Origin of the sequence: Aureibaculum luteum, assembly GCF_003449015.1 — a bacterium.
Classification (GTDB): domain Bacteria; phylum Bacteroidota; class Bacteroidia; order Flavobacteriales; family Flavobacteriaceae; genus Aureibaculum; species Aureibaculum luteum.
Genome location: NZ_QRGD01000005.1, coordinates 173,014 through 370,835, shown reverse-complemented (window position 1 = coordinate 370,835; position 197,822 = coordinate 173,014). Strand labels below are relative to the sequence as shown.

The 197,822-nt window shown below is 31.9% G+C and carries 179 protein-coding genes, 1 tRNA gene and 1 riboswitch (1 of these 181 running past the window's edge); of the genes, 89 read left to right on the top strand and 91 right to left on the bottom strand.

Annotation, left to right across the window (positions count from 1 at the left end; genetic code table 11):
- Positions 1–94: 94 nt before the first annotated feature.
- The 9 genes from D3P13_RS13860 to D3P13_RS13820 form a co-directional block, all read right to left on the bottom strand.
- On the bottom strand, positions 95–814 hold the full coding sequence (locus D3P13_RS13860) for a hypothetical protein (RefSeq protein ID WP_117883430.1): 720 nt from the start codon (positions 812–814) through the stop codon (positions 95–97).
- Positions 815–1,018: 204 nt separating this feature from the next.
- A complete protein-coding gene (locus D3P13_RS13855) occupies positions 1,019–1,609 on the bottom strand; it encodes an LURP-one-related/scramblase family protein (protein ID WP_117883472.1) in 591 nt (196 codons plus the stop codon).
- 224 nt (positions 1,610–1,833) lie between these two features.
- Positions 1,834–2,301, bottom strand: coding sequence for a PEGA domain-containing protein (locus tag D3P13_RS13850; protein ID WP_117883428.1), 468 nt, complete (start codon positions 2,299–2,301; stop codon positions 1,834–1,836).
- Positions 2,302–2,319: 18 nt separating this feature from the next.
- Positions 2,320–2,712, bottom strand: coding sequence for a hypothetical protein (locus tag D3P13_RS13845; RefSeq protein ID WP_117883471.1), 393 nt, complete (start codon positions 2,710–2,712; stop codon positions 2,320–2,322).
- A gap of 281 nt (positions 2,713–2,993) precedes the next feature.
- Positions 2,994–3,434, bottom strand: coding sequence for a hypothetical protein (locus D3P13_RS13840; RefSeq protein WP_117883426.1), 441 nt, complete (start codon positions 3,432–3,434; stop codon positions 2,994–2,996).
- Between the two features lie 126 nt (positions 3,435–3,560).
- Positions 3,561–4,592 (bottom strand): serine hydrolase domain-containing protein, encoded by a 1,032-nt coding sequence (locus tag D3P13_RS13835; protein ID WP_117883424.1) that lies wholly within the window; start codon positions 4,590–4,592, stop codon positions 3,561–3,563.
- A gap of 196 nt (positions 4,593–4,788) precedes the next feature.
- Complete coding sequence (locus D3P13_RS13830; protein WP_117883422.1) at positions 4,789–5,451, bottom strand: pyridoxamine 5'-phosphate oxidase family protein; 663 nt, start codon at positions 5,449–5,451, stop codon at positions 4,789–4,791.
- A gap of 2 nt (positions 5,452–5,453) precedes the next feature.
- Positions 5,454–5,744: a DUF1272 domain-containing protein gene (locus D3P13_RS13825; RefSeq protein WP_117883420.1), complete on the bottom strand. Its 291-nt coding sequence runs from the start codon at positions 5,742–5,744 to the stop codon at positions 5,454–5,456.
- Between the two features lie 23 nt (positions 5,745–5,767).
- A complete protein-coding gene (locus D3P13_RS13820) occupies positions 5,768–6,271 on the bottom strand; it encodes a GNAT family N-acetyltransferase (RefSeq protein WP_117883418.1) in 504 nt (167 codons plus the stop codon).
- Positions 6,272–6,354: 83 nt separating this feature from the next.
- Between D3P13_RS13820 and pdxR the strand changes: the two genes are divergently transcribed.
- The 11 genes from pdxR to D3P13_RS13765 all read left to right on the top strand — a co-directional run bounded on the left by pdxR (position 6,355) and on the right by D3P13_RS13765 (position 18,907).
- Positions 6,355–7,848: a MocR-like pyridoxine biosynthesis transcription factor PdxR gene (gene pdxR / locus D3P13_RS13815; protein ID WP_117883416.1), complete on the top strand. Its 1,494-nt coding sequence runs from the start codon at positions 6,355–6,357 to the stop codon at positions 7,846–7,848.
- A gap of 29 nt (positions 7,849–7,877) precedes the next feature.
- Positions 7,878–9,173: a phenylacetate--CoA ligase family protein gene (locus D3P13_RS13810; RefSeq protein WP_117883414.1), complete on the top strand. Its 1,296-nt coding sequence runs from the start codon at positions 7,878–7,880 to the stop codon at positions 9,171–9,173.
- A gap of 151 nt (positions 9,174–9,324) precedes the next feature.
- Positions 9,325–10,455, top strand: coding sequence for a lysophospholipid acyltransferase family protein (locus D3P13_RS13805; RefSeq protein WP_117883412.1), 1,131 nt, complete (start codon positions 9,325–9,327; stop codon positions 10,453–10,455).
- On the top strand, positions 10,445–11,983 hold the full coding sequence (locus D3P13_RS13800) for a YifB family Mg chelatase-like AAA ATPase (protein WP_117883410.1): 1,539 nt from the start codon (positions 10,445–10,447) through the stop codon (positions 11,981–11,983). Before D3P13_RS13805 ends, D3P13_RS13800 begins: the two co-directional genes overlap by 11 nt.
- An 88-nt stretch (positions 11,984–12,071) precedes the next feature.
- The gene (locus D3P13_RS13795; RefSeq protein ID WP_157972922.1) at positions 12,072–12,908 is read left to right on the top strand and encodes a DUF6438 domain-containing protein; all 837 of its coding nucleotides are present in this window, start codon (positions 12,072–12,074) and stop codon (positions 12,906–12,908) included.
- A 93-nt stretch (positions 12,909–13,001) separates the two neighbouring features.
- Complete coding sequence (locus D3P13_RS13790; protein ID WP_117883406.1) at positions 13,002–14,117, top strand: DUF2891 domain-containing protein; 1,116 nt, start codon at positions 13,002–13,004, stop codon at positions 14,115–14,117.
- Positions 14,110–15,336, top strand: coding sequence for an Nramp family divalent metal transporter (locus D3P13_RS13785; protein WP_117883404.1), 1,227 nt, complete (start codon positions 14,110–14,112; stop codon positions 15,334–15,336). The genes D3P13_RS13790 and D3P13_RS13785 overlap by 8 nt, the downstream gene beginning before the upstream one ends.
- Positions 15,337–15,341: 5 nt before the next feature.
- Positions 15,342–16,082, top strand: a complete 741-nt coding sequence (gene pxpA / locus D3P13_RS13780; RefSeq protein ID WP_117883402.1) for a 5-oxoprolinase subunit PxpA — start codon at positions 15,342–15,344, stop codon at positions 16,080–16,082.
- Positions 16,083–16,811: a 5-oxoprolinase subunit PxpB gene (gene pxpB, locus D3P13_RS13775; RefSeq protein ID WP_117883399.1), complete on the top strand. Its 729-nt coding sequence runs from the start codon at positions 16,083–16,085 to the stop codon at positions 16,809–16,811.
- Positions 16,808–17,656, top strand: a complete 849-nt coding sequence (locus D3P13_RS13770; RefSeq protein WP_117883397.1) for a 5-oxoprolinase subunit C family protein — start codon at positions 16,808–16,810, stop codon at positions 17,654–17,656. The genes pxpB and D3P13_RS13770 overlap by 4 nt, the downstream gene beginning before the upstream one ends.
- Before the next feature lie 126 nt (positions 17,657–17,782).
- Positions 17,783–18,907, top strand: coding sequence for a family 10 glycosylhydrolase (locus D3P13_RS13765; RefSeq protein ID WP_117883394.1), 1,125 nt, complete (start codon positions 17,783–17,785; stop codon positions 18,905–18,907).
- 15 nt (positions 18,908–18,922) lie between these two features.
- Here D3P13_RS13765 and D3P13_RS13760 read toward each other — a convergent pair whose 3' ends face one another.
- From D3P13_RS13760 to prfB, 3 genes are read right to left on the bottom strand one after another with little or no spacing between them, the layout of a single operon-like run.
- Complete coding sequence (locus D3P13_RS13760; RefSeq protein WP_117883392.1) at positions 18,923–19,540, bottom strand: HAD family hydrolase; 618 nt, start codon at positions 19,538–19,540, stop codon at positions 18,923–18,925.
- A 2-nt stretch (positions 19,541–19,542) separates the two neighbouring features.
- A complete protein-coding gene (locus tag D3P13_RS13755; protein ID WP_117883390.1) occupies positions 19,543–21,222 on the bottom strand; it encodes a phosphoethanolamine transferase in 1,680 nt (559 codons plus the stop codon).
- Positions 21,212–22,309 (bottom strand): peptide chain release factor 2, encoded by a 1,098-nt coding sequence (prfB, locus tag D3P13_RS13750; protein WP_117883388.1) that lies wholly within the window; start codon positions 22,307–22,309, stop codon positions 21,212–21,214. Before prfB ends, D3P13_RS13755 begins: the two co-directional genes overlap by 11 nt.
- Positions 22,310–22,406: 97 nt before the next feature.
- Here prfB and D3P13_RS13745 point away from each other — a divergent pair, with 97 nt between their 5' ends.
- Entirely contained in the window at positions 22,407–24,806 is a 2,400-nt protein-coding gene (locus D3P13_RS13745; protein WP_117883387.1) for a zinc-dependent metalloprotease, read from the top strand.
- A gap of 92 nt (positions 24,807–24,898) precedes the next feature.
- Entirely contained in the window at positions 24,899–25,915 is a 1,017-nt protein-coding gene (locus D3P13_RS13740; protein WP_117883385.1) for a threonine aldolase family protein, read from the top strand.
- 50 nt (positions 25,916–25,965) lie between these two features.
- Here the strand turns inward: D3P13_RS13740 and D3P13_RS13735 are convergent, their stop codons facing one another.
- Complete coding sequence (locus D3P13_RS13735; RefSeq protein WP_117883383.1) at positions 25,966–26,457, bottom strand: hypothetical protein; 492 nt, start codon at positions 26,455–26,457, stop codon at positions 25,966–25,968.
- Positions 26,458–26,649: 192 nt separating this feature from the next.
- On the opposite strand from D3P13_RS13735, the gene D3P13_RS13730 reads away from it, so the two are divergent.
- The 5 genes from D3P13_RS13730 to D3P13_RS13710 all read left to right on the top strand — a co-directional run bounded on the left by D3P13_RS13730 (position 26,650) and on the right by D3P13_RS13710 (position 30,455).
- Positions 26,650–27,996, top strand: coding sequence for a M28 family peptidase (locus D3P13_RS13730; RefSeq protein WP_117883381.1), 1,347 nt, complete (start codon positions 26,650–26,652; stop codon positions 27,994–27,996).
- 66 nt (positions 27,997–28,062) lie between these two features.
- Positions 28,063–28,713 carry a peptide-methionine (S)-S-oxide reductase MsrA gene (msrA, locus tag D3P13_RS13725; RefSeq protein ID WP_117883379.1) on the top strand — a complete coding sequence of 217 codons (651 nt, stop codon included), beginning with the start codon at positions 28,063–28,065 and terminating at the stop codon, positions 28,711–28,713.
- A gap of 188 nt (positions 28,714–28,901) precedes the next feature.
- Positions 28,902–29,498, top strand: a complete 597-nt coding sequence (gene folE / locus D3P13_RS13720) for a GTP cyclohydrolase I FolE (protein ID WP_117883377.1) — start codon at positions 28,902–28,904, stop codon at positions 29,496–29,498.
- A 190-nt stretch (positions 29,499–29,688) separates the two neighbouring features.
- Positions 29,689–30,009 (top strand): hypothetical protein, encoded by a 321-nt coding sequence (locus tag D3P13_RS13715; protein ID WP_117883375.1) that lies wholly within the window; start codon positions 29,689–29,691, stop codon positions 30,007–30,009.
- Positions 30,010–30,119: 110 nt separating this feature from the next.
- The gene (locus tag D3P13_RS13710) at positions 30,120–30,455 is read left to right on the top strand and encodes a DUF2853 family protein (protein ID WP_117883372.1); all 336 of its coding nucleotides are present in this window, start codon (positions 30,120–30,122) and stop codon (positions 30,453–30,455) included.
- Positions 30,456–30,504: 49 nt separating this feature from the next.
- On the opposite strand, the gene D3P13_RS13705 is transcribed toward D3P13_RS13710, so the two are convergent.
- Both D3P13_RS13705 and D3P13_RS13700 read right to left on the bottom strand, forming a co-directional pair.
- Positions 30,505–30,813: a DUF6787 family protein gene (locus tag D3P13_RS13705; protein WP_117883470.1), complete on the bottom strand. Its 309-nt coding sequence runs from the start codon at positions 30,811–30,813 to the stop codon at positions 30,505–30,507.
- A gap of 100 nt (positions 30,814–30,913) precedes the next feature.
- Positions 30,914–31,555 (bottom strand): DUF937 domain-containing protein, encoded by a 642-nt coding sequence (locus D3P13_RS13700; protein WP_117883370.1) that lies wholly within the window; start codon positions 31,553–31,555, stop codon positions 30,914–30,916.
- Positions 31,556–31,854: 299 nt separating this feature from the next.
- Here D3P13_RS13700 and D3P13_RS13695 point away from each other — a divergent pair, with 299 nt between their 5' ends.
- Complete coding sequence (locus tag D3P13_RS13695; RefSeq protein WP_117883368.1) at positions 31,855–33,159, top strand: dicarboxylate/amino acid:cation symporter; 1,305 nt, start codon at positions 31,855–31,857, stop codon at positions 33,157–33,159.
- Between the two features lie 59 nt (positions 33,160–33,218).
- Positions 33,219–34,070, top strand: a complete 852-nt coding sequence (locus D3P13_RS13690; protein ID WP_117883366.1) for a sulfurtransferase — start codon at positions 33,219–33,221, stop codon at positions 34,068–34,070.
- Between the two features lie 37 nt (positions 34,071–34,107).
- On the opposite strand, the gene D3P13_RS13685 is transcribed toward D3P13_RS13690, so the two are convergent.
- Complete coding sequence (locus D3P13_RS13685; protein WP_117883364.1) at positions 34,108–34,518, bottom strand: thiol-disulfide oxidoreductase DCC family protein; 411 nt, start codon at positions 34,516–34,518, stop codon at positions 34,108–34,110.
- Between the two features lie 98 nt (positions 34,519–34,616).
- On the opposite strand from D3P13_RS13685, the gene D3P13_RS13680 reads away from it, so the two are divergent.
- The 4 genes from D3P13_RS13680 to D3P13_RS13665 all read left to right on the top strand — a co-directional run bounded on the left by D3P13_RS13680 (position 34,617) and on the right by D3P13_RS13665 (position 38,988).
- Positions 34,617–35,309 carry an ABC transporter ATP-binding protein gene (locus tag D3P13_RS13680; protein ID WP_117883362.1) on the top strand — a complete coding sequence of 231 codons (693 nt, stop codon included), beginning with the start codon at positions 34,617–34,619 and terminating at the stop codon, positions 35,307–35,309.
- A gap of 2 nt (positions 35,310–35,311) precedes the next feature.
- Positions 35,312–36,541 carry an ABC transporter permease gene (locus D3P13_RS13675; RefSeq protein WP_117883360.1) on the top strand — a complete coding sequence of 410 codons (1,230 nt, stop codon included), beginning with the start codon at positions 35,312–35,314 and terminating at the stop codon, positions 36,539–36,541.
- 2 nt (positions 36,542–36,543) lie between these two features.
- Positions 36,544–37,785, top strand: a complete 1,242-nt coding sequence (locus D3P13_RS13670) for an ABC transporter permease (RefSeq protein WP_117883468.1) — start codon at positions 36,544–36,546, stop codon at positions 37,783–37,785.
- Positions 37,786–37,875: 90 nt separating this feature from the next.
- Positions 37,876–38,988 carry an efflux RND transporter periplasmic adaptor subunit gene (locus tag D3P13_RS13665; protein ID WP_117883358.1) on the top strand — a complete coding sequence of 371 codons (1,113 nt, stop codon included), beginning with the start codon at positions 37,876–37,878 and terminating at the stop codon, positions 38,986–38,988.
- 327 nt (positions 38,989–39,315) lie between these two features.
- On the opposite strand, the gene D3P13_RS13660 is transcribed toward D3P13_RS13665, so the two are convergent.
- Both D3P13_RS13660 and D3P13_RS13655 read right to left on the bottom strand, forming a co-directional pair.
- Positions 39,316–40,203: a 3-hydroxyacyl-CoA dehydrogenase family protein gene (locus tag D3P13_RS13660; RefSeq protein WP_117883356.1), complete on the bottom strand. Its 888-nt coding sequence runs from the start codon at positions 40,201–40,203 to the stop codon at positions 39,316–39,318.
- Positions 40,204–40,302: 99 nt separating this feature from the next.
- On the bottom strand, positions 40,303–41,262 hold the full coding sequence (locus D3P13_RS13655) for a Gfo/Idh/MocA family oxidoreductase (protein ID WP_117883354.1): 960 nt from the start codon (positions 41,260–41,262) through the stop codon (positions 40,303–40,305).
- 53 nt (positions 41,263–41,315) lie between these two features.
- Between D3P13_RS13655 and D3P13_RS13650 the strand changes: the two genes are divergently transcribed.
- The gene (locus tag D3P13_RS13650; RefSeq protein WP_232829194.1) at positions 41,316–41,993 is read left to right on the top strand and encodes a protein-L-isoaspartate(D-aspartate) O-methyltransferase; all 678 of its coding nucleotides are present in this window, start codon (positions 41,316–41,318) and stop codon (positions 41,991–41,993) included.
- A gap of 44 nt (positions 41,994–42,037) precedes the next feature.
- Here D3P13_RS13650 and D3P13_RS13645 read toward each other — a convergent pair whose 3' ends face one another.
- Both D3P13_RS13645 and nadC read right to left on the bottom strand, forming a co-directional pair.
- Positions 42,038–43,675 (bottom strand): DUF4139 domain-containing protein, encoded by a 1,638-nt coding sequence (locus D3P13_RS13645; RefSeq protein WP_117883352.1) that lies wholly within the window; start codon positions 43,673–43,675, stop codon positions 42,038–42,040.
- Between the two features lie 134 nt (positions 43,676–43,809).
- Positions 43,810–44,667: a carboxylating nicotinate-nucleotide diphosphorylase gene (nadC, locus tag D3P13_RS13640; protein ID WP_117883350.1), complete on the bottom strand. Its 858-nt coding sequence runs from the start codon at positions 44,665–44,667 to the stop codon at positions 43,810–43,812.
- A gap of 152 nt (positions 44,668–44,819) precedes the next feature.
- Here nadC and rlmH point away from each other — a divergent pair, with 152 nt between their 5' ends.
- Positions 44,820–45,293 carry a 23S rRNA (pseudouridine(1915)-N(3))-methyltransferase RlmH gene (gene rlmH / locus D3P13_RS13635; protein ID WP_117883348.1) on the top strand — a complete coding sequence of 158 codons (474 nt, stop codon included), beginning with the start codon at positions 44,820–44,822 and terminating at the stop codon, positions 45,291–45,293.
- Between the two features lie 107 nt (positions 45,294–45,400).
- On the opposite strand, the gene mgrA is transcribed toward rlmH, so the two are convergent.
- On the bottom strand, positions 45,401–46,426 hold the full coding sequence (mgrA, locus tag D3P13_RS13630) for an L-glyceraldehyde 3-phosphate reductase (protein ID WP_117883346.1): 1,026 nt from the start codon (positions 46,424–46,426) through the stop codon (positions 45,401–45,403).
- On the bottom strand, positions 46,416–47,417 hold the full coding sequence (locus D3P13_RS13625) for an adenosine deaminase (protein WP_198680029.1): 1,002 nt from the start codon (positions 47,415–47,417) through the stop codon (positions 46,416–46,418). The genes mgrA and D3P13_RS13625 overlap by 11 nt, the downstream gene beginning before the upstream one ends.
- A 132-nt stretch (positions 47,418–47,549) precedes the next feature.
- On the opposite strand from D3P13_RS13625, the gene D3P13_RS13620 reads away from it, so the two are divergent.
- The 4 genes from D3P13_RS13620 (at position 47,550) to D3P13_RS13605 (ending at position 49,669) form a co-directional block, all read left to right on the top strand.
- Positions 47,550–48,005: a peroxiredoxin gene (locus D3P13_RS13620; protein WP_117883464.1), complete on the top strand. Its 456-nt coding sequence runs from the start codon at positions 47,550–47,552 to the stop codon at positions 48,003–48,005.
- A 2-nt stretch (positions 48,006–48,007) separates the two neighbouring features.
- Positions 48,008–48,988 (top strand): type I phosphomannose isomerase catalytic subunit, encoded by a 981-nt coding sequence (locus tag D3P13_RS13615; RefSeq protein WP_117883342.1) that lies wholly within the window; start codon positions 48,008–48,010, stop codon positions 48,986–48,988.
- A gap of 62 nt (positions 48,989–49,050) precedes the next feature.
- Positions 49,051–49,320: a hypothetical protein gene (locus D3P13_RS13610; protein ID WP_117883340.1), complete on the top strand. Its 270-nt coding sequence runs from the start codon at positions 49,051–49,053 to the stop codon at positions 49,318–49,320.
- Between the two features lie 145 nt (positions 49,321–49,465).
- A complete protein-coding gene (locus tag D3P13_RS13605; protein ID WP_117883462.1) occupies positions 49,466–49,669 on the top strand; it encodes a hypothetical protein in 204 nt (67 codons plus the stop codon).
- A 12-nt stretch (positions 49,670–49,681) separates the two neighbouring features.
- Here D3P13_RS13605 and D3P13_RS13600 read toward each other — a convergent pair whose 3' ends face one another.
- Positions 49,682–50,620, bottom strand: a complete 939-nt coding sequence (locus D3P13_RS13600) for a LysR family transcriptional regulator (protein WP_117883337.1) — start codon at positions 50,618–50,620, stop codon at positions 49,682–49,684.
- Between the two features lie 238 nt (positions 50,621–50,858).
- On the opposite strand from D3P13_RS13600, the gene D3P13_RS13595 reads away from it, so the two are divergent.
- Positions 50,859–51,329, top strand: coding sequence for a Dps family protein (locus D3P13_RS13595; RefSeq protein WP_117883335.1), 471 nt, complete (start codon positions 50,859–50,861; stop codon positions 51,327–51,329).
- Between the two features lie 75 nt (positions 51,330–51,404).
- Here D3P13_RS13595 and D3P13_RS13590 read toward each other — a convergent pair whose 3' ends face one another.
- Together D3P13_RS13590 and D3P13_RS13585 are read right to left on the bottom strand one after the other, a co-directional pair.
- A complete protein-coding gene (locus tag D3P13_RS13590; protein WP_117883333.1) occupies positions 51,405–52,214 on the bottom strand; it encodes a lysophospholipid acyltransferase family protein in 810 nt (269 codons plus the stop codon).
- A gap of 46 nt (positions 52,215–52,260) precedes the next feature.
- Positions 52,261–52,896 carry an NUDIX hydrolase gene (locus D3P13_RS13585; protein ID WP_117883331.1) on the bottom strand — a complete coding sequence of 212 codons (636 nt, stop codon included), beginning with the start codon at positions 52,894–52,896 and terminating at the stop codon, positions 52,261–52,263.
- Between the two features lie 97 nt (positions 52,897–52,993).
- Here D3P13_RS13585 and bshA point away from each other — a divergent pair, with 97 nt between their 5' ends.
- Both bshA and D3P13_RS13570 read left to right on the top strand, forming a co-directional pair.
- Positions 52,994–54,127, top strand: a complete 1,134-nt coding sequence (gene bshA, locus D3P13_RS13580; RefSeq protein ID WP_117883329.1) for an N-acetyl-alpha-D-glucosaminyl L-malate synthase BshA — start codon at positions 52,994–52,996, stop codon at positions 54,125–54,127.
- A 306-nt stretch (positions 54,128–54,433) separates the two neighbouring features.
- A complete protein-coding gene (locus D3P13_RS13570) occupies positions 54,434–55,072 on the top strand; it encodes an HAD family hydrolase (RefSeq protein WP_157972921.1) in 639 nt (212 codons plus the stop codon).
- A 48-nt stretch (positions 55,073–55,120) separates the two neighbouring features.
- On the opposite strand, the gene D3P13_RS13565 is transcribed toward D3P13_RS13570, so the two are convergent.
- A complete protein-coding gene (locus D3P13_RS13565; RefSeq protein WP_117883323.1) occupies positions 55,121–57,805 on the bottom strand; it encodes a putative LPS assembly protein LptD in 2,685 nt (894 codons plus the stop codon).
- 114 nt (positions 57,806–57,919) lie between these two features.
- On the opposite strand from D3P13_RS13565, the gene D3P13_RS13560 reads away from it, so the two are divergent.
- The 9 genes from D3P13_RS13560 (at position 57,920) to D3P13_RS13520 (ending at position 67,931) form a co-directional block, all read left to right on the top strand.
- Complete coding sequence (locus D3P13_RS13560; protein ID WP_117883322.1) at positions 57,920–59,035, top strand: N-acetylmuramoyl-L-alanine amidase family protein; 1,116 nt, start codon at positions 57,920–57,922, stop codon at positions 59,033–59,035.
- Between the two features lie 64 nt (positions 59,036–59,099).
- Positions 59,100–60,050: an MlaD family protein gene (locus D3P13_RS13555; RefSeq protein WP_117883320.1), complete on the top strand. Its 951-nt coding sequence runs from the start codon at positions 59,100–59,102 to the stop codon at positions 60,048–60,050.
- Positions 60,051–60,362: 312 nt separating this feature from the next.
- On the top strand, positions 60,363–61,673 hold the full coding sequence (locus D3P13_RS13550; protein WP_117883318.1) for a (Fe-S)-binding protein: 1,311 nt from the start codon (positions 60,363–60,365) through the stop codon (positions 61,671–61,673).
- Between the two features lie 180 nt (positions 61,674–61,853).
- Positions 61,854–62,633, top strand: coding sequence for a (Fe-S)-binding protein (locus D3P13_RS13545; protein WP_117883316.1), 780 nt, complete (start codon positions 61,854–61,856; stop codon positions 62,631–62,633).
- An 18-nt stretch (positions 62,634–62,651) separates the two neighbouring features.
- Positions 62,652–63,254, top strand: a complete 603-nt coding sequence (locus D3P13_RS13540; RefSeq protein ID WP_117883314.1) for an SPOR domain-containing protein — start codon at positions 62,652–62,654, stop codon at positions 63,252–63,254.
- A gap of 112 nt (positions 63,255–63,366) precedes the next feature.
- Positions 63,367–64,272, top strand: a complete 906-nt coding sequence (gene menA, locus D3P13_RS13535) for a 1,4-dihydroxy-2-naphthoate octaprenyltransferase (RefSeq protein WP_117883312.1) — start codon at positions 63,367–63,369, stop codon at positions 64,270–64,272.
- A 58-nt stretch (positions 64,273–64,330) separates the two neighbouring features.
- Positions 64,331–64,717, top strand: coding sequence for a hypothetical protein (locus D3P13_RS13530; RefSeq protein WP_117883310.1), 387 nt, complete (start codon positions 64,331–64,333; stop codon positions 64,715–64,717).
- A gap of 175 nt (positions 64,718–64,892) precedes the next feature.
- Complete coding sequence (locus tag D3P13_RS13525; RefSeq protein WP_117883308.1) at positions 64,893–67,166, top strand: TonB-dependent receptor domain-containing protein; 2,274 nt, start codon at positions 64,893–64,895, stop codon at positions 67,164–67,166.
- Between the two features lie 84 nt (positions 67,167–67,250).
- On the top strand, positions 67,251–67,931 hold the full coding sequence (locus D3P13_RS13520) for a metal-dependent hydrolase (RefSeq protein WP_117883306.1): 681 nt from the start codon (positions 67,251–67,253) through the stop codon (positions 67,929–67,931).
- A 97-nt stretch (positions 67,932–68,028) separates the two neighbouring features.
- Here D3P13_RS13520 and D3P13_RS13515 read toward each other — a convergent pair.
- Positions 68,029–68,100: transfer RNA gene (locus D3P13_RS13515), tRNA-Arg, on the bottom strand.
- Positions 68,101–68,147: 47 nt separating this feature from the next.
- On the opposite strand from D3P13_RS13515, the gene D3P13_RS13510 reads away from it, so the two are divergent.
- From D3P13_RS13510 to D3P13_RS13500, 3 genes are all read left to right on the top strand, one after another.
- A complete protein-coding gene (locus tag D3P13_RS13510; protein WP_117883304.1) occupies positions 68,148–69,182 on the top strand; it encodes an o-succinylbenzoate synthase in 1,035 nt (344 codons plus the stop codon).
- A gap of 29 nt (positions 69,183–69,211) precedes the next feature.
- Entirely contained in the window at positions 69,212–70,153 is a 942-nt protein-coding gene (locus D3P13_RS13505; protein ID WP_117883302.1) for a CPBP family intramembrane glutamic endopeptidase, read from the top strand.
- Positions 70,154–70,258: 105 nt separating this feature from the next.
- Positions 70,259–71,263, top strand: coding sequence for an AMP-binding protein (locus D3P13_RS13500; protein WP_317124797.1), 1,005 nt, complete (start codon positions 70,259–70,261; stop codon positions 71,261–71,263).
- 8 nt (positions 71,264–71,271) lie between these two features.
- Here D3P13_RS13500 and D3P13_RS13495 read toward each other — a convergent pair whose 3' ends face one another.
- The 10 genes from D3P13_RS13495 to D3P13_RS21950 form a co-directional block, all read right to left on the bottom strand.
- Positions 71,272–73,005 (bottom strand): hypothetical protein, encoded by a 1,734-nt coding sequence (locus D3P13_RS13495; protein WP_157972920.1) that lies wholly within the window; start codon positions 73,003–73,005, stop codon positions 71,272–71,274.
- The gene (locus D3P13_RS13490) at positions 72,998–74,197 is read right to left on the bottom strand and encodes a DUF4249 domain-containing protein (RefSeq protein WP_117883297.1); all 1,200 of its coding nucleotides are present in this window, start codon (positions 74,195–74,197) and stop codon (positions 72,998–73,000) included. The genes D3P13_RS13495 and D3P13_RS13490 overlap by 8 nt, the downstream gene beginning before the upstream one ends.
- Positions 74,198–74,213: 16 nt before the next feature.
- Positions 74,214–76,973, bottom strand: a complete 2,760-nt coding sequence (locus tag D3P13_RS13485; protein WP_117883295.1) for a TonB-dependent receptor — start codon at positions 76,971–76,973, stop codon at positions 74,214–74,216.
- A complete protein-coding gene (locus tag D3P13_RS13480; protein ID WP_117883293.1) occupies positions 76,974–77,711 on the bottom strand; it encodes a hypothetical protein in 738 nt (245 codons plus the stop codon). It lies immediately after the preceding gene.
- Positions 77,712–78,034: 323 nt separating this feature from the next.
- The gene (locus D3P13_RS13475; protein WP_117883291.1) at positions 78,035–78,463 is read right to left on the bottom strand and encodes a TFIIB-type zinc ribbon-containing protein; all 429 of its coding nucleotides are present in this window, start codon (positions 78,461–78,463) and stop codon (positions 78,035–78,037) included.
- Positions 78,464–78,536: 73 nt separating this feature from the next.
- Positions 78,537–81,875 (bottom strand): preprotein translocase subunit SecA, encoded by a 3,339-nt coding sequence (gene secA, locus D3P13_RS13470; protein WP_117883289.1) that lies wholly within the window; start codon positions 81,873–81,875, stop codon positions 78,537–78,539.
- 66 nt (positions 81,876–81,941) lie between these two features.
- Positions 81,942–82,103 carry a hypothetical protein gene (locus D3P13_RS21955; protein ID WP_157972919.1) on the bottom strand — a complete coding sequence of 54 codons (162 nt, stop codon included), beginning with the start codon at positions 82,101–82,103 and terminating at the stop codon, positions 81,942–81,944.
- A gap of 111 nt (positions 82,104–82,214) precedes the next feature.
- Positions 82,215–82,436 (bottom strand): DUF2795 domain-containing protein, encoded by a 222-nt coding sequence (locus tag D3P13_RS13465; protein ID WP_117883287.1) that lies wholly within the window; start codon positions 82,434–82,436, stop codon positions 82,215–82,217.
- Positions 82,437–82,633: 197 nt separating this feature from the next.
- Entirely contained in the window at positions 82,634–83,206 is a 573-nt protein-coding gene (locus D3P13_RS13460; protein ID WP_117883285.1) for a cob(I)yrinic acid a,c-diamide adenosyltransferase, read from the bottom strand.
- A gap of 195 nt (positions 83,207–83,401) precedes the next feature.
- On the bottom strand, positions 83,402–83,554 hold the full coding sequence (locus D3P13_RS21950) for a hypothetical protein (protein ID WP_157972918.1): 153 nt from the start codon (positions 83,552–83,554) through the stop codon (positions 83,402–83,404).
- 156 nt (positions 83,555–83,710) lie between these two features.
- Between D3P13_RS21950 and D3P13_RS13455 the strand changes: the two genes are divergently transcribed.
- The 4 genes from D3P13_RS13455 to folE (D3P13_RS13440) all read left to right on the top strand — a co-directional run bounded on the left by D3P13_RS13455 (position 83,711) and on the right by folE (D3P13_RS13440) (position 87,109).
- Complete coding sequence (locus D3P13_RS13455) at positions 83,711–84,283, top strand: DUF4126 domain-containing protein (RefSeq protein WP_117883283.1); 573 nt, start codon at positions 83,711–83,713, stop codon at positions 84,281–84,283.
- Positions 84,276–84,746 carry a hypothetical protein gene (locus D3P13_RS13450; protein WP_117883281.1) on the top strand — a complete coding sequence of 157 codons (471 nt, stop codon included), beginning with the start codon at positions 84,276–84,278 and terminating at the stop codon, positions 84,744–84,746. The genes D3P13_RS13455 and D3P13_RS13450 overlap by 8 nt, the downstream gene beginning before the upstream one ends.
- A gap of 194 nt (positions 84,747–84,940) precedes the next feature.
- Complete coding sequence (gene hisS, locus D3P13_RS13445; protein WP_117883279.1) at positions 84,941–86,314, top strand: histidine--tRNA ligase; 1,374 nt, start codon at positions 84,941–84,943, stop codon at positions 86,312–86,314.
- Between the two features lie 99 nt (positions 86,315–86,413).
- On the top strand, positions 86,414–87,109 hold the full coding sequence (gene folE, locus D3P13_RS13440) for a GTP cyclohydrolase I FolE (protein WP_117883277.1): 696 nt from the start codon (positions 86,414–86,416) through the stop codon (positions 87,107–87,109).
- A gap of 437 nt (positions 87,110–87,546) precedes the next feature.
- On the opposite strand, the gene D3P13_RS13430 is transcribed toward folE (D3P13_RS13440), so the two are convergent.
- On the bottom strand, positions 87,547–88,605 hold the full coding sequence (locus tag D3P13_RS13430) for an acyl-CoA reductase (RefSeq protein ID WP_117883273.1): 1,059 nt from the start codon (positions 88,603–88,605) through the stop codon (positions 87,547–87,549).
- A 222-nt stretch (positions 88,606–88,827) separates the two neighbouring features.
- On the opposite strand from D3P13_RS13430, the gene D3P13_RS13425 reads away from it, so the two are divergent.
- Complete coding sequence (locus tag D3P13_RS13425; RefSeq protein WP_117883272.1) at positions 88,828–89,178, top strand: 4Fe-4S dicluster domain-containing protein; 351 nt, start codon at positions 88,828–88,830, stop codon at positions 89,176–89,178.
- 78 nt (positions 89,179–89,256) lie between these two features.
- Here D3P13_RS13425 and D3P13_RS13420 read toward each other — a convergent pair whose 3' ends face one another.
- Positions 89,257–89,787, bottom strand: a complete 531-nt coding sequence (locus D3P13_RS13420) for a rhodanese-like domain-containing protein (RefSeq protein WP_117883270.1) — start codon at positions 89,785–89,787, stop codon at positions 89,257–89,259.
- 181 nt (positions 89,788–89,968) lie between these two features.
- Between D3P13_RS13420 and ychF the strand changes: the two genes are divergently transcribed.
- The 6 genes from ychF (at position 89,969) to D3P13_RS13390 (ending at position 97,627) form a co-directional block, all read left to right on the top strand.
- A complete protein-coding gene (gene ychF, locus D3P13_RS13415; RefSeq protein WP_117883268.1) occupies positions 89,969–91,063 on the top strand; it encodes a redox-regulated ATPase YchF in 1,095 nt (364 codons plus the stop codon).
- A gap of 131 nt (positions 91,064–91,194) precedes the next feature.
- The gene (gene tgt / locus D3P13_RS13410; RefSeq protein ID WP_117883266.1) at positions 91,195–92,325 is read left to right on the top strand and encodes a tRNA guanosine(34) transglycosylase Tgt; all 1,131 of its coding nucleotides are present in this window, start codon (positions 91,195–91,197) and stop codon (positions 92,323–92,325) included.
- Between the two features lie 155 nt (positions 92,326–92,480).
- Positions 92,481–93,566 (top strand): LptF/LptG family permease, encoded by a 1,086-nt coding sequence (locus D3P13_RS13405; RefSeq protein ID WP_117883264.1) that lies wholly within the window; start codon positions 92,481–92,483, stop codon positions 93,564–93,566.
- Positions 93,566–94,465, top strand: a complete 900-nt coding sequence (locus tag D3P13_RS13400) for a DMT family transporter (protein ID WP_117883262.1) — start codon at positions 93,566–93,568, stop codon at positions 94,463–94,465. Before D3P13_RS13405 ends, D3P13_RS13400 begins: the two co-directional genes overlap by 1 nt.
- A 104-nt stretch (positions 94,466–94,569) precedes the next feature.
- Entirely contained in the window at positions 94,570–95,961 is a 1,392-nt protein-coding gene (gene glmM, locus D3P13_RS13395) for a phosphoglucosamine mutase (RefSeq protein WP_117883260.1), read from the top strand.
- 187 nt (positions 95,962–96,148) lie between these two features.
- Positions 96,149–97,627 carry an aminotransferase class V-fold PLP-dependent enzyme gene (locus tag D3P13_RS13390; protein ID WP_117883258.1) on the top strand — a complete coding sequence of 493 codons (1,479 nt, stop codon included), beginning with the start codon at positions 96,149–96,151 and terminating at the stop codon, positions 97,625–97,627.
- 104 nt (positions 97,628–97,731) lie between these two features.
- On the opposite strand, the gene D3P13_RS13385 is transcribed toward D3P13_RS13390, so the two are convergent.
- The gene (locus D3P13_RS13385; RefSeq protein WP_117883256.1) at positions 97,732–98,625 is read right to left on the bottom strand and encodes a lysophospholipid acyltransferase family protein; all 894 of its coding nucleotides are present in this window, start codon (positions 98,623–98,625) and stop codon (positions 97,732–97,734) included.
- Positions 98,626–98,795: 170 nt separating this feature from the next.
- Between D3P13_RS13385 and D3P13_RS13380 the strand changes: the two genes are divergently transcribed.
- From D3P13_RS13380 to D3P13_RS13355, 6 genes are all read left to right on the top strand, one after another.
- Positions 98,796–99,443, top strand: a complete 648-nt coding sequence (locus D3P13_RS13380) for a rhomboid family intramembrane serine protease (protein WP_117883254.1) — start codon at positions 98,796–98,798, stop codon at positions 99,441–99,443.
- Positions 99,444–99,736: 293 nt separating this feature from the next.
- On the top strand, positions 99,737–101,134 hold the full coding sequence (locus D3P13_RS13375) for a type III PLP-dependent enzyme domain-containing protein (protein WP_117883252.1): 1,398 nt from the start codon (positions 99,737–99,739) through the stop codon (positions 101,132–101,134).
- Positions 101,127–102,065 (top strand): agmatinase, encoded by a 939-nt coding sequence (speB, locus tag D3P13_RS13370; RefSeq protein ID WP_117883250.1) that lies wholly within the window; start codon positions 101,127–101,129, stop codon positions 102,063–102,065. Before D3P13_RS13375 ends, speB begins: the two co-directional genes overlap by 8 nt.
- A complete protein-coding gene (locus tag D3P13_RS13365) occupies positions 102,058–103,029 on the top strand; it encodes a deoxyhypusine synthase family protein (RefSeq protein ID WP_117883248.1) in 972 nt (323 codons plus the stop codon). Before speB ends, D3P13_RS13365 begins: the two co-directional genes overlap by 8 nt.
- 40 nt (positions 103,030–103,069) lie before the next feature.
- Complete coding sequence (locus D3P13_RS13360; protein WP_117883246.1) at positions 103,070–103,450, top strand: hypothetical protein; 381 nt, start codon at positions 103,070–103,072, stop codon at positions 103,448–103,450.
- 74 nt (positions 103,451–103,524) lie between these two features.
- Positions 103,525–103,941, top strand: coding sequence for a VOC family protein (locus tag D3P13_RS13355; RefSeq protein ID WP_117883244.1), 417 nt, complete (start codon positions 103,525–103,527; stop codon positions 103,939–103,941).
- Positions 103,942–104,013: 72 nt separating this feature from the next.
- Here the strand turns inward: D3P13_RS13355 and D3P13_RS13350 are convergent, their stop codons facing one another.
- A complete protein-coding gene (locus tag D3P13_RS13350) occupies positions 104,014–105,225 on the bottom strand; it encodes a hypothetical protein (protein ID WP_157972917.1) in 1,212 nt (403 codons plus the stop codon).
- Between the two features lie 234 nt (positions 105,226–105,459).
- The gene (locus tag D3P13_RS13345) at positions 105,460–106,347 is read right to left on the bottom strand and encodes a dienelactone hydrolase family protein (protein ID WP_117883240.1); all 888 of its coding nucleotides are present in this window, start codon (positions 106,345–106,347) and stop codon (positions 105,460–105,462) included.
- Positions 106,348–106,658: 311 nt separating this feature from the next.
- Between D3P13_RS13345 and priA the strand changes: the two genes are divergently transcribed.
- Positions 106,659–109,106 carry a replication restart helicase PriA gene (gene priA / locus D3P13_RS13340; RefSeq protein WP_157972916.1) on the top strand — a complete coding sequence of 816 codons (2,448 nt, stop codon included), beginning with the start codon at positions 106,659–106,661 and terminating at the stop codon, positions 109,104–109,106.
- A gap of 14 nt (positions 109,107–109,120) precedes the next feature.
- On the opposite strand, the gene D3P13_RS13335 is transcribed toward priA, so the two are convergent.
- From D3P13_RS13335 to D3P13_RS13325, 3 genes are all read right to left on the bottom strand, one after another.
- Positions 109,121–109,807, bottom strand: a complete 687-nt coding sequence (locus D3P13_RS13335) for a hypothetical protein (RefSeq protein ID WP_117883236.1) — start codon at positions 109,805–109,807, stop codon at positions 109,121–109,123.
- Positions 109,808–110,104: 297 nt separating this feature from the next.
- Entirely contained in the window at positions 110,105–110,806 is a 702-nt protein-coding gene (locus D3P13_RS13330) for a hypothetical protein (protein ID WP_117883234.1), read from the bottom strand.
- A 299-nt stretch (positions 110,807–111,105) separates the two neighbouring features.
- On the bottom strand, positions 111,106–111,807 hold the full coding sequence (locus D3P13_RS13325; RefSeq protein WP_117883232.1) for a hypothetical protein: 702 nt from the start codon (positions 111,805–111,807) through the stop codon (positions 111,106–111,108).
- Between the two features lie 393 nt (positions 111,808–112,200).
- Between D3P13_RS13325 and D3P13_RS13320 the strand changes: the two genes are divergently transcribed.
- From D3P13_RS13320 to D3P13_RS13310, 3 genes are all read left to right on the top strand, one after another.
- Positions 112,201–113,178, top strand: coding sequence for a PorP/SprF family type IX secretion system membrane protein (locus D3P13_RS13320; protein WP_117883230.1), 978 nt, complete (start codon positions 112,201–112,203; stop codon positions 113,176–113,178).
- A gap of 46 nt (positions 113,179–113,224) precedes the next feature.
- On the top strand, positions 113,225–116,467 hold the full coding sequence (locus D3P13_RS13315; protein ID WP_232829192.1) for a T9SS type B sorting domain-containing protein: 3,243 nt from the start codon (positions 113,225–113,227) through the stop codon (positions 116,465–116,467).
- Between the two features lie 390 nt (positions 116,468–116,857).
- Positions 116,858–120,337 carry a hypothetical protein gene (locus D3P13_RS13310; RefSeq protein WP_117883228.1) on the top strand — a complete coding sequence of 1,160 codons (3,480 nt, stop codon included), beginning with the start codon at positions 116,858–116,860 and terminating at the stop codon, positions 120,335–120,337.
- Positions 120,338–120,427: 90 nt separating this feature from the next.
- Here D3P13_RS13310 and D3P13_RS13305 read toward each other — a convergent pair whose 3' ends face one another.
- Positions 120,428–121,210 carry a class I SAM-dependent methyltransferase gene (locus tag D3P13_RS13305; RefSeq protein WP_117883226.1) on the bottom strand — a complete coding sequence of 261 codons (783 nt, stop codon included), beginning with the start codon at positions 121,208–121,210 and terminating at the stop codon, positions 120,428–120,430.
- Between the two features lie 426 nt (positions 121,211–121,636).
- A riboswitch (cobalamin riboswitch) is annotated at positions 121,637–121,853 on the top strand.
- A 118-nt stretch (positions 121,854–121,971) separates the two neighbouring features.
- On the opposite strand from D3P13_RS13305, the gene D3P13_RS13300 reads away from it, so the two are divergent.
- The gene (locus tag D3P13_RS13300; protein ID WP_117883224.1) at positions 121,972–123,042 is read left to right on the top strand and encodes a DUF5074 domain-containing protein; all 1,071 of its coding nucleotides are present in this window, start codon (positions 121,972–121,974) and stop codon (positions 123,040–123,042) included.
- Between the two features lie 198 nt (positions 123,043–123,240).
- On the opposite strand, the gene D3P13_RS13295 is transcribed toward D3P13_RS13300, so the two are convergent.
- The 6 genes from D3P13_RS13295 to D3P13_RS13270 all read right to left on the bottom strand — a co-directional run bounded on the left by D3P13_RS13295 (position 123,241) and on the right by D3P13_RS13270 (position 131,508).
- Positions 123,241–124,767, bottom strand: coding sequence for an outer membrane protein assembly factor BamB family protein (locus D3P13_RS13295; protein WP_117883222.1), 1,527 nt, complete (start codon positions 124,765–124,767; stop codon positions 123,241–123,243).
- 237 nt (positions 124,768–125,004) lie between these two features.
- Complete coding sequence (locus D3P13_RS13290; protein WP_117883220.1) at positions 125,005–125,847, bottom strand: cupin domain-containing protein; 843 nt, start codon at positions 125,845–125,847, stop codon at positions 125,005–125,007.
- A 281-nt stretch (positions 125,848–126,128) separates the two neighbouring features.
- Positions 126,129–127,382 carry a serine hydrolase domain-containing protein gene (locus D3P13_RS13285; protein WP_117883218.1) on the bottom strand — a complete coding sequence of 418 codons (1,254 nt, stop codon included), beginning with the start codon at positions 127,380–127,382 and terminating at the stop codon, positions 126,129–126,131.
- 129 nt (positions 127,383–127,511) lie between these two features.
- Positions 127,512–128,186, bottom strand: coding sequence for a hypothetical protein (locus D3P13_RS13280; RefSeq protein ID WP_117883216.1), 675 nt, complete (start codon positions 128,184–128,186; stop codon positions 127,512–127,514).
- Between the two features lie 244 nt (positions 128,187–128,430).
- Positions 128,431–130,446, bottom strand: coding sequence for a TonB-dependent receptor family protein (locus D3P13_RS13275; protein ID WP_232829191.1), 2,016 nt, complete (start codon positions 130,444–130,446; stop codon positions 128,431–128,433).
- Positions 130,447–130,593: 147 nt separating this feature from the next.
- Positions 130,594–131,508, bottom strand: coding sequence for a sterol desaturase family protein (locus D3P13_RS13270; RefSeq protein WP_232829190.1), 915 nt, complete (start codon positions 131,506–131,508; stop codon positions 130,594–130,596).
- Positions 131,509–131,865: 357 nt separating this feature from the next.
- Here D3P13_RS13270 and rpsF point away from each other — a divergent pair, with 357 nt between their 5' ends.
- The 6 genes from rpsF to D3P13_RS13240 all read left to right on the top strand — a co-directional run bounded on the left by rpsF (position 131,866) and on the right by D3P13_RS13240 (position 137,270).
- The gene (gene rpsF / locus D3P13_RS13265; RefSeq protein WP_117883212.1) at positions 131,866–132,207 is read left to right on the top strand and encodes a 30S ribosomal protein S6; all 342 of its coding nucleotides are present in this window, start codon (positions 131,866–131,868) and stop codon (positions 132,205–132,207) included.
- Between the two features lie 3 nt (positions 132,208–132,210).
- Positions 132,211–132,510 carry a 30S ribosomal protein S18 gene (rpsR, locus tag D3P13_RS13260; RefSeq protein ID WP_117883210.1) on the top strand — a complete coding sequence of 100 codons (300 nt, stop codon included), beginning with the start codon at positions 132,211–132,213 and terminating at the stop codon, positions 132,508–132,510.
- Between the two features lie 19 nt (positions 132,511–132,529).
- A complete protein-coding gene (rplI, locus tag D3P13_RS13255; protein WP_117883208.1) occupies positions 132,530–132,982 on the top strand; it encodes a 50S ribosomal protein L9 in 453 nt (150 codons plus the stop codon).
- A 110-nt stretch (positions 132,983–133,092) separates the two neighbouring features.
- A complete protein-coding gene (locus tag D3P13_RS13250) occupies positions 133,093–136,242 on the top strand; it encodes a TonB-dependent receptor (protein ID WP_394336465.1) in 3,150 nt (1,049 codons plus the stop codon).
- Between the two features lie 75 nt (positions 136,243–136,317).
- Positions 136,318–136,788: a DUF6495 family protein gene (locus tag D3P13_RS13245; RefSeq protein ID WP_117883204.1), complete on the top strand. Its 471-nt coding sequence runs from the start codon at positions 136,318–136,320 to the stop codon at positions 136,786–136,788.
- Positions 136,789–136,805: 17 nt separating this feature from the next.
- The gene (locus D3P13_RS13240) at positions 136,806–137,270 is read left to right on the top strand and encodes a heme-binding domain-containing protein (RefSeq protein WP_117883202.1); all 465 of its coding nucleotides are present in this window, start codon (positions 136,806–136,808) and stop codon (positions 137,268–137,270) included.
- Positions 137,271–137,625: 355 nt separating this feature from the next.
- Here the strand turns inward: D3P13_RS13240 and D3P13_RS13235 are convergent, their stop codons facing one another.
- Positions 137,626–138,195, bottom strand: coding sequence for an adenylosuccinate lyase (locus D3P13_RS13235; protein WP_117883200.1), 570 nt, complete (start codon positions 138,193–138,195; stop codon positions 137,626–137,628).
- Positions 138,196–138,876, bottom strand: a complete 681-nt coding sequence (locus D3P13_RS13230; RefSeq protein WP_117883198.1) for an SIR2 family NAD-dependent protein deacylase — start codon at positions 138,874–138,876, stop codon at positions 138,196–138,198.
- A 136-nt stretch (positions 138,877–139,012) separates the two neighbouring features.
- Between D3P13_RS13230 and D3P13_RS13225 the strand changes: the two genes are divergently transcribed.
- Positions 139,013–139,696: a TrmH family RNA methyltransferase gene (locus tag D3P13_RS13225; protein ID WP_117883196.1), complete on the top strand. Its 684-nt coding sequence runs from the start codon at positions 139,013–139,015 to the stop codon at positions 139,694–139,696.
- A 74-nt stretch (positions 139,697–139,770) separates the two neighbouring features.
- Here the strand turns inward: D3P13_RS13225 and D3P13_RS13220 are convergent, their stop codons facing one another.
- Positions 139,771–140,457, bottom strand: coding sequence for a Crp/Fnr family transcriptional regulator (locus D3P13_RS13220; RefSeq protein WP_117883194.1), 687 nt, complete (start codon positions 140,455–140,457; stop codon positions 139,771–139,773).
- A 103-nt stretch (positions 140,458–140,560) separates the two neighbouring features.
- On the opposite strand from D3P13_RS13220, the gene D3P13_RS13215 reads away from it, so the two are divergent.
- The 10 genes from D3P13_RS13215 to D3P13_RS13175 all read left to right on the top strand — a co-directional run bounded on the left by D3P13_RS13215 (position 140,561) and on the right by D3P13_RS13175 (position 153,130).
- Positions 140,561–142,927 carry a heavy metal translocating P-type ATPase gene (locus D3P13_RS13215; RefSeq protein ID WP_117883192.1) on the top strand — a complete coding sequence of 789 codons (2,367 nt, stop codon included), beginning with the start codon at positions 140,561–140,563 and terminating at the stop codon, positions 142,925–142,927.
- Positions 142,928–142,974: 47 nt separating this feature from the next.
- Positions 142,975–143,238 (top strand): cbb3-type cytochrome oxidase assembly protein CcoS, encoded by a 264-nt coding sequence (gene ccoS / locus D3P13_RS13210; RefSeq protein ID WP_317124796.1) that lies wholly within the window; start codon positions 142,975–142,977, stop codon positions 143,236–143,238.
- 7 nt (positions 143,239–143,245) lie between these two features.
- A complete protein-coding gene (ccoN, locus tag D3P13_RS13205) occupies positions 143,246–145,396 on the top strand; it encodes a cytochrome-c oxidase, cbb3-type subunit I (RefSeq protein WP_117883190.1) in 2,151 nt (716 codons plus the stop codon).
- A 5-nt stretch (positions 145,397–145,401) separates the two neighbouring features.
- A complete protein-coding gene (locus D3P13_RS21945) occupies positions 145,402–145,599 on the top strand; it encodes a CcoQ/FixQ family Cbb3-type cytochrome c oxidase assembly chaperone (RefSeq protein ID WP_138950286.1) in 198 nt (65 codons plus the stop codon).
- Positions 145,586–146,230: a cbb3-type cytochrome c oxidase N-terminal domain-containing protein gene (locus D3P13_RS13200; protein WP_117883188.1), complete on the top strand. Its 645-nt coding sequence runs from the start codon at positions 145,586–145,588 to the stop codon at positions 146,228–146,230. The genes D3P13_RS21945 and D3P13_RS13200 overlap by 14 nt, the downstream gene beginning before the upstream one ends.
- Positions 146,231–146,364: 134 nt before the next feature.
- Positions 146,365–147,780: a cytochrome c oxidase accessory protein CcoG gene (gene ccoG, locus D3P13_RS13195; protein ID WP_117883454.1), complete on the top strand. Its 1,416-nt coding sequence runs from the start codon at positions 146,365–146,367 to the stop codon at positions 147,778–147,780.
- A gap of 20 nt (positions 147,781–147,800) precedes the next feature.
- On the top strand, positions 147,801–148,253 hold the full coding sequence (locus D3P13_RS13190) for a FixH family protein (protein WP_117883186.1): 453 nt from the start codon (positions 147,801–147,803) through the stop codon (positions 148,251–148,253).
- A 61-nt stretch (positions 148,254–148,314) separates the two neighbouring features.
- Entirely contained in the window at positions 148,315–149,019 is a 705-nt protein-coding gene (locus D3P13_RS13185; protein ID WP_117883184.1) for a sulfite exporter TauE/SafE family protein, read from the top strand.
- Positions 149,020–149,096: 77 nt separating this feature from the next.
- A complete protein-coding gene (locus D3P13_RS13180; protein ID WP_117883182.1) occupies positions 149,097–151,670 on the top strand; it encodes a glycoside hydrolase family 3 C-terminal domain-containing protein in 2,574 nt (857 codons plus the stop codon).
- Positions 151,671–151,759: 89 nt separating this feature from the next.
- Positions 151,760–153,130: an aldehyde dehydrogenase gene (locus D3P13_RS13175; RefSeq protein ID WP_117883180.1), complete on the top strand. Its 1,371-nt coding sequence runs from the start codon at positions 151,760–151,762 to the stop codon at positions 153,128–153,130.
- Here the strand turns inward: D3P13_RS13175 and D3P13_RS13170 are convergent.
- From D3P13_RS13170 to D3P13_RS13095, 16 genes are all read right to left on the bottom strand, one after another.
- Positions 153,114–154,079, bottom strand: a complete 966-nt coding sequence (locus D3P13_RS13170) for a tRNA dihydrouridine synthase (protein ID WP_117883177.1) — start codon at positions 154,077–154,079, stop codon at positions 153,114–153,116. The two genes, D3P13_RS13175 and D3P13_RS13170, sit on opposite strands and share 17 nt — an antisense overlap.
- A 233-nt stretch (positions 154,080–154,312) precedes the next feature.
- Positions 154,313–158,506 (bottom strand): phosphodiester glycosidase family protein, encoded by a 4,194-nt coding sequence (locus tag D3P13_RS13165; RefSeq protein ID WP_117883175.1) that lies wholly within the window; start codon positions 158,504–158,506, stop codon positions 154,313–154,315.
- Between the two features lie 9 nt (positions 158,507–158,515).
- Positions 158,516–159,760, bottom strand: coding sequence for a glycosyltransferase (locus D3P13_RS13160; RefSeq protein ID WP_117883173.1), 1,245 nt, complete (start codon positions 159,758–159,760; stop codon positions 158,516–158,518).
- A 397-nt stretch (positions 159,761–160,157) separates the two neighbouring features.
- Entirely contained in the window at positions 160,158–162,737 is a 2,580-nt protein-coding gene (locus D3P13_RS13155) for an NB-ARC domain-containing protein (RefSeq protein ID WP_117883171.1), read from the bottom strand.
- Positions 162,738–163,168: 431 nt separating this feature from the next.
- Positions 163,169–164,479, bottom strand: coding sequence for a tyrosine-type recombinase/integrase (locus D3P13_RS13150; RefSeq protein ID WP_117883170.1), 1,311 nt, complete (start codon positions 164,477–164,479; stop codon positions 163,169–163,171).
- A gap of 417 nt (positions 164,480–164,896) precedes the next feature.
- Positions 164,897–165,472: a helix-turn-helix domain-containing protein gene (locus D3P13_RS13145; RefSeq protein ID WP_117883168.1), complete on the bottom strand. Its 576-nt coding sequence runs from the start codon at positions 165,470–165,472 to the stop codon at positions 164,897–164,899.
- Positions 165,473–165,994: 522 nt separating this feature from the next.
- Positions 165,995–166,186, bottom strand: coding sequence for a hypothetical protein (locus D3P13_RS13140; protein WP_117883166.1), 192 nt, complete (start codon positions 166,184–166,186; stop codon positions 165,995–165,997).
- Between the two features lie 5 nt (positions 166,187–166,191).
- Entirely contained in the window at positions 166,192–166,485 is a 294-nt protein-coding gene (locus tag D3P13_RS13135) for a barstar family protein (protein WP_117883164.1), read from the bottom strand.
- Between the two features lie 250 nt (positions 166,486–166,735).
- Positions 166,736–167,302, bottom strand: coding sequence for a hypothetical protein (locus D3P13_RS13130; RefSeq protein WP_117883162.1), 567 nt, complete (start codon positions 167,300–167,302; stop codon positions 166,736–166,738).
- A 328-nt stretch (positions 167,303–167,630) separates the two neighbouring features.
- Complete coding sequence (locus D3P13_RS13125; RefSeq protein ID WP_117883160.1) at positions 167,631–168,458, bottom strand: XAC2610-related protein; 828 nt, start codon at positions 168,456–168,458, stop codon at positions 167,631–167,633.
- 173 nt (positions 168,459–168,631) lie between these two features.
- On the bottom strand, positions 168,632–169,693 hold the full coding sequence (locus D3P13_RS13120; RefSeq protein WP_117883158.1) for an ankyrin repeat domain-containing protein: 1,062 nt from the start codon (positions 169,691–169,693) through the stop codon (positions 168,632–168,634).
- A 181-nt stretch (positions 169,694–169,874) separates the two neighbouring features.
- Positions 169,875–170,822, bottom strand: a complete 948-nt coding sequence (locus tag D3P13_RS13115; protein WP_117883156.1) for a HipA domain-containing protein — start codon at positions 170,820–170,822, stop codon at positions 169,875–169,877.
- Positions 170,812–171,150, bottom strand: coding sequence for a HipA N-terminal domain-containing protein (locus D3P13_RS13110; protein ID WP_117883154.1), 339 nt, complete (start codon positions 171,148–171,150; stop codon positions 170,812–170,814). Before D3P13_RS13110 ends, D3P13_RS13115 begins: the two co-directional genes overlap by 11 nt.
- Positions 171,147–171,356, bottom strand: a complete 210-nt coding sequence (locus D3P13_RS13105; protein ID WP_117883152.1) for a type II toxin-antitoxin system Y4mF family antitoxin — start codon at positions 171,354–171,356, stop codon at positions 171,147–171,149. The genes D3P13_RS13110 and D3P13_RS13105 overlap by 4 nt, the downstream gene beginning before the upstream one ends.
- 183 nt (positions 171,357–171,539) lie before the next feature.
- A complete protein-coding gene (locus D3P13_RS13100; protein WP_117883150.1) occupies positions 171,540–172,202 on the bottom strand; it encodes a hypothetical protein in 663 nt (220 codons plus the stop codon).
- Positions 172,189–173,646 carry a pyridoxal phosphate-dependent decarboxylase family protein gene (locus D3P13_RS13095; RefSeq protein ID WP_117883148.1) on the bottom strand — a complete coding sequence of 486 codons (1,458 nt, stop codon included), beginning with the start codon at positions 173,644–173,646 and terminating at the stop codon, positions 172,189–172,191. Before D3P13_RS13095 ends, D3P13_RS13100 begins: the two co-directional genes overlap by 14 nt.
- A 225-nt stretch (positions 173,647–173,871) precedes the next feature.
- Between D3P13_RS13095 and nadA the strand changes: the two genes are divergently transcribed.
- Together nadA and nadB are read left to right on the top strand one after the other, a co-directional pair.
- Positions 173,872–174,867: a quinolinate synthase NadA gene (gene nadA / locus D3P13_RS13090; protein ID WP_117883146.1), complete on the top strand. Its 996-nt coding sequence runs from the start codon at positions 173,872–173,874 to the stop codon at positions 174,865–174,867.
- A 6-nt stretch (positions 174,868–174,873) separates the two neighbouring features.
- Entirely contained in the window at positions 174,874–176,463 is a 1,590-nt protein-coding gene (gene nadB / locus D3P13_RS13085) for an L-aspartate oxidase (protein WP_232829189.1), read from the top strand.
- Between the two features lie 52 nt (positions 176,464–176,515).
- On the opposite strand, the gene D3P13_RS13080 is transcribed toward nadB, so the two are convergent.
- The 14 genes from D3P13_RS13080 to D3P13_RS13015 form a co-directional block, all read right to left on the bottom strand.
- The gene (locus D3P13_RS13080) at positions 176,516–178,324 is read right to left on the bottom strand and encodes a hypothetical protein (RefSeq protein ID WP_117883144.1); all 1,809 of its coding nucleotides are present in this window, start codon (positions 178,322–178,324) and stop codon (positions 176,516–176,518) included.
- Positions 178,325–178,587: 263 nt separating this feature from the next.
- Positions 178,588–179,565, bottom strand: coding sequence for a DUF438 domain-containing protein (locus tag D3P13_RS13075; protein WP_394336463.1), 978 nt, complete (start codon positions 179,563–179,565; stop codon positions 178,588–178,590).
- Positions 179,566–180,042: 477 nt separating this feature from the next.
- A complete protein-coding gene (locus tag D3P13_RS13070) occupies positions 180,043–180,753 on the bottom strand; it encodes an SCO family protein (RefSeq protein WP_232829188.1) in 711 nt (236 codons plus the stop codon).
- A 102-nt stretch (positions 180,754–180,855) separates the two neighbouring features.
- A complete protein-coding gene (locus D3P13_RS13065; RefSeq protein ID WP_117883446.1) occupies positions 180,856–181,539 on the bottom strand; it encodes a formylglycine-generating enzyme family protein in 684 nt (227 codons plus the stop codon).
- A 101-nt stretch (positions 181,540–181,640) separates the two neighbouring features.
- A complete protein-coding gene (nirK, locus tag D3P13_RS13060; RefSeq protein WP_117883142.1) occupies positions 181,641–183,095 on the bottom strand; it encodes a copper-containing nitrite reductase in 1,455 nt (484 codons plus the stop codon).
- A 46-nt stretch (positions 183,096–183,141) separates the two neighbouring features.
- Complete coding sequence (locus tag D3P13_RS13055; protein ID WP_117883140.1) at positions 183,142–183,924, bottom strand: ABC transporter permease; 783 nt, start codon at positions 183,922–183,924, stop codon at positions 183,142–183,144.
- Positions 183,917–184,636: an ABC transporter ATP-binding protein gene (locus D3P13_RS13050; protein WP_117883132.1), complete on the bottom strand. Its 720-nt coding sequence runs from the start codon at positions 184,634–184,636 to the stop codon at positions 183,917–183,919. The genes D3P13_RS13055 and D3P13_RS13050 overlap by 8 nt, the downstream gene beginning before the upstream one ends.
- A complete protein-coding gene (locus D3P13_RS13045) occupies positions 184,633–185,868 on the bottom strand; it encodes a nitrous oxide reductase family maturation protein NosD (protein ID WP_117883130.1) in 1,236 nt (411 codons plus the stop codon). The genes D3P13_RS13050 and D3P13_RS13045 overlap by 4 nt, the downstream gene beginning before the upstream one ends.
- Before the next feature lie 4 nt (positions 185,869–185,872).
- Positions 185,873–186,160, bottom strand: a complete 288-nt coding sequence (locus D3P13_RS13040) for a cupin domain-containing protein (RefSeq protein WP_117883128.1) — start codon at positions 186,158–186,160, stop codon at positions 185,873–185,875.
- Between the two features lie 67 nt (positions 186,161–186,227).
- Positions 186,228–186,674 carry a nitrous oxide reductase accessory protein NosL gene (locus tag D3P13_RS13035; RefSeq protein WP_117883126.1) on the bottom strand — a complete coding sequence of 149 codons (447 nt, stop codon included), beginning with the start codon at positions 186,672–186,674 and terminating at the stop codon, positions 186,228–186,230.
- An 80-nt stretch (positions 186,675–186,754) separates the two neighbouring features.
- The gene (locus D3P13_RS13030) at positions 186,755–187,366 is read right to left on the bottom strand and encodes a hypothetical protein (RefSeq protein ID WP_117883124.1); all 612 of its coding nucleotides are present in this window, start codon (positions 187,364–187,366) and stop codon (positions 186,755–186,757) included.
- A 140-nt stretch (positions 187,367–187,506) separates the two neighbouring features.
- Positions 187,507–189,471: a Sec-dependent nitrous-oxide reductase gene (gene nosZ / locus D3P13_RS13025; RefSeq protein ID WP_117883122.1), complete on the bottom strand. Its 1,965-nt coding sequence runs from the start codon at positions 189,469–189,471 to the stop codon at positions 187,507–187,509.
- A 27-nt stretch (positions 189,472–189,498) separates the two neighbouring features.
- Positions 189,499–189,963 carry a c-type cytochrome gene (locus tag D3P13_RS13020; RefSeq protein WP_117883120.1) on the bottom strand — a complete coding sequence of 155 codons (465 nt, stop codon included), beginning with the start codon at positions 189,961–189,963 and terminating at the stop codon, positions 189,499–189,501.
- A 37-nt stretch (positions 189,964–190,000) separates the two neighbouring features.
- The gene (locus tag D3P13_RS13015) at positions 190,001–190,588 is read right to left on the bottom strand and encodes a fasciclin domain-containing protein (RefSeq protein WP_117883118.1); all 588 of its coding nucleotides are present in this window, start codon (positions 190,586–190,588) and stop codon (positions 190,001–190,003) included.
- Positions 190,589–190,709: 121 nt separating this feature from the next.
- Here D3P13_RS13015 and D3P13_RS13010 point away from each other — a divergent pair, with 121 nt between their 5' ends.
- The gene (locus tag D3P13_RS13010) at positions 190,710–191,138 is read left to right on the top strand and encodes an RrF2 family transcriptional regulator (protein ID WP_117883116.1); all 429 of its coding nucleotides are present in this window, start codon (positions 190,710–190,712) and stop codon (positions 191,136–191,138) included.
- A gap of 101 nt (positions 191,139–191,239) precedes the next feature.
- Here D3P13_RS13010 and hemN read toward each other — a convergent pair whose 3' ends face one another.
- A complete protein-coding gene (hemN, locus tag D3P13_RS13005; RefSeq protein WP_117883114.1) occupies positions 191,240–192,607 on the bottom strand; it encodes an oxygen-independent coproporphyrinogen III oxidase in 1,368 nt (455 codons plus the stop codon).
- A gap of 117 nt (positions 192,608–192,724) precedes the next feature.
- On the opposite strand from hemN, the gene D3P13_RS13000 reads away from it, so the two are divergent.
- Complete coding sequence (locus D3P13_RS13000; protein ID WP_157972915.1) at positions 192,725–193,549, top strand: universal stress protein; 825 nt, start codon at positions 192,725–192,727, stop codon at positions 193,547–193,549.
- A 145-nt stretch (positions 193,550–193,694) separates the two neighbouring features.
- On the opposite strand, the gene D3P13_RS12995 is transcribed toward D3P13_RS13000, so the two are convergent.
- Positions 193,695–194,132, bottom strand: coding sequence for a hypothetical protein (locus tag D3P13_RS12995; RefSeq protein WP_117883110.1), 438 nt, complete (start codon positions 194,130–194,132; stop codon positions 193,695–193,697).
- A 357-nt stretch (positions 194,133–194,489) separates the two neighbouring features.
- Between D3P13_RS12995 and D3P13_RS12990 the strand changes: the two genes are divergently transcribed.
- Complete coding sequence (locus D3P13_RS12990; protein ID WP_117883108.1) at positions 194,490–195,104, top strand: WG repeat-containing protein; 615 nt, start codon at positions 194,490–194,492, stop codon at positions 195,102–195,104.
- Positions 195,105–195,189: 85 nt separating this feature from the next.
- Here D3P13_RS12990 and D3P13_RS12985 read toward each other — a convergent pair whose 3' ends face one another.
- The 4 genes from D3P13_RS12985 to D3P13_RS22235 form a co-directional block, all read right to left on the bottom strand.
- A complete protein-coding gene (locus tag D3P13_RS12985; protein ID WP_117883106.1) occupies positions 195,190–195,579 on the bottom strand; it encodes a hypothetical protein in 390 nt (129 codons plus the stop codon).
- A 15-nt stretch (positions 195,580–195,594) separates the two neighbouring features.
- The gene (locus D3P13_RS12980; protein WP_117883104.1) at positions 195,595–196,437 is read right to left on the bottom strand and encodes a universal stress protein; all 843 of its coding nucleotides are present in this window, start codon (positions 196,435–196,437) and stop codon (positions 195,595–195,597) included.
- Between the two features lie 70 nt (positions 196,438–196,507).
- Positions 196,508–197,563, bottom strand: coding sequence for a response regulator (locus tag D3P13_RS12975; RefSeq protein WP_117883102.1), 1,056 nt, complete (start codon positions 197,561–197,563; stop codon positions 196,508–196,510).
- A protein-coding gene (locus tag D3P13_RS22235) for a PAS domain S-box protein (RefSeq protein WP_117883100.1) crosses the window boundary here: on the bottom strand, positions 197,560–197,822 show its 3' end. 1,618 nt of this gene lie beyond the right edge of the window; only the last 263 of its 1,881 coding nucleotides appear in the window; its start codon lies off the right edge, out of view — the gene reads right to left on this strand; it ends in the stop codon at positions 197,560–197,562. The genes D3P13_RS12975 and D3P13_RS22235 overlap by 4 nt, the downstream gene beginning before the upstream one ends.

Genomic DNA, 197,822 nt, shown 5'->3' with positions numbered 1-197,822 from the left:
CAGCCGTTCTTAAAATGGTTGAAATCAAGTCAATTATTGATTTAAAAGAGTGTTTTTACTGCTTGTGCAACGATTACTTTTGTTAGCTTTAGTTTTATTCTTCAATAACTTCTAAACTATATTCAACATATTCTTGCCACTTATCATATGGAATACTATTATGGGGTGAATTTATTAGTAGTCTATTCCAAGGTTTCCATTCATTAGTCAATTCTGTATTTGTAACTAATTGATGTTCTAGTAATCCTTTAATAAAATATGGAGGCAAAGGCATAGGTAAATCTCTTTCAATGCTATTTTTGTACAAAGTTATTTTATGAGAAATAATATTGTTGTTTATAATAAATAGAAAAAGACCTCTATCCCAAGATTCTTGATAATCTATTAAATCACCATTTTCATCATAGTTAGGTTTTAATAGCTCATTGTCTTTTTCATACTCAAAAATACGATTCATCAATGTGTCATTAGTCCATTGATAAAAGAACTCAGCAGCCATAAGTTTATCCGCTATTTCTTTCTTTTCGTCCCAAAAATAGTTTTCCTTATAATGGCCATCTGGAAAGATAATTAACTCTAACTTATTAAAACGTTTAGATTTATCATTTAAATTTTCTAAGTAAAGTTCTCTATTATAATTGGTAAAAAACTTATATTCTTTAGGCTTTACATCTAGCCTTATAAACTCTTCAGATAACAAATAATAAATATTTCTATTTAGTGACTGTTCACTAAATATAAGAACACATTTTGCTTTCTTCCAATCATAATCTGAAAGGTTATTCGAAAGAAAACTAATGAATTTATCTATCATTTTTTTTTAATTAAAGCTAACAATTGTATATAGCAATACGTTTATACCCGTTATGGTTTTAGTTTTCGCTTAAACAAAAACTAAATTCAAATTATATGAATTGAAAAATTGAGTATTTGTTAGCGAACACTTTCAAAGTTAAAAAAATAATAGCAATAATTGTTTATGGTCTTACTATTTTATAAACAGGTATTATAATTGTATTTATTTACTTTCTTTTAAAACCATATCAATGGTTATGGCACTTGATAGTATTGCCATTTTATTGGTTACATCGGTATAGCTTGAATTAAAATCAACATTATATTTGTCTGCTGAAGTGAAAATTTCTTTCATAGCACCATTCCATTTTTTACTTATGGTTCCAATAGGTTTGTCGTAACCGTCTTTTATTTGAAAGTTCCATGCTTTCCAATCGCCATTGATTACAGCCACAATTTGCCCAGATGTATTAACTATTTTAAAAGTGGGTTTAAATAATTTAAACTTCTGTTTTATAGAACCAATAGTTTTGCCTTTAGCATCATCAATAACTATGGTTGACATAAAGAAGGTCCATCCTCTAGATATTGTGGTTTGTAAATTACCAGAAGTATCTTTTATTTCTAGTTGAAAAGGCAACATGCTTTTATTTAAGAGTAAGCTCAGAGCTTTTTGTCCGAACGATAATTTTTGGTTTACAGAACCAATCTCTTTTCCTTTGTCATTAAATACCTTGTAACTATTTTCAAACTTAAAATAATTAACTTTTTCATCAATAAAATAACTGTTTGATTCAAAAAAATTGGAGTTCATCTTTTTTATAGCTTTAATTTCTTTTCGAACTATGTGGCTATTCGTTTCGCCCCGTTTTTTTTCTTGGTAGCTAGACTCCAATGTATATGCTGCTCGTTGCTGTTTTTACGAAAGGGTATGGGGTATTCAAGTAAAACAATTGGCACTTTGTAAAAAGAGCCAAGACTTTTATTAAGAATTATACTGCTTTGTTTTTAATCACAGATCTTTATTGAGTGCAGACTTTATTCAGATTTTTCTAGTTGTCCTACTTTATTCCAAGTGGGGTCAATTTCCATACTTATGTTTACATAAATATTTCCACTTTTTGTTTTTAGTGTTGTTCTACTTTTTAAATTTCCGTCGATTTCTTCTGGTTTTAATTTAAACATTGCACCAGTAATTGGATCAATAATTAATCCAATGGTTCCTCCAATTAGCACATTTCCGATATACCAAGCATTAAATTTTTTAACTAATTTAGTTTCATATGATTTATATCCGTCGAGTTTCACAATTAACTGATATTCTTGATTTCTTTTTAGTTTTTTTTCAATTGGTGTTTTTCCAATTTCAATTTCGTTAATATAAACTTTGGCAGAACTTGGTTCTGAAGTTATTCCTACAGTTTGTCTTGAGCCAGAAATAATTGTTGCACAGCTGGAAAGTAATACAATTAAAGAAAGTTGGATCGTCTTAATAATAATTTTCATTGGTAGGCTTTTTTAGATTTAGTCAAGTTTTAATTTGTATTGAGGTAATGATGAAACATCTCCGGTATATTTATATAGTTCAATTTTTAATCGATAGCAAGTGCTCCATAAATTAGGCTTTTTCTTATCTATCACTTTTACAATATTTGCTCCATTTATTCTTGCTTCATTTCTTGCTTGATTCATTAAACTATTAAAACTACAGTCCGTGGTAAATCCGGAATCTTGAAATCTCAGTTCACCGACTTTAACAATATTTTTTGGCAAAATGTGTTCGATGTCTAAAAGTGCTACTTTTTCATTAATTGACAATTTAGATTGTGGATTAGTAAAATTTGAGGAAATTTTTGGACTACAACTTGTAATTCCGATTACTGTTATTAAAATCAGAATTTTATTCATTTTTCTCATATGGATGTGTTTTTCTAGTTTACGCATAATTAATTGCATAAACGGAATCCGTTTATACGCTCTTTAGTTTTAAGTTCCGCCAAAACAACATCTAATTTTTAAAGAATATCTATAGAAAAGATAAGTGTTTGTTAGCGAACTATTCAAAGTTAATGAATTTCAACAAATGACTTTTAAAATAGTGTATTGTTTTATTCACAATTACGGTTTGTATTGTGTTTCTAAAAACTATGGAGATACTGAATTAATAAGTTCAATAAAAAATTGGGGTGCCGTATGTTTTACTGATGATACGCTTGGTTATGAGCCAATGTGTTTCCACAATTAACACAAGAGCCAGCTGCTCCTGAGCCTCCAGCACATCCTTTACTACAGGTGTAATGCCAAACTCCATTTGCATTAGTAGCACTTGTTGTAGTAGGTGGTACAACAAAGGGGGCATTTGCATTAGGGCCTGTTGGTGTTGGTGTACTGCCACCATGATAAACCGTATTATGTACTAAGGGGTTTCCACAAGTCTCACACTTACCAGCCGCTCCAGCACCACCAGCACAACCACTTAGACACGTAAAATGCCAAACGCCACTTGCATTTTGAGCAGGTTCTCCTGTAATAGATTTTGTCGTTTTAGCCTTAGGTGCTGCTTTTGGGTCAATTCTACAAGAATATAAGAAAGTGATTGATATAAATAAAAGGATTAAGAGAGTGCTAAAATATTTCATAAAATGGGGTTAATCGAGATTTGTTAAGTATATTTATGTGGTAAAAATACATTATTTTTTTTATCATTTACTGCTCCATAAATAGCTTTAACATTTTAAATAGTAGTGTAGCTGTAACATCCTATTTTAGAGTCGACTTTTCTTTACTATTTTTACAATTCTACTGTAAAAAATCTCTGATAAATTCCAGTTGTAGCCGTCAAAATTTGTAGTACTCATAAATTGAATAACTACGGTGTCAATATCTTTATGGTATTTTGCAATGCTTTGGTAGCCAGGTACCAATCCGGTATGGTCATACTCGTAAATAGAACTGTAGATTTCTTGTTCGCCTTTGTCAAACACAGTACCTTCATTTAATGCTCGTATAAATGTGCCCACATCTTCGGCGGTAGCTAACATACCCACATCATCTGTTTTAAAATCGTCGTCATACCCTACATAATAGCCACTCATAACATCATCTATAGCTACCTCACTCAAAGATCCAAACGTATTTTTCAGCCCAAGAGGTGTTAAAATAACTTCCTTTATATATTGATGGTCATCATAACCCACTGTTTTTTTAATAAGCCTACGGAGTAACAAATAATTGGTGTTTGAGTACCCATAATCAGTATCGGGTTTAAAGGTTGGTGGCATATCTAATGCATACGCAAGGGCTTCTCCATTATTTTTTGACGGATTATCCCAAAAATGGGGATGGTCTACGTAATTGGGAATGCCACTACGATGTTGCACCATCATTCTGAGTGTGATTTTATCTGCATATTCAATTTTTCCTACCAATTCAGGAAAGTAATGGGCAAGGGTTTCATCTAAAGACAAATGGTTGTTATGCACCAGCTTTGTAATGGCAACCGCCACATATAACTTACTTATACTCGCAATCTTAAATAATGATGTTGGATCGGCTGGTGTTTTTTCTGCTCTGTTTTTATATCCTGCTGCGTAAAATGCCGGCGGCTTGCCTGCTTCATCAATATACACAATCATTCCGTCAAACCCGTACGTTATCGCCTCATTTACTTGTTCTTGAACGGTATCTGGTAAAGGTATTATCCATGCTTTTACAAGAATCCACGGTACAAAATACAGAGAGCCTATACTTGCCATAATAAATAGGATTCTCAGGAAGCGTTTTATTTGAGGTTTCATAATAAAGTCATATTTTGCAATCACTCGTTTTTTTATGCAGCTATCGTAAAATTTAATTGCTAATTAAAAAAGTTGACCATTTAAATACCTTTTTCATTAAGTGACAATGTATTCAAAGTTAATGAATTAAATTTTAATTTATTTTTTACGCATATAGAAGTGTTTAACGCATTGTTGATTATTAATTCAAGTATTTTTATGCTTTGATTTGCTCATAATAATCCAATACATGTTTCGGAATTTCAAGTTGTTGAGGGATACCTTTATCAGAAATTGGATATTCGGCAACTTGCTTTATCGGAACTAAACCTGCCCAAACCTCTAATTCATAATCTTCAGGTTCGTCGCCCACACCAACATCTCTAATTTTTGCAGAAGCGGTTTCAATGGTCATTTCTACCACTAAGGTTCGGTCTATTTCTTCTGGATGCATAGGTCTAATACCATCCCATCTTCCTTTCATCATATGTTCCATAAAACAAAAAAGAGCAGCCTCTTTTTCTTTTGGATTTACTATTTTTTTTACGGTACCAAATACCGTTGCAGAACGATAGTTTACAGAATGGTGTAAGCCAGAACGTGCCAAAACCAATGCATCTAAATGCATAACGGTCATGCTCATTTGTTTTGCTTCTAATAAAGCAAGTAGCATTCTGTTGGCTTGCGAGCCATGCAAATACACTTTGTTATCTTTTCTTCCATAAGCCATGGGCAATGTAATGGCTCCGCCTTGGTAAACATAACTCACATAGCCTATAAAACCGGCATCTAAAATGGTGTTGATTTTTTCAACATCATATGTAGCTCTAATTTGTCCACGCTTTACTCTGTTTAATTTCGATTTTGAATACTCCTTCATAATTATCTTTTTTCTGGTGATAGGTTTTTAAATTTTTCTGTATTAATTTTCGCTTTTTCCAACTCTTTTGGTTTAAAAACACGTTCATTTGAAGCAGGGTGTTGCCTTATTTCTTGGTGTGGCCTAATAGGGCGTTCCACAAAATTACCTGAACAACTCGGACATACATTTTCGAAAATGTCAAGTGCACATGTTTTGCAATACGTGCATTCAAAAGAGCAAATCATGGCATCAATGGCTGTGTTTGGTAAATCTTTGTTACAATGTTCGCAATTGGGTCTTATTTCTAACAAACTATTTCTGTTTTAAATTGTTTTTATGCTATTTTGTTGAGTATACTCATATTATATGATGACCAAAATGCAGTGCCAAACTTCATATTGTCTTTGAGTAAACCTTCTATTTTAAATCCGCATTTTTCATAACATTTTAGGGCTTGGGTATTGAAATCATGCACACCTAAATCTATACGATGTAGCTTTAGTTCTGTAAAACCGATACAGACCAATTCTTTGATTATTAAACTTCCAATACCTTTGTTTCTAGCGTTTTTATCGCCAATTAAAACCCGGCAAATTCTTGCACTGCTACTTCTTAAATTGATTGCATTTAATTCGGCATGACCAATAACTGCATTGGTGTCCGTTTGAATTACTTTATAGACCAACCTATCGGTACTGTCAAGATACCTATCAAGTTGATTATTGGTTATAGGATAATCAAATATTTGTCCACTAAAAAGTACCATTTGCTCTTCTGAAGTAATCCAATTGATTAATCTGCTGTAATCTGCTGTATTAAATTTTTCGAGATGAATCATAGGACGGTTTTGTTTTACACTTCAAAAATAATATATTTGTGGACTGTCATAATCGTCCAGAATAGATATAATTAGTAGTCCAGATGTTTCCATATAAAACCAGTATTCAATTTGATAGAAATAGCAATCAGGCGTTGTATTTACAACTGTCTAATCAAATTATTCAGTTTATAAAAAATCAAACCTTGGCACCTACCACAAAGCTTCCTGGTAGTAGAACCTTGGCAGCACAACTAAATGTGCATCGGAAAACAATTGTTGCCTGTTATGAAGACTTGTTGCTTCAGGGTTGGGTAGAAAGTATTCCTAAAAAAGGAACTTTTGTACATCGTAATTTACCTGTACTAAATCAGCAAAAATTAGATGATGATGTCCTTTCCGATTTAAAAATGAATACAGGATTTTCTTTTTATAAGAATAATATCTCACCTAAAAATCTTCCTAAAAGGAAGGAAGATTTTATGTATTTGGATGATGGCGTTTCAGATGCGAGATTAACACCCATGGATGAAATTGCAAGAACCTACCGACGGATTTCTTCTAAAAAAAACGTTTTTGAACACTTGTCTTACGGTTCTACATATGGAAATGATACGTTGCGAGAAGTTTTGGTAGCTTACTTAAATGCCACCAGAGGTTTGCATATCTCTAAAGAAAATGTATTGATAACGCGTGGTAGCCAAATGGGAATTTGGTTATCGTCACAATTGTTACTTCAAAAAGATGATGTGGTGGTGGTTGGAAACACCAATTATTTGTCTGCAGATATTACTTTTTTAAATCAACAAGCTACCCTAGAACGTGTTTTGGTGGATGAAAATGGAATGCAAACTGATGCCATTGAAAAGCTCTGTAAACGAAAACAAATAAAGGCGGTGTATGTTACTTCTCACCATCATCACCCAACAACCGTAACACTTTCAGCCAAAAGAAGAATTCACCTTTTAAACCTTGCAAAGCACTATAATTTTGCCATTATTGAAGATGATTATGATTACGATTTTAATTACAATCACGCTCCAATATTACCATTAGCGAGTCACGATACCAACGGAAACGTAATATACATTGGTTCGGTTTGTAAAACGGTGGCTCCAGTTTTTAGAATTGGTTATTTAATTGCTTCAAAAGAGTTTGTTGATGAAGCTTCTAAATTAAGAGGTATTGTAGACAGGCAAGGAGATGCCTTACTGGAATTAACATTTGCTGATTTTATAAAGTCAGGCGATTTAGATAGGCATATTAGAAAAGTGATGAAAATATACCAGCAACGACGCAATTTGTTTTGTAAATTATTAAAAGATGAATTGGCCAGTTGTATTGAGTTTGATACGCCAATAGGAGGGATGGCAGTTTGGGCCAAGTTGAATTCAAATTATTCTTGGGCAACTGTTGCTATAGTTGCCAAAAAGTACAACTTAGAAATTGGCAATTGGCAACGATATGATAGTGCTAAATTAGGTCACAATTGTATCCGTATTGGTTTTGCATCGTATAATGAAGCAGAAATTCAAGAATTGATACGCCGATTTAAGAAAACAATGGAGGAAATTAACACCAAAGAACAGCTGTCCTAAACTTTTTTCATACTTTAGCCCTCTCACATATGTATTGCATGACGCCAACTATTGAAACTAAATCTACTGCTGAAATTCAACATTTTCAGGAAGATAAATTACAGATATTATTAACATATCTTCAAGCAAATTCTAAGTACTATAAAAATGTATTTGCCACTCAAAATATAGCTATTTCTAGTATTAAAACACTGTCAGATTTAGCTAAAATTCCAGTAACTACCAAAGATGATTTACAGCTCCATAACGATGATTTTTTATGTGTGCCTAAAAACGATATTGTAGATTATGTTACAACTTCGGGTACCATGGGTAATCCCGTTACATTCGCGTTGACTGATGCTGATTTAGATAGATTGGCCTATAATGAAGCCATTTCTTTTGCCTGTGCTGGTGTTACTAAAAATGACACTGTGCAGCTAATGACAACGATGGACAGGCGATTTGTGGCAGGTTTGGCTTATTTTTTAGGGGTTAGAAAACTAGGAGCAAGTATTATTAGGGTAGGAGCGGGTATACCTGAATTGCAATGGGATTCTATTTTAAAATTTAACCCTAAGTATTTAATTGCAGTACCTTCTTTTTTATTAAAACTGATTGCTTATGCCGAGGCCAACAATATAGATTACAATGCGTCTAGCGTAAAAGGAGTAATCTGTATTGGAGAGTCATTGCGTAACGAAGATTTTTCATTGAACCTGTTGGCAAATAAAATAACTTCAAAGTGGAAAATTGACTTATTTTCTACCTATGCGTCCACAGAAATGAGTACGGCTTTTACAGAATGTGAAGCTAAACAAGGCGGGCATCATCATCCTGAACTTATCATTACCGAAATATTAGATGACGATAACAATCCTGTAAAAGAAGGGGAATATGGCGAATTAACCATTACTACCTTGGGTGTTGAAGCGATGCCATTGTTGCGTTTTAAAACTGGAGATATTGTTAGAGAGCATCGAGAACCTTGTACTTGTGGTAGAAATTCATTGCGTTTGAGTCCTGTTATGGGAAGAAAAAAACAAATGGTAAAATACAAGGGCACCACGTTATATCCACCTGCTTTGTATGATTTATTAAATGATTTTGATGCCATTGAAAATTATATCATAGAAATTTCTCATAATGACATTGGTACGGATGAAATATTGATAAAAATTGGTACAGAATCACCTTCCCACGAATTATTAGACCGTATAAAAGACCATTGTCGTGCCAAGTTAAGAGTATTGCCAACGTTAGAAATACATGATATTGAGTCTATTAATGCCTTAAAATTTCCTAAAATGAGCAGAAAGCCCATTTTGTTTATTGATAAAAGATAATTTTGTATATTGATTGGAAATGCTATATTTTTAAAAAAATATTGTTGCGTTAAGTCCATGATGTAGGTAAATTAACCCTTATTTTTTAACGCTGTATCACTAGATACAACGAGACTAGGGCCAATAAAAACAGGTATAATCAAACAATTGTATGACAATAACCAAAGAAATTGCTACTATATTTGAAACCATTGCACCTTACAATCAACAACAGATTGATGCTGCCTTGCAATGGTTAACTACCAATACTAAATTTAAAAACGGTGTTCAATATATTTATCCTGATTGGTCAGATGAGGAAATTGTATATAAACTTAATAAATGTAACAATTGTGCCGATTTTCAAGTCAATTTTATTGAACCAATGATTCGTTCGTTGATTGAAAATTCTATTAATAATTTACACATTACAGGCTTAGAAGACGTAGCCAAAGCTGGGAATAACTTATACATTTCTAACCATCGTGATATTTTTTTAGATTCAGGTTTGTTGCAATATACCTTGTATCACAGAGGGTATCCGTTTACCGAAATCTCTTTAGGCGATAATCTTATTGTAAATTCTGTGATGGAGCGTGTGGCAAAACTGAACAACATGTATACGGTTTTTAGATCGGGTACGCGGGTTGAATTGTTGCAGAATGCCAAGAATTTATCTGCCTATTTACGATATTCAATTGCTCATAAAAAAGTTTCTTCATGGATAGCTCAGGGTAATGGACGCACAAAAGATGGTAACGATAAAACCTTTCCTGGGCTGGTGCGAATGCTGTTAATGAGTGGTGACAGTAATCTGAAACAATCTTTAAAAGACTTGCAGATTGTAATTTCTTCAGTATCTTACGAATATGAGCCTTGTGCGGTTGAAAAAGCAGTGGAGTTACAGACAAAAGATGAGTTAGGAGGGTATAAAAAGGCGAAATTTGAAAATGTCAATAGCATTATTAAAGGTGTTGAAGAGTATAAAGGCGATGTGAGTTTGCATTTTGAAAAGCTAAACGAAGAAAAAATTGACTTTTCGGGCGATTTAAAAACAACGGTTAGGGCCATAGCTGATGAAATGGATAGATTGGTGTATAAAAACTACAAGTTATTTAAAACCAATTATATGGCATATGATATATTGCATAAAACCAATCTCTTTGTCGATTTTTACACACGTGAAAACTTAAATGAATTTAAAAAATACATACAATCTCAAAGTAATGACCTTGATATTCAAGAGCGTTTACTAAAGATGTATGCAAATCCCGTTATAAACAAACAACGAAATGTTAACTAAAGTCTATGGCAGTGCTGTTTTTGGCGTAGAAGCTACTACAATTACCGTTGAGGTAAATATTGATAAGGGTATCGGTTATCATTTGGTCGGTTTGCCTGATAATGCGGTAAAAGAAAGCAATTTTAGAATTGCTGCCGCTCTGCAAAACAATGGCTATAGCATTCCGGGTAAAAAGATTACCATTAATATGGCTCCTGCCGATATGCGTAAAGAAGGCTCTGCTTATGATTTAACCTTGGCAGTAGGTATTTTAAAAGCTTCTTCACAAATTAAAGGTGATACCATTTCTGACTATTTGATTATGGGCGAGCTCTCCTTAGACGGAAGTTTACAGCCTATACGTGGCGTACTTCCAATCGCAATTAAAGCTAAAGAAGAAGGGTATAAAGGTTTTATTTTACCAAAACAGAATGCAAAAGAAGCTGCAATTGTTGAGGGGTTAGAGGTGTATGGTGTAGAGAATATAAAAGAGGTCATTGATTTTTTTGAAGGGAATTCTACCTTAGAAGCTACTATTGTTGATACTAAAAAAGAATTTGAAGATAATTTAGAGCATCCTGAATTTGACTTTTCAGATGTAAAAGGACAGGAATCTATTAAAAGATGTATGGAAATTGCCGCTTCTGGTGGTCATAATATTATACTAATTGGTCCTCCAGGTTCTGGAAAAACCATGTTAGCCAAGCGGTTACCGAGTATTTTACCACCAATGACCTTACATGAGGCCTTAGAAACAACTAAAATACATTCTGTTGTGGGTAGGGTACAAGCAAACTCAGGGTTAATGGGGCAACGTCCGTTTCGTTCGCCACATCATACAATAAGTGATGTAGCATTAGTCGGAGGTGGAGCATATCCGCAACCGGGAGAAATATCATTATCTCACAATGGTGTATTATTTTTAGATGAATTACCAGAATTTAAACGTACGGTTTTAGAGGTAATGCGACAGCCATTAGAGGATCGGGAAGTAACTATTTCACGTGCAAAATTTACAGTTACCTATCCCAGTAGTTTTATGTTGGTGGCGAGTATGAATCCAAGTCCAAGTGGTTATTTTAACGATACTCCAGGGCATGTAACTTCTTCACCTACAGAGATGCAAAGGTATTTAAGTAAAGTATCGGGTCCATTGTTAGATCGGATAGATATTCACATAGAAGTACAGCCTGTGCCTTTCGAAAAACTCTCTGAAGAGCGAAAAGGAGAGTCTAGTAAAGTGATAAGAGAGCGGGTAACCATGGCACGACAATTGCAGACTAAAAGATTTGAAGGCAACCAGAAAGTGCATTATAACGCACAGATGAATGTGAAGCAAATCCGAAAATATTGTAAGTTAGATGCGGCTTCAACGTCTTTATTAAAAACGGCGATGGAACGTTTAAATCTATCTGCTAGAGCCTACGACAGAATATTGAAAGTAGCAAGAACCGTTGCTGATTTAGATAATTCTGAAACCGTAAAGCCCGATCATATCTCAGAAGCCATTCAATATAGAAGTTTGGATAGAGAAGGGTGGTTAGGATAATTTTCACTAAATTTGAGCCCATAATTCGTTTGATTTTTAGTTAAAAAACAAAATTTCGATGCGTTTATATAAAACAACCCCTACAACAATGAAAAATTTATATTTATTACTGATGTTATCGGTGGTAATTTCAGTAAATGCCCAATCAAAGGCAAGTAATAAAATTTTAACAGAGACAGAGTGGATCAATAAGGATTTAGATTATATCCGCTTTGACAATGATGCTGTTATATATAATTTTGACAATACCAAACAGGAAGTTCAATTTGATTTAGAGAATAAGAATTTATCGTTCAAAATGAACTATAGATTGGCTGGAGATTTTAAAACGGAAGAATTTAAATTCAAAATTAAAGAAATCAATAAGAATAGATTGGTAATTGTTCCCGTGAACACTCAGAGTAATGATAGTTATAATAAGTTAGAAGCGAGTGCTTTGGCAAAAGAAAAGCAATACGTCTTTTATAATAGAGGAAAACTATTGTCTAAAGTTAATTTTAAAACTTTAACCTTTCATTCTTCTACCTGTTTTGGTACGTGTCCGTCAATGTCGGTGCAAATTAACATAGATGGTACCGTGTTTTATCGTGGTAAAAATTATGCAGAACCTCATGGTGATTTTATTGGAAAGTTGAGCAAGCAAGAAATTTATGAATTGAAGAAGATTCTAAATAGAAGTCAGTTATCAACCATAGATAAGGATTGGAAACAAAAATCTAAACGTAATGATACGCCTAGATATACGTATATTGTTGATTTGTTTGATGGAGAAAAGATAGAGATTAATACCAATGACCAGCATCCTGTTTTGGATAAGCTTTCGGACTTTTTATTAAATATAGATAAAAAAGTTGAGTTAGAATCAGCAAGCGAGAGTCATGATTTTGAAAAATCAAAATTGAGTTTATATAAGATTTCTCAATAGATTAGAAGTTCACTTTTTTAATAAGAATTTATAGATGTAGTGCGTTTTGGCGGATGGATAGATGTGCTTAAATTCTATATATAGTTATAAAATATGAGGTACTTTTATGCATTGTTGTGTTTGTTGATTATTGTAAGTTGTAAAAAACCGGACTCAGAAGCACATGTACAGCCTCCCGAAAAGCAAATAGCTAATGCTCCTATACCTCAACTGACCTTAAAAGAAGCCAATCATTTAGCATCGCTGCCAATAGGTTGTATTGAGGTTGAATATCCAAATAAATTAAATCAAACCATTGGTGATGCAGCTGATTTACAAACCCCTTCAGCCTTGCATCCTGCGTTTTATGGTTGTTTCGATTGGCATTCATCAGTGCATGGGCATTGGAGTTTGGTAAGTTTGTTAAAACAATTCCCAACACTAGATAACGGTGCTGAAATCAAGGAGAAATTGCTCAAAAACATCTCTAAACATAACATTTTAAAGGAAGTTGCTTATTTTGATAGGGAGCATAATACATCGTACGAACGTACATATGGATGGGCTTGGCTCTTGAAGTTAGCGGAGGAAATTCATACGTGGGATGATGAAACAGCCAGAACACTAGAGGTGAATTTACAGCCGTTAACAGACTTAATCGTTCAGAAATACATAGAATTTTTACCGAAATTAAAGTATCCTATTCGTGTCGGAGAGCATGCAAATACGGCATTCGGACTTTCATTTGCTTATGATTATGCTAAAACATTGAAAAATATTGAGTTGGCAGAGTTAATTGAAATACGTGCTAACGATTTTTATTTTAAAGATGCAGATTGTCCTATTTCTTGGGAGCCAGGTGGTTTTGATTTTTTGTCTCCATGTTTAGAAGAAGCGGCCTTAATGAAACGTGTTTTACCTCAAGTTGAATTTAAGAAATGGATGGCAACATTCCTTCCTCAATTATCTAATAAAAACTTTACACTAGCCGTTGGTGAAGTTTCTGATAGGAGCGATGGAAAGCTGGTGCATTTAGACGGGGTTAACTTTTCTAGAGCTTGGAGTTTGAATAAAATAGCTGAAAGTATACCTGAATATAAGCACCTTCAAAATATTGCTAATCAACATATTAATAATTCATTACCAAATATAGTTGGAGATAGTTATGAGGGTGGGCACTGGCTGGGTAGCTTTGCAATTTATGCCTTAAATTCTATTCCGGTTGATTAAAAATTGGTTCAAAAATATAGGTCCGGGTCCTTTAGTTGCTGCCGCTTTTATTGGCCCGGGTACTGTAACCTTGTGTACAATAGCGGGGGTTCATTTTGGATTTGCATTGCTTTGGGCAATGGTCATGTCTATCATTGCAACGGTTACGTTGCAAGAAATGTCTGCTAGATTGGGAATTATCACTCAAAAAGGGCTTTCTGAAGTCATTAGAACTGAAATTAAAAATCCAATCTTTCGAAAAATTATTATCATTCTCGTGTTGTCTGCTATCGTTATTGGTAATGCAGCTTATGAAGCTGGTAATATTAGCGGTAGTGTGTTGGGTTTGGAGACTGTTTTAAAAAATCATAGCCTAGAAATAGGGAGTTTACATATTAACGTTTTTAGTCTTGTTATTGGTCTTGTGGCCTTTTTGCTGCTGTATGTTGGTAACTATAAATTACTTGAAAAAGTATTGATTACCTTAGTAACTATAATGAGTGTTGCTTTTTTAATAACTGCTATCCTGACGAAGCCTGATGTAACCGAAATAATAAAAGGAATATTTATTCCGAAAACACCAAAGGGTAGTATATTAACCATTGTAGGTCTAATAGGGACCACCGTAGTGCCATATAACCTTTTTCTGCACGCTAGTTTGGTAAAAGAGAAATGGGGACGGCAAAGCGATTTAAAATACGCCAAAAAAGATACGATTATTGCAGTAGTCTTGGGTGGCTTGGTTTCTATGTGTATCATCATTTCCGCAGCTGCTATTCAGCACCAAGAAGTGAACAGTGCGGCCGACTTGGCGTTAGGTCTAGAGCCTTTGTTTGGTAGCTTTGCAAAATACTTTTTAGCCATTGGTCTGTTTGCGGCAGGTATCACAAGTACGATTACGGCAGCATTAGCTGCTGCTTACGTTGCAACAGGATGTTTAGGTTGGAAAACGGAACTGAAATCTGCTAAATTCCGAGCAGTATGGATGTTTATTTTGTTTTTAGGAGTGTTGTTGTCTTCGTTGGGGATAAAGCCAATCGAAATCATCAAATTTGCTCAAGCGGCAAACGGAATGTTATTGCCTGTAATTGCTGGATTTTTACTCTGGATAATGAATAGAAAATCAGTGTTGGGTGACTTTAAGAATACAAAACTTCAAAATAGCATTGGCTTAATAATTTTAGCAGTAACCATTTTTCTGGGATTAAAGAGTATCTTTAAGGTGTTTGAATTGATATAATCACGATGAATCTATTTACGTTAGACATAAATTGCGACGTGGGCGAAGGGGTAGATAATGAAGTGGAGCTTATGCCGATGATTAGTAGTTGTAGTATTGCTTGTGGCGGTCACGCCGGAGATAGTGCTACGATAAAAGAGGTGATACGTCTGGCGTTATTACATCGTGTGCATATTGGTGCACACCCTTCCTATCCTGATAAAGCGAATTTTGGACGAAAAGTGATGGAAATTCCTTTTGTGAAATTGCAACAAAGTCTTGAAGATCAGATAAATGCTATTCATGTTGAGTTGAGGAAGTCAGTAGCGACAATGAATCATGTCAAAGCTCATGGGGCATTGTATAACAAAGCTGCTATTGACGCTGAAACCGCTCAATGTCTTATCAATGCGGTTAAAAATACGACCAAAGATGTGTGGCTTTATGCTCCTTATGGCTCTGTTTTGGCAGAAATGGCACTAGAACAGGGGTTGAAAGTGCGTTATGAAGCGTTTATCGATAGAAATTACAATGCAGATTTAACCTTAGTTTCACGATCAGAGCCTAACGCCGTGATTCTTGATGCTAAGAAAGTACTCAAACATTTGTTAAGAATGGTTACCAAGCAAAAGGTGAAAACTATCGATGGGGGTATGGTGAAAATCAAAGCTAAAACCTATTGTATTCATGGTGATAATAGTAACGCACTTCGCATACTAAAATACCTCTCAAGAAAATTACCTAACTTCGGAATTAAAATTGGCTAAATGAGTGCATTCAGACTGACATATAAATGCTATGGAAAAAGTGCGATTCTAATCGAATGGCCGTCTAAAATTGATAAAAAAATATGCGAAGATGTTATTTTATTCAAAAATAAAATCTTAAATAATAGCTCTAAAGAAGTAGTTCAAGTAATCAACACATATTCCTCATTAACAATTATGTATGATAGTACTATAAATATTATCTATGACGATATTTTGGACTTAAAATCGCTCTATCAGCAAGAAATTGACAGTGAAATCACTAAAAAATATAGGTGGGAAATTCCTGTTTGTTATGATGCTCAATTTGGGATTGATTTAGAAGAGGTAGGGTCTGAAAATGAACTTACCAATCGTGAGATTATTGATCTGCATTTGTCTCCCATTTATACTGTTTATTTCATTGGTTTTTTGCCGGGATTTTTATACTTGGGTGGTCTCGATAAAAGACTGCATATTCCAAGGAAGTCAAACCCTAGATTACGTGTTGAAAAAGGAGCTGTAGCTATAGGCGGTGTTCAAACTGGAATTTACCCATCAATTAGTGCGGGAGGCTGGTATGTTATAGGTAATTCGCCTATTTCATTTTTTAATGTGAAAGCAAAAGAGCCCTGTTTTGCGAAAGCTAGTGATGAAATTCAATTTAAATCCATAGGATTATCGGAATATAATAAGATACAATCTGAAGTTGTAAAAGGAAAATATAAACTTAAAAAAACCGAAATATGATACGCGTAATTGCTCCGGGATTTTTTACTAGTATTCAAGATCTAGGTCGTTTTGGTTATGCAGATATTGGTGTTCCTAACGCTGGTGTAATGGATCGGTATTCGGCTCAGCTAGCGAATCAGATTATTGGTAATTTACCATCTGATGCACTTATAGAAATTGCTTTAGGTAAGACTATATTGTTATTTGAAAAACAAATAGTTATAAGTGTTTGTGGTGCTGATTTTTCTGCTAAATTAAATGAAAAGCCAATCGATTTAAACAGGTCGATATTGGTGTCAAAAAAAGATGTTTTAACTTTTGATAAACCTATTTATGGAGCCCGTGCTTACGTCGCTGTGAAAGGTGGGATTCAAACCGATATAGTGTTGGGTAGTCGAAGTTTTTATCGTGGCGTTACGCAACAAGGGTTGCTGAAAAAAGAGGATGTTTTACCTATAGAAAAGGGGGGCAATACGAAGGCACAAAAGAATGCGAGTGTAAAAATTGAGATGGAGCATTTTACAGATAGAAACTTGTTGGTATATCCCGGTCCTGAATATGAATTGTTGAGTTTTAAACAGAAAACGCAATTAAGAACTGTTTTGTTTTCTATTTCTAGTGATAATAACCGAATGGGCTATCGTTTAGAAGGGGTTATTGAAAATGAGTTACCCTCCATGTTAACATCTGCGGTGTTACCTGGAACGGTCCAGTTAACGCCTTCTGGTAGGTTTATTATCTTAATGCGAGATTGCCAAGTTACGGGTGGTTATCCTAGGGTATTGCAATTGAGTGAAATGGCCATTAACAAATTAGCACAAAAACCTACAGGAGATAAAATTCAATTTAAATTAGAGGTTTAGCGATTGTTTTCATATTTCTATTGACTTCATTATTTCTTCCATCTTTTTTAGATAAATTTGACGTTTTTAATGGGTGGTTCAATCAGCCTATGCAAAATTATTAATATAAATTAAAATATTTTTTACATGAAAATAGTAATAAAGTTAGCGGTATTATTGATGGTAAGCGTTTTATTTTTATCAATGATACCTAGTGATGTTGTTGTAGAAAAAAGTAAGGATGATTCTTCGAAAAAGAAATTTTCTTTTGCCGCATGGGGTGATATTGGAAAGGGGACCAAGGAAGAGCAAATGGCAAAGATGAAACAATTGGCAGATGCAGGGTTAACTGATCTTTTGCCTGGAGCAGGCAATGATAGGCTTAAAGAGCTGATTAAGATGGGAAAAAAATATGGGGTAAGAATACATGCTTGGCATTGGATGATGAATGTTGGTGGTAATGCTGAGTGTAAAAAGCACCCAGATTGGTATTCTGTAAATAGCTTAGGGCAAAATTGTTTAGACTACCACCCTTATGTTGGTTATTATAGTTTTTTAAGTCCATTTTCTCCGGGTGCACGTGATTTTATAAAAAAAGGTGTTCGAGAGAAAGCAAAAATAAAGGGCTTGGCCTCTGTGCATTTTGATTATATACGATATGTAGATGTTATACTTGGGGCAGATTTACAAAAGAAATATAAAGATAATGGAGAGCCTTTGGTGCAAGACAGAATACTTCCGCAATATGATTTTGGATATCATCCTCTGGCTAGAAGAGAATTTAAAGATAAATTTGGTACTGATCCCATTGATTTAGATGATAAAGAAGAAAACCCGGCTTGGCAACAATTCCGAATGAATGCTATTTCTACTTTAGTTGATGAATGTGTTGAAATTTGCCATGAGGAAGGTACTAAGGCGTCGGCAGCTGTTTTTCCTTTTCCTCAGCTGGCTCGTGAATATGTAAGACAAGATTGGGGGCATTGGAATTTAGATACTTTTTATCCTATGATTTATAAAAAAGATCATCAGGGTAATGTGAATTGGGTTGGTTTTGCAACTAAAGAAGGGGTGCGTGACTTAGATGCTGGTCAAGAACTAATAACAGGAATTCTGGTTGGTCATTATGGCAACAATTATGCTGATTTTGAAGAGGCAATTGTTCAGGCACATGACAACGGAGCTAAAGGAATTGCCTTTTTTATGGCGAATTCGCTTGATGACAAACATCTCGCTATCATCAAAAAGTATGATACAAAATATAATAAATAGAACGTCAAAAATCTTTTAAAATTGAACTCCTAAGCGGTTCAGTTCTTGAGTTAATTGTTGAGCATTGTGGAAATGAATGCCGATAATACCTAAGGATTGAGCCGCTTTTACATTATCTAAGTTATCATCAATAAAAACAGCCTTTTCAGGTGTTATGGTATATCTATCTAAGATTATTTCATAGATTTTGGCAAAAGGTTTTCTTGTTTTTTCAGTACCAGATACTACAATACCCTTAAAGTCTTGCAAGAAATCATATCGCTCTAGAGCTACAGGGAACGTTTCTGCACTCCAATTGGTTAAAGCATACAATTGTGTGCTATTTGCTTTTTTGAGCTTATTTAACACGTTTACGGAGTCTTTTATTGGGCCACCCAACATATCTGCCCATCTGTCATAATAAATTCGAATCCATGCTTCGTATTGCGGGTATTGTTTAATTAAGAGTTCTGTGCCATCCTTTAGCGAACGTCCTGCATCGTGTGCTACATTCCAGTCCATAGTGCAGATTTCGTTCAAAAACCAATCTACCTTTACTTCATCGCCATCAAATACTTCTCGATATACATATTTGGGATTCCAATCTATCAAAACGCCGCCTAGGTCGAAGATTATAGTATCTATTTTGTTCATCTTTAATCTAGTTTTATGACTTTACCATTTGTGTTGTAAAGATACCTGTTTTGATTCTTGTTAAAAGTACTGTCTGCAAAACTTTGCTGTTTTTTTTCTAATGGATAACTAATATTAGCCATGTCTAACAGGGTATTAAAAGTATTGATAGACGATATTTTAAGATGTTGATTTCTTTTTAAATCAGCTACTTTTTGAGTGTAGTTTTTGTTGTATTTATCTGAAGTCCATATTATTAATGGGATTTCAAACTCATATTTTGTGGGTTTTACATAACCGTGAAGTAATTTGTTTTTGTCATCATCATATAAATTTTCACCATGGTCGGAAATATAATATACAAACGAATTTGATCTCTTTTTTTTAAGTTGTTCAATAAAATTATGCAAAACAAAATCTGTATAAAGTATGGAATTATCGTAGCTGTTAATCAGAGCTTGTTTGTTCGAAAGACTTGTTGTGCTTTCAAGAGAAAGACCTCTAGTTAATGCTGGTTTAAATTGATTAAAAGTTTCTGGGTATCGGTAATTATACCTAAAATGACTTCCGATAGTGTGAATTACTATAAATTTTTTAGAATTGCTAGTGTCTTGTAAAATTGAATCTAAAACGGGAAATATTGTGTCATCATAAGTTGCGGCATCTAAAGAAATGGCAGTATTTTTATAAACATCGGCCAAACTTGAGTAAAATCCAAATACACTACCAACGCCTATGGATTGGTTTGTAATCCAATAGGTTTTAAAACCAGCTTCTTTAAAAGCATTAATTACAGCGGGTTCGTTAAATTTAGCCTCTAAATTATTTGGTGTAGCTCTAGTTAGAATAAAAGGAATACTTATTGAAGTTAAGTTTGCGGCTGAACTTACATTTGTAAAAGGAATTACATTTTTAATGGTATCTAAGTATGGGGTGGTTTTTCTTGAATAGTTGTATACGCTAAAATTATGTTTTCTAGCAGTTTCACCTATCACTAAAACATAAATTTCAGACTCTTTTAGTGTGTCATTTTTTACAGCACCAAACTTAAAATCTTTAATGTTTTGTTTGTACGCTTTCCTTTTCTTAATGCCGTTTGATACACTATTTAATTTCATCACAATATCTAATGGAAAAACTTTACCGAATTGAACATTCAATGAAAAGTTTGCTAGACCCATAGTTTCAGACCAATTGTCGTGTAATGTACGAGCTGCATTTATGTTTCTAATATATAAAATTCCAATTATTACAATTGAAAGTATTCCGATAGCGATCTTTTGCTTTTTGAAAAGTTTGAACTCTTTTTTAAGCTTAGTATTTAACCAGACTATTATAAAAAGAAAGATAATTGTATATAAAACAATTTGTAAATTTCCTTTAATGAGCTCGGATACTTCATGGTAATTGGTTAAAAATAATAAATTTATTGATTCTTCTGATGAAGGAGCTTTATAATAGTAAATCATTGAAAGCTCAAAAATGATTAAAGGAAAGAGAATTATTGTAAGCCATCCAAAATATTTTGGCTTTAAAAAGGCTAAAGGGAGGCTAATTAAAATACCGCATAAAATAAAGAACACAATTTTTTTTAGTCCCGAAGCGACAACGGAATCTTCTCCTATTAAGATCAATAGAAGGTTGGGTAACATTACAATTAACCATAGTAATGCCAAATAGAAATATTGTTTTTTACGATTCATTTTTCTGACCTGCCGCCATCAAAAAGGCTTTGATAAAACCATCTAAATCACCATCCATCACAGCATCTACATTTCCAGTTTCATGACCTGTACGTACGTCTTTTACCAATTTATAAGGGTGCATAACGTAATTTCGAATCTGAGAACCAAAATCAATTTTCATTTTATTCGATTCTATTTCATCACGTTTTTCACGTTGCTTTTGTAATTCAATTTCGTAGAGTTGCGATTTTAACATCACCATGGCTTTGTCACGATTCTCCAATTGTGAACGTGTTTCAGAATTGTGAATTACAATTCCTGTAGGGTGGTGGGTTAAAATAGCTTTGGTTTCTACTTTATTTACATTTTGACCACCAGCACCACTTGACCTGGCAAAATCCCATGATATATCAGCGGGATTAATTTCAATTTGAATACTATCATCCGCTAGAGGATATACGTAAACTGAAGCAAATGAGGTGTGACGTTTCGCATTACTATCAAAAGGGGAAATTCTAACGAGTCTATGTACCCCGTTTTCACCTTTTAAATAACCAAAAGCGAAGTCGCCATCAATTTCTATAGTTACGGTTTTTATTCCAGCTACATCACCACTTTGAAGGTTGAGTTCTTTTACTTTAAAACCTTGTTTTTCGCTCCACATTAAATACATTCGCATTAACATTTCGGCCCAGTCACAACTTTCCGTTCCGCCGGCACCCGCAGTCACTTGTAATACGGCACTTAAATTATCACCTTCGTCAGAAAGCATGTTTTTAAACTCTAAACCTTCCAATAGGCTGTTTGCCTTATGGTAGCTTTTCATGATTTCTTCTTCAGAAGATTCACCCTCTTTATAAAAATCAAATAGAATTTGCAGTTCTTCTCCATGCGTAATCAGTAGATTGTAATCTTCTACCCATTTTTTCTTTTCACGTAAAGATTTCATCAATACTTCAGCGGTTCTTGGGTTATTCCAAAAATCGGGATTAGAAGCTTTTTCCTCTTCATTACTAATTTCAATCAATTTCTGATCGATATTTAGGTAATCTTTGAGCTTGATTATTCGCTCGTCAATATCTTTTATGGTTTCTTGTGTAATCATAAGTAAAACAAAATTAAACTAAAAAATGAGATTAGATAATTTAAGTAGCTTGAATTTGTGTATTTAAATTAGTAGTTTTAACCAAAATATCTAACCCATGAAAAAATCAACTTTAGCCTTGCTCTTATTCTTATTTTTTCAATTTGGTCATGCTCAATTCTTTAAAGATAGCGAGAATGTAACTAAATATGAAGGCTATTTGAATTTCTATTATGATGAAGGTGAGGATAAGATCTACTTAGAAATAAAAGAATTAAACAAAGAATTTTTATATGTAAACGCGTTGTCTGAAGGTATAGGTTCTAACGATATTGGTCTAGATAGAGGGCAATTGGGAGATGGTGTTGTGGTGAAATTTAAAAAAGCGGGGAATAAAATTTTATTAATTCAGCCAAATTTATCATATAGGGCTATAACGGATAATGTAGAGGAAAGAAAGTCTATTGAAGAGGCTTTTGCAAAATCGGTGTTATTTGGATTTGTGATTAAAGAAGAGAAAAAGAAGAGCTATTTGGTAGATGCTACCAATTTTTTAATGCGAGATGCTCATGGTGTGGCCAATAGATTACAGCGGAATGCTCAAGGGAATTACAGTTTAGATAAAAGCCGCAGTGCTTTTAATTTAGAGCGTACCAAGGCTTTTCCGAAGAACGTGGAATTTGATGTAATGTTAACTTTTAAGGGGACTGCTAAGGGATTTAATATAAGAAGTGTTACGCCAGATGCTTCGTCAGTTACAGTGGGTCAACATCATTCATTTGTTGAGTTGCCAGATAATGATTATAAAACGAGAAAGTACGATCCACGTTCGGGTTCTTATCCGATGAGTTATATGGATTATGCAACACCTGTAAATGAGTCTATTGTAAAACGATTTATCTACCGTCACCGATTAGAAAAAAAAGACCCTAATATAGCTGTAAGTGAAGCTATAGAGCCTATTGTGTATTATTTGGATCGTGGAGCTCCTGAACCTGTTCGGTCGGCGTTGTTAGAAGGTGCTAGTTGGTGGAATGAGGCTTTTGAAGCAATTGGTTATAAAAATGCTTTTCAAGTTAAAATGCTTCCAGAAGGTGCAGATCCATTAGATTTGAGATATAACGTAATTCAGTGGGTGCATCGTTCTACCCGTGGTTGGAGTTATGGTGGTAGTATTTCTGACCCTAGAACGGGAGAAATTTTAAAAGGCCATGTAAGTCTAGGTTCTTTGCGTATTCGTCAAGATTTTTTAATTGCACAGGCCTTGCAAGCTCCATATGCTACTAATAACACCGATGATAATTTTGCATTGGAAATGGCATTGGCAAGAATTCGTCAATTGGCAGCTCATGAAGTGGGGCACACCATTGGTTTTGCTCATAATTTTGCGGCAAGTACAAAAAATAGAGGTTCAGTAATGGACTATCCACATCCACAACTTAAATTAAAAGAAGGAAAGATAGATTTTTCAGATGCTTATGCAGTTGGTATTGGCGACTGGGATAAAGTTACTGTAGCTTATTCGTATCAGGATTTTCCCAATGGGCAAAAAGAAGAGGATATGTTGCCGCAGATATTAAATAATGCATTTATGAATGGAATGCGATATATTTCAGATCAAGATGCGAGACCTGCAGGTAGTGCACATGCTTATGCTCATTTGTGGGATAATGGATCTGATCCAGCTAATGAATTGCTTGAGGTATTGAAAATAAGAAAGAAGGCAATTGCTAATTTTTCTAAGGATAATATAAAATCAAAAGAACCTTATTCTGTGTTAGAGGATGTTTTTGTACCCTTGTATTTTTTCCATCGTTATCAAACCGAGGCCACTGCTAAAATGATTGGTGGATTGGATTATAGTTATGCTGTAAAGGGAGGTAATTTGCAAATAGTAAAAAGAGTAAGTGGGGTTATTGGACGTAAAGCTTTAGATAATTTATTAAAAACAATAGCAGTAGAAAACCTTGCGATTCCCGAAAAGTTATTGAATTTGTTTCCACCAAGAGCTATGGGGTATGGTAGAAGTAGAGAATCTTTTAAAAGTAAAAATGGGGTTTCTTTTGACCCTTTTGGAGCCGTAGAAACCGCTTCAGAAATGACCTTGAGCTTTTTATTCCATCCGCAAAGAGCTTCACGTTTAGTGCAGCATAAAAGTTTGGATGCTTCACAATTGGGACTTATTGAAGTAATTGATGAAGTGATAAAAGAGACCTTTAAGAAACAACATGAAAATACATATCATCAGGAGTTGCAAAATATAGTGAATGCACAAGTATTGAATCAGCTATTTGCTTTAGCTGCACATGAAGATAATTACCCACAAGTAAATGCCATAGTTAACACAAAACTTAATGAGCTTGAAAGTTGGTTGAACTCGTCAAAAACAACCGAACTTCAAAAAATGATAAACACCCAGTTTGTAAATAATATCGAAAAATTTAAAAAGATCCCTGCTAATTTTAAAAAGATAAAAGCACCAAAAATTCCTGATGGTTCACCCATTGGGATGGAGTAGTGACTTTCATTATTAGAATATAAATCCCTCTTTTTTTATAAAAAGGATGCGACAAGAGGATAGGGTGTAATTAACTAAAACAATTAATAAAAATGCAAATAAATTTATTATCAGATACAGTTACTAAACCAACTGAAGGAATGTTAAAAGCCATGTTCAACGCTGAGGTTGGCGATGATGTTTTTAACGCTGATCCAACTGTAAATCAACTACAAGAAAAAATAGCAAGACTTTTTGGAATGGAAGCTGCTTTATTTTTTCCATCAGGAACAATGGCAAATCAAGTGGCTGTTAAAATACATACCCAACCTGGTGAACAACTTATTTGCGATAAATGGAGTCATGTTTATAATTATGAAGGCGGTGGGGTATCTTTTAACTCCGGAGTGTCCTGTAATTTGATTGATGGTGATAGAGGCATGTTTACAGCCGAGCAACTCATGGAAAAAGTGAGTAACAGAGAAGATATTCACCAAGCAATTTCAACGTTGGTAACCATAGAAAACACAGCGAATAAAGCAGGTGGTGCGTGTTGGAATCTAAAAGAGCTTAAAAAAATTAAACAGGTTTGTCAACAACAAGACTTGGCGATGCATTTGGACGGAGCAAGGTTATACAATGCGTTAATAGCTAAAAAAGAACGACCACAACAATACGGAATTATGTTTGATACCATTTCCATTTGCTTATCAAAAGGATTAGGCTGTCCAGTGGGTTCATTGCTTTTAGGTTCAAATGAACATATTAAAAAAGCGTTGCGTTATAGAAAAACAATGGGCGGTGGCATGCGTCAAATTGGTTATTTAGCAGCGGCTGGAATCTATGCCTTAGATAATCATGTAGACCGTTTAGTGGAAGATCATAACAATGCGAAAAAGGTTGGAGCTGCTCTTGAGGCTTCCAGCTATATCAAAAAAGTAGAACCTGTAGAAACTAACATTGTTATTTTTTATACTAATGATGATATTGATGATACTGATTTTGTAAATAATTTAGCATCAGAAAATATTTTAATTACAGGAATGGGACAAGGTAAATTGCGAATGGTATTTCATTTAGATATTACTAATGAAATGGTTGAACATGTAGTACAGGTATTGCAAAAATAAAAATGAAGCATTAAGCCAAGCATTAGGCATCGCGTCTGTTTGCAATATTTTTAAAAATAAAATCTAAAAATTGGTGAAACGGCTGAAGAATAAATAGTCTTATCGCTATCGTATAAAACGTCAAAACGAAGTCCTGCAGAAAAATTACCCATTCGGTAAGCAGCACCTAGATACAATGACGGATAGTCAAAATTTGTTTTATCAAAGGCAATTTTTTGGGTTACAAACAAATGCTCGTACTCCACTGAAAACTGTAAATTTGGTATCGGATTAATTAAGGTTATAAGCCCTGCACCATACACATTCGATTTTACGTCTCTGTATTTAGAGTATAAGTAACTCAAGCCTGGACCAGCGGCAACGTATTGATTGAAGTTGTAAATAGCACTTGGCGAAATAGAAAGGGTAGTGTAATTATTACTGAAATTTACTCCTAAACCACCACCAAATTGAACATTATCCCAAAAATTAGGTTTATCGTCATTTTGTGAAAATATACACGCAGATGTTAATAGAAAACAAACTATAAGTATCTTTTTCATAGTATTTTAAATTATTTTTACGAAAATAGCGAAATAATTGAACTAATGAATACGTAGTTACATTATTTCAAAAAATCATTCAAATGGATGATGATGATGATGATGATAAATTGAATAATTTAAATCTACCATTAATCTACCATTAATCTGCCATGCATCGCCTCTTTTTTTAAATTTAAATAATATAACAAAATGAAAATACTAGCCGAACTAATCTTAATCGTATTTACAACATTAGCATCTGCTCAAAGCGATGTTTCAAAAACACTAACAGAAATTGCTGCGGCTCCTTCAGCTGACCGCATTGAAAAAGATGTACGAACGCTTGTCAATTTTGGAACACGCCATACGTTGTCAGATACAGTTTCAAAAACAAGAGGTATTGGTGCTGCCCGACGGTGGATAAAGTCAGAATTTGATAATATATCTAAAGCATGTGATGATTGTTTAGAAGTTAGTTATCAGCGTAATTTAGTCCCAAAAGATAATAGACGAATTGTTAAAGATACATATGTTGTAAATGTATTGGCCACTCAACGAGGTACAAAATACCCTAACAGCTATATAATTATGTCTGGTGATATAGACTCCCGTGTTTCAGATGCTAATAATTTTACTTCAGATTCACCTGGAGCTAATGATAATGCCTCGGGTATGGCAGGAACTATTGAAGCAGCGAGGGTGTTGAGTACATATAGATTTCCAGTTTCTATTATTTATGTGGGACTCTCAGGGGAAGAACAAGGTTTATTTGGTGGACAACACATGGCAAAAGTGGCAAAAGAAGAGGGATGGAATATTGTTGGCGTTATAAACAATGATATGATTGGTAATATAAAAGGTATTGATGGTGTAATTGATAATAGTACATTTCGCGTTTTTTCTGAGGCAATTTCTATGGCTACAACAGATAAACAAAGAGCCGTTATGCGTTATTATGGTGGTGAGGTAGATGGACCATCGCGGCAATTGGCAAGGTATATTGATAAAATCACAGATGATTATATGACTAATTTGGATGCTATTATGATCTATAGATTGGATAGGTTTGGGAGAGGTGGACATCATAGACCTTTCAATGATGCAGGTTTTACAGGTGTTCGCATAATGGAAATACACGAAAATTATAATCAACAGCACCAAGATATTCGTACAGAAAATGGTATTGAATATGGAGATGTAATTGAATCTGTTAATTTTGATTATGCTTCAAAATTGACGGCTGTTAATGCGTTGACTTTAGCTTCATTGGCTTCGGCACCGTTAGCTCCGAAAAATGTGAAAATTGGTGGGGCAGTGCAACCCTCAACACGTTTACAATGGGATGAAGTTAAAGATGATCATTTAATGGGGTATAAAATTTATTGGCGAGACACTACTTCGCCCCAATGGCAACACAGTCGGTTTGTAGGTAAAGTAACAGCGTATACATTAAAGAATATAGTGATAGATAATTATTTATTTGGTGTTGCAAGTATTGGAAAAAACGGTGCAGAAAGTTTAGTGCAATTTCCAAATAAATTGATTGAGAGAGACTAATGTTAAAGTTTTCTTAAGTCTGTAATATTATTACTATTGCTTCGTCTTACATATAAAATAAAGTATATGATTCCTAAGAGTGTTTTTTTGATTTTGACAATAAGTCTTTTTTCTTGTAATATGAAAGCAGATGAGGATAGCGAAAATACAACAGTGGCTATAACTGAAGAGATTGGTGATGGTCATGAATTGGCAACTTTTGGTAATGGATGTTTTTGGTGTACAGAAGCCATTTTTCAGCAATTAGAAGGTGTAAGTAAGGTTGAGTCAGCATATGCTGGTGGTGAGGTGAAGAATCCGTCTTATAAAGAAGTAAGTTCAGGTTCTACAGGTCATGCCGAAGTGCTTCGTGTAGTTTTTGATCCTAAAGTTATTTCATATACGGAATTGTTAGAAGTGTTTTTTAGTACACACGATCCAACAACATTGAATAGGCAAGGAGCAGATGTTGGTACACAATATCGATCCGCTATTTTTTATCATAATGAAGAGCAGAAGAAAACTGCAGAAGCGATGATTGAGGCCTTGGAGGAAGAAAATATATTTGATGATCCTATTGTAACAGAAATAACTGCGTTGAATAATTATTATCCGGCAGAAGATTATCATCAAAATTATTACAACAATAATAAAACCCAAGGGTATTGTAGAGCGGTTATCAACCCTAAGTTAGAAAAATTTAAAAAGCAATATAAAGATAAGCTTAAAAAAGGTTAAAGAGTTGGTTGATTTTTGGTTTGAAAGATTTGTCGAAATTCGTTTTTGGCAAATCTTTCTTTTTTTACGGACTTTATGTTTGTCTTAATTGCTCATTTGATGATCACACTTTATGATAGAATTTTTTATCCTTTTAGTTTTGCAATCATTTAATTATGCATACCTTTAATTATTAAAAAATATAATTTATGCCGTATAAGAAATTTGAAGAATACAATATTAAAGTAACAGAGGATATCAAAGAGAAATATCATTCTATTATAGAAAGTATTGGTGAAGATATAGATAGAGAAGGTTTGTTGAAAACGCCAGAAAGAGCCTCAAAGGCAATGCAGTTTTTAACCTCAGGTTACGGTATGGATGCGGAAGAAGTTTTGAAATCAGCTTTGTTTAATGAAGATTATTCTGAAATGGTAATTGTCAAAGACATTGAATTGTATTCTTTATGTGAACATCATATTTTGCCATTTTTTGGTAAAGCTCATATTGCCTATATCCCTAATGGGAAAATTGTAGGGTTGAGTAAATTACCGCGTGTTGTAGATATTTTTTCGAGACGATTACAGGTGCAAGAACGATTGACCGATCAAATTGTGAATGCTATTAATAATGTGCTAAGGCCTCAGGGGGTTGCTGTCGTTATTGAAGCTTCACATATGTGTATGATGATGCGGGGTGTGCAAAAGCAAAATTCTGTAACAACAACTTCAGCTTTCAGAGGTACTTTTAAAAACAACGAAACGAGAAATGAGTTTTTGAAATTGATAAGTTCTAAATTATCGTAAATTCAAAAATAGAATTAACACCACAGTGTCCAAGAAATAAATAGAAAATAAATGAGACTCTATTTTAATGTAAATTAAATAAGAAAGCTTGGATTATATACAATCTAAATTCAACAAACGTACTACAATTAAAGGCTAACAAGTGTTTTTGGCATTTTTATTGCTATACTACTAGTAAATAAAGATAAACATGAATACCATAGAACCAGAAATTATAGAACCAATAACTCAAAGTAGTAATCCAACAAGCAAGTTTGGATTATTAGCATTAAGTATTTTATTTGACGCAGTAGGTATGCTCTCATTTGCTATTCCAGGAATAGGAGAATTTAGCGACGTTATATGGGCTCCAATATCAGCACTATTAGTTTTTAAGATGTATAAAGGAGCTGTAGGGAAAATTGGAGGGATGGTTTCTTTTATAGAAGAAATAGTACCAGGCTTAGATTTTATTCCAACATTTACATTAACCTGGGTTTACAAATATGTAATTAAAAAAGGTAATGTTTAAAGATTTATTATTTAATTAACATAATTTTTTTTAACTTAGTAAACGAATTGTAAAGTGCAATTTAGTTTTGTTTTAACAAAAAACAATTTAATAACCAAAAAACATGTATCATGAGTGAATTAGCAGAAAAATTAGCTAAATTAAAAGAGAAAGCAGAGTCTCAATTAAAAGAATCAGGCGTGTCAAAAATTGACACCGCATTAGTAGATGATTTAGTAAGTAGAATGAGATTAATAGTAAGTAATAAAGATGCTATTTTAGTATCGGGTACGGATCCAAAAGAATTGGAAACGGTAAGAAAGAATTTTGTTGTAAAAAAATTGGGTGTTGACGATAAGGGAAAGGGAGAAGCAGCAATTAAGAAAGTAGCAGAAAAAATGTCTGGTATCAAACAAAAAAATAGAGTTGCTTTTTACTATATGGTTCAAAAAGAATTGGGAAAATAGTTTTAAAACACACTAAATACCAAAGAGTTACTTTTTAGTAGCTCTTTTTTTATGGTTTAATAAATCGTTTGAATCCTAATCTACTTAACATTTTCTTTTCAAAATTCCAGAAAAATTCAAACTGCCCGAATAACCATCCATAAATTAATATCAGTACTTGGTAAAATGGAAATACAAGTAGTATACGTAATGGTCTATAAATCCATGGATTTGTAGTTGCTTGAGGTAGACCTACAAATTCCAAAATGGGTTTCGCAATTATTAGCGAGGTATAACCTGTTATTGAGAATACAACTAATATGGCAATTACTTGTAGGTTAGAAGTCAAATTCCAACGTTTTTTTAGTTTTTCAAACATGAGTGCAAAATTACAATTTAGATCTGCAATAAAAAAAGAAAAATATGCACAAAAAAAAGGTTGAGCAATGCCCAACCTTTAATTATAAAATTGTAAAAACTTATTTGAATAAACCGCCTAAAATACTGCCTATTCCACCACTTTTTTTACTTCCACTACCTAAAATCATTCCTGCAACATCATCAATTACACTTCCATCACCATCAGCATCTAACAAACGGGTAATCATGCTTTGTTCTTCAGGGCTATCATCACCACCTAACATTCCACCAAGTAAATCACCTAAACCGCTTGTACTTGTAACTCCTTGTTGACGAGATTGTTTACCTAATGCTCCCATAATAAATGGTGCAGCTACTTTTAATATTTGCATAGCCGAACCCATATCCAAACCACTTGATTTGCTTACTGCACCAGCTACATTTTGTTCTTTTCCTCCAAATACGTGACCTAAAATTCCTGCACCATCATTTAATACATCATCATCAATTCCACCACCACCTAGTATGCTGCCTAAATTATCTAATATACCACCACTGTGTTTATCATTGTTTAATGCACTTAACAGGCCTGATGCTCCTTCAGGAGTTTTTGCATTATTTTTCATTGCTCCTAAAATCAATGGTAATGCAGCACTCAATGCTGAAGTTGTTTTTGCTTTGTCTTGGCCTAATTGTTGACTAGCTCCATTGATTAAAGTTTTTCCTAAATCACTATTTAATAAATCTAATAAATTTGCCATTTTTTGTTTAATTGGTTATTAAAAATTGTGTTACAATATACAATTTATTATTTGATGATAATAAAAACGGCTAAATTGTGTTTTTCAGGTTCAATTAAAAGCCACATCAAGTATTTTATAAAATTAATATCTTTTTTTATATCTTTCAGAAAATTTTAAACCCAAGGCGAATGAAATTGCATTAATGAATTCTTGATATTTCTGTTTATTTAGAATAGTATTAAAATTTTTTAATGAGAGGGCAGCGTGTTTTGATAGGTTCTCAATTTTAATTTCATTTATAACAAAGACTCAATTGTATGAAAAAAATAGCATTGCACTGGCAAATATTAATAGGAATGATTTTAGGGGTTGCCTTTGGATGGGGAATGACGAATTTTGAAGGAGGTGGAGATCTGGTTGAAAATTGGGTAAAACCTTTTGGGAATATGTTTATTAATTCCTTAAAATTAATAGCGGTACCATTAATTTTAGGATCCTTAATTAAAGGTGTTTCAGATCTGAAAGATATTTCCAAACTTTCTAAAATGGGAGGTAGAACCATTGGAATCTATATAATAACAACAGTAATTGCAGTTACTATAGGGCTTGTGTTGGTGAATTTAATTAAACCAGGTAGCTCAATCACGGAAGAGACGAGGATGGAGATGGTGGATAGTTATGGTGGTGATGCTGCGAAAATTAAAGCAAATGCAGATCTACAAAAAGAAAGCGGTCCGTTACAAGCTCTTGAAGATTTAATTCCATCAAATATTTTTAAAGCAGCAACGGATAATGGCAGTATGCTACAAGTGATATTTTTCGCTATCTTTTTTGGAATTGGAATGATTTTAATACCAGAGAAAACAGCAACACCTGTAAAAAAATTCTTCGATGGTTTTAATGAGGTTATTCTCAAAATGATTGATTTGATTATGTTAGCAGCTCCTTATGGTGTGTTTGCATTGTTGGCGGCTTTGGTGGTGGAATCACCTAGCCTAGATTTATTCAAAGCCTTAGGCTGGTATGCTATAACTGTAATTGTAGGTTTGGCTTTAATGATAGTAGTATATAATATTATAATGTATATGTATACTAAAAGAAGTCCGAAATCTTTTATGGAAAATATGGCACCCGCTCAATTATTAGCATTTTCAACAAGTTCGAGTGCTGCAACCTTACCGGTTACTATGGAGCGTGTTACTGAACATATAGGAGTTGAAGAAGAGGTGGCTAGTTTTGTTTTACCCATAGGAGCCACTATTAATATGGATGGTACTAGTTTATATCAAGCAGTGGCTGCCGTTTTTATTGCTCAGGCTTTTGGTATGGATTTAAGTTTTGGTACACAGTTGGGTATTGTGGCTACCGCGACATTAGCTTCAATAGGAAGTGCTGCTGTTCCTGGTGCAGGAATGGTTATGCTTGTTATTGTATTGGCTCAAGCGGGAATACCTGAAGCTGGATTGGCATTAATTTTTGCTGTTGATAGACCTTTAGATATGTGTAGAACTATTGTAAATGTTACGGGCGATGCTACTGTCGCTATGGTTGTTGCTAAATCGGTCGACAAGTTAGGTGATCCTCATGTTAAAGAATGGAATGACGATTATAAAAAGAAATAAATGAAGTATTGGGTAACTAAGGGTAGTTTTTTACAGTTTATAATAGTAACATTAAAAGTATGAGTACGCCATTAAAAATAAATAAACCACTCGTTTCAGTTGAATGGCTTTATGAAAATAAGTCTGCACCAAATTTGATAATTTTAGATGCTACCCTTCCTAAAGTTGGACAACAGCAATCAGCATCAAGTAAAATTGAAGGTATTAGCAACGCTCTTTTTTTTGATATAAAAAACATATTTTCTGATAACTCAGCACTTTTCCCAAATACCGCGGTAACACCCGATGTTTTTGAACTAGAAGTTCGTAAATTAGGAATAAACCATGATGATGCTATTGTGATCTATGATAGACATGGTGTGTATTCAAGTCCACGAGCGTGGTGGTTGTTCAAAGCCATGGGGTTTAACAATGTTGCCGTATTAAATGGAGGGTTACCTGAATGGAAAAAAGCAAGTTACCCTAGTGAAGCACTTAAGGAATATGATGGAGCACTCGGCAATTTTAAATCCAGCTATAAATCAAGAGCTTTTTACGATTATAAAAAGGTGTTGGAAGTACTGTCGGATAGTGAAAAAATAATTTTAGATGCTCGTTCTTCGAACAGGTTTAAAGGTACAAGTCCTGAACCTAGGGAGGGATTGCGAAGTGGTCATATTCCGAATTCAAAAAACTTACCTTTTACGGAACTTATTAATGATGGTAAATTAATATCCCAAACGGAATTAATTCAAAAATTTGATAATTTAATTAATAGTGAGTCCGAATTAATCTTTTCGTGTGGCTCTGGAATTACAGCTTGTATTTTAGCACTCGGAGCAGAAGTTGCTGGTTATGAAAACTTAACCGTATACGATGGTTCATGGACGGAGTGGGGGAGTTTACATCAATTACCTATTGAATCTGATTGATTATAAGTATATCTTAGTTCGTGTAAAACTTATCCTATTACATTAAAAACCTTTCTTTTAGCTCTTTTGTTGGAATCATACAACTGTCTTTTTTTCCAAACCATTTATATCGGTTCTGAGCAATAAGTGTGTAAAAAAAATCTCTGATAAATTTGGGAACTATTATAAATACATAACTATATTTCCATAATCCACCTAACTTTCTGGAAACCTTAAGGATAGCTGATGATTTGTCGTGTATTTTACCATTGTCTATTAAAATAATCGAATCAAAATCAGAATTATTCTTTTTAAAGTGTAACAAAATATCTTGGGCGGCGTCTGATTGTAAAGAAGCAAATATAAAATGATTATTTTTGTCTCTAGTAATGATAAATTGAACCGAGCTATTACAGAGGTTACAAACGCCATCAAATAGAATAATTGATTTGTTATTTAAATTTATCATCAAGTAAAGTTACAAAATGATTATCGATTCGTCTTTAAAAGTAATAAGAGTATAAAATACCGTACACATTTCTTAATTTAGTATAAAAATTAACCATAATGATCGAAATAAAAAATCTTCATAAATCTTACCCAATGGGTAAAGAATCACTACATGTATTGAAAGGACTTAATTTAAAAATTGAAGAAGGAGAGTTTGTGTCTATTATGGGGTCTTCTGGCTCTGGTAAATCAACGTTGTTAAATATTGTAGGCCTATTAGATGTTCATGATGAAGGAGAGTATATTTTGGATGGAGAGCTAATTGAAAATTTGAATGAAAAGAAAGCCGCTGTTTTACGTAATAAATTTTTAGGATTTGTTTTTCAATCCTTTAATTTAATCAATTATAAAACGGCGTTAGAAAATGTATCAATGCCATTATATTATGCTGGTGTTGGTAGAAAAGAACGTCAAAAAATTGCCATGGAGTACTTAGAGAAGGTAGAGTTAGGTGCATGGGCAAATCATTTACCAAGTGAGTTGTCTGGGGGGCAAAAACAACGTGTAGCTATTGCCAGAGCTCTGGTTACAAAACCCAAAGTGGTTCTAGCTGATGAGCCAACAGGAGCATTAGATTCAACAACTACAGACTCAGTGATGGATTTATTAAAAGACATTAACAACGAAGGTATGACCGTTTTTGTAATTACACATGAGGAAGAAGTTGCTGAACAAACAAAACGTATCGTTAGGTTAAAAGATGGTGTAATTATAAGTGATGAAAAAGTTAATCAGAAAGTAAAAGCTTAGATATGTTTGACTTAGATCGTTGGCGAGAAATTTTTCAATCTATTAATAAGAATAAACTACGGACATTACTGTCGGGGTTTACCATTGCATTTGCTATCTTATTATTTACTATTCTTTTTGGTATAGGGAACGGATTGCAAAATACATTTAAACGTGAATTTGCCGGTGACTCTATGCTTTCAATTTATATTTGGGCTAATAAGACTACTAAACCCTATAAGGGACTTCAAAGTGGAAGACAAATTCAATTAGAAAATAGTGATATTGATTTTATCTTAGATAAGTTTGATAATAATGTCAATACAATTAGTCCAAGAATACAACAACAAGTTCAAGCAGTATATAAAGGAGAACAAAATAATTATACCTTAAGAGCGGTATATCCTAGTTATCAGCAATTAGAATCGGCCGAAGTTGAAAGTGGAAGGTTTTTAACGATGTTAGATTTACAACAGCGAAAAAAAGTAGTGGCTATTGGCAGATTGGTTGAAAAAGATCTATTTGGACAATTAAGTGGGTTGGGTAAAGATATTAATTTAGGAGGTATTTCATATAAAGTAATTGGTACTTTTTCTGATCCAGGAGGTTCCAATGATGAAAGATATATTTATGCTCCCTTTACAACCATACAAAGGTTATATGGTAATACAGATAAAATTGGTGATGTTGGCCTTACTTATAACCCCAATTTAAACGTTGATCAAGCAATTGCTTTCGGAAATAAATTAAAGAATGCTCTTAAAGATAAGCACGATGTATCACCTAGAGATCAGAGTGCCATTGGGTTGTACAATTATGCAGAAGGGAATAAACAAGTTTCTATGATGATGTTAGTATTGAATGTAATAATCCTTTTTATTGGTATAGGTACACTTATAGCAGGTATAATAGGTATTAGTAATATTATGGTGTATATAGTAAGAGAGCGTACCAAGGAATTGGGAATCAGAAAAGCACTAGGGGCAACTCCGGGGTCTATAATAAGCATGATATTGATGGAGTCTATATTAATTACTGCTATTGCAGGATATGTAGGATTGCTAATTGGTACTGGTGTTTTAAAACTAATTGGTGAAAGTTTAGAAAAATATTTTATAACCAATCCAAGTGTTAATACTGGGGTTGTAATTGGGGCGACTATCACTTTAATAATAGCAGGAACCATAGCAGGGTATTTACCTGCAAAAAGAGCTGCACGTATTAAACCTATAGACGCATTAAACGATAACTAATGATAAAGTTTTTATTTGATAGAGATACTTGGCAAGAAATATACGGTAGCATACGTAAGAATAAATTACGTACGGGTATTACTATTATTGGGGTAATGTGGGGTATATTTTTATTAGTAGTATTGTTAGGTGCCGCAAGAGGTATGGGCAATAAATTTGATACTATTTTTGGAGATTTTGCCACTAACAGTGTATTCATTTGGGGGCAACAAACCAGTATGCCTTTTAAGGGGTTTCAAGAAGGCAAACAGGTACAACTTAAGCGTTCTGATGTTGGGAAAATAGAATCAGAGATAAAAGGTATCGAATACATTTTACCAAGAAATATTTCTAATGGATTGGTAGTTAATGAAACAAAAACCTTGACAACAGGAGTTTTTGGTGATTATCCCTTGCTTGATGTTTTACAAAAAAAACACATGGTTTTTGGAAGATTTATTAATGATAATGATATTGAAAAGAATAAAAAGGTTTGCGTCATTGAAAATGACACGTACAAACAATTGTTTGATAAAGGGGTAAACCCAATAGGAACATATATTACTATTAATGAAATCAGTTATCAAGTGGTAGGCTTGTATAAAAATAAGATGCGGATGGGTGGCCCTCAAGGCGGAATTCATATACCATTTACAACATTTCAACAAATTTATAACCAGGCAGATAATATTGGCTGGTTAATGGTAACAGGTAGTGAGGGTTTTGAAATCAGACAAATGGAAGAGGACATTAAACTCATGCTAAGAAATATACACAGTATACATCCAGAAGATGAACGGGCATTTGGTAGTTTTAATATGGCAGATCAAATAGCGAAAGTTACTGGTTTTTTAATAGGAATGCAATTTTTAACATGGTTTGTAGGTATAGCTACTTTAATTGCAGGTGTATTTGCTATTGGTAATATACTCTTGATTACTGTTAAAGAACGAACCAATGAAATTGGAATAAGGAGAGCTTTAGGAGCGAAACCTAGTGAAATTAGGAGGCAAATTATATTAGAATCCATATTCTTAACAACCATAGCAGGTGTATTAGGAATTATTTTTGGAGGATTAATTCTAATGTTAATTAATGCTGCTTGGGGTCAAGGTGATGATGCAACGTTAGTCAATCCAACTGTAGATATACCAGTAATTATGATTGCCTTTATTACATTGGTAACCTTGGGTACATTGATAGGTTTGATACCTGCTCAAAGAGCGGTTAGTATTAGACCAATTGAAGCCTTGAGAGAGGAGTAAATTTAGTAGGAAGTAAGTCAGTAGCAGGTAAAAAAGAGTAAAAAATAACAATAAGAGAATAAAAATCAATCAACTGAAAATAAATTTAAAATGAAGAAAAAAATCATATTTGGTATAATCGCAGCAGCATTTGTGTTAGTTTTAATATGGTTCGGTAAAATGAATAGCAAACCGGCTGTAGATTATGAAACAGAAAAACCTTTTAAAGCAACTATTGAAAGAAAAGCAGTAGCGACTGGAAAAGTTGTGCCCGTTGAAGAAGTTGAAATAAAACCTCAAATTTCAGGTATTATTGATAAAATATTTGTTGAAGAAGGGGCTAAAATTAAAAAAGGTGATCTTATAGCTACAGTAAGAGTGGTGCCAAATGAGCAGTCGTTAAGTAATGCGAGAGGTCGTATAGGGAGCATCCAAATTCAATTGAATAATGCAAAAATTTCTTATGACAGAAATAAAGGTTTATTTGATAAAGGTGTAATTTCTCGTGCAGATTTTGAAAATATTGAATTGGCTTATAGTCAAGCGAAACAAGATTTACAAAATGCTCAAAATGATTATCAAATTATCAAAAAGGGTTCTGCTGGTTCAGGTGGAACGGCCAATACAAATATTAGAGCTACAACTTCTGGTATGATCTTAGAAATTCCTGTAAAAGAAGGGTATCAAGTTATTGAAACCAACAACTTTAATGCGGGTACTACGATCGCTTTTATCGCAGATATGAATAAGATGATCTTCGAAGGTCAAGTAGATGAAGCTCAGGTAGGTAAGCTTAAAGAAAATTCTGATATTGAAGTAGTTTTAGGAGCTATTGATAAAAAGAAGTTTCCTGCGAAGTTAACGTTTATTGCTCCTAAGGGAACAGAAGAAAATGGTGCTGTTCAGTTTAAAATTAAGGCAGATGTTTCTTTAGATGACGATTATTTTGTAAGAGCTGGGTATAGTGCAAATGCCGATATCGTTTTGGAAAAGAAAGATAGTGTATTATCTATAAAGGAAGCTTTATTACAATTTGACAGAAAAACTGAAAAACCATATGTTGAAGTGAAAACGGGTGATGATACATATGAGAGAAAGGATATTGAAATTGGTATTTCAGATGGTATAAATGTCGAAATAATCAGTGGAGTAACTAAAGATGATGCTATTAAAGTATGGAATAAAGTTTCAAAAAAATTAGATGATGATAATGAAAATAACTAATTGATCTGAGCTTAATTTTAAGGTTAAAACCTAAAAGAAAAGGTTAGTTCATTGCTAACTCAAATAGTATTAGTTAACGGGCCTCCATTTTTTATTAAATGGAGGTTTTTTATTTCATTTTTTTGAAAAAAAATAATGCCCTTCCCTAAAAAAGAAGGATATATAAATTTATTTGAAATTTTTAAATGGCGAGATAGTTCTTTTATGTAGTTAGACTTTCCGTCTTCTACTCAAACTTTAATTAACCTATAGTTCTCGTTGCATCATCCTTAAAATTACGTGGAGGAGTTGCAATAGTAAGCCCTTTTTTGTTTTTGAGGATATGAATTACAAAAACTGCTTTGCAATTTTTTCAGCCTTTCTACTTTCAGAATAATCATAAAAACCTTCACCAGATTTTACGCCTAATTTACCCGCAGTAACCATATTAACTAATAAAGGACATGGAGCATATTTTGGGTTTCCAAAGCCGTCTTGAAGTACTTTTAGAATCGATAAACAAACATCTAAACCAATAAAATCAGCTAATTGTAATGGACCCATTGGATGAGCCATTCCTAACTTCATTACAGTGTCAATTTCATAAACACCAGCCACACCTTCGTATAGAGAATAGATAGCTTCATTTAACATGGGCATTAAAATTCGATTGGCAATGAACCCTGGATAATCGTTAACTTCAACAGGCACTTTATTAAGCTTTTCAGAAAGAGCCATAATGGTTTTGGTTACTTCATCAGAAGTTGAGTACCCTCGAATAACTTCAATCAATTTCATGATTGGAACAGGATTCATAAAGTGCATACCAATTACTTTATCCGGTCTGTTAGTAACAGACGCAATTTTAGTAATGGAAATAGATGAGGTATTTGTTGCCAATATCGTTTCTACATTACAAATAGCATCTAATTCTTTAAAAATATTCAATTTTAAATCGACATTTTCAGTTGCGGCTTCAATAACTAAATCGCAATGTTCAACGCCTTCTTTTATTGAAGTAAACGTTTTAATATTCGCTAACGTTTGCAGTTTGTCTTCATTGCTTATTTTCTCCTTGGCCAACATTCTATCTAAATTTCTAGTAACTGTTGCTATTCCTTTATCTAGAGAATTTTGAGAGATATCAACTAAATGTACTTTATAACCAAATTGAGCAAAAGTATGTGCAATACCGTTACCCATAGTTCCGGCTCCAATAACAGCTATATTTTTCATAGAAAATTGTTTAATTTTTGATTTGTTTTATAATGTAACGCAATGTTATTGAAAATTACATATACTGAGACAGGATACTTAAGTTGTACGTATAATAAATTAAAAACTATCAATGATCATTTGTGCCACACGTAATGCTTTCGCACCTTGTCCTAAACTTACAACTGGTCTTGTATCGTTACAAATTGCTTTTGCGAAGGTTTCTAATTCATCTAAAATAGCGTTGTTTGGTTCAACATCGGGATTTTCAAAATAAATCTGTTTCTTAACACCTTCAGCATTTTGAAGAATCATAGCAAATTCATCTGGATTTTCAGGCACATCTTTCATTCGAACCACTTCGCTTTTCTTTTCTAAAAAATCGACAGAAATATAGGCGTCTTTTTGAAAAAATCGTGCTTTACGCATATTTTTTAAGGAAATTCTACTTGCCGTTAAATTGGCAACACAACCGTTTTCAAATTCAATTCGAGCATTCGCAATATCTGGTGTTTCACTAATAACTGAAACACCACTTGCATATACATTTTTAACTTCTGAGTCCACCACACTTAATATAATATCAATATCATGGATCATTAAATCTAAAACAACAGGAACATCCGTTCCGCGTGGATTAAATTCGGCTAACCGATGTGCTTCTATAAACATTGGATTGTTAATCGAATCTTTTACAGCAGTAAAAGCGGGATTAAAGCGTTCTACATGTCCAACTTGCCCTTTTACATGATATTTACTTGCCAAGGTTCTAATAGCTTCCGCTTCTGGCACAGAGTGCGTAATGGGTTTTTCAATAAAGATATGCTTGCCTTTGGTAATCGCTTCTTCCGCACAATTAAAATGAGAAAGTGTAGGGGTTACAATATCAACTACTTCAACAGCATCAATCAATTCGCTTACTGTAGGGAAAAATTTATATCCAAATTCTTTGGAAACATTCGTTGCATTTTCAATGTCAGCGTCGTAAAACCCGACCAAATCATATTCTTTTGATTCTTGTAATAATTTTAAATGAATTTTACCAAGATGCCCCGCACCTAACACACCAACTTTAAGCATAAATTAAGATTTTAAACAAAGGTAGTAAATAACACTTTTTTAATTGTTTTTTTATGAGAATATTTATTTACTTTGGTAAAATTATGAGGCAAGACAACCCCAAACACAAAGGACTTCGTAACCAGTTAGTTAAAACTGTTAAAAGTAAAGGCATAAAAGATAAAAATGTGCTTGATGCGATATCAAAAATTCCGAGACATCTATTTATGGATTCTGGGTTTATTGATTTTGCTTATCAGGATAAAGCATTTCCAATAGCAGCAGATCAAACCATTTCACAACCCTATACCGTCGCATTTCAAACGGAACTGTTGCAAATAGAGCCAAAAGACAAAGTGTTAGAGATAGGTACGGGTTCTGGTTATCAAACTGCCGTTTTAGTAGATTTGAAAGCCGAAGTATATAGTATCGAACGACAAAAAGAGCTGTTTGAAAAAACTAAAAAGTTCTTACCTAAAGTAGGTTATGTTGCTAAAAAGTTAAAATATGGCGATGGTTATAAAGGTTGGCCTGAATTTGCTCCTTTTGATAAAATTATTGTTACCGCTGGTGCTCCTTTTGTGCCAAAACCACTATTAAGTCAATTAAAAATAGGAGGTAGGTTAGTTATTCCTGTTGGTGATGATGTACAAGTTATGACTTTGTTTATTCGCAAAAGCGAAAAAGAATTTGAAAAACACGAGTTTGGAGATTTTAGGTTTGTACCCATGTTGAAGGAGAGTGCAAAATAAAGCCAGCCCTAACTCTTAAGAAAGGTAGGGATGGGCTTTTTATATTATTTAATACCAGTTACGGTTTCTTTCTTAGGATATTTTACGGAATAATTTAGCTTTACCGTTTTTGACGCTCCTGGATTTAAAGTTAGCTTCCATAACAGTTTTCCAATTTCATTATCAAATTCAGCATTGCTTTTTTCTAAAAGTTCAACTTCAATACTTTTATTTCTTGATACTGGTATTTGATCTAGAATTTCTAAATCTATCTTAATGTTCTTTTTGTTTTTGACAGTAATTTCATACCCGAAAGTTTCTTTTGTATTACTACCAACAAATTTAGAAGAAGTGTATTCTTGTAAAGACTCTCTGCTTACATTAATATTGTTATCTCTCCCTAATGAGAGAAATAATTCTTCTGAAGTAATATTGGTATTGATGTAAGATTTACCTACATAGGCACCTTCAAAAAATAGATTTGCCGTACCAGAAACAAGATTGTATTTACTCCAATTACTTATTTTGGCTAGTAAATAAACACCTTTATCTTTTTTAGGAACGGTATGATAAACATATTCTGTGTCTAGCTCATAGGATTCTAGAGGTAAAATTTGTTCTTTACCATCACTTTTAATAGTTTGTTTGTTTTGAATTTTAAACTCTGTACTTAATTGATTTTCATCAACTTGTGTGTTGTAGTTGTAGCCATCATCAAATTTTTCTTCTATTCTTTTTGAACTTGACTTTGACAACATGTTCATTTGCCCCTCTATTGGTGAAGCAACTATTTCTTCGACGGCAATTTCGTCTTGTTCATTATACCTCATTGGTGGTGCAGGTACATAAACACTGGCGTACAAGGGACTTAATATTGGTCTATCGTTGTTTTGCACTGGGTTTCCAGTAGATATGGTAAGATCAGCATCTTTCCAGTCAATGTTTGTGCTTTGAAATACATTGGCTTTGTATTTTAATTGGACATTGTTTTCAATTCCGTTTGAACGTAAATCGTATAAGGGAGTCCAACCTGCATTACTAACGATATAAGTAAATTTTATTTTTGTGTTGGTCGCTTTTTTAGAAGTAAGTTGTAAGACAATATTACCAGTAGGGCTGTTGTTACTTGCACTATTTAGTTCATTTAACTGGTTTTGTGTTTGTGTATATTCTTTATTTATAACTAACTCTTGTTTCTTTAACTTAATTAATTCTTTTTTTATTTCTAATTGTTTGTCTTTATATGAATTCACAAGGTTTATTACTTGCGTTGGTGTAAATGAAGTATTGGCTCCACCTAAATCTTTATTTGCACTCAATATTTCTTCCATTCCTTTATAAATGGCTCTTTGGTCGTTAATCCATAAAAGTTCATCTCTTTTAGTTTCTAGCGTTATTTTAAGTTGTTCAATTTCTGGATTATCTTTTTTCTCAATCAAATAATTTCGTTGGTATTTGGCAGAGAGTAGGGTTACATCATTTCCATTAGTTAATTGAACTTGTAAGCTATTCGGGTTTATATATGGTGAAATATTGGTTAAAACAATTTCTTGATTTCCTGAAATTAAATTGGCCGAGGTTTCTCTTTGAATTTCAGCATTTTTCTTATAAACTTTTACTGTATTAATTTTTGAACTAACTAGGTTTTGCGAAAAGATAGTTATACTAGCTAGCATAAATACTGTGATAAAAATGTGTCTCATAGTGCTTTTTTTATATAAATTTAAGTGCTAAAAATGTATTGATTAATTGACTTTTAGTGAATGTGCCTTTTGGTTGAGTAAACTACCTCAATGACTTTGTAAAGTGGATTTGATAAATTTGATTGCCATTTAATTTATACCGCCTTCAAGCTTAAATCCATATTATATACGGAGTGGGTAAGTGCACCAGAAGAAATATAATCTACGCCGCATTCTGCATAATTACGTAAGGTGTTTTCATTAATACCACCAGAAGATTCGGTTAAACATTTATCCCCAATTAAGGCAACCGCTTTTCGAGTATCGTCGTAATTAAAATTATCAATTAAAATACGATACACACCATCAGATTCTAATATCTCTTCAATTTCTTGAAGATTTCTAGCTTCTACAATAATTTTTAAGTCACGGTTGGTGTCTTTTAAATATTTTTTGGTTTTATTGATAGCTTTGGTAAGTCCACCAGCAAAATCAATATGGTTGTCTTTAAGCATAATCATATCATACAAGGCAAACCTATGATTTTCGCCCCCACCAATTTTTACCGCCCATTTTTCAAGAGCTCTAATACCTGGTGTCGTTTTTCTCGTATCTAAAATCTTAGTTTTTGTACCTTCCAATAAATCTGCAAATGATTTCGTTTTGGTAGCAATAGCACTCATTCGCTGCATGGCATTTAAAACCAAACGTTCTGCTTTTAAAATGGATTGCGAGCTGCCTTGCACATAAAAAACAATATCTCCATATTTTACCTGACTGCCATCTTCAATTAACGTTTCAACTTTTAAATTAGGATCTACATAATTAAATACCATTTTAGCAAATTCAACTCCTGCAATAACGCCTTCATCTTTTACTAGTAATTTTGCCTTTCCTTTAGCACTGAATGGAATACAAGCCAATGAACTATGGTCGCCATCACCTACATCTTCTCTAATGGCATTAGTTATAATAAGGTCTAATTCTGTACTAAATTGTTGTTCGGTTATCATATTCAAATTTTTGTGAGGTAAAAATAACGATTATATTTACCTAATTAAAGTTCAGAAAGGTATTTTGATGAAAAATTGAGGTACGATTCAATTTTTCTGCAATAAACTATTAATATGTTGGTTTTTTAAGTTCCTAAATTAATATTGATAAAATGAAAATAAAATTGCTTGCCATTGGTAAAACCGATGATAAAAATTTAATAGCCTTAATTACGATGTATCAAAAGCGGTTAAAGCATTATATTAATTTTGATTTAGAAATTATTCCTGATATTAAAAAGGTAAAAAATCTAACAGAAAATCAACAAAAAGAAAAGGAAGGAGAGCTAATTTTACAACAGTTATCTCCAACGGATGTATTGGTTTTATTTGATGAAAAAGGGCAGGAATTTAGATCGATACAGTTCTCTAAATTTTTGCAAAAGAAAATGAATTCTGGTATCAAACAATTGGTACTGGTTATTGGTGGACCCTACGGATTTTCAGATGCAGTTTATCAAAAAGCACAAGGAAAAATAGCATTGTCAAAAATGACCTTTTCGCATCAAATGATTCGATTATTTGTGGTAGAGCAATTGTATAGAGCGTTTACCATATTAAAAAATGAACCTTATCACCATGAGTGAATTCTTAGCTATCCATATTAATGTAAAACTTAATTCCCCTCCTTTTTTTAGAAGGGGTGTCCAAATCCTGTTTTATAATTGGTTAAATTATTAAAGGTGGGGTGGTGTTAAGTTGCCGAAAATCTCAAAACATCTTCAATCAATTCTAATTCTTTGTTTGAAAATGTCAAGTTTTCTAGTGCTTTTACATTTTCCTTTAATTGATCAGATGAACTAGCACCTACCAAAACAGAAGTTATACTTTGTTGAGCCAATAACCAACCGATTGCCATTTGAGAAAGTTTTTGCCCACGATTTTTGGCTATTTCATTCAATTCTTGAATTTTATTGATATTGTTTTGAACCTGCTCTTCATTTAAATAGGTAAAGTTCTTCCCAGCACGTGAATCTTTAGGAATACCTTTTAAATATTTATCCGTTAGCATTCCTTGGGCTAAGGGTGAAAAAGCAATGCAACCCACGCCATTATCTTCCAACGTTTTTAATAGACCATCTTCTACCCAACGGTCAAATAAAGAATACCGAGCTTGATGCAGTACAAAGGGGACTTTCAATTCTTTTAGAATTTTTGCAGCTTCAGCCGTTTCTTTTGGTTCATAATTTGAAATTCCTACATACAATGCTTTTCCTTGTCTAACAATATCCGATAGGGCAACCATTGATTCTTCAAGAGGAGTATCTGGATCTGGTCTGTGGTGGTAAAAAATATCGACATAATCTAAGCCTAATCTTTTTAAACTTTGATCAATACTAGCAATTAAGTATTTACGAGATCCTAAATTGCCATATGGGCCGGGCCACATATCGTAACCCGCTTTGGTACTGATAATTAGTTCGTCTCTATATTGTTTAAAATCTTTTTTAAAAAGGAGTCCAAATGTTTCTTCAGCAGAACCAAAAGGAGGTCCATAATTATTGGCTAAATCGTAATGGGTAATGCCCAGATCAAAAGCGGTGCGTAAAATATTTCTGGCGTTAAACATATTGTCAACTTCACCAAAATTATGCCACAAACCCAATGAAATAGCAGGTAAAAGTAAACCACTTTTACCACATCTATTATATTTCATGGTATCATATCTCTTAGAAGATGCCATATATTCTGTAATACCTGATTTATCGTTAATTTGCATAATATTTTTCTAATTCGTTAAGGTGTATTTGCTTCTCATTATCGCTTAATAATGAATATTGAAATGAATTTTTAGCCAATTCATATAAATCCTCTTTCGTTAAGTTTAGAGCTTTTTGAACATCAATAAAATTCTGATTGAGTTGTCCTCCGAAATAAGCAGGATCGTCAGAATTTAAGGTTACTTTTAATCCTAATTCCATCATTTTTTTTAGGGGATGGTTTTTTAAATCATCCACAACCTGTAACGCTGTATTTGAAAGTGGACAAACTGTTAAAGCCATATCTCGTTTTATAATTTCATCAATTAAAAGCTGATCTTGTAAACAATTGTTACCATGATCTATCCTTTTAATTTTTAACACATTGAGTGCTTCCCAAATATATTCGGGAGGACCTTCTTCTCCGGCATGAGCCAGCGGAATATATCCTTCTTTAATTGAAGCTTCAAATACACTTTTGAATTTTGAAGGCGGATTACCTTTTTCAGAAGAGTCTAAGCCCACAGCGGTAATTAAGCGTTTAAAAGGTAGCGATTGTTCCAGCGTTTTAAAAGCATCCTCTTCAGATAAATGTCTCAAGTAACTCATTATTAATAACGACGAAACGTTTAGTTTTTCTTTAGCGTCAATACAGGCCTTTGAAATTCCATTAATAACGGTTTTAAAAGCAATACCTCGTTCTGTATGGGTTTGCGGATCAAACATTATTTCGGTGTGCCTAATATTTTGGTCAGCACACTTTTGAAGATAACTATAGGTTAAATCGTAAAAATCTTGTTCAGTTATAAGAACAGACGCTCCTTGATAATAGATATCTAAAAAATCTTGTAAACAATCAAATTGATATGCCAATTTTAATTGTTCAACGGTGTCGTATTTTAGTTTAATGTTATTTCGCTCTGCTAACGTAAATAATAATTCAGGTTCTAGCGTTCCTTCAATATGCAAATGTAACTCTGCTTTGGGTAGTTTATTTATATAATTAATCATAATCAAAGTTAAAACAAATTTTAATATTTACCTTAAAATAACGATATTTGTAATATGTTAAAAAAGATTATTGTCGGCATCATTTTTATTGTATTGCTGTTGTTTGTAATCCAATACATTTATCCACAAAAAATGAAATTGAAAGTAGGAGACTCTGTTCCAATATTTACTTTAAAAGACCAAGATAATAATGACGTTAATGTTGCCAATTTTATTGGTGAAAAAGCAATGGTCATTTATTTTTATCCTAAAGACGATACGCCAGGTTGTACAAAAGAAGCCTGTAAATTTAGAGATGAGTTTGAAGCTTTTACAGATTTAAATGTAAAAGTAATTGGTATCAGTTCTGATGACGTTGAATCGCACAAAAAATTTGCTAAAAAATATCGATTGCCATTTACACTATTGGCCGATACTGAAAATAAAATTAGAAAGCTTTTTGGTGTACCAAAGAGTATGTTAGGTTTAATTCCTGGGAGAGTCACTTATATAATAAATAAAAAAGGAAAAATAATTCATATATTTAATAGTCAGTTTGGAGCTGAAAAACATATCACAGAAGCATTATTAAAACTTAAAGAAATATAAAAATGAGCATACAATATCCATTAAAATTTGAGCCTATTCTAAAAGAAAGAATTTGGGGAGGTAAAAAACTAAATAGCGTCCTAAATAAAGTTACTGATAAAGAAAATATTGGTGAAAGTTGGGAGTTGTCAGATGTAAAAGGTGATGTTTCTATAGTTGCTAATGGTAAATATAAAGGTAAATCATTAGAATTTCTTATCAATGAATATAAAGACACCTTACTGGGTAAAAAAGTTTATAAAAATTTCGGAAACAATTTTCCGTTATTGATAAAATTTATTGACGCTAAAGAAGCATTAAGTATACAATTACATCCAAATGATGCGTTGGCAAAAAAACGTCATAATTCTTTTGGAAAAACGGAGATGTGGTATGTAATGCAAGCGGATAAAGCGGCTAATTTAATTGTAGGTTTTCAAAAACATTCTAACAAAGAAGAGTATCTAAAACATTTAGAAAATAAGTCATTGCTAGAAATTCTTAATGTTGATGAAGTTGAAAAAGGTGACGTTTATTTTATTCCTACAGGTAGAATTCATGCTATTGGTGCTGGGGTTTTATTGGCTGAAATTCAACAAACAAGTGATGTTACTTATAGAATTTATGATTGGGATAGAAAGGACGATCAAGGAAATGGAAGAGAGTTACATACGGAATTGGCATTAGACGCAATAGATTATTCCGCCATTGACACGTATAAATCAGACTACACGTCAGAAGTTAATGCAAGTATAAATATAGTTGATTGTCAGTATTTTACAACGAATATTATTGAATTGGAAGGTAAAATTTCAATTGATAATTCAGCTAAAGACTCATTTGTAATTTATATGGCGGTAGATGGTAACGTAACAATTTGTTATAATGATGACAAAGAGATTCAATTAAATAAAGGAGAGACGGTATTAATGCCGGCTTGTCTTTCTCAATATGTTCTTAAATCAGAAGAGAAATCTGAAGTTTTAGAGGTTTATATAAAATAAAATTTTAACGCAAATTCTATTGGTTTTTATCTTAAATTTGCAGAAATTATAAAATAAAAGTTATGGCAAGTGTAAAAAACTTAAAGAAAGATATTAATTACGTTTTATCAGATATTATTGAAGAGTGTTATATGTGGCAAATGTTACAAGACGATCCAAAGAATGTAGATAAAGCTGAAAAAATTATAGATGAAGCTATTGCTACTTTTGATGAACTGATTGTAAAAGTAAACAACAAAGATGTAGATGATAAAAAAGCTCATTTTAAAGCGTTAAAATCAGAACTTCAAACAAAAGGAGAAACGCTTTTAGCAAAGATTGAAAAACTGTAATCTATAGTCACTAAATGTGTTATAAATTTTAAGAAAAATTTTAACACATTGTGATAAAATAATTGCCTAACTTTATCGTTGATGAATTAGTGAATGTCATTTATTTCTATGAATATTCATGATATCAATTAAACCCATTAACGATATGGCTAGAGCAATTTTTGAATACACTAAAACGGTCTTGAAAAAGGTGAGTTTTAATGTGGAATTATTTTGTAAAGAATTAGAGAAAGCTTTAAATAGGTTATTACCCTATGAGATTGATGAATTAAAAATTTGGCTACAAGAGTACACGGTAAATAAGCCTGAACTTTATGTTTGTATGAATATTGTCAATCCAAAAAGATAGCTCAGATTCTAGTTATCTTTTAAGTGGACTTATTATTTTAACATCATTAAAGGCAATTACGCCCCTAATTATACCATCAATTACTTCTTTTAAGGCATCAATTAATTGTATTTTTAATTGTGACTTATGATATATAATACTTATTTCTCTAGAAGGAGTAGGGTTTTTAAAAGATTTCACCAATTTTTTATCATTTTCATTTAAGTCCTGGGTTTGTAAATAGGGTAGTAGTGTCATACCTAACCCTTCTTTTGTCAATTTTATCAAAGTATCAAAACTCCCGCTTTCTAATCTAAAATGATGTAGATCTTCTTTTTTCAAACTATTGCATAAGTTAAGAATATTGTCTTTAAAACAATGTCCGTCTTCTAACAATAATATATCGTCAATATCTAAATCTTCAACGGATAATTCCGTTACATTAGCAAGGCGATGATTACTATCTAAAAAGCCTACAAATGGCTCGTAATATAGTGGTCGTTCTTTAATAGAAGCAATTTCTAACGGAGTGGCAGCAATACCCGCATCTAAATGACCGTCAGATAATTTTTTAACAATATCTTCTGTTGTTAATTCTTCAATAACCAAATTAATTTTAGGGTATTTTTTTAAAAATGTTTTTAAAAATAATGGAAGTAATGTTGGCATTACTGTAGGTATTATTCCTAATTTGAATTCACCTCCTATAAATCCTTTTTGTTGATCTACGATATCAGTAATTCTATTACTTTCATTAACAATAACCTTGGCCTGTTCAATTATTTTCTCACCAATTGGGGTAAGTTCAATTGGTTTTTTTTTACGATTGAAAATAATAACATCTAGCTCATCTTCTAACTTTTGTATTTGCATACTTAAGGTTGGCTGAGTTACAAAACATTTTTCGGAAGCCAATGTGAAATTTTTGTGTTCTGCAACAGCAAGGACGTAGGTGAGTTGAGTAATAGTCATTTAAAATGATGTATAAGTTTTGGCTATAAAAATATAAAAACTATCAATCATTATTATAATAATTATTAAATAAGTTAAGATAAATTTGTATTGCGTTAAAAGGGTAAAATATTTAAACTCATATTGCGAATGATAAGAATAAGTATATGTTCTTGAATATTTTAAAAGCGGTTATTTAGATGTATTACTCAATCGCATTTAAAGCAAAAATTAATTATAAAATAAAATTTAAAATAGTATGGAAACAACAACATTAGGATTAGATGAAATTAAAGTAAATGAATTAGCAACAGAATTAAATGGATTGTTGGCAAACTATCAAATATATTATCAAAACTTAAGAGGGTTGCATTGGAATATTAAAGGGAAAAATTTCTTCCAATTACATGAGAAATTTGAAGAATTATATAATGATTCTCAATTGAAAATTGATGAAATTGCTGAACGTATTCTAACTTTAGAAAGTACACCCTTACACACTTTTGATGATTATACAGAACTCTCAAAGGTACCTGTAGGAAAAAATATTTCAAAAGATGTAGAAGCAGTAACCTTAGTAGTAACTTCACTAAAGCAATTAATTCAGATTGAGCGTGTTATATTAGATAAATCTGGAGAAGCAGATGATGAAGGAACAAATGCCATGATGAGCGACTTTATTTCTGAACAAGAAAAAACAGTTTGGATGTTAAAAGCTTGGTTGGCTTAATTTATTAGGGATTACTCAATGTTTATTCGGTAATAAATGCTACCTCTACCTAAGCACTGAGTAATCCCAATAATTCTAAGAATTCCAGAATTTTCGCTTCTTATCGAGAAGAGCTTCTTGTTCTGCATATTCTTCAGGTGATAGTACTTTTAAAAATGAAGGGTGCTGTTCAATTGCATATTCTAATTTTTCTACAATATCTGCAATTGAATCATTTTCATAGTCAATATCCATAGGAGGTTTTATAACCATGGATTGTAAAATGTTTCGCTTTTTTAGTTGTAAACCTGTTTTGTCATAGGCTCTTCGAAAACCGTCAATCACTATAGGTATTACAATAGGCTTCGCTTCTTTTATAATAAATGCTGTACCTCTTCTAATCGGTTTAAATGGAGTAGTTGTGCCTTGTGGAAATGTAATAACCCAACCATCATTTAGAGCTTTTTCTATATTGCTTATGTCAGACATTTTTACCTGACGATTTACGTTTTTGCCTTTACTTCGCCAAGTACGTTCAATAGAAATAGATCCTGTGTATGCAAATATTTTCGGTAATATTCCCGATTTCATGGTTTCAAGAGCGGCAACATAGTAGATATTTAATTTAGGTTGCCAAATGTATCCTACATTTTTAATAGAATCATCTCTACCGCTTAAAGCGGCATTAAAAACATGGAGCATTGCTGCTACATCGGCAAAATAGGTTTGATGGTTTGAAACAAATAAAACATTTTTTCCGGGTAAATTTCTTAGTATATCAGTGCCTTCAATTTCTAATTTGTTAAAACCTTGATATCTCCCATGCGATATTAGTCCAAGTACTCGTATTAAGAACTTTTTTAAAAATAATGCATTACCAAAAGGGTCCTGTTTATAAAATTTCATTAAGGTTAAAATAGGTTGTTAAACATCAAATTTACAAAAGATATTACTAATTAATACATTTAAATAAGTCTTTTATCTCACTCAAAATCATTGCAGTAGCACCCCAAACCACATAACTATTTAATTTAAAGCAGGGTACATCTATATTTTCCATATAAGATGTGGTCATATTTTTTGTACTTAAAGATTTATCATCAATTAAATCGCTCACTAAAACTTCAATTAGCGTTTCTACTTCATAATTAATGGAAAAAGTAGGTGTTTTATTTAGGTAGCCTAAAAATGGGTATACCCAAAAGTTACTAGGGGGTATGTATGTTTTGGTCATTTCTCTTAAAATGATTACGTCATTTTTATCGATCCCAATTTCTTCTTCATTTTCACGAAGTGCGGTGTCAACTAAACGTTTATCACTTTTATCTTTTTTACCTCCAGGTAAACTTATTTGAGCGGCATGTACTCCTTTATAATTAGACCTTAAGGTCAGTATAACTCTAGTGTTGTTGTTTTCGTCAGGATAGAATAATACCATAACGGCAGATTCTCTAGGGTTTTTGTTTTTGATGTCGTTTAAAGAAAATACTTTTCTTAATTCAGGAGCCATTTTAAATTGTGATTCCTCGCCACCAAGTCTTCGCTTTTTAAGATTATTAATTTGTGTTAAAAACGAGTTGAAGTCCATTTAAATTTTTAGTTTTACGGAGAATTTATTCAAAATTACAATTTATTATCTTGAAAGGATTCTAAAAATAGTTCGACTTAAAAAAAAATAATTATTTATGAAAATAGGTATCGTGTGTTATCCTACTTATGGTGGTAGTGGAGTAGTTGCAACTGAATTGGGTATAGCGTTAGCAAAAAAAGGACATGAAGTACATTTTATTACGTATAATCAGCCTGTTAGGTTAAATGCACTATCTAATAATATTCACTTTCATGAAGTCTTTGTAGAAGAATATCCACTGTTTCATTACCAACCTTATGAATTGGCTCTCTCAAGTAAATTGGTAGCTATGGTAAAGTTACATGATATTGAGCTCTTACATGTACACTATGCAATACCTCACGCTTATGCAGCCTATATGGCAAAACAAATGTTGAAAGCGGACGGTATTCATATTCCATTTGTAACCACCCTCCATGGTACAGATATAACACTAGTTGGAAGTCATCCTAACTATAAAAATGCAGTAGAGTTCAGTATTAATAATTCTGATGCAGTAACTGTAGTTTCTGAAAGTTTAAAAAAGGATACCTTACGGTTATTTAATATAAAAAAAGATATAAAGGTAATCTATAATTTTATCGATTTTGAAAAATATGATTCTTTAGATAATGAACCTTGTTTAAGAGGAAATCTAGCTAATAAAGACGAACGAATTATTACGCATATTAGTAATTTTAGACCTGTAAAACGCATCCCTGATGTTATTGATGTGTTTTATAAAACGCAACAAAAAATTAAAGCTCAATTATTGATGGTTGGAGATGGACCTGAAAGAGATGCTGCTGAAAAAAAATCTATGGAATTAGGTATTGCAGATCATGTTAAGTTTTTAGGTAATAGTGTAGAGTTGGCAAAAATTTTATGCTTAACAGATTTATTCTTGTTACCGTCTCAAACAGAAAGTTTTGGTTTGGCGGCATTAGAAGCAATGGCGGCCAAAACACCAGTAATTTCCTCTAATTCGGGTGGATTACCAGAGGTTAATATTGAAGGGAAAACAGGATTTTTAAGTGATGTTGGTGATACCGATGCTATGTCAAAAAATGCTATTTATCTTTTGTCGGATGATGAACGATTAGAAACGTTTAAAAACAATGCGTACCAATTTGCAAAGCGATTTACTATTGACAAAATATTACCTGAATACGAAGAGGTTTATAGAATGGTAAAAGAAGGTTGCTGTTAATGTGAAAATGAGTTTCAATAGCTATTGAAATTGAATCTAGTAAAAAAAATAAAAAATAATGAATAAACAAACCACGGCAGTTCTTTTGAATCTAGTTATTTCTCTTTTGGTTTTTACTTTAATTTGGATTGTGTTGAAGTTTGTGGTTCATATTGAGTCTAATATTATATTAATTGTGATTACGGCCTTTTTGACGAGAATAATTTGCCCAACGATTTCATCTGTTGAAACTCAAAGTGGAGAACAGATTCAACTGAAGTCAATTTTTAGTAAAAAAGTATTTCTAATAAATAATAAATAAAAAGTTTGAACTATAAGTGTATAATTTTTGATTGTGATGGTGTATTAGTAGATAGTGAAGCTATTTCTACACAGGTTATGGTTGATTTACTAAAAACAGTTGATTATCATATTGATATAGAAAAGGCTATTGATTTATTTACAGGATTGGCATTGAAGGATAATTTTACCCTTGTAGAAAAGAAATTGGGTAGAAAATTACCTGAAGATTTTGAGGAAACTTATAGAGCCTTGTCTTTCGAGGCATTTCAACGCGATTTAAAACCCATAAAAGGGGTTCATACTTTATTAGATAAGCTTACTATTCCTTATTGTGTAGCTTCTAGTGGTCCGATAAACAAGATAAAATTGAATTTAAAGGTAACTAAATTATCACATTATTTTAATGATAATATTTTTAGTTGCTACCAAATTAACAGCTGGAAACCTGAACCTGATATCTTTTTACATGCAGCAAAGACTATGGGGTTTAAACCTGAAGAATGCGTTGTTATTGAAGATAGTTTACCAGGAGTAACTGCGGCAAAAGCAGGTGGTTTTGATGTGTATGCTCTTGAAAACGAAAGTAATAAAACAATGTTGGCTGGTGTTGAAGTTCCTATTTTTACTGATATGAGTGCCTTAGAGCGTGTTTTAGGGCTTTAAAATGTTACTAATAATTCTCTCTTAATTACCTACTGCTATTAAGGCCAATTAAAACAAACGTTGATCTGCCACTTTTCGCTTATCATATTTTATATCACTAAGTACAGAAGATTTGATACCAATAAAGAAATAATAGGTTGTACTATTACCAAAAGGCACCCAGTTAAAACTCATACGCCAACTGTCTAAGTCACGTTCAAAACTTAAGTTGGTATATGTAACTCCTCTATTTTTAAAATCGTACCCAGAAGAAAGTCCAACGCTCCATTTAGGTGACAATTCAATGTTACCTGAAAATTGAAGTGAGTTATTTGAAAGCTCATTTTGCCTAGTTGAATTTGAATACCCAACATTATACCTAAGGCTTAAAGTCCATGGCAGTGTGGCTCCATATAGATTTGCTACCTTGGTTTTACTTTCTTCTTGGTCGTCTTTTACGTTTCTAGTGGTTATATCACTTCCGAATAAGCTATCCTCATCTCCCTTATTTCCTTTAGGAGGTTTATTTTTATCCTCTTTGGCGTCTTTTTTATTAAATATATCACTAGAGATAGAATAACTAGCAGACATGTTTGCCTGAGTAAGTCTAAATAAACTACCGTCATTATTTATATTATACGTGTTAATTCTTCTACCACTAGCACTTAACGCATAAGGGTCTAATGTAGCACTTGCATTCAAACTTAACTTATTGTCTAATATAGTAGTACCAGCGGTCATCCTAACAGGGCTCCAATTTAAAGAGTCAGCCGCAATATTGTAACTTGTTGAAAAATTCAGATTGTTTAATAATTTAATCTTTTCAGGTTCTGTTGCCGTGGAATCTTTTGACATCATTTTAGCTTCGAAAGTGTTGTTAAGACTAAGGCCAATGCTACTCGATAATCCCCTCGAAGGTGAACCATAAATACCTCCATCAAAACGACTGTATTCTAAAAAATCATCATCATCTTCACTTTGTTGAACTTCATCGTAAAAATTACTAAAGTCGGGTCGGTAATTAAAAGAAACCGAAGGACGCATTACATGACGTATTGCCTGTAATCTTCCTTTTTTAAAATTAAACATCCCGTAAAGGGTTGTAGAAGCTGAAACTCCAGCAGAGTACTCTCTAAAAGCATCAAATTGATTTACAGTATCTTTTTCTATTTCATCTAACTCGGCATTATATCTTTGTTCTACCGTTTTTAAATACCAAACTTCATTGTAATTTGCAGATGGTGAAAGCGTTATGTACTTCAAAGCTTTCATATTAGTACTAGCGGAAACCGTATGTTTTGCTCCAGAACGAGCATCTTTAAACATGTCAGATTTTAAAAACTGATCATCATCCGTAGAGATTCTATTCTGAGCATCAAAACTATAACTTAAACCAAGACTTTGAATGGGGTTTTTCTTTGCACCTGACTTAGGGGCAAAGGGATAAATTCGGTCCATTCCAATTTGTAATGACGGTAAGGTCATATCAATTTTTTCAGTATTTGTATTTTGACTATGCGTCATGGCAATATTCATATTGAAAGGTGTACCTACAAATTTTTTGTAAAAATTTATTGAGGAGTTGAATGTATTTGTTACAGTCTGACCAATGTTGTACTCATTTAATGATTCTCTAAAATACTGACTGCTTCCTAAATTAACCGAAACTGAAAATCGAGAATTAGGAGAGGCTTGCTGTGACGGGCTATGTGACCAGCGTAAATAAAAATTATTTCTCTTATTAAAAGTACTAAACCCACGTTGTCCTGTTATTAAATTTTCAAAGCGTAAGTTAAAATTCCCTGAGAAACGATACCTGACGGCATAATTAGACTCAAATCGCATTCCCCAACTACCATTTGTGTATACATCACCTAAAACAGCAAGATCTATATAGTCGCTAATGGCAAAATAATAGCCACCATTTTGAAGAAAAAAACCTTGACTGCTATTTTCTCCATAAGTAGGAATCAAAAAACCAGAAACAGATCGTTCTTTGGTCAATGGTACATAAAAGAAAGGTAATATAGCTGGTGTGGGTACATCTGCTAATTTTAATTGAGAAAGACCACCTACAATTTTTTTACCTGGAACTAATTTAATATTTCTGGTAATAATTTCGTAATCAGGTTTGTCTTTAGTAGACGTTGTAAAATGAGCTCTATCTAAATAAAATACCGAGTCGTTTTCTCTTTTAGTAATTTCTCCTCTAACAATGACACCTTCTTGAACGGTTTTGGTATTGTAAATAATTGCTTTTTCATTTTTGAAATTATAAATCAATGAATCTTGTTCACTTTCTTGACCAGCCTGTTTAAATTGAGGTTTTTGGGTATAAGCACCACTACTATCAATTATTCCCTTGGCATAGGCTAAATTTTTATCATAATCGATCTTTATAATCCCAGCTTGTAAATCAATATCTTGATATAATATTTGGGCATTATTATATAAAATTGCGGTTTTATTTTCAAAGTCATTTTTAATATAATCGGAAGCTTTTTTTAGAATAGAATCATCTAAATACTCTTTGGGTTTAAAAGAATCTATTTTGGTGGTATCTATTGCTTTTAAAGAAGCTGCATCAGGAAGTTGAATAGTGTCGTTAATAGAAAACCCTTTTAGACCTATAATAGTATTTTTTAATGGTTCAAGAGAATCTCTCTTTTGAGTTGTGTTTTGAGCGTTTACAAATAGGCAACCTGTCCCTAAAAAAAGGAAAACAAAAACTATATACTTAAAATTTGATTGCAATGCTATAAATAGTATTTTTGTAAACGTTAAATTTGGCTTAGTTTTTGAAACTACAAACTTACATATATTTTTTAAGTGGAATAAGCTAAAAAATAGTTAATAATTAATAATTTTATGAATACTCCTTTGTTTAAAACAACAATTAAAAAGTTTTTTTTGTTGTCATTTGCTTTTCTTCTAGTATTACAAGCCAATACTGTTTTTGCTCAAAAAAAGTTTAAAGTAGTTATAGATGCTGGTCACGGAGGTACAGATCCTGGAAATTTAGGGAATGGATATTTTGAAAAAGATATTGTTTTAAAAATAGCTTTAGAAGTAGGTAAGCTGTTGAAATCTGATGAAAGTTTTGAGGTTATCTACACACGTGACGATGATACTTTTATCGAATTAGATCAAAGAGGTAAAATAGCACAGAAATCAAAAGCTGATTTATTTGTTTCAATCCACTGTGACTCATGGGTTAAATCCTCTGTGCATGGTGCTGGTACATTTGTACTGGGATTAAGGGGTAATAATGGTAATTTTAGAATTGCACAAAAAGAAAACTCGGTAATTTTATTGGAAGATAATTACGAAGAGAAATATGATGGTTTTGATCCTAATTCCCCTGAATCTGTAATTGGAATTACATTAATGCAAGAGGAGTATTTAGACCAAAGTTTAACTATTGCTAGTTTGATACAAAAAAACATGGTAAATGATCAAAAGCGTCATGATAGAATGGTTAAGCAAGACAATTTTTTAGTGCTACGTGAAACTTTTATGCCAAGTGTGTTAGTTGAAACTGGGTTTTTAACTAATAAGGCGGAAGGAGCCTATTTAGACTCTAAAAAAGGGCAACAAGAAATGGCCAAATCAATCTTTAAAGCCATTAAGTCATATAAAAAACAAATTGATGCCAATACTGTTGTAGAAGTAAAGGCTAAGGTGAAGCCGAAAGTAGATACAACTCCAAAAACAAGAATTGTAAAAGGGGTTGATTTTAAAGTTCAAATTTCTTCAAGTACAAAAAGAGTAGCTACAGCGTCTTATAATTTTAAAGGCTTAAAAGGTATAGAGAGAGTTAGGGTAGGGGCACATCATAAATATTATTATGGCTTAACCTCTGATTATAATAAAGCAGTGGACTTAAGAACAGAAGCGAAGGCTAAAGGATTTAAAGGAGCATTTATTGTGGCCTTTAAAAATGAGAAAAAGATTTCAGTAAAGGATGCCTTAGCATCGAAGTAAAAATTCACGCTTAACTTTCTACTCACGGAAATAATTAGTAATATTGCTTCTTATTAAATAATTTATGGTTAAAATTTCTAGAGAATTAAAAACAGGAATAATTGCAGTGCTAACCATTGCACTTTTTGTTTGGGGGTTTAACTTTATAAAAGGGAATAATCTTTTTGAGAGTGGTAGAAAGTTTTATGTAGAATACGAAAATGTTCAAGGACTTTCTGTTTCAGCTCCAGTCACTATTAATGGGTTAAAGGTTGGTGTAGTTGATCGGATTTATTTTCATCCTGAAAAAGTAGGTGTACTCGTTGTTAATTTTTCTTTAGAGAATGATTTTGCATTTACTAAAAATAGTATTGCCGAAATTTATAGTCCCGACTTTATAAGTGGTAAATCCATAAAAATACTTCCTGCATATGGTGGTAGTAATGCTGTTTCTGGTGACACATTAGCAGGTAATATAGAAGCTGGTATTTTAGGTGCATTGAATGATCAAATTGCACCATTACAATCTAAGGTTACTAGTTTTTTAACTAATGCTGATACACTTTTGATAGGTGTTAATGCTATTCTTAATCCTAAAAAACAGTTAGAAATAAAAGAAGCTATTACTTCTTTAAATTCAATATTATCTACATTTAAAACGGCCTCAAGATCATTAGATAATATGTTGGCGGAAAACGGTAAAGTAGATTCTATTTTAACAAACGCCACCATAGCATCTCATAATTTGGTTAGTTTAACTGACTCCTTAAATGAGTCGCAAATTAAACAGACCGTTCAGAAATTACAAGGTACTATTACTAAGTTTAATGGTATTCTAACAAATATTGAAGATGGTAATGGTTCTATAGGTAAATTACTTAAAGATGAAGGTCTATATAATAATCTAGAGGCGGCTTCAAAAGAAATGGAAGAATTACTTTTTGAACTAAAAGTTAACCCTAAAAGATTTGTTCATTTTTCATTATTTGGAAAAAAAGCAAAAGCTTATACACCCGAAGTTGAAGAAATTAAGTAGTAGAATTTTCACTTATTGTGTATAACTAAAACCTTCAATTTTACTGGTACTAAGGTCTACTTATTGCAAGCAATAAAAAGTTGTTAAGACATAGTTAATAACTAATTGGGAGTAAACTACATATCGTAAATATTATTCATTAGTTTTACTACATGTTGAATACATGAGCAGTCAACGCTTACGGTGTTGATATTCAATATTATAATCTTTAAATTTGATGTTATAAAATGTCAGTTTATTGAAATTTTGCACTTGTGTTTTTGACATTTTAAACCTAAAAATAGAAACATATAAAACAACATTACGATCTAAGTGCAGTACTTACCTAACATACTTTTTGCCATTTTATTAATAATTGGTATTGGTTTTTTTGCTAAAAACGTAAAAAAATTAGTGCGTAATATTAAATTAGGCAAAGCTGTTGATAGAACAGATAATGCTAGTTTACGCTTAAAGAATATGATGAATATTGCTTTAGGGCAATCTAAAATGGTAAGACGCCCTATTGCAGGAATTCTTCACATCATTGTTTATGTCGGTTTTATCATTATTAATATTGAAGTTTTAGAAATTATTATTGATGGACTTTTTGGTACTCACAGGGTTTTATCATTTTTAGGTGGCTTTTACGGATTGTTAATTGGAATTTTTGAAATTCTAGCTCTTTTGGTTTTAATTTCAGTAATTATTTTTTGGATTCGTAGAATGGTTATTCGTATTCCTAGATTTTGGAATAAGGAAATGAAAGGCTTTCCTAAAAATGATGCCTTATACATTTTGTATTTTGAAATGATTTTGATGACATTGTTTTTAACAATGAATGCTGCTGATACTGGTTTTCAACAAGCTAATTCTGGCAATGTTATCAGTCAGTTTATAGCACCCTTATTTAGTGGTTTTAACCCTGAAACATTACATGTTATTGAGAGAACAAGTTGGTGGCTGCATATCGCCGGAATTTTAGTTTTCTTGAATTATTTATACTATTCAAAGCATTTACATATTTTATTGGCTTTTCCTAATACCTATTATGCTAATTTGAATCCTTTAGGAGAATTTAATAACTTACAATCGGTAACTGATGAAGTTAAGATGATGTTAGACCCGAATGTAGATCCTTTTGCCGCACCAGATGAAAGTGAGGTTAATGATGATAGTATGCCAGAAAAATTTGGAGCTGAAGATGTTTTTGATTTAAATTGGGTCCAGTTACTAAATGCTTACACTTGTACAGAATGTGGTAGATGTACTTCTGTATGCCCTGCTAATATTACAGGTAAGGAATTATCGCCTAGAGCGATTATGATGAAGACTAGAGATAGGTTAGAAGAAGTGGGAAAAAACATTGACACTAATGGAAAATTTAAGTTAGATGATAAAAGTCTATTTACAACAATTTCTGATGAAGAAATTTGGGCGTGTACCTCGTGTAATGCATGTGTAGAAGAATGTCCTGTAAATATTGACCCTTTATCAATCATTATTGATATGCGAAGATTTAAGGTAATGGAAAAATCAGCTGCTCCTCAAGAATTGAATGTAATGATGACTAACATAGAGAATAATGCTGCCCCGTGGCAGTATAATCAATTAGATAGATTAAATTGGAAAGATGAAAATTAGCGAATAGCAAATTCATTTTACAAAAAAAACGGATCATTAAAGAATAAATTTTACTGATTTGTTATATAAAAAAGTAACCATTCAAGTCTTGGATGACGGGAAAAATTAAAAATAAACTCTTAATTATTAAGTAAATATTTTGCTTAAAACTTAAGATTTAGTAACTCTAAATAGTATATTATGAATGTACCTACCATGGCTGAACTGACAGCCCAAGGCATACAACCCGAAGTTTTATTTTGGGTGGGATGTGCAGGTAGTTTTGATGATAGAGCAAAAAAAATCACCAAAGCTTTTGTTAAAATTTTAAATAAGGCCGAGGTAAATTTTGCTGTATTGGGTACAGAAGAAGGTTGTACTGGAGATCCTGCAAAACGAGCAGGAAACGAATTTCTTTTCCAAATGCAAGCCATGACCAATATTGAGGTTATGAATGCCTATGAAATAAAAAAGGTTGTTACCGCTTGTCCCCATTGTTTTAATACCATAAAAAATGAGTATCCACAGTTAGGTGGTAAATATGAGGTGATGCATCATACTCAGTTTTTAAAATCTTTATTAGATGAAGGTAAAATTTCAATTGAAGGAGGTTCTTATAAAGGAAAGCGAATCACTTTTCATGACCCTTGTTATTTAGGTAGAGCCAATTGTGTTTATGAAGCACCAAGAGAACTAATTCGAAAGTTAGAAGTTGAATTGGTTGAGATGAAACGTTGTAAAAGTAATGGTTTATGTTGTGGAGCTGGTGGAGCCCAAATGTTTAAAGAACCTGAAAAAGGAACTAAAGATATTAATGTAGAACGTACGGAAGAAGCCTTAGAAATAAAACCTGATATTATTGCTACAGGTTGTCCGTTTTGTAATACAATGATGACAGACGGGATCAAGAGCAAAGAGAAAGAAAATGATATAGAAGTATTAGATATTGTAGAACTTATTGCAAATGCACAAGATCTATAATCTAAACCTAAACTAATTATGCCATATATTAAAGATAAAAACTTAGTGAATATTTATGAGGAGGTTGATAAAGCGAACCAAACCATAAATAAGTTAAATAACCTTCTCAAAGAAGAAGAGGAGAATAATTCAATACTAAGAAAACACAGAGTTATTTTAGGCTTATTTGGCTTATTAGCTTTAATACTTTTTTTATGGTCTTTTTTACCCAAAACGAATGAATTCGATAATAAATATTTAATAAAAAATAATCTATCGCTTATTGATAATGATACACTGCATACTTTAAAAGAAGCAAAAAAAGCTGTAATCCAGGTTAAAGAAAATGCCCAAGGTATAGTGGGTGAAACCATAGTTTATAGTATACAAATTGGTGCTTTTGCTAATTTTAAAGCAAAGCTATTTTCAGATGATTTAGCACATATGAAAGAATTTGTTGATGGAGATTTAAACAAGTACGCTATAGGGAATTTTGTGAGTTATTCTGAAGCAATAGTCTTGAAAGAGGATTTAAAAAGATTAGGTTTTACGGATTGTTTTATTATCGCACAATCTTATGGAGACCCGGTAAATATCCGAGAGGCCTTAGAGTTAAGTGAGGAAACACAATATTTAAAATAGTAATTAGTCCTTAACAAAATTGTTAATTTTTATATTCTTTAAGTTTGTAGTCATAAGCTTAAGTCTGAAATTCTTTTGAACCTTAAATTTCTATATTTTAATCATTAATCTTTTGAATCCAAAATCTACAGCTTTTTTAAAAGCCGCTCGTTTACGAACATTACCTTTATCACTTTCTGGAATAATTGTAGGAAGTTTTTTGGGGTATGCTCAGGGATATTTCGATTGGAAAATATGTCTCTTGGCATTAGTAACAACAATTGGTTTTCAAGTATTATCAAATTTCGCAAATGATTATGGTGATGGAGTAAAAGGGACTGATAATTCAGATAGAAAAGGCCCGCAAAGAGCATTACAAAGTGGTGTTATTACTCCGAAAGAAATGTTAAATGCCATTAAAATTACTGGAGTTATTACTTTTTTTATTGCTGTGGTTTTGTTGTATTTCGCTTTCGGTAAAGAACATTTCTACTATTTTCTGTTATTTCTTCTTTTGGGTTTGGCAAGTATCGCAGCAGCTATAAAATATACTATGGGTAAAAAGGCTTATGGATACAGTGGATTCGGAGATGTTTTTGTCTTTTTATTTTTTGGTTTATTAAGCGTCGTAGGGAGTTGTTTTTTATATACGAAACAGATTCAATGGTTCGTTTTTCTTCCAGCAATTTCTATTGGTTTATTAAGTGTTGGGGTGTTAAATTTGAATAACCTTCGTGATCGCATATCTGACACAAAGGCAAATAAAAAAACGTTAGTTGTTAAAATGGGAGAAAAATTAGCTAAGTATTACCATTATAGTTTGTTAATTGTAGCATTTCTAACGGCATTATTTTACGTAGTTATTCATTATAAATCACCTGTACAATTTATATTTTTAATTGCATTTATACCTATTTCCAATCATTTACTTACCGTATATCATAATAAAGATGCCACTAAACTAGACCCTGAGTTAAAGAAATTAGCCTTAAGTACTTTTTTATTCGCCATTCTTTTTGGATTGTCTCAAACTTTATGATAAAAGTCATTCTTTACGCATATCAAAAATATTATTTTTGTATCATTAAAGGAAGTAAGTGAAATTAATATATACATATCTTTTTATCTTTTTATACGTTGGAGCATTGATTAGACCCATTGTTCCGGTAATTGACTATAATTTGAATTATGATTATATAGCCAAGGTATTGTGTATTAATAAAGACGAACCAGAGCTTAAATGTAATGGTAAATGTCATCTTGCCAAAGAAATAAAGAAAACACTTCCTAGTGATAATCAGGACAAACCATCAGGATTACCAGTAATTGATTTTGATAAATTTCCTATAACTTCTCATGAAAATGATCATTCTAAGCTAAATGCATTTGTATTTTTAACACGAAATAATTTGTTTTCAAATAAAATTGGAAAAATTAAGAAATACATTGAAATTCAATTTCAACCTCCAGAGTTTTTAGTTTAAATAGTTACAATTATCCATTTCCGTTTACAAACAATTTTTTACAGTATTCTCAATCTTTTTTTTAAAGATATTGTCTGTATTAGAATGGTGTATTGCTGTATGATTTTTTTTTAATTATAAAATCTCATATGTAATAATCAGAGTAATTGATTAATAAAAGCTAAAACATAAATTAATGAAAATATATTTTATAATGATACTATTTTTAGTATCATCAACTAATGCATTATGGTGTCAACAATCCATAATAAAAGGAAAAGTAGTAGAAGCAATAACCAATAAACCCATTGAAAATGCCTCTATTCAAATTAAAAAACCAAATGAAATAGTAAATTCTGATATTGATGGAAATTTCACCATAAGTGCTAAAATTGGTGATGTACTCATAATTCGGCATTTGAGTTTTGAATCAAAAGAGATAATTATTGAAACTAGCAAGTTGTTTATATATCTAGATGTAAAACATATAAATTTAGAGAATATAATAGTAGAGGCCGATGTTCTAAAAGATTTATCGCAATCTAAAGTTGTTGTAGATCATGTTAAAAGTACTACACAACCCAGAAATGTTAGTGACTTATTTAGAGACATACCAGGCTTTGGTATTCAAAAAAGGGGAGCATATGCTTCAGAACCATTTTTTAGAGCATTTAAGTATGAACAATTGAATGTTCAGCTGGATGGTGGTATGAAAATTTTAAATGCTTGCCCAAATAGAATGGACCCAATTACTACGCATATTATTTCCGATGAAATTGAAAGAATAGAAGTCGTAAAAGGTCCTTATACAATGCGATTTGGTCCTAACTTTGGGGGTATTGTAAACTTAGTTTCTAGAAATCCAAATACCTTAGCAAATGGTATTCATGGTGATGTTGAAGCTGGTTATGAAACTAATGGAGATAACCTATCTACAAGAGGAAGTATCAGCTATAAAACAGATCAATTCGATATTTCCTTAAATGGTGAGTATCGTGATTATGGCGATTACGAAGACGGTGATGGTACAGTTGTTCCATCATCATTTAAATCAACAGATTATTCCGTGAAATTAGGTTATAATCCAACAGAAAAGCAACGTATTCAATTAAGTTGGAGGCAGTCATTTGGTAGAGATATAAAACATGCCGGATTACCTATGGATTCTCCTTATGATGATAGCTTTTTAGCAGGACTAGATTATAAAGTTACAGATATATCAGACCTAATTAGTTCATTTTCAGTTAAAGGGTTTTATTCTGATGTAGATCATTTAATGACCAATGAAAATAGGCCTAGTTTTAAAATGACAGAGGCAGCTTCAAACGTGTTTTCAACAACTTATGGGGGGAAAACAGAATTGGTATTAACACCAAATGATAATCTTTTTATTTATACAGGTGTAGATGCTAACCTTATAGGAAGAGAGGGAGACAGGGAAAGAACAGTTAAGATAATGAACGGAAATACTTTAGCAACTCCTAAAATTTTTACGGATAAAATATGGCAAGATTCTAAATTGAATGATTTTGGCGTTTTTGTTGAAGGTAAGTATAGACTAACGAATCTTTTTACCTTAACAGCAGGATTGCGTTCCGATTTTGTAAATGCATCTATAAATGATGCGGAATTAGACTTTTTACAATTATATGGAGGTGAAATTGGTGATTCTAACGAAACGAATATAAGTGGTACCGTTTCACTGAAATATAAATCAGAAGATGCTCAAGTGCAAATTGCTTTAGGACGAGGGGTAAGAACAGCTTCGATGATAGAACGCTATATTAACCATTTTAGCGTAGGAGTAGATCCCTATGAATATGTAGGAAATCCAAATTTAGATCCTGAAATTAATAATCAAATTGAAATTTCCTTTAACAAGAGATTTGATAAAATTGAAGTTGGAGCTAGTGTTTTCTATTCCCTAATTACAGATTATATTGTACCTGTAGTAGACGAAAATATTTCGCGTAAATTCATGCCTAGTGCTCAACCTACATTTGCAAAACGGTTTATAAATATAGATGAGGCTACCCAATCTGGATTTGAGTTTTATTTCAACTATGAGATTAATAAAGACTTTAAATTCACAACAGATATTTCTTATACATATGCACAAAATGAGGAATATGAAGAACCATTGCCTCAAATTACTCCACTAACTGCACATGCTGGTTTACAGTACGAAAAGGAAAAATTTTGGACTCGTTTAAATTCTAGATTTGTTGCAGCTCAAATTAGAACATCAGAAAGTTTTATGGAAACAGCTTCTAACGACTTTGCTACATTCGATTTTAGTATTGGTTTTGTACCGATTGAAAATTTAACCGTAGGAGCATCTGTTTTAAATATATTTGATACAACGTATTATGAACATCTGAATTTTTCATATCAAAATTCTGATTTGCTTTCAGGAAGAATATTTGAACCTGGTAGGAATTTTACTGTAAAAGTGAACTATAAATTTTAACTTTTTTTATAATGTCAAACTGTGATTAGAAGTAATTTTAATTACAGTTTTTTTGTAAATTGCATTATCTCATATATATACATAATGAAAATCACGTATCTCGGACATGCTACTTTAAGCATTGAAACACAAGGAAAAACAATTATTGTTGACCCATTTATTACAGGTAATGAATTGGCTAAAAACATCGATATTAATGCATTAAAAGCGGACTATATTTTACTAACCCATGCCCATGGCGATCATATTTTAGATGTAGAAGCCATCGCAAAAAATACTGGTGCGAATATTATTTCAAATTTTGAAATTGTAAATCACTTTGAAGCTAAAGGTATTAAAGGGCACCCTATGAATCATGGAGGTACTTGGCAATTCGATTTTGGAAAACTACATATGGTTAATGCCATTCATACAAGTTCTTTTCCCGATGGTAGTTATGGTGGTAATCCGGCGGGCTTTGTCCTAGAAACAGCAAATCATAAAGTTTATATAGCTGGAGATACTGCGTTAACATATGACATGAAATTGATCCCTATGGTCATCGGAAAACTAGATTTAGCTATTTTACCCGTTGGTGATAATTTTACAATGGGCACAGAAAGTGCCATTGTTGCTTCCGATTTTGTGGAATGTGATAAAATTTTAGGTTGTCACTTCGATACTTTTGGTTATATAAAAATTGACCATAAAATAGCTGTGAAAAAATTCGCTGATAAGGATAAAGAGTTGATTTTACTAGAAATAGGTGGTGTTATAGAATTGTAAATGCTTTATGCTAATTGTTTTGGGATTTAACTATTTTAAGAAATGCAATGCAGTCTCAAATCGGATGGTTTATATCTCAAGTCTTATGAAAAATTAGTACCCTCGCCAAGAATCGAACTTGGATCTAAAGTTTAGGAAACTTCTATTCTATCCATTGAACTACGAGGGCAATTGCCTTACAAAAATAGTATATATTTGTTGTTTTTAATACAGAAAATGAAGGCAAATTATAAAAAATACATTCTCAATTTTAAGCAGGCCAGCGGTACTTCTCGCGGGATATTGCATACCAAAGAAACTTATTTTTTATTCATAAATAAAGAGGGTCAGAATGGCATAGGGGAGTGTGGTCTTTTTAAGGGGTTAAGTGCAGATGACAGACCAGATTATGAAGAAAAACTGCAATGGCTTTGTAATAATATAAATTTAGAAAAGGACATACTAATAAAAGAATTATCTGAGTTTCCTTCCATTCAATTTGGATTAGAACAAGCATTAAGCTCGATTCAAAATAAGAATAAATTTATGTTGTTCCCCTCCGAATTTACAAAAGGTAACGCTTCAATAGCTATAAATGGCTTAATTTGGATGGGTACTGCTCATTTTATGAAGCAACAAATTTTAGAAAAATTAGCGGCAGGATTCACTACGCTAAAATTAAAAATTGGGGCTATTGATTTTGATGCCGAAATAGAACTTTTAAAATCTATTAGAAAAGAGTTTAAGGCATCTGATATCGAGTTAAGAGTAGATGCAAATGGAGCTTTTACACCTCAAAATGCATTAGAAAAGTTACATAGATTATCAGAATTTGATTTACATTCCATTGAACAGCCTATTAAAGCAGGGCAGTGGCAAGAAATGGCTTCTTTGTGTGATAAAACACTTCTACCCATTGCATTAGATGAAGAATTGATAGGAGTATTCAATTCAGTAGAAAAGCAAAATTTATTGGAAACTATTAAGCCTCAATATATTATTTTAAAACCCAGCTTAATTGGAGGTTTTCAAGGGAGTAAAGATTGGATTGAAATATCAAATCAATACAATGTGTTGTGGTGGATTACTTCGGCACTTGAAAGTAATATTGGACTAAATTCCATTGCTCAGTTTACATATAGCTTAAATACAACAATGCCGCAAGGGTTGGGTACAGGAGGATTATTTACCAACAATTTTGAATCACCTTTGCAAGTTAAAAATGGAAAGCTTCATTATAACCCTAATTTAAAATGGCAGTTTAGTTTTTAACTCTTATTTTTGAAAATCAAAATTGAAAGATGAATTTTATACAACAAGCATATAAAGGAAGAAATGATTGGTGGATGTATGTACTTACATTTGTTTCAATTTTTGTAGGTATTCAGTTTGCAAGTATTCCATTAATGGTTGCAGGATATTTTGCTGTAGATGGCGATATGGATTTGTTTAGAAAAGAAGCTGCGGATAATTTCATGAAAGCAGGTATTGACAACAATTTATTTTTAGGATTGATGATTTTTACCTTTATCGTGGCTCTCTTTATTTTATACTTTTTTGTAAGATTTGTGCATAAGCGTAGCTTCAAAAGCTTGATTACTTCTCGTTCTGAAATTGATTGGAAACGATTTTGGTTTGCATTTATACTTTGGGGAGGTATAGTTTTGGTAATGTCTTTAGTTGGTGTGTATTTATCTCCAGATGATTTTGTATGGAATTTTAAACCTATACCGTTTTTTACATTGGTATTGGTTTCCTTTTTATTATTACCATTTCAAACAAGTGCTGAAGAATTGGTATTTAGAGGCTATTTAATGCAAGGCTTAGGAGTGTTAGCTAAGAATAGGTGGTTTCCGTTAATAGTGACTTCTACTGCGTTCGGCCTTTTACACGGAATGAATCCGGAAGTTGAAAAATTAGGATTTGGGATTATGGTATTTTATATTGGAACAGGTTTCCTTTATGGAATTTCTACCTTAATGGATGAAGGAACTGAACTTGCATTAGGTTTACATGCTTCAAATAATATTATCGCGGCATTTTTAATAACAACCAATTGGTCCGTATTTCAGACAGATGCTCTATATATAGATACTTCGGAACCGTCTTTGGGTTTAAATACATATTTACCTGTATTTATTATATATCCCATTTTGTTATTCATTTTTTCAAAAAAATATGGCTGGACAAATTGGAAAGAAAAATTATTTGGTAAAGTTGAAGAACCAGTTTTAATCGATTAGTGATCTCCTTAAGGGGATTGAAGGGGCGTTTATCTAATGCACAACAATAACTACCATAAAAACTTTAAACTCAACGGAACATCTTTTGTTTCGAAGGAAGAATTGATGTCATTTTCAAAAAATATATCTTCAAGTATTACTACTTTTTTAGAAGATTGGTTTGATGAAAGTAAAACTGTAAACGTTCAAACTTCTGGTTCTACAGGAACTCCTAAAAGCATAAAGTTAAAGAAGGAATATATGGTCAATAGTGCCATAGCTACAGGTACTTTTTTTGATTTACGAGAAAATACAACGGCTTTATTATGTCTTTCTACAGATTATATTGCAGGAAAAATGATGTTGGTAAGAGCTTTGACGTTAGGATGGCATTTAGACGTGATAGAGGCAAGTTCTAGTCCGTTACAACAAATTGATAGAACTTATGATTTCTGTGCAATGGTGCCTTTACAAGTCCATCATTCGCTAGAGTATTTGGATAAAGTAAAAAAACTTATTATAGGCGGTGGTGCAGTAGATAATAATCTGTTTGAAAATTTACAATCGGTTTCAACAGAAATATTCGCTACCTATGGTATGACAGAGACCATTACACATATTGCTGTAAAAAGGCTAAATAATCCATCCCTACAAGGAGTAGCTTTGAAGTCCTCTAATTACGAAACTCTTGATAAGGTTACTATCTCAAAAAATTCAAGAGGATGTTTGGAAATTGAGGCACCTGAAATTTCTGATGAAATAATAACTACCAATGATTTGGTTGAAATTATTACTAAAAATGAATTTAAATGGTTAGGGCGTGCTGATAATGTTATTAATTCTGGAGGTATAAAGTTAATCCCTGAACAAATTGAGGAAAAATTAGCAAAAATAATTCATCAACGTTTTTTTGTAGCAGGTGTTCCAGATGATATACTAGGAGAGAAGCTGATATTGATTATTGAATGTGAGAAAAAAGAAAATAAAGTAATTGATCAAATTACCACTTTACGGTATTTAACAAAATTTGAAGTACCGAAAGAAGTATATTTTATTGATAATTTCATTTTTACTGAAACAAAAAAAATTAATAGAAAGGCTACTCTTAATTCAGTTGAAATCAAAAAATAAGCATTATCTCAATTCACTTTTATTATTTCTTGTAAGCTAATAGGAGAGCCATCTTCATTAAATCCTTCAAGTCTAATCTGATAATATCCCGTAATGTCAGATGCGTAGAAAGAAAGTTGATTATTTTTTTTAGGCAACGTTAGATAAGGTTCCCAAAATAAAATATTTCTATAATCTGGTATTCTATCGAAGTTTGATTTATTATCATAGACTTGTTTATAGTAGTGCTTTTTAACTAATGGTTTAAAAAGATTAATTTCTTTTACAGAATTACTTTGTGCCAAGGTTTTATAATTACCCTGTTTTGTTTCAATTGAAATAATACCTTGATATATTTTAGATCCATAAACATATTGCGATTGAATAACGTGTATTTTGTCTATATTATTCGGATTATACGCAAGTGCTTCCTCATGATTTTGTACTAAAATGCCATCTATAATAATCATAGGTAATAATTTGAAGTTTATCTGGTTTTCGGAAAAGATAACATGCATTGTACTTTTCTTATTATGTTGTCTAACAAAAACATTAGACATAATTTCTATTGCTGTTTCTTTTACTGAAGGAAATCGGGTGTAGTCATCTAACCGGTAGGTCTGTGTAATTTTTGATTTATAAAAAGGCTCTATATGAAAAATACTATCTTCATAATCTAATTTAATTGATGAATATGAATTTTCAATTTGATTTTGAACACTACGATTGATTATTATTTTTCTCATTGCTGGAGTAACTTTAAATTTTGAAAACTCTAGGTCTTTTAACACTAAAGGAGTGTGTTTGTCAACATATAAATTATATTCTTCGTTTTGCATATCCAATATTTGAAAGATGGCACTATTGTTTGGATAGTTATTATTTAAATAGGTGTAGAAAGAGCCATTATTATTTGTTGTTGCAATTTTAAGCTGAAAATTTTTTCCTGGTAATGAAATAGCTACGATACTATTAGAAACGGGCTCCTTATTAATATTTAGAACTTTACCACTAATAAGTTCACCTCTTAGTTCTGGTAAAAAGGTTATTTTATTCCGGTTTTTAGATTCAAATAATTTGGCATAATTTACGGAAGTAAACATGCGGGGTATAAAAATAGAATCAATTTTAGCAACAGAAATTGAATAGTTACCCAAATTATTTATTGGATCTGAATTGCTAATATTTAATTCGACCTTTTCTCTTAATCCATATTTCTTTTTTAAAACAGATAATGTTACATAATTATTAGTATTTCTAATTCCCGAAATGGTTTGCAATGGGTCAATTAGCGTATGGTTAGTGATTATATCTAGGGAATCATTTTTAACAAAAATATCAGGTCTATTTTTTTCAAATGGATTAATTATAAACATATCATTTTTAAAAATATTATTTGACCAATTACGCATCCAATGCGTATATGCTATTAATTTATAGTTACCAGATGCAATGTCAGCAGGTATAAAAAAATCTCCAGAACTAACGCCATTTTCTAATTTGATTTTGTGTTTGAAAATGGACTTTAAATCGTTGTCAATTAACTCTAAATATGCTATTTTACTCAGGGTACTTAATTTTTCGGTGTTGGTATTTATGCAATATAATTTATAATATATGTTTTCACCAGAGACTAAAAAACTGGTGTTAAAATGTACGAAAACATGTTCCAGAGGGATAATTGGCTGCTCAATTTCCTGAGCATTTATTTTGTTAAAACAAATACCCAAAGTAAATATAGTTATGTAAAAATATTTATTCATACCAAAAGTCTGGTTTAACATTTGTTCCTATTAACGTGCAATCTCCACAAGCAGACGGTACTAATTCGTAGGGAGCAGTAGCGTCTCCTGTTTCTAGATAAAAGTTTACTCCACCATTTTCTAATTCTGTCACCAAATCTGGTGGACTATTCTCTTCAGGTATAATTGATGGTTTGGTTGAGCCACACGTCGAAAAATAGGGTGGTAAATTTTCACCAACAAATAAATCTTTATAATTAAAATACATTCTTTTTTCAGATACTGAAGAGACATCAAAAATTCCAATAATTTTTCTATCACTATCATTTGATGAACGCATATTACCTTCAAAAAATCCTGGTTGATTTTGAGCAATACCATTCTGAGGTGTAGAGAACTTCTTTAGGGTTTTAAAATAGGTGTAGGTATCAATTGATTGTACATATTGCTTTACTAATATACTGTATCGGTGCGAAATAATTGGATTCTCATTATTTATAAACCTTATTTTGAATTTTCCTACTCTATCTTCGAGTAAATCAGTTGTTTCAGTTAAAGTTATTCCGGTTGAAAACTCGGTTTTATAACATATTCTTTTTTCTGTATTTTTTGGAAGAAAATCAAATTGATATGGTGGAGTACTAGACGTCATAATTAAGTCAAATTGTGACCATTTTGGGGCAATTATTTTATAGGTTTCTTCATATTCATATCTATAATAATTAGAACCGCCTGTAGGGTCGTAACTATCTATAAAGATAGAAACACCATTTTCGTTAAAATTATTTTTACCACGTTCTACATAAACACTATCTATTTGAGAAATAGCAGACAATGGTATTGCTTTAGATTCATACGTGTTGTTATCAGAAGTTGTAATGAACAATTGGTAGATTTTACCAGCTTCGGCAGCAAATGGTATATTAGAATTATATTCACCTGAAATAAAGGTTTCAACAAAATCAATTCGGCCTCCTTTATCATCGGTTATGTAAACAACAGCATTGGTTATTGCCTGGGGATTTACTTCTTCAAAAGTGAATGAACTTGATAGTTTAATTTGGTGTATCTTAAATTCATTGGTAATTAAAGCTTCAACCACAAGTGCATTTTCAAACCCTATAGTTTTTACATCAAATGTGTCTATACATGAATTAGTAATAAAACCTAAGGTTAATAGTAATATTAAGGTATGTTTTTTTAATTTTTTCATTTAATATAATCTCATTTTAAAATTTAAAATTATAAGTAATTGTAGGTACTGGTACAGAGAAAATAGAACTTTTATAACCTTTTATAGCTCCGTCTTCTGTCACAAAATATACTGAAAAAGGATTGTTTCTTCCTAAGACATTGTAAACAGAAATGTTCCAAAAACTATGAGCCAATTTTTTAATTTTATGATTGCCTTCAATATTAATACCTAAATCTAATCTGTAATAATCTGGTATTCTGAATTTGTTTCTTTCACTGTAAAAAACATAATCTTCGCCTTCAAATTGATATTGACCTATTGGATATGTAATGGGTCTACCAGTTTGATAAACAAAGTTTGCTGAAAAACTGTATCGTTTTGTCAATTTGTAGTTAGCCACAATACTTAAATCGTGTGGCTTATCAAAATTAGAATCAAAATAATTACCATTATTAACACGGTTCTCACTAAAGTTACTGTTTAGTTTAACCAAAGATTTAGAATAGGTATAACCTATCCATCCGTTTAGATTACCTTTTGTTTTTTTAAGTAAAAACTCAACGCCATAGGCTTTTCCATCTCCTTGTAAAATTTCTGTTTCTATAGAATTGTTTAATAACAATTCTGCCCCAACCTTATAATCTAAAGTATTTTTAATTTTTTTATAATAAGCTTCTAGGCTTAATTCATACATGTTTCCCTCAATGTTTTTATACAGACCAAGTGCATATTGATTAGCCCTTTGAGGTTTTATATTATAATCAGAAAGTTTCCATGTATCTGTTGGCGAGGCTGTTGTGTTATTAGATAAGGTGTGAATAAATTGATAGTTATTATTGTAACTAGCTTTTATTGAAAGACTTGGACTTAAAGAGTATCGAGCTGATAGCCGAATTTCAGGACCTCCATAGTTTTTTACAACTTCATTTTTTTTATAATTTAAAGTATCTATTCCAGTAGCTTCATTTCTGGGTAAATCATCAGCATACGCTATTTGACTTGCTTTGCCTAAAAAGGCATAATTAGAGTATCTTAAACCTGCATTAATTGTAAAATCATCATTTATATTATAGTCATCAGAAACAAACAATGCCGATTCTAATGCTCTTTCTTGGTCAATGGTTGTTGGTATTACAATTGAATTACCTCCATTTGGTGTTTTTTTACCTGGTTTGTTATTGTATAATTTTCCTGACAATCCATAATCAAAAGTATGCTTACTATTTGGTTTGTAAGACATTAATAGCTTAAGTTCCGTTTCTTGAACTTTATAAGCAAAATCAAAGTTGCTATTTCCATTGCTACTTTCATAATCAATATTAAAGTTATATTTACTATGTGCTAAAATGAGACTGGCTTTATTTTTTGTATCAAATTTATGGTTCCATCTCAATGAAAGTAACATATTACTATAGCCATAAACAGAATCTGATGCAATGCTAAAATCATCTGAACTGTAATATGCGGTAGCAGAAAGGTCATTGTTCTCATTAAAAGTATGTGTGTACTTAAGTATGGCATCATAAAAAGAGGCATTGCTATTTTCTAATTTTTTTTCATTAGTAGCTTTTAAAAGCCAATCTGAATATGTTGCTCTTGCTCCAACAATTAAAGATGATTTTTCTTTAACAATTGGAGTTTCAAAAGTTAAGTTACCCGTTACCGGACCAATAGAACCTTCTCCTTTAAATTTCTTAGTATTTCCTTTTTTAGTATTAATATCAAAAACAGAAGACAATCTACCTCCATATTTTGCAGGAATATTTCCTTTATAAATATCTAAACTTCCTGTAGTATATGGATTCAACGCCGAAAATATCCCAAAAAAATGAGTGGGGTTATAAATTACAGCATCGTCTAATAGCATTAAATTTTGGTCGGTTCTACCTCCTCTAACATTGTAACCAGCCGCTGCTTCACCGGCAGTAGAAATTCCCGGTAGGGTAGTAGCCACCTTTAAAACATCTCTTTCTCCTAAAACTAACGGGATTGTTTTTGTACTTTCAATTTGAATTTGAGTAATTCCAGTTATTGATTGTCTTATGTTTTTATCTTTATTTACATCTATAACAACTTCATCTAAAATTTCTGGATTATCGGCCATACTAAAATTATAAACACCATTATTATAGATAATAATTTTAGCCCTAATATCTAACATACCAATTGATTTTAACCTTACATAATTGATACCAATTGGCAGTTTTATAGAATAATTACCATCTAAATCTGTAATTGTATTTATATTATGATTAGGTACGCTAAAAACCAAATTAGGAATTGGCATTTTAGATTCTGAATGCACAACTTTACCAGTAAGAATAAACTCCTGCAAACCATCATTTTTATTCTGTTTACCTATTCTAATGGTTTTTAAGTTAGTAGTGTTGTTTGTTCTATTTTGAGAAATAAAAACTGGTTTTTTTCCTTTAGATTCTGAAAATTCATTTTTATCCTTTTTTAATGGATCACTTGGTAGTTTATCGTAAATAATATTGTTTTGAGTTAAAATGATTTTATTTTTTTTCGTTATAAAATAATTGATTAATGTTTGCTCAAAAATATCATCTAAAATTGAAGAGAGTGTTGTGTTGGAATATTTTCCTGAGATTCTATAATTGTCATTAAACCAACTGTCAATATAATAAAAACGATAATTGGTTTTTTCTTCAATTACTTTTAAAACATCAGTAATACTTTTGTTACCATAATCAATGGTAATTTTTTCAGAAGCATTTTGGGCTACTGCAATGTGAAAATTTAATATTAAAACGATTAAAGTTAATTTTTTCATTTACTCTTCTTCTATATAATTTTCAATTTGTTGGATTATTTTTTTAAAAAAAGTATTCTTACTTGATTTTTTCAAATGTTTATTTTTTTTGTAAAGGAGGTTAATTTCTTTTTTTAGACTTGGGAAGGTGTTTTTTAGATCTTTTTTATTATTAACTTCGTAATAAACCGTGTTATAAAGCAAAAAGTTCTTCTCTTTTTTTAAAAAATTATCGTAGATAAGATTTCCCTTGATATATTCTTCTTTTTGCTTATAGTGTTTCGTGTAAAAAACGAATTGGCTACCAATTTTTGTAACTTCATAGAAACCAGTTAGTTCAAAGTATTCATTTTTAACATTCAAAAAATAAAAATTCTTCTCATGAATAGTAAAGGCATTAACAAAACCTTTGTTAAGTTGAACGTGACTATAATTTCCAGATGAGTTTTTAAGTTTGGCTATGATCTCATCGTTATAAATATCATACTTTATTGATATATCATAAAAATTTTGATTTTTAAACGCTATTGTTCCAGTAATAAAGTCATCATTTATAAAAAAGTTATGATTTTTATTTTCAGTTCTATACGTTTTAGTATAAAGTTCTCCATTGAATAAATCTGTATTCTCTTGACCTATGCTTTTGTCAAACCAATTATAGTAGTTTTTTTCGTCAAGATTAGGCTGTGCTAAAGTAATTGTGCTATTACATAAAATAATAAAAAACAATAGGTAACGACCAATAAAGGTATAATTCATATTAAAAAATAATATCTATTTATTCTAATGAGCTAATATAGAATAATTTATCCAATAGATTGTCTATGCAGATTTTTTCAGTTTGTATTCTAGATGAATTACTTGAGGAGAAGTTCGTATTGATTATTGAAATTAAAATCCCAAATGCTGCTTTGATTGTCTAGTGCGATTCAAAAGAGCAGTCAATAGTAAATTTAAAGAGACTCAATAAATATGAAGTTCCAAAAGAAATATATATTATTAAAAAGTTCGTTGAAACGGAAACAAAAAAAAATCCAATGTACTTTGACATTGGATTTTTTTTTTAATAAGAAGAAATAGGTCTATTTAAAAAAATCTGAAAGACTGCTGAAAAAACCTCTTCGAATTTCAGGAGCTTCCATTCTTGATCTTTCATAAAATACTTCTAAATCTTTTAGTTCGCTTTTGTCAAGCCAAATGCCGTGACCATTAACACAAGAATCTATATAGATTTGAGAACAATAGCCATATTCTCTACGTTCCATTTCTCTATCACATTTTGGACAATTTAGTAAAGGCTGATCTTTAGATTTTGCCATCAATATAGATTTACCTACATAATCAGGTATGCGAGCTAATTCTTCCTTGTAATCATTTATTTTAACGTCCTGAATTTTTTCTAATTCATTAGCATCAAGCCAAATACCTCCACATTCGTTACACGCATCTACTTCTACAGTATTTTCATGCATTCTTTTTTCTAATTCTGAACCATCAATTGGACATTTCATATTGTACTATTTAATGTTTTTATTTTTTTCTCTATTCTCTATTCTCTATTCTCTATTCTCTATTCTCTATTCTCTATTCAACCAATACCCATTCTCCTTTTTCAATTAAAGGAATAGCTTGCTTAAATTTAACTTCTTTACTTTCACCATTCATTACATGTTTGATGGTAACACGCTCATTTCTTCCTATTTTACGTTCTTGACGTACAATAGTTTCGGTAACATGTTGTTCTTGTGTTTGATTGGTGCTTGTATCTTGAGTAGGACTGTTATAATCCGCTTTGCTAACTTGTACTTTTTCTCGTTTTTGCTCTTTAGCTTGAGAAATTTCTTGAGCATTTTGATTTGGTAATTCTCCTTTAAATAAGAATGACAACACTTCTTTATTTACCTTAGTCAACATTTTTTTAAACAATTCAAACGCCTCAAATTTATACACTAAAAGTGGATCTTTTTGTTCGTAAGTGGCATTCTGAACGGACTGTTTTAGCTCATCCATTTGACGTAAATGATCTTTCCAGGTTTCATCTATAATAGCTAATGAAATATTTTTTTCAAAATCGGAAACTAATCCTTTTCCTTGCGATTCATAAGCTTCTTTAAGATTAGTAACCACATTTAGAGTTTTAACACCATCCGTAAAAGGTACTGCTATACGTTCATATTGATTGCCTTGTTTTTCGTAAACATCTTTAATCACAGGGAATACAGCTTCAGCGTTACGCTCAACTTTATTTTGATAGTGTTTATAAATAATTCTAAACAGTTCGTCAATTAAATCTTGCTCTGGTTTCGTTTCAAATTCTTCTTTTGTAAACGGAGAAGAGCTTGAAGAAAAACGAATTAGTTCAAATTCAAAATTGGAATAATCATTAGAAGCTTTGTTATCTATTACAATAGTTTCACAGGTATCATAAACCATATTTACAATATCAACCTGTAAACGTTCTCCATACAATGCATGACGACGACGTTTATAAACCACTTCACGTTGAGAGTTCATAATATCATCATATTCTAACAATCTTTTTCTAATACCAAAGTTGTTTTCTTCTACTTTTTTCTGAGCTCGTTCAATAGATTTTGAAATCATAGAATGTTGAATCATTTCACCTTCTTTCAATCCCATTCTATCCATCATTTTGGCAACACGTTCCGAGCCAAATAATCGCATTAAATTATCCTCTAAAGAAACATAAAATTGAGAAGATCCTGGATCACCTTGACGACCAGCTCTACCACGTAATTGTCTATCTACACGACGAGAATCATGTCGTTCAGTACCAACAATGGCCAAACCACCTGATGCTTTAACTTCAGCAGACAATTTAATATCCGTACCACGACCAGCCATGTTTGTTGCAATTGTTACTACACCAGGATTACCTGCTTCGGCAACAATATCAGCTTCTTTCTTATGCAATTTTGCATTTAATACATTATGAGGTATTTTTCTGATGGTTAACATTCTACCTAATAATTCAGAAATTTCAACAGAGGTTGTACCTACTAATACAGGTCTTTTTTCTTCAACTAATCTTACAATTTCATCAATGACAGCATTGTATTTTTCGCGTTTAGTTTTGTAAATTAAATCCTCTTTATCCTTACGCACTAAAGGAACATTAGTTGGTATTTCAACCACATCTAATTTGTAAATTTCCCAAAACTCACCAGCTTCAGTTACGGCAGTACCTGTCATACCAGAAAGCTTGTTGTACATTCTAAAATAATTTTGCAGCGTAACAGTTGCATACGTTTGCGTTGCATCCTCAATTTTAACATTCTCTTTTGCTTCAAGTGCTTGGTGTAGTCCGTCAGAATAACGACGACCATCCATAACACGACCCGTTTGCTCATCAACAATTTTAATTTTGTTGTCCATGATTACATACTCTATATCTTTTTCAAATAGGGTATAGGCCTTTAAAAGTTGATTTAACGTATGGATACGCTCACTTTTTATACTAAAATCTCTAAACAATTCTTCTTTGCCTTTGGCAATATCTTCAGGAGTTTCATTTTCCTTCTCAATTCGGGCAATTTCCATACCAAGGTCAGGTAGTAAAAAGAAATTATCTTCTTTATCTTTTGTACCTGATAATTGCTCAATACCCTTATCTGTTAACTCTATAGAATTATTTTTTTCATCAATAACAAAATAAAGAGCCTCATCAATTTTTGGCATTTCTTTATTGTTATCCTGCATAAAATGATTTTCAGTCTTTTGCAGTAATTGTTTTATACCTTCTTGACTTAAATATTTTATTAATGCTTTATTTTTTGGTAAACCTCTGAATACTCTTAATAAATGAATAGCACCTTCTTTTTCATTACCTTCTGCAATCATTTTTTTAGCATCAGCTAAAACACCAGTTAGAAAAGTTCTCTGTTTACTTACAATATCATTAACCTTTGGTTTTAACTCATTAAATTCATGTCTATCACCTTGAGGTGTAGCACCTGAAATAATTAATGGAGTACGAGCATCATCAATTAAAACTGAATCTACCTCATCAATAATGGCAAAGTTATGTGGGCGTTGCACTAAATCTTTCGGTGCATGTGCCATATTATCACGCAAGTAATCAAAACCAAATTCGTTATTTGTACCATAAGTAATGTCAGCGTTATAGGCCTTTCTTCTGGCATCAGAATTAGGTTTGTGGTAATCGATACAATCAATACTTAAACCATGAAATTCAAATAAAGGTCCCATCCATGCAGCATCACGTTTGGCTAAATAATCATTTACCGTAACTACGTGTACACCGTTTCCAGTAAGAGCGTTAAGGTATATGGCTAATGTGGCAACTAATGTTTTACCTTCACCCGTCATCATTTCAGCAATTTTACCTTGATGTAATACCGAACCACCAATCAACTGTACATCATAATGAATCATGTCCCAAGTAATTGGTTTCCCAGCAGCATCCCAAGAGTTACTCCAAATAGCATAATCATCCTCCAAGACAACGTAATCGTTATCGGCAGATATTTCTCTATCAAATGGTGTTGCTTTTACTTTTAGCGTTGTGTTGTTTACCAAACGCTTTGAAGTTTCTTTAATTACAGCAAATGCTTCAGGCTGAACATCTAATAATACTCCTTCAGAAGCTTGATAAGCATCTTCATTTAGTAAATCAATTTCTTTATAGATTTCTTCTTTACGATCTATATTAGAGGTTTCAATCTCAATATTTAATTCAGCTATTTTATCATCAAAGGGTTTTCGAGCCTCCTTTATTTTTTGTTTAAATTCTAAAGTCTTACCCCTTAATTCATCAATAGAAAGTTTTTCCATTTGGCTTTCAAAAGCCCTAACGTTAGTTACTATAGGTTGTAATTCTTTTAAGTCTTTTTTCTTTTTATCGCCCACAAAGACTTTAAGGACTGAATTTAAAATACTCATATGTTTCTATTTTATATTGAACTAAATCAATATTTTGATGTGTTTTTTATTGTAATTCTTATACTATCAATTAATTTTTTTAGATTTAATCAGTCTAGAAAAACTTAGACCTAAACCTAATCCAATTAATAAACCTGAAATAAAATCGATGCCATCATTGTCAAAAAGGTAAATTGATAATAGACCTACGGTTATAATTATCAAACCAAAAATTTCGATTTTACTCATAGTCAATACTTTACACAAATATAAGAATCTGTGTTTTATAGATAGTTAATTTTTATATAAAAAGGTGAATAAAAACCAAAAAAAAAGTCTCATTACGAGACTTTAGATTTTTTAATATTCATCTTCATTCCATAGGAAATCTTCATCCGTTGGATAGTCCGACCATATTTCTTGAATAGACTCGTAAGAATCATCTTCGTCTTCAATTGCTTGCAAGTTTTCAACAACTTCAAGCGGTGCACCAGTTCTGATAGCGTAATCAACTAACTCGTCTTTGGTGGCTGGCCAAGGAGCATCACTTAAGTAAGATGCCAATTCTAAAGTCCAATACATAATTGTAATATAATTTTAATATTTTGCAAAAGTAATTTTTTTAAGCACAAAAGCAAGTTTTTTATGTATTATTTTTCAAATTATAAAAGAACGTTCTTTAATCTTAATAAATTATCATCAACTTAATTGGTTTTAATAACGAATACAGGTTGATGTTGCCATTTTTTTTTACTAGAAATCCAAATAGGCTTTCTAAACTAATTTTTACTAGGTAGCCAAGGTATCTCCTCAACATGATTATCGTAAGTCAATTTCCGTGCCAATACAAAAAGGTAGTCTGATAGTCTATTTAGATACATGATTATATGATCATTAATAGGGTCATTTTCATTGAGCTGAACAGATAAACGCTCAGCACGACGACAAATGCATCGAGCTATATGACAAAATGACACAGTTTGGTGACCGCCCGGTAATACAAAATGAGTCATTTGGGGTAATGATTGCTGCATTGTATCTATTTCATTTTCCAAATATTGGATGTCAGACGCTGTAATTTTTGGAATATTTAAACGTTCCTTACCATTTTTTAAAGTTTCCTTTTCAGGAGGCGTGGCTAACATAGCACCAAGTGTAAACAATTCATTTTGAACTTTTAGTAGTGTTTTAGCTGTAGGTTCCGTAATTTTTTGATCTTTTAACAAGCCAATGTGCGAATTTAATTCATCAACAGTACCATAAGCTTCAATACGTAAATGATATTTAGGTACACGGGTGCCTCCATAAAGTGAAGTTTGCCCTTTGTCTCCAGTTTTTGTATATATTTTCATTCATTCAATGTTTTATAATATTCTTATTATAAATAAGCTAAATGTTTCCAGGCATTGTTAAGCTCACTTAGAAACTTTATGATATCAAGAGTTTTGAAACGCCAATGTTTGTTCTAACTTATTTAAGTTACAAAGTTATTGACTTATTAGGTGATTAAAAAATTTAAACGAGATGGGTTTTCAAAGTAGGTCTAATTAATTTATAAGACCAGACCATTTTAAAGTGATCATTATAAGTATTAAAGATACACCTGCTATAAATAGGGCTTTTACAACCTTATCCCAGAATTGGGGACCATAAGGTTCTGAATCTTCGTTTTTATCGAAGTTATGACGAAAGTGAGGCATAGTCGTTTTGTTTGAACTCAAAATTAAGGCATGTTCGTTTAATAGAAAAGTGAAGTAATCAAATTGGGGGAAAACCCTAGAGCAAAAAGGGGAAAAATCCCCTATGTTATGATGGAAAAATAATTGTAACTATCTTTGTGTTATAATAAAATGTAAATGCCCGAAACAATTTTTAGTATTCTATTAGGTATTGGCCTGGCGGCTTCGGTGGGTTTTAGAATATTTGTACCACTTTTCGCATTGAGTTTAGCTTCGTATTATCAGATTATTCCCTTAAATGAAAATTGGGAATGGATAGGTAGTTCTGCGGCTATGATTACGTTGGGTATTGCAACTGTGGTTGAAATTGGTGCCTACCTTATTCCTTGGTTAGATAATTTATTAGATGTTGTTGCTGTGCCTTTGGCAGCCGTTGCAGGTACCGCAGTAATGTTATCAACAGCGGCCGATTTAGACCCAATAATAACATGGTCTTTGGCAATTATTGCAGGTGGAGGAACGGCTACTGCTATTAAAGCATCTACAAGTACGGCAAGATTAACAGCAACAGCTACCACTGGTGGTATTGCGAACCCCATAGTGTCAACAGTTGAATCAGGTACCTCAATAATTATGGCTGTTTTAGCTTTTGTGGCTCCAGTTTTAGCCATAGTTTTTGTAATTATTATATTGTGGTTATTATTTAAAGTATTCAAATGGTTTAAGCCAAAAAAACAGATAGATGGATAACAGTGCACAACAAAACGGTATTTTTAAAACATTACAAATTATTTATGGAGCTTTAATTGCAGGTATAGTAGTATTCTCAGTTGTTGCTTTTATCCTAATTGATACACCAGTATACGATATAGATATTACCAATATTTTTACAATAGTGGTACCGATTATGGCTGTTGGTAGTATCTTTTTTAGTGATTCTGTATACCAATCTATGGTTAAAAGAATTTCACCAAATAATACTTTAAATTCTAAATTAGCACAATACCAAATCGCAACTATTGTAAAAGGTGCTTGGTTAGAGGCCCCCGCACTTATTGCTATTGTTGCAGCTTTTCAATCGAATAATATCATCTTTTTATTCGTTTCTATACTTATGGCCGTCATTATGTATTTAAAATTTCCCAAAAAAGAAATCTTTAAACAGGAAGTCAAATTGAGTTTTGAAGAAAAAACGAAATTCGATAGATTTTAAGACTTTAAGAAAGTAGACCGTTGGCAGTAGCAGTAGGCAGTCTTTTATGTGCAATAAAGTATATTTTTACTTATTTTTATAAACCTTTGTGAAACTCATACTATCTCTGTGGAATAATTTCAAGTAAAACTATTCAACTTTCAATCTTAAATTCAGCATTAATTTCAGATATTTGCAGCTTATTAAAAAAATTAATGGCACAAAAACCAAGCATACCTAAAGGGACAAGAGATTTTTCACCAACGGAAGTTACACAACGAAACTATATTTTTAGTGTTATTAAACAAGCATTTGAGAATTACGGATTTCAACCTATTGAAACACCGAGTTTTGAAAACTCTTCAACACTCATGGGAAAGTATGGCGAAGAAGGAGATCGATTGATTTTTAAGATATTGAATTCAGGCGATTATTTATCTAAAGCAAATGAGACGGCTTTAACTGAGAAAAATAGTAATGCTTTAACAACTTCTATCTCCGAAAAAGCACTTCGGTACGATCTTACAGTGCCTTTTGCCAGATATGTTGTACAACACCAAAACGAAATTGAATTTCCTTTTAAACGTTATCAAATGCAGCCCGTTTGGCGTGCAGATAGACCTCAAAAAGGACGTTTTAGAGAGTTTTATCAATGTGATGCCGATGTAGTGGGAAGCACTTCATTATGGCAAGAAGTAGAATTTGTACAATTGTATGATGACATTTTTACCAAACTAGGATTAAAAAATACCATTATAAAAATAAACAACCGAAAAATACTTTCTGGTATTGCAGAGGTTATTGGTGCTTCTGATAAATTGATTGATTTTACAGTTGCTCTAGATAAGTTAGATAAAATTGGTAAAGACGGTGTCATTAAAGAAATGCTAGGTAAAGGCATAACAGAGGAAGCCATTAAAAAAGTAGATCCTTTATTGCAATTGCAAGGAGATAATGATTCTATGTTAAAAGAATTGAAAGTTATTTTAAAAGATTCCGACCAAGGTTTGCAAGGTGTTTCTGAACTAGAGTTTGTTATTAATAATGTAGCAAAACTAGGTTTAAATACCAGTAGTTTAAATCTTGATGTTACGTTGGCAAGAGGGTTGAATTATTATACAGGAGCCATTTTTGAAGTTGCTGCAGACCAAGTGAAGATGGGATCTATTGGCGGTGGTGGAAGATATGATGATTTAACTGGAATATTCGGATTAAAAAATATGAGTGGGATAGGAATCTCATTTGGATTAGATCGGATTTATCTAGTGTTGGAAGAATTAGGTTTATTTAAAAAAGTTGAATTGCCTAAACCAAGGATTTTATTCATCAATTTTGGAGAAAATGAGGCTTTTTATTGTTTAGAAACGATTAAAAAATTGCGTGAAAATGACGTAAAATCAGAGTTGTATCCAGACACTGCCAAACTGAAGAAACAGATGAATTATGCCAATAAGCGTGATATTAATTTTGTCGTTCTCGTTGGTGAATCTGAATTAAAAGAAAGTAAGTATACTTTAAAAAATATGAAAAGTGGAGATCAAAGTTCTTGTAATTTTGAAACCTTACTTAAAGCAGTAAAGAATTCGTAAATTTGCAGTGTCCCCTTGAGGGGAATTTAGGAGTGTTTTTACAATCCGAAAGGATAAATATATTTCATTCCAATATTGATAATTAAAAGATTAAAGAAAATGTTTGAAGGAAAAAACGGTAAAATTAATTCCGAAATTATGGAAGACGAAATAGGTGATAATCATATTGCAACTACAGCAACAACACCTCTACGCGATGATGCTTTTGAAGTATCTGATACTGATAAAATGCTAGCTATTGAAGAGAATATGGCTCAGATTTTACATACCTTAGGTATGGATCTAACTGACGATAGCATAAAAGGCACGCCACGACGAGTGGCTAAAATGTTTGTTCAAGAAATTTTTTCGGGCTTAAACCCTAAAAATATGCCAAAGGCGTCTACTTTTGATAACAATTACAAGTATGGCGAAATGTTGGTAGAAAAAAATATTACGGTATACTCTACCTGTGAACATCACTTATTACCAATAGTTGGTAGAGCCCATGTCGCTTATATTTCAAATGGAAATGTAATTGGCTTATCAAAAATGAACCGTATTGTAGATTATTTTGCAAAACGACCACAAGTACAAGAACGTTTAACAATGCAGATTGTTCAAGAACTGCAAAGAGCATTAAATACAGAAGATGTTGCTTGTGTTATTGACGCCAAACACTTATGTGTAAATTCACGTGGTATTCGCGATGTAGCAAGTAGTACTGTAACTTCTGAATTTGGAGGTAAATTTAAAGAGGCTGCCACCAAACGTGAGTTTCTAGACTATATTAAGTTAGAAACAAGCTTTGAGTAAGTTTATTAAAAAAGTGCCTTTATTGTTTTGGGGATTGATTCCTCTTATTTTAATTTATGGTTTCTTAAATAGAGAAGAAGCTTTAGACATTAACATCTATGATTCTTATTTTATTTTTCAGTTATATTTTGTTTTAATACCACTTTGCTTGTATTTGTACCTTGTTGGTTTAGGGTATTATTTATCGTATCACAGTAATACGTTTAAACCCTTGAACTTTCTTACGATAACGCATGTTTTTTTAACAGTAATAGGTCTATTAATTTTATTTTTCGTTCCTCAATCTCCTAGTTTTTATTCAAATGATTTAAATGCTAATGCAAGGTATATTATGTTATATCAAAACTTACGAAAGTTTGCTGTCTTAGGAGTTGTGTTTGCCCAGATTATGTTTTTAATTAATCTTACTATTAGTATTTTCAGAAAGCGTTAGAGTCCTAAGCTAAAGCACTCAAAAATTGCAACGTATCAATGCCATCTGCATAATCGGTTAAGCTAGGTTGTTGTGTTTCTCCAAACTTTACGGCGTTTTCTATGGTATTACTAACCACACATTGTATTTGATCTTTATCCGCCTCAAGTTTAAGTTGTAAAGAAGTTAAATCGTCATAATACTCATAGAATGCTGTAGCAATAGGCGAGGAGTAGCTATTATCTTCCTTTATCATAAAAAAGCCATTTTCTAAGATATCAAATTCACTCATTAGATATACAGCCTTATTATAATCATAATTGTTTTCGTATTTTTTATAATTGATAATGTCCTTATATTCAAAAATAGCGTTAAAAAAAGGATCAAAATTATAACCTTTTGGTACATATAATTTAGAAATACTTCTACATCCTAAGCCGAAATACCTAAAAATATCTTCTCCAATACCTTTTAATTCATCTAAACTGTCGTTTTCCGTAATTACAGCAACACTATTTCTATTGTTTCTTATAATATGAGGTTTATTACCAAAATAATATTCAAAATACCTAGCTGTATTATTACTTCCTGTCGCTATAGTCGCATCAAAATCGGTTAGTTTACCATCCGTAAAATCTATAGTTCCTTTAAATTCGGGTTCAACATATTCTAAATATTTGGCCAATAGAGGCAGTAAATGCTTATCATTCGATGATTGTTTAATACGAATAGCATGCCCTGAGATTAATACAGATAAAAAATCATGAAAACCAACTAGAGGAATGTTTCCTGCCATAATTACGGCTATCGTTTTAGGATTGCCGTTAGTCAAATTATACGAAGAAGTCCAATTTGTTAAGGTTTCTAAATTCAGTAATTTAGTCCAACTTTCTATTCCATAAAGTACATTTTCTTTTGTAAACCAACTATTAAATTCTTGAGCTCTGTTTATTTGAAGTTTAACGGCATCAAAAAAGAGATCATTAAGCATTACATTCTCCTTTTTCTCCATTTTATCTTGAGAAAATTGACTTAAAAATTTCCCTAATTCAACAAAAGCATTGATTCTTTTTTCTAATATCATTTTCAGTTTTTTATCGTTTGTGTATAAAAATAAGTATGATTTTTGTAACCTTAGCCTTGTTTTCTCTACCCAACACTGCGTAAAAAAATAGTAAAGCTATTATTCTGAAAATATTTTTGGCTTAATCCGCTAAAAAAATTAGCAACAACTAAGTTAAAATACCACACTTCTTTTTAAACAAGAATTTTGTAACTTTGTAGCAAATTTAAAGTAAAAAAACAAATGGCAATTATAATAACTGACGAATGTATAAATTGTGGGGCTTGTGAACCTGAGTGTCCAAATACTGCAATTTACGAAGGAGCCGAAGATTGGCGTTATAAAGATGGTACGTTGCTTGATGGTGATGTGGTTTTACCTAATGGAAAAAAGGTAAATGCAGGTGAAGATCAGGAGCCTGTAAGTGATGAAATATATTTTATAGTACCAGATAAATGCACCGAGTGTAAAGGGTTTCATGATGAACCTCAATGTGCGGCAGTTTGCCCCGTAGATTGCTGTATACCTGATGATGAACATGTAGAAAGCGAAGAAACATTGTTAGAGAAGCAACGTTTTATGCATCCGGAGTAACGATGTGTTCAGTTACCTATTGGTGTTTTTTTGAAGTGAATTCAAACGTTATGTCAATGAGGTAATCGTCTAATAGATTTATTTTAGAGCTGTTCCTTCAAATTCAATTCGGGAATCTTTAATAGCTACAAGTTCAGATAATTCATAAACATTTTTATAGCCATAGCCGTAAAGGTTAATGTAAGTGGGTATATTTAGAGCTAATGCTAAGTTCTTTTCTTTAACGGGTAATACCATTTTTGTAGCAAAATGAATGAGGTCATTGTCAATATTATTGTTGCAATATATTAATATTTTTGTATTGGTATCAGGTATTAAATTTCTCAGATTTTTATGGGTAAAGTCTGTAAAATCTAAGTGAATAGCCCCTTTAATATGTTTTTGTTCATAACGTCTATCTGAACGCGTATCTAATAGTACTACATTTTCATGTGTACTCATCGCTAAAAAATCATCAAGATTTATTAAACGTTCTGCTCGGTGATTTTCAACTTTATTTACTAAGGCTTTAAAATCGTCAAAACTAACTCTTGACGGTGGGGTAGAAATTTGTTGTTGTGCATTTGATAATTGGCCAACAGCTAAAAGGATAAAAAATATATTTCTCATTTTTTCATGTTTTAATGTGATCAAAAGTCTATTATATCATTATAGTATCCAATTGATAATGAGTAACACTACCTTTTCAATGCGTAAAAGATGTTTTTAAGTTTTATTTAGAATTTGCATTTTGTTTTTTATAAAAACTTAACCCTATATTTGCACCTCGAATTTTTAGAAATAATAAGTTATGAAGGCAGGTATCGTAGGGCTTCCAAATGTAGGTAAATCCACACTTTTCAATTGTTTATCGAATGCAAAGGCACAAAGTGCCAATTTTCCATTTTGTACTATAGAACCAAATATTGGTGTTGTAAACGTTCCAGATAAACGTTTAGAAAAATTAGAAGAACTCGTTAATCCAGAACGTGTTTTACCAGCAACCGTTGAGATAGTTGATATTGCAGGATTGGTTCGTGGAGCAAGTAAAGGGGAAGGGTTAGGGAATCAGTTCTTAGGTAATATTAGAGAAACAGATGCAATTATTCACGTATTACGTTGTTTTGATAATGACAATATCATCCATGTTGATACTACCGTTGATCCAATTCGTGATAAAGAAACGATAGATATTGAATTACAATTGAAAGATCTTGAAACGGTTGATAAAAAGCTTGAAAAAGTAAAACGTACGGCTAAAACAGGAAATAAAGAAGCTCAAAAAGAAGAAATTGCATTAAATAAAGTGAAGAAATCATTGGAAGCAGCTGTTTCTGTTCGAGCTGTTGAATTAACCTCAGAAGAGCGAGAAGAATTTATTAAACCTTTACAATTACTGACAGACAAGCCTATTCTTTATGTTTGTAATGTAGATGAAGCTTCTGCTAAAGATGGAAATGCATATGTAGAATCAGTAAAAAAAGCAATTGCCAATGAAGATGCTGAGGTAATTATTTTAGCTGTAGCAACAGAAGCAGATATTACGGAACTAGATTCTTATGAAGAACGAGAAATGTTCTTAGATGATTTAGGTCTCGATGAGGCAGGTGCATCTAAATTAATTAGAGCTGCCTATAAACTATTGAATTTACAAACGTATTTCACAGCAGGAGTTAAAGAAGTAAGAGCATGGACCATCTTAGTTGGAAGTACTGCACCACAAGCAGCAGGTGTAATTCATACTGATTTTGAAAAAGGTTTTATTCGTGCAGAGGTTATGAAATATGACGATTTTGTAGCATATGGTAGCGAAGCGAAAGTGAAAGAAGCAGGAAAGTTATCTATAGAAGGTAAAGAATATGTAGTTCAAGATGGTGATGTAATGCATTTTAGGTTTAACGTTTAAGTTAGATTTAAATAATCGGTTAAGGTTATTTTTAAAATAGCTTAATGCATAACATGTGTAATGTATACATGTGAAATGAATAGTAAAAAGTCAAAAGCCGTTAATCATTATACGCCAATCAAAAAATAAGCATGAAGTTTGATTTAAAAATAACTGATACTACTTCCAAAGCAAGAGCAGGTACCATTACAACTGATCATGGGGTAATAGAAACCCCTATTTTTATGCCTGTGGGTACTGTGGCATCTGTAAAAGGTGTTCATCAACAAGAGCTTAAAAAAGATATTAATGCTGATATAATTTTAGGAAACACATATCATTTGTATTTACGCCCAGGTACTAAAATCTTAGAAAAAGCAGGTGGTTTGCATAAATTCATGAATTGGGATAGACCCATTTTAACAGATAGTGGAGGGTATCAGGTGTATTCGCTTTCTGGTAATAATAAGATTAATGAAAAGGGTGTCAAGTTTAAATCGCATATAGACGGTTCAATGCATTTTTTCACCCCAGAATCATCAATGGATATTCAGCGAAGTATAGGTGCTGATATAATCATGGCATTTGACGAATGTACACCGTATCCTTGTGAATATAATTATGCTAAGAATTCAATGCATATGACGCATCGTTGGTTAAAACGATGTATCAATCATTTAGTGAAAACACCGGAAATTTACGACTTTAAGCAGGCATTTTTTCCAATTGTTCAAGGGAGTACATATAAAGATTTACGAAAACAATCTGCTGAGTTTATCGCTTCAATGGGAGCTGAAGGTAACGCCATTGGTGGACTCTCTGTAGGTGAGCCGGCTGAAGAATTGTATGAAATGACAGATATTGTTTGTAGTGTGTTGCCTGAAGATAAACCACGTTATTTAATGGGCGTTGGTACACCTATAAATATTTTAGAAAATATAGCTTTAGGTGTTGATATGTTTGATTGTGTAATGCCAACAAGAAATGCTAGAAATGGTATGTTATTTACGGCACACGGTAGTATTAATATAAAAAACAAAAAATGGGAAGATGATTTTTCTCCCATAGACGAAATGAATATTACATTTGTTGATACTGAATATTCTAAAGCTTATTTACGTCATTTGTTTGTTGCAAAAGAATATTTAGCGAAGCAAATTGCAACCATACACAATTTAGGATTTTATATGTGGTTGGTTCGTGAAGCTAGAAAACATATCTTAGCAGGAGATTTTACCACTTGGAAAAATAAGATGGTAAAACAAATGGATAAAAGATTATAATATAAAATAATAAAAAGAGCAGGTTTGTTTTCGCCTTTTAGAAGGTTATTTTGAATTTAATTCAGAATTGTAAATAGTCAACATCTCATTTTATTAGAATCTGAAGAAATTTAGATTGACAAAAATTTTAACTTTAAGATAGCTATTAGGTTGAGATGAGAATTCTGGATAAATACATACTAAAAAAGTACTTTACCACTTTTATTTTTACATTACTAATTTTGATACCTATAACTGTTGCTATAGATATTTCAGAAAAGTATAGTAAATTTTTAGATCATGCGGACTTAGGTGTAGGAGAAATTATTAGCAATTATTATATTCCTTTTATTATCAATTATGGAAATACATTTATGCCATTGGCACTTTTTATTTCCACCATATTATTTACTTCAAAATTAGCTTCTAATACAGAAATTGTAGCTATTCATAGTGCAGGTATTCCCTATAAAAGATTTTTAAAACCCTATTTATTAGGTGCCATTTTAATTGCACTTATATCTTTAACTGCCAACCATTTTTTATTGAATAAATCCAATAAAACTCTTGAAGATTTTGATGAAGCCTATATACGTAGGGAGAAAAAAACCAAAACATATGTAAACGAAGCGAATTTACAATTGTCAGAAAATGATATTGTTTACTTTAAGCGTTTTACTTTTTCTAGAAACCACGGAACTAATTTTTCTTATCAACACTTTGATGGTCTTAATTTAAAATATATACTAACCGGTAGAACTATTAAATGGAATACAAAGGATAGTACTTATACCATAACTAATTATACGAAACGTTGGATTGGTAAAAAAAATGATAGTATTGAATCTGGTAGAAAGCTCGATACCACTTTTAATTTTATGCCTAAAGACCTATTGTATGTCGACTATTTGGCTATTGAAATGGCATCTCCTGAATTATATGCACATATAAAAGAATCTGAAAACAGAGGTGTTAAAAATCTGAATAAATACAAAGTTGAATTGTATTCTAGAACCACATTACCAGTCTCTTCCATAATATTAACGGTTATTGCGGTTTCCTTGGCCTCTAGAAAAAGAAGAGGAGGTATTGGTATTAATTTAGCAGTTGGTGTTAGTTTAATGTTCCTATATGTGTTTTTTATGAAAGTAACCGAAGTGTTGGGAGCTTCAGCAACGTATAATCCATTATTCATGGTGTGGATACCTAATATTTTATTCGGAATTGTTGCAGTCTATCTCTATTTTAAGGCTAAGAAATAATGAATGCTATTACTAAAAATTATTTTCATCTTCACTTTATAATTTTTATTTGGGGATTTACAGCTATACTTGGTGCTTTAATAAGTATTGATGCCATTCCATTGGTTTGGTTTAGAGTAACCTTGGCTACATTATTTTTATATGTTTTTATTCGGTTAAAGAAAGTAAAGATTCAAGTTCCTTTTTCTGTGTTAATAAGATACATTTTTGGAGGAGTATTGATTGCAATACATTGGATAACTTTTTTTTATGCCATTAAAATAGCAACCATTTCCATAGCTTTAGCAGCCATGTCAACGGGAGCTTTGTTTGTTACTTTAATTCAATGGACAGTATTTAAGAAAAAACTAATACCCTATGAATTGCTGTTTTCACTATTAGCAATAGTTGGGCTTGTCGTAATTTTTAATGCAGAAGGTCAATATTTTATAGGTATTGTAATCGCATTATTATCCTCTTTTTTATCGGCTTGTTTTTCAATTTTAAATTCCAATTTAATTAAGAATAATTCGGCAACGATTATTTCTTTTTATGAGTTGTTTTTTGCTTCCATTTTTATTGGAATTGTTTTGTTAGTTAATGGAACTATTGATGGTCAATTCTTTGTGCTTTCTAGTAGAGATTGGCTTTATTTATTGCTTTTAGCTTCCGTTTGTACGGCCTATGCCTTTGCCGCATCAAACCAAGTATTAAAAAGTGTAAGTCCTTTTACAATGATGTTAAGTATAAATTTAGAACCTATTTACGGAATTATCCTTGCCATTATTATTTTTAGAGAGAAAGAAATAATGACTACAAATTTCTATTATGGAGCATTACTTATATTAGTAACGGTTATTCTAAATGGTGTTATTAAATTAAAAAAGAAGCATAAAACTACTGTAGTTTCTAAAACTTAAATTACTTTCTCAGTGTCACTTTCGTTATAAAATCAACATTTTATATCTTTTATTCACGAATGTTTCAATTTCCATTATCTTTGTAAAAATCAAAAAAATAGCTTGTGAGTTTAATAAAATCAATTTCAGGAATTAGAGGTACTATCGGAGGTACAGTAAATGATAATTTAACACCTGTTGACGCCGTAAAATTTGCGGCTTCATATGGCAGTTGGTTAATAAAGAGGAATAACAATTCGAAAAACTTGACAGTTGTAGTGGGTAGAGATGCTCGTATTTCAGGTAAAATGGTAAGTAGCTTGGTGGCTAACACTTTGGTGGGAATGGGAATTAATGTGATAGATTTAGGTTTATCAACAACACCGACTGTAGAGGTTGCTGTTCCGCTTGAAAAAGCAAATGGAGGAATTATCTTAACGGCTTCTCACAATCCAAAACAATGGAATGCTTTAAAATTATTGAATGAGAAAGGTGAATTTTTAAATGCTGCTGATGGTGCTGAAATTTTAAATATTGCAGATTCTGATGGGTATACGTTTGCTGAAGTAGATGATTTAGGTACGTATACGAAGTTGTCTGGTTATATGGATAAACATATTGAAGAGGTATTAAAACTCGATTTTGTTGATGTTGATGCTATTAAAAATGCAAAATTTAAAGTAGTTGTTGATGCTGTTAATTCTACGGGAGGAATTGTAATTCCTAATTTATTGGAAAGGCTAGGAGTAGAATGTGTAAAGTTATACTGTGAACCTAACGGACAGTTTCCTCATAATCCAGAGCCATTACCTGCACATTTAGTTGATATATCAGAATTAGTAGTTAAAGAAAATGCCGATTTAGGAATTGTTGTAGATCCTGATGTAGATAGATTAGCTTTGGTTTGTGAAGATGGATCTATGTTTGGTGAAGAATATACCTTAGTAGCTTGTGCAGATTATGTTTTAGGATTGGCAAAAGGAAATACAGTGTCAAACCTATCCTCATCAAGAGCCTTACGTGATGTCACTGAAAAACACGGTGGCACTTATAAAGCAAGTGCGGTTGGTGAAGTAAATGTAGTTGAATTAATGAAAGATACCAATGCTATTATTGGTGGTGAAGGTAATGGAGGTATAATTTATCCTGCATCTCATTATGGTAGAGATTCATTGGTTGGAGTAGCCTTATTCTTATCACATTTAGCGAAATCAAAAATGAGTTGTAAAGCATTAAGAGAAAGTTACCCGAGTTATTTTATGAGTAAAAATAAAATACAACTTACTCCTCAATTAGATGTTGATGCTATTCTAGCTCAAATGGCTGATAAATATAAAGACGAAGATGTAAATACGATAGATGGTGTGAAAATTGATTTTGCTAACGAATGGGTGCATCTGAGAAAGTCAAATACAGAGCCTATCATTAGAATTTATACAGAAAGTGGTTCTCAAAACAATGCAGATCAGCTTGCAAAGAGAGTTATGGATGAAATAGCAACGATTGCTGGAATATAAGTTTACAAAAGAGGATTGAAGCGTAAAAATGCGATTAACCATCTTTGTATTAAAATAATTTTCATGAGTATTGTCCCCTTGAGGATTATCGAGAAACAAAATATATTTTGTTTTGAAGATACCAGCCAAGCTAAATAAGGGTGTTTTTTAATTGATTATAATAAACACTAAAATTAAATGTAATCCAATGAGTAATAAATCTTCTTTAGAGTCTTATTTTCAACAGTTCAGAAAACATATTATTGGAGTAGACCAATACTTTGAATCACCGTATGGTAAAAAGAAAGTTATTTATACGGACTGGACGGCTAGTGGTAGATTATATAGACCTATTGAAGAAAAAATAATGAATGAATTTGGTCCTTTTGTGGCCAATACGCATACGGAAACTTCAATAACAGGTTCCGCAATGACACATGCTTATCATAAAGCAAGAGCTATTATTAAACAACATGTGAATGCGAAGAGTTCAGATTGTTTAATTACATCAGGAACAGGAATGACAGGTGTAATTAATAAATTTCAACGTATTTTAGGATTGCGTGTTCCAGAAAGTATGCGTGATTTTACAAACGTACCAGAAGATTTAAAACCTATTGTTTTTATAACACATATGGAACATCATTCTAACCATACTTCTTGGTTGGAAACCATTGCAGATGTTGAGGTAATTCCTTGTGAAGAAAAAGGGTTGGTTTGTTTTAAAAGTTTTGAAAAATTATTAGAAAAATACAAGGAGAGAAAAATAAAAATAGCTTCAATTACGGCATGTTCTAATGTTACTGGAATTAGAACAGATTATCATAGAATGGCAAAAATTATTCATGCTTATGGTGGTTATTGTTTTGTCGATTTTGCTTGTTCAGCTCCTTATGTGTCAATAAACATGCATCCGGAAGATGAAGCGGAAAAGTTAGATGCTGTACTTTTTTCACCACATAAATTTTTAGGTGGTCCGGGTACTTCTGGTGTGTTAATTTTTTGCGATGAATTGTATCACAATACGGTGCCTGATAACCCTGGCGGAGGTACAGTTACCTATACCAACCCGTGGGGAGATCATAGGTATATTGAAGATATAGAATTAAGGGAAGATGGAGGAACTCCTGGTTTTTTGCAAACCATAAGAATAGCATTATCTATTCAGTTAAAGGAAAAAATGAGTTCTGAAAAAATATTAGCTCGTGAGCATGAGATTAATGAAATAGTTTTTGAAAAACTAAAAGAGATAGATAACTTACATGTATTGGCCGCAGAACATGAGGATAGATTGGGTATTTTTTCCTTTTTTATAGACGATTTACATTATAATCTTGGTGTTAAGTTATTAAACGATAAATTCGGAATTCAAACCAGAGGTGGTTGTTCTTGTGCTGGAACTTATGGTCATATTTTATTACATATAGATTTGCCAACTTCTGAACAGTACAAAGCAAAAATTGAAGAAGGCTGTTTAATTGAACGTCCAGGATGGATTAGAATGTCAATACATCCAACCATTACCAATGATGAGGTTAATTACGTTTGTGAAAGTATTAAGGAATTATGTCTTAATTTTAATGAATGGAAAAACGATTATAATTACAATGCCGTTTCCAATGAATTTGAATTTATAGGTAGTGACCAATATGAAAAGCAATTGGTAGAGAAATGGTTTGAGGTTTAATAGATGTAATTGTCCCCTTGAGGGGACTTTAGGGGTGTTTTTTAATTTTTTTAGATGCTTATTTGTATTTATTTAAAACCGCAGACTCTAGACTTCTTTTAGTCCTAATTTTCTTTTAGCAAATTTTTTCCCTGATGTTTAAACCTTTTATGCGTCCAAAAATAAAATTCTGGGTATTCTTTAACTTGTTCTTCAACTTTTCTTAAGTAAATATCTGTGATGTCGTAATCTTTAAATGTTTGTGGTTTATCAGTAATCAATTCAAAATTAACCTCATAGTACCCACGTTTTACACGTTTGGTTTTAAAAAACACCACAGGAAGATCATATTTTTTTGCCAAGTGCTCAGCACCTGTGTGTATTGGTAAATTGTCTACACCTAAAAAGTGCGACCAATAATGTGCTTTAGAAACTTGCGGCGATTGATCACCTAAAAAACCATAAAGAGATAATCTATTCTCTTCGGTGTTTTTATTCATCACAGAAAAGATGTTTTTGGTGTTGACCAAGTTCGTGTTAAATCGACCTCTCGTTTCTATTATTTTTTTATCGAAGTATTTATTATTTATCTTTTTATAAACGGCATAGCCATTAAAACTAACTTGCGTATTTAATAAAAAGATCCATTCCCAATTGGCATAATGTCCACCCATTAAAAGACTACTTTTATTTCGTTTTTCAAGGTCTTTCAGCACATCAATATTGCCAATTTTATATCTTTTTGCCAATTGTTTTTTCGAAATTGTAAACAGTTTTATTATTTCAACAAAAACATCTACAAAATGTCTGTAAGATTTTTTAGCAATACGCATAATTTCTTCATCAGACTTTTTAGGAAAAACTAATTTTAAATTATCGAAAACAACTTTTTTTCGATATCCAATGATATAGTAAAGTAAATAATAGAATCCATCAGAGATAAAATGTAAAACTCTGAAGGGTAATATAGACAATAGCCATATAAAAGGATAGACAAGAATATAACTTAATAATTGCATAATCAATATAAATAATTCTTCGATGATTGCACCGATGTTTCCTATTTACCTCTCCTGTGGAGAGGTCGCAATTATTTAAGTAATTGCGGGTGAGCAAAAATAAAATTATCAAATTTATTTTGCGACAAATATCGTTATATAATTTATCTTTGAACAAATTATAAATACAAATGAATTACGCTGTAGTCGCATTAATAGTCATAAATGTATTAATTTCTTTAAAAGGATTTTCTGATAGATCGTTTTTTGAACGTTATAAATTTCAAATTGGTCCCATTTTAAACGGCGAGCAGGTTCGTCTGTTTACTTCGGGGTTCTTGCATGTAGACCAAGCTCATTTGTTTTTTAACATGTTTGCTCTTTATATTTTTGCTGATCCTGTAATTGATCAATTGGGCGTTTTTAAATTTGTAATTATTTATTTAGGAAGTTTGTTAGCGGGTAGCACTTTAGCATTGAGTTTTCATAAAAAAGATCCTTATTATAGTGCCGTTGGTGCTTCTGGTGCGGTCATGGGGATTATCTACGCGGGTATTATGCTAAATCCTGATATGAGGTTGACTTTTATTTTCTTCCCGTTTTTTGATATTCCTGGGTATGTATTTGGTGTAGGGTATTTACTGTATTCTATGTATGGTATGAAAAAACAATTGGGTAATACAGGTCATAGTGCTCATTTAGGTGGAGCCGTAGGAGGGTTTGTATTAACATTGGCTTTATATCCAGAGGTTTTTATGCAAAATAAGACCATTACAATTGTCCTTGCAATCCCCATAATACTGATGTTTGTGTTCAAAAATAAGTTAGAGAATAATTAATATTAAAATAAAATAATTTTTTGTCAATTATTTCATTTTTTTTCTACATTTGCTGTACTATAAAAACTAAGTGATCAGTTTTCCATTTTTCGATTACAATCTAAGTTTGAAGAAGTTAGATTGTAATGTGCAACGTTTGTACGACGAAAAAATTATGGTTTCTTCTTCCTATCTCGGATTTAATAATCTGAAGTTTATTCGCTTAGCGAAAGGCTATATGTATATTCTTGTCTAATTTTTATATTATTTTTTTTAACTTGAAGAATAAATAATATAAAAATTTAAAACTAAGAATGAATACAAAATATATTGATTTAATAAATCAGACATTTGATTTCCCTCAACAAGAATTTAAAGTAGATAAAGACCAATTACTTTTTCATGATATCGATTTAATGAAATTGGTAGAAGAGTACGGATCTCCTTTAAAATTCAGCTATTTACCAAAAATTTCAGAGAACATTAATACCGCAAAAAGTTGGTTTGCAAAAGCCTTTGAAAAACATAATTATAAAGGTAAATACCATTATTGTTATTGTACAAAAAGTTCACACTTTAATTTTGTTCTGAACGAAGCTTTAAAAAACGACATTCATATAGAGACGTCCTCTGCCTTTGATATTAATATTGTTGAAAAACTAATAGAAAATGGTAAAATCAAAGACACGGATTACATCCTTTGTAACGGATTTAAACGTGAACAATACGTATTAAATATTGCACGATTAATTAATAGTGGACATGAAAACTGTATTCCTATTATTGATAATTATGAGGAAATAAGTTTACTAAGTGAAGAAATAGACGGTAAATTTAAAGTGGGTATTAGAATTGCTTCTGAAGAAGAGCCTAAATTTGAATTTTATACAAGTAGATTGGGTATTGGGTATAAAAATATTGTACCTTTTTACAAAAATCAAATACAAGACAATCCGAAGGTATCGTTAAAAATGCTTCATTTTTTTATCAATACTGGTATTAGAGATAATGCCTATTATTGGAATGAGTTGTTAAAATGTTTGAAAGTTTATGTTAGCTTAAAAAAGATTTGTCCAACGTTAGACAGTTTAAATATAGGTGGAGGCTTTCCAATTAAAAACTCGCTAGCATTTGATTTTGATTATGAATATATGATTGATGAAATTGTAAATCAAATTAATTTAACCTGTCAGGAAGCTGAAGTTGATGTACCTAATATCTTTACAGAATTTGGTAGTTTTACAGTAGGAGAGAGTGGAGGTGCTATTTACAAAGTATTGTATCAGAAAAAACAAAATGATAGGGAGAATTGGAATATGATTGATTCGTCATTTATTACAACGTTACCAGATTCTTGGGCCATAAATAAACGTTTTGTAATGTTACCTATTAACAGATGGAATTCTAATTATGAAAGGGTTTTATTGGGAGGATTAACTTGTGATAGTGATGATTATTACAATTCAGAACAACATATTAACGCCATTTACATGCCTGTGTATAGAGATGATAAACCGTTATATATTGGTTTTTTTAATACAGGAGCATACCAACAATCAATAGGAGGTTTTGGAGGATTACAACACTGTTTAATTCCGCAACCTAAACATATATTAATTGATAAAGACAGCGATGGAAACATCACAACTAAATTATTTTCACAACAACAAACACACACAGATTTTTTAAAAATTTTAGGCTATTATGAGTAACAAAACGTATGCTGGAATTCCACAGGAATATTCAAAACTTGAAAAAGCACAAGTGGTATTAATTCCTGTTCCTTATGATGGAACAAGCACATGGCAAAAAGGTGCAAACAAAGGTCCTGACGCTTTCTTAGAAGCATCAGAAAACATGGAACTGTACGATATTGAAACAGATTCAGAAGTGTACAAACAAGGTGTTTTCTTGGCTGAGGCGGTCACAGAAGATAGTTCGCCAGAAGCAATGGTGGATGAGGTACACCAAACTGTTAAAAAGTATATCAATAAGAATAAATTCGTAACCATTTTTGGTGGTGAGCATTCTATTTCTATTGGTACAATTAGAGCTTTTAACGAATGTTTTAATAGCTTAACTGTATTGCATATTGACGCTCATGCCGATTTAAGACCTGAGTATGAAGGTACTAAATTTAATCATGCTTGTGCTGTTTATGAAGCTAGTCAAAATACCAACTTAATTCAAGTAGGAATCCGTAGTATGGATGTTCTTGAGAAAACGGTTATGGATACCGAGAAAACATTTTTTGCCCATGAAATGGTAACTAATGAATATTGGGCACAAAATGTAATAGATTTAATGACTGAGAATGTTTTTATTACATTTGATTTAGATGCTTTTGATCCGTCAATTATGCCAAGTACTGGTACACCAGAGCCAGGAGGATTGTTATGGTACGAAACATTAGATTTTTTAAAGCAAGTTTTTAAAGAAAAAAACGTCGTTGGTTTTGATATCGTTGAGCTTTGTCCTAACGAAGATGATAAATCTTCAGATTTTTTAGCTGCTAAATTGTATTATAAAATGTTAAGTTATAAATTCGCTGACCTTGATGTTGACGATTTTGATGAATTGAATGATGATGCTATAGCATTAAAAAATAATATTGCTAACTTTATAGATGAAGACGATGATTAAAGGACCTATATCAAATTTTGTAGAAAAATATTATCTACACTTTAACGCAGCCGCTTTGGTGGATGCTGCAAAAGGTTACGAAGACCAATTAAATAAAGGTGCTAAAATGCTAGTATCTTTGGCAGGTGCAATGAGTACGGCTGAATTAGGTAAAATATTTGCTGAAGTTATCCGTCAAGAAAAAGTGCAAATAATTTCTTGTACCGGTGCAAACTTGGAAGAAGATATTATGAACTTGGTAGCACATTCGCATTATAAACGTGTCCCTAATTATAGAGATTTAACGCCTCAAGATGAATGGGATTTACTTGAAAAAGGCTTGAATAGGGTTACTGATACTTGTATACCAGAAGAAGAAGCTTTTAGAAGGTTACAAAAGCATATTTTTAAAATTTGGAAAGATGCAGAAGATGCTGGTGAGCGATACTTACCGCATGAATACATGTATAAACTTTTATTGTCTGGTGTTTTAGAAGACTATTACGAAATTGACTTGAAAGATTCATGGATGTATGCGGCAGCTGAAAAAAATCTACCGATTATTTGTCCAGGTTGGGAAGATAGTACCATGGGCAATATTTTTGCATCTTATGTGTTAAAAGGTGAATTAAAAGCAAGTACCATGAAAAGTGGTATTGAATATATGACATTTTTGGCTGACTGGTATACTGATAATTCTGAAAATGGTATTGGTTTCTTTCAAATAGGTGGTGGAATTGCCGGTGATTTTCCGATTTGTGTAGTACCCATGTTATATCAAGATATGGAGCGTCCAGAAACGCCTTTTTGGAGTTATTTTTGTCAAATATCTGATTCAACAACAAGTTATGGTTCGTATTCAGGAGCAGTTCCTAACGAAAAAATTACTTGGGGTAAATTAGACATAGATACACCAAAGTTTATTATTGAAAGCGATGCTACAATTGTTGCACCATTAGTATTTGCATATTTGCTAAATATGTAATAATATTATAACCTCAAAACTATAAAAAATAAAAAAACTCATGAAAAGAGTAATTGTCGATTTTAAAAAACTAACGGAAGACATTTTAAATATGTTGGTGGAGAAATTCCCTGATGGCTATGGTGATTCTGATATTGTTGTTTTTAAAAATGCAGCGGGTGAAACTATTGAAGCTGTAGAAGTAAAAACAGAGGATACTATTTATCTCGTTAAAGTTAGTGTCAGATTAGAAGAATCTATGGAAAATCATGTTGATACCAGTGATGATGACGATGACGACGATGATGATGATGCTATAATTGATGATGATATGATTGGAGATGAAGATTTAGAATTTGATGGAGATGATGATGATGATGATGATGACGATGACGATGATGAGCCTTCAGCTAAGGATTCTGATGATGAAGACGATGATTAATTTCTAATGAGCATTCGTTAGTCCCGTTTTTTCGTGGAACAACGAGTTACCATTTAACTTTAAATCCGAATCATATGAATGCACCATTTCATTTATCATTGCCTTGTTTAGATATAGAAGCAACGAGAAATTTCTATATAGATAAATTAGGTGCTGACTTAGGTAGAGTTGCTCAAAATTGGTTAGATATCAATTTATACGGCAATCAAATTACGTTTACCAAATCGGGTAAATTTGATTTTAGCTTTCAAAATTATAGTTTTGAAGGTAAAATTTTACCATCATTTCATTTTGGGATTATTGTCACTCATGAAGTTTGGGAAAAATTATATAAAAGAATTACGTCGCAACACATAGAACTTTTTGAAGAGATAACATTCTTAAAAGGTAAAAATGGAGAGCACACGTCATTTTTTGTAAAGGACCCAAATGATTATATGGTCGAGTTTAAAACATTTGCTGTTACAAAAGATGTTTTTAAAACCAATTAAAAAATAAACGATAAAAAAGGCTTACCAATTGGTAAGCCTTTTTTCTGCATCAACTTTCCCTTTTCTTACTTTTTACATCCTTCTTTTTGAAGAAGATCTCTTAACTGGAGACGTAGATGCTGTTCTTGTTTTTCTCTGTACGGTAGATTTAGTCCTTGTTGGAGTAGATCTTTTCGATGCCGTTCTAGAAGAACTAGATGTATTTCTTGTTTGAGTTCTTGTAGTACGTTGTACAGGTTTTCTTTCTGTTCTTTGTACTGAACTTCTGTTTTTTGTTGAAGAATTTCTTTGAGAAATACTTCTTTCATTTGCTTTACGAGACTGTGTTCTCACTGTACGTTGTACAGGTTTTCTCTCACTTCTATTCTGAACTGTACTTCTTGTTTGAGTGTTAATAGTTCTACTATTACGAGGTGTAACACTTCTGTTTTGTGCAACTGTTCTTTTAGGTGTTTTATTTGTTGTTCTATTAGAACTGGTGCTATTTCTATTGTTTCTAGTCGCCGTATTACGTTGAGCTGTTTGTCTTCTTGTTACGGTGTTATTTCTTTTACTAGTAGATCGACTGTTAACTCCTTTTGATCTTGCAACACTAGAATTACGTGTTCTTACTCTAGAGTTTATTTTTTTATATCCTCTGTTACTATTATAATTTCTATTATACTTTCTTTTGTGATTGTTTTTACCATAATAATAGCTGTAACGTGTTGGTCTATATCTATTTCTATAAGGCTTATAGCTTAGTATCGATCTATTAAAAAATGGTAGTACAAAAAAGTTATGAAATGGGTGAAACACATGATGTCTATTAAATACATTTACATAGCCTCTTTGGTACGAATACCCTCCGTAAGAATTGTAATAGATATTTAAGCTACCTATTCGGTTTACTCTACTAGAACGGTAATTAATAGTTACATCACCTGCTTCGATTATACGCCCATAAGAGTCATAGTAAATTGGCGTGTTTTCTATTTGAATTATAGCACCATAATCATCATATTGTACATAAGGCTCGTAATTGTAACCTGAATTGTAACTGATACTTACATTGTCTAAATCAACTCCAACATGCATACCACGTCTTGGGTTAATATAAAAATCAAACTCTCCATTTTGGAATATTGAAAATGTAATTCCTTCTTCAATGAATGTGAAGGATTTATTATTTTCATAAATTCTCCTGTTTTGAGTATCTAAATAAGTGTTTGCATCAGCAGCATAAATTTGCGGACTAAGGCTCAGTGCGAAGACTGTTACGAGTAATAATGTAATTTTTTTCATAATTAAAGTGTTAAAGGTTATTAAATAGGTTTTGGTTAACACTACCGTGAAGATAATTACAAGCATCGTGCCAAAGTCCAGAACCCTTGTCTTATAAGGGCTCTGTGCAGTATATACTTAAGAAGTATTTATTTTTAGAATTAAATTATCAAATTGTTTTCATTTTTAAATGTTAAAATTAAAATGAAATTGATAAAATAGAGAAGATAAATTTTAGTTTAAAAATGGTGAAACTTAAATTAACTTTTCCTTAAAAAAAGCAATCGTACGTTTCCATGCAAGTTTCGCTGCAGTTTCATCATACCTAGGAGTGGTGTCATTGTGGAATCCATGATTTACACCTTTATACATATGAGCCGTATATGTTTTTTTATGCTCTTTTAGTGCAGCTTCATAAGCTGGCCAACCTGCATTTACCCTTTTGTCTAATTCAGCAAATTGGAGGAGTAATGGAGCCTTAATTTTTGGTACATCTTTAGTTTCTGGTTGCCCTCCATAAAAAGGAACTGAAGCTTTTAAATCGGGAATATGTACAGCCATCATGTTAGAAATGGAGCCACCAAAACAAAAACCAACAACACCAACATTACCCGTACATTCTTTGTGGGCTTTTAATAAATCATAAGCAGAGATAAAATCCTCTAGCATTTCATTTCGGTCTCTCTTTCGTTGTAGTTCTCTACCTTCATCATCAGTACCAGGATATCCTCCTAAAGGGAATAATGCATCTGGTGCAAAAGCTATAAAGCCTTCAAGAGCAGCTCTACGAGCTACATCTTCAATATGTGGATTAAGACCTCTGTTTTCGTGTACTACTATTATTCCAGGTAATTTCGTAGTGCTTTTAATAGGTCTTGTTAATAAACCACGCATTTTTCCACCGCCTTTGGGTGATTCATATTCAACATATTCTGACTTTAGACGAGGGTCATTAAAATTTACTTTCTGAGCTTCTACATATTTCGGCATTAAAAAGGCTAATAATGAAGGAAGGGTTAATCCACCTACGGCATATACCGAAAGCTTATTCATAAAATTTCGTCGGTCAATCTTATTATGTACATAACTATCGTACAAATCAAAAACTTCTTGATTGATATCTTCTTTTTTTATATTCTTCATTTTATTAATTTAATGATTACCTGATGTTTATAAAGATACAGTATTTTAAATAATACCAGTATTTGTATTTTTTCTAATTTTTAATCCATTGCTTTCAATAGTTCGATTGATTTTCTGGCGATGCGTCCGGAAGAAAATTGTATTGAGAACAATTTTCTAAGAATTAAAATTTTAACTTTGCTTTTTGTGGTTGGTAAGTTTTGATAGTAAACGGTTAACTTCTCAACTCCGCTCAAGGTGACATTCACAAATATGAATACCCGAAATTAATTTACAAAAAGTAATAACAAACAGTAAAACCACAAACATTTTTGAACAACTTCGTAAACGTCATATTACCAATACCCTTACAGCAACTCTTTACGTATAGTATAACGGAAGCTGAAAAGGATTTTTTAGAACCAGGTATGCGTGTGGCTGTACCTTTTGGAAAATCGAAAATATATACGGCTATAGTGGCAGAAGTGCATCAAAAGGAACCTACGGCATATCAAGCCAAGGATATTTTTCAAATTTTAGATGAGTATCCGATTATTACAAAAAAGCAATTGAAACATTGGCAATGGATAGCCAATTATTATATGTGTTCTTTAGGTGAAGTATTGCGTTCTGCATTACCGTCAACATTTTTATTGGAAAGTGAAACACAGGTTATAAAAAATAAAGAATTCATGTTGGAATCTTCCTTAACGGATGATGAATTTTTAATCATAGAAGCGTTAGAGCATCAAGAGGTATTACCTATTCAGAAAATTAGTGCCATTCTAGATAAAAAACGTGTTTTACCCATTTTAAATGATTTACTCAAAAAGAAAGCAATTGTTTTACAGGAAGAAATTATAGAGCAATACACACCTAAATTAATAAAGTATATCCGCTTAAATGAACGGTATAATGATCAGAAAGAGTTAGGGGATTTATTAGAAGAATTGAGTAGAGCCAATCAGCAACGCAATGCGGTAATGACTTATTTTTCATTACATGGAGCTACCAAAAAACCAATAAAGCAGAAGCAACTTAAAGAGGTGAGTAAGGTATCACCTGCGGTAATAAAAGCATTGGCAGAAAAAGAAGTGTTTGAAATTTATACCATCCAAACAGATCGTGTTAACTTTAAAGAGGCTACCGATAGTTTCAAGGAACTATCTGAATTTCAGGAAGAATGCTATAATGAACTCAATAAAAGTTTTGAAAAAAACGAAGTTGTTTTATTGCATGGCATCACGTCAAGTGGTAAAACGGAAATCTATGTAAAACTAATTGACCAAGTATTAAAGCAAGGTAAACAAGTATTATATTTAGTACCAGAAATTGCATTAACCACTCAGTTAATTGATCGCTTACAAAAATATTTCGGAAATAAAATTGCTGTATTTCACTCTAAATATTCCTTAAACGAAAGGGTAGAAGTGTGGAATAATATTTTAAACAAATCAGATAAAGCACAGTTAATTTTAGGTGCAAGATCTTCTATATTTTTACCATTCTCAGAATTGGGGTTGATCATTGTAGATGAAGAACATGAAACTTCGTACAAACAATTTGATCCAGCACCACGTTATCATGCAAGAGACGCAGCCATTGTACTGGCCAATTTGCATAAGGCGAAAGTGCTTTTAGGAAGTGCCACTCCGTCTTTAGAGAGTTATTACAATGCGGAACAAAAAAAATACGGGTTGGTAGAGCTCAACCGACGTTTTGGTAATGTTATGTTACCAGAAGTTGAACTGGTAGATATTAAAGAAGGCTACCGTAAAAAACGTATGACCAAGCATTTTTCTGAACGACTAATGGTGCTAATTAATGAAGCGTTAGATGAAAAAGAACAGGTTATATTATTTCAAAATAGACGTGGATTTTCACCAATAGTAGAGTGTAAGTCTTGCGGTGTTTCTCCACAATGCCCTAATTGCGATGTCAGTTTAACCTACCATAAATTACGTGGCGAATTAAAATGTCATTATTGTGGATATCACAAGCCACTACCTAAAATATGTTCAGCTTGTGGAAATCCGAGCTTAGACACTAAAGGTTTTGGTACAGAGCAAATTGAATTGGAATTACAAGAATTATTTCCTAATCATAAAATTGGGAGAATGGATTTGGATACCACACGTGGAAAATACGGTTATCATAAAATTATTGAGGCATTTCAATCTCGTGAAATTGATATTTTAGTTGGGACACAAATGCTTTCTAAAGGCTTAGATTTTGATAATGTTTCGCTAGTTGGTGTATTAAATGCTGATAATATGCTCAACTTTCCAGATTTCAGGGCACATGAAAAGAGTTTTCAGTTGTTGGTGCAAGTTTCTGGTAGGGCAGGGCGAGCCAAAAAAAGAGGTAAAGTTGCTATCCAAACCTTTAACCCGTATCATCAAATACTGCAACAAGTTACAACCAATGATTATGCTACGATGTACAAAGAACAACTGTACGAACGTCATCAATACAAGTACCCACCCATATTACGGATGGTTAAAATTACATTAAAGCACAGAGATTATATCAAAGTAAATTCAGGAGCTGATTGGTTGTATAAGTCTTTATATAACACGTTTGGGACTAATATTTTAGGACCCACGAGTCCTGCTATATCAAGAATTAGAAATCAACATATTAAAACTATTCTAATTAAGTTACCACAAGATAAATCGATAAACTTATCAAAAGCGGTACTACAAAAAATTAAAAATAGCTTTCAGTCTATACCAAGTTATAGACCGATACGGTTTAATGTAGATGTGGATAATTATTAATAGATTAAGTGAAACTACTGTTTAATTGAATTATCTATTTTCTTATTGTATTCAGTAAAGTAATCTAATAAAAACTGTTTCCTATTTTTATTGGATTGTTTCATTTTTTTGAATACTTCTTTACCCAATATTTCTGGGTAAAGTTTAAATTGTCTTTTAGAATCTATCTGATGTAAACCATTTGAATCTTTAAAATAATAGTTAATTTTTGGTAAGGATGTTGATTTATAGGGATTTCTACCTGTGCTATTTTCTATACTTATATCTGTTTCTTGCATTGGTTGTCTTGTATATCGAAGATAGTAAAAATCTACTTTTCCTTTTTTTAAATCTTGCTTGGTATTTTCAATTAAAGTAAACATAAAAGGAGACTTAAATAACACTCCTTTAATTTTTTTTTCTAAGGGAACTGATTTTAGTTTTATTGAATTACCATATTCATCTTTGTAATATATATATTTATTATTAATCGGGATCATCATGCGACCTGTCTGTTGTCCTTTTCTATCATAAATATCAAAGCCTCTATGTATGGAATTCAGCGATGATTTTTTTGGACCAATAACATACATTGTATCGTTCTTTTCAGTTATTACCGTATATATTTTAGTATTAGATACGTTCGAGGAATTCGATAAATCTTGAGCTAAACTAAATGTGGTGATTCCGATAAAAAAGTATAAAAATAAATTGGTTTTCATAATTTTAATGTTTTTCGAGCAGGTTAGATATAAACAAATAAAAATGTAAGATTTTTTATTTTAATTAATTTCATTTTATGACAAAAAAAATTATACCAAGCTCCTTGTTGTTTCAAGAATTAGAAATCAACATATTAAAACTATTTTAATTAAGTTACCCCAAGATAAATCGATAACTTATCAAAAGCAGTAATCCAAAAAATTAAAAATAGCTTTCAGCCGATAATTGATTATAGACCAATACGATTTAATATAGATAATGATTAGATTACTTTTAAATTCAACTATTTAATAACATTAAATCATATCATTAGCTACTAAAGATGTATCTATTTTACGATTATATTCTGTAAAGTAATCTAATAAAAACTGTTTCCTGCTTTTATTGGATTGTTTCATTTTTTCAAATACTTCTTTACCTAATATTTCTGGGTAAAGTTTAAATTGTCTTTTAGTATCTATCTGATGTAAACCATTAGAATCTTTAAAATAATATCTAATTTTTATTGCGTATTTTGGCTTGTAATAGTTTCTACCCTCACTACTTGCTTGGTTTATGTCTGATTGTGATTCTATTAAAGGTTCTTTTGTATATTGGAGAACGTAAAAATCTATTTTTCCTTTATTTAAATCTTGTTCTGAATTTTCTATTAATGAAAACATAAAAGGACTTTTACGAAATACACCTTTTACTTTTTTTGGTAAAGTGACTGATTTTAGAGTTGTCGTTTTACCATCCTTATCGTTGTATCGTATTTTTATAAAATTAATAGGAGTAATTTGACCGCCTGTTGGCTGCCCTTTCTTGTCATACTCCTCAAATCCTCGATTTAGAAAATTAATATTTACAGTAGGACCATATACTGAAATTGTATCATTTTCTTTAGTTATAACCATATATTTTTGTGGTTCATGTGCATCTGAAGAGTTCAGTGCTATTTGAGAGTAACTTGCTATAGTAAGCCCCATAAATAATACTAAAAATAACTTAATTTTCATAATTTAAAGTTTTTTGAATATGTTAGATATGAACGAATAAAAATGTAAGGTTTTTTTATTGAATTAATTTCATTTTATGACTACAACAATTATACCATATCCTATGTTATTTCAAGGATTCGTAATTAACATATCGTAAGTATTTTTTAATTTAAATTACCCCAAGATAAATCGATAAACGTATCTAAAACCGTATACAAAATATTAAAATTAGTTTTCAGCCGATAATTGATTATAGACCAATACGATTTAATATAGATAATGATTAGATTACTTTAAAATTCAGCTATTAAATAACATTAAATCATCTCATTAGCTACTAAAGATGTATCTATTTTACGATTATATTCTGTAAAGTAATCTAATAAAAACTGTTTCCTGCTTTTATTGGATTGTTTCATTTTTTCAAATACTTCTTTACCTAATATTTCTGGGTAAAGTTTAAATTGTCTTTTATAATCTATCTGATGTAAGCCATTTGAATCTTTGAAATAGTATTTAATTTTTATTGCGTATTTTGGCTTGTAATAGTTTCTACCCTCACTACTTGCTTGGTTTATGTCTGATTGTGATTCTATTAATGGTTCTTTCGTATATTGGAGAACGTAAAAATCTATTTTTCCTTTTTTTAAATCTTGTTCTGAATTTTCTATTAATGAAAACATAAAAGGATTTTCAAAAAACACACCACTTATTTTTTTTGGTAAAGTGACTGATTTTAGAGTTATTGTTTTTCCATCGTTATCGTTATATAGTATTTTGCTATCATTAATAGGGTTTATTTGACCACCTGTTGGCTGCCCTTTTTTGTCATATTCCTCAAATCCTCGATTTATAAAATCAATATTTACTTTAGGGCCATAAACAGAAATAGTGTCATTTTCTTTAGTTATAACCGTATATTTTTGTGGTTCATGTGCATCTGAAGGATTCAATGCTATTTGAGAGTAACTTGCTATAGTAAGCCCCATAAATAATGCTAAAAATAACTTGATTTTCATAATTTAATGTTTTTTGATTATGTTAGATATGCACGTATAAAAATGTAAGATTTTTTTATTGAATTAATTTCACTTTATAACTACAAAAATTATACCAAGCTCTTTGTAGTTTCAAGAATTCGTGATTAACGTGTTAAAAACATTTAAATTAAGTTACCTCGAGATAAATCGATAAACGGATTAAAAGCAATAAAACAAAAAATAGCTTTCAGTCTATACCTAATTATAGACCGATACGGTTTAATGTAGACGTAGATAATTATTAAGTATGGATTTGGGATTAAGAATAATCCTTTAAAATATGCATATTGCATTACTAATTTCTTAAAAGAAATAATATTTATTCAAATAATTAGTTATAATTTTATCTTTGTCATTGATAAAACCCAAACGTTGCTAAACAAGAAAATTTTAATATTATTTTTTGCATTTATTACCTATGGTTCTTTCTCTCAAAGTACGTTTCCTATTTATACAGATTATTTGTCTGATAATGTTTTTTTACTTCATCCATCAGCTGCTGGTATTGGTAATTGTGCAAAGTTAAGATTAACGCATCGCCAACAGTGGAATGGAATTTCTGAAGGACCATCATTACAAACATTAAGTTTTCATTCAAGAATAAGTGAGAAAGCAGCTTTAGGAGGTGTATTATTTAATGATAAAAATGGTTTTCATGCTCAAAAAGGTATTGCAGGTAGTTACGCTTATCACCTTAATTTTGGTAGAGATGACGCCTTAAATCAACTATCTTTTGGTATGTCATTTACTTATGTTATTAATACAATTGACCAATCCAGTTTTACATCAGTTATTCCAGACCCTTCAAATAGTCAAATAATAGAGTCAACCAATTATTTTAATACTGATTTTAGTACTGCATATCATTTTATGGATACATATGCTTATTTTACTGTTAAAAATTTGCTTTTAAGTACTAAGGGATTAGAAAATAGCAGCTATGATTCGTTAAACTTAAGAAGTTATTTATTAACGTTGGGTTACTATTTTGGAAAGGAAAAAAGTGTACAGTTCGAACCATCGGTAATGTTACAAATGGTTGAGAGAACTAGCGAGTTTTCTGTAGATGTGAATCTAAAAGCATATAAAAATATTGATAATAATAAGCAGATTTGGGCGGCATTATCGTATAGACAAAATTTAGAGAAAAATGCCGTTGAAAATTTGAAACAAATAACACCAATAGTTGGGTTTAATTACAAACGTTATATGGCATCATATACGTATACCAATCAACTCAATCAAGTAGTATTGGATAATAGTGGTTTTCACCAAATTACATTAGGTATGAATATGTTTTGTAAAAAACAACGAGCAACAGGGTGTCCTAATGTTAATTCTATATTTTAGAATGATTTATATAAGCATGGGTAATAAATTAAATTCAAAAATGAATATGCTACTTAAAATAATGCTATTAACGATTGTGTTTTTTAGCTTTAATTTTGTTTCATATGCCCAAATAACTTTAACACATAATATTGGAACTACACCTATTGAAACGGGGATGCCTTCTTGTGATTATGATGAATATTGGGCGAGAACATTTACACTTTCTGATTTTGGTATAACTACAACTGATCAATTCATTATTAAATCTGGGCAAATAGCTATTAGTAATTCCTATGAAGGTGCTAAGTTAGTGTTTAATATTTATAGCATCGATTCAAATTTCCCTAATACTACTCTTAATACACTTAGTTACGGAAATTTGGTTTTAGCTCCCGCTATAGGAGATTCTCCTGAAATTGTTCAAATCGATTTTAGTACGCCCATTGTTGTTCCGGCTGGAGTTGAAAGAATTTTAGTTGAAGTTACTCAATATGACGATATTTATAATTCTGATTACAAGAAAGTCCTTATTGCTGGTACTGCACAAGACAATGACATTTCTTGGTTTCAAGGTTGTCGAGAACTTTATACATATACTCCTACAGAAAGCCTTAATTTACCTGTTCCGAATGCAAATTTTTTCATAAATGTGACAGGGGAATTACTGGACACACAAAGTTCGGGTTCAACCACTAGGTTGTCTCATAATGTTTGTTATGATATTATAGAAACGAATATATATTCATGTAAATCAAGTTATATATACTGGGCGAGGACTTTTGATTTAGAAGACTTTGGTGTATCAACGAACGAGGAGTTTACCATTAATTCAGGGCAAGTTGGTATTAATAAAACAGGTTATTTACCAGAGATAAGTTTTAATATTTATAAAATAGACAGTAACTTTCCGGCCTCTTTTTCTGAAGCAGATTTGATAGGTAGTAGTCAATACCAACGTCTTAACCCTAATATAAATCGTAATTCTCAAATTATTCAGGTGGATTTTGATGCTCCAGTAGTAATTCCTGCAGGTGTTGAAAGAATTTTAGTTGAAGTACATAAGGGGATAATTTATGGAGATGGGGTGGCTTTTATCGCAGGCTCTGCTAAAGACAATAGTGAATCTTGGCAAAGAGGTTGCGTGAATGGAAGCCCTCCTGATGAGTATGTTTCTACTGCTGATTTTGGATACCCAGATGCGAACTTCTATATTAATGTTACTGGTAAAAGCAACAACGTAGCCATTCCTTATAATATGAATATCACCAACATTTGTTCTGAGTTTTTAAAAGAATTTAGTTTGACAAATGTTGTAGATATAGCAACCGTTGTGTGGAATTTTGGAGATACAGCATCTGGAGCATCGAATGTTTCAAACGATCTTTCTCCTACGCACGATTTTTCTGTTGACGGTGAATATACTGTAACTGCGACTGTTACAGATAATAGTAGTAATGTTTATGTAATTGAGGAAAAAATAGATGTAGTTGAGCCACCAAATGCCTATGCAATAAGTAATATCTATGCTTGTGAAGACGTATTTGGTACCGGAATTTCAACTACATTTAGTACTGCCAATATAGAATCTCAAGTATTGGGCGGGCAAACAGATAAAGTAATAACCTATTTTGATGGAAGCGGAAAAGAGTTAACAAACCCTTTACCTACCCATTTAACTAATTTGATAAAAGATAGGGAAACAATAACAGTTCGTGTTGCACATGACGCTATTTTATGTTGCTATTCAGAAACTTCATTCGATTTAATTGTGCAACCATTACCAGAGGCCAATACAATAGATAATACCTATTTATGTAATAGCGGAAACAATGGTTTTGCAAGTTTCGATTTAACTGCTTTAAACGATGAGATTTTGGGTAGTCAAACCAATGTTTCAGTAATTTATTATAATCAGAGCGGAAGTTTAATTCCAAATTCTGAATTGTCAAATTACTCAAATGCCATAATAAACAAAGAAATTATTACTGCAAGAGTTACAAATACAATAACAAATTGTTATAATGAAACTAAATTCGATATCGGCGTAAATAGTCCGCCGGTTGCAAATACTCTAAGTGATTTAGTTGGATGCGATGATAACAAAGACGGTGTTTCAGAGTATTTTGACACCTCTGATATTGAAGCAACTGTTTTAGGAAATCAAACTGGAATGGAAGTATCTTATTTTGATAGCGGAGGTAATCTGTTACCAAGCCCATTACCTAATCCTTATACCAATAGTTCGCCTAATCAAGAGATTATAATTGTAAGAGTTACAAATTCGGAATCAAAATGTTATACGGAGACCAATTTAAGTTTAAAAACTTCAGAGCAACCTCAAATTAATCAACTAGCTAATTTATTTGCTTGTGATGAAGGCAATGGTTTTGCCCATTTTGACACATCTACTTTGGAGTTTAATATAATAGGTAATCAACAAGGGTTAAAAATTTCTTATTCTAATGAATCGGGTAATGCCTTACCCAGTCCTTTACCGAGAAACTATAAAAATACAGTTGTAAAAAACCAACTTATTAATGTTAAAGTAGAAAACGAATTAAATAATCGATGCTATTCAGAAACTAGTTTTAGATTGATTGTAAATGAATTACCTGAAATTGATTTGGAAAAAGATTATTTTTTATGTGACTTAGAACCATCACTACCCATATCAATAGACTCAAACTTTGATGTTTATAAATGGACATATGAAGACGGAACAGTGATATCAACTTCAGAAGATGTTGATCTCATAAAAGAAGGTAGTTATACCATTTCAGTAAGTCGATTAGAGAATGGAATATTATGTCAAAATTCATTTTCTTTTAATTTTGTGCGCTCTACGTTGCCCAAAATTGAAACTATTAATTATGGCGGTTTTGGCGATAATTATATTGAAGTGATGGTTTCTGGTGATGGAGATTTTGAATATTCTTTAGATAATATAACCTACCAAACAGATAATAGATTTAGTGATTTGTTGGGTGGTAATTATACTGTTTATGTGCAAGATGTTAAAGGTTGTGGTTTTTTGACGGAAAAAATTACTATCATAGATGCTCCAAAGTTTTTCAGTCCAAACAACGATGGTATAAATGATACTTGGCAACTAGATGGAGATATAAATCAAAATTATACGTTACATATTTTTAATAGATTCGGTAAACTACTAAAGCAACTTAATAATACAAATTATTATTGGGATGGTTTTTATAACGGTAAATTACAACCGCCTGACGATTATTGGTTTAAACTTGTTTTTAGTGATGGAACTGTAAAATCTGGAAATTTTGCTTTATTGAAATAGTAGAGGTCTTATTCTACTATAGACCGATACGGTTTAATTAAGATTGGATAATTATTAATTCATAGTGTAAATATATTGTTTTTTACTTTTTATTGATATTCTAGGTTTTTTGATATTTCTAATCCACTCTGTTCACATTATATGACAAGAAATAAAGTAGCGTTGACTATTTTATACGTAACTATTCTTTAATAATTATTCAATTTTTATAAACTTGTTTGAAAATAAACATATTATATAATATGTTTTCTTTTCAGAAGTTGTTCTAAGGTTTTTTCTCGAATTTTGTAAGACATAAAATTGGTTAACCAATTTTTAGTGACTATATTTATAGCCATAGAAGTTCTTAGTTTATTATTCTAAAAATGCACAACTTAAATCTTAAAAAAAATGAGTAGGGAAAGCCAATCGAATCAAGATCAAATTAAACAGAGTAGGAAAGATACGATACAATATATAAATCTACAATTATCAGCTCTTGGTCAACCTATTTATCATGATGATGAGAATTCTGTAGATAAGTTATGCAATCCGAAATTTCAAAAATTAACGAATGGTTTGATCCAAAATTTTCGTGAAAAATCTAGATTACTTTCAGATCATTTGGCTCCTGCAGATGCTAGAATTCAAAACTTTTTAAATGATTATTTGGCGGAAGAATTAGAAGGGGCCTCTATACATTTACCTAACGATACGTTGATTTTAAATCAGAAAGGGCATGCTAGAGAAGTGAGTTTACCACCAAATGGAGACTCATTTAAAAGTGAAGATATCACTTCGTATAGAATTAAACAAGGTATTTTAAACAATCCAATAAATGATAAACGAACAACTAAAGGTACTTTTCATATTGTAGAAGGGCCATTACCAGTTCCATTAGATAAGCAAGAAGTACCAAAAATTGTATTTAAGCATTTTTTGAATGCAGCATTTAATCCTTCAGACAAATTAAAAGTATTACCATTTACTGCTAATCAAGACGAAAAGGCCAAATTAATGGTTTCGTTTTTAATGAGACCTGTGGTTTGTCCAGAAGTTAAAGGTGTTATATCAAAAAAGAGTTTAGAGGTTCGCTTTTTTGCTCCAGGAAGCTTGGTTAGTAATTTAGATTTTGTGGAAACTATTTTCGGTAATGCAGGAGATCCAAATTTAGCACATAATGATGCTGCATTAGATACAGAGCATTGGACAGGACATACAGGTTGTGTTATTCTAGCACCGCAATTAAAACTCCTTAAGAAAAAAGGTGTTGGATTGCCTCATTTTGATAATGCTACTGAACGTCAAAGAAATGACGGAATGTGCTGGGAAAATGAAAATGAATTGTACAATGATGGAGGGGCTTTTAAAATAACTTGTAGAGATGATAGGGGAGTTGTAGTCACCCTTATTGCAGACAATTATTTTGGATATTCTAAAAAAGAAATTAAAACTCAAATCAGCTATTCTGCAAACCTATTTGGTTTAGTTGAAGAAGAGCATTCAGGTGGTGCCATTGCATTCCCTAGAGGTGTTATGGGTGATATTGTTGATGGTAATAAGTTTAATTCCAAATTTGGTAACAGCTTCAGTTTTGAAGATGTTAAAGCTTTATTGGGAGACAGAATTGATATTCAACCTTCAAATTATGCAATCGATAAGAAATATCCAAACCTGGTTTATATCCCTGAAGATGCCTATATCAATACAAATACCAATAGCATTACTTGGACCTATAATAATACTAAACAAAAACTGATTTTATCACCGGTAAAAACATATATACATCCAACAGGTAATAAATTTAGATTAGAAAAACATCAAGCGATTTCTTTGTGGCGAATCGTTAACACCTCACCTGAAGGTGTATTTTGTCACAAGCCTTGTACCGTTTCTGGTGGTGGAAAATCAGAGATTTCAAAATCTATGCTAAACGCCATTACTTATAATTCGTTTAACATTATTGATATTGACGAGGACTTTAAAAAGGCTGATGAAATTATTGAATTTAATTATTCAAAGCGTTGGAAAAATTACGATCCTACCTTACCACCTTCACGGTCCTTTTTAGATAAAGGAAGAACCTTAGGATCTGCTGTAAAGTTATTGTCACCCTCAAAAAACAATAGTGATGCATATAATGAATTTGTTACTACTATTCCCGTTCATATCAGGTCTTTGGTCTTATTTGTAAAAAGGCTATATCGACAAGATCACGAGCGGTTGAATTGGAAAGATTGTATGTCGGTTCAAATTATAAACGGGCAAAAAGGAACTGGGTTATGGTATTTCAATAATAAGGTAGTTGGTAGTTACGTCCGAATTGGATTTAACCAAGAAGGGATTTGGATGTTAAATAAATTAAGATCTGATTTTTCCGCGTCAACAAAAATTCAAATGGAAGATGATATTTCAGCTTCCATCACGTTACCACGTAATCAGTTTAAAGATTTAAATCCGCTTTATCCAAATAAAAGTTTAAAAGTAGTTGCCAATTGTGAATCCCACTTATTTCAAAGACCTGATGAAGCAATTATACGGGGATATGACGAAGGTGCTGAACGTGATTTGGTTGCAGATGGTGTGTTTTTAACTAATTACGAATTATTAACGAAAAAAGATGCGGTAGAAATTTATGAAGATACCATCAATTTTGATAAATATACACAGCCGGTAAAAGATCTAATTATAAGTGTTGTAACGAGTGCAAATGAGGAGGAATATTTTGCTCTACCATCACATACTAGAATAGTTGATGGTGAGCCCACTAAAAATCCACGTTATTTAGAGCCTAATATATTTTTCAATGAAACGGAAGCAAGTTATTTAGGTGAAATAGGTGTTCGTTTATGCCGAAAAATAAAATCAGAAGATCCTGTAATTAATGTCGTAAATGCGGTATTACCAGGAAGAAGAAATAACCCTGTAGATAAAAAAGCGGGTATACGGCCATTGGCAGTTTATAACCCAATTCATTACCAGGAAACGCCTGAGTTATTCATGGATTTTATTTGTAGTTTAACAGGTAAGTCTCCTTCTACTACAGGTGCAGGTTCCGAAGGAGCCTTAACCAAAGGGCCCTTTAATATGTTAACGCCAACAACGGACTTAAACAATGCCTTATTATCTCATATTTTAACGGAGTCTAATGCATTTAGTACGGCTGCAGGTTATGTAGGTGGTGATAATAAAGTAGACCATGATATTAGCTTGTTAATCCCAGAAATTTGGGCACGATTGGTCCCTGAAGATAGGGATCCAAAAGCGTTGATAGCAAATGGATCATTAGAAAAGTTAGAAGATTTTGAGCATAATGGTAAAAAAGTATTGGCAAGTAGGTTAGGATACCGTATTACGAGTATGTTTTCTTTACGATGTTTAAATCGATTGTTTGATGAACCCAATGCTGTATTTAATGAAAAGATGTTAAAACCTGAATTACAAGGGTTGGAAGATTATGTAGATGGTATTGCAAATATTGTTGAGGCCCAACAAAAAGTAGCCATTCGCTATTTTGAAGATGGAAGTATAGCATCTGCCATACCGCCATTAAAAATAGTATTACATATGATGGCATATGGGCATTATGAAGGTAAGGAGATGAGTGATCCTGAGTTGAGAGGTTATTTTGAAAGAGATTATATCATCAATAGTGATTGGTATAAAGAAAGGTTAAAAATCAAACAACAAAAGGATATCCAATTTTATACAAAACAAAAAGACTATTTAGAAAGTTTTATTGCAAAAAGTAACAATGCATTACTGGTTGCTGAATTGGATTTAAATACGCAATTTCATAAAGTCGAAAACTCACTTAAAGAGGTGAGCTCAGCTGACTACCTAAAAAGCTTAGTGGGTACTATTGGAGCAGATCCATTATTCAGAAAATAGACTTTTATTGATAAATGAATAGTTTAAAATTAAAATAGTTTGCGGTCTATTGGTTACAATAAACGGCAAACTATTTTTTTTATTTTTTAGTTACAAAGTTGCCATTACATATTTAAAGCTATTCTGAGGAATAATAATACGTCCATCGTCTTGACTGAAACAATTTACAGCTTCTTTGACGGCTTCTTTTAACTTGCTTTCACTTACCGTTTGCAACATTCCTTGAAATGGCCCTGCCGATATGTTTCCATACCAGAACGATTCAAAATTTTCATATGCAAAGGGACAGTTTACTTCTCCAGATTCAATATTCGTTAGGCCTGCTACCTTAAAAAGAGACTCTAGCTTTCCAGGCATAGAAAGCTCAAACGGTCCACCTCCTTTTGGCGGTCCAGGCATAGTGTCTTTCACAGCTTTAAAGACAACTCGATAATCTACTTTTTCAGGTTCACCAAAAAGTCCAGCAATAATCCATCCATTGGGTTTACATACTCTTTTAAGTTCTTTTAACGCTGCTATCCGATCTTCAGAATACTGTAATGAATTGGCAGCAAAAACAACGTCGAACATATTATCTTCATACGGTAGGTTTTCGATATCTGCAAGCTTGAAATCTGCTTCAGGTACATGTTGCATTGCGAAAGAAAGTAATCCTTCAGCGACGTCTATTCCATGAACATCCGCTCCTCGTTCATTAGCCAACACACATGACCAACCAGAACCACAACCTACATCTAATAGGCTAGTGCCTGTGCCCACTTTTGTAGCATTGAGCATGGCTTCCCAAAAGGGTTTGTGTAGCGGCTCTTGAATTTCTGCCCAACCGTTTGGTGATTTACCCCAAAGTTCGCCTTGTATTTCAGATTTTTTCATAAAGATTTGGCTTAAAGATAGAAGTTCTCAATACTTATATTAAATGATCTAATTGCGATAGTCTTAGTCTACCAATATGGTATATTGGTGCATTGTAAGTTAGTTCAAAAACTTGAGAAGTGCAAATTTAGTATCAGATAGTCAGTAGATTAGGGTTTTTGTTAGCCTTAATGAGTAAAAAAAAGAAGCAGTTATTATGAGGTGTTCTCGTTGGCTAGAAAATATAGAAGTTTAATGTTTTGCAAAAAAATAATGTAATAAGTAATGATTTTCTTTTATAGCTGAAACTTAAATTTTCTCTTTTTATTCCTATAATTAAGTTACTAACTTACACATTCACAGTTCCCTAAAAACGGCATCAAATAATGTCCTTTTTTTAATGAAATTTCTTCAAAATATAGTAGTCTAAAAACACAAAACGAAGTACCTTTGTTGCTCAGTTTTGGTTTTTATTTTTAGTAATAATAAAAACGAAATTAATAGGGAATCAGGTGATTTATTTTAAGAAAAATCCTGAGCTGTACCCGCAACTGTAAGCTTCGTCTTAATATAGAGATGCTTGTTATATTCTTACACCACTGTTTACACGGGAAGGTTTTAACAAGACGCGAGCCAGGAGACCTGCCAAAACTACATTCAGTATTTTCTACTTTCGGATAAAGAGTAAAAATACAATTTGAAGCACCTTTTATTAATCATACTATTACTAGTTATAATTGACTATAAGGCTGCCTGACTTAGTAACTTTTTAAATATATATAATGAAAAAACTATCAATTTTCACAGCAATTCTATTTGCTTTAACTATGTTTTCGTGTACCGAAGATTCTGATGCCCCATTGGTTATACCAACTTATGATAATACGTACATATTAACATTTGAAACGGGTAAAACTTCTCTTGAACATTTGGATACTGCATATGTTTATACCCCAGATGTGTATACATCATTAAATGGAGATGCTTTGTCTATGCATAATTTTAATGATAAGCTCTATCTGGTTAATCAAAGCGGACCCAATTTTATAACCCAACTCAATGAAGAAACATTACAGGAAGAACGAGTTGTAGCGACTTCTGAAATGGATAACCCAAGTAATCTTTTAATGTATTCAGAAGATAAAGGAGTGGTTGTAGGATCTTCAGGTAGTGGAAGGCGTAAAAAATACCTTTTAGCTCATGTAGATATGAATACGGGTATAAGTGAAGCCATTGACGATATTTCTGAAGACATGTTGCCAAGTAATTCCGCTTTATTATTAGATAATAACAATGTTTTAATTGCTGATGGTAATGAGCTAAAAGCAATGGATATTCTTTCTAAAGAAATCTCGGTGCTTCAAGAATTTAGTGAAACTATTTCAGGTATTGTAAGAGATGCAGATGATGTTATTTGGATTGCCACTGAAAAACGAACAGAAAAAGCTTCGTTTGTTAAATTAAATGCTGATTATTCAATAGCAGAAACAGTAACGGTTGAAGATGAAAGCGTTAACTTATATAAAAATAGCATCTTAATAATGAGTGAAAATAGTTATAACGCCTATTGGTCAGAATCAAATTCAGGTAAAATCTATAGATTTAATACGAGTACAAAAACACTTGAAGAATTTTGCACGCCTTTGTTTGACGGTGTCATGTTAACAACTTTGGTTAAAGAGCATCCACTTACCAAAAAAGTTTATGTATTGGGTCTTGAAGACTATTTTGATACTGAAAAAAGTGTGCTATCTATTTATAATGAAGACAACTCTTTATTTAAAACAATAAAAGAAGTAGGTAATTCACCTATTGACATTTTTTTCTCAGACAAAGCGTATATCACTCAATAATTTAAATAAAAACAATAGTTTTACAGGTATAAGAAAACCTCTTTCAATTTGTTGAAAGAGGTTTTTAGTTATTGTTTTATTATGAATTACGGATTCATTCATTGAAGAACCTAATTCTGTTTATTCTTTCTTACCAGTACATTGCAGATTTTAGACCAAAATGTTTTAATGTGGATGTGTGTAGTTATTAGGGGTAATTTATTTTGTAAACACACCGTTATAATCACTGCCCATATATGATCCCCATCGGATCTTTCCTGTAATAGGAAATTTAGTGTCAATCCTGTTTATTCTCAGACCATCGAATGTATACGTTTTTTTTACATTTGTACCATGTAGGTAAACGATATCTAGATAGCCGTTTCCGTCTAAATCACCTATCCAAGGTGTTGATGATAGATTGTTGCCTTCGTATTGCAGATCTAATTCGGCCGCAACTTTTTCAGTGAATTCGATAGCTATAATGTTATTGTGAAAAAATTTCATTTGAAATTCATTTTTCACTTGATAATTCATTGGTAATAAAGCTTCATCTTTACCGTCATTATTTAGATCTACTGCTACTGGAGAACTCATTTGATAAAACCCTAAAGTATCTTCAAACTCTATAGTACCGTTTTTACCGTTTACCATGATCTGCTTTGACCATCCTAGGTCTGGCCATACGCCTTGAGCGTAAGAAACAAAAACGTCAGGAATGTTATCATCATTAAATAAACCTATTGCGACAGAGCCATAAGCTTCCGTATCTGGTACGGTAACCGTCCAAATAGATTTATGGGTAATGCCATCGAATGCCATCAACCGACCATCTACTGAATTCGCAATAATGTCATGATGGCCATCTTCATTAATATCGGCCCAAGCACCAGGACCTACAAAACCTTTCTTTTCACTTGTCGCTAGTTTAATCGATTTAGACAGGTCACCAGATTTGATTTCCGATATTGAAGTCACATAAAGGTTTCCACCAATAGTCTCACCTCCTGTACCAAAAATTACATTTTTAAAAGTTTCAGATTTATGTGGAAGCACGGAAACCGACATATATATTTCACCACCATCAGGCATAGGGGCCTTACTGATCACGTTTCCCGTTTTGCTATTGATAATAACCAAATGCCCAGTAGGTCTGTTTGGGTCATTAGGTTCAGCAAGTACGTCTCCTCCGTTGGAAATCAAAATATCTTTCTGTCCGTCATTATTTTGATCTCTAATAAATTGCGGATTATAAAAATTGAACCATTCTTTTTCTTCACCTTTAGGTTTTATAAATCGCCACAATACTTTTCCTGTTTGCCCATTAATGGCAATAAGTTCCGCTGAACGCCCATTTATCAATACATCTAAAATTCCATCTCCAGTAATATCTTGAAGAGCGGCTGACCCGAAAATTTGATCTTTTGCATGAACCTTCCAGAGTAGTTCACCCGTTTTGCCATTTAAGGCAACGACAGCAGAATCACAAGCTTGAAATTCTTTCCGGCCAGCACCAAGAATAATATCACCGACCTTATCATTATTTAGATCAGCAATTCTGGGTGATGAAAATGAACCAATACCTGGTAAAATTTTAGCCCAGGTATTTTGAGCCATTAAGGAATGTGAGCTAAGGAAAAGGAATAATAATAATGTGTTAAACATAAATATTTTAACCTCTGTATTATTTCCAGAGGTATTCGTTATTTTAAGAATTGTTAAGGAAGTGAATTCTGATTTTTTCATTAGAATCAAATTGAAACCTTACTATAATTATAGGAAAAATTACACTGTATCTTTCTTGTAAACCTTGGGTTTTAGAATTTTATTCTTACTGTTATTGCCTTAAATTGATTTCATAATAAAGATGTTACCTAGGGATATAAAAAAATAAATTCTTTTCAGTCTATACCAAGTCACGACCCTATTCAATTTAAAAATAGATATACAGCGTTAATATTTAAAGAGATAATTTCATATTGATTAATAGTCCTTTTTTTCTTTCTTACCAGTGTTATGTGTTTTTAACCATTCTTCCCCTTTTTTATCTCTAAAAAAGTCCATCCATACATAGTACATTTCATCTCCGTCAGTTACATCTACAGAATGACTAGAACCTAAAGGTATGTGCAACACTGAATATTCAGGAAAATCAACCTGAGCTTCATCTGCATGCACAACAACGTTGTTATCAGTTAAACCTAAAAATAATTGTTCTAACATTCCGTGTTCATGAGCACCAACATGGTCAGGACCTGGAGCTTGAACAGTACCCATTGCAATACGAGGTATATACTTATTAGGTAATATGGTACGACTTATAGTATTTGGGCTTTTTATAGGTTCCGTATAGGGTTCCGTATCTTCAAATTTAGTGTAATACACATTCTGTGTATTTTCTTCTGGAAATTCTTTTAAATCTAGCTTGTCTTGTTCCGTTAACTCACTAGAAATTTTCAGAAAATGAAGTGTATCATTTTTAGCTACATTAATTGAAATTTTTTGAATAGAATTCGGTAGGAATATTGTTTCAGGTACAATGTCATAACTTTCTTTATTTGCAACTACAGTACCATTTCCTTTTACAAAAAGGTAAATATATTTAAATCCCTCTTTGAGTTGATCTTCGTTAACAAATTTTCCTGTTAAGGCTATATGTTCCGCTTTTATACCTGGAATTTCATTTTTAAGTATTGTTTTAGAATACTCTTGCTGATTTGGCTGTAATTTCATATTGAGATGTTCAATAGGAATTTCTTGTGCACTTGCTACTGTAAAGGATAAAAGTATCGTTGCAAAAATAAAGAAAGTTAATTTTAATTTCATAATTAGTGTTTAAAGAGGTCTAATGTTTTGTGTTAATTTAGCGTAAAAATTTCAAAGCACTAATTTAGTAAATTCCAACTAGTTAAACAGCGTTTTAATCTTTATAATCTTTCTATAACCCATTTCAAAATTGCTCATTTCAGAAATAGATGCTAAAAAGTTGTCTTTTTTTTTTGGTGATAGAAAAATGAAAGATTATTAATTGATTTTAGTTAATCCTATATTGCAAATAGAAGGATATTAAACCATATAAATATATGGTGCTTTCCTAGTTTTTAGTTTTAGTCTTTTCCTTTGTTACAATAATCAAGAACCGAAGTAATTATTTTTTCTCTTATGGGATTTAAATTATAATAAGATTTTGATGCTAATAGTCCCATATTTTGACGGTTAATCAATAAGATAACAGAGATGTCATATTCAGGGATTACCGCTATACTTGTTCCAGTAAATCCGGTGTGACCGAAACTACCTTTTGGAGCATTTTTTATATAGGCACTACTATTATTCATTACCCAGCCCAATCCATTTTTAAATTCATCTTGTGTAAGAAATAAATTTATTGTTTTTTCAGAAATAAATTGTCTATCATTTAAATTCCCTTTATTTTTTAAAACATCAATTACTTTTTGTAAATCGTCAACTGTAGAGAATATTCCTGCGTGACCAGAAACCCCTTCATTGGCATACCATGCATTTCCATCATTAACTTCACCTTTTAGCGTGTATTGTCGCCACCCATTCCATTGGTTTGGATGAAGACTATCTATTTTAAAACCAAGAGAAGCATCGGTAACCATTCTATTTTCAAATGGATTACCATGCGAAGTAGCTGCAATCTTATTGTGTGTTTCTTTTTCAAGCGGATTGAATAGTGTATGTTCCATTTGTAATGGCTTAAAAATATGTTGTTCCATAAATTGATCTAGCGGAAGGTTTGATACTTTTTCAATAATCTCACCTAAGAGTATAAAGCCCAAATCGCTATAATGTCTGCCACTACCAATGGCATATTTTAAGGGTAGTTTATCAATAATTTTATACGTGTCTTTTCTTTTGTTCGAATAATAATAGAACGGAAACCATTCAATTAAACCAGCAGTATGGGTTAGTAAATGTCTGATGGTAATTTTATTTTTATCAGGTGTGTTAAATGCTTTAATATAATCGCAAACAGGATCGTCAACATTTAAAAGCCCCTGATCAACCAATAGCATTATGGATGTTGTTGTTCCAATAATTTTGGTTAGTGAAGCAATATCGTAGAGATGATTTACGGTCGTTTTTTCTGGGTTTTTCAAACGTTTATTGTTAAAATCATTTAAAGAAGCATACCCAAAAGCATTTTTGTAAAGTACTTGATCACTTTGTTTTACTAAAATTACCGCACCAGGAATGTTAGATTTCTTTATTTCGTTTTCTAAAATAGTATTGATTTTGGTAATGAGTGTTTTTTGTTTTGCAGAGTTCTGCCCAGTAACAATGTGATGGGTGAAAAAAAGTAGAGAAAATAGGAGGAAGAGCTTTTTTTGCATGGATGTAATTTTAAAGAAAGGAGCGAAGTTAAAATATTTTTCTTTAAGGTTGGTTTTTAATACATTTCCTTAATTCAGTCATTTCAAAATCTAATTGCTATGATACTAAAAACATTTTAAGGAAGTTTGTCAGAAAGTTGAACAATCTATTTTATAAGATAAGCTTATGGTATCCTGAAGGCCTGTTGTAAATTCTTTTAATAAATAGTGATAATCCTCATTCGAATAGCCTGTTGAATAATGAAAATTTAATTGTACGTTTGAATTAGGTTTGCTTCTAATATAGGCTATTGTATCTATTTCTGAATCAAAAATATCTACTGTTGGGAAATACGAATTGTTATTTTCAAGAATATGACTACTGATACGCATTGCTGGATAATTATTATTATGAATGTTTAAATTCAATTTCAATACTGTTGGATACCAAGCATTAATATTACGTATATTTATATTTCCTTCAATAATATCGGTGTTGCCTATGCTTTCTGTATAATATGGATTTCCATAATATTGTTTTTCAAAAGCATACCTTTCTCCTTTAATGAAATTAAATGTAATTGAATAATTTCCAAATGAATCTGTTCTTACGGAATCAATAACTTCTGAACCTGGAGCATATTGAACAACACTCCAATCATCCCAAACCCTTAATAAAACAATTTTAAAATTTTTAATTGGAAAATTTCGTTCAATATCTGATACGTTTCCTTTAACTGTTGTTTCAGTTTTTTCTGATGAAGCGTTAAAATCATTGCTACAAGAAAAAACAATAAATAAAAGTAGTATAAGTACGTTTTTCACTTTGCTTGATTTTAAAAATTTGCACCTTTATTAACTAAGGTCGTAAAAATTATTAAAAAAATCAAATTTTCTGCCCAGTTCTTAGAATTCTCTCTTTGCCATTCCCTTTTACAAGTTATCAAAAATTATGCCAGTGCTAACAAGCTTCCAACTGGGTAATTTGATCAAATCAAAGTTATAGTTTTGATTTTAATAAGAAAAGAAGTCTGCATACATTTTATATAAAAAAGCTCATTCACTCTTATCACAGACAGTAACGCAACCGCAAACTTCCATAGTAATTTCTTGGCATACCGGGATAATAATAACGTGGTGCTTGTCCTCCAAAACTGCTTGCATTTATTAATACGGATTGTGCATAATGTGTATTGGTCATATTTTGTATGCCAACCTTGGCTTCCATAGCAAAAGCGTCTGAAATTTGTTTTTTGTACCCTATGTTTAAATTCAATAAATTATAAGAGGCACTAGAAATTGTATTGCCATCCGTTAATGGTATGTTACTAACATGTGCGTAAGTGGCATTTACAGATAGTCCCTTTTGCCATTGTAATTGCATACCGGAATTGATTCTGTGTTTGGGCACTCCAGTTAAAGGATTGCCTCCATAATCAATACCATCATCAATAAATTCCATAAATTTATGATTACTGTGAGAATAACTTATAAAAGGGGTTAACAGGAAATTTGATGTAAATCTGTAAAGATAATTTAAATCCACTTCTAAGCCTTGATGTTTCGTGTTTCCCGCATTTTTGCCGATATATTGATCTTCGCCAATACGTTGAGCAACCAACATGTTTTTAATATTCATTTGGTACACCGCAACATTTAACCTCAATTTATTGTTCAAGAATTTCAGCTTACTGCCTAGCTCATAATTCATTCCTGTTTCTTGAGCAATGTCTGGGTTAATTACTCCTTCTGGAGCCAAGGTTTCTTCAAGGCTGGGGTTGGAATAGCCCCTACTTATATTTGCATATGCCAATTGGTGGATACCAAATTGATAATTCAGCTGAAAATTGGGTAACACAATAGCGTCAAAACTTCTTTTGCCACTGGTGTTTTCAGTACCTGTTTTTAACAAATCGCGATAATTATATTTTGTTTTATTGATGGCAATGCCTAATTGAGCGGTAAAATGATTGTTAAACGGGTACGTAAATGTTGCAAATCCATTAAACTGACTTCTATTTTCTTTATTACGACTTAGTACAGTACCTTCTAAGCTACCTTTATCATTATTATCTTCATATAAATTTTCAAATGTTGACCAATTGTAATCATCTTTATAAACTTCTACACCAAATGTGTAATTGGTTATCCTTTTATTAAAATAAAAATTCCCTTTAAATTGTGTTCTTAATCCGTAACCATTGGTGGTTTCATCTAAAATATTAAACGGTCTAGGCTCATAATGATCTAGATGAGTATAAAAAACACTTGTGGTATTGTTCAGTTGCTGTGTGATTTTATTAGAAAGTGAAATTCCCCCTAAGGTATATTTATTGGCCTCATATCCTTTGGCCGATTTCCATGTAAAAGCAGCTTGCGTTGGGTCTTCGTTAAATGCACCTAGATTAATTGAACTGGCTATATGTGCCGTATAGTCTATATAATTCAGTAATAAACTAAGTTTACTATTGTCACCTAATTTATAAGATGAGTTTAGTAGTACACCGTCCCTTTTGTATTGGCTGTTTTCTCTAAATCCATCAGTTTCTAAATGTCCATAACGTAGTTCTAATGAAAGTTTATCAGCTATATGTGCTAAGCTCAAATTGTTTTTAAGCAACCTATAAGAACCGAATGTAAAATTATTTTGGAAAGCGGTAGTCTTATCTACAGTTTCTTGAGGCTTCAACAGGATTACTCCACCTAAATTAGAACCGAAAGCAGTTCCTTTTGGGCCTTTTATTACTTCTATTGAATTCAAATTTTCAAGATCATATGCCTCAATGGTAGAAAAGCCAGAACCATTAGTTACTGGAATACCATTATAATACAATCTAATTTTGTCGGTACCATATGGAGTTCTAGAACCCACACCGCGAATGGTAATTCTGTTAGTGTTAAGAGCACCAGAAAGTATATAAACCCCTGAAATCTGATTTAAATGGGAAGTCATTTCAAGAGGACTAAAGTATTTAAAAATTTGGGTACCAATAAAGGCAGAGGGTATGATGCCATTGGCTTGTGTTGCTTTTGCGGATTGATTCAATACAACTTCGTCCAAATTAGTGATACTGTCCGTTGCCATTTTCTTTTGTGAAAAAACCAAGGTACTAAGTAAGAGTGTAACAATTAAGCAGTATTTCATATATGAAAATAGAAATCAAAAGTACTGATAAAAAAGAAAAAATAATTGATATATAGGTTGGTTTAAAATTAATTATTTAGTTGCCAACTATTTACTTTTAATACTTTTCTCCCATTCTTTCCGTAAATCTTCAGAAATCATGCCCTTTCCATCATGCCGCCATCCCGGGGGCTTAATTAAATAATTGAATCGGTTTTTTATGGTGGTTTTTGAGTGAACTACATCTTTGAATAAATTAATCCATTCATGGAAGGCCACATACAGCGGATTAAAAGTACTAATATTTTTTACCAATCCGTAAATAGGTTTTTCAGCTTCGGGTTCGTGCGTTTTAAAAAGCCGATCCCAAATAATAAAGATCCCCGCATGATTTCGGTCTAAATATTGGGGATTTGTGGCATGGTGTACTCTGTGGTGAGAAGGTGTATTGAAAATAGCTTCAAACCAGTTGGGCATTTTTTTGATACGTTCCGTATGAATCCAATACTGATAAATAAGACTGATAGACATTTGAGCCAAAATCATTACCGGATGAAAACCTAACAAGGGCAACCATAACCAAAAGATAAAGGTCATAAAACCACCTGTCCAAGATTGCCTTAAGGCAGTACTTAAGTTATAGCGTTGTGATGAATGATGTATAATATGACTTGCCCAAAAAAATCGATTGGTATGGCTTGTTCTATGCATCCAATAATAAGAGAAATCTTCAGTAAATAATAGCAATACCCAAGCCCACCATGTAAAAGGTATGGTAAATAATCGAAAATTATTATAAATAAATATAAACGCAGCAAAAACCAATACTTTGCTAAACAGCCCTAGAAAAACATTGCCCAATCCCATAGTAATGGAAGTAATAGCATCTTTAGTTTCATAACTATTTGTTTTTTCACGAGCATCTACAATAACTTCTATAAACAATGTAATTGCAAAAAAGGGAATGGCATAGTGGATTAAGTTTGGAATTTCAGGTATTTCCATGGGTTGTGCAAAGATCATGTTCAAAAGTAAGAAAAAATTATACTACTTTATAATGACTTTATCTTTGTGCGTTAGCAACTTCTAAAGAAGATGAGGTGATCTAGTACTTATATTGTGTTCAAAATAGGAGAGGGGGAATAAAATGTTTGTTAAATTATTATAATCGGCATCGTCATTTATAATGGTATTTGATTTTTATAGAAACATTTGTTTTTAACATGTGTATGGCTTTTATCAGTTATCTTAGATCATGCGACTTTGAGACCAAAAACACCAATTAAAAAGAATAGTTTAATTTTCTATCGCATATATATGATAAAGTGAGATAATATCGTATATTTGCACGCTTAAAAATAAACAAAAAAACAATTAATTATGAATCATTACGAAACTGTTTTCATTTTGAATCCCGTTTTATCTGATGTTCAGGTAAAGGAAACAGTAAAGAAGTTTAACGACTACTTGGTTTCTAAAGGTGCCGAAATGATCCACAAAGAAGATTGGGGCTTAAAAAAATTAGCTTATCCAATCCAAAAGAAAAAAACTGGCTTTTATCATTTATTTGAGTTTAAAGTTGCCGGTGAAGTTATTAATCCTTTTGAATTAGAGTTTAGAAGAGATGATAGCATTATGCGTTATTTAACTGTAAAGTTAGATAAACATGCTGCTGAATGGGCTGTAAAAAGAAAAGAACGTAATAAAGCTGCTAAAAACTAAGTTATGTCATCAACAATAGAACAACAAGCAAAAGGCGGAAATAAAGCCGAGATCAGATATCTAACTCCGTTAGACATTGATACAAAACAGAAGGTAAAATACTGTAGATTTAAGAAAAACGGTATTAAATATATAGATTATAAAGATGCAGATTTTTTATTGTATTTAGTAAATGAGCAAGGTAAAATTTTACCTCGTCGTTTAACAGGTACTTCGTTAAAATTTCAACGAAAAGTGTCGCAAGCAATAAAAAGAGCACGTCATTTGGCACTATTGCCTTATGTAGCTGATATGTTAAAATAATCTAAATTTAAGAACTAGTATGGAACTTATATTAAAACAAGACGTAGCTAATTTAGGATTTACAGACGATGTGGTTTCTGTGAAGAATGGTTATGGTCGCAATTTTTTAATCCCACAAGGATATGCTATGTTAGCTACACCTTCTGCAAAGAAAGTATTGGCTGAAACATTAAAGCAAAGAGCTTATAAAGAAGCTAGTGTTATTAAAGAAGCGGAAGCTTCAGCTAAAAAATTACAAGAATTAGAAATTAAGATACCTGCAAAAGTAGGTACTGGCGATAAGCTTTTCGGTTCTGTAAGTAGTGCTGATCTTGCTGATGCAATTAATAAAGCTGGTGTAGAGATTGACAGAAAATTTATCACTGTTTTAGGTGGTTTAGTAAAAAGATTAGGTACTTATAATGCAAAAATTCGTTTACATAGAGCGGTAATCATTGATTTTCCGTTTGATGTAATTGCTGAAGGCAAATAACACCTTATTAACATATGTTGATATTAAAAGTCTGTTCATTCGAACAGGCTTTTTTTATTTTCATAAATTTGTTCTATATTTTAACTTAACTCAAATAAATTTAAATTATGATGAAAAATTATTTTTTAACAATGCTATTAATTAGTGTTGTTTCTTTATCATTTGGCCAAGTTACAACCTCCGATATTCGAGGGGTAGTGATTGATGACCAAAGTGAGCCTTTGCCAGGAGCCAGCATCATTGCGGTTCATACTCCAACGGGTACAAAAAAAGGAGGTATTTCAAACCTCGATGGAAGGTACAACCTTTTAAATTTAAGAGTTGGAGGACCATATACCATAACAATAAGCTATGTTGGTTTTAAAACTCAAGAAATTACAGACGTATATTTAACTTTAGGAAAAACATTTTCTCTAGACGTAAAAATGACGCCTGATGCTCAACAATTAGACGAAGTAGTACTTAAAGGATCAAGTAGAGGTAATGTATTTGGATCAAGTAGAACGGGGGCTGAAACGAGTGTCGGTAAAAGAGAATTAACCACTTTACCAACAATTTCTAGATCAGCCGCAGATTTTACCAGATTAGAACCTTCTTCATCAGGTAATTCATTTGGAGGTAGAAATGATCAATTCAATAACTTTTCATTAGATGGTGCTATTTTTAATAACCCATTTGGTTTAGATGCTCCAACTCCTGGAGGTCAAACGGATGCACAACCAATCTCTTTAGATGCTATTGATCAGATTTCGGTGTCGTTAGCACCTTATGATGTTACGTTATCAGGTTTTACAGGAGCTTCTGTAAATGCAGTAACTAAAAGTGGAACAAATGAGTTTCATGGTACTGTGTATTCATTTTATAGAGATGAAAATTTAACAGGATCAAAAATTAATGGTGAAGATGTTGCAAATTCAGATTTAAAACAAGTACAATATGGTTTAAGTATAGGTGGACCAATTGTAAAGAATAAGTTATTTTTCTTTGCCAATTTTGAAAAAGATGACCGAACTGATTTAGGTTCTAATGGTTGGGTGCCAAACACCAACTCTGGAGCTGTAAATGAGTCTAGAGTATTAGAATCTGACTTAATAGCTGTTCAAAATGCTTTAGGTAATTTAGGTTATGACACCGGCAGGTATCAAGGGTTTACTTATGGATCAGAATCAACTAAAGGAATTTTTAAATTAGATTGGAACATTAATGACAATAATAGATTTGCAGTAATCTATAATTTCTTAAATGCATCTAAAGAAAAACCAGCTCATCCTACAGCAATTGGTTCAAGAGGTCCAAGTTTTAATACGTTACAGTTTGAAAATTCAGGGTACGAAATCAATAATAAGATACAATCAATACAATTAGAATTGAATTCAACCTTGGCTGATAATGTAACCAATAAGGTTCAAGTTGGTTATACACATTTTGACGATTTTAGAAATCCGATGTCTGCACCAGCACCAATTATTACCATTCAAGACGGATCTAGTTCTAATTATATAATTGCGGGTCATGAACCATTTTCTATCAATAATAAATTAGATCAAAAAGTATTTCAGTTGACGAACAACCTAAATATAGTTCAAGGGAATCATACTTTTACGGTGGGGTTCTCTTATGAGAAATTTGCCTTTCAAAACTCATTTAATTTAGTAAATTATGAGTCATTTAACTTTGGTATTTTTCCATATTATGGAATATTTAATTCATACCCAGACATGCAAACATTTTTAGACAGTGCACAGCCGGGTGGAGTAGTAGAGCAATATTTAGGTGCTACGCAAAATGCTTTTGACAGTTTTAATGCCAATGGAGATGGTAATGATGGTGGTTGGAAATTGGCGGAATTAAATGTGGGCCAATTGTCATTTTATGTTCAAGATGATTGGAATATAAATGATGCTTTTAAATTGACATATGGTGTACGTTTTGACAAACCTCTATATTTTGATACTTCAAGCTTAATTCAAAAATATATTGATACTGATAATGGTGCAAGTAGAGATAATTCAGTTACCTATTATAATCCTAATACAAATAAAGACGTTAATTTGAGTTCAACCCAATTGCCAAATAGTGATTGGTTAATTTCTCCAAGAGTCGGTTTTAATTGGGATGTGAAGAACGAAGGAATAACACAAGTAAGAGGTGGTACAGGTTTGTTTACAGGCCGTTTTCCTTTTGTATGGTTAGGTAACCAGGTAAGTGGTGCAGATGATGGTTTCTTTCAGCTAATTGATCCAGACTATCAATGGCCTCAAGTTTGGCGTACGAATATTGGTGCGGATCATAGATTTGAAAATGGATTGGTATTAACGGGTGATTTATCTTATACTAAAGATTTAAATGCAGCCCATGTTCAAAATTGGGGAATAAGAAACCCTTCAGGAACTTTGAATGCTCCAGGAGATAATAGACCGGTATATACGGCAAGTGATAAAGGTAATAATGCATATGTTTTTACAAACTCTGATAAAGGTAGAATTATAAATGCTACCCTTAAGGCACAAAAAACATTTAACAATGGATTATACACAAGTTTTGCGTACAATTATTTGAATGCTAAAGATGTAAATTCAATTGAAGCGGAAATTACTGGTGATGCTTTCGACTTTAATCCTAATTTAGGGAATGCTAATGATGATGTTTTATCGTATTCTAAATATGGTGATACGCACAGGTTTATTGGTGTAGCTTCTAAAAGGTTTACTTTCTTTGGAGAAAAAGCTCCAACAACTTTTTCTACGTTCTTTGAATATGCACAAGGAGGAAGGTTCAACTATACGTATGCAGGTAATATTAATGGAGATCCTTCAGGTCAAAACAATGATTTATTATATATTCCTACAAGTTCAGAAGTTCAACAAATGAATTTTTCAGGTCCTGGTCAAGCAGCAGCATTAGAAGCCTATATTGAACAAGATGATTACTTGAATGATAATCGTGGAGATTATATGGATAGATACGGAGCTCTAGCACCTTGGAGAGGGAAGTGGGATGTGAAGTTCATTCAAGAGTTAAAAGTGTCTAAAGACAATGCAATACAATTTTCTGTAGATGTATTAAACATAGGTAACTTAATTAATTCTGATTGGGGTGTAATTCAACAACCTAATGATTTAACACCATTATCAGTAGCGTTTGATACTAATAATGACCCTGTGTTTACATTTGATGATACATTAACCGAAACATTTGGTTATGATGCTAGTTTATTATCGAGATGGCAAGTGCAATTAGGATTAAGATATATTTTCTAATAATAATTAAAAAAGAATGTAAAAACCACTCCAAATTTTGAGTGGTTTTTTATTTTTGTAAAACGAAATTAAATTATGAAATACAGACAGTTAACAAAAGAACAATTTGAAGCATTGCACGAAGAGTTTGCTCAGTTTTTGGCAAGTCAGCAAGTTGATATTAATGAGTGGAATACTATTAAAAAAGACAAACCAGAAGTAGCGGAACAGGAATTAAATCTGTTTAGTGATGTGGTTTGGGATGATGTGTTGAATAGAACAAAGTTTTTAGAACACTTTTCAGAAAAAAGTATTAATCTATTTAAAGTTGAAGAAAAAGATATTTCTAGAATTGTAGTTCAAATTAATAAAACAGATTTTAGTTTTTTCAATGACAAAGATTACCAATGGTTTATTGACAATACTAAAGACGGATCTATTACATTTTATAAAGGTGTAAAAAAGTATGAAAGTGATAGAAATAGTGAAATTTTTGATTTAATTCAAAAGGGAAGTGTAATTGCTGACGGAAAATTGTACGAAGGATTGTTTAAATTAATATCTTAGATGAAAATTCATATATCATGGTTAAAAAAATAGTTATTGGATTGTTATTAGTTATTGTAGCCATTCAATTTTACCGTCCCGAAAAGAACATTTCTATTGAAACGCCTGACACGGACTTTCTGGTTGTCAATGGCACCGAAGCCAATTTAGCAGCTACTATTAAGGCATCTTGTTATGACTGTCATTCAAATAACACGGCTTATCCTTGGTACGCTGAAGTAGCTCCAGTATCGTGGTGGGTTGCCAATCATGTAAATGATGGTAAAAAGCATTTTGATTTTTCAATTTGGGACACGTATACTGAAAAAAAGAAAGATCATAAGTTGGAAGAAACAATTGAGATGATTGAGGAAAAAGAAATGCCTTTAGAGAGTTATCTACCTATGCATCCAGAAGCAAAACTTAGTGATGAACAACAATTGGAACTTATTGCCTATTTTAAAGAAATAAAGTCGCAAATTAATTATACTAAAGTTGAATAATTCAACCTTTGCCTTTGATGTCAAAAATGTAATTGGTTTTTGCAAGAGATAGTGTATCTAGATTCAAAAGTTCTCGATACACTTTTTTCTTTCGTTGCACTTCAGAAAAAAGCACTCGCACGGATGTAGCAATGTTGTTTTTAACTAGAGAATTTAAAATTCGTTTTTATAATTTTTTCTAGGTGTGTGATAGTGTATCTAGATTCAAAAGTTCTCGATACACTTTTATCTTTCGTTGCACTTCAGAAAAAAGCACTCGAACGGACGTTGTATTCGTGAATTAAATTGAAAACCTGATGCTTCGGGAGTATCGAGAATAAGAAATTTGCCGGAACATAAAACCAACGAACAGTATTCAAATCTTGAACTTCGTTTTGGTCTCAATAGCTTTAATAATTTTCCGACCTCGGTTTACGTAACCCGTGGTACCTGTGGGAATGTCTTTTTCTATATTTAAAACCAATTCAGGATGAATCCAATCGTATTTTAAACCAAGTAAGTACAGCGTTTGCATCGTATAGGCTTTTACTGCTGTTTTCTGATCGGAAATCATCCAATCAAATCCCGCCTCTATAATTTTTTCAAAATGCCTTTCTTTTAGTGGTAATGGATGGTTTTTAAAATAACGAAGCGTAAGTAATTCACAAATTTTAGCACAAGCTCTAATGACTGGTCCTTGTTTTACTTTTGGTAATAAATCACAGTAGGTATCTAAATACGGAACGATAAGCCCTAACTTATCTTTGCAAGCCAATTCTAAAATACGAGCTGAAAAATTAGAATTTACATCATCAATAGCTTCCATATTGGTTAATAAAATTTCTACCCATTGTGGGTTTTTTAAAGTAGCCTCAACAAGCTCGCTTCGAAATTTTAAACGCTCGGAATCATCAGCTAATAGTGATATAAAAGTAGCTTCTTTCATTTATAAATAATTTGCAATCAGCTGTGAGACACCTACGGTGGCTTTTTCTGCAATAATCTCTAAATTATTAAAATCAGATTTATGAATTGAAGGATTTGGATCAATAAAATAGATTGGAATACCGAGTTTTACGTAATTAATTAAACTTGCCGCTGGATATACTTGCATGGACGTACCAATAATTACTAAAACATCAGCCGTTGTCGTAATTTCCGCTGCTTTTTCAAGTAAGGGTACTGCTTCTCCAAACCAAACAATATGAGGTCTTAGTTGCTTACCGTTTGGGGATAAATCACCTAAATGAATATCTTTGTTACAATTGTAAAATTCATTGTCATTATCTATACTTCTTGCTTTTAATAATTCTCCATGCAAATGGATGATATTTGTACTGCCTGAACGTTCGTGTAAATCATCTACATTTTGAGTGATTATGGTAACGTCATATTCTTTTTCAAGATCAGCTAACGCTATATGAGCGGCATTTGGTTTTACACTTTGTAATTGACGACGACGTTCATTGTAAAAATTGAGTACCAATTCGGGGTTTTCTCTAAAACCTTCTGGAGAGGCCACTTGCATTACATCATGTCCTTCCCATAATCCATCAGCATCTCTGAATGTATTGATGCCACTCTCGGCACTCATTCCGGCTCCTGTTAATACAACTAGTTTTTTCATGCTTAAAATAATTGTTACTATAATCTTGAGGTTAGCACTTTATTTTATACGCCTCAGGTTTTTATTTATAAACTTTTACCTAACTAATGTTAAATATAGCTTTAAATTTAAGGCTTATTTATAAGGAACAAAAATAATGTTTGATAAAGAATTGTTACACTATTTACAAGGGTTAATTACGGAGCATAGAAAGGAACTTTTTGAGAAAGTATTAGAAGAAAGAACGCGGCATTTTACCGTGGTTTTAGAAGATATTTATCAAAAACATAATACAAGTGCAGTAGTGCGTACCTGTGATGTATTTGGTATTCAAGATTTACATATTATCGAAAATAAGTACAACAGCTATGTGTCCAATCAAGTTGCCAAAGGAGCTCAGAAATGGATCGATTTTCATGAATATAATCAACAGGCAAATAACACAGAAAATTGTTTAAACACACTCCGGAAAAATGGGTATCAAATAATAGCAACAACGCCACATAATGATTCTTGTTTATTACAAGATTTTGATATTTCTAAAAAATCTGCTTTTGTTTTTGGGGTAGAAAAAGAAGGTGTTTCAGACTATATGTTAAATGAAGCAGATGGCTATTTAAAAATTCCAATGAATGGATTTACAGAGAGTTTAAATATATCTGTTGCGGCTGCTATTATATTACAATCCGTAACACAACGATTAAGAGCGTCTCAACTAAATTGGCAATTGTCAGCTATTGAAAAAGATGAAAAACGATTGGATTGGACCAAAAAAACGATAAATCATGTAGAGGAGGTTATTGAACGATGGAAATTGGGGGAAAGTAACGGTAGGCAATAAAAGTTCGCCACATAATTAATATGAAAACTACTTTATTAAAAAAGTCTACGAATAATATTGAAGATTACTATTATCTAGAAGCCTTGTGATAATTTTAATAGCCCAACTTCATCTATAACTTTTAATCTTTTACCTGTTAATTCAATAAATCCTTTCTTTTTAAATTCAGATAATAATCGTATTGCTGATTCGGTTGCAGTGCCTACAACACTAGCTATTTCTTCTCTAGTCAATACAATGTCTAAATAGCCATCCTCATCTTCACCAAAAGTTTCTTTTAAGAAAATCATGGTATCTGCTAATCTTTCTTTAACACTTTTTTGAGCCATATTAGATAATGAAGCGTTTGCATCACGTAGGTCTCCACAAACAGTTTTCATCATATCAAGCGAAAATTTAGGATTTTCTTTAATAGCATCTAAAATTTCTTTTTTTGGAATATAACAAGCTTCCATGTCCTTTAAAGCAGTAACCGTAAGTGTTACAGGCTCTTCACTTAAAATAGAACGATACCCCAACATGTCACCACCCTTCATAAATCTAACTATTTGCTCTTTTCCATTGGCATTTAGTTTAGATAATTTACAAATGCCATGTTTAACGCAATAAACGCCATTTATAGCATTGCCCTCTTTAAAAATAATGTCACCCTTTTTAAAGGTTAATACATCTTTTTCTTTAGACATCGTTTTTAACTCGTCTGCAGTCAAAGACCTTAGCGTGTTAAATTCGCGAATAATACATTGTTGACATTTACTCATAAGAAAGGAATGAATTATTAGACAAATATATCGAAATTATATGACATTTATCATAGACTTGATTAAGTTTGCATATGATCTTTGTGAGTTGATTAGTAAAGGAATGATAAAAGAAAAATGTTTTCATTGTGGAAATGATTGTGGCTCTAAACCAGTTGTTTACGATTCAAAATGCTTTTGCTGCAACGGATGTAAAACAGTTTATCAGATTTTTAATGAAAATGATTTAACGTGTTATTACGATTTAGAAAACAATCCTGGTAAAATACCGGAGGAAATAAATGGTAAATACAATTATTTAGATGATGATAAAATTGTAGAAAAACTTTACGATTTTAAAGATGAAGCATCAAGTGTCATCACTTTTTATATTCCACATATTCATTGTAGCTCCTGTATATGGATTTTAGAGAACTTAAATAAGCTAAATCCATCAATAAATTCTTCACAGGTTAATTTTCCAAAAAAGGAAGTTAGAGTAACTTTTAACAGTACTACTATTTCCTTAAAAAAAGTAGTAGAGTTATTAAGCTCAATTGGGTACGAACCACTTATTAGTCTTGAAGACGCTACGGTAAGCAAACGTAAAATAGATAGAACATTAATATATAAATTAGGTGTTGCAGGTTTTGCTTTTGGTAATATCATGTTATTGTCTTTTCCAGAATATTTTCAATCAGATGAATATTGGTTAGACCGTTATAAACCCCTGTTTAGATTGTTGATTTTTGTTATGGTGATACCCGTAGTGTTTTATTCCGCTAGCGAGTATTTTATTTCCGCCTACAAAGGGATAAAACATAAAATTTTAAATATTGATGTGCCTATTGTATTAGGTATTGTGGTGTTGTTTTTAAGAAGTGGATATGAAATATTCTTCAATATTGGTCAAGGCTATTTTGACAGCTTAGCGGGGTTTGTTTTCTTTTTATTATTGGGTAAAATATTTCAGCAACAAACCTATAGTTTTCTTTCTTTTGAACGTGATTATAAATCCTATTTTCCAGTGGCAGTCACAAAAATAGATAATGATAAGAAAGAAATTAACGTAGCTATTTATGATGTTAAAAAAGGGGATAGGTTATTAATAAGAGATAAAGAACTAATACCTGCTGATGGTATTTTAATTGCAGGCAATGCAGAGATAGATTATAGTTTTGTAACAGGAGAGTCTTTACCCGTAAACAAAAAATCAGGCGATAAGCTCTTTGCTGGAGGTAAACAACTTTCTGGTGCCATAGAAATGGAAATTTTACAAACCGTATCTCAAAGTTATCTAACCCAGTTATGGAGTAATGATGTGTTTAATACCACTAAAGCAAGCGGTATAAAAACCTTAACAGATTCTATAAGTAAACGGTTTACTATAATTGTGTTGGTTATTGCTTTCCTAGCCGGATTGTATTGGTATTTTGTTGACGTAAAGATGGTAGCAAATGTGGTTACAGCGGTTCTTATTGTGGCTTGTCCATGTGCGTTGGCTTTATCTGCACCCTTTGCATTGGGTAATATGTTACGCATATTTGGTAGGCAAAAATTGTACTTAAAAAATGTAGATGTCATTGAAAATTTATCTAAAATAGATACTGTTATATTTGATAAAACGGGAACAATCACCAATAGTAAAGCGAAAATTTCCTATCAAGGTGAACCACTTTCAACGAATGAAAATGTTGCTATTAAAAGTGTCTTAAGGTCATCTAACCATCCACTAAGTAGAATGTTATATGAAGATATACAAGAAGAGGGGATAGAGGAGGTTTCTGATTTTAAACAGGTAATAGGAAAGGGAATAGAAGGAAAAGTAAATGATTTGACTATTAAAATAGGTTCAGCTCAGTTTGTAGATATAGCACCAGAAAACAGCTTGCAAACACGATCTTATATTAGTATTGATGGAAAAGTGAAAGGGAATTTTATTTTTGAAAACTCTTATAGAAATGGATTGGATGCACTTTTTAATCAGTTAAAAGATGATTTTGAACTTGGAATTTTATCGGGTGATAATGATGGTGAAAGAGAACAGTTACAAATGATGCTTCCTGATAATGCAACCTTAATTTTCAATAAGAAACCTGCCGATAAATTAAAATATATTAAAGATTTACAAGATAAAGGTAAAAATGTATTAATGATTGGTGATGGCTTAAATGATGCAGGTGCATTGGTTCAAAGTAACGTTGGTTTAGTGGTATCTGAAAATATTAATGTGTTTTCACCAGCTTCTGATGGCATTGTAGATGCTACTCATTTTGAATTTTTACCTAAATTTCTAAAATTGTCAAAACAAACCCTTAGTATCATAAAAATGAGCTTTATCGTTTCAATCCTTTATAATTTTATTGGGATGCTTTTTGCGGTTACAGGTAACTTATCGCCAATTGTTGCGGCCATTTTAATGCCATTAAGTTCTATTACTATTGTAATATTTGTTACCTTAGGCACGAATTTAATTGCACATAAAAAATAAAATTATAAATTTACAAATAATGCAAAACATGATAAAAGTCATGTTTTATGAGTAGTGTATTATCTTATTTTTGTGAAAAATTTAACAATAAGTCTTTAATGGATATCATCTTTGTAATGATTGCGGTAAGTATTCTAATCGCTGTAATCTTCTTTATACTTTTTATTAAATCGGTTAAGTCTGGTCAGTATGATGATATGTATACACCTTCAGTTAGAATGCTTTTTGAAGATGAGTTTGTTACTGACACCTCAAAAAACAAAAAAACCAAATCAAAATCAATACCAAAATCAATTAATCAAAATCAATAATTAAAGAATGGAAAAAGAACAATTTTATTACGATAACAAAATTGTAAGGATGTTCCTTATTGCTACTGTAGTATGGGGGATTGTAGGTATGACAGTTGGCCTAATGGTTGCTCTCTTATTTAACTTTCCTAATTACATGGAAGGCATTTCTTGGTTAAGTTTTGGTCGTCTAAGACCGTTACATACCAATGCTGTTATCTTCGCTTTTGTGGGTAATAGCTTTTTTATGGGGATGTATTATTCTTTGCAAAGGTTACTTAAAGCTAGAATGTTTAATGACACTTTAAGTAAAATTCACTTTTGGGGTTGGCAATTAATTATTGTTGCTGCTGCTATTACATTACCATTAGGTTTAACATCTTCTAAAGAATATGCTGAATTAGAATGGCCAATTGACATAGCAATAGCTGTAATTTGGGTAATAATGGGTATCAATATGATTGGTACTATTTTAAAAAGACGTCAACGTCATATTTATGTAGCTATCTGGTTTTATTTAGCCACATTCGTAACTATTGCTGTACTTCATATCTTTAATAATTTAGAATTGCCAGTAAGTGCATTTAAGAGTTATTCTGTGTATGCAGGTGTGCAAGATGCATTAGTACAATGGTGGTATGGTCATAATGCGGTGGCATTTTTCTTAACCACACCTATTTTAGGTTTGATGTATTATTTTGTACCGAAAGCGGCAAATAGACCTGTATATTCTTATAGACTTTCTATAGTGCATTTTTGGTCACTTATCTTTATTTATATTTGGGCAGGACCACACCATTTATTATATACAGCATTACCAGAATGGGCACAAAATTTAGGTACTGTATTTTCTATTATGTTAATCTTCCCTTCATGGGGTGGTATGATAAACGGTTTGTTAACCTTGCGTGGTGCTTGGGATAAAGTAAGAGAAAATCCTGTTTTAAAATTCTTTGTTGTTGCCATTACAGGTTATGGTATGGCAACTTTTGAAGGACCTATGTTGTCTTTTAAAACGCTTAATGCAATTGGGCATTATACAGATTGGATTGTTGCTCACGTTCATATTGGTACATTAGCATGGAACGGTTTTATGGCTGCAGGTATTATTTACTGGTTGGCCACTAAATTATGGAAAACAGAGTTGTACTCTAAAAAACTGGCCAATGCCCATTTCTGGATTGGTACATTGGGGATCTTATTTTATGCTATTCCTTTATATGTTGCCGGATTTACACAAGCCTCTATGTGGAAACAATTTAATCCTGATGGTACGTTAGTTTATGGTAACTTTTTAGAAACGGTAACACAAATTTTACCAATGTATGCTATGCGTGCTTTTGGTGGTACATTGTATTTAACTGGATTTATTTTATTAGCATATAACGTTTATAAAACGGCTAAAGCAGGTTCTAAAGTTGAAGATGAATTGGTAGAAGCTGCACCATTGAAAAAAATAACAGCGAGAAGAACTGCAGGAGAAGGATGGCACTCATGGTTAGAAAGAAGAACCATATTATTTACAGTGTTAACTACGTTAGCTATTGCTATTGGAGGAGCCGTTGAAATAATTCCATTGTTAACTATAGACGAGAATATTCCGAAAATTACAAGTGTAAAACCATATACACCATTAGAATTAGAAGGAAGAGATATTTATATTAGAGAAGGTTGTAATAACTGTCACTCTCAAATGATTAGACCATTTCGTTCTGAAGTGGAACGCTATGGTGAATATTCAAAAGCAGGAGAATTTGTTTATGACTTCCCATTCCTTTGGGGCTCTAAAAGAACAGGTCCTGATGTGCATAGAATTGGAGGTAAGTATAATAACAACTGGCATTTCAACCATATGTTAGATCCTAGATCAACTTCACCAGGTTCAATTATGCCACGTTATTCTTGGATGTATACCGATGATTTGAATACTTCAAATACACAAGGTAAAATGGAAGCTATGGTTAAATTAGGGGTTCCTTATTCACAATCTGAAGTTGATAAAGGTTTATTCTTATTAAGAAATCAAGCGGAAGAAATTGAAAAGAGTCTAAGACAAGACCCTGAATATGTTAAAAATTATGGTGAAAGTAACATGCAGGACAAAGAAATTATAGCCGTTATTGCCTATTTACAACGTTTAGGTACAGATATTAAAAAGGGTGAAACCGCTGAAAATTAATAGATATGTTAAGATATATAAAACACAATTTTGATTCAATGGTAGATATAGAAATCTACCCAATGATATCATTAATCTTATTTTTCGCGGTATTTGTAACCATGCTAGTTCATGTTATGAGAATACCAAAAGAGAGTATTGAAAGTATTAGTAATTTACCTTTAGAAGAGGACGAAAACAATAACAACCATGAGCAACAATAAGGAAAAATCATTTTGGAGTAATCTTTCGCAAAAGCTAACACGAGCTGAAGCCATAGAGAGTGAAGAAGATATCATGACCGATCATGATTATGATGGCATTAGAGAGCTTGATAATGTGTTGCCGCCATGGTGGTTAGCAGGTTTTTATATCACTATTGCCGTTGGTATATTTTATTATATCATGGTGTTTTTTACTGATAAATATGACCAAAAGGTTGAGTTTGCTAATGCAGTAGCAGAAGGAGACGCGGCTGTTGAACAGTATAAAAAAGACCACCCTGAATTATATGACGCAGCTAATTTAGTAGCGTTGACTGATGCTGCTAGTATACAAAAGGGTAAGGAATTGTTTGCCAGCAAAACCTGTACTGCATGTCACCTAGCGGATGCTGGTGGTAGTATTGGACCAAACCTGACTGACGAATATTGGATTTTAGGTGGTGGATTCAAAAACATTATGCATACACTTGCTAAAGGAGGGAGACCAGGTAAAGGAATGATCGCTTGGGAATCAACTATTAGTTTAGAAGAAAGACAACAATTAGCCAGTTTTATTTTGACATTAAAAGGAACAACACCTGAGAAACCAAAAGCACCAGAGGGTGAGATTTGGAAAGAGGGTGATAAATAATATTACTAACTCAAATTAGTTGAAAATACTTTTCTTTACCTGCCCTGGTTGTGTAATAAATGTTTCATTCATGTTCATTTATTGGTAGTAACTTTGATAGTGTAATTAAAAGTATTTTTTTATTTAAAAATCAAATGGCAGTAGAGCAACAAGAAAATTTTAGAGACTCCATAGGTACCATAACAGAAGATGGTAAACGAAATCATATATATCCCAAAAAACCATCCGGAAAATTCACCAATTATAGAACTTATCTGAGTTGGTTTTTATTAGCATTACTTGTTATTTCACCGTTTATTAAAATAAATGGCAACCAGTTTTTGCTATTTAATATTATGGAAGGTAAATACAATATTTTTGGCCAGCCCTTCTGGCCTCAAGATTTTTATTTACTGGTTTTGTCTATGTTGGTAGGCATTGTTTTTATCATTTTATTTACGGTTATTTTTGGTAGAATTTTTTGTGGGTGGATTTGCCCACAAACTATTTTTATGGAAATGGTTTTTCGTAAAATTGAATATTGGATAGAAGGTGATAGAGGGAAACAAATTAGATTAAATAAACAACCTTGGAACGCTGAAAAAATTAGAAAAAAGGTAACGAAATGGATTTTGTTCTTCATCATATCCTTTTTAATAGCCAATGTGTTTTTAGCCTATTTTATTGGTAGCGATGTTTTGTTACAATACATCACAGGTAATCCATTAGACCACATTGGTACATTAATTAAATTATTAGTCTTTACGTTAGTTTTCTTTTTTGTATTTGCTTGGTTTAGAGAACAAGTATGTATTATTGTTTGTCCTTATGGTAGATTGCAAGGAGTTTTACTGGATAGAAAATCTATTGTTGTGGCTTATGATCATAAAAGAGGTGAGGGTGAAGAGGGTCGAAAAAAGTTTAGAAAAAATGAAGATAGAGATGAACTTGGTAATGGCGATTGTATAGATTGTAATCAATGCGTAGTTGTTTGTCCAACGGGTATTGATATCAGAAATGGAACACAATTAGAATGTGTTAACTGTACCGCTTGTATTGACGCCTGTGACGAGATTATGGATAAAACTGGATTTGAACCGGGGTTAATTCGTTATGCTTCTGAAGATAATATTACGAATGGTGAAAAATTTAAGTTTAACATTAGAATTAAAGCCTATACAGCGGTTTTAACTATTTTAGTAGCCGTGTTAGTTACCTTACTATTTTTACGGTCAGATATTGAAGCAATTATTTTAAGGTTACCTGGTCAAACCTTTACTACTACCGAAACCACAGTCAGTAATGTTTATAATTTTAAATTGATAAACAAAACAGTAAAGGATTTAGATGATGTTGAAATTAAATTGATTTCTCATGCAGGTGAGGTTAGAATTGTAGGTGGTAATAGTAAAGTAGCCAAAGGCGATCTAACAGATGGTACCTTATTTATTGAAATAGATAAAAAAGACCTTGAATCGTCTAAAGAAAGATTGAAAATAGGTATTTATGCTGATGGTAAATTAATTGAAACGACTTCCACTAATTTCACGGGACCAATGAAGATTAATTAGTTGAATTAAATTGTATAATTATGAAGATAAAAATTAACTGGGGATGGGCAATGGTCATTGCAATGGCTGTATTTATGACTTTTATTTTGCAATATGTATATAGAACCTTGACAGATGATACGTTAGAACATCATTTAGTGTCAGAAGATTATTATAAGGATGAATTGTACTATCAACATGAGATTGATAAAATGAACAATGCGAGTAAACTTAAAGAGAATTTAGTCGTAGAGCGAGGTGATGAAGGTATGCAAGTTACTTTTCCAAGTGATATGGAACAAAGTAAAATTACGGGTATAGTTTACTTTCAAAGACCTTCAGATAATAGAATAGATTTTAAAAAAGAAATTGTTCTAGATAAAAACACCATGCTAGTCGTTGATGATAAACTTATAAACGGTAGGTGGAATGTTAAAGTGGATTGGAAATATGATGATCAGGAATACATGTTTAAAAAGAACCTATTTTATTAATAGTCTGTCTGATAATCAAAATTTACAAAAAACCAATTATAAATAGCTAAAACCAACGTCTATTTTTTACACGGCATTCATACTAGGCTTACTAGGAAGTTTTCACTGCATTGGCATGTGTGGACCCATTGCTTTTGCATTGCCTGTTGATCGGAAAAGCAAACCGAAAATGGTGTTTCAAACCATGCTGTATCATTTTGGTCGCTTATTAACTTATTCTTTAATAGGGGTAATTTTCGGTTTGGTAGGTAAAGGTTTGTATTTGGCTGGTTTTCAGCAGCGTTTGTCTATTCTTATAGGTGTATTAATGATTCTTATGGTATTGGTTCCAATCCATATCTTTAATAAGTATAATTTTTCAAAACCAATTTATAAAGGGATCTCCTATGTGAGATCTAAGCTAGGATACTATCTAAAAAAACGAACAAACAGTACGTTCTTATATATTGGCTTTTTTAACGGTTTTTTACCTTGTGGCTTGGTTTATATGGCATTGGTAGGTTCAATAGCTACTTCAGGTGCCTTAGAAGGAGCATTATATATGTTTCTGTTCGGATTGGGTACCGTGCCCATGATGAGTGCAGCAGTATTGGCCGGAAATTTTTTAAAGGGCACCATAAGAGCAAAAATTCAAAAAGCAATTCCTGTTTTTGTTGTAATAATAGGCTTGTTATTCATACTTAGAGGGTTGGGATTAGGCATTCCATATGTTTCTCCCTCTGATAACAAGTTACAAATATCAAATAATGCTGAAGCTTGCGAGTAAAAATCGCTACAAAATCGTAACCATTGTTGCAAAATGTTCCTCATAGTTTACGTTATCATTTCTTTAAATCATTTAAAATGAAAAACATAGTACTTTTTTTATTAGCTTTTATTCCAATAGTGGTTACAGGTCAACAAGTTGATTACCCTTTTCAAGATTCTACTTTAGATGCTCAAGTTAGAGCAGACGACTTATTACAGCGATTGACGTTATCAGAAAAAATTGCACAAATGCAAGATGTAGCTCCGGCAATTGAGAAATTGGGAATTCCAAATTACAACTGGTGGAACGAATGTTTACATGGTGTAGCTAGGGCAGGTAACGCTACTTCTTTTCCGCAAGCTATAGGTATGGCCTCCACTTTTAATGCACCGTTAATTAACGAAGTGGCCAGTGTTATCAGTACGGAAGCGAGAGCTAAATACAATCATAGTATTAAATTGGGACAACACAATCGGTATCAAGGATTGACCATGTGGACTCCAAATATCAATATTTTTAGAGATCCAAGATGGGGGCGTGGTCAAGAAACGTATGGAGAAGATCCTTATTTGACTTCACGGATGGGCGTTGCTTTTGTAACAGGATTACAAGGTGACCATCCTGATTATTTTAAAGTTATTGCTACACCTAAACATTTTGCAGTACATAGCGGTCCTGAACATAACAGACATAGTTTTAACGCGTATACAGACAAAAAGGATTTATGGGAGACTTATTTACCTGCTTTTGAAGCCACCGTTGTTGAAGGTAAGGCCTTTTCAGTGATGTCAGCGTATAATCGATATTTGGGTTCTTCAGCTACAGCAAGTACATTATTGCTCAATGATATATTAAGAGATAAATGGGGCTTTAAAGGTTATGTGGTATCTGATTGTGGTGCTGTTTATGATATTTATAAATTCCATGATATTGTTGCAACTGCTGAAGAAGCTTCTGCATTAGCAGTAAAAGCGGGTTGCGATTTAAATTGTGGTAATACGTATGCTTATTTAGAAAAAGCCGTAGAAAAAGGCTTGATCACAGAAAAAGAAATTGATATCGCCTTAAGAAGATTAATCATTGCTAAAATTAAATTAGGAATGTTAAATCCTGCTGGGCAAACACCATTTTCAGATATTTCTGATGATGCATTAGAGTCAGAAGCACATCAGCAACTGGCGTTGAAAACAGCACGCGAATCAATGGTACTGCTGAAGAATGAAAATAATACATTACCGCTCTCAAAAAAGAGTAAAATCATCACTGTTATCGGACCCAATGCTAATGATCGTCATTTTGTGTTAGGGAATTATTTTGGTACCCCAACGTATTCAAAAACTATTTTGGAAGCGGTGAAGGATAAAGTATCTAAAAAAACAAAAGTGCATTATTTTAAAGGGGTAAATCTAGCAGATGATAAGACTGTTTTTGATGTTATTGCTAAAGATAGTTATTACGGAAAAATAAAGGTAGAATATTACAACAACTCAAAATTAGAAGACAGCCCTGCTGTTGTACAAACGGAAGATATTATTGATTTTGACTGGGGTGGAGCAGCACCTGTTGATGTATTAGAACCTGGAAATTTTTCAATTCGTTATTCGGGCACTATTAAACCTGATTTTACAGGAGAGGTTTCTCTAAATATATTGAAAAGTGGTGGTACTTACAAGTTAATGATTGACGGAAAGGAGTTACTTTCAAGTACTGATGAGAATGAAACAGAAGTAACACCGCAATCATTTTTTGTTAAAAAGAATACGAAATACAATCTTGTTTTAGAGTATAAATGTACAAACCCATGGTTGGCATCGCTACAATTATTATGGGATGTTGAGCACAGACAAGGTAAAGAAAAGATGATGCAAAAAGTGAATGAAAGTGATGCCGTTATTTTTGTGGGCGGTATTTCAGCACGAGTGGAAGGAGAAGAAATGCCCGTAGATATTGAAGGGTTTTATAAAGGAGATAGAACAAATCTTAAATTGCCAAAAGTACAGCATGACTTATTAAAAGAGTTGAATGCAACAGGAAAACCAGTTATTTTTGTATTGACTGCAGGTAGTGCCATGGCAATTAATTGGGAACAGGAAAATTTGCCTGCTATTTTAAATGTATGGTATCCCGGACAAGGTGGAGGTGAAGCTACGGCTGATATTCTTTTTGGAGATTTTAATCCCTCAGGTAAATTACCGGTAACATTTTACAAATCAGTGGATGATTTACCACCATTTGAAGACTATCACATGAAAGGACGTACTTACCGTTATTTTAACGGAGAGGCTTTATATCCTTTTGGTTACGGATTAAGCTATACAAATTTCACCTATTCAACACCGAAGTTGGAAAAAATGACCATGACTAAAGATGGCGTTAACAAAGTCAGTGTAACGGTTACAAATTCAGGTAATTTAGACGGTGAAACGGTAGTTCAATTGTATATAAACGACAAAGAAGCTAGTGTAGCTACGCCCTTAAAATCTTTAAAAGGTTTTCAAAAAATATTTTTGAAAAAAGGAGCCTCACAAACTGTTGAATTTGAAATTAATTCTAAAGATTTATCAATTTTTAATAATGATGGTGAGGCTTTTATAGAGGCTGGTGTTTTTGAAGTGTTTGTTGGTGATAGCTCAGCCACTACAAATAAGGTGGAATTAGAGGTTAATTAATGTCTAGATTTCATATTTGAATACATTGCATAGGTTTCCACCTTTTTAATGTCTTATTTTTCATAAATTTGAAGATAAGCTAGTCTATAATGATCAAAGAAATTATACAACAACAAAGAGATTTTTTTAAAACGCAACAAACAAAGGATGTTTCATTTAGAAAGAAAGCTCTAAAGCGGTTACGGCAAGAGATTGTTACACGTGAAGAGGACATTTGTGATGCGTTATTTGCTGATTTTAAGAAACCAAGATTCGAAACCTTGGCGGCAGAAACGCAATTTGTGTTGGCTGAATTAAAACATGTACTTCAAAATATTGATGAATGGGCTCGTCCAGAAAGAGTCGATTCTAGCTGGATGAATTGGCCATCTTCCGATTTTATTTACAAAGAACCTTATGGATCAGTACTCATTATTGCTCCATGGAACTATCCTTTTCAATTGGCCATTGCACCTTTAATTGGTGCTATAGCCGCGGGTAATACTGCAGTGGTAAAACCCTCAGAGGTTACACCGCACACCGCCGCTATTGTTTCAGAAATTATCAAAGCTGTTTTTGATCCTTGTCATGTTACTGTTGTGGAAGGTGGCGTAGAAGTATCTCAACAATTGTTATCCGAAAAATGGGAGTCTATCTTTTTTACAGGAAGTAGTACTGTAGGTCAAATTGTTTATGAAAGTGCCGCAAAACATCTAACTCCCGTTACCTTAGAATTGGGAGGTAAAAATCCTTGTATTGTAGATGAAACGGCATCTATAGCATTGGCGGCAAAACGCATTGTGTGGGGTAAATTTTTAAATGCAGGTCAAACGTGTATTGCCACAGATTATATTTTAGTACATGAAAATGTAAAAGATAAATTGATTACGGCATTGCAACAAAGTATCACCAAATGTTATGGAGAAAATGTAGAAGCATCTCCCGATTTTGCACGTATAGTCAACCAAAAGCATTTTACACGCCTTAAAGAAATGCTTGATGGTGAAGAGATACTTTTTGGAGGAAAGCATAATGTTGCTGATAATTTTTTGGCACCAACCTTAGTAAATGAGCCGAAATTAGACAGTAAAATAATGGCTGGTGAAATTTTTGGACCTATACTACCCGTCATTTCTTATAAAACCTTTGAAGATATAGAACAGTATATTGGGAATTATGAAAAACCATTGGCTACTTATGTTTTTTCAACGAACAAAAAATTTCAAAAAAGAATAATTACTACGTTTAGTTTTGGTGGTGGAGCCATTAATGATACCGTAATTCAAATTACAAACAAACGATTGCCATTTGGTGGTGTGGGGCAAAGTGGAATTGGAGCCTACCACGGAAAAGAATCATTTGATGTTTTTTCACATCAAAAAGCAATTATTAAAAAAGCGAATTGGTTTGATGCTCCATTACGTTATCCGCCCTATAATTTATCCATGAAAATTGTAAAGAAAATTAAACATCTTTTTTAATTTTCATTTCAGCATTTAAAATTTGATTAACGGCTGTCCTATATTTAACAGGGTTGGTCGCCTTTTTTATGGCTTTGTAGGTTTTCTTTGGGTTTGATGTAGCTTGTGAAAAGAACTCCCAAAAACCAAGCATTTTCATTTTTATAGGTGTTGGTCCTGACAAGTATTCATCATATTGCTGGTAAATAGTATCATGAAATTCTGAAAAAATGGACCATCGATCTGCTGGATATTCCGTGGTGTCATTTTTTATCATACTCGGTAAAAAAGGATCAGTAATTAAGCCACGACCCATCATAAAATGATCTATAGATGGAAAGCGTTGTTGAATGGCTTTAAATGAAGCAACACTCGTTATATCTCCGTTATAGTATAGTTTATGTTTGGTGCTACTGATGCATTTTTCAAAAGCATCTAAATCTACAGGGCCTTTGTAAAGTTGCTTACCAATTCTTGCATGTATGGCAATATTTTTTAGTGGATATTTATCTAAAATAGGAAAGGCATCGAGAATTTCTTCAGCGTTTTCGTAACCCATTCTCATCTTCATAGAAACGACAATATCTGACTCATTATGTGCTTTGTGTAAAACTTCATTAATTCTGTCAGGATTACAAATTAAGCCAGAACCCATTCCAGATTTAGTAACCATAGGATACGGGCAACCTAAATTCCAATTTAGTTCTTTGTAACCTAAACTTTGCACGTATTTAATCACATATAAAAACTCATCAGGGTCGTTCGTCATTACTTGCGGAATCACTTCTAACGTGGTGTTGTTTTCTGGAGCTAAATCGTTTTGATACGATTGCTTAATTTTTAACTTTCCATTCAGCCTAATATAAGGTGCATAAAAAGTATCAATACCACCAAAGTAATGGTTAAAAGCATTACGAAACCTGAAGTCTGTAAAACCTTGTAAAGGTGATGAAAGTAGAGTAGAAGCCATCTGTGTATTTAGTTGGGCAAATATAAGCTAATTGGATGATGGTTTCCTAAGGTTTAATTTTGCTTTTGTAATCAATCCGTAAGCGTAATTTTAAGCTTTAATGCACTACAAACAACAGCATTGCTGTTTGAAGTATAGTTAGCCTAAAGACTATCTAGAAAAATTAAAACCCGCTTTTTGATGAAGCGAGTCTTAATTAATATGATTTCAGATTTTATTTCTATATGCAACATTTAGTCCTCAATCCATCCCATAATGGCATTGGCAACAAACCGAGGTTCTGGTGGTAATGAGATAATGTCTTCCTCGTAATTCTTATTGTAAGGTGAAATATTCATAATTTCTCCATCAACAACCAAAGTACTGCTTCCTCCTGGATCAAAGCCCATGGCTTTTTCCATCCCATACTTTAACAGAATGTCTACCATATCAAAATGCGTAGCTCCGACAGACTCTCTTATACGTCCATTTACCATAAGTACCATCAGTTTACCTTCTTTGGTAATACCCACGGCTATTTTAGGCCCACGCATATCTGTAAAGTCTAATCGTGCCGCTTGTGTTTTAATAGAGTTTGATGTTTTCCAACCTTCATCTTCCATATTTAAAATTTGCTTGCCGCCATCAATTAGCATCGGTCCGGCTTCTATGGCATAAGATATCTTATCCCAATTATAAGGATTGGTTTCAGGTTCTAATAACTGAATATCTAAGGGCTTTCCTTCTTTAAAAATGTCTTTTGAAAACAATTGTGAAGGAATGGAGAGTGTAATACCTACTGGAATTATCGGTACTACTTCTTTAGGTTTCGTTTCAATAATTTGCTTAACGGTATGTCCAGCAATTCTTACAATAACGTTGCCGTTACCTTCTATGGTCTCATCTGTATACGATAAATCATAAAAGCAAGGTGCTGTGTCATTGTGTTTGTTATACTGGCTAGCGGCAAACGATAAGACTTCTTGTTTTCCTTTTACTATAAAACCAGCCTTACTATTTACTTTTCGAATATCTACATCGCCATTTTTATAGATGATAAATGCAGGTTTATTAAAAAGCGGTGGACAAAACACCTTATTGTTCATGATTAAAAGGCCTAACGGTGAGCCAATATACGTTTCTGGCAAGCCTAATTTACCCACCAATTCAGGATTTAAGATATAGCCACCATTCCAAGCTAATTCAATCTTATTTGGGTTTTTACTTTTCTTTTGATATTCCTTAACGAGAGAAGGTACATTTTTAGGCTCTTTGTTGGCAATATGTGCTGCGAATTTCCACTGGTGTTTTTTGGTATCAATTTCAGCCAATACACCACTCCAAGGTAAACCATCTTCATACACACCTCCAGCAAATGAAGATGTTACTTTTTCGACAGTTTTAGTCTCTTTTAAATTGGTCTCTATGTGTTCTAATAACTTCTTGATTGGCGTACCGTTTTCAATAGCATCTTTAGAGATTCTAGCAAACAACTCTTTTTCACCAAGCTTATTTTTAAGTGTTTGAAACAAATCACTTTTTAAAACGATATCAAAATCTTTCGCCGTTTGAATAGGGGTAGGAAAGGCTAATGTTGTGCGTACCGCTGAAGGCACAAACTGTATGAAACCACTATCTTTAGGAATGCCCATAATTTTAGCTGTCATTTGATGCATTACTTTACCAATATGAAAATGATCAATTTCAATAATGTCAGTCATCATTGCGGCATACTCGCCATTGGTAATAATAAAACCGTTAGCTTCTTTAATGTTACGCAATATTTTAATTGCTTTTGCACCCATTTGTGGAAAATGAACACCTTCAGACCATTGTTTTGTTTCTATGATTTGTACAACGCCTGACTTAAATAATAAACCAAGTTCGGGCTCTTTCTCGCTTTCTAAATACTCTTTAATATTGGCATTAGAAAACCATTTTGTAATTCTTGGTTCATGAATAAAAATATAAACTTTTTCTAAGTGCTGTCCTTTTTCTTTAAGGACTTCAGCGGTAAGTTCTTCTTCTATTTTAAGCTTGAGTTGTGCACGAATAGGTTGCAGTACAAAATATTCTAATTCATGTTTAATAAAACGTCCTGGGAAATATCCTTTTGGGACATTATTTTTTAATTTTTGGGTTAGTATTTTTCGATCGTCAATACCTAAATATTTACTGTTGGTCAATTGAAATAAAGCCAATTCCCAATCGGCAAAAAATTGAGGAGCTAATGTTAAATCGGGTAAGTTTTCTGGTTTAAAAATATCACTATAAATCATGTTTACCAAACCCGTAACTTCTTGATAGGTAAAATCTTGATAGGCATACTTTTTTTTGTTTCTATGTCTGTATGCTAAGGCATGATCGTGTCTAATGGCAAATTCTCCATCAACATATTTAAAAATATCATCAATGGCATTATAATACTTATGAATCAGTTTTAAGTCGGTGTTTACAAGGTCAGGAATATCATTTTCCATCATTCGAGCATAACTCATCACCATTCCTTTTATAAGTTGTTCTTCCACTCTAAAAAAACTTGGATCAATTAATGATTTTAAATACGTCATAAAAGACAACCTACCATAACCAGGTAAATAATGCCTCGCTTCTTTATTTAGTAGAGCATGTAAGTCGTCATTTTCAAAATTGACCATCTCTTTGTAATCTTTCAATAAATCAACTACTTGACCATTAACATTATTTGATATTGCACCTAACTGTAAATGCATTCTACCAAGAATATATTGCATGTTTTTTTGTAAGGCTTCTAAACTGTAACGCTTATTTATAACACTTCTATTATGTGTTACATCAACCATTCTATTTTGAGGATAAAAAACGTGATCACAAATACTTTCTGCTAGTTTTTTAGGAACCTTAGATCCTTTAAATTCAAGTACATTTAAACGTAGCGATTTATCTAAATGACGACCAATAACTTCGTCATACACTTCTCTTGGTTCGTATTGTCTACAAAATATAGGTGTACCACATGCGGCCGCTTCAATAATAGGTAAGCCTCTACCTTCAGTTTGACTGGGTAATAAAATTAAAGAGGCTACATCGTAAAGTTGCTCAATGTCTAATGGTTTTTTATATTTTTTCTTAAAATCATTTTTATCAAATTCACTAAATAAAAATCCGAGAAGTACTCTCGATTTAAATTCTTTAGGAAGTTCTTTTAGAAAGTTTTTAAAATCGGTTTTTAAGTCTTGATAATAATGCTGTTGCCCATGAGGAATGGGACCAGATACTATTAAGGATAATTTCAATTGCGGATTTGTAATAAATTTATCAGCAAAGGAATCATAGGAAAATAAGCGTTTAATGAGCTTGAAATTAAGCTCGATAGATTTTCTACTTATAATCCGTGTAGGTTGTAAAAAAATGATATTGTTATTTACGAAATCGAATTTCCGAATCGTTTTGTGACCTAATAATATAGGTTTTAAAGAACGTTGGCTATCGGTATGATTTGCGGCAGTATGTACGGTAATGGTCTCTTTTTTATTGGCAAAAATAGAGGAGACTTGCATAAACGCTTTGATAATATCACGCTTACTCATTTGGTGCATTTTGGTATCTACCGCAGTTCCTAATAAGGCAACATTTGCGGGATTATGACCATTGATATCAATAAGATGGTTTTGCTGTATTTTATTGATATTTACGTTCATCCAAGAGCGACTTTCCCATGGATATATCATTTCAATAATGGAGAAAAATTCACCCACATGTGCATTGTGGAAAAAGAAATCTCTAGGGCCTTTTTTTAAGCCTTTCTTTTTAATATCAATAGCTCTATTGCCACCTTCCCAATAAAAATCGTGATTGTTATTAATAACAGGTATGCCTAAATATTCTGAAATTAACACGGTAGCCAATGCCAATGAAACATTACCAGGGTTAGAACATACATTGATTAAATACAATATCGAAATATCATTCTCTTCAATATAGCTACCCAGTTTTTCTACTAACACTAGCACTTCATTCCAAAACTTACCAATAAGGTTATTATATTCTTCACTACCACGTTCCATTTTTATTCTAAAGAAATCGTCATATAATGGCCAAGCATCAAAAGCTTCCATTTCTGGAATCACTTTTCTTGAGGCATCTTTCGGTATTAATTCATCTGCCTCTTGCTTTATATCTCCAGCAATAAAATGAATAGGAATGTTAGGATATATTTTTTTAAAGGTTTTGGCATACTTTTCTGTTTCTACAGTTATGCCGTCTATGGTGAAGTAAAAGGTTAAAAAAGCAATGCCTCCTTTTTCAATATTAGCATCATATGCAGGAAGGTCACCTTTAAAGGCTGATGTTGAATTTTGTTCTTTAAATTTATCAATAAATAAACCAAGATCAAACCAAGTATTTATTTTTTCGTTTTTAAGTTTTTTTAATATTGTAGTGATTTTCTTTGTGTTAGTTTTAATCATTTATAGTTTTTAAAATGTAAATAGGTTGTTTAATTTTTCTTCTAAGACATCAAAAGAAAAGTATTTTTTACCGAGGTTAAAATTGTATTCTCCGATTTCTAAACAACGTTTGGGGTTATAAATGATGTCAGACATTTGTTGCACATTTTTGTTGGTGAGTATACCGTCTTCTGTCATCACAGTTTCAAAACCTTTGTTCCCAATATCTTGCATGTACACAGGTTTGTAGTTGTTTACAAATATGGGTTTTTTAGCAAGTACGCATTCTACAAAGGCGTTTCCGAAGCCTTCATACGTACTAAAATAAGTACAGGCTCTACCGTGGGCATATACATCAGATAAATCTTTATGGTCTAACACTTTGTGTGCAGCAAATATGACTTGACTAGCTAAATTTAATTCATGAATCTGATCTATCAATTCATTGTAATATTCTTTGTTTTCATCATCGTTATTGTTACCCGTAATTACAAGTTTAAGCTTTTTGTCGTCTAGCTTATCAATTAATGAAATGGCGGTTTCAATACCTTTACGCCTTACAATACGAGTTACTTGTAATAAGGCAATTTCATCTTGTGTAATGCCCAAATCTTTAAGGAAGAACTGATTTTCTTCAGTAGGGAGACCATACACACGATTAAAGTCCATTACGTTAGGCACCAATGTGGCGTCAATATTAAATCTGTTTTTAAAGGTTTCAACACCAAAAGTATTTATGACTGCATGTTTAACATTAGGCAGTAGTAACGGAAAGTTATCATCTACATATTGATTAATTTCAGGATGAGCGGAAACATAACGCTCCCCGCGTTCCCAATGAAAATCATGGTCGTGAGTTACAATAGGTAAGCCGGTTTTTAGAATCAGTTTTTTAATGGCAACACCCATAGATAAATGACAGGGTAGTGCGGAAGCATTTTCTGAAAGTATGGCTTCTATCTTTTTGTCTTTAACCCATTTAAGCATGGCTTTAAAAATCATATTAGAAGCGTCTTCAACATGTTCTATGAGTGGAGCAGGGTCTTTATCGGGTTCATAAAAAGCTTTTCGTTGGCCCCATTCTGCTTCAACTGAAAAAAAGGATAATGCAGGGAAAAGATAATCATGTTCATAGTCCATATTCCAGGACTCAAATTCACCTGACATAATAAATACTTCATGTCCTAATTTTTTTAATACATCTATCCACTTTTCTGTTTCAAGAGCTACACCATCTACACCACCAATTCTACCAATAATAATACCTATTCGCATGTAAAATATATATAAGTTCGTAAACCTAAAGATACATTTTATTATAAAAGATGAGGTGTTTAGACGGGTTATGTTTGGTGAATTACCAGTTCAAAAATTTTTGTAATATTAAATTATGGCTTCAAGAATTTAGGTTGGTTATTTTGAGATATTGATAACTCTAAAAATTACTAGATTATAGTATTTGGTCTTTTTGTATTCTTTCTACCCTATTATTTTTAGTAAAATGTAAAGAAATAGGAGGCTAAAAAAGACTCTATTTTATCTAAATAAGGGGTAGCAATATGAAAAATCAAAGCTCATAACACCAAATAATAGTATTTTGAGCCTAGAATAATAGTGCACAAATTTGATGAGGAATTGTTTGTTTTTTAGCTCAGTTCTTTGTTGGCAAACGTTATTCTAATATTTCAATTAGTCGTTGACAATAATTGTTAGTTATATCAAGTTTTAAGCCTTTTTCCGCCATCTTTTTTGCTTCAGGTCTATTATTATTATTAAGTAATAACCAACCTAACCTTGAATAATCTGTAGCGTTACCATCACTTATTTTTGAGGTAAATATTTTAATTATTAAATCTAGCATTTCTGTTTTATATTCATCTCTCTTGGCGGCCATATTATGATAGAAATGATTGTTAATTCTGTTTGCAGCTTCGCTGATTTCTTCTAGGCTTACATTAGGTAACTGTATCAGTTCTGTCAAAGCGTGGCTCTCACCATCCCAATCTTTACTATATCTGCAAACTGCTGCAAGTTTATGCCATAAACGAGATTTTTCATTAGCTGGAATATTAGACTTTATATACTCTCGTAAATAATATTTTATTTTTTCATAGTCATCGTATTCTTCAAAAACTTCAATAATATACTTGTATGTTTTTGGATATTTTGACGCAATGTATTCTAATAGTGGTAATTCGTTTTCAAACTCTGCTATAGATTTTATTCTTTTAGCGATTGATTTAAATTTTCTTTCTATTTGGATAGATAGACCAGAACTTAAATTATTAAATGTTGTAGTACCAAATTCCATTAGAAGGTCTCGATCCGACATAATTTTAATTTTATCTGGATTGATTTCTAATTCTCCTTTACCAAAAATAGTTGCTGCTAATGGAACATTTATTATTTCGTCATCTTCTTTTGTAATTATTTCAATAAATGAACTTTGTCTCAATTCTTCGATAGCAGATTGAACATTCATTTTTTCGTTTTCTGGTCTCCATAAAACAGCTTCTAAGGCGATTGTGGGAACCATCGAATTCCAGCTACAAAGTGTTAGAAAAACTCTTTTAGCTGCAGGCGAAAGAGTGTTAAATGTTCTCTTAAATAAAGCATCTAATATTTTTTCTTGTTCAGCAACTACACGTTTGATTTTGTTTACTTTTTTATTTCTAGCAACGTCACCTAATAAAATTTTTATAATATACGGATGTCCATCAGATTCTAAAATTAATTCTTGAATATAATTATCTGTTAGATAACTTGTTATATTTAATTCTTTTGCAAATTCATTAATTAATTCTTTACATTCTTCATCTGACATTCCTTGTACTTCAATGGGATAATCAGCCTTGAAATTCCTGCTTATCCTCGATGTAATTAAAACTTTGTTTGGGTTTCTTATGTAAGTATTTATCCATTCGAAAACCTCAACTGGATTTGTTATGGTTTCGAAATTATCAAATATATATAACGACTTACCAAAAGTGTTTTTAGTTAAATCATTTGCAAATAATTGTTCATATTCAGGTTTTTTAGCATCTGGATAGAGCAATGAACAATAGTCTTTTGCCATATCTTCAATTTTTAAAACCTTAGTTTGAACTTGTTTTGGGCCATCTATTAACAAGTCAATATCTCGTGAGCTGAACCAGATAATTAATTCAAATCTTTCACTATTGGCAATATTAGTTATCAAATTTATAGCAAGTGATGTTTTACCAACTCCTCCTTTTCCTAAAAGCGTAACTATTGGGAATCTATCTTCTTGCAGTAAAGTTGACTTAAGTTCCTCCTCTAGGTCTTTTCTTTTTACGTATAATTCAGGCGAACTAGGTAAATTTGTTAAACAATTGCCTATAACATTTAAATCTTTAACTCCTTCAGTGTGGCTTTTTGGAAGCTGAGTTATAGGAATTAAATAGGCTTGAGCTGATTTGTAAATTCGTTCATCACTAATATAAGATAGTGTTTCAAATCTGTCGCCTTTCAAATTACCATTCGTTATCCAAAAATCGGTTAATTCTGCATTTGAATAAAACAAATCTATTTTTCTCGGCTCGTCTAAATAAACATAAATTCCATTCGGCAAATTAAAAGAGTTTTCTTTTTTTAGTGTATCGAATTTTTTTTCATTGTCTTGTGTTAGATGAGAAATTCTATATTTTCCTGATAGATTTTGATGTAAATATGCCCAAGTCCTTTTAAATGCACTAAAATTATCAGTAATTAGTTCAATTGATTTTTCTAATTTGGGACAAGCTTGATTACAACAATCAATATTTGGAGCTCCGTGTCCTTTGGTTTTATTTCTCAACTGTGTTAATAAAATAAACCAGTTTCTCAATGGGCTTTTAGTAGATAATTTATTATGCTCAATTTTAAATATTGAAAGACATTCATCCATTAGTACTTGGCAATCATATTGCCAATCACCTTTACTGCATCTTTGCGTTAATTCCTTAAGTTCATAGTCTCTAATGTTTGATGTCATTAATTGTGAAGCTGGTCCAATTACTATATCATCAATGGCCTTTGAAAAATCACCTAAAGCATTCGCTCTACATAAATTATATTGATAACGATATTTTGTTCTTTCTGAATCTTCGTTTATCGTAGACACAAGAAAAAGTGTAATGTTCTTTGTAAGAAATTCTGCATAATTTAATAACTCATAAAAATAGCTTAAGTCAGATTCCTGCTTTGATAGTTCAACTTTTTCTTTAAGTTTTTTTAAAGGGTAGTATTCCATTCAGTTTTTTTTAATGTTTGCCAACAATTGTATAAACGCAATGTGTTTAATTCTCTTGTAAGGTTGGCTAAACGTCTCGATGCTTCGGGAGCGTTTATTTCCGTTATGCTTATTATAGTTTTTTCTTGAATTAAGAAGCTAAAGAGAACAGCACTTCAATTGGGTTGGAGTAGGGTTTTATTTAGCGACAGCCTTTCAAATGTAGCAATAAAATTGTAATAAAGCAAATAGAAGAATTGGTTAATAACTATGGTGTAAGTGTAGTGTGAAAAAGAGTGTGTTTTGGTTGTTTTTTACCGTGGTACTTCTTAAGTGCAAAACAAGGTGGTAATCTAGTTGAAAAAAATTATAGTGTCTCTTTAAATAGCTACAATCAAGCCGATTATTTGGTTAATATGTCATTTTTGATACTTGTGCAACGATTACTGGTGTTAGGCAATGTTTTTTTTATACACCAAGTTCAAAATGTCTTCGACAAATGCCTTTACTTTCTGAATTTCCGGTTTATAATTTGAAGGATGTCCGCATTTATTTCTTAAACCTAGACAACTATTAATTAGTTCGTTCTTTTCAAATTTGTCGTAAAGACCTACTTTTTGACTTAAATGAAGAGTAGTTTCATCTTTTATAAATTCAAAACTCTCTACATTTTTTATTTTTTTAGCTTTAGGTTCAATGATTTGAAGTTCCTTGTTTATTTCAACTAATTTTGTGGAATCTATTATCTTCTGCCTAATGTTTTTTATTGAAGCAGACCAAATAAAAATGACTCCTGCTCTTAATGCTCCACATCTGAAACAATCTAATCCTTCCATTAAGTAATCAATTTCGTTTTTGTCTTCTAATTCAAACACAAGATGTTCAAGGTCTTTAAAATCTTCAACTTGTATTTCTTCGTTTAAACGTTTGTCAAGAGGCGAAAAATATATTTCATCAGTTCCGTGAATTAATTTGGAATACTTTAAATGAGTATCATACGATTCTAAAGAAAGACTCCCTAAAATTTTTATTAAAGGAACTCCGAGCTCATTTAAATGCTTGATATAAGAATGTCTAATTGATTTAGACTTGAGTAATGGACTCATATTAAGTTCCTTTACAGAAGTATCAATCATTTTCCTCACACTTGTAGGTGAGTATTGTTTGTTTTTATCATCTGGACTATAAAAGAGCCAATTAGTTGGTTCATAAGCAAAATAATAATCTCTTAAAGTCGGAAGAACTCTTTTAGATAGAAATGCTTTTCTTTTAATTTGTCCTTTATTATCGTGAACCTGAATGTTTGGTCTTTTTTCCTTTGACCTGATATTTTCTACTTTTAAATTCAATAATTCTCCAATCTCTAATCCACTTGAATACATTAATAGAATTATGGACTTATGTTTTAAGTTTTGCTTGGTCTCAATAAGTTCCAAGATTTCGCTTTGAGTGAAAAATTCTGCCTTTTTTGGTTTTTCGGGTGGTAATTTGAACTTATATAATCCGTGTTTTTTATTATTTAATTCGTCAAAAAAGAAGTTACAAGCGTAAATAAGTGTTTTGACTGTAGACCTTGATTTTTTTTGGGTGATTAGGGATTGGGCATATTTGCTAACCTGTTTGTTTGTTATATCCAAAGGATTAATTGACGAATAATAGTCGAACAATTGGAATAACTGACTTGAGTAATTTTTTACAGTTGATTCTTGATAATTCCGACCATTCAAGTCGGATAATATTTTTTCTCTCAAGTCTTCGTTCATTCTTTTTTCAAATATTGCCTAACAATTGTATAAACACTCCCGAAGTATCGGGACGTTTTACTCGTTATAGTTTTGTCCTTGTAATAATGAAGCTAAAGAGAACAGCACTTCAATTGGGGTGGAGTAAGGTTTTATTTAGCGACAGCCTTTCAAATGTAGCAATAAAAAGACAATAAAGCAAATAGAATAGTTGTGTAGTAACTATGGTTAAGGTGTAGTGTGAAAAAATGGTGTGGTAGGTTGTTTTTAGCACGGTGCTTCTTAGGTGCAAAGCAAGCCGGTACAACCTCCTTAAAAAAGTTGAAATTAGTAGTGCGAAAAATTATAGCGTCTCATAAAACAGCTACAATCAAGCCGATTATTTGGTCAATATGTCATTTTTGATGCTTGTGCAACGATTACTGGTGTTAGCACCAGTTATTTTATAAATTTAATTATGTTCGGATAAAAATTTCCGATTTTTCCATTTCTAATTTTATTTGCAAAAGTTATAGATAAAATAATATTTACAATAGATAAAATTATCCAAATGCAAAATGAAAATATTAAATTTCCAGGCCCAATTTCGAAATGTATAATTCTCATAAATAAACCAATTATTAATGATGTAAAAGCTAGAAAAGTCCAAATAATCTGAAAATTCAGAAGGTTTGCTCCAATGGCTTCCAAATCAATTATTTTATTCTTTTTTGTTATCCATAAAATAAAGGGAATAACAATATTACCAGTTGGTATAATAAGACCGAATAACACGGATAAATGAAAGTAAATTAAATAACTTTTGTCAGTTTGCTTTCCATAGTCCAGAATGTCTTCTGCCCTTATGTCTAAAACGTGGCAAATTAAATTCAGAGTTTTTCCTCTCGGTTCACTTTCGTTATTTTCAATCCGTTGAATTGTTCTCAAATTGATTTTTGCAGATTCAGCTAATTCTTCTTGAGATAGCCCTTTTTTCTTTCTAACGTTTCTTATTTTTTGTCCAATTTTATTCATAAATAATTAAGTTTATGTTTGACAAAACTATTTATGAAACTATCATTTTGATAACGGTATAAATGCGACATTTTTACGACATTCTTGCCTCTCATTGATTTGTTGAGTTCTAATTGGTGCTAACAATTGTATAAACGCTCCCGAAGTATCGGGACGTTTTACTTGTTATCGTTTTTTTTTATAATAACGAAGCTAAAGTGAACAGCACTTCAATTGGGTTGGAGTAGGGTTTTATTTAGCGACAGCCTTTCAAATGTAGCAATAAAAAGACAATAAAACAAATAGAAGCGTTGGGGAGTAACTATGGTGTAAATGTAGTGTGAAAAAGAGTGTGTTTTGGTTGTTTTTAGCACGGTACTTCTTAAGTGCAAAACAAGGTGGTACAATCTCCTTAAAAAAGTTGAAATTAGTAGTGCGAAAAATTATAACGTCCATTAAAACAGCTACAATCAAGCCGATTATTTGTTCAATATGTCATTTTTGATACTTGTCCAACGATTACCTGTGTTGTAAGTAGTTTTTTTAAAAGTGTAGTATGTCTCCAAATTTAGCGTTTTTTATTCTTTCAATAATTTCTTCTCCGTGTTCCCAATCATCACATTGAACTATTATTTTATTTGGTGCATTTTTTATATCATTTATTACGGCTAAATTTCCAGCCATCATTCTTTGAATTTTCATTGTTCCAATAATCTTTGGTCTTTTAAATGCCATTTTCTTTAATATTCTGTTGAAATTATTAAGTTTGGTTTTTCTCCAACATCCAATTTTCTGTGATTTACAAAAGCAGAACACTCTAAAATCGCTTCAAATATTTCAGGCGAGTTCTCTTTTAAAACTTTTCCGTTTTTAATATTAATCAGCGTTGGTTTTTCACTCAATTCATCCACACAATCAATCCAAGCATCCATATTTTCGCCATAATAATCTGGAAAATTCAATTCCTTTTTAAATTCACGATGAAAGGATTTCCAGTCTTTTATTTTTCTTCCGTTAATATTGTAGATTGTCATTGGTCAAATTACTTACAACGTTTGGCTATATGTCGTTAATTTTCTTTGATTAAGCAATAAAGTTAATAGATTAAACACAGACCTTTTCGCTTTTAAAATATTTTTTTACGTAGCCCTTGCGTTTCCCAGAACAATACCTACTAAGAGCATGAGTTGTTTGAAGAAAAAATATTTTAATAGCCATTGCCCAAAACCCAGTAAATATGCCCAAATTAATGGCATATAGGTGGTGTTGGCAAATCGTTATTTTTTATAAATCGTGAACTTTCTTAAATTTCATTTTATCTTCCCAACAATCTTTAAATTTAGATTCGCAATTTAATATAAATCCAAATTCAGTCAATTCTCCAGAAAACTTTAATAGACTTTTTGAAATTCCGACTTTGATTTCTTTTTTAGGTTTTTCGTCTACTTTATAAACTTTATTTCGAGTCGCTTCAAATAATTCTCTTTGTCCAATTTCAAACTCGATTATATTTTCAGTCAGTTTAAAATTTAAGAGTGGATTTCCGTAATGAAAAACTCCGTGTCCTTTTCCATCTTCAGTTCCGAAATAAAACCCAACTAATTTGGTGTCAATAGTGTCAATAAAAATGGAATGATTTTCTTCTTTATTTTCCGATTGATATTCGTAAACTCCAATTATTTCGTAATAGTCTGTTTTTTGATTTTCTAAATGTTCTTTTTCAATTTCTTTCCATACTTGTTGAGAATTCCAAGCTGCGAATGGTACAGCAATAAATCTAGGAAAAGCATATGATACAAAGAAATATATAATTAAAATTATTCCAATTATTTTAAATATGGTGCGTTTCATCTAATGTATGGTAACAATTGTATAAACGCTCCCGAAGTATCGGGACGTTTTACTCGTTATCATTTTTTTATTGTAATTACGAAGCTAAAGAGAACAGCACTTCAATAGGGTTGGAGTAGGGTTTTATTTAGCGACAGCCTTTCAAATGTAGCAATAAAATGGTAATAAAGCAAATAGAAGATTTAGGTCATACTTATGGTGAAAATGTGTTGTGAAAAAAGGGTGTTTTTTGATGTTTTTTACTGCAGTACTTTGTTAACTGCAGTATTTTTTAAAAATAATATTGTTAAGGTTATTAATCACTAATAGGAGAGAGTCCGTAGTAATATTATTTATATATACTTTCCTCATTATGTTCAATAAACTTGAAGTCTATATTGAATTTGGTCAGTTTTTCCGTTTTTTTTATAAATTTTAATTTTGAATTTTTCATTTTCCAATATTCAGTATAAGATTTTGTTTCTCCATCAGGACAAAGTGCACAAAGATATTCTACAGTAATAATCTTTTCAATTAAAGTCTTTGATTCCCCTTTTAGCTTATAAATTTCTTTTGTTTGGTTTAAAACACCATCTCTATCTTCGATATATTTTATTAAAATATTTTTTGTGTAATCATATTCCTCTCTAATTCTCTTATTCATCCATCCAATTTCCCATCCATCATAAATACTAAACATTCTAATTTTTCGTATTGAGTTTTTGAATATTTTAAATTTCTTTACAACTTGTTTGTTACCATATTTCTCATAATGAATTGAAGTTATCTCTCTTTTTTTACTATCATATTTTGGTCTTGAGATTTCCTTGTATTCTTTTCTGTCTTCAAATTTTTTAGTCTTTGGGTTATATATAAAAAAATAAGAATATGCATTGTATGGGTTTCTAGATGCACCAGCTGAAATACGTATATCTGTTATCCCGTCAAAATTTAGATCTTCAAAATAAGCTTTTGGATATGCTTCCAAATTTTTAATTACCTGAATTTTATTTCCGTTTTTATAAATTATAAAGTCAAAGAAATAAGTAGGGTTTATTCCTTCGCCATCTTTATGATAGATGTAATTTAATTTTAGTTTATCATTTTCAATTAAATTATTTTCTTTCTGTGAAAAACAACTAACATAAAAAAGGATAAAGTATAATTTCAAATTCATTTTATATATTCTTTTTTTAATTTATACTATTTATTGCACACAACATTTGTATAAACGTCCCGATACTTCGGGAGCGTTTATATTCGTTATACTTACTATAGTTTTTTTCTTGAATTATGAAGCTCAAGAGATTGGGTTATTTTAAATTATACATATTTATAGGCTGTCTTTTATTAGAATATTTTTTCTAAATGGAAATCAGGGTTTTTAAAAAACTCTTTAAAATTACATAAATCAGTCAATTCTTCATGTTCCAGATCATAGAAAGCAATTTTTTTTGTTTTAGGATTCCATACAAGCATGAGATGATCATAATCTCCTGATGTTTTAGAGATTCTTAACAGTTTTTTTCTTCCAAATTTAAAAGGAACGGTATCAGTAAGTGAAAAGAAATCAAAGAACTCAAAATCGCTATCCGGTAATTCTAAATGTAAATTATCGCCACTCAGATAATCAATTAAATCTTTGGGTAATTTGTAAGGCTTTAACTCCTCTAACTTATTCTGTAAGTTGTGATATTCAGCTGGCTCTAATGATTTGAAATATGTTGCCATTTCAGCGTCTCCTTTTTCTATGGCAATACTATAAGGTCGCATGCCGTCTTTTTCAGCGATGGTTACATCAGCACCTTGATTAATCAAGTATTTACACATTTTTAAATCTACATACCTGGCTGCTACGCACAAAGGGGTTGGTTTAAAGGAATAAACCATATCAGGTTCATTATAATTAATATCAACTCCATTTGTTATAAAAAAATCAATGGCCTTGTAGTTTTGGTCGCTCACAACTTTGCGAAAAGCCTTTCCTCCATATGCACTAACGGAATAGCCTAATTCATGTATTAGTGGAAGGTGCTTAAATTGCTTCCCATAAAGGGCTTGTTCAAATGCATCTGATTTAACATTATTAACAAGGTTAACTTTTGCTCCATGTGCAACGACATATTTAATAATATCTTCATTACAATATCGCACTGCTCTCAAAAAACTTGGATTCTCTTTTCTATTGAGGTCAATACCTTTTTTTACAAGCCATTTGACTGATTCAAAGGCGTTCATAATTAAGGCTAAATCAAGTGGTGTTTCTTCTATATATTCATCTATTACAATTAACTTTTCAATATCCCAGCCTTGGTTTGAGTGCTCGTTTAAGGCCTCTAAATTGCTGTTAATTATATTTTCAACAATTTGTGGAACACTTTCAAATGTTCCTATATCCTTTATCTTTATCATCAATTATTGATTTGTTATGATTGTCTGTAACGTCTATGAATTTGGTTTGTTGTGGAATTATCGGATCTTGCATGGACTATTCCAAGAGAATTAAGCCATGGTTCAAAAATAGCAATTTTTGGTAAAAGCCCAAAGCTTAGCTACTGACACAATGGATGATAGTGGTAGTAGTGGTTTCGTCTTATTCTTTATGTCCTAATTGTTTGTATCTACTTTTTAGCAACTCTTTATAGGCAGTTTTCATTTCATTTGATAGAAACGATCGATCAATCCAATTGAATGCTTTTGATTTATTCTTTATCATTCGATTAAAAGCTCCTTTAATTTGTTTAGGAGTTAATCCTAATCCTTCTGCGAACTGTTCAAAGTGTTCACGTTTTAACTTCTTTTTCTTCCCAACTATTGTCAGTGCAAGTTCTTCTGTATCTTCTGGAAACACAATTGCAACATTCAAAAGATCATAGGCAGGAGACAAAATCCAACCAGAAGGGCTTTCGATCATCGAGAAGTTCTTTAAGTGCATATCGCTATTTCCCGTTAAAAAGGAGAAAAGAGCTAAGTCAAAGAAAAAGGTTTTATCAAGCAATGTGTTACTAGAATAGTGGTCTAATGCTTTTCCAATTTTCTCCATTGAACCTTTATACTTATCAAATGCTTCAGTGATCTGAAACATATCGAGCATGTGGATTTTTTCTCCAGTTTCTGTTCGGTCAACTCGTTTAGTTATATAGGAAAGTTCTCCAGATAAAATTCGAATCAATGATGATGGTACTACTCGAATTCCTAAAGCTTCACCTATTCGCATTGTTACATGTTCGTTTTCAGGCATTTCTGGAAATCTGTCAGTAGGTGGTTTAAATATAAATTGTCCACCTAATGCACCAACTACAGTCAGTCGTGTATCCGAATTCTCCTTGGTTTCTTTGACCATAGACATAGATAGTTTCGGCTGAACTCCTGGGATAGCAATACTTCGCTCTACGACATTTTTCGCAAGTTCGTCCATTTGGTCAAGCGAATATTCAATTTTAGGAGATGTTGGTGTTCCAAAGAATTCAATTGAACACTTTTCGTGAAAGTCCAGTTCATTTTCAACAGGTTCATAACAATATAAGCATTTATGCTTCATTTTCTTCTTCTGTTATAGGTTCCACACTTACTGCACCGATACAATTCTGACAGCAGGTCAGAAGTAATCCCATACGATCATTTTTATTGATTTTCCAGTTTTTGGAAGCTATATCTAACAACCACCCTTCAGGTATCAATCCTTCAAAAAAAGGAAAGAGTCGCTTCTCTTTATATGGCTTCTCTCTAACTGGCATAGTGAACGTAATGAAGTCATTTGGATGATCTTTGGCGTATTGATTGTTATATTGAAATTCATATTCGCCCTCATTCGTCTCCGTAATAATGCCAGCCAAATGGTTTTTATAAAATACCTTTCCCTTTCTCATTCAGCCCGTTTTTTACTATTAACAGGAGCTAATTCATGTCCAAACATATTAAGAACTAGATTTACCTTATCCATATTTAGATTCGTTTTACCCTGTTCGATTTTACGCACTACAGTTAGTGCTACTCCTGCTCGTTCAGCGAATTCTTTCTGAGTCAGATTAACTTCTTTTCTCCGTTCTTTGACAAACTCTGCTAATTGCTTCATTATATGCTTTTAAATATAATATTAAACAAATATATTAAATTATATGCAATTAGATATAATTTGATGCTAAAACATTAATTTATATGTTTTAGCATATAAATATAATATTCTAATTATGATTTTTTAAATGACATACAACAATTATACAAGCATACTTGAACTATCCGTAAATATAATTAGTATTTAATTTACAAATTCAATGGTGTCAAGCTTAATGTTGTTGCTATTTTGCAAGCGAGCTTTTAAAAGTAAATAGTCATTATATTTTATATCTTTATCAAAAGTTAAGTGGACATTTATTTCCTTTTCTGGTGATCGTTTTACAAAATAGTTGTTCAAATTGTTTATTGAAATTACGCTGTCATTTATAGCCAAACCATTTTGATTATAATTTATTACAACATGTTTATTTAAAGTATCTTTTACAAATTTATTGGTATCCATCGTTTTACTAGTATCATAATAAATAACATCAAACTTAACCATAGATAAGAGGTTCGCATCAGAATCTACATAAGAGAAGTAATTAAAATCGTCTTCATCTTTTTCATGTAAAGCAGGCTTTTCTCTTTTTTCTGTAAGCTTCTGTAAATAAGGCACCACCAAAGACATGGGTAAGCTTTTGTCAATATTATAGATCCAACTTGTCGTAGCAATACTATTTTTTCTATTTAATGTAGCAATGGTATCACCATCTTTTTCTTCCGCAAAAATCCAAATTTGAGAATTGTCATAAATAGTATCTTGAATACCCGCAACATTTAGTACAGGAATTTTTATAGACTTTTTTGTACAGCCAACTATTGCAATTAATGTTAAAAAGAATAAATATTTATATAGATTCATGTGTCATATTTTTTATAAATGTTGTCGCAAATTTTTCGCAAGAATTAAGCGTGTCTTTTATATCGTCAAGTGTAGTTCTCGGGTTAATAAGACACATTCTCAATACAACTTGGTCTTGTAAAATAGTAGTCACCAAAACAGCACTGTGAGAATTTAATATTTCTTTGGAGATATACTGATTTAACGCATCTAATTCTTTTTCAGTTAAGTTTTGTTCAATCGGATTACACCTAAAGTTAATAATGGCTAATGTTGCAGGTGAAACTACTTCCCATTTTGAACTTTTTCGTAAGAAATCTTCTACATTTTCGGTAAGTGAAATACCTGACTGTATGGCTTCTTTAAATTGGTCTAACCCAAACGTTTTTATAGACATATAAAGTTTTAACGCTCTAAAACCACGTGTTAATTGAATACCATGATCATAAAAATTTATTTCAGATTCATTTCCTTCAATATCTCGTAAGTAAACGGGTTTCTCGCTAAACGTTTTACTTAACCATTTGTGATTTTTCACCAAAAGACATCCAATTTCATAAGGTTGAAAAAACCATTTATGAGGATCTACCGTAAGAGAATCTGCTCTTTCAATGCCTTTTAAATAGGTTTTTCCTTTGTCAGCTAAAATTGCCGCTCCACCATAAGCACCATCAACATGCATCCATAAATTTTCTTTGGCACAGATATCGGCTATTTCTTCTAAGGGATCAACAGTACCTGTATTTGTTGTGCCCGCTGAAGCTATGATACAAAAGGGCTTATTACCTTCAATTTTATCTTTAGCAATGGCGTTTTTAAGTTTATTTAAAGACATTTTGAATTCCATGTCTGTAGGAATTATCCGTACTTGTTGTTCCTTAAAACCTAATACCCTAATTGCTTTAATGTTCGAAGAATGAGCCTGATCAGATAGATATATGGTGGCTTTTGAATAATCGTTTTTACATTTTATACGCCTTGCAGTAGTTAAGGCTGTTAAATTTGCCATTGAGCCACCACTGGTTAAAATACCGCCGCCTTCTACAACAGGAAAATGAAACATTTCTAAAAACCAGTTGATCACTACAATTTCTAATTCTGCTGCTGCTGGAGAATTTGACCACCCACCAGAAAAAATGTTAAACCCGGAAGCAATAGCGTCTGCCATGGCACTAATAAAATTACTTGGACTAGGAACAAACGAGTAAAACTTAGGATGTGTTAAAAAGTCTACATTGGTTAAAACATTATCGACAACATCTTGTAGCACTTTTTCTGGTGAGCTGGGTTTATTGGGGATAGGTTGTTGAAGGAGTTCATCCATCTGTTTTCTATCAGCAAGACTAACTATTTTTGCTGAGCTTAAGTCTCCAAAATGCGAAACAATTAAATCTACAACTTTATAACCATATTGTTGCATTTCCTCTTTGGTTAATGTAAGAGGGGCATGTGTTTTTTCGAGCATATAATCTACATCAAATATTATATAAAATAATCAAATTTGTGAGGTGTAAATTTACAAAAAAGGGAAGAACATAGTGGTGAAATAGACATTAATATCCCTAACTAATTTATGAAATGAGATTGCTATAAATTATGTAAGTTTTTTTTCTAAAGTAAATAAATTGTCAACCTTATAAACAAAAACTATCTTTGTGGAGCATCAAAAAAAATACGATAAAATTGAACTATGGAGATTTTAGAACACGCAAAGAGAAACTTAGAGAATAAGGGGTTTTTAGAAATAAATACACCAAATATTGATTATGTAGCTGAAATAAAAAGATTAAAAAAAGAAAAGAATGCCGTAATCCTAGCTCATTATTATCAAATTGATGAAATTCAGGCCATAGCAGATTTTGTTGGTGATAGCTTGTATTTAGCTCAAAAGGCCGCTGAAACTGATGCAGATATGATTGTTTTTGCTGGGGTACATTTTATGGCGGAAACCGCTAAAATTTTAAATCCAACCAAAAAAGTGGTATTACCCGATTTAAAAGCGGGTTGCTCATTGGCAGATAGTTGTCCGCCAAAAGAATTTGCAGCATTCAAAAAAGAGCATCCAAATCATATTGTGGTTACTTATATAAACTGTTCGGCAGAAATTAAGGCCTTAAGTGATATTGTTTGTACCTCTTCTAATGCGAAAAAGATAGTTGATTCTATTCCTTTGGACCAACCCATTATTTTTGCACCCGATAGAAATTTAGGTGCTTATTTAAATAAGGAAACTGGTAGAGAAATGTTACTTTGGGATGGTGCTTGTATGGTTCATGAAGCATTTTCTGTTGAAAAGTTAATTACACTCTATCAAAAGCATCCAACGGCTGAAATTATTGCTCATCCAGAATCTCAAGCTCATATTTTAAAAACAGCCTCTTATATTGGTTCTACATCAGGTTTGTTAAATCATGTAAAGAATAGCGATAAAAAAACATTTATTGTAGCCACAGAGGCGGGTATTTTATATCAAATGATGTTAGATAATCCTGATAAAGAGATTATACCAGCTCCGGCTAAAGAAGATAATACCTGTGCCTGTAGTGAATGTATGTATATGAAAATGAATAACATGAAGAAATTATATTTATGTATGCAGTATGAATTACCAGCTATTGAAGTTGACAAAGACCTAAGTAAAAAAGCCATAGTTTCAATTAATAGAATGTTAGAATTATCTAAGTAATTTCAAATGAAAAGTAATACAGAATTGTATAAAACGGATTTTTTGGTATTGGGTTCTGGTATTTCAGGATTAAGTTTTGCTTTAAAAATAGCTGAAAAATATAAAGATGCCACCGTTACTATTATTACAAAAAATGAGATAGATGAATCTAACACCAAATATGCTCAAGGCGGAATTGCTTCTGTTTATAATCAATCAGTAGATACTTTTGAGCAACATATTGAAGATACGTTGGTTGCAGGAGATGGCTTGTGTGACGAAAAGGTGGTGCGTATGGTTATAAAAGATGCTCCGACCAGAATTCAAGAATTGATTGATTGGGGTACGAGATTTGATACTAATAAGAAAGGAACTTTTGACTTAGGTAAAGAAGGTGGTCATTCACAAAATAGAGTTTTACATTATAAAGATATTACTGGTGGCGAAATAGAACGGGCTTTGATTAAACAAGTTAAAGAAGCTGATAATATCAATTACTTGACCTATCACTATGCCATTGATTTAATTACAGAGCATCAAGTTCAAAAGAAAAAAACGAAAAGAAATTCTAAATTATCATGTTTTGGAGCTTATGTTTTGGATGCTAAAGCCAATGTTGTAAAAACATTTGTGTCTAAATTCACCTTGTTAGCAACAGGAGGAAGTGGGCAGGTTTATACCACGACTACAAATCCGGAAGTAGCAACAGGAGACGGATTAGGATTAGCCTATAGGGCAAAAGCTGAAATATCTGAAGTTGAGTTCATTCAGTTTCATCCAACCGCCTTGTATAACCCAGGTGAATATCCGGCATTTTTAATTTCTGAAGCCGTTAGAGGTTTTGGTGCTAAATTAAGAGATTTTAAGAAGCAAAAATTTATGCATCGTTATGACGATCGTGAAGAATTAGCTTCTAGAGATATTGTGGCTAGAGCTATTGATAATGAATTGAAAAGGAGTGGTGCGGCCCATGTATATTTAGATTGCACGCATTTAGATTTTGAAAAATTTCAAGCCCATTTTCCAAATATTACAGAGAAATGTGCCTCTTTAGGTATTGATATTCGCAACGATTTTATACCCGTAGTACCTGCTTCACATTATATATGTGGAGGCGTAAATGTAAATAAGAAAGCAAAAACATCAATCAAAAATTTATATGCTTGTGGAGAGGTTTCGAGAACAGGTTTACATGGTGCAAACAGATTAGCATCAAACTCATTATTAGAAGCTCTTGTGTATTCACACCGAGCTTTTTTAAATGTATCTAAAAAGTATGTAAAGGTGAACATGCCAGATAATATTCCCGTTTGGAATGATAGTGGTGTTGTTAAGAATATGGAAAACATATTAATTACGCACGATAGGGCAGAAGTTAAAACAATAATGAGTAATTATGTAGGTATCGTACGATCTGATGAAAGATTGTTAAGAGCAGAACGAAGGCTAAAAGGCTTGTATGAAGACAATAAAAGATTGTATGATCATTCCGAATTATCTATAGACCTTTGCGAATTAAGAAACCTAATAACAACGGCCTATTTAATAACCCAATTTTCAAAGAATAGAAAATCCAATTGTGGAGGTTTTTATAATTTGGATTTGATTGATAACTAAAAAAATCCCCTACTGTACAGTATACAAAAGGGGATTGATATTTTTATTATAATTATGCTTTTTCCAGCATACTTTCTTTTATTTGGTCTATATCAGTTACAATTTGTTTCAAGTTACGTTTACTCGTTTCAAGTTCATTGAAAATAGAAACCTTTGCATCTCTAAAATTTGCGGTAACTGAATTAAATAAATTGTGATAATAGGTAATTCCTTCATTTAGGTTATTACTAAATTTCTTAAAATACTTTTCTTGTTTGGCATCCATAGAAGTTGCCGTTTCTTCTAATTTGTTTTTAAGATATTCAATATATATATTCAGTTCTTTAATAAACATATTAGGTCTATCAGATCTAGAAATCATGTTTGCTCTTCCATAAATATGGTCAGTTATGTTTTTTAGACTCATTTTATCAGAGAAATACGCCAAATTAGGACCAGGACAAATAGAAACACCAGTGCCTTCTTTTTTAGTTTCTACACCATGGCTCAATAAAGAAGAGGTTCCTAACCCAACACAAACACAAGATTTTTCTATAATTTTAGTATATTCTTTTTCATGTTCAATTTCTGATAAATTCTGCTCTTCTAAGCTCTTCAGTTTTAAATGCTGATATTGTCTGGAAGCTGTACACAGGCCTTTTTCATCAAACTCATAGTTTAAGGCTACGTATTTTTTTGGGCATGCACTTCCAGGTCTATTTTTTGCGATATTTTTAAACTTTTGTTCATCTTTTGTATTTCCTCTCAGGTTATTAAAAGGAACTCCTAAAGGAGAGATATTACTTAAGTATAAATCTTTTTCTTTTGCGTCTTCTAATTTTTCTAAGGTATCAATATCAACGGTTGTAGCTTCTGGAACTAGTAAAAATGGCGTACCCCATCCTACAGAATCAACTTTGTAATGATCTAATAAAAAGTCATGCTCTTCAGAGGTGCCAACACCACCTTGTGCTGTTATTTTTAAAGCTAAAGGTTCTTTTGGGACGGTTTTGTTTTTATCCGCTAACGTTTTTATTAAGAGTTCATGAACTGTTTGCGTAATTTCTTGTTTATGGTCTCTAAATTCTGCCAATATTGGGCCTAATAAATTACCATCAGTTGCAAATGCATGTCCACCACAATTTAAGCCGGACTCAACGCGATATTCTGAAACCCAAATTCCTTTTTTTGCTAAAAATTTACCCTGAATTAATGCAGAACGATAATCGCTAACTTTTAAAACAACCTTTTTGTCAACTTCACCTTTTTCATTTGGATAAAATGCGTCAAAGTTTTCAAGATAAGCATAAAGTCTAGGGTTCATACCAGCAGAAAGAATTACAGAGGCATTTAAATCGCTTTCGGCAAAACCTCTTAAGGCAGCATGAGCATCATTAAATTCAATAGGTAATTTTTCGTCACCAATATAATTGTCTTTGTCAACCTTGGTCATGATATTAACATCTATACTACCTTTGGTAATCGTAGTGTCAATCCATGTTCTTATATCATCCAAGTTAAAATGATTCGCTGTAATTTTTTTAAACTCTTTTTTTATGGATGAGCTATCTGGTAACCGATTAAAATAATCTTTTACATCAGCGGCTGAATTCTTTAATTCTTCAAATTTTTTATCGACCAAATTATTCATCATATTTAAATAAGACGTAATTCGTTTGGCTCTGAAATCATTAATTTTATCAGTAATTGCAGTATATGGAATTTCGAGTTTTTCACTATACATTTTCCTGAGTTTTTCAAGTAAAATGTCATCCACTAAAGAAATAACGGAATCGATGCCTAAATGAGCAACTTTATAAGGAGTGTCTATAGTGTAACCGATACCCATAACAGGTATATGAAAAGAATGTGCTTTTGTCATGTTTTATGATTAAAATTTGTATAAACCTAGCAAAGTCAAAAGTAGAATTAACAAATAAGTAAAAACATGATAATCATCATGTTTTTACTTATTTAAGAAACATTTGGCAATTAAAATATTAGTATTTAGTAGCACTAAAAATCTGATTATTAGCATCTTTTTATTCGATAATATTAAAATCACCAATAATAATTTGATAGTTCAAACAAGCCATTACACTAAGCTAATTATCATTTAAATTGATCACTGCTCATTGTGGAATCTTAATCCCAATCTAATAAACGCTTCTGTCCTTCTAACTTTTGTATATCAGTAACATCTTGAGACATTTCAATAACTCCTTTATAGTTTTTATCATTATCCCTAATTGCAAAATATCTTATGTGGATTAGCCTATCTTTGAAGTTTGTCCAAAATTCTGCTTCATTTTTGGTGCCATTTCTAAATTCATCCACAATTCTCAATACCATATCAACACTTTTAGGTGGATGACAAAATCGGACTTCACGTCCAATTATACCTTTACTGCGTGGGAAAACTCTTTTATCACCCCTATTATAAAATATGACCTTGTCATTTTCATCGACATAGGTAATGTCAACAGGTAAAAACCGCAAAAGTAGGTTTACTTGCTCAGGGGTCATATAGCCCTCGTCATAATGTGAAGTGTTTTCCAATGAAAAAGACAATTCACGTTGTGTGAAATCATCGCTTGGATGCACGTATTTTTCTTCTACAATTGGAGGATAGGGCAAAGGTTTTTGAGTCAACATCCAACCAATTTCTTCATCACCTTCAAAAAACTCTTTCCAATCTTCATCGGTAAGGAGTTCCATTGCATTTGGAAATAATTTAGCGTCCTCAATGGCTAATAAACGTTTTATACCATCTATTAAATAAGGAATATTGATCGTTATCTTTTCTATATTTTTATTTGCATTATAGTCATTAAGCAATCTTATTTGAGAGCGTAAAGTATCATGAAAAGACCACATTCCCTGACTTGGTCCTTTCCAGTCATATTTTTCAAGATATGGGAATAATTGATTTTCTTTTCTTGAAAATCGTTTTTCGATGGTGGTTAATTGATTAAAGATGTTAAAATATTTTTGAAAATCTTCTGACGGATCTGCTTCAACTAATTCAGATAAAATCTTCTCAATTAAATTACTTTCTTCATAATAAACTTTCACAGGATGCCCTATAGGCAAGTTTTCTACAATTGGTAAAAATGAATTCATATTTTCTTTAATTAATATTGGTGTTTTATTTTATAACTTAACTAAGGATTTTTCTATGCAACAGCTTTGCAAAATCTAATAATAATTTTGATTGTACTTCCATGTCAAGAGACTAAGAATTTATATTTCTACTATTTTGGACTTGTAAAGCCTGATTTTCATCAATACTGTTATGTTTTGCATCGTATTCTTCATAATCATTGGACTCCTTAGTTACTTCAACCTTGTACTTTACTTAAATAACTAATTATTAATTATTTTTTGATAATTATAATATAGTTGACATATTAAGTTAGAGTATAAAAAGATATTATTATCTTTTTATGAATTTTGGTAAAAGTAAACTGTGAGAATTTAATAAAATATGACTTTAATCATATTTTATATACGAGTATAAAGATTTTTTTAAAAGGTATAGGGAAGGGTTATTTGTGATGTAACCAAAATAAAAGACAGTTTAATAATATTCGTAATTGTCTATTTTGAAGTTTGAATAATTTCAGAAACAATTGCTTTATTATCAACACCTAAGCCTTCTTGTTGTTTTACCAATTCTCCATTTTTATCAAATACACTAATGATATTAGAATGTGAAAAATCGAGTGGAGAAATTTGCTTGTATTTTACCGATAATACATTTGAAAATTCCCTAACGTCAGCCAAAGAACCCTGTAAAAAGATATGACTGTTATCGTCCATCCTGTTCTCTTTTGCAAAGGCTTTCAATTTTTGAGGAGTATCTGTTTCTGGATCAATACTTACAAACACAAAAGCTATATTATCTAGTCGATCAACTGGAATTTGCTTTTCAATATTACGCATATCTGCAACCAATCTAGGACAAGCTGCTTGGCATGACGTATAAATCATTACCATAACTAAAGTTTTACCTTGCAGTTCTTTTAATTTGATTGATTTGTTATTCTGTGTTTTCCAATCCGAAGTTAAGTTAAAAATGGAAGTTTCAGAAATTTCATTTGAAGTTTCGAGTATTGGTTTATCATCAGTAACTAGTACTAAATCCATCTTACAAACAGGACAGCTGCCTGGTTCTTCGTATGTTTGGTCACCTTCGCAATGCATAGGACATTCGTAAGAGGCTAGGGTAGTGGCTTGTTCTTTTTTATTATGACAAGCAGATAATAATAAAAAGGATATAATGATAATAAAAAATTTACTTTTAATCATGTATTCGTTAATTTGAATTCTATTGATGTAATTAAAAATGATAATTTCACTTTTTGTGTTTGAATATGAGTATCCGTTTTTTATCCTTCAGTAGACTGTTAACTACTTTACGCATCTAAACCCCAAATTTTTCGAAGTATTATTCGCTTTTAAACTATTCCGCATAGCATATCGCATAAAAGCAGCATAATTCATTAAATCACTTGCACCAATAGAAGCACTACCACAGAATAAATTGGAATCTTGACCACCGTCGCCACGTGACTCTCCACCAAGCATTATTGAATTAAAATCAGCTGTCCATTCCCAAACCAAGCCATGCAAATCATAAATTCCCCAATAATTTTTATAAGTACTTCCAATTTCGTTCACATTGGTTTTAGGTTTTTCGTACCAACTTAAAATATAATCATTATAGCTTTTAACTTTCCGAGCATCAATTTGTGATTCATTGGCCATGGCGACATATTCCCATTCATCTATAGTAGGTAAACGTTTATTTTGACATTCACAATACGCTTTTGCAGCATACCAGGAAATATTGGTCACGGGTGAGTTGGGCTTAAAAGAAACATTATAAATGGTATCAGAAACCCATTCGTTAAGATAATTCTTATCAGCAAACAATTTGATAACTACTGATTTTTGCCATTTTGGATATTTTTTTACAAATTCTAAATAATCAGCATTGGTTACGGGATAAACATCCATCTCAAAAGTATTAATTTTCACGGCTTCGACGGCTCCATAAAGAGGGATAAATGAACCCTTTTTTATTGTTTCCATTTGGCTTTGAGCATTGCTTAAATAGAACATTAACAATGAAAATATGAAGAAAATTTTACCCACTTTATTTATGCTATTATTTTTTAAAAAAAACTATCAAACTACATTGAAGCTTTAACTTTAGCTACCATTTCTGAAGTAATTTCTGTTTTGTTGTTGCCCCAAGAATTATATACATAATTAAGTACGTCCATAACTTCATTATCGGTTAAGGTTTGTTTAGGCATTATATTGTTATATTTCTCTCCATTTACTTTTATTTCACCACTCTTACCATGAAGTACTATATCAATAGCTCTACTAACATTAGCATTTAAATAATCTGATTTAGCTAAGGGTGGAAAAACACCTTTAATCCCTTGACCTTCCCCTTGGTGACAAGCTAAACATGTACTGTTGTATATTATTTTACCATGTTCTATTTTTTCCGCCAATGTCTTTTTAACAACTGTTTCGATGATCTCACTTTTAGAAATCGGAATTTCTTGTATAGTTCCTCCTTCTGGATGGTAAATACCTTCTTGCCGTACCCCTGAATAAATTCGTTTATCTTCTTCGCCACCCACTTTTAAAATTCCCAATGCTCCTTTATTAAAAGCCCTGAATATGGCATGGTCAACAATAACAAGATTTCCAGGAACATCAACTTTAAATTCTACAATGGCAGCACCACCAGAAGGAATTGAAGTCGTTTGTACGTTGTGATTCATAGTACTGCCACCTTCTATATTTACATTATCAAAAATTTCACCTATTACATGGAATGATGATGTTAAATTTGGTCCTCCATTACCGACAAATAGCCGAACAGTTTCTCCTGACTTTGCGGTAATAGCTTTATCACCTAATAAGGCATCAGTTGATCCATTAAAAACTACATAATTCGGATCTTCTTTTATCGCTCTTTTCATGTCAAAGGGTTGTAAACCACGATCACCAATTTCACCAGGAGTATAAAATTCACCTTGCATAATATAATATTCCTTATCTACTTTTGGTAAACCACCTTCCGGTTCAATTAATATTAAACCATACATTCCGTTTGCAATATGCATTCCAACAGGAGCTGTGGCACAATGGTAAACAAACAAGCCAGGATTTAGAGCTTTAAAAGAAAATAATTTTTCATAACCGGGTGCCACAAAAGAAGATTCAGCACCACCTCCAGGACCATTAACGGCATGAAGATCAATGTTGTGAGGTAGTTTATTATCGGGATGGTTTGAAAGTGTAAAGTGTATTTCATCTCCAATCCTTGCTCTTATAAAACTACCAGGTACCGTGCCACCAAATGTCCAATACATATAGCTAACCCCAGAAGATAAAACACCTTCTTTCTCAATTATTTCTAAATTTACTATTAATTTCTTAGCTGTTCTGTTACCCACTGGAGCAGGGACAAACGGTGGCGAAGTCAATTCGGCATCCATTGTACCTGAGATTACAATATCTCGTGTATTGTTTTGAGCAAAGTTTTCTTTTTCTGATTTACCATTTTTACAATTTATAAAGAAGAATGAAATAATAAGTAGCACTAATTTTAAAAAATTGGACATGGTTTAGTTGATTTTGAGTAATATGGTTTTTAATTTTGGGTGTTGTTTAAAAATCTTTCCTTTTTGATTTAAACAATATTCTTAAGATAGGAAAAACAACCCAAAGCGAAAGTACACTAAAAGAAATTACCATACCGAAGTTTGTACCGAAGAATTTTTGAAAAACAGCACCTGTATAGCCGAGTAGGGCGGAGATGTCTAATTTTAAAAGTATTAAAATTCTCGATAAATCTATAGGGTTAAACATGGTTGCTATTAAAGAGAATTTATCTAATGGATATTCTTGAAGCATCACTAGAGAAATCAAAAATAACCCATCATAAATTACAGCTAAAAACAGCCACATTAAAATGGCATAACCAAAACCTTTTATTTTATTTTCGTTAGAAAGAGCAATGTTAAATGCCAAGGCCACAAAAATAAAAGTCAAAAATGCCCCAACGATTATTAGCGATAAAAAATTAAAAATTTCTGATGATTGTAGCAGTCCATATGCTAAAAATGGTATACCCAAACCAATCACTAAACTTAAAGAGAGTGAAATAGCCACTCCTAAATATTGACCAATAAAAATGGTTGATCTTTTTAAGGGTTGGGCTAATAATAACTCTGTAAACTCGCGGGAGTTATAATAATACATAACACCAAAAATGGTTCCTATTAACGGTGTTAGTACCACAATAATATTCATTAAAGTAATAACCGCTTTTGACACGTCATTATTTAAAAATAGTAATACAGAACCTAAGCCTAAATAGAATAAAAAATATACGTAACTCCAACTGCTACGCATTAAATCGTAAAAACTATATTTTAATATTTTAAACATTTTCTTTTGTTAAAATTGCTGCAATAGCATGTTCTAAATCGGTTTGTTTGGTCTGCTCTTTTATGGCAGCTAATGTTCCTTTAAAATAGATTTTACCATCTAATAGAAACACAATTTCATCAGCCATTTCTTCCACAAAACTCATAATGTGCGAAGTAATTAATATCATTTTACCCTTTTCTTTTTCAGCTACTATTATTTTTTTAAGATTGAGTAAAGAAATTGGATCTAAACCAGTTGTGGGCTCATCCAAGATAATAAGTTCACTATCAAACATAAAAGTCAATAGGATGTTTACTTTTTGCTTCGTACCCCCTGATAAATTGCCTAATTTTTTGTCTAGAAAAGGTTCTAAACGAAACAAATCAATAAATTCTTGATCAGCTGCAGGTTTAGGTCTTAGGTTTTTAACCATTTTAATCAATTCGTTTACGCTTAAATTACTTGGAAAATTGGCAATTTGTGGTAAATAATTGATGTTATTTCTATATTGATGTTTTTTTAAGACACTTTTTCCTTGAATTTCTATTTCCCCATTATTGGGAATAACCATACCTAAAATACTTTTAATTAATGTCGTTTTACCGGAGCCGTTAGGACCTAAAACTGCAAAAATGCCACCTTCAGAAGTATTGGGGTTAATGGTTAGATCTAGCCCTTTTAAGACTTCAACCTTTCCGAATTTTTTATATAAATTTTTTATTTCTATCATTTAATGGGGGTCATTAATGGTGAACTGTCTACCAATTCATCAGGTGTGAACACTGGAGATACTTTTTCTGAAAAATTGATAATATCTACAAATAAACTTCGCAATAAAATAATGGTTTCTGGAGTCTTGTTTACAATGTAAGAGAATAACTTTACAGGACGATAAGGAATGTCACCTATGCCATTTTTATCTAAATCATAACCCGTATAAGAACTCCAATAATTACTGTCAAATTTATTATCATTCATATTGCTATTGTATGAAATGTCAAAAGAATTGTTTAAAAAATTATTCTCCTTAAATATATTGGCATAACAAGCTCCAGCAATTTTTACAGACCAACCGTTGCTTATAAAGTTATTTTTAATATAATTTATTCTGGTTGACCCTTCTACGTTAATACCAATGGTATTTTCTTCAAAAGTATTGTTTTCAATTTCGGCATCATATATTTCTTTTAAAAGTAATCCGTAAGACGCGGTTCCCCAGTTTTTGGTAAATGTGTTGCCAGTCATTTTAATAAATTTGGAAAACATAACAGCAACGCCGGCACCATTATTTGTAAACGTATTGTTATGGTATTCGTTATTGTTTGAAAACATAAAATGTAAACCATAACGCATATTATCATAGCTTTGGTTGTTTGTAACCTTAGTTTCTTTGGTAAATTCTAAATAAATACCATCTCTTAAATTATGAGCTTTATTTCCATCAATAAGCATATTTGAACAATTCCATAAATGAATACCATTACCAGACGCCGATTGATCTATCGCTTGACTTGAAACATGATTTTTAACGATTTTTCCATGATGAGATTTTTCAATTAGAAAACCAAAAAAGACACTCTCTAAGGTATTGTTTTCAAAAGTAAAATGGTTGCTCTGAGAAATATAAACAGCTGCATAATCTTTGGTATAGCTTTTCCCTGGGTTTTTAATTACCAGTCCAGTTACAGAAACACTGTCAGATTTTACAATAAGTACATATCCTTTTTTTTCTCCATCAATTATTGGATTACCCTCACCAATTATTTGTAAAGGCTTGTCAATTAAAATATTACTTTCTAAGTAAGTACCCTTTTTTATTGTTATTTTATCATGTGGTTTTGATTTAGCAATAGCATCGGTGAGTGAGTTAACATCGCAAGTAGCACATACCTCTATAGATTGAGCATAACTATTGGAAATTATTAAAAGTAATAATAAAAGGGGAAGTGTTTTCTTTAGCATTTTACTATCTAATTATCAAAAATCTAGAATTTTTATGAGCAGTAACGTAATGCTCAATGTTTTTTTCAAAACTATAACACTGATGTTTAGCTAAAGTAACAATTTTATTTTCAATATGGAAATCGATTTTTCCCTCTAAAACAACAAGAAGTGTAGTTTTGGGTGATGTATGTGTTGGGAAAGTTTTGCCTTTTTCTAAGCTTATTAACAACGTTTCAGTACTATCTGTTGTAAAGATTTTAGTAACGTTTAAACCTTTAATAGGGATGTCTGTAATACTATTTTTATTCATTTTTTGGATTTAAAAAAGCTGCCCTAAATTTAATTATAAGACAGCTTTAGCTAATTTGAGTGAGTATTTATTTACCTTGAGAACCAGACTGATAAAGTGCCTTTAGCTCTTGCCAGTTATAGCTTTTGTCTACATCAGTTTTGACAAGCTTTTCTACATCTTCTTTATTTTTAAAAGCAGATAAGTTAGCTCCCATAGGGCTTTTTATTGCAGGAGAAATTAAAAATGTTGCGGAATTGGCATCTATTAATGTTGTAGGATTTAGATAGTCTGTAACCAAAAATAATTCCAATTTGCTTTTATCTTTATCTTCCATGTCATTTAGCATGCATTCAATAGCATCATATTTAAAAGACTTCCCTTTTTTAGTAACAATTTGAGCAGCATGTGTTTTATCTACAATTGTCATTTTGCAAAAATTGCAGGCATCTTTACCATATTCAATTTTTGAGGGTTCAATAGAACATGAAACCAATATCAGAGATAATGAAAGTAAAAAATATAATTTTTTCATTTTTGTCTAGATTAAACTATTCCAATTAAACCTGTTCTCGATACACCATGCAAAGGCTTGGCACGCGAACAGCCATTGTTTTATGCCCTTTTATTCTCTTTTTTTCCTACAAAAAATGCAACGATGGTAAGCATCATTCCTACAAACATCATATAAGCACCTGTGTGTGGTAATGAAGTAACATCAAAATTTAACATTTTTTGATACCCTAATAATGGTGGTTTGTATGTCATAGGTGTTCCATCAGCATTTATAACTTTTATAATAGCATGTGGGTCTAAATCGCCACCATATTCAGTTAACCATTGGTTAAAATCATACATACCTAATACCCCTAAAATGGACATAAGTATAAACCAACCGATAAACCATTTATAGGAAACTTTACCCATAAAACCTAAAATTCCTATGAGAACCCCTAAGGCCACCATACCTCCAATAACCTTAGGAAAGGCGGAGAATTCCCACATTTCTTCTGGTTTAGGTATCACTTTCATACCAATATAATGGTTTAAGCCGTCTATGTTTTGTAAATCAAATTCGGAAACTCCCTTTATACCATCAATATAAATATCCATACCTAAAGGTTCTGGATATTGAGGTGCTCCTAACATAATATTCCATAAAGGAAATTTGAATAGGCCCATTAGTAATAAAGAGCCGATAATCATTATAATACCTGCTTTTTTCATCTTTTTGTAATTTTTTACCTCTCCTTTGGAGAGGTCAGAATTCCTTTTTAGGAATTCTGGGTGAGGATAAAAACAAAAAGGCTGTACGAAATTAAAGGATTGAAATTTTCAATACAGCCTTTTCAAACTAAAATAAATGTTTATTCACCGTCTAAAGACCATGATAACTCTATGTCTGAATTTGCTGGTGATACTCTAACATATCCCTGCATTTCTTGATGCAATGCACTACAGAAATCTGTACAATAGAAAGGCCAAACACCTACTTGTTTAGGTTCCCATGTAAGGGTTTTTGTTTGTCCTGGCATAATTAGCAATTCAGAATTGTTTGCACCAATCATAGCAAATCCATGAGGTACATCAAAATCTTGTTCGTGGTTTGTGATATGGAAATACACTTTATCTCCAACCTTAACACCTTCAATATTATCTGGTGTAAAATGAGACCTAATCATTGCCATAGAGATATGTACTTCTTTACCATTTCTAGTCACTTTGGCTTGATCTGGAGAAGTTATCGCATATGGATGTTTGTTCTCATCTAATCTGTATATTTTTTGTGAATTACCTTTTATTAGATCAGCTGGAATACCTGCAGCATAATGAGGTTCACCATGTGTTGGGAAATCATAAATCAATTCCATTTTTTCACCTGAAATATCATATAGTTGTGCTGAATGCTCTAATTCAGGTCCAGTTGGTAAATAACGGTCCTTAGTAATTTTATTCATGGCAACCACATATTTTCCGAAAGGTTTTCTAGAGTTTCCACCAGGAATCATTAAGTGACCCACTGAATAATAAGTAGGTTTTCTATCAATTACTTCCCAAGTACCTATTTTCCATTTCACTACTTCAGAAGAAATAAAGAACGTAGTGTACGCATTCCCTTTATCATCAAATTCTGTATGTAATGGGCCTAAACCACCAGATTTTACCACACCAGCTAAAATATCCTCATATTTTAAAATTGGAATTCCATAAGCATCACCGTCAAATTTTTTGTTTTCAATAGCATCTAACATTTTTGCAAATGAATGTACCGTTAAGTCTGCTGATAATTTACCATTACCGATAATGTATTCTCCTGATGGAGTTACATCACAACCATGAGGTGATTTTGGTGTAGGTAAAAAATAGACTGCACCAGGAATGTCTAATGGATTTACTGTTAACACTTCTTTTACCATAGTAGAAGTTGCAGTATGTGTATGCTCATCATAAACGTTATGTGCGTAATTAGTAGGCATCTTAGTACCACCACCATTGTTAACGTATTCTTCAATTTTTTTCCAATTGATTGCAGCTATAAAATCTTTGTCATTTTGAGAAGCATTTACTTCTAATAATGAGTTCGCTTCTTCGGTATTGTAAGTAGTAAAGAAGAACCAACCATGAGATTTATCTCTACCTGGGTGAGAAAGATCATAGTTAAAACCTGGCATTAATATTTGAAATTTAATACCCATTCTACCCGTTTCTTTATCTACACTAATAAAAGATAAAGCCCCTTTAAATTTACCTTTATATTCATTAATAGGTAAATCGGCTTGAGGTACAGGAACAGAAAAACGTGTACCAGCAACTACATATTCTGTGTTTTCAGTAATAAATGAAGAACTATGATTACCTGCACTATTAGGTACTTCAATAATTTCTTCAGTTTCAAAAGTCTTAAGACTAATTCTAGCAATACGAGGTGTATTATTACCATTAATAAATACCCATCTGCCATCTAAAACACCATTAGTTTGAGAAATATCAGGGTGGTGAGAATCATCCCAAGGTACCATCCCAAATGAAGTATTTAACATCGGTTTAGTTTCTTCAGAGTAACCATAACCTGTGGTTGGAAACTGTGAAAAAACAGGAATTTCTTTAAACATTCTACCAGAAGGTAAACCATAAACAGTAAGGTTACCACTATATCCTCCAGACATAAACGCATAAAACTCGTCATATTCACCTGGTGCAACATACACTTTTTCGGCGTTACTGCTATTTAAAGCACTATTGTTACCCGAAGATTTACCATTATTACCACAACTGCTCAGTAAAACAGAAGCTGAAAATAACAGCGTCATTATTTTAAGTATTGATTTCATATTAAGTTAATTTAAAGTTTGATTTATTTATAAAGTTCTAAAATATTCTAAGACAGCTCTTGCTTGCTCTTCTGTCAAATTTTGATTTGACATTGGTGACAAATATTCAGCTAATAATGCTTTCGCAATAGGATCTTCTTTTACCATTACTTCTGGATTCAAAATCATGTTCATAACCCATTCAGGAGTTCTTCTTTCCAATATCCCTTTTGGAGCAGGACCCACAAACTTTTTTTCTGCTTTATGACAAGCAGAACACATTTGCTTATAAACTTCGGCACCTTTTTTTGCTAATTCTTGATCTACTTCGGCAGCTAAGGTTACACTTGTAATAGGTCCAACTCCTTTATTTTGCATTGGATCAACTTCTACAACCTCTTCTTTTACTACTTCTTCTTTTGGGGCCTCAGTACTATCCTTTTTTGTTTTGTCACCACAACTTACTAGTACAGCAAGAGAGAGTACAAATACGCTTAAAATTATTTTTCTCATTATTTTAGTTTTTAGTTTTATTATTTATTTTAAACACTTATTTATCTTTTGGAACGATCACATCTCCTATGACATGGATCCAACCGTTGCTAACTTTTACTGTTTTTAATATTTTAGTTCCACCAACATAAAGACCATCATCCTTTTTAACGATTTCTAAATATTCTCCAGAAGCCATATATAACTTACGACCCTTTTTAGCATCTTTTTCTAATTGTGTATCAGGATAATTTGCCGGAGCCACATGGTTTTTTAAAATAAATGCTAATTTTTCTTTGTTTTCGGGCTTTACTAATGTTTCAACGGTACCTTCTGGTAATTTACCGAAAGCTTCGTTGGTAGGGGCAAAAATTGTTAGAGGACCTGCATTTACAACTGAATTTTCTAAACCAGCAGCTTCTATAGCCGTTACTAACGTTGAAAAATCAGGTAATGATTGAGCCACTTGTAATGCATTTGCATCAGACACGTTATCCGTTACAGAAGCTTGACCTTGATTTTCTGAAGCTTCAGTAGTAGCTTGTTCCGCAGCAGTTGGTGTTGTTTCTGTGCTTTCTTGTTTTTCATTTTTACAAGAAATCATCATGGCGATGATTAAAATTGGAATTAGAGTTTTAAGTTTCATAATTTAAGTTTTGTTAATTTTGTACAAATATATAAGTAGTGCTTAAATGAAAATATGACATTTGTCATATAAAAAGATATTATTATCTTTTTACTTTGTTGTCTTGTTAAAATTATAAAATATGCTTTCAAAATCTAGTACTTACGCCATTAGAGCAGTACTGTTTTTATCATTAAATTCTGATGACGAAAAAAAATTTAATCCAAAATCAATTGCTGAAATAATTGATATACCAGCTCCTTTTTTAGCTAAAACCTTGCAAGAACTTACCAAAAGAAATATAATTTCTTCAAGAAAAGGTAGGAACGGAGGTTTTTATCTTACGGATGCTGATAGACTAAATACAATGATATCTATCGTAGCCGCCATAGACGGATTAGAAAAATTTCAAGGATGTTCTTTAGGTTTACCTGTTTGTGATAGTGAAAATCCCTGTCCAATTCATCATCTAGTAGCACCCTTAAGAAATAAATTAGTAGGGGAGCTAACAAATAAAACAATTGCAAGTTTCACTAAGGAAATAAAAGAAGGACATACACACCTTTTTTAATCTTCTTTCCGCTTGGTTTAACTTTAGTTTATAATCCTTAAAATTAATTTATAAGCTACCATTTTTACCTTATTCTTGGTCTACATTTTTGCATCTTAATATCATACTGTCAATGAAAATAATTTGGTATTTGGTTTGTTACGAACCATACGTAAATCAAATGCCATACATATATTTCTTACAAATGCCCTTGCATTTTCAGGAATAATGAGTTCATCATCTAAAATTACAACTAAGCCATCTTTTTCTAATTCCTTTAAACGACCTAATGTTTCGGGGAGCTCCTTAAATTTCATATTGTCATTTTTCCAAGAAGTTTTAAAATGACACATAATGTTTAGTATGTGTTTTCTGATTATTAAATCTTCTTCAGTTAATAAATGACCTTTTAAAAGAGGAAGTACTCCTTTTTCAATTTGATCTTGATATGCTTTTAACGTTTTCTCATTTTGTGAAAAACTATACCAAGAATCGCTAATGGCAGACATGCCCAACCCTATCATTAATTGTGTTGGATTTGTAGTGTATCCCATAAAATTCCTGTGCATATTAGCGTCTTTAAAAGCTCTAGAGAGGGAATCTGTTGGTAATGCGAAATGATCCATACCGGTTTCAATATATCCTAGATTTAGTAACATATGTTTACCCATTTCATATAGTTTTCGTTTGGCATCACCATTGGGTATATCTGAATCTTTAAAGCCTCTTTGGCCCACACCTTTAATCCATGGTACATGAGCATAACTGTAAAACGAAATACGTTCAGGTTTTAATTCTTTCGTTTTTTTTATGGTATCTATAATATCGTTAATGGTCTGAAATGGTAATCCAAAAATAAGGTCGTGGCTAATAGAAGTATAGCCAATATCTCTAGCCCATTGGGTTACATTTTTTACATCTTCAAAGGACTGCTTTCTATTAATAGCTTTTTGAATTTTTTCTGAATAATCTTGTACACCATAACTAACTCGAGTAAAGCCTAAATTATATAATGCCTGTAAATGTTCTTTGGTAGTGTTGTTAGGATGGCCTTCAAAACTAAATTCAAAATCTCTATGTAAATCAACGGTTTTTAGAATCGTTTTTATCATCAGTTCTAAATTTTCCACTTCAAAAAAAGTAGGAGTCCCACCACCTAAATGTAACTCTTTTAACAACGGTTTTTTATCAAATTGTTGCAAGTACAGTTGCCATTCTGCTAATAACGTTTCAATATATGGTGTTTCTAATTCATGTCGCTTCGTAATGTATTTATGACAAGCACAAAAAGTGCACAGACTTTCACAAAAAGGAAGGTGTAGATATAAACTAATTCCCTTTGAAGAATTACTTTCATCAAAAGACTTTTTAATGGATTGCTTCCAGCTATTTTCATCTATGCTATCTTCATTCCAATAAGGAACTGTAGGGTAACTAGTATATCTTGGACCAGGTACATTATACTTTTGAATTAATGTTGAATTTGGCATAGGAATTACTTATTTTCTTGTTGTCAAAATTAATGTTGTTATGATGGAGATACAATGATAAATGTCATATTTACAATACGTTGTAATTTGTATTTTTATAAGAGAAAAAATATAATTATGAAACGGATACTTTTATTAACCGATTTTTCAAATAATGCTAGCAATGCTATAGCATATGCGATGCAGTTTTTTAGTGGAGACACCATTGAGTTTTATGTGCTAAATGTGCAGAAAGTTTCCAAATATATTACAAGTGATTTAATTGCATCTCCCAAAAAATCTATTTATGATTCCGTCATAAAAAACCCTAAAAAAACATTAGAGATTTTAGTAAATGATTTAAAGAAAGAGTATGCTAATGAAGCCTATACTTTTGAAGGAGTTTGTGATTATGATAGCTTTGTAAGTGCGATAAAACAATTGGTAGAAATTGAACATGTTGATATGATTGTTATGGGTACAAATGGAGCTTCAAGTATAAAAGAAACTGTTTTCGGATCTAATACAATTCAGGTTATTGAAAAAGTAGATTTACCTATTTTGGTTATTCCTAACAATTACAAGTACTGTAAACCATCGCAAGTTTTATTTATCAATGATACGGAAATAAGTATGAATAAAAATATCGTAAAATCATTAGTTGGTATTATATCAAAATTTCATTCAGATCTGAATATTTTAACTATTGTTAATCAGAATGAACAAGATAAATATAACCTTCAAAAAGAGGCGTTAAATTCATTTTTTAAAGACACAGCACTAAATTTTTATTCGGATCAAAATATGTCTATTGAAAATGCTGTAGAACATTTTACAGCAACAAAAGAAATACAGTTAATTGCCAAAATTATACATGTTGAATCTTTTTTTAAAAGGATCTTTTCTAAGGCTAGTGCGACAGAGATAACGTATGCCAGTAAAATACCTATATTGTTTTTGTAAGTTTTTTTTAATTGCTTTTTTAAAGGAAATTTTTACAAGAAAAAGATTTATGAAGTAAGTATTAGCATTAAAAGATAGTAAAGGTTATAACCGATACTATCTTTTAAGTCCTTCTCATAGTAATAAGTCCTTCTCATAGTAATTTTCATAGTAATTTTTTTTGCTCTTTCTTTCTCATTTGAGCTTCTACAATGCTAAATATTTGTTTTTTTAATAATTTAGAATTTTTAATGTAGGCATCAACTTTATATTCTAAATCTTGATGCATTTTCAAATAATTTGGATTGCTGGTAACACTGCCTGTGTATATTAATTTAGATAATAATTTTTCCTGATATTGAATCAGATTCATAAATGAATTATATGATTCTTTTTCTTGAGTTATTTTCTTTATTATTTTTTTGATTTCTTCAGATAAACCGGAATCTATAAGGTCAATATAATAAGTACTTAACAAATCATTAAAAAAATGTAACTCATCATTAATAAAACTTACTTCAGACATCCAAAGTTTTGAGTCATCATGCAATTCTTCAATGCTTTTAACTCTACCCAACCAATCTTTTTTAATTTTAGTTTCCATTTTAAGATATTTATAGCGTTATAAAAATTAGAGCGAAATAGAAGTATTTGCTTGCCCCTTTTTAAAGAATTATTAGAATACTTCTATCACCTTTTTTGATGATGGTTTAGCCTCTTCTTCCAGCAATAAATCAAATTTAATTATTGATATAATTATAAGCTTTCCTATTATAAACACTAAGGTATTTATATTGATTCTAATTTGAAATGATATATATCAGTTACATAATTATATATCAAGAGGTGAATTTTTGTTTTGTTAAAACTATTATAATTGGGTTTCATAAAAAATGATCCTGATCATTTCGTAAAAAGCCCGTCGTTAGTAATTTTGATTGAATTATAAATATATACAATCATGAAAAATTTAATAGTTTTAGTGCTGTGCTTTTCCGTCAATCAGATTTTGTTTTCTCAAAATTTAAAGGATATTGATTTGGTTTCTCCTTTTAATGAGGATTTGGCAGCTGTGCAAAAAAATGAGCAATGGGCCTTTATAAATAAAAAAGGTGAAAAGGAAATTGATTTTAGAGATGGTGTCGTAGCCACTGAAATAAATAGTGAAGATCCATCGATAAAGTACCCTATATTTAAAGAAGGTAAATGTATTATTAAAAAGCTAATTGACAATACTTATTATTATGGCTATATGGACAATAAAGGGAATACGATTATAGAACCTCAATTTTTAAATGTTACCAATTTTAAAGAAGGCTTTGCTATAATTATGAAAATAGACACTACGACTATAGGTAAAAACAATATCTTAAGTAAAAATGTTGTTTCCTACAATTTAGAAGAGTACGTTATTGATGATTCAGGTAAAATAATTAAGTATTTAGATAATGGAAGAGGCTATAATGATGCTATGAAATCTAACAGTTTACCTCCAAGTTTTCATTCTAAAATTATTGCTTCTAGGTTAATTGCAGTAAAAAACAAAAATGAAAAATGGAATCTTTATTCATGGTAGTGTTAAATTATAAAACAGGTGAGTATTAACTTACCTGTTTTATAATATAGTATAGAGTTCATATACTATTTTTGTAAAATAATTTTTAAAATGGTACTATACCATACGCCATATTTAAAAGGAAAACACCTACTAAAAACAATAGCATATATAATATCTGTAAAAATTTAATATTTATAATGTTTATCCAATTGATGGTTCTGTCAGGAAAAACAAATAGAGACAAACCAATAAGAAGTGATATATATCCAATAAATGTAATTACAATAGTCCAACTATCTTCCCAAATATTGTGAAATAAAATATTTAGTAAGCCTATTATAATGGCTATAAAAGCCGTAATAATTAGAAATTTTTGATCTTTTAAATCTTCAAAGATTTGTTTGATTCTTTTAGGGTTTAGACTTAATATTAAAAAGAAAATAATTAAATACCATCCCCAAAATTTTGCTAAAAAAATAGATATATTTTCCATAATTATTTATGTTTTTTATTCATGTAATACGATAAAGGGAATCTTGGTACGATAACTTATTTCTTCTACAGTTGGCTTAAACATAACTTGCTGAAAAAGAGTTAAGTTTTTTGCGACCATAAATATCATATCAATATCTCTGCTTTCCACAAAACATTCTATTCCTGCTTCAATTTTTTTATTACTTATTCTATGAAAACTATGGTTAATAGTACTTAAAACTTCATCTAAATATTCTTTATTTTCTAATTGAAATTGTGTTAATTCCTCATTTTTTTTAGCAACATGGACTACTCTTATAATGGTATCATGTTTTTTTGAAAATTCTAAAATATCACTAATTATTTTTGTATGATAAAATATGTTATAGTCAGTTGGAAAAGCTATTTCTTTAGGGACTTTAAATATTGCTTTTTCTGGTATAACCATTACAGGTATTTTTACTTTTGTAATTAAATCGCCAGTATTACTACCAATAACTATTTTTTTAATACCAGAGGCACCTTTGGTTGCCATAACAACTAGGTCAATCTTTTTTTTGTCAATTTGCCCCCTTATCGAATCAATAAAATAATCGTAACTAGGTATTGTTATAAAATTATGATTGGGATTCAAATCTATTTTCTTAATCCTATTTAATAGGTCTTGTAAATCTGATTTCGATTGCTTTAATAGTTCTTTTTCTATGGAGCCACTGAAGGGGAGTGGTGGAGTTTCACCACTTGCATAATTGATAATAGGTGTAACATGTAATATATAAAAATTACATGTTGATTTTTCAAAATATTTTATGGAATATGCTATCGCATTCCATGAATTTTCCGAAAAGTCAGTGGGGATTAAAATATTAGTCATCATTCTATTCGATCTATAATTTACATCAAAGTTAGACGTGATATAGATTTTACACAATGATATATATCAATCTTCAAAAAACTTGTTTTAACAAGTCAATATCAATAACCTTTATATTTCTTCCTTCAATATCAATAATACCATCCTTTTTTAAACGTGTTAATGTTCTTATAAAAGTCTCGGTGGCAATACCAGCTACACTAGCAAGATCACTTCTTGATATCCGAATGCCATCCTTTGGATGTTTTTTAATTTTTTCAGCAAATTGCAAAATAGTATTTGCAGTTTTTTTTCTAACCGAACTGTAAGCCATTTGTAATAATTGATCCTTAATTTCGGTTACATTTTCTGTTGAATAATCAAGCAACTCTAATGTTAAGGCATGATTTTTTAATAAAAGATCTTTAAAATCATTTTTTACCAATCTGAAAATTTCCGTTTTTTCAAGTGCTATTGCAGATTCTTTATAAGGTCTATTAAGTGTTAATGAGGTTAGCCCAAAAAAATCGTCTCCTTTATGTAATGCGGTAATTAATTCTTTGCCTTGTTCATCAGTTTTTGATGTTTTTACAACGCCTTTATATATTAAATAAATATAATTTGAATTATCTCCTTCTCTATAAATAGTTTCATCAAGGTTATAAGTAACTTCCTCAGCATTATCAGAAAAATAGTTTTTAAGCTGATCAATTGTTTTTAGATTATCATCACTATTGAATGATTGTATAATGCTTTTCAATTCTGAATTCTCATTTAGAAGTGCTACTTTGGCAATTCGACTTTCTATGGCACTAATAAGTTCAGCTTCATTAAAAGGTTTGGTTAAATAATCGTCAGCACCCATATCCATTCCTTTTCGAATATCGCTATATTCAGTTTTAGCGGATAAAAAGATAAATGGAATATGTTGTGTTGCAATTGTTTTAGAAAGCACATTTAATACTTCATAACCATTTATTTCGGGCATCATTATATCACAAATAATTACATCAGGTAATTCCGTGTTAGCTTTTGTAATACCCATTTTACCATCGGCCGCTGTAAAAACTTCATAATTAGCTAATTCTAACAGCTCAGCTGTATTTTCTCTGACAACAATGTCATCTTCTATTAATAAAATTTTTTTCATTTTTCAATTATCTTAGGTAGTGCAACTGTAAATGTAGACCCGTTATTTTCTTCACTTTTGAAGTTTATTGTTCCACCTAAATTTTCCAAATGTGCTTTTATAATGTTTAGGCCTATGCCTGTACCATGATTATTCAATACATTTTCTGCTCTAAAGTAACGATTAAATATGTGTTTTTGATCATTTATTGGTATTCCTATACCATAATCAACAACCTTTAAAACTAAATTCTTTTCACATTCTGAAACTTCAAGATTAA

Coding starts and splice junctions, on each gene's coding strand:
- msrA (WP_117883379.1), top strand. CDS start 28,063: ATGATTCCTAAGAGTGTTTTTTTGATTTTGACAATAAGTCTTTTTTCT.
- D3P13_RS13140 (WP_117883166.1), bottom strand. CDS start 166,186: ATGGCATTTAAAAGACCAAAGATTATTGGAACAATGAAAATTCAAAGA.
- D3P13_RS13300 (WP_117883224.1), top strand. CDS start 121,972: ATGAAAAAACTATCAATTTTCACAGCAATTCTATTTGCTTTAACTATG.
- D3P13_RS13645 (WP_117883352.1), bottom strand. CDS start 43,675: ATGAGACACATTTTTATCACAGTATTTATGCTAGCTAGTATAACTATC.
- pdxR (WP_117883416.1), top strand. CDS start 6,355: ATGTTTCCATATAAAACCAGTATTCAATTTGATAGAAATAGCAATCAG.
- D3P13_RS13115 (WP_117883156.1), bottom strand. CDS start 170,822: ATGAAGCATAAATGCTTATATTGTTATGAACCTGTTGAAAATGAACTG.
- D3P13_RS13050 (WP_117883132.1), bottom strand. CDS start 184,636: ATGATAGAAATAAAAAATTTATATAAAAAATTCGGAAAGGTTGAAGTC.
- D3P13_RS12995 (WP_117883110.1), bottom strand. CDS start 194,132: ATGGAAACTAAAATTAAAAAAGATTGGTTGGGTAGAGTTAAAAGCATT.
- D3P13_RS13360 (WP_117883246.1), top strand. CDS start 103,070: ATGAAAAGAGTAATTGTCGATTTTAAAAAACTAACGGAAGACATTTTA.
- D3P13_RS13605 (WP_117883462.1), top strand. CDS start 49,466: ATGGCTAGAGCAATTTTTGAATACACTAAAACGGTCTTGAAAAAGGTG.
- D3P13_RS13245 (WP_117883204.1), top strand. CDS start 136,318: ATGAAATACAGACAGTTAACAAAAGAACAATTTGAAGCATTGCACGAA.
- D3P13_RS13330 (WP_117883234.1), bottom strand. CDS start 110,806: ATGAAAATTAAGTTATTTTTAGTATTATTTATGGGGCTTACTATAGCA.
- D3P13_RS13660 (WP_117883356.1), bottom strand. CDS start 40,203: ATGAAAAATATAGCTGTTATTGGAGCCGGAACTATGGGTAACGGTATT.
- D3P13_RS13855 (WP_117883472.1), bottom strand. CDS start 1,609: ATGAACTCCAATTTTTTTGAATCAAACAGTTATTTTATTGATGAAAAA.
- D3P13_RS13325 (WP_117883232.1), bottom strand. CDS start 111,807: ATGAAAATCAAGTTATTTTTAGCATTATTTATGGGGCTTACTATAGCA.
- mgrA (WP_117883346.1), bottom strand. CDS start 46,426: ATGCAAATTAACGATAAATCAGGTATTACAGAATATATGGCATCTTCT.
- D3P13_RS13800 (WP_117883410.1), top strand. CDS start 10,445: ATGTTAACTAAAGTCTATGGCAGTGCTGTTTTTGGCGTAGAAGCTACT.
- D3P13_RS13285 (WP_117883218.1), bottom strand. CDS start 127,382: ATGCAAAAAAAGCTCTTCCTCCTATTTTCTCTACTTTTTTTCACCCAT.
- D3P13_RS12975 (WP_117883102.1), bottom strand. CDS start 197,563: ATGAAAAAAATTTTATTAATAGAAGATGACATTGTTGTCAGAGAAAAT.
- D3P13_RS13495 (WP_157972920.1), bottom strand. CDS start 73,005: ATGAATAAATATTTTTACATAACTATATTTACTTTGGGTATTTGTTTT.
- D3P13_RS13250 (WP_394336465.1), top strand. CDS start 133,093: ATGAAAAATTATTTTTTAACAATGCTATTAATTAGTGTTGTTTCTTTA.
- D3P13_RS13545 (WP_117883316.1), top strand. CDS start 61,854: ATGAATGTACCTACCATGGCTGAACTGACAGCCCAAGGCATACAACCC.
- D3P13_RS13745 (WP_117883387.1), top strand. CDS start 22,407: ATGAAAAAATCAACTTTAGCCTTGCTCTTATTCTTATTTTTTCAATTT.
- nadC (WP_117883350.1), bottom strand. CDS start 44,667: ATGATAACCGAACAACAATTTAGTACAGAATTAGACCTTATTATAACT.
- bshA (WP_117883329.1), top strand. CDS start 52,994: ATGAAAATAGGTATCGTGTGTTATCCTACTTATGGTGGTAGTGGAGTA.
- D3P13_RS13040 (WP_117883128.1), bottom strand. CDS start 186,160: ATGAATAAAAATAGTATTACAGACATCCCTATTAAAGGTTTAAACGTT.
- D3P13_RS13375 (WP_117883252.1), top strand. CDS start 99,737: ATGAATACAAAATATATTGATTTAATAAATCAGACATTTGATTTCCCT.
- D3P13_RS13290 (WP_117883220.1), bottom strand. CDS start 125,847: ATGAAATTAAAATTAACTTTCTTTATTTTTGCAACGATACTTTTATCC.
- D3P13_RS13465 (WP_117883287.1), bottom strand. CDS start 82,436: ATGTATTGGACTTTAGAATTGGCATCTTACTTAAGTGATGCTCCTTGG.
- D3P13_RS13310 (WP_117883228.1), top strand. CDS start 116,858: ATGAGTAGGGAAAGCCAATCGAATCAAGATCAAATTAAACAGAGTAGG.
- D3P13_RS21945 (WP_138950286.1), top strand. CDS start 145,402: ATGTTAAGATATATAAAACACAATTTTGATTCAATGGTAGATATAGAA.
- D3P13_RS13105 (WP_117883152.1), bottom strand. CDS start 171,356: ATGAAGCAATTAGCAGAGTTTGTCAAAGAACGGAGAAAAGAAGTTAAT.
- D3P13_RS13460 (WP_117883285.1), bottom strand. CDS start 83,206: ATGAAAATATATACAAAAACTGGAGACAAAGGGCAAACTTCACTTTAT.
- D3P13_RS13585 (WP_117883331.1), bottom strand. CDS start 52,896: ATGGACTTCAACTCGTTTTTAACACAAATTAATAATCTTAAAAAGCGA.
- D3P13_RS13705 (WP_117883470.1), bottom strand. CDS start 30,813: ATGTTTGAAAAACTAAAAAAACGTTGGAATTTGACTTCTAACCTACAA.
- D3P13_RS13065 (WP_117883446.1), bottom strand. CDS start 181,539: ATGGAAACAATAAAAAAGGGTTCATTTATCCCTCTTTATGGAGCCGTC.
- D3P13_RS13180 (WP_117883182.1), top strand. CDS start 149,097: ATGAAAAACATAGTACTTTTTTTATTAGCTTTTATTCCAATAGTGGTT.
- D3P13_RS13740 (WP_117883385.1), top strand. CDS start 24,899: ATGCAAATAAATTTATTATCAGATACAGTTACTAAACCAACTGAAGGA.
- D3P13_RS13010 (WP_117883116.1), top strand. CDS start 190,710: ATGCTTTCAAAATCTAGTACTTACGCCATTAGAGCAGTACTGTTTTTA.
- D3P13_RS13625 (WP_198680029.1), bottom strand. CDS start 47,417: ATGATTAATTATATAAATAAACTACCCAAAGCAGAGTTACATTTGCAT.
- ccoG (WP_117883454.1), top strand. CDS start 146,365: ATGGCAGTAGAGCAACAAGAAAATTTTAGAGACTCCATAGGTACCATA.
- D3P13_RS13655 (WP_117883354.1), bottom strand. CDS start 41,262: ATGCTTAAAGTTGGTGTGTTAGGTGCGGGGCATCTTGGTAAAATTCAT.
- D3P13_RS21955 (WP_157972919.1), bottom strand. CDS start 82,103: ATGAGTAAAATCGAAATTTTTGGTTTGATAATTATAACCGTAGGTCTA.
- prfB (WP_117883388.1), bottom strand. CDS start 22,309: ATGATTACACAAGAAACCATAAAAGATATTGACGAGCGAATAATCAAG.
- D3P13_RS13860 (WP_117883430.1), bottom strand. CDS start 814: ATGATAGATAAATTCATTAGTTTTCTTTCGAATAACCTTTCAGATTAT.
- D3P13_RS13165 (WP_117883175.1), bottom strand. CDS start 158,506: ATGATTAAAACTAACACAAAGAAAATCACTACAATATTAAAAAAACTT.
- D3P13_RS13475 (WP_117883291.1), bottom strand. CDS start 78,463: ATGAAATGTCCAATTGATGGTTCAGAATTAGAAAAAAGAATGCATGAA.
- D3P13_RS13700 (WP_117883370.1), bottom strand. CDS start 31,555: ATGGCAAATTTATTAGATTTATTAAATAGTGATTTAGGAAAAACTTTA.
- D3P13_RS13000 (WP_157972915.1), top strand. CDS start 192,725: ATGAAACGGATACTTTTATTAACCGATTTTTCAAATAATGCTAGCAAT.
- D3P13_RS13675 (WP_117883360.1), top strand. CDS start 35,312: ATGTTTGACTTAGATCGTTGGCGAGAAATTTTTCAATCTATTAATAAG.
- D3P13_RS13695 (WP_117883368.1), top strand. CDS start 31,855: ATGAAAAAAATAGCATTGCACTGGCAAATATTAATAGGAATGATTTTA.
- nadB (WP_232829189.1), top strand. CDS start 174,874: ATGAAAAGTAATACAGAATTGTATAAAACGGATTTTTTGGTATTGGGT.
- D3P13_RS13095 (WP_117883148.1), bottom strand. CDS start 173,646: ATGCTCGAAAAAACACATGCCCCTCTTACATTAACCAAAGAGGAAATG.
- D3P13_RS13135 (WP_117883164.1), bottom strand. CDS start 166,485: ATGACAATCTACAATATTAACGGAAGAAAAATAAAAGACTGGAAATCC.
- D3P13_RS21950 (WP_157972918.1), bottom strand. CDS start 83,554: ATGCCTCACTTTCGTCATAACTTCGATAAAAACGAAGATTCAGAACCT.
- D3P13_RS13130 (WP_117883162.1), bottom strand. CDS start 167,302: ATGAAACGCACCATATTTAAAATAATTGGAATAATTTTAATTATATAT.
- D3P13_RS12985 (WP_117883106.1), bottom strand. CDS start 195,579: ATGGAAAATATATCTATTTTTTTAGCAAAATTTTGGGGATGGTATTTA.
- hisS (WP_117883279.1), top strand. CDS start 84,941: ATGGCACAAAAACCAAGCATACCTAAAGGGACAAGAGATTTTTCACCA.
- D3P13_RS13480 (WP_117883293.1), bottom strand. CDS start 77,711: ATGAATTATACCTTTATTGGTCGTTACCTATTGTTTTTTATTATTTTA.
- folE (WP_117883277.1), top strand. CDS start 86,414: ATGTTTGAAGGAAAAAACGGTAAAATTAATTCCGAAATTATGGAAGAC.
- pxpA (WP_117883402.1), top strand. CDS start 15,342: ATGAATCTATTTACGTTAGACATAAATTGCGACGTGGGCGAAGGGGTA.
- D3P13_RS13070 (WP_232829188.1), bottom strand. CDS start 180,753: ATGATTAAAAGTAAATTTTTTATTATCATTATATCCTTTTTATTATTA.
- D3P13_RS13030 (WP_117883124.1), bottom strand. CDS start 187,366: ATGAAAAAAGCAGGTATTATAATGATTATCGGCTCTTTATTACTAATG.
- D3P13_RS13160 (WP_117883173.1), bottom strand. CDS start 159,760: ATGCGAATAGGTATTATTATTGGTAGAATTGGTGGTGTAGATGGTGTA.
- D3P13_RS13385 (WP_117883256.1), bottom strand. CDS start 98,625: ATGCAATTATTAAGTTATATTCTTGTCTATCCTTTTATATGGCTATTG.
- D3P13_RS13845 (WP_117883471.1), bottom strand. CDS start 2,712: ATGAGAAAAATGAATAAAATTCTGATTTTAATAACAGTAATCGGAATT.
- D3P13_RS13425 (WP_117883272.1), top strand. CDS start 88,828: ATGGCAATTATAATAACTGACGAATGTATAAATTGTGGGGCTTGTGAA.
- D3P13_RS13035 (WP_117883126.1), bottom strand. CDS start 186,674: ATGAAAAAATTATATTTTTTACTTTCATTATCTCTGATATTGGTTTCA.
- D3P13_RS13125 (WP_117883160.1), bottom strand. CDS start 168,458: ATGAATTTGAAATTATACTTTATCCTTTTTTATGTTAGTTGTTTTTCA.
- D3P13_RS13355 (WP_117883244.1), top strand. CDS start 103,525: ATGAATGCACCATTTCATTTATCATTGCCTTGTTTAGATATAGAAGCA.
- D3P13_RS13665 (WP_117883358.1), top strand. CDS start 37,876: ATGAAGAAAAAAATCATATTTGGTATAATCGCAGCAGCATTTGTGTTA.
- D3P13_RS13055 (WP_117883140.1), bottom strand. CDS start 183,924: ATGTTTAAAATATTAAAATATAGTTTTTACGATTTAATGCGTAGCAGT.
- ccoN (WP_117883190.1), top strand. CDS start 143,246: ATGGAAAAAGAACAATTTTATTACGATAACAAAATTGTAAGGATGTTC.
- D3P13_RS13390 (WP_117883258.1), top strand. CDS start 96,149: ATGAGTAATAAATCTTCTTTAGAGTCTTATTTTCAACAGTTCAGAAAA.
- D3P13_RS13595 (WP_117883335.1), top strand. CDS start 50,859: ATGGAAACAACAACATTAGGATTAGATGAAATTAAAGTAAATGAATTA.
- nadA (WP_117883146.1), top strand. CDS start 173,872: ATGGAGATTTTAGAACACGCAAAGAGAAACTTAGAGAATAAGGGGTTT.
- D3P13_RS13200 (WP_117883188.1), top strand. CDS start 145,586: ATGAGCAACAATAAGGAAAAATCATTTTGGAGTAATCTTTCGCAAAAG.
- tgt (WP_117883266.1), top strand. CDS start 91,195: ATGAAGTTTGATTTAAAAATAACTGATACTACTTCCAAAGCAAGAGCA.
- D3P13_RS13560 (WP_117883322.1), top strand. CDS start 57,920: ATGAATACTCCTTTGTTTAAAACAACAATTAAAAAGTTTTTTTTGTTG.
- D3P13_RS13020 (WP_117883120.1), bottom strand. CDS start 189,963: ATGAGAAAAATAATTTTAAGCGTATTTGTACTCTCTCTTGCTGTACTA.
- D3P13_RS13755 (WP_117883390.1), bottom strand. CDS start 21,222: ATGAATCGTAAAAAACAATATTTCTATTTGGCATTACTATGGTTAATT.
- D3P13_RS13100 (WP_117883150.1), bottom strand. CDS start 172,202: ATGAATCTATATAAATATTTATTCTTTTTAACATTAATTGCAATAGTT.
- D3P13_RS13380 (WP_117883254.1), top strand. CDS start 98,796: ATGAATTACGCTGTAGTCGCATTAATAGTCATAAATGTATTAATTTCT.
- D3P13_RS13455 (WP_117883283.1), top strand. CDS start 83,711: ATGCCCGAAACAATTTTTAGTATTCTATTAGGTATTGGCCTGGCGGCT.
- D3P13_RS13760 (WP_117883392.1), bottom strand. CDS start 19,540: ATGAACAAAATAGATACTATAATCTTCGACCTAGGCGGCGTTTTGATA.
- D3P13_RS13120 (WP_117883158.1), bottom strand. CDS start 169,693: ATGATAAAGATAAAGGATATAGGAACATTTGAAAGTGTTCCACAAATT.
- D3P13_RS13275 (WP_232829191.1), bottom strand. CDS start 130,446: ATGGCAACGGACAGTATCACTAATTTGGACGAAGTTGTATTGAATCAA.
- D3P13_RS13590 (WP_117883333.1), bottom strand. CDS start 52,214: ATGAAATTTTATAAACAGGACCCTTTTGGTAATGCATTATTTTTAAAA.
- D3P13_RS13715 (WP_117883375.1), top strand. CDS start 29,689: ATGAATACCATAGAACCAGAAATTATAGAACCAATAACTCAAAGTAGT.
- rpsR (WP_117883210.1), top strand. CDS start 132,211: ATGTCATCAACAATAGAACAACAAGCAAAAGGCGGAAATAAAGCCGAG.
- hemN (WP_117883114.1), bottom strand. CDS start 192,607: ATGCCAAATTCAACATTAATTCAAAAGTATAATGTACCTGGTCCAAGA.
- D3P13_RS13315 (WP_232829192.1), top strand. CDS start 113,225: ATGCTACTTAAAATAATGCTATTAACGATTGTGTTTTTTAGCTTTAAT.
- D3P13_RS13350 (WP_157972917.1), bottom strand. CDS start 105,225: ATGAAAAAAATTACATTATTACTCGTAACAGTCTTCGCACTGAGCCTT.
- nosZ (WP_117883122.1), bottom strand. CDS start 189,471: ATGAAATCAATACTTAAAATAATGACGCTGTTATTTTCAGCTTCTGTT.
- D3P13_RS13015 (WP_117883118.1), bottom strand. CDS start 190,588: ATGAAACTTAAAACTCTAATTCCAATTTTAATCATCGCCATGATGATT.
- D3P13_RS13175 (WP_117883180.1), top strand. CDS start 151,760: ATGATCAAAGAAATTATACAACAACAAAGAGATTTTTTTAAAACGCAA.
- D3P13_RS13830 (WP_117883422.1), bottom strand. CDS start 5,451: ATGAAGGAGTATTCAAAATCGAAATTAAACAGAGTAAAGCGTGGACAA.
- D3P13_RS13145 (WP_117883168.1), bottom strand. CDS start 165,472: ATGAATAAAATTGGACAAAAAATAAGAAACGTTAGAAAGAAAAAAGGG.
- secA (WP_117883289.1), bottom strand. CDS start 81,875: ATGAGTATTTTAAATTCAGTCCTTAAAGTCTTTGTGGGCGATAAAAAG.
- D3P13_RS13555 (WP_117883320.1), top strand. CDS start 59,100: ATGGTTAAAATTTCTAGAGAATTAAAAACAGGAATAATTGCAGTGCTA.
- D3P13_RS13230 (WP_117883198.1), bottom strand. CDS start 138,876: ATGAAAAAACTAGTTGTATTAACAGGAGCCGGAATGAGTGCCGAGAGT.
- D3P13_RS13765 (WP_117883394.1), top strand. CDS start 17,783: ATGAAAATAGTAATAAAGTTAGCGGTATTATTGATGGTAAGCGTTTTA.
- D3P13_RS13490 (WP_117883297.1), bottom strand. CDS start 74,197: ATGAAAAAATTAAAAAAACATACCTTAATATTACTATTAACCTTAGGT.
- folE (WP_117883377.1), top strand. CDS start 28,902: ATGCCGTATAAGAAATTTGAAGAATACAATATTAAAGTAACAGAGGAT.
- D3P13_RS13225 (WP_117883196.1), top strand. CDS start 139,013: ATGTTTGATAAAGAATTGTTACACTATTTACAAGGGTTAATTACGGAG.
- D3P13_RS13505 (WP_117883302.1), top strand. CDS start 69,212: ATGAATTTTATACAACAAGCATATAAAGGAAGAAATGATTGGTGGATG.
- D3P13_RS13450 (WP_117883281.1), top strand. CDS start 84,276: ATGGATAACAGTGCACAACAAAACGGTATTTTTAAAACATTACAAATT.
- D3P13_RS13110 (WP_117883154.1), bottom strand. CDS start 171,150: ATGAGAAAGGGAAAGGTATTTTATAAAAACCATTTGGCTGGCATTATT.
- D3P13_RS13500 (WP_317124797.1), top strand. CDS start 70,259: ATGTCATTTTCAAAAAATATATCTTCAAGTATTACTACTTTTTTAGAA.
- D3P13_RS13295 (WP_117883222.1), bottom strand. CDS start 124,767: ATGAAAAAATCAGAATTCACTTCCTTAACAATTCTTAAAATAACGAAT.
- D3P13_RS12980 (WP_117883104.1), bottom strand. CDS start 196,437: ATGATGACTAATATTTTAATCCCCACTGACTTTTCGGAAAATTCATGG.
- D3P13_RS13810 (WP_117883414.1), top strand. CDS start 7,878: ATGTATTGCATGACGCCAACTATTGAAACTAAATCTACTGCTGAAATT.
- D3P13_RS13790 (WP_117883406.1), top strand. CDS start 13,002: ATGAGGTACTTTTATGCATTGTTGTGTTTGTTGATTATTGTAAGTTGT.
- rpsF (WP_117883212.1), top strand. CDS start 131,866: ATGAATCATTACGAAACTGTTTTCATTTTGAATCCCGTTTTATCTGAT.
- ccoS (WP_317124796.1), top strand. CDS start 142,975: ATGAGTAGTGTATTATCTTATTTTTGTGAAAAATTTAACAATAAGTCT.
- D3P13_RS13730 (WP_117883381.1), top strand. CDS start 26,650: ATGAAAATACTAGCCGAACTAATCTTAATCGTATTTACAACATTAGCA.
- nirK (WP_117883142.1), bottom strand. CDS start 183,095: ATGTCCAATTTTTTAAAATTAGTGCTACTTATTATTTCATTCTTCTTT.
- D3P13_RS13615 (WP_117883342.1), top strand. CDS start 48,008: ATGAGCATACAATATCCATTAAAATTTGAGCCTATTCTAAAAGAAAGA.
- D3P13_RS13795 (WP_157972922.1), top strand. CDS start 12,072: ATGAAAAATTTATATTTATTACTGATGTTATCGGTGGTAATTTCAGTA.
- D3P13_RS13835 (WP_117883424.1), bottom strand. CDS start 4,592: ATGAAACCTCAAATAAAACGCTTCCTGAGAATCCTATTTATTATGGCA.
- D3P13_RS13190 (WP_117883186.1), top strand. CDS start 147,801: ATGAAGATAAAAATTAACTGGGGATGGGCAATGGTCATTGCAATGGCT.
- D3P13_RS13620 (WP_117883464.1), top strand. CDS start 47,550: ATGAAATTGAAAGTAGGAGACTCTGTTCCAATATTTACTTTAAAAGAC.
- D3P13_RS13345 (WP_117883240.1), bottom strand. CDS start 106,347: ATGAAGAATATAAAAAAAGAAGATATCAATCAAGAAGTTTTTGATTTG.
- D3P13_RS13805 (WP_117883412.1), top strand. CDS start 9,325: ATGACAATAACCAAAGAAATTGCTACTATATTTGAAACCATTGCACCT.
- speB (WP_117883250.1), top strand. CDS start 101,127: ATGAGTAACAAAACGTATGCTGGAATTCCACAGGAATATTCAAAACTT.
- D3P13_RS13215 (WP_117883192.1), top strand. CDS start 140,561: ATGATAAAAGAAAAATGTTTTCATTGTGGAAATGATTGTGGCTCTAAA.
- D3P13_RS13850 (WP_117883428.1), bottom strand. CDS start 2,301: ATGAAAATTATTATTAAGACGATCCAACTTTCTTTAATTGTATTACTT.
- D3P13_RS13305 (WP_117883226.1), bottom strand. CDS start 121,210: ATGAAAAAATCTGAAATACAAGGCGAACTTTGGGGTAAATCACCAAAC.
- D3P13_RS13405 (WP_117883264.1), top strand. CDS start 92,481: ATGAGAATTCTGGATAAATACATACTAAAAAAGTACTTTACCACTTTT.
- D3P13_RS13335 (WP_117883236.1), bottom strand. CDS start 109,807: ATGAAAACCAATTTATTTTTATACTTTTTTATCGGAATCACCACATTT.
- D3P13_RS13045 (WP_117883130.1), bottom strand. CDS start 185,868: ATGCTAAAGAAAACACTTCCCCTTTTATTATTACTTTTAATAATTTCC.
- D3P13_RS13685 (WP_117883364.1), bottom strand. CDS start 34,518: ATGATAAATTTAAATAACAAATCAATTATTCTATTTGATGGCGTTTGT.
- D3P13_RS13770 (WP_117883397.1), top strand. CDS start 16,808: ATGATACGCGTAATTGCTCCGGGATTTTTTACTAGTATTCAAGATCTA.
- D3P13_RS13420 (WP_117883270.1), bottom strand. CDS start 89,787: ATGAGAAATATATTTTTTATCCTTTTAGCTGTTGGCCAATTATCAAAT.
- D3P13_RS13150 (WP_117883170.1), bottom strand. CDS start 164,479: ATGAACGAAGACTTGAGAGAAAAAATATTATCCGACTTGAATGGTCGG.
- D3P13_RS13220 (WP_117883194.1), bottom strand. CDS start 140,457: ATGAGTAAATGTCAACAATGTATTATTCGCGAATTTAACACGCTAAGG.
- D3P13_RS13485 (WP_117883295.1), bottom strand. CDS start 76,973: ATGAAAAAATTAACTTTAATCGTTTTAATATTAAATTTTCACATTGCA.
- pxpB (WP_117883399.1), top strand. CDS start 16,083: ATGAGTGCATTCAGACTGACATATAAATGCTATGGAAAAAGTGCGATT.
- D3P13_RS13170 (WP_117883177.1), bottom strand. CDS start 154,079: ATGGCTTCTACTCTACTTTCATCACCTTTACAAGGTTTTACAGACTTC.
- D3P13_RS13690 (WP_117883366.1), top strand. CDS start 33,219: ATGAGTACGCCATTAAAAATAAATAAACCACTCGTTTCAGTTGAATGG.
- D3P13_RS13540 (WP_117883314.1), top strand. CDS start 62,652: ATGCCATATATTAAAGATAAAAACTTAGTGAATATTTATGAGGAGGTT.
- rlmH (WP_117883348.1), top strand. CDS start 44,820: ATGAAAATAAAATTGCTTGCCATTGGTAAAACCGATGATAAAAATTTA.
- D3P13_RS13155 (WP_117883171.1), bottom strand. CDS start 162,737: ATGGAATACTACCCTTTAAAAAAACTTAAAGAAAAAGTTGAACTATCA.
- D3P13_RS13600 (WP_117883337.1), bottom strand. CDS start 50,620: ATGACTATTACTCAACTCACCTACGTCCTTGCTGTTGCAGAACACAAA.
- D3P13_RS13270 (WP_232829190.1), bottom strand. CDS start 131,508: ATGATCTTTGCACAACCCATGGAAATACCTGAAATTCCAAACTTAATC.
- D3P13_RS13235 (WP_117883200.1), bottom strand. CDS start 138,195: ATGAAAGAAGCTACTTTTATATCACTATTAGCTGATGATTCCGAGCGT.
- D3P13_RS13400 (WP_117883262.1), top strand. CDS start 93,566: ATGAATGCTATTACTAAAAATTATTTTCATCTTCACTTTATAATTTTT.
- ychF (WP_117883268.1), top strand. CDS start 89,969: ATGAAGGCAGGTATCGTAGGGCTTCCAAATGTAGGTAAATCCACACTT.
- D3P13_RS13525 (WP_117883308.1), top strand. CDS start 64,893: ATGAAAATATATTTTATAATGATACTATTTTTAGTATCATCAACTAAT.
- D3P13_RS12990 (WP_117883108.1), top strand. CDS start 194,490: ATGAAAAATTTAATAGTTTTAGTGCTGTGCTTTTCCGTCAATCAGATT.
- D3P13_RS13840 (WP_117883426.1), bottom strand. CDS start 3,434: ATGAAATATTTTAGCACTCTCTTAATCCTTTTATTTATATCAATCACT.
- rplI (WP_117883208.1), top strand. CDS start 132,530: ATGGAACTTATATTAAAACAAGACGTAGCTAATTTAGGATTTACAGAC.
- D3P13_RS13430 (WP_117883273.1), bottom strand. CDS start 88,605: ATGATATTAGAAAAAAGAATCAATGCTTTTGTTGAATTAGGGAAATTT.
- D3P13_RS13735 (WP_117883383.1), bottom strand. CDS start 26,457: ATGAAAAAGATACTTATAGTTTGTTTTCTATTAACATCTGCGTGTATA.
- D3P13_RS13610 (WP_117883340.1), top strand. CDS start 49,051: ATGGCAAGTGTAAAAAACTTAAAGAAAGATATTAATTACGTTTTATCA.
- D3P13_RS13820 (WP_117883418.1), bottom strand. CDS start 6,271: ATGATTCATCTCGAAAAATTTAATACAGCAGATTACAGCAGATTAATC.
- D3P13_RS13510 (WP_117883304.1), top strand. CDS start 68,148: ATGAAGGCAAATTATAAAAAATACATTCTCAATTTTAAGCAGGCCAGC.
- D3P13_RS13075 (WP_394336463.1), bottom strand. CDS start 179,565: ATGAATTCATTTTTACCAATTGTAGAAAACTTGCCTATAGGGCATCCT.
- D3P13_RS13710 (WP_117883372.1), top strand. CDS start 30,120: ATGAGTGAATTAGCAGAAAAATTAGCTAAATTAAAAGAGAAAGCAGAG.
- D3P13_RS13080 (WP_117883144.1), bottom strand. CDS start 178,324: ATGACAAAAGCACATTCTTTTCATATACCTGTTATGGGTATCGGTTAC.
- D3P13_RS13240 (WP_117883202.1), top strand. CDS start 136,806: ATGGTTAAAAAAATAGTTATTGGATTGTTATTAGTTATTGTAGCCATT.
- D3P13_RS13650 (WP_232829194.1), top strand. CDS start 41,316: ATGAGAATATTTATTTACTTTGGTAAAATTATGAGGCAAGACAACCCC.
- D3P13_RS13680 (WP_117883362.1), top strand. CDS start 34,617: ATGATCGAAATAAAAAATCTTCATAAATCTTACCCAATGGGTAAAGAA.
- D3P13_RS13365 (WP_117883248.1), top strand. CDS start 102,058: ATGATTAAAGGACCTATATCAAATTTTGTAGAAAAATATTATCTACAC.
- D3P13_RS13520 (WP_117883306.1), top strand. CDS start 67,251: ATGAAAATCACGTATCTCGGACATGCTACTTTAAGCATTGAAACACAA.